This is a genomic window from Hyphomonas sp. (assembly GCF_036964145.1).
In the GTDB taxonomy this organism is placed as follows: Bacteria; Pseudomonadota; Alphaproteobacteria; order Caulobacterales; family Hyphomonadaceae; genus Hyphomonas.
In genome coordinates, this window is the sequence record NZ_JBALUC010000001.1 from 822,739 (window position 1) to 1,036,440 (window position 213,702).

Genomic DNA, 213,702 nt, shown 5'->3' on the forward strand with positions numbered 1-213,702 from the left:
TCAGGCCGCGCCTGCGGGCCCAGTCGAGCAAATAGTCCGTCAGGATACGGTTCAGTCCCTTGCCGCGATGGGCCGGGTGCACGAACATGAATCCCAGAAAGGCGTGATGCTCGGAGGCGACATAGGGTTTCGAGAGGCGCTTCTCGGCATAGCCGGTCGCAATGAGCTCGCCCTCCAGCTCGATGACGGCAACTTCCGCATCTTCGGAGCGGAGACGCTCGCCCAGATCATAATAGCTGATCGGATTCGGCTTCAGCGTGTGATCGTAGGGGCGCTCGGCCGCAATGATGCCCTGCTCGCAGGCTTTCAGGGCTGGCAGATCCTTTAGCGTGGCAGACCGGGGGCGCAGGGAGGCGGGAGAAAGATAGGTGGACATGGCCAGACTTCTGCCGGACTTGGCCCGCTGCTTCAAGGATGCGGCGTGGGAATACCGTGGCGAAGGGTCAGCGCGGTCAGAATTGCATCCTTGTTGTCGATGAAATGCACGCCTTCATGCTGCTTGACGCCTTGGCATCCCTCGCCTGCATCCGACAGGATCAGCACGGGGAGGGACTGGTTGTCAGGCCCGAGACGACTGACCAGGTCCGCGCGGGGGCGAGGCCAGGCGATGCGGTGAATATCGATCTGTTCGGCAAGGCATGGCAAGGCGGCAATCAGGCCTTCCATCAGCATGCAATGCCAGCAATAGAAAATCTCGCCCGGATAGGCCGGGTCTTCAAAGGGGGGCTGAAGGAGGAAGAGGTCATCCTTCGCCATTCTGCCTTATCCCTTTGATCCGGCCAGTTCGCGATAGGCAACCAATTGGCCGGTGCGCGTCTCGTCCGGGCTGACCAGCTTGACCAGTTCGGCGGCAATCTCCTCCGGGGTCGGAAGGGTCATCGGATCCTCGCCGGGCATGGCCTCGGCGCGCATGCCGGTGCGCGTGCCACCCGGATTGAACAGGTTCGCCCGCAGTTTCATGTTCTCATTCTCATCGGCCCAGCCAATGACAAGCGCTTCCATCCCGGCCTTGGCGGCCTGGTAGGGGCCCCAGAAGGCACGCGGAGCGCGGGCCACGCTGGAGGTAACGAAGACGGCGCGCGGCGCGTCCGACTGGTGCATCCAGGGCGACAGGGCCCGGATCAGGTGGAAGTTCGACGTGAGGTTCACTGCAATGGTTTCTTCGAAGCTGCGCGGACCGCACGTCTCGACCGGGCCGAGCGTGCCGAGAATACCGGCATTGGCGACAAGGCCATCCAGCCGCCCGAAGCGTTCGCCGATCACCTTGCCGAGGGTTTCGATGCCCTTGGTATCTTTCAGGTCCATCGGCACAAGCACGGCTTCCGACCCGGCAGCGCGGATTTCATCGTCCAGCTTTTGCAATGCGGCCTTGGAGCGGGCCACCGCGACGACGATGTTCCCCTGACGGGCAAGTTCCAGCGCGGCGGCGCGGCCAATGCCACGCGAGGCGCCGGTGACAAGGATGAGGCGGGGGGTGTCAGTCATAGAGAGTATCATCCTGTCTTGTCATCCCGGCCGAAGCGTAGCGGAGAGCCGGGACCCAGTCTGAAATTGCTTCTTCGCAGCTGGATCCCGGATAAACGCGCTGCATTTTCCGGGATGACATGGCTTTTTGCCTTGAACCTTCAGACCTAGGCATCGTCCAGCAGGGAGAGCTGGCGCTCCTTGTCGGATTCGGCATGTTCATTGTCGACCAGCGGTGTCGGATAGTCGCCGGTGAAGCAATGGTCGGAGAATTGCGGCTGCATCGGGTTGCGCTGCGGCTCGCCGATGGCCGTGTAGAGACCGGGCACGGACAGGAAGCCGAGCGAGTCGACGTTCAGTTCCTCGACCATTTCCTGATGCGTATGGATGGCTGCGAACAATTCGGACTTGGCGGCCATGTCGATGCCGTAGAAATCCGGGTTCAGGATGGGCGGGCTGGCCGAGCGAAAATGGATTTCCTTGGCGCCGGCATCGCGCACCATCTGGACGATCTTCTTCGACGTGTTGCCGCGCACGATGGAATCGTCGACGAGAATGACACGCTTGCCTTCGAGCACAGCGCGGTTCGGGCTGTGCTTCTTGGAAACGGCGCTCTGGCGGCCGGTCTGGGTCGGCTGGATGAAGGTCCGGCCGACATAATGGTTCCGGATGATACCCATCTGGAAGGGAATGCCGGATTGTTCGGAAAATCCGAGCGCGGCCGGGACGCCGGAATCGGGCACGGGCACGATCACATCGGCCTCGGCCGGGGTCTCGATCCCCAGCTGGCGGCCCATGCGGCGGCGCACTTCATAGATGGAGCGGCCCTGAACGATGCTGTCCGGGCGCGCGAAATAGACATATTCGAACACGCACGGGCTGGTCGGGCGTTGCGGGGCGAAGCGGTAGGATTCAACGCCCTTGTCGCTGATGACGACGATTTCGCCATTGTCGACTTCGCGCACGAATTCCGCGCCGATAATATCCAGCGCGCAGGTCTCTGACGCCAGCACATAGGCATCGCCCAGCTTGCCAAGGATCAGCGGGCGCAGGCCGACCGGGTCGCGTGCGCCGACCAGTTTCTTGCCGGTCAGGCCGACCAGGGCATAGCCGCCCTCGATCTTCTGCAGCGCATCCACGAGACGCGCGAGGAAATTCTTGCCGGTGCTGCGCGCCACGAGGTGCAGGATGACTTCGGTGTCCATTGTGGACTGGAAGATCGCGCCATCCTTGACGAGGTCATGGCGCAGCTTGCGGGAATTGGTGAGGTTGCCATTGTGCGCGACCGCGAACCCGCCGCCGGCGAGGTCTGCGAAGATCGGTTGCACGTTCCGCAACATGGTGCGGCCCTGCGTCGAGTACCGATTGTGACCGATGGCGGCGTGGCCGGGCAGGCGCGTCCGGAGGTCACCCCCGAAATGCTCACCTACCATGCCCAAATGACGTTCCGAGGGGAATCGTTTGCCGTCAAAGGTGATCATCCCGCAGGCTTCCTGCCCGCGATGCTGGAGGGCATGCAAACCAAGCGCTGTCAGCAGGCTGGCTTCATGATTTCCAAAGATACCGAAGACGCCGCATTCCTCGCGGGGCTTGTCGTCATCATGATCGAAAAGGACCATTTGAGACGCATCTCCTGAGTAACAGTATTGCGACACGGGCCTATTGCCCTGTTTTACCCTCTGAGGGAAGGGCGGCTTGCACATCTTTTCCGACTTTCGACGCATTGTCGTTCACATAATCCGCCATTTCCGCAAGCGGCGGATAGGTCATCGAGTTCCGGATGAAGTCGGGGATGCGGCTTTCATCAAGGGCAAGATTGAGAAGCACGGCAAAGAAAACAAGGGCGATGGCGCCGCGTGCGATGCCAAAGAACAGGCCGGCAAAATGGTCGAACATGCCGATCCCGTCCGCGCCCTGGATGTTCTTGGACAGGCGCTGGCCGAACCAGGCGACCAGGACATATACGATAATGAACGCGACCACGACGAGCGCGAGGTCGCCGAGCAATGGGTCGACCCCTTCCGGCACCAGCGTGCGCACGCTGCCGGCGAAGAAACGACGGGCGTAAAACGCGGCGGCCAGGGCGGCGATGAAGGAGCCGAGCGTCGCGATTTCGCGAAGAAAGCCTCTCGCAAACGCCATGATCGCCGAGATCACGATGACCGCAACGGCGATGGCGTCAAAAGCTGTAATGGACTCAAGCATTTTGGGCGTCCGGAGCGAGAATGTGGGCGAGGTCGATAAGCCGTTTAATTGGAGTGATCGTCAAGCCATCCACTGAAGTCGGACTGCCTTCTGGCACATAGGCGTGGGTGAAACCAAGGCGCGCCGCTTCCTTCAGGCGCTGTTCCATCCGGGCCACCGGACGCACTGCGCCGGACAGCGCCACTTCGCCGAAGAACACGGTCCGGTCGGGCACCGGCGTGTCGGCAAGAGAGGTCAGCAGCGCCGCGGCCGCGCCAAGGTCGCCGGCGGGCTCGCCAATGCGATAGCCGCCTGCCACCGAGAGGTAGACATCCATGCCCGACAGGCTGATCCCGCAGCGCGCTTCCAGCACGGCGAGCAGCATGGCAAGGCGCCCGCCATCCCAGCCGACGACGCTGCGCCGGGGCGTGCCATAGGCGCTCTTGGCAACCAGCGCCTGAACTTCGGCGAGGACGGGACGTGAGCCTTCCATCGCCGCATAGACCGCCGCGCCGCCTTCGCCATCCCCATCGGTGGACAGGAACAGGGCGGACGGTTCCTTCGCCGGGGCGAGGCCGTATTGGTGCATTTCGAAAATGCCGATCTCGTCGGTCGGCCCGAACCGGTTCTTCACCGCGCGCAGGATGCGGAACTGGTGGCCGCGTTCGCCCTCGAAATAGAAGACGGCATCGACCATGTGCTCGACCACGCGCGGGCCGGCAATATTGCCTTCCTTGGTGACGTGGCCGACGAGCACGAGCGCCGCGCCGGATTTCTTCGCCCAGCGGGTCAGTTCCTGCGAACAGGCGCGGACCTGGCTGACCGAGCCGGGCGCGGCCTCAAGACTGTCGGACCACATGGTCTGGATGGAATCGATGACCACGAAATCCGGCTTGGCCGCTTTCAGCGCCGACAGGATCTTGCGGAGGTCTGTTTCGGTTGCGAGGTCGACCGGGCTTTCGGCGACCTTCAGCCGCTTGGCGCGCTCCTGGATCTGGGCGGCCGCTTCCTCGCCGGAGACATAGACCGTCTTCACACCATTGCGGGCGAGCCGCGCGGCGACCTGGAGCAGGAGCGTCGATTTGCCGATGCCGGGATCGCCGCCGATCAAGGTGGCGGAGGAGGGCACGATGCCGCCGCCGAAGACGCGGTCGAGTTCCTCCACACCCATGACGATTCGGGCAGGCGTTTCGGTCTCGGCGTTCAGGGCGACGAATTCCGTCTTGCCGGACCGCTTGGTGCCCGCCTTGGGCGCAGCGAGGCCGCCGGGCGTGCCGCCGACGGTTTCCTCAACCAGCGTATTCCACTCGCCACAGCCCGCGCATTTTCCGCTCCATTTGGAGTGAACTTCGCCACAGGATTGGCACACAAAGGCAGTCGTCGCGGTCTTGGCCATGCTTAAGAGATATGGGGGTTTGCATGGCGGGGAAAGAGGGGGATCACGGAAACGGCACCGCCCGACTGTGGCCGAAAAAGTTACGTATTCTAAACAGTTTCTACCCATGAGTGTATTGCTCCCGGCTTGGGCGCAGAGCCAGCAGGGAGATTCATCATGCTGCTTTGGATTATCATCGCCGTAATCGCGGCAATTGTTGTCCTGATTATTGTTCTCGGTCGGTTGTCGACGCAGGAAGAGATCAAGGAGATGACGGCTGGTGAAGGCACTTCCCTGATCCGCTTTGCGGCCGCCACGACCCTCTCCACCTTGCTGGAATTCATTGCCCGAGTGGACGACGATCCAGCCGATTCAGGCAGGATTGATCGGGAGCGCATCTTTCCCACGGCGCTATTGGCGGGAAGAAAAGTGTTCGGTGAGACTTTCACGGAAGAAATTCTCAAGGACGAATTGAAAGCCGTGGTCAAGAACGGCCCGGATCATCTCGCCAAGATGCAGGAGCACATGCGCTATGAGAACGCGAAGAAATTGCTCAGTGTAGAGAGCAAAGACAAGGTGATCCTGTCGTCGCTCACCGCCTTGCAGTTGAATTTCCAGGAGCCGGTGGCGGAATTGCTGCCGCTGCGCCAGTTTGCCCATGAATTCTATGGAGACCCAGTTGAAGTGGATCGCCGCATGACGGGAGCCGTGGGTGCGGTCAGCCTGACGGAGACGTCAATCGCGTTGTCGAATGCGATTCTGCACGATCTGAATGCGGCCTCAGGCCCCGCAGGATCGTCTCATTCACCGGGTCAGGAGCAGACGCACGACTAGATCGCCGGCTGGATCGGGCCTTCGGCTCGTCCGTGGACGAACTGGTCGACATATTCGTTGCCGCTATTGTCGATGATGTGGGCGGGGCCGTGCCAGATGATCTTGCCTTCATAGAGCATGGCGATGTTGTCGGCGATCTTGCGGGCCGAGGCCATGTCATGCGTGATCGAGACAGCTGCGGCGCCGAGATTGTGCACCTGTTCGAGGATCAGATCGTTGATCGCATCGGCGGTGATCGGGTCGAGGCCGGTCGTCGGCTCGTCGAAGAAGATCAGGTCCGGCTTGGAAATGATCGAGCGGGCGAGCGAGACGCGCTTCTGCATGCCGCCGGAGATTTCTGCCGGATAGAGGTCGGCCACATCCGGGCCGAGGCGGACCTTTTTCAGCGTCTCGAGGGCCTGTTCCTTGGCATCCTTGCGCCGCATCTTGTCCACCTGCAGCAGGCGGAAGCCAACATTCTCCCAGACGGTGAGAGAGTCGAACAAGGCGCCGGACTGGAACAGCATGCCGATGCGGGCGCGCATCTTCTCGCGCGTCCTGCCGGTCGCCTTGGTAACGTCCTGACCGTCAAACCAGATCGTCCCGGCCGTCGGCGTCATCAGGCCGAGCGCATTCTTCAGCATGACGGACTTGCCGGAGCCGGAGCCACCAAGAATGACGAGGCTTTCGCCCTTCTGCACCTCAAGATCGACGCCCTTGAGCACATCCTTTGGGCCGAAGGATTTCTTGACGTTGTCGAGTTTCAGGATGGGCGTGCTCACAGGCCAATCTCCACGAACAGGGTGGACATGAGGTAATTGGCCGCCAGCACCAGCACGGCGGCGCCGACCATGGAGAGCGTGGCCGCGCGGCCAACGCCGGTCGCGCCGGCTTCGGACCGGTCGCCCTGATAACAGCCCATAATGGCAATCACCGCCCCGAACACGACGGCCTTGATGAGGCCGACAATGATGTCCTCATTGGTCACGAAGTCGATCGTGTTGCGCAAATAGGTGGTGGAGTCGAAATCGAGCGCATAGACGCTGACCAGCCAGCCGCCCATGATGCCGATCACGTCGGCGACCAGGACCAGCAGCGGCAGGGCGATGATCGCAGCCAGGAAGCGCGGCGCGTAGAGATAGCGATAAGGCGACGCCGACAGCGTCTCCAGCGCATCAATCTGCTCGGTCACGCGCATCGCGCCGATCTCGGCCGAGATGCCCGCCGAGACGCGGCCCGCCAGCATCAGGCCGGTGATCGTGGCGCCAAGCTCCCGCGTGATGCCGAGCACGACGATGCTGGGCACGAATTGCTCTGCGCCATAGCGGCTGCCGCCTTCATAGATGTTGAGGGCCAGCGCCGCGCCGATGAAGACGGCTGACATGCCGACCACAGGCAGGGAATAGAAGCCGATATTGACCATCTGCCGCCAGACCTGGCCGAGATACCAGCGGGGCGTCACAGCCGCGAATTTCACCTTGGCCGCAAACAGCGACAGCCTGCCGATCTCCGCGAAGAGGCCGATCACGGCAGCGCCGATCCATTGCAGGGGATTGGGAAGCCCGCGCTTACGGGTAGACACGTTCGACACGATTGCTCAGTCCTGTAAGTAATTCATACCCTAGCGTACCTGCGCGGGCCGCCTGTTCTTCGAGTTTGGCATGCGGGCCGAGGAATTCAACGCGCGCGCCTGATTTTGCTTCAGCCTGTGCCTTTGAAACATCAATCGTGATGAGGTCCATCGAGATGCGTCCGAGCACCGGGCAGGGCGTGCCATCGAGATAGCCGATCAGCGTATTGCCGCCGGATCGCGGGATGCCGTCGGCATAGCCGAGCGCGACAGTGGCGAGAGTCGTGTTCTGCTCCAGCGTATGGGTCGCAGCATAGCCGACACTCTCACCGGCCCTGGCGGAGAAGACGCTGAGAATGCGCGCTTCCAGGGTGACCGTCGGTTCCAGCCGGACAGTCTCCGGCGGGGTTGAGCCGCCATAGAGCGCGATGCCGGGCCGGGTCAGGTCAAATGCATAGGCCTTGCCGAGATAGCATCCGGACGAGGCGGCGAGGCTGGCGGGCGTGTCGGGGAAGGCCGACGCAATCTCTGTGAACCGGTCAAGCTGGACCCGGTTGAGGGCATGGTCCGGCAGGTCACCGCACGCCAGATGGCTCATGATCAGGACAGGTTGCAGCTTGTGCAGCTCGTTGCGCCGGTGTGTCAGCACGCTGGAGGAGAGGCCCAGACGGTTCATGCCGGTATCAAAATGTAGCGCGCAGGCCCCGCGCGGCGCCCGGGCCCACAGCTCCACCTGTTCCTCGCTGGACAGGACCGGTGTCAGATCCGCTTCGCGATAGGTGCGCAGATGGCTGCCGGTCGGCCCGTTCAGGACGAAAATGCGCGGTCCGAAGCCGAGCGCCTGGCGCAATGCGGTCCCTTCTTCGAAATGGGCAACAAAGAACGTGCTGCACCCCGCCCTGGCCAGGGTGCGGGACACTTTTGCCGCGCCCAGCCCATACCCATCCGCCTTGACCACGGCGGCCGTGGTGGCGGTCGGATTCAGCCGGTCGATGGCCTGCCAATTGGCGGCAATGCTGGACAGGTGAATATGGGCGCGCGGGCGGGAACTCATGAGGGTTTCGATAGAAGCGTTTGGCCCCCGTGTCATCTACACAAAGCCGTCAGTTGCGCTCCTGATGCTCCAGCCAGGCCGAGCCTTTCATGTTCCAGACGGGCGTGAAGAACACCATCCAGATGATCAGGGTGATCATGCCACCGGCCGGGACGATAGCGATTTTCTGGGGGCCGAACAGGTCGACCAGTGCGCCCATGATGGCGGCGCCGAACGGCGCGCCGGCCATGAAGCCAAGCTGATAGATCGAGAGGACGCGGGCGAGCTTTTCCTTCGGCGCGGCATCCTGCACGATGGAGCGGCTCATCGCGATGGAGATGCCGGCGGCCAGGCCCCAGATGAAGACGATGCCGAGGAAGACGTAATGTGGCACCTGCCACATCATGGCGAGGATGCTGATCGAGGCGAGGAATTGCGCGATCAGCAACAGGCGGCCCTGACGCTTGATGCGTTTGAAGATCGACAGGACGACGGATGAAACGAACGCCCCCATCCAGAAGGTGACGAACATGTCCCGGATGCCGTCGGAGCCGAAGCCGTAAACGTCCCGGTTCACGATGGGCAGCACGACCAGGAAAGCGCCAATCACGAAAATGCCGACGCCGAACATCAGCGCGGTCATGGCCCAGAGCTTGCCGTCGGACCGGACCGCATGGAAGCCCTCGGCAATGTCGCTGAGGGCGGATTTGATGCCCTTGCCGCCGGTCACGATCTGCCGACCCCGCCCGAGCCAGAGGGCAAACCCCGCCCCGAGGGCCAGGATGATGCCCTGAATGGCCAGGAGTTGTTCAGCCGGTATCGGGCCGATGCCGAAACCGCCCAGCCAGTCCGGCATCTGGGTGCGTTTGTCGGCATAGCCACCCACGATCAGGCCGCCGATCTGGGCCAGGAACTGCGCCATCGTGGCGAGCGTCACGCCGAGTTGCAGGGTCACGCCGGAGCCGACCCGCATGCGCCGCTCGACCACTTCATTCACGATGGAATCGCGCGCCGGCATCATGAAGGCACCCACCGTGCCGATGGTCAGGCCATATATGATCATGGCGGGATAGGAGAGTTCCCCGCGCGCCACGGCCACGGCGAGAAATAGGGCTGGGGTTGCCGCCAGAAGGTGCAGGATGATGAGCAGGCGCTTGCCGTCTGCGCGCTCGGCCACCACACCGCCAATCAGCAGGAAGATGACCGACGGGGCCGACAGCGCCATGTTTGCAAGGCCCAGCGCCAGACCGTCCATGTGAAGGTGTTCGCGGCCCGTAATCAGGTAGGGGAACAGGACCATTTGCAGGCCGAAGGCCATGAACCAGCTGAGCTGGACCATCAGATAGGCCGGCAGTTCGATCTTTACGCCGCGGCGCAGCTGGCGGGCACGCCAATGGTTCGCGGTCGCCAGCAAGGATGCGCCAGCACCGATCGCTTCGCTGACCCCGCTGACGGGGGACGAGATATCCTCGGCCGCATCTTCGGCCATCTCGTCGATGAAGTCGTCCATCTTGTCTGACATGCCCACTCCGGAACAGCTGGCGGGACTGTATGAAGACGGCCCCGTTATGGAAAGCCCCCGGCCTTGCGCCACATGAAGACTGATGTCCATCACCGATGCGCAAGAAACGGGTGGGATGCCATATGCACACGTGCTGATCCTTACTGGCACAAAGGAGAGCAGGACATGACTTCACAAACCGAGCGCGGCGCAGCATTTGCGACACTTCATAAGCGGGAGAGTATGTTCCTCTTGCCCAATCCCTGGGATGCGGGTTCAGCGAAGATACTTGCTGCGCTCGGCTATGAGGCCTTGGCGACATCCAGCGCAGGGTTTGCCGGCAGCGAGGGGCTCGGCGACTACCAGATCACCCGCGACATGAAGATGATGCATATCCGCAAATTGGCCGAAGCGACCGATCTGCCGCTCAGTGCGGATCTGGAGAATGGTTTTGGCCATAGCCCGCAAGACTGCGCTGAAACTATCCGGCTGGGGGCAGAGGCGGGGCTCGTTGGCGGCTCGATCGAGGATTTCACCGGCAATCCGGAGGCGCCCCAATACGATATTCTGGAAGCAGCCGACCGGGTACGGGCAGCAGTCGAAGCGGCGCGAGCCCTGCCTTTTCAGTTCACCCTCACCGCACGGGCAGAGAATTTCTTCACGGGCGTGCCGGATCTGGCCGATACGATTGCCCGGCTTCAGGCCTATCAGGAGGCCGGGGCGGATGTGCTATATGCGCCGGGATTGCGCTCCCTGGATGATATTCGGAGCGTGATCACCAGTGTCGACCGCCCCGTGAACGTTTTGGCGCTTCCAGACAGCTTGCCCCTTTCCCTGCAGGAATTGGCCGAAGCTGGCGTGAAACGACTGAGTCTTGGCCCGCTCCTGTTCAATACGGCGTATGGCGCCCTCACCCATGCTGCGCGGGAGTTGCTGAGTGAGGGCAGTTTCGGATTTACCAGACACGCGGTGTCAGCGAATGATCTGGCAGCGCTGATGGCAAAGGCCTGACCAGCCCGGTGTCACGGTATCTTCGCGCAGAGCTCAGTTGCCACGGCGACAGGGTATGGTTAGCTTCCGCCAAACGGCCCACCGGTAAAAGGTATGTAGAATGCGTCTGTTCCGGCATCTTGTGAGTTGGGCCCTGGCCCTGTTTCTGGTCGCGATGTTCGTCCAGGCGACCATTCACCCGCTGCCCAATCCGCCGGAAGGCTTGGTGAAGTTCTTTGACCCGCCGGGCGAGAACATCGTGTTTCAGACCATCGCGACGAAATCGGGCATCAGCCTCTATGAACCGGCTGGCCGCGTGGCGGTGGGCCTGATCGAGTTGATGGCAGCCCTGTTCCTGCTCCTGCCCATGACGCGCCGGTTCGGCGCCTTTCTGTCGGCGGGCGTGCTCGGCGGCGCTGTCGCCATGCATCTGTCACCTTGGCTCGGCCGGGAGATTCCGGTCTCGCTCGACCCACAGAGCACCGCCACCGATGGGGGCATGCTTTTCATGCTGGCCATTGTCATGCTGGTGTCCAGCCTTCTGTTGATGGTCGTACATCCAGGCCGCTCAGAGCGGAACTGACCTGCGCCGTCATCTCCACAGACCGTTAACCGTTTGCTGCAAGAGTTTTCGCCAATGCGAAAACGGCCAAACGTATGGAAGACCCTTTGGAGCCCTTGCTGACGCAGCAGACCGGTCGCGCGCGCAACGCGCTGTTCCGGCGATTGCTTGACCTTGTTGCCATGCCAGCCTCGCGTCTGGCGCATCAGGACCGTCACATGGTGGGCGATATCCTGCTGGAAGTGCTGTTCCACGCTGAGGAATATGACCGCGAAATGTGTGCCCGCCGCCTGTCGAACCATCGGGAGGCACCCAAGCGCGTCCTGCGCTATCTCGGCCAGTGCTCCTATCGCGTCGCGCAGCATGTGCTGGAGGCCAATGAGGGCTATGACGCCTGCGATCTGCGAGAAATCTGCATGTCCGGCACGCAGGATCACCGGATGATCATTGCCCAGCGCAAGCTGGTGCCGGATTCGGTCTGTGAATACCTCGCCGAATTTGCCGAGATCCCCGTGGTGAAGGCGATGCTGACGAACAATGGCGCGATCATGCCGGAACAGGCCATCGACAAGCTGGTGGCCCGCTCGCGCGGCGATGAGAGCCTGTGCCCGCTGCTGGTCGAGCGTCTGGAAACCAAGCCGTCCCAGGCGATGGCCATGTTCTGGTGGAGCGACAGCGCGACCCGCAAGAAAATCCTGCAACGCCATGCGGCCGACCGGCTGGAAGTGATCGATACGTGCCGCGATGTGTTTGAACTGGCGGCAGAAGAGAACTGGTCCGATCCGGTTACCCGCAAAGCGCTGCAACTGATCGAGCGGCGCCAGCGCAACCGCGCGGCCATCGACAAGAGCCCGTATGACAGTCTCGAGGACGCCATCAATGCTGCCGCGCTCGACGGGATGGATTCCGAACTGGCGCAGGAAATTGGCTACCTTGCCGGCCTGAAACCGGTCACGGCGGCGAAAATCCTGACCGATGCGGGCGGCGAGGGGATTGCGGTCCTGTGCAAGGGCACTGGCGTGAAACGGGATTTCCTGCCCGTTTTATGGGCAGGCCTGAAACGCAACCTGGAAACCGAAACGGGCGAGATCGACCCCGACTTCGCACGTGTTGCCGAGATCTATGAAATCATGACCGTGGCCAAGGCCCAGACCACGCTAAGGTACTGGAACTGGTCGCTCTCATCGGCCTTTTCGCCAAGTGCCCTGTCCTCCGCGATGGATGACGTGCCTGCCAATGAGGAAGCCAGCTTCTCCTCGCCACAGCGCACAGCCCGACTCGTTTTTGGCAGGTAAGGGCAGTAAACCACCCGAAAAGCACTTTCCAAGACGCGCGCGGCCCTTTAGGTCAGGGCGTTCATTGTATTGGGTCATCGATGAAAGGGGCGCGAGTGGCGTACTTTCTGGGGTTGCTGGTTGCACTGGTCGGCTTCTGGCTGGGCATGTCTGGCCATTACACGCCTTTGCTGCTGACACTGGGCGCCGTCTCGGTGGCTGTCTGTCTGATCCTGGCCTACCGGCTAGACATCATAGACCGTGAAGGTGCGCCTTATGTGCGCATCGTCGGCTTTGCCCTCTACTTCCCATGGTTGATGAAGGAAATCGCCAAGGCGAACTGGACCGTGGTGAAGGCCTGCCTGAAGGCCGAAATGGATATATCTCCGGCCTTGGTGAAGGTTAAGACCGCCTGTGAAACCGATCTTGCCAAGGTAACCTTCGCCAATTCCATCACGCTGACTCCCGGCACCGTTACGGTCGAGATCGAAGGCGACAAGATGCTGGTCCATGCGCTCTACGAGCAGGAAGCCCAGCCGGAAGCCTTTGCCGAGATGGATCGCCGGTCGCGCGAAGCCGCCGACGGGAAAAGGAGACCCGCATGACCGCCGCCGCCCTGATTGCTGTCCTGTTCGGGATGCTGCTCCTGCTGATCCGCGCCATTGCCGGGCCGACGCTGTATGACCGCGTGCTCGCCGTGAACTCGTTCGGAACCAAGACCGTGCTGGCGCTTGGCCTGCTCGGCTTCGTGATGGGGCGTCCGCAATTCCTCGATATCGCCATCCTCTACGCGCTGATCAATTTCGTCTCGACCATCGCGATCCTGAAATTCTTCCGCTATCGGTCGTTCCAGGTTCCGCTGGTGCGCCGCGGGCAGGGAGGTGGCAATGTCTGATTTCCTTGCATCCCTTCCGGCCTGGTGGGAGGTCATCCGGTTCCCGCTTGGCGCGGCCCTGTGTCTGGCCGGCGGGCTGCTTTGCCTGATCGGCACCGTGGGCGTGCTGCGCTTCCCGGATTTCTACACCCGCCTTCACGCCGCCAGCATCACCGACACGTCAGGCGCGACCCTGCTGCTGCTCGGCATGGCCATGATGGCGCCCGACTGGATGGTCGTCAGCAAGCTGGTCGCCATCTTCGTCTTCATCTATCTGACCAGCCCCGCCTCGTCGCACGCGGCGGCAAATGCGGCGCATACGGCTGGCCTGCAGCCGCTGATCGGACCGGTCAGCACGCATGACAAGGAAGGGCAGGGATCCTGATGGCGATGAGTGAACCCGATATCGGCATGGCGCTGGTCAACATCGTCCTGCTCGGCCTCTTGTTCGTAGTGGGCATCGCGATTGCCCGCCTGCGCAGCCTGTTTGCCATCGTGATGCTGTCCGGCATCTATTCGCTTGTGTCTGCTGTCTGGTATGTCGCCGTGGACGCGGTCGATGTGGGCTTCACCGAAGCGGCCGTGGGCGCAGGCATGTCCACCGCAGTTCTGCTCGGCGCCATGCTGCTGACCTCGCGGACGGCCAAGCCGCAGAAATCCCTTCGCCAGCTCGGGCCTCTGCTGGTCTGCATCGCGACGGGCATCATGTTGATTTACGCGACCGTCGACCTGCCGGCTGTGGGCGATCCGAATTCGCCGGCCAATACAGGGGTCGGGCTGACCTATCTGCGGGTCGCCTGGTTTGACACCGGCATCGAGAACGTCGTGACCCCGGTCCTCGGCAGCTATCGTGGCTTCGATACGCTGGGCGAAACGACCGTTGTGTTCGTGGCCGGTATCGCCGTGGCGCTGTTGCTCGGCTTCGGAGAGCGCTCGCTCGCCGAAACCATTCGCAACGAGGACAAGAGCCTGCCCAAGGCCAACAAGAAACCAGAAGCAGAAGATGAGGAGACGGACGCATGAAGAGCGATCATCACGTCATCCTGCGTGTCATCACGAAGGTCCTGATTCCGGTCATCGTCTTGTATGGCCTGTACGTTCAGTTCCATGGCGATTTCGGGCCCGGCGGCGGCTTCCAGGCCGGCGTGATCCTTGCCGTGGCTGTTATCCTGTATGCCCTCGTATTCGGTGTGCCTTCCGCGATGCGCGCCGTGCCGCCGGCCTTTACCCGGTCATTGGCTGCTGTCGGTGTGCTGCTCTATGCGGGCGTGGGCTTCTGGGCCCTGCTGCAAGGCGGACAATATCTTGAATATCAGGCGCTGTTCCAGGAAGAACCGGGCGGCCATCACGGCCAGCATGTCGGCATTATCCTGATCGAACTGGGCGTTCTGTTCGGTGTGTCGGGCGCCATGCTGACCATCTTTTACGCTTTCGCTGGCCGCGTGGCCGAAATCCGCGACGAGGACTGGTAGGCCGATGCTGCTATTCATTCTTGAGCGCGCAAATTACTGGGCGGTCATCGGTCTGATGATGATCGGCCTGTACATCACGTTTGCGTCCGGAAACCTGATCAAGCGGCTGGTGGGCCTGTCCCTGTTCCAGACCTCTATCTGCCTGTTCTATGTGACACTCGGCATCGTGGCCGGGGGCACCGCGCCGATCCTGATGGACCCGGACACGTCTGGCGGGCATGGCGGTGGTCCTGGTGAAGAGGCTCCGCATGCGGCCATCGACGCCGTACTGACAGCATCTGCTGGCGGTGACCGTGTGGCTGACCTCGTCCACACCTATTCCAACCCACTGCCGCATGTCCTGATGCTGACCGCCATTGTGGTGGGCGTGGCGACCCTGTCGGTCGGCCTCGCCCTGATCGTTCGCATCCGCGAGGCCTATGGCACGATCGAAGCCGACGAGGTGCGCGAAATCGACATGCAGACCGCTATCGCTCAGGAAGCCGAGCAGGAAGCAGCTGAGAAAGAGGCGCTGGCATGATCGACCTGCTTCTGGACACGGCGCCCCGCTGGGCGCTCCTTCACGCACCCGCCTTGCTCATCATGGTGCCGCTCTTTCTGGCGCCGCTGCTGGCCATCCTGCCAAGTGGCCGGCTGTCCTGGCTGATCAGCATCTTCGCGACCCTCTTTGCCCTGTTCTGCGCCCTGATCCTGGTGGGTCAGGTTCAGGCGTCGCCGGTCGGCGTGGTCGGATATGATGTCGGTAACTGGCCCATGCCCATCGGCATCGTCCTGCGCGTTGACGCGCTGAACTCAATGATCCTGTTGCTGGTCGCCTCGATCGGGGTGCTGGCGACGATCTTCTCCTGGCCTACGGTCAAGGCGGAGATCCCCGAGCGCAAGCACCCGCTGTTCTATTCCGCTTTCCTCGTCTGCTTTGCCGGCCTGTGCGGCGTGGCAATCACGGGCGACGCGTTCAACCTGTTCGTCTTCCTCGAGATTTCCTCGATCTCCACCTATGTGCTGGTTGCGCTGGGCGCAGGGCGGGACCGCCGGGCCCTGCCGGCCGCGTTCAACTACCTCATCATGGGTACGCTGGGCGCCAGCTTCTACATCATTGGCGTCGGCTTCCTCTATTCGGCGACGGGTACGTTGAACATCGCCCAGATTGCCGAAATGCTGCCTTCACTGGCGGGCAATCGCAGTGTCGAAGCGGGCTTTGCGTTCATCATTGTCGGGCTTGGCCTGAAGGCGGCTGTCTGGCCGCTGCACCAATGGCTGCCGAACGCCTACGCCTATTCGCCAAGCTTCGTGACGATGTTCCTGTCTGCCACGGCGACCAAGGTTGCGCTCTATGCGCTGATCCGGTTCCTGTTCACCGTCTTCCGTCCGGAATTCGCGTTCGAGCAGGCGACCTTCACCTATCTGCTGATGCCGCTGGGCCTCGCCGCGATGATCACCTGCAGCTTCCAGGCAGTCTTCCAGACCGATGTTCGGCGAACGCTGGCCTACTCCTCCGTCGCCCAGGTGGGCTACATGATCCTCGGCGTATCCGTCGGTACAGTCGCTGGCCTCAGCGCCGGCCTGTTCCATCTGCTCAACCACGCCATGATCAAGGGCGCGCTCTTCATGGCGGTGGCCGGTGTGGTCCTGACCTTCCAGGGCACCACCATTCGCGATTTTGCGGGCCTCGGTCGCACTGCGCCATGGACGATGACCGGCTTTGCCATTGCGGCCCTGTCGCTGATTGGTGTGCCGCTGACCGCAGGCTTCCAGTCCAAGCTGCAGCTCGGCTACGCCCTGTTCGATCAGGGCATGTGGTGGGCTGTCGTGCTCGTCGTCTTCTCCAGCTTCCTTGCGGTGATCTATATGGGCCGCATTCTGGAGGCGATCTTCTTCCGGCCGCCGATTAATCCGCGCAAGTCGCGCAAGGAAGCGCCGATCCTGTTGCTGGTGCCGCTTTGGGTGCTGGCGCTGGCAAATATCTATTTCGGTATCACGACCGAACTGCCGCTCGGCCTGGCGCGTGACGCCGCCGCCGCCGCGTTCGGACTGGAGGCCTTCTGATGAGCTCTGAGCTGTTGATCTGGGCTGCCCTGTGCCTGCCTTTGCTGATTGCGGCGGGGATTGCCGTGACCGGAGCGTTCTCGAATGTCCGGGAAGGCGTCACTTTGGTCGGCTCGACCGTCCTGTTCGGTGTGGTCATTGCGCTCGCCACGAAAGTGGCCGGCGGGGAAGTTCCACAGCTCTATGTGGGGCAGGCCGCGCCGGGGCTCGATTTCGCGTTCAAGCTGGAGCCGCTGGGCGCACTGTTCGCGCTGGTCGCGAGCGGCCTGTGGATCGTGAACTCGTTCTATTCCATCGGCTACATGCGCGGGAACCGCGAGCGCAACCAGACGCGCTTTTATATCTGTTTCGCCATTGCCATTTTCGGCGCCATGGGCGTCGCCATGTCGGCAAACCTGTTCACCCTGTTCGTGTTCTACGAAGTACTGACCCTGTCGACCTATCCACTGGTCGCGCACAAGGGCGATGCCGCGGCCAAGCGGGGCGGACGGATCTATCTGCTGACCTTGCTGGGCACCTCGATCGGCCTGTTCCTGATGGCCATCATGTGGACCTGGGTGCTGGCGGGCCAGAATCTCGATTTCGTCCAGGGGGGACTGCTCGCCGGACGCAATCTCGATCCGGCCGTGGCCAGCGCCTTGCTGATCCTGTTTGCCTTCGGCATCGGCAAGGCGGCGCTGATGCCGTTCCATTTCTGGCTACCTAACGCGATGGTTGCGCCAACTCCGGTATCGGCCCTGTTGCACGCAGTTGCCGTTGTGAAGGCAGGTGTCTTCACCGTTATGAAGGTCTCGATCTACATTTTCGGCGAAGACCTGCTGAATGCCACGCCAGGGCGGGAGTTCGTGCTCGGGGTGGCATGTTTCACCATCATCGTCGCGTCTCTGGTTGCGATGACCAAGGACAATCTCAAGGCGCGGCTGGCCTATTCGACGATTGCGCAGTTGTCCTACATCACGCTCGGCGCGATGCTGGCGACGCAGGCCGGCTTCATGGGCGGCGCGCTGCAGATCGCGGCTCATGCTGTCGGCAAGATGACGCTGTTCATGTGCGCAGGCGCGATCTATGTCGCCACCGGCCTGACCAATATTTCCGACATGAGAGGCCTTGGCCGCAAGATGCCGCTGGTCTTCATCGCCTTCTTCATCGCCACCCTGTCGATCATCGGCATTCCGCCCATGGCAGGCGCCTGGGCGAAGTATGAACTGATGCAGGGCGCGATCGACCGGGGCACGGGCTTTGTGCCATATGTCCTGATCATCTCCTCGCTGCTGAACATCGCCTATCTCCTGCCGATCCCGATCCTGGCCCTGATGCCGACACCGGGCACGCCGGAGCCAAGACCGTTCAAGCGGCCGGGAGGCGCGCCCTTCTTTACCGTGGCGGCGCCCGTTGTGACGGCGGCGCTGTGTGTGATCCTGTTCTTCCTTGTCGGGCCTCTGGCAGATTTCCTGTCGCCAGCCTTTGAGAACCCGGCATCCCCTGCCTTCGCTGGAGGTCAGCCATGAGCGACGACACGCCAAACGATACCCGCGATACAAGCGGCCGCTTCGTGAAACGCGCCGCAGAACAGGCGCACCGGCTGCACACGCCGTCCAATGATGGCGTCCACCCGATGGCGAAGATCCTGTTCGGCTGGACCGAGTCCAAGCTGGCAGGCACGGCGATTTTCTGGGGCATCGGCCTGCTCTCGGCTTTTCTCATCGTCGTCGACCTTGCTGTCGACCGCCATGAATATATCCATATGGCAGGCGCCACCGGCTTCTATGCGATCTGGGGCTTCGCTTCGTTCGCCTTCGTCGTGCTGATGGGCTGGCCGCTGGGCCGGCTTCTGCGCCGGAGCGAAACCTATTATGGCGATCCGGGCGGACCGCCTGCGGACATTGATCCGGATGTGCCGGCCGCGCCTGACACATCCCCGACCTATCCCGACGAAGGAGACGAGCTCTGATGACTGGTTTGCTCTCCATGCTGAATCCCGGCTGGCTCCTGATCGCGGTGGGCCTTGTGGCCCTGTTCCTGCCGGTCCGGCGCGTGCGCCAGGGCCTGACCATTGCGGCGCCGATCATCGCCATCCTGCTGGTCTCGATGGCCGACCGGAACCTCAACCTCCTGACCGGCGAAGCGCTCGGGCTGGAGATGGTGTTCTATCGGGTCGACAATCTCAGCTACATTTTCGGCCTCGCCTTCCTGCTGGCGGCGCTCCTGAACGCGATCTATGCATGGCACACGGATGACCGCCTGCAGGACGGCATGTCCATTGCCTATGCGGGCGCAGCCGTTGCGGCGACCTTCTCCGGCGACATGATGACCCTGTTCGTGTTCTGGGAGCTGACGGCGATTACCTCCGTCTTCCTGATCCTGAGAGCAGGGACACGCGCGGCCTATTTTGCCTCCATGCGCTATCTTGGCGTCCAGATCCTGTCCGGCGTGCTGCTGCTGGCGGGCATCGGCTATGTCTACCAGTCACGCGGCGACCTCTCGATCTCGGCTTTCACCAGCCTGAACGAGCCCGGCGCGCTGCTCGTCTTCATCGCCCTCGGCATCAAGGCGGCCTTCCCCTTCCTGCACAATTGGCTGCAGGATTCCTATCCGAAGGCCACTGTGGTCGGCGCGGTCGTCCTGTCGGCCTTCACGACCAAGCTGGCTGTCTATGCCTTTGCCCGCATGTTCCCCGGCCATGACGCGCTGATCTGGATTGGCGCCGTGATGACCGTCTTCCCGGTCTTCTTCGCCGTCATCGAAAACGATCTGCGCAAGGTGCTGGCCTACTCGCTGAACAATCAGGTCGGCTTCATGATCTGCGCCATCGGCCTCGGCACGGCGGGGGTTGGCAATGCGCTCGCGCTGAACGGCGCCTCGGCGCATGCCTTCTGCCACATCATCTACAAGGGTCTGCTGTTCATGAGCATGGGCGCGGTGCTGTATCGCACCGGCACCACCAAGGCATCAGAACTGGGCGGCCTCTACAAATCCATGCCGTGGACGACGGTGTTCTGCATCATCGGCGCGATGTCGATTTCGGCCTTCCCGCTCTTCTCGGGCTTTGCCGCCAAGTCGCTGACCATGACGGCCGTCGGCAAGGAAGGGTACACGATCGTGTGGCTGATGCTGCTGTTTGCCTCGGCCGGTGTGCTGGAGCATTCGGGCATCAAGATCCCGTACTTTGCCTTCTTCGGCCATGACAGCGGCAAGCGTGTGAAGGAAGCGCCCTTCAACATGCTGCTTGCCATGGGCCTTGCTTCCTTCATCTGTATCGCGGTCGGCGTACCGGCGATTGTTCCGGGCTTCGGCTATGAGTGGCTCTACAATCTGCTGCCATACCGGGAAGAGGCGATGGCCTATCATCCGTTCACGCTGGATCATGTGTTGACCCAGATGCAGCTGCTGGTTCTGGCGATCTTCGCCTTCGTGATGCTGAAACGCCTCGGCTGGTATCCGCCGGAGAAGCCCGGCGTGGTGCTCGACAGCGACTGGCTCTATCGCAAGGCCGGTTACGGCATGGCGACCTGGACCGGGACGGTCTGGCAGAAAGTGGGACCGGCCATGTCGGCCGTCTTCTTCAAGCTGACGGGCCGGGCCTATGAGCGGATCGAGGACACATTCAGCCCAAGAGGCGAACTGGCGCGGGGCGGCCTGGCCAGTGGCATGGCGATCTGGACGGCGATCCTGCTGGGCTTTGTCCTGCTCTTGTCCTTCGTCACAACCGGATAGGGTGGCAGCGCATTCAAAAACATACCGCCGGTATGCGAAAAGCTCGGTGGATCGTGTAATAAATACTGCGATTTATGCGTGAATCAGTCTCAATCTTAGGGTAACCCCGATTGGTTATTCGCAAGGATGGGGATGCGAGATGACTGACACCACGACTCCGGCTGGCAGCCGGATCGAATTTCTGGAAATGACGACGCAGATTGTTGCGGCCTATGTCAGCAACAATGCGTTGCAGGCAGAAGACGTGCCGCAACTTATCCGGCTGGTGCATTCCTCGCTCGAAAGCGTCCAGGTGAAAGAGGTGAGCCAGGAGCCGCTGAAGCCGGCGGTCTCTGTGCGCAAATCCATCGGGGAAGATTACCTGATCTGTCTCGAAGACGGGCTGAAGTTCAAATCCCTGAAACGCCATCTGCGCACGAAATACGACATGACCCCCGAGGAATACCGCGAGAAATGGGGGCTGCCCGCCGATTATCCCATGGTGGCGCCGGGTTATTCCAAGCAACGCTCCATGCTCGCCAAGCAAATGGGCCTCGGCAAATCAGAGCGCGAGTAATATTCACTCTCGAATACTTTTGTTTCGAAATCGAAATGAAAGCATTTGGTAGGAATGGTTAAGAAAAACTCACCAAGACTCTTGATCCGCGACTCCACTCGCGCGATAGGTGATTCTATCGAATCACCTGGGGGTGACTGAAATGAGCAAACAGAATGTCTTCAAAGGCATGACCGATTCGCAGCAAAAGCTGATCGAGTACTGGTGCAGCCTGCGCGATTCGCACGGGCTCGTGCGGCGCGAATCAATCGATCCCGGCCAGTTTCGCGCCATGCTGGCCAGTATCTCAATTGTCGAGTTCGACCGATTCGGGACGGGACGCTTCCGAATCGCCGGTTCCCGCCTGCGCCAGATCTTCGGTATGGAGGCCCGTGGCCGCCAAATCGAGGATGTGCTGGGCAAGCATGGCGAAGCCTATTGCCTGGGTCTCGCCGCCGCGCTGGAGCGAGGCGCGCCCGTCGGCGGGGTGATCGAGCAGGAAGATGGCCGCATGCATGCCTGGGTCCGGCTGCCACTGGCCGGACGCGATGGCCAGCTGAGGCAAGTGCTCTGCCATGACGAACTGGTGCGTGCGCGCCCAAAGAAGGGCCGCCCGGATCCGGCAGGAGACGACATGTCCGGCGGACATGACCGCGCCGCCGCCTAGGCTGTCCCGGCTCCTCCTCTGACCTGAATGCAGAAACGGCGCAGCTCCCCAGCTGCGCCGTTTCTGCATTTGCGCATCCTATCCCCCGAAACCCCACCAGTAGCGCACCCGCAATCCCCAGACACTGCGGGCATTCAACTTGTCGGAATAGGAAAGTTATCCTACACCTGCGGAAGTCGGGTAGTCTTGTGCCTGTCATCACAGGAGAAAGACATGCAGGATTTCGATCCCCGGAAAGACGAGGACAGGGCCTATCTCGCCGCCGCGCTGACGGCGTATGCGCTGGGCCTGAAGACCGAGGCGATCCTCAGCCGCCAGCGCCGCTCGCCCGCCGAGGCGCGCGGCCGCCAGATTGCCATGTACCTGCTGCGCACGGCGCTGGGCATGAGTCTCAGCCGCGTGGCGCGGGCCTTTAATCGTGATCGCACCACGGTCGCCTATGGCTGCAACCTGATAGAGGATTGCCGGGATGATCCGGATTTCGATGTCTGGATCGAGCAATTGGCGGTCGGCCTGTCGAGCGTCGTCGTGCTCGATGGCGCGGCGGTGGAGATATAGGTCATGGGAAAGTGCCGGATTCTGACCGAACATCGCCTGATGAGTGTGCTGGTGCATGGCGGCATGATCGCGCCCCTGCGCCAGACCTTCCTGGCCTATCGCGGGCCGGACACACGGCGCCAGCGGTCGGGTTGGGTCTCGCCGCATATTGTGGCGCGGCTCAAGGCAGAGAAACGCCTTCAGGCGCAGGTCATGTTTCCGGATCGGCTGGAGGCTGCCCCGGCGCCGGGACGGGAACTGGACTCTCGCGCCATGCGCCGCCCGGCCGACCTGCTGAATTTGCGCACCGATGGGCGCCGGAGCCTGATGGCAGACCTCTTCGCAGCGCCCGCATCCCCGGACGTGATCCGCCAGAGCGCGGCGGCCGGGCGCTACCGGGATGAATTCATCCGGGCGAGCCAACCAGCGGCAGACCGTGCCCGCCCGGTCTTTGGCGCCGGGCCGCGACAGACCCCATCGGCGCGGCTGGCCGCGCTGGAGTCAGAGATCGGTACGCAATCAATACGGCAGCTGGAAGACCTGCTGATCGACCGGGCGACAGTCACGGCGCTCATTGTGCGGTGGGGCATGGAGGCGGAGGGCGTGCGGGCAGCCGCGCGGGAGGCGCTGGCGCGTCTCGCTGTGGCTTATGAGCTTTCGCCAGCCGTGGACAGCCCGGCCTGAGCATCCGTGCGGATGCGTTCAAGCATGGAAGCGAGCCCGTTCGAGCGTTGGGCGGTGAGGGCGCCGCTGACGCCGATCTCGTCGAGCAGGGCCTTGGCGTCGAACCCGTTGATTTCTTCCAGCTGCGCGCCGGAATAGAGGCGGATGAGCAAGGCAATCAGTCCCGACACGATCATGGCGTCGGATTCAGCGCGCACTTTCATACGGCCGTCTTCAATGTCGGTGACCATCCAGACCTGCGAGGCGCAGCCACGCACGCGCGTCTCTTCCGTCCGTTCTTCCGGTGCGAGCGGCGGGTTCGCCTTGCCGAGATCGATGATGTGCGCATAGCGCGCTTCCCAATCATCCAGCCAGGAAAACTCTTCGCGGATTTCGTCTGCAGTTTCAGCAATCGTCATGACCGCCAGATGGGGCATCTCACGTCAAAAAGAAACCCCCGGAACCGATTGTGGTGCCGGGGGTCAAGAGAGAGACTTGTCTGCTGGGGCTTATTGGTAGACGCCGCCAATGCATTGTCCGACATCCGCGAGCGCGTGCTCGCCGATGCAGAACGGAACTTCATATTGCTGGTTCGCTGCAGCAACGCATTGCTGCAGGTTGAGGTTTGCCATGTTCAGGCAGCCACGGGTTTCGCGCTCGGCCATGGCCGAATTGACCTGGCTGGAAGACGCAGCCGTCTGGCCGAGAATGCGATAGGCGGCGAGCGTGGCGATCTGGTCGGCCACAGGTTCCTTGCCGAATTTCACACGTTTCTTCTTGGACAGGCCGAGGCCGCTGGTCACGGCAGCCGGGAAGCGGACCGCATCAGCGGCGCCGGAGACATTGTCCCACAGAGACGGAGCGCCGGTGCGGCCTGCGCCCGCCAGTACGCTATCGATATCCGCTGCCGAGAAGGCAGAGATCAGCTGTCCGCGGGCCGGTGTACCGACCGTCTGGATGCTGTTCAGCCGCGTGGCCTTTGCGCCGGAATTTCCGATCTTGGCTTTCGCCCAGCCGGAGCCCTGCAGGCTGTAGGCTTGTTCCTTCACATAGGCCGCCGTGGCACTGAGGCGCTGGCTGTCGGCCTCGGTCGCTGCCAGGGACAGGCTGACCGCATTGTCACCGCCGCTGAGCTGGCGTGCATAGCGCACGTCATTCTTCAGGCCGGTCAGCAGCGCGTCGCTGCCGTAGAAACTTTCGATATCACGCACGGCGGCCCGGTATTCGGGATCCTGCGATGCGATCAGGGCGGAATAGGAGATCCAGCCTTTCGACAGCTGGTCCGGATTGTGCCCGCCCAGAGAGTTCAGGGCGTGGTCGATGTCCTTGGCAGAAGAGAAAGGCTTGCCTTTCACATCCGTGACATCGGACTGGTAAGTCCCGTAGACAGCGGCCGATTCCGAAATCGGATCCCCCGACTGCGCAGATGCCCCCATGGCCAGGCCAAGGGCAACCATTGCAGTACCGATCATTCTGATGGATTTCATGTGCTAATTCTCCCTCACGCGTCACGCGACAGTGTTGCATGAACTTCCCCCCATGGGGAACCTCGCCTTGCCTGCTGCACACATTACAAATACAGCAAAGTATGCGTGACCCAGGCAGAATGCCTAATGAATCTCACCGGGGTGTTAACGAGTTGCCCGAACTGACACGAAAGAGATTACAGTTTGTCCACCTGGTTTGGCTTGTCCTTACGGTGGCGCTGGGTCTTTCAGCGTTAATAGGCGGGGTGGCCGATAACGCGCTCCTGGCCGGCCTTGGCCTTGCCGCACTTCCAGGTGTGGTGGGGGCAGCACTGTTGCATCCGCGCGCGCGGGCGGATGATCTGATCGGACCCTTTCTCGTGATCGGCTGGACCTTGCTGGCCATGCTCGGCATTGCCGCGACAGGGGCGGCCCTGTCGCCGCTCACCGTATTGTTTGCCATTGCTCCGTTAACGGCCATCAACCTGCGCAAGCCCGGCATGGCGGCCGAGGCGGCGATCTTCGGCGCCTTCGCGTTCGTGGCCGCAGCCATCATGGTGCGGCTTGGCCTGCTGCCACCCGCCAATCCGGTCAGCGCGTACCAGGTGCCGGCCATGCTGCTGGCCTTTGCCGCCCTCGTCATGATCGGCCTGCTGGCATGGACCTATCTGAAAGCGCGCGAGGAAGAAGCGGCGCTGCCAGCGGAAGTGCCGCAGCCCATGATGACCGTCCGGCAGGATGTCGGCCTGCCGCAGGAATCCGGCCTGTTATTGCTGGACGTCTCCGAGTTTGGTCGCATCCGGACCCTGAGCGGGGATCTGCTCGGCCTCGAGACCGTCAAGGCCGGGGGCCTGCTGGCAAACCTGCTGCAGGACGAGAAAGAAGTAAGCCTGCTGAAGCCGGCGAACGGCCGCACACATGGCGAAGTCACGCTGAAGAATGGCCGCGAGGCGGCGTTCGTCGCAGAGGCGCATGACAGCGGCGCCGTGCTCGTGCTGCGCGATCTGACAGAGGCACGCGCCCTGACCCTGGAAACGCGCGCGCGCCTGGAAGAGGCCGAAGCGCGCCTGAAAGGGCGCACCGCCTTCTTTGCCTCACTGGGCCATGATCTGAAGACGCCCCTGAATGCCATTCTCGGCTATGCCGACATGATGCGCGCCGGCATTCGCGGGCCGATGCCTGAGCCTTATGCGGACTATCCGGAAATCATCCATGAGAGCGGGCAGGATTTGCTCCTGCTGGTCGATGACATTCTCGATCTCGCCAAGGCCGAGGCCGACCGCCAGCGGCTGGAACCGGAACCGGTCGACCTGACCGCGTCTGCGCAATCCATCCTGCGCCAGCTCGACAACCAGGCCGAACGCGCTGGGGTCAAACTGAAACTGAAAGCAAGTGGTGAAGTCTGGGCGGAAGCCGATGCACGCGCCGTGCGCCAGATTTGGCAGAACCTTGTCTCCAACGCGATCAAGTATTCGTCGTCTGGCGGGACGGTGAGCCTGGATGCGCGCGACGAGGGCAATGCCACCGTGCTGAGCGTGACCGACAAGGGCGCAGGCATGACGCCTGAAGATGTCCGCCGCGTGCTGGAGCCGTTCTCGCAGGGCAGCAATTCCAAGGGGCGTCAGGGCACCGGGCTGGGCCTTGCCGTGGTGCATTCTTTTGCCCAGTTGCACGGCGGCCAAGTCGTGATCGACTCTGCGCCCGGCAAAGGCACGAAGGTGGAAGTCAGCCTGCCGCGCGCCAACCCCGCCGACATCCAGCCCCTGGAAGACGCGGCGCAATAGGCAGCCCGCTTTCCGGAAACCGGCGAACGCGTCTATGACATCTCCAACGCACATCAAACGGGCACACGGCCCGCAACAGGATTCCTGCCCATGATGATGGAAAGACTGCCCACAAAGCTCTGGGTCGATGCCCTGGTCCGGCGGGCTCAGGTCGCAGGTGCTGCAGCGTTCGTGCTGCAATCCGGCGATGAGGAGCGCGGCGATGTACTGATCAAGGTCGCGCGGCTCGACGGCACGGCGGCGGCCTACATTCCGACCATGAATATGGAAGGCGAACGCATCTTCATCGACCTGATCGTACAGGGGATCGGACCCGAAGAAACGGCCGTGGACGCCTATGTCCGCAAGGCCCGTGATCGCGACCGGGACCTCTGGGCAATCGAGATCGAGGACCGCGAGGGTCGCCACTTCCTGACCGAGCCCGTGGAACACCCCGAATAGGAGCAAATGCGTCGCCGTAAATTCACACAACTCTTTAACCGGCAGTAGGTGTTTATTAACCGTGTGAGGGCAGCTTCGGCCTGAATTCAAGCTGGGGTGCGCCAATCATGCTGTTTCTGATGAATGATCAGATCACCGAGATCGAGATACCGGAAATGCACCTTGCCAAACGGTGGCAGTCACTTGGCTGTGGCGACCCCTATGGCATGCGGGCCCGTGAAGCGCTGAACTTCGCCAGCCGGGTCGTCGGCGAGCATCTGAAGGAACGTATCCCGCTGGAGAATTCGCTCCTGCAGGATCTGGGCTCCCTGATCATCGCCAAGACCGGCGCCAATGCCGTCCTGTTCCCGGTTTTCGGGAGTGTGGTGGGCGAACCGCGCCTAACCATCCTGCCGGAAACGATCCTCGCTTCGCTGCGTGATCGTCATCAGCGTGAGGGCAAGGCCCCCGATGTACGCGAGATCTGGCCGAGCGCAGCCTGACACGTATCCTGATACTGGCGCTTCAATCGGCGGGTCAAATGGGCTAGGGCCTCTGCCGAGTACGAAAGAGCCCAGATTCCATGTCCCATGAACAGGAAGCCGCCCGCCGGCGCACCTTTGCCATCATCTCCCATCCGGACGCCGGTAAGACGACGCTGACGGAGAATTTGCTGTTGGCCGGGGGTGCCATCCGCGCAGCTGGCGAAGTGGCCGCGCGCGGCCAGGCTCGACGCACAACCTCCGACTGGATGAAGATCGAGCGGGATCGCGGCATCTCGGTGTCCGCCTCGGTCATGACGTTTGAATTCGACGGGCTCGTCTTCAACCTGCTCGACACGCCGGGCCACGAAGACTTTTCCGAGGACACGTATCGCACGCTGACCGCCGCCGACTGCGCCGTCATGGTGCTCGACGCCGCCAAGGGTATCGAGCCGCAGACGCTGAAACTGTTCGAGGTCTGCCGCCTGCGCGACATTCCAATTGTGACCTTCATCAACAAGATGGACCGCGAAGCGCAGGACCCGATCGCCCTGCTGGACGAGATTCAGGACAAGCTGCAGCTGGATACCGCGCCGCTCTATTGGCCCGCCGCCAGTGGCCAGCGTTTCTCCGGCATGTTGGATTTGCAGAAGCAGGAATTCTGCGTCTTCGAGCGCAAGCCCGGCGAAGCGCCCCGCATTGGCGCCGCCGAGCGCATTCCGGGCGATGAGGCCACGCTGAAAGCGGCCCTGGACGAGAGCGTGTTCGAAGAACTCAGCGAAGGCGCCGAAATGGCGACGACGCTGCTGCCGGAGTTCGATATCGAGTCCTTCCTTGGTGGCCACATGACGCCGGTCGTGTTCGGCTCGGCCCTGCGCCATTTCGGGGTTCTGGAATTGCTTCGCACACTGCACTCCTATGCGCCACCGCCGCGTGACCAGAAGGCGGAAAAGAAGGGCGAGCCGGTCATGATCCATGCCGAGGACAAGCCGGTCTCCGGCTTTGTCTTCAAGATCCAGGCGAACATGGACCCGAACCATCGCGACCGGGTTGCCTTCCTGCGGCTCTGCTCTGGCGAGTTCAAGCGCGGCATGCGCCTGAAGACGACGGCCGGCAAGCAGCTCAACATTCACAATCCGATGATGTTCCTGGCGCAAGACCGCGAGATTGCCGAGACCGCCTATGCGGGCGACGTGATCGGTGTGCCGAATCATGGCCAGCTGAGGGTCGGCGACAGCCTCTCCGAAAGCGGAGACATCCAGTTTGGGGGCATCCCGAACTTTGCGCCGGAACTCCTGCGGCGCGCCCGCGTGAAAGACCCGATGAAGGCCAAGCACCTCCGCAAGGCGCTCGAAAGCCTTGCCGAAGAAGGGGTGACCCAGCTGTTCAAGCCGGCCATTGGCTCGGACATGATTGTCGGAGCGGTCGGCCAGCTGCAGTTTGAAGTGATGACCGAACGGGTCGCGGCCGAGTACAATCTCGAAGTTGTCTTCGAGCCTGCGCCGTACAATGTCGCCCGCTGGATGAGTTGTGATGACGACAAGGTGCTCGAAGCCTTCCTTGACCGGAACAAGTCCGCCAGCGGAACGGATCTGGATGGCGCGCCGGTCTATCTGGCGAAGAATGCGTGGGACGTGGGCTATGCCCAGGAAAAGAACCCCGACATCCGCTTCACGGCCACCAAGGAACGCTTGGTCTAGGTCTGCCGGTGCACGCCAAAAGATATTCTGAAATCTCGTTTCGGTAGTGTATCAAATGTCACGATTCTGGTGTATCTTTCCGTCATTACGGAAGGAGATCAGTATGCCGTATATCAAGACGCGAGATGACACTGAGATCTTCTACAGGGATTGGGGCCCGGCCGAGGCGCCACTCATCATGTTCCATCATGGCTGGCCTTTGACGGCGGATGATTGGGACAATCAGATGCTGTTTTTCCTGTCCGAGGGCTATCGGGTGATCGCAGCGGACCGCCGCGGTCATGGCCGGTCGCAGGAAACCTGGACCGGCAACGACATGGATACCTATGCCGCTGACACGGATGACCTCGTCAAGGAGTTGAACCTGACAAATGTGGTTCATGTCGGACATTCCACAGGCGGTGGGGTGGTGGCGCGTTATGTGGCCCAGCATGGCGGAGGCCGGGCTGCCAAGGCCGTGCTGATTGGCGCGGTCCCGCCCTTGATGCTGAAGACGGCGGACAATCCGGATGGCATCCCCATGGACGTCTTCGATGATTTCCGGAGGCAATTGTCAGACAATCGCGCCCGCTTTTTCCTCGATGTCCCGAGCGGTCCGTTTTTCGGATTCAACCGGGACGATGTCGAGACGGTGGAGGCAATGGTCCATAATTGGTGGCGTCAGGGCATGATGGGCAGCGCAAAGGCGCATTATGATTGTATCGCCGCCTTCTCCGAGACGGATTTCACTGAAGACCTGAAGGCTCTCAAGGTGCCCACACTGATCATGCATGGGGATGATGACCAGATTGTTCCGCTCGACCTGACCGCCCGCAAGGCCGCAGACCTTGTCGAGGGTTCGGTGCTGAAGATCTATGAGGGCTTGCCGCACGGAATGTGCACCACGCATCCGGAGCTCATCAATCCGGACCTGCTGGATTTCATTCGCGCCTAGAGGAAGGGCCCAGGGTCAGGACGGGTCTGGCACCGTCAGTGGTTCCGGCTTGTCGCTTGGCGGGAAGGCAACGTCCGATCCGCCTGCCAGTTCTTCCTGCACTATGAGAACAGGCTGGTGAAGGTCTTGGTGGCGGGACGAAAGACCTGAAGTGGCCATTGGATTGTATTCCACCTTGCCGGCGCCCCGTTTGAGCTCACAGCGCGAGGTGCTGTCGTCAAGCGCTTCGACATAGCTCCACGCAAAGCAGGCTGACCGCGTATTGCAGAGCTGTTGGCAGTCGTCGGCGGTGGCGGTATTCGAGAACTCATACGTCCCGCCAAAGCGATAGATGCCCGACTGGTAGCTGGGACCATCAAGGGCGGTATCTTCGTTTGCGACGGGCGCAGCCTCCAGGCTGTCGGCCATGACAGGCAGGCTGAGACAGGCGGCGAACAGTAGGGCGGGAACAAGGCGCATATCGAAAGACTCCCTCAATCGTGGGCGAATCCTAGGCAGCCTGTCTTAAGGAAAGGTTGTTCAGGAGCCCGTCAGGGCTTCGCGCTTTTCCTCGATTTCCAGCCATTCCATCTCGATCATGTCCAGTTCGTCGCGCGCAGCGCCAATTCGGGCCGATGCCTTCGCAAATGCGTCCGGGTCGCGCGTATAAAGCTCCGGGTCGCTCATCTTGCCTTCGAGGGTCTTGATCTCCGCCTGCAGTTTCGGGATCAAAGTGTTGATCTCCTTCTGGCGATGCTCGTCCTTGTAGGAGAGTTTCTTCTGCGGTTTTGGGCGCGCGGTCTCCGCTTTGGCCTTTTCGGATTTTTGGGCGCTTTCTTCCTGCTGGCGGAAATGCTTCAGCTGGTCCTGCGCATCGGTCCAGCCGCCTGCGGTGACGACCCATTTGCCATCGCCCACCGGGCAGAGGCAACTCGTCACGGTGGCATCCAGGAAGGCCCGGTCGTGGCTGACCAGGATCAGCGTGCCGTCATAGGAGAGCAGCATGTCCTCCAGCAATTCCAGCGTCTGCATGTCGAGATCATTGGTCGGTTCGTCCATCACCATAAGATTGGATGATTTGGCGAGGCCGATGGCGAGCGCGAGCCGGTTGCGTTCACCGCCAGAGAGGGCGCCGACGGGCTGGCGCAGCTGCTCCGGCTTGAACAGGAAGTCCTTGGCGTAAGCGGCGACATGGCGCTGGTTGCCCTGAACCATGATGGAGTCGCCGCCCGCCGGGGCGAGGGCTTCCCAAACGGTGTCTTTCGGGTTCAGCGTGTCGCGCGTCTGGTCCTGATAGATCACTTCCAGTGTTTTCGACTGGCGCACGCTGCCTTCATCCGGCTCGATCTCCCCCAGCAGGAGGCGCACCAGAGTCGTCTTGCCCGCGCCGTTCGGGCCGATGACCCCGATCCGGTCCCCGCGCAAGATGCGCAGCGACAGGTCATCCGCGATCACGAGGGGGCCGTTCGGCGTGTCGAAGGTCTTGGACAAATTCTTGGCCTCGATCACCTTCTTGCTCATCGAATCGCCGGTCGAGACCGACAGGTCGGCGGTATTCTTGCGATCCTGCAGGGCGCCGCGCATTTCGGCATGTTGTACGCGCATGTTTTTCAGCTTGGCGAGACGTCCTTGGTTGCGCTTGCGCCGTCCCGTCACGCCGCGTGCCAGCCAGTGTTGTTCATCCTTCAGCTGGGTCGTCATCCGGCGCAGCTGACGTTCTTCTTCCTGTTCGACCTGTTCGGCCCATTCATCGAATTTGGCATAGCCTTCCGGACTTTTCAGCACCTTGCCCTGACGCAGCCAGAGTGTGTTGGTCGAGACGTTCTCCAGGAAGCGCCGGTCGTGGCTGACCAGCAGGACAACACCATTGAAGCCCTTGAGGCGCCGTTCCAGCGTCTCGATCATGGGCACGTCAAGATGGTTGGTCGGCTCATCCAGCAACAGCACGTCCGGCTCGCGTGCAAAGGCCTTGGCCAATGCCGCCCGGCGCTGTTGCCCGCCCGACAGGGTGGCGGGGTCAGCCGCGCCGTCGACGCCGAACTCCATCAGCTCTGCTTCGGCCATGTAACTGGCTTCCAGGCCCTCTGAAACATAGTCCAGAACCGTGTCGAACCCCGCAAGGCTCGGCTCCTGGGAAACGATGGCATAGGTGATGCCAGGCTGGCGCCAGACATCGCCACTATCGGCCTCGACGCTTTCAGAGATGATTTTCATCAGCGTGGACTTGCCGGCGCCGTTGCGCCCGACCAGTGCGACGCGTTCGCCCTTGGACAGGGAGAAGCTGACGCCTGTGAACAGGGGTTTCCCACCAAAGGTGAGGCGCAAATCATTGAGGGTAATCAGGGGTGGTTGAGCCATGTCCGCGATGTAGCGTGTGCCACAGGGCGGCGCTAGGGGGCGCATGCGCAGCCGTCTTTGTCAAAAATAGCAAACCACCTCGCAATTTCCACGCTGACTCAAACGCTCGTTTCCATGATGGCGTGAGACCTTTGTCTTGCTGGGACTACCAGGGACGCTCGTCTGCGGACGTGCGTCTTTCTATTTTTGGAAAAGGAAGAAAAAATGTTGCACGAAATTCTGTTCATTCTAGTGGGCGGCTTGGCCGCCTTCACTTTGTACGACATCACGAAAGTCGTCATCACACTCGCAGGCCGGAAAAAGGTTGACCTCGCCGCCACTCCTGTACGGGGCGGGACGGCACGACCGGGTGCATCGTGTGCAATCGTTTATCTTGTGGGCGTCCTCTCTCCCCTTCTAGGTATGGGGATTGCCGTCAGTCCGATCATCTAGACCTGACAGCCGGTGCCCTGGCGGCCAGCTTCACGCCGAAGCTGGCCGCATTTTTAGAAGAGAGAGGAAATCTCCTGTTCGGAGAGGAGACGCCAATTTCCTTGCCCGAGCTTCCCCAAGTCTAATGCCCCAAAGCGGGCGCGGTGCAGGGCTTCCACATGATTGCCGGCAGCGGCGAACATGCGGCGGACCTGATGATAGCGGCCTTCTGTGATGGTCAAGCGTGCAGACCGCTCGCCGGTGATTTCAAGGCGCGCAGGCAGGAGCGGTTTTTCTTCGCCGCGCAGCATCAGGTCGCCGCTCGCGAACAGTTCAGTCTCATGACCCTCCAGAGGACGGGCGAGGGTCGCCTCATAGGTTTTCTCGGTCGAGGATATTGGCGAGATCAGTCTGTGGAGCAGATTGCCATCATCCGTGAACAGCAAGAGCCCGGTCGTATCGGCATCCAGCCGTCCCACTGTCGAGAGTGGCGGGCTGCGCTGCAGGAAACGAGGCGGCAGAAGTTCGTAGACGAGGCGCCCCTGGTCGGCGCGGGAGCAGGTAAAGCCCGCAGGCTTGTTCATCATCAGCACCATGCCGGGCGCCGGGTCGAGCGGGTCGCCGTCAAATCGGAGATCGTCGCCTGCGCCGGTTATGCGGCCTGCACGGATCGCGGCCTCCATTTCCTTGCGGCTGCCATAGCCAAGGCTCGCCAAATACTTTGCAAGCTGACGATCAGGTTTCATCGCTTCCGCTTTGGCTTCTCCGCACGGAGAATCTTGTAGCCGCCGGAGTCTTCCAGCATTTCAAAGGTTTTGAAGCATTCGCCCAGAACCTCTTCATATGGCAAATGGCGGTTGGCGACGAGCCAGAGCTGGCCGCTGCCTCTCAGCGCCTTGGCGGCGGCGCGGATAAAATCCTGTCCCAGCGAGGCGGCATCCGCCCTTCCGACATGAAAGGGTGGGTTCATGACGATGAAATCATACAGCGTGCTGCCGCCTTCCTTCGTCGCGTCGGCCCATTTCATGTCCCAGTTTTCAAAGCCAGACAGCGTCTGGGCGATACAGGGCAGGGCGCGATGCTCGGCTTCCAGCAGGGTCATGTGTTCGACATGTCGGCAATGCTGGAGGATCTCGCGCGTCAGGAACCCCTGGCCAGCGCCAAAGTCCGCGCCGCGCCCGCGAATATTTTCGGGAACGCTGTCCGCAAGCAATTCGGAGCCCGCATCGATCCGGTTCCAGGAGAACAGGCCGGGCCGGCTCCACACGCCAGCGTCCATTTCCTGCGGCGCATCGCGCGCGATCCATTCTTCCATCAGCTCGGCATTGATCCGTGAGCTGTCCTTGATGGTCCAAAAGGCGCGGCACTTGTTCTTCGACAGGGCCTCGGTCTCACCCGCGATTTCGCGCAGCAGCTTTTCGATTGTCTTGGAGCCGAGCGTGTTGGGCAGGCAGGCAAGGATCACGCCGCCCTCCGGCGCGTCGCGCAGGGCACGGGCGAACAGGGCGCGCGTCTCATCCTTCTGGCGGGGTGGCAGGAGCAGTGTCAGCTGCGTGGCCGGGAAGGTCTCGGTCTCGGGCGGCAGGACGTCGAACCCGGCGGCTTTCAGCGCCTCATGGTCCGGCTTGAAACTGTTCTGGCAGATGAGGCGCTCCTTCGGCAGGGGCGCCAGGTGCGGCGAGAGTTCTGCGCGCAGGAACAGGATCCGGCCCTCTTCGGGCAAGGTCACAGCCCCTTCGTCAAGGGCCAGCATCAGGGTTTCGTAGACAGCGGCATCAAACATGCGCGGTCTTTAATGGGTTTGCATGGCGCGGGAAAGGCCCGGCCATCATACCGGCTCTATTGGCGGATGACCCGGACGCCATTCCTGTTCCCACTGCGCGAGCTGGATGCCGTCGAAAAGGCCTGCGCCATGCCGCGATAGAAGGTGACCCGCTCTTCGGCCGCTTCGGTCATTTCGATGCCCGCTTCTGCACCGAGCAGCGGCTCAGGGGGCATGCCCGCATGGACGATCTCCATGATGTCCGACCAGAGATCGGCCGGCAGGCCGCCCCCGGAGACACGTGCCATCGGGCTGTCATCATCATTGCCGACCCAGACGCCGCCGACATAGGCGTTGGTGAAGCCGATGAACCAGGCGTCGCGCCAGTCCTGGCTGGTGCCGGTCTTGCCGGCGACCACCCAATTGCCAAACCGCGCGCGGCGGCCTGTGCCGAACTTGGCATTGACGACGCGGGCCAGCATACCGTTCATCTGCTCGGCAAGCTCATGATCATAGACCCGGTCGCGATTATAGTCGGGGCGCGTATAGAGCACATCGCCGCGCGAATTCTCGATCTTCTCGATCAGCCACGGGTCCATGCGCAGGCCGCCCGACTGGAAGGTGCCGAAGGCGCGGGTGATTTCCCACAGCGACACTTCCTGGCTGCCGAGGGCAATGGAGGGAAAGGGTTGCAGCGGCGTGGTGATGCCGAAGCGGCGCGCAATGCCGATGACGCTTTCCTCGCTGGCTTCCTGCGTCAGCTCCGCGGCAATCGTATTGGTTGAGCGCGCCAGGGCTTCGCTCAAGGTCATGGGCCCGAGGAACCCGCCGCCATAATTTTCCGGCCGCCATTTGCCGATGGCAAGCGGGGCGTCTTCGAACACGTCATAGGGTGAGAACCCGTTCTCCAGTGCGGCGGCATAGACGAAGGGCTTGAAGCTGGAGCCGGGCTGGCGCTTGGCCTGGGTCACACGGTTGAATTCGGATTCGGTGAAGTCGCGGCCGCCCACAAGGGCGACAACCCGGCCGTCACGGTCGATCACGATGGCAGAGGCTTGCGACGCCTTTGCGGACTTGCCGTCCTTTTCCATTCGCTCGTTCAGCTTGGTGCGGATCTTCTCCTGCAACTCGACATCGAGTGACAGGGTGACGACCATGTCGCCTGGCGGCCGGGGCAGCATCAGAGTCACCCGGTCTGCGACCGTATCGAGGACGTAGCCCAGCTGGGGGTTATACGCCGGCGCGTCGATGATGGTGATGTCGGTCTCGATAGCGTCGGTGACCTCCTCCGCCGTGATGAAGCCAAGATCGGCCATCTGCTCCAGCACGTAGAGCTGGCGCGCTTTCGCGCCTTCGAGATTGTCACGCAGATTGAGCTTCGACGGCGCCTTGGGCAGGGCAGCGAGGAGAGCGGCTTCCGGCACGGACAAGCCTTCCGGCGGTTTGCCAAAATAATAGCGCGAGGCCGCGTCGATGCCGTACAGGCCCGCGCCGAAATAGACCCGGTTCAGATAGAGCGTCAGGATCTCATCCTTGCTCAGTTTCTTTTCCAGTTCCCGCGCCAGCTTCATTTCCTGTGCCTTGCGGGACATGGTCTGGCGGCTATCGAGCACGAGGTTCTTGATCAGCTGCTGGGTGATGGTCGAGGCGCCGGACACGGTCTCTCCCGCCCGCATGTTGGACCAGGCCGCGCGGGCGATGGCCGCATCATCGGCGCCATCATGCTCGTAGAAGCGCTTGTCCTCGGCGGCAATGAAGGCTTGCGGCACGTGGGCGGGCAGGCGGCTGATATCGGTCGCCCGGCCATAGCGGGGACCGCGGACGTCCAGCGTGTTGCCGTCACGGTCAACGAACTCGATGGCTGGCTCGCGCTTGGCCTCCCACAATTCCGCCACAGGGGGCAGGCTGGGCATGCCGAAATAGAGCGAGCGCCATTTCCAGACAGCCCATCCGGCGCCCGCCAGCACGACAATCAGAATGACCAGCATGAGATACCGCCCGGCGCGCGTGCCGAGAAACCCAAAGCGTGAGTTCGGCACCTTGATGGCCCGGGTGCCGCCCGCCTTGCCAGCCTTTGCAGGCGGTTTGCGTGGTGATTTCGCCATAACTTCCAGATACCTGAATTTGGTTTGTCAGCAAGCTAAATGCCCAATGAATTGGGCAAGGTGAAGGCATTGCCTGCAGCCCGTGCCCTGCCGCGAGGTCACGTCTTACAATAGGGGCATTTCCCTAGTGTTATGAGGAAAAGCAGCTGGTTCAATGAAGCCTGCGAAGATCAGGGTTTCAAAAAAGGCCCGGCGCACGGGAGGAAAACATGACATCATCAACCACTGCCAAGGCTGCGGAACATTTCGACGTGCTGATTGTCGGCGCGGGTATTTCGGGCATTGGCGCCGCATGGCACATGCAGCACCAGGCGCCGGGAAAGAGCTTCCTTGTCCTTGAAGTTCAGGAAGATTTCGGCGGAACCTGGCGGACGCACACCTATCCGGGCATCCGCTCCGACAGTGACCTCTACACGTTTGGCTATCGCTTCAAGCCTTGGACGGGCGCGCCGATCGCGACCGCGCAGGAAATTCTCACCTATATGGGCGAAGTGATCGAGGACAATGACCTCGCCCCCCATATCCGGTACCGTCACCGCATCATCGGGGCGGACTGGTCGTCGGCCGACAAGGTCTGGACGCTGACAGCGAAGCGCGAGGATACCGGCGAGACCGTGTATTTCACCGCCAATTTCCTCTGGATGTGCCAAGGCTATTACAATCACGAGAAAGGCTACACGCCCGAATGGGAAGGGATGGAGGATTATCGGGGTCAGATCATCCACCCCCAGACCTGGCCGGAAGATGTCGACCTCAAAGGCAAGAAGGTTATCTGTATCGGGTCAGGCGCCACGGCGGCGACGGTGGTGCCCGCGATTGCCGAAGAATGTGAGCATGTCACGCTGCTTCAGCGCTCTCCGACCTATTTCATTCCGGGGCGGAACGAGAACGAACTCGCCAATGCACTGCGCGAACTGAAGATTGACGAGGAGTGGATCCACGAGATCGTGCGCCGCCGTGTCCTGTTCGATCAGGCGCAATTCACCCATCTTGCCGAAACCGCGCCGGACGCCGTCAAGGAGGATTTGCTGAAAGGCGTGCGCGAATTCCTCGGGCCTGACTATCCCATTGATCCGCACTTCACGCCCCGTTACCGTCCCTGGCAGCAACGCATTGCCTTCGTGCCGGACGGCGATCTGTTCAAGGGCATCGCCAGCGGCAAGGCCAGCGTTGTGACCGATCATATCGACCGGTTCACTGAAAAGGGCATCCTGCTGAAATCCGGCGAAGAACTTGAGGCGGATATCATCATCACGGCGACAGGGTTCAACCTGTCCGTCCTCGGAGATATTCCATTCTCCAAGGATGGGGAGCCGATTGATTTCAGCCAGACTGTCACCTATCGCGGCATGATGTTTACCGGCGTGCCGAACATGGCATGGGTCTTCGGCTATTTCCGCGCCAGCTGGACGCTGCGGGTCGATCTGATGGGCGACTTCATCAGCCGCCTCCTAAAGCATATGGACGAGACCGGCGCGAAGGAAGTCCGCGTCGAATTGCGCGAGGAAGACAAGGGCATGGACATCCTGCCCTGGATGGACACGGACAATTTCAATCCCGGCTACATGATGCGCTCGCTTCACATGATGCCCAAGCGTGGCTCCAACTATATCTGGCAGCATTCCCAGGACTATTGGCAGGAGCGGGAAGAAATTCCGAGCATCGACCTGACCGGGGCCGAATTCGTCTATGACCGGGCGACAGCTGGGGCCAGGTCAAAGGATGACGCGCTCGTCTGAGTTCTGTCTGGCCAAGCTCTGCCGGACGGTCTAGCCTTGCCTCTCACAATAATGGGAGGGACGTATCATGCGCCGAACACTGATTGCCGCCACCCTGACTTGCGCCGCCGTATTGGTGGCGGAAGCACAGGAGGCCAAGCCCACAATGGGGCTGGAAACGGCGGGCACAATTGTCAAAGCCTGCATCGAACACGCCGAGGCGAATGCGCAAGCGGTCGCCGTTGCGGTCTATGACCAGCATGGCAATCTTCGCGCCTTCGCCCGCATGGATGACGCCTCCGCCGGCGTGTCCGACATCGCCATGTGGAAGGGCAAGTCCGCCGGCAAGTATGGCTTCGCCACAGCAATGACCGCTGACTGGGGCGTTGGCCCAGGAGACGTTGCGACGTGGCGCGGCGGCCTGCCGATCCATCTGGAGAGTGGCGAGCTGATCGGCGGCGTCGGCGTTTCCGGTGCGCCATCGGCTTTCGATGAAGCGTGCGGCAATGCCGGTATCGAGGCAGCAGACCTGCCCCTCGCCGAGATCATCGAAGCCGCTTCCGACTAGGGACAGCCAATCGCATGGGCGAGAATGTTCCGGTGGACCTCGCTCGTGCCGGAATAGATTGTGGCTGCGCGCGTGGAGAGATATTTCGCCTGCGCGAAGTCATTGTTAGGCGAGAGGCCCAGCCCGGCCTCGGTGATCGCCTGGTGCAGCTCAGTCGCCAGCACTTTCAGCACCGATGACGCGGCTGCCGGATTGATCGGCATCTCGCCACTCGACGCGCGCGCTTCCAGCGCTTCGAAATTATCCACTTGCATGGAGAGCTGCGACAATTGCCGCGGCAGGGCGCGGCCCTTCAGCCCGCGCTGGGCCGCCCTCAGGGCGCGGCGCAGCAGGCCAGTCGTCGTATTGTTCGACCGGGCAATGGCCATCAGCGCCTTGGCGGCCCGCCAGCCGTCTCCGATTTCGCCAATCCGGTTGGCGGCCGGTGTGCGGACTTCGTCGAAGAAGACTTCGTTGGTTTCATGCTCGCCGCTGATGAAGTCGATGGGGCGTATACGGATGCCGGGGCGGTGCATTTCGACCAGCAGGAAGACGAGGCCCTCGCGGCCGGTGCTGCCCGGCTCACAGCGCGCCAGCAGGAACATGTGCGTCGCGTAGTGCGCAAAGCTCGTCCAGACCTTGCTGCCGTTCAGGATGAACTCGCCGCCCTCCCGCGTCGCCCGCAGGGAGAGCGCGGTGAGGTCCGATCCGGCCTGCGGCTCGGAAAATCCCTGGCACCATTCATGTTCGCCGTTCAGGATCGCGGGCAAATAGTGCGCCTTCTGTTCGTCTGATCCTTCGGCGATGATGAGGGGGCCAATGGTGCGCACGCCGGAATTCATCACGATGGGCGCATCGCGCGCCGCACAGGCATTCTCGAAATAGAGCCGCTGCTCGGCGCTCCAGCCAGCCCCGCCATGCTCGACCGGCCAGGAGGGCGCGAACCAACCGCGCGCATTCATCCGATTGCGCCAGGCCTCGCACGCCCAGCGCGCAGATTTCAGGCCGGTCGTCTCCCGGCCCGCCGCGCGCAACTCGTCTGTCAGCTCGGCATCAAGGAAGGCGTCCACATCTGCGCGGAAGGCGGCATCTGCCTGTCCCCCAGCCAGTTCTGGAATCGGAAAATTCCCATCCATGTCGCTCTCCTGTGTTTCGAGCGGATGGGCAGTTACGCGCGCAATCCGGCGCGCCGCAATCAGGGGAAATACGGGGTGCGGCCAATCTGCCGCGCTTAGCTGGCGACCAGGTCGCGCGGTCCCTGTGGTACGATCCGGTACGGATTGATGTGTTTATGAGAATAATAATAGTGCTGCTTGATATGGTCGAAATTCACGGTCGGCTTCACCTCCGGCATCTCGTAGATGCGCTGCAGGTAGGCGTTCAGCGCGTCATACTGCCGGATCATTTTCAGATTGCATTTGAAGTGGACGAAATAGACCGGATCGAACCGGATCAGCGTCGTGAACAGGCGGATGTCGGCTTCGGTCAGCTGGTTGCCGACGAGGAAATCGCGGCCGTCCGACAGGCGCGCTTCCAGCCAGTCCAACGTGTCGAAGAGGGGCGTGATATTCTCGTCATAGGCCTCCTGTGACTCGGCAAAGCCGCATTTGTAGACGCCATTGTTCACCGGCTCATACACGCGTGCATTCACCTCATCGATCTCGCCGCGCAGGGCTTCGGGGTAGAAATCGGATGTGTTGCCAGTGATCTCGTTGAACGCCGAATTGAAGATGCGGATCACTTCCGCGCTCTCATTGTTCACGATCATTTCTTCCTGCGTGTCCCACAGGACCGGCACGGTGACTTTGCCGGAATAGTCCGGTTTGGCGCGCGTATAGATCTCATGCAGATAGCTTTTGCCGTAGAGCGGGTCTCCGGTGGCGCCGGGGAAATCATCCTTCAGCTCCCAGCCATGGTCCAGCATGTGGGGGTGCACCACGCTGACCGGGATCAGGTCTTCAAGGCCCTTGAGGTGCCGAAAGATCAGCGCGCGGTGCGCCCACGGGCAGGCATAGGAGACATAGAGATGGAACCGGCCGGCCTCGGCCTTCACAGCCTCCTGACCGTCCGGGCCGGAGCCGCCGTCCGCCGTAATCCAGTTCCGGAAGGCCGAATCCTCGCGTTTGAACTTGCCGTCATCCTCCGCGAATTCGTCTTTTTGCGTCCAGTTTCCGTCCACCAGCAGGCCAGCCATGTTCGTCTTCCTCGTCGGGTTGTGCTGCAAGCCCAACGGGCCGGGCGCAGCCGGGTTGCATCGTCGTATCAAGTGAATGAAAATGGGCCTGCGTCCGGCAATTGACAGTCAGGGGCGGGATTTCTACAGGCGCCGTCGGAACGTCGCTTCCTGTGTCGTGTTCGCTCAATCTCCCCCCGCCCGCTCTGAAACGCTCGCGCTCACGAGGCCGGAATGTTCAAATCTATCTCCGCCATCGCTGCCCTCCTGTTTGCTGCCGCCATTCTGTATGCCGGGAATGGCCTGCAAAGCACGCTCCTGTCCGTGCGCGGAGACCTTGAGGGCTTCCCTACGGCCGTGATCGGCCTGCTGGCGTCCGCCTATTATGCGGGCTTCATCCTTGGCTGCCGGTTCGTGCCGGGCATGATCAAGGGCGTCGGCCATATCCGCGCCTTTGTGGCGCTCGCCTCGATTGCCTCCTCCAGCGCGCTGGCGCACATCCTGTTCGTGGATGCCGCGCCCTGGGCGGTGCTGCGCTTCATCACGGGCTTCAGCTTTGCGGGCCTGACCATGGTGCTGGAAAGCTGGATCAATGAGCGCGCCACGAACGAGAACCGCGGCAAAGTGCTGTCGGTCTATCGCATCGTTGACCTTGGTGCCGTGACCATCGGCAATGGCCTGCTGGCGATTGCCCCGCCTGAAGGCTTCCAGCTCTTTGTGCTGGTCTCCATCCTCATTTCCATCGCACTCGTTCCCGTCGCGCTCACACGGTCGGATTCGCCTGCGCCGCTGGAAACCGCCAAGCTCGATATCGTGCAGCTCTATCGCGTCTCACCTGTCGGCGCAGTCGGCGCAGCCGCCACAGGCCTCGCCAATGCCGCTTTCTGGGGCATGGCGCCGGTCTATGTGCAGGAAATCGGCTATGGCTCGGCCATGATCGCGGCCTTCATGAGCGCGGCCATCATTGGCGCGGGCCTGTTCCAGTTTCCGATGGGGTCCTTGTCGGACAAGGTGGACCGCCGCTATGTCATCGTCGGCAGTTCGCTGCTGGGCGCGGGGGCGTCCGTGCTGCTGGCCAGCTTTGCCGCGCTGTCAGACAATACGTTGCTGGGCTTCAGCTTTCTGTTCGGTGCCTTCATCATTCCCGTCTTCGGCATTTGTTGCGCCCATGCAAACGACCATGCGGCTGCCGGCAAGGCGGTCGCCACCAGCGGCGGCCTGCTGCTGCTGTATGGGGTCGGTTCTGTGGTCGGGGCGCTGGCGGGCGCACTCGTCATGGACGCATTCGAGCCGGCCACGCTGTTCTGGTATATCGCGATCATCTATGTCGCGCTGGCCGTGTTCAGCCTGCTGCGCATCGGTTTCAAGCGGTCCGGGATCGTCGGCAAGAAATCCCGCTACATCCCGATGGCCAAAAGCCCGCTGACCCGCGTCTACCGCAAGCGCGCGAAGACCCAGCCGAAAGCCTAGGCCAGCCCCGGCCGCCAGGCGTCGCGGATGTGAACGGGCAGGCGCCGCCGCGCAACGGCGATAATGTCATAGCGCCAGCCATGATTTGCATAATGGGGGCGGCGGGCCATCCAGTGGTCTGCGGCGCGGGCGATGCGTTGCCAGGAGTGCGGCGTCACGGCGCCGAGGGCCGTATCTGCCTGCCTGCGCGCCTTCACCTCGACAAAGGCGATCACACCCGCTTTTTCCGCAATCAGATCAATTTCGCCGACTGGCGTGCGCACGCGCTGCGCGAGGATGCGATAGCCTTTGAGGCGGAGGAAGAGAGCGGCGAGACGCTCGCCTGTGCGGCCACGCTTCTCGGCGGCCGTGCGCTTGGCACTGGGCGCGCGCCCCTCAGCCATCGGCCTTCAATTGCAGCGCCCGCTGGTAGACCTCACGCTTCGGCAGACCCAGAGCTTCGGCCACGGCATTCGCGGCGGCCTTGGTCGGCTGGCCATCCAGCGCGTCGCGCAGGGCCGCGTCGAGGCGTTCCGGTGTCACTTCATGTTCCCCCGGCGGACCGACGAGCAATACGATCTCGCCGCGCGGCGGGCCCGCTTCAGCATAATGCGCGGCCAGTTCGGCCAGATTGCCCCGGCGGGTTTCCTCGAACATCTTGGTCAATTCTCGCGTCACCGCGGCGTCACGGTCCCCCAGCACAGAGGCAAGGTCTGCCAGCGCATCGGCGAGGCGCGGCCCGCTCTCATAGAAGATCAATGTGCCCGGCACCGCCTTCAACGCTTCGGCGGCAGATTTCCGTGCGCCGGATTTTGGCGGCAGGAAACCGGCAAACAGGAATTTGTCACTTGGCAGGCCGCTGGCGACCAATCCCGCCAGCATGGCCGAGGCGCCCGGAATGGGGATGACCTTCACGCCGGCTTCCAGGGCTTCATGCGCAAGCTTCCAGCCGGGATCGGACACAAGCGGCGTGCCGGCATCCGAGATCAGCGCGATCTTTGCGCCGCCCTGCAGCGCGCGGATCAGGCCCGGTCTCCGTTCCGCCCCATTGTGGTCATGATAGGGGCTGAGCCGCACCTTAAGGCCATACGCAGACATCAGCTTTCCGGCGACACGTGTGTCCTCTGCCAGCACTTCATCGGCAGCGGCCAGCACGTCCAGCGCGCGCAGGGTGATGTCACGCAGATTACCGATCGGGGTGGAAACCACATACAGGCCCGGATCCAGAGAAACAGCCGGTTGCCCCTTGGGATGGCCGGGCCTAGAGTCGCCAAAGGCGGGAATCGCCCCGGAGTCAGAAGGATCAGGAGATGACATTGCTTCAACCATTGCTCAGGAAGCTTCCCACGCCAAGTCTTCTGTTGGCATCGCTGCTTCTGGCCACCGCCTGTGCCACAGCGCCCGCCCGCCAGCCAGTGCCCATCGGCACCGGACAGCCCCGCGAGGAGCCCGTCACGGGTGTGCCGCGCGATCTGGGCGATACGCCGGGCGAAGACATCCAGATCGGCGATATGGAAGACCTTGGGGATGCCTCGCGCGCTCGTGGCGACCGGGGGCTGACCCCGCCCTTCATGCAGGGCCGCGAGATCAAGCGCGCCGCTGTGCTCCTGCCATTCTCGCATCCGAACGCCAATGTCCGCGCCGAGGCCGAGAGCATGCTGGCGGGGATCGAGCTGGCCCTCTTTGAATATGCCGACAAGGATTTCCTCCTTATCCCCAAGGACACGGCCGGAAAGACCTCCGTGGCGGAGGCCCGCACCGATGAGGCCTTTGAAGACAAGGTGGACGTGATTCTCGGCCCGCTCTTCGGCGAAAACGTGAAGACCGTGCGCGAAATGGCCCGCGAGGAAGACATTCCCGTCATCGCCTTCTCGAATGACCGCTCAGCGGCCGGCGGCGGCGCCTATCTCGCCTCGATTTCACCGGACGAGGAAGTTCGCCGCGTCATGGAATATGTGGCGGCGCGCGGCGTCGACACGTTCGTCTTCCTCGGGCCACGCTCTGCATATGGCCGCCAGGTCGAGGCCGCGATGCGGTTCGAGGCCTCGCGTCTTGGCGCTGTCGTGGCGGCGTCTGCCTTTTATGGCGAGGGCAGCGGCGCCGGCGCCGAAGCGCGCCAGATTGCCAGTGTCCTCAAAACCGAACTGGCCGGACGTCCGGGCCGTGTGGCCGTGATGATCCCGGAACGCGGCGTGAAGCTGCTCTCGGTTGCGCCGCTGCTGCCCTATAATGGCGTCGACATGCGGCAGGTGAAGCTGATCGGCACCTCCTATTGGGACGATTCCAGCATCTGGCGGGAGCCGACCCTGCGCGGCGGCCTCTACGCCTCCACAGATCCAGGCAACAAGAGCGCGTTCAGCGACACCTATCGCCGTATCTATGGCCGCGCGCCCACCGATCTGGCTGCGCTCGCCTATGACGCCGCGGCGCTGACCGTGCGGCTCGCTGCCGATGACAGCCTCACCTATGGCGGCGTCACCGATCCGGACGGTTTCTTCGGGGTCAATGGCCTGTTCCGCTTCCGCATTGACGGCACATCCGAGCGCGGGCTGGCCGTCATGCAGATCCAGCCGGGCGGCCCGGAACTCGTCGAGGGGGGCGTCCAGTCTTTCCCGACCGGGCAAACCGGCCCCAGCTGAATCGGGTCCTGACGCGGCGCAATCTGTGACATTCCCTTGCACCCCGCACACGTGTCCCCCACATGTGCGGCTGATCTGAGACAATCCTGGAAGACGATAGCCATTCCATGAGCAAGCGCGACTATTACGAGATTTTGGGCGTATCCAAGGACGCGGACGAGAAACAGCTCAAGTCCGCCTACCGCAAGCTGGCGATGAAGTATCATCCGGACCAGAATGCCGGGAATCCTGAAGCCGAAGAGAAATTCAAGGAAGTGGGCGAAGCCTATGCTGTCCTGAGCGATGCTCAGAAGCGTGGGGCCTATGACCGGTTTGGCCATGCGGCCTTCGAAAATGGCGGCGGGGGCGGGGGCAATCCGTTCGGTCAGGGCGGCAATCCGGAAGACATCTTCTCCGACCTGTTCAGCCAGGTCTTCGGCGCGGGCGGCTTTGGCGGCGGACGGCGCCGGGGCGGCCCACAGCGCGGCGCAGACCTGCGCTACGATCTCGAAATCACGCTGGCCGAGGCCTGGGAAGGCAAGGAAGAAACCATTCATGTGCCCCAGGCCGTGCCCTGCACAGGCTGTGACGGCTCCGGCGCTGCCCCCGGCACCAAGCCGGAAACCTGCGAGACCTGTGACGGTCATGGCCGCGTGCGCGCCCAGCAAGGCTTCTTCACGATGGAGCGCACCTGTGTGCGCTGCGCCGGCAAGGGCAAGATCATCAAGAAACCCTGCAAGGAATGCGGCGGCGTCGGTCAGGTCCGCGAAGAGCGCAAGCTGCAGGTGAAGATCCCGGCGGGCGTCGAAAGCGGTATGCGCATCCGCCTGTCCGGCGAAGGCGAGCCCGGCGATCAGGGCGGTCCGAGCGGCGACCTCTACATCTTCGTTGATGTCGTCGAGCATGACATTTTTGAACGCGACGGCCCGAACCTCTATTGCCGCGCGCCCGTGCCGATGGCGACCGCCGCGCTTGGCGGCGAAATCGAGATCCCGACCATTGATGGCGGCCGCGCCCGTGTCGTCGTGCCGGAAGGCGCCCAGACAGGCCGCAAGTTGCGTCTGCGCGGCAAGGGCATGCCGTCCGTGCGCCAGTCAGGCCATACCGGAGACCTGTTCGTGGAAATGTTCGTGGAAACCCCGCGCAACATGACCGCCCGCCAGAAAGAGCTGTTGCGCGAGTTCTGCGACTGCACCGGCGCGGATTGCCACCCGGAAAGCGAAGGCTTCCTGGGCCGCATCAAACGCTTCTGGAGCGGCGACGCCGACGAGCACCGCCCGAACTAGCGGCAGCCTTCGGCCCAATCCAGAACCGTGTCGATCAGGGCCTCTCGTGACCATGAGAAGGAGTGATCGCCGGAAAGCACTACGCCTGTGGTCTCGACACCCGGCTCTGATTTGTAGGTTTCGATCAGCGGCCTGACGATGGCGTCCAGCGGGATGGCTTCATCCTTGTCCGCTCCAACAATCAGCACCGAACGGTTCGCGAAGCTGGGGGCGTAGGTAAGGGCGTCGAACGCCTCGCGATTGTCGATCAGTTCGCTCACCAGCGTTGCGCCGTCTGTGCCCGCAAGCATCTGCAGGGAATCGCCATAGGCGATGAAGCCCGCTTTCCTGTCGGGATCTGCCGCAAGAACATTCGCCACAACGCCGAAATTCGCAGGAGCCAGCCCTGCGGTGCAGGCAATGGTTTCATCCTTCGCGCCAGCGGCGAGGGCTGCGAAGCCGCCCATGGAATGCCCGATCAGGATCAGCTTGTCCGGATCGGTCCGATAGGTCTCCGCATTGGCGCGAACGAAGTCCGTCGCGGCAGCCACGTCTTCGATCACATGCGTGAACGAGAATGTTCCCTCGCTGCCCCACGCGCCGCGATAGTGGAAGAACAGGACGTTGAACCCGTCCGCCCGCAGGGCCTGGGCGAGATCGAGATTCTTCTCGTTGCCGGGAAATCCATGCAGCAACAGAACGGTGGGATGGGGGCCGGGGCCATCAGCCACATACATCAATCCGTTCAGGCGCTTTCCGTTGCTCTGGAAGTTCAGCTCGTCAAGCGCTGGCGGATACTCGGTATCATATGTCGGAGGGGTTTCGGTGGCTTCGTTCAGGCTGGTGCAGCCAGACATGAGCGCGAGCGCTGCGGCGATCAGAATCAAATTCTTCATGGTGTTCTCCCCTCCGGCTACTCTACCTGAAATCTGTCTCAGCCCAAACACGCTGGCGCGGGAACCCTCGCCACAGATGGATCGTTGATCCGGGCATTCATCGCCCGAGAGACACGCCATGCCCTTCAGTTCAGACCCGGAGACGCTCTGCCGCGAAGGCGTGACGGCAGAGGCCATTGGCCTTGTCCGGTCAGACCCGTCGAAGCCCGGCTGGACGCGGCGGCGGTGCGGCACAGGCTTCACCTACAAGGATGACAAGGGCCAGACCCTGAAGGGCAAGCGCGCCGAGCGGTGCCGCGCGCTCGTTCTGCCGCCCGCCTGGGAGGACATCTGGATCTGCCCCAATCCGCGTGGCCACATCCAGGCCACCGGACGCGACGAGGCGGGCCGCCTTCAGTACCGCTACCACCCGACCTGGTCGGCCGCGCGCAATTCGGCCAAGTTCGATGATCTCATCGCCTTCGGCCATGCCTTGCCGGAACTGCGCCGCCGTGTGCGCCATGATCTCATCTATTCGGATTGCCCGCGCGAATTCCGCCTTGCCGCCATTGTCCGCCTGCTCGACCGGGGCGCGCTTCGCATCGGTCGTTCGGGCCGCAAGACCTATGGCGCGGTCAGCCTGCGCAAGTCGCATGTCCAGATCAAAGGCCGCAAGATCATTTGTGCCTATAAGGGCAAGGGCGGTACGCCCCGCCGCGTCGCCGTGCGCGACAAGCTTCTGGCGAAGACGCTCGACTCGCTCATGGCAGAGAAGGGCGCGTTCCTGTTCCGCTCCCGCAAGGTGCGGCCGGCCGCGCAGGACGTGAATGAGTATATCCAGGAAACGCTGGGTCTCTCTTTCACGGCCAAGGATTTCCGGACATGGAAAGGCAGCGTCGCCGCCGTCGATGCGCTGGCCCATGCCGAGAGCGTGACCGTGAAGGCGATTACCTATGCGGCGGCGGATGCGCTGGGCAATACGCCGGCTATCGCGAAAACCTCCTACATCCATCCCGCTATCCTGGACCTCGCGCGCGACAAGCGCCGTCCGCACCAGGTCTGCGAGGCGGCGGAAGACCTTGAGGGCGAGGCCCTCCTGCTCGCCGTGCTGGAAGCGGTACAACCGCGAGCCTGACAAAGGCTGCGCGCTGCAATTGCCCTGCCGGGGCAAGCCTCTATGGTGGCCTCCAGATCGGCCGGAGCAGGGGGCAGACTTGGACATTTCACATCTCGACTGGGAGAGGCGGCGCTGGGTGCGCGAAGCCGTGCAGCGCATCAATGCCGACTTTAACCGGTCTGCCGACACACATCTGATCAAGGTGGACCTGCCCGGATTTCCGGACCAGACGCTTTATCTGAAGGACGAGTCCACGCATCCGACCGGCAGTCTGAAGCACCGGCTTGCGCGCTCGCTCTATCTGTTCGCGCTTTGCAATGGCTGGATCGGACCGGACACAGTGATCGTGGAAAGCTCGTCCGGCTCCACTGCCGTGTCGGAGGCGTACTTTGCCCGCCTTCTGGGCCTGCGCTTCATCGCAGTTGTGCAGGAGGGCGTCTCGCGCAGCAAGATCGACCAGATCGCGTTCTATGGCGGCGAAACCCGCGCCGTCGCGCCAGCCGACATCTATGCCGAGGCGGAGCGGATCACGGCGGAACTGGGCGGCCATTACATGGACCAGTTTACCTATGCCGAGCGGGTTACCGATTGGCGCGGCAACAACAACATTGCCGAAAGCCTGTTCTCGCAATTGGCCATGGAGGCCCATGCCCTGCCGGACTGGGTGGTGATGAGCGCCGGCACCGGCGGCACATCGGCCACGATCGGCCGTTTCATCCGCTATCGCTGTGATATCGCCGCAAAGACCTCGCTCTGTGTCGCGGACCCGGAAAACTCGGTCTTCTACGATCATTACGAGACCGGCGACCCGGATATCCGTATCGAGACGAAATCGAGGATCGAGGGAATCGGGCGTCCCCGCGTCGAGGCCTCGTTCCAGCCGAATGTGATCGACCGGATGATGCGCGTGCCGGATGCAGCCTCCATCGCAACGATCCACTGGCTGCAGGGCCTGCTCGGACGTCGCTGCGGCGGCTCCACGGGCACAAATGTCTGGGCCGCGCTGAATCTGATGAAGGAAATGCGCGCCGCAGGACGGGCCGGAAGCGTCGCGACCCTGATCTGCGATGGCGGTGAGCGCTATCTCGATACCTATTACGATCCAGCCTGGATCGCGTCGCAGGGGCTGGACCTCGCCCCCCATCTGGCGCAATTGGAGAGGGCGATGTCTGGGGAGGCCGCCTGATGAGTGTCACCATCTATCACAATCCCGACTGTGGCACGTCCCGCAATGTGCTCAAAATCATCCGGGCCAGCGGGGAAGAGCCCGAAGTGGTGCCCTATCTTCAGCGCGGCTGGACACGGGAATTACTGGCGGGTCTGCTCGGCGCTGCCGGCCTCAGCCCGCGCGATGTCCTGCGCACTTCGAAAAGCCCCGCAGACGAGCTGGGCCTGACCGATCCCGCCGTCGATGATGCGCTTCTGTTCGAAGCCATGCTGAAACATCCGGTCCTCGTGAACCGGCCGATTGTGGTTACGAAAAAAGGGACGGCGCTGTGCCGTCCCTCGGAAAAAGTGTTCGCATTGCTGGACAATCCGCCCGCCAGCTTCACCAAGGAAGATGGGGAAACGATCCGCCCAGAGGGCGCCTGACCCTAGGCGGGCTCTGTTTCGGCGGGGGCTTTTTCCAGCCAGACACGGGCATCTGCCTCGTCGGCCAGATCATAGACCTTCAATTCGGTATCGGGCAGGGCCACCGATTGCATCTTCGCCGATTGGCGTATCCAGGGCTGGTCTGTGAGGACGGCCACCTTGCCGAAGCGCTTTTGCAGGGCAAAGAATTCGGCCTTGCGGGACCAGTCGCTGGCGACCGTATGGAGCGTGCCCAGATCCATATGCTGCAATCGGACCAACAGGCTGCCCGGATCCTCCGCGTCAGTCTGCTCCATCAGTTGCTCGACAGCCTCCGGCATGGAGTCGGGATTCAGTTCGCCCTGTGCGTCGATCGTGGTCAGGTCTTTGGTTTCAGCTTGGATGGTATAAGGCATGAGTCTCCTGTTGGGGTTGCTTCTGTGTAAGCAACGCCTCAGCCAGCCCGGTGTTCCCGAATGACTGCAGACAGTCCCAAGGGTAAAAAAAAGCCCGGGCCAGGCAAGCCTGGTCCGGGAGAGGATTGAACAGATTGTAAGTAAGCTTCTGGGAGGAAGTTTAAATCCGTTCAATGATGATGGCCGGGGCCATGCCGCCTGCTGCGCACATGGTGACCAGGCCGTAGCGGCCGCCCGAACGCTCAAGCTCGTCAAGTGCGGTGCCGATCAGGATGGAGCCGGTGGCGCCAATCGGATGGCCGAGCGCCATGGCACCGCCATTGATGTTCACCTTCTCGCGGTCGAGGTTGAGATCGCGAATGAATTTCTCCGCCACGACCGAGAACGCCTCGTTGATTTCGTAGACATCGATGTCGTCCGTGGTCAGGCCGGCTTTTTCCAGCACCTTCTTTGCGGCCGGGACGGGGGCGTTCAGCATCAGGGTCGGATCGTCACCCATGTTTGCCGTGGCCACGATACGGGCGCGCGGCTTCAGGCCGTTCTTGTCGGCATATTCTTTTGAGGTGACGAGGATGGCGGCTGCGCCGTCCACAACGCCGGAAGAGTTCCCGGCATGGTGGACATGGGTCATCTTGCCTTCCAGCTGCGGGTATTTCTTCGTGACCATGGCGCCATAGGTGTTGCCCTGGTCATCGACCGGCACTTCCATGAACATGTTGAACACGGTCTTCAGGCCGGACAGGCTTTCCATCGTCGTGCTGGGGCGCGGGAACTCGTCCTTGTCGAGCGCCAGCGTGCCGTCGCGATTGTAGACGGGGATGATGGACTTGTCGAAACGGCCTTCATCCATGGCCCGCTTGGCGCGCTGCTGGCTGGTGACGGCCAGCTGGTCGACGGCTTCGCGGTCAATGCCTTCCAGCGTCGCGATGGCATCGGCGCACACGCCTTGCTGGGATTGCGGGTGCAGTTCGCGCAAATGCAGGTTGCCGGCGTCCATCATGGGCGGCACTTTCGGATCCGCCGTGGCGGCCGTGTAGCTCATCATTTCGCAGCCGCCGGCGATGACGCAGTCTTCCATGCCGGACATGATTTGCGCAGCAGCAAGCGATACGGTCGTGATGCCGGACCCGCAGAAGCGGTCGAGCGTCACGCCGGACGCCTTTACGTCAAAGCCGGCATCAAGGGCGGCCATGCGGCCCATGTCAGCGCCTTGCGCGCCGCGCTGGCTGGAGGTGCCCCAGATCACATCGTCGACGGTTGCGGTGTCGAGATTGTTGCGGTCGCGGATCGCGCCGAGCACGGTCGCGCCGAGATGCTGCGGGTGCAGGTGGGCCAGCGAGCCCTTGCCAACTTTGCCGATGCCTCGTGGCGTGCGCACAGCGTCAATGATATAGGCCTCAGCCATTTGGTATCTCCCTTGGGTTTACGCTTTTCCCAAGTTTACGCGCACGTAAGCGTAAGACTAGTCGTGACGTCGGGGTATGGGGGCGAACTGTTTTTCGGGCGAGGGTTTTTCTTGGGGGTCGCCGGCAAACTGCAAAGGCCATTGCTGAACGGGCGCCCATTTTGTCCGCAGGCCCGCTTGTGGCATAATATGGGAAAAGGATGCATCCATGGGAGGATTGCCAGCATTACGGGCCACCCGGTCCGGTTTCATCCAGCACGCTGCCCTGACCAGCTTGTTGCTCGGCCTCTTTTTGCTCCTTTCCCTGCCCGCCATAGCGAACACAAACACCCGGCAAATCATTCCGTTCGAGATGGATTCCGAGGATCGGCTGATCGCGGAACTCTCCTTTGCCGAGGGGATCACCGCCACAGCTGTGATCGACACGGCCGCAACCCTGCCCATGATCGGCGGGGCGACGGCCCGTTCGGCCGGGATCGGGATTGTTCCAGGCGAAGAGAAATTCGTGGAAGTGCTCGGCCTTGGCGGGCCGGAAATCTTTCCCCTGATCGACCTGCCCAGCCTTGGCGCCGGGTCGATTGCGCTGGAACAGGTGCCGGTCGCCCTCGACCGCAAGATTGCCGTGAGCGGCGTCAGGAATGTCCTGCCGATCAGTGCCCTGACAGGGGATGTTGTCGATTTCGATTTCGACAAGGGTCACGTCACCGCCTATGACCGGCGTCCGGAGGGGCGGACACGGGAAATCCTCTGCAAGCGTCCCCTGGAAGTGCATAACGGTCTCTATTTCGTGAGAGTCACCATTAATGGCCGACGCGGGCTGGCTCTGATCGATACGGGATCGACCATCACCTACATGAACTCTGCGTTTGCAGCGCATGCCGGCACGAGAACCAATGAGGAAGAGACCCAGCGCCTGCTCGGCATCACGGGGGGCGATTATGACATGTATGTCGCCCGCATCTCCCGCTTCGAACTGGATGGTGTGGATATGGCCAGCTTCAACATGGTCGTGTCCGATCCTGCCCTGTTCGACTATCTCGGCATGGCGAATGAGCCGGTCATGATCCTCGGCATGGACTTCCTGTCACAATTCCGGGTGCAGATAGATCGCAAGCACAATCTGCTCTATTTGCGCATCCGCCACAGTGTTGCGAAGAAATGCCTCGTCTGCATGGAAGTGCAGACCTATCGGCGGCGCTGATCCTGCGCGTCAGAATGCAGGGTCAGGCATCGCGTCCGCCCGGCAAGCATGACGCGATGCCCGGTAGGGGATGGGCCTAGTCCGACGTCCGGTTCGAATAGGAGTCGGCTTCTTCGGTCGAGTAAGGCAGGTAACGGATCTGATAGCACTCCGACTTGCGATCAGCGCTCACGGTGTTCGTGCACCGATTGACCATCTGCTGGCGCGCTGAACTGAGGCGATTGCACTGGGAATACCCGAACTTGGCGATGCAACCACTGGACACAGCCCCGCCCAATTCCATGGCATCCTGGAAAGAGTCAGCGCCATACTCGGCATTCGGCACCTTGTAAGCCTTATCAATATACCATTTGTAGTGATCAAGAATGGCGGTTGGCGCGTCAGCGGCCATCCAGGGATTGGAGAATTCCGGTTCGCGGATCGGGTTGGGTTTTACGGCCTTGGCCTTGTTCTTCAGATTGGCAGACTTGCTTTCGATCTCTGCAATCAGATCGCCATTCTCATCGAACAGTTTGAGGACCGTCGCCTTCATCTGGACGGTGCGGTAGTAATCATTCTTCAGCTTGATCCATCCCGCGGAGACGGGCGCGACCGGCACCATCCACATCTCGGCGCTGATCTTGCCGTCCATGCGGTTCAGCATGGTTTCGGCTTCAGCCATCGGGGCATCGAGAAACTTTATCTCGTCCGTGTTCACGATGCGGACAGCATAGTCCATGCCTTCAGACCCGGCCTTGCCGGCATCATAGTAGAAATACATGGAGCCGCTATAAACGCCATTCAGCGGAAAGCGTTCTTCATTGAAGTCATAATCATCAAGGCGCACGCTGAAGCGAGCATAATAGGCGGGCTGTTTCAGCACATTATCCGCCAGCTCCTTGAACGCCGGAAAGGCTTCAGTTGCAAAGCGGCGACGCTCGAATTCATTGTCGAACCGAAGGTTCAGGGGCTTTGCCATCATGTTGATCACAGGTGCAGGCTCGCCGGAGACCTGGTGGTAGAGAAGAGCCGTATGGACGGGGGTGAGGCGCGCTTCCGGCGCGGCGTCCTTTGTTTCCGCTGCTGCGGGGCTGCTGATCAGGGCGAGGCTTAGCATTGCGCCGGTCACACTCAGCCGGGCAAGTCGTTTCGAAATGTACATCAATTGTGTCCTGTCATTCCTCGGTTTCATCAAATAAAGAGCAAGAAAAACGAGAAGAGGGACGGGCTTGGGACTGCCGCCACAATTGGAAGTCAGTTTCGTGCATGTGTCCCCCCCTGTATCACTATGCGGATCATTGCATGGGGCCGAACAGGTTCATCCGGCCAAGGCCCGGAAATCATGAAAGATTCCGAAGCTCAACCGTATGATAGGCAAAATGAACGCCAAATGAAGCCCTAAATTTTGGGGTCTTTATCCAAACGCGCCATAGGCGTGCGCCACCGCCAGGCTGATGCCGTGCAGGATGCGGTCTATATCATCCAGCGGGCCGATGATGTCCTTGTGAATGCGGTCATAGCCATAGCTCGCCTGACCCTTCGTATCGTTCCCGGTCTCGGTCAGCGCTCTCAGCGGGGTATCCTGATCGCGCGAATGCGGGAAGATCTCCCGCAACAGTTCAACCGCCTCGCTGATGCGCAATTCGGCAATCATCTGCACGAGGTCGCGGCTGCTGGCGTCATGGCGTTCGGACAGGCGGGGCAGGCCGCCGACAATCGAGAATGCCTTCATGATCAGGGCCTGACGCACGGCATGCAGGACATGCAAATCCAGCCGGCCTTCATGGCGTTCCTCGAGGGATGGCGAATTCTGGAGCTGCGCCAGAAGGCGGTCAAACTTTCCGAGGTCTACGGATATATAGTTCGCAATCTGGTTCATCGAGACGGACGTCTCATTGTTGCGCAGGGCATAATAGACCGCGCGATAGGCATTCGCCTTGTCAGGCTCGGCGAGTTTTGAATGCGCCACCCAGACGCCGGGATCATAGACGCGGGCATAGGCGCGCAGTGCGGGCAGGCTGGTCAGCAGGCGCGCGCGGGTGGCGAGCAGGATCAGGCCCTTCATGCGCGGGCTGTCGTCGATCAGGTCGACCAGACGTTCCATCTCACGCTGTAGCGACGAGCCGATGCCGGCGGCGACGTTCACCGGCATGCTGAGCTGTTGCAGCGTCGCATTGTGGGAGATCGCGCGCAGGGAGCGCGGGCCGACCGGCCCGGCAGCGCGGCGTTTCGGGCGTGAACCTGCCTTGACGGTGAGGCCGCTGGAGAAGGCGCCGAGCAGGCGGCCATAGTCTGCGTTCACGAACAGGCGTTCCTGCCAGGCGCGGAGCGACCGGTAGAAATCCCAGACAAGGTCCGTGCGCGTATAGAAGGGGTCTTTCGTCCGGTCGGCCGGATCAGACAGCGTATGGCTGCACCAGGCCGCCATCGTCGTTTCGGCCAGCGCCGGATTGGCAAAGTGCAGGAATCCGTCGCCGCCTTGGAAGCTGACCTCATGGCGCAGCTGCAGGCCGCGCGCGCGGGCCCCGCCGCGGGTCCACGGCGTCAGAAAATGGTCAAAGCGCTGCTCGAAAGTTCCCGGCCATGCGCCGCGTCCCATGCTTTCGCCATGCGTGTTGAAGATCAGCAGATCGACATCCGCGTCCTTTGCGGCCAGCGCGCGGGCGATCAGATTGTGAATGCGCTCGATGGCCATGTCGGCAGCGACCTGCCCGATGAACCGTCCGGCATCGGAGAATCCGAGCTGGATGGAGAGATAACCACGCTGTTTCACATAGGCGAGGAATTCCGGCTCCTCCAGCAGGCGCTCGATAAAGCGGCCGCCGGTCTCCAGCGCTTCCGGCGTCTCGAACAGGGGCGAGATGTCCAGCTTGTCGTCCACCCCATATTGGCGGGCGAGGTAGAGTGCGCCCATCACGGTGGCGGGGTTCTCGCTCTCGGCGATCAGGAAGCGGATGACCGACCCGGAATCGATATGTTTCAGGATCTGCGCGCACATCATGAACTGGCGCCGCGCCGTCGACTGTTCCAGGAACAGGTCCGCGAAATTCACCTGGACGGGTTTTGACTTGCGCGCCTTTTGCGCCAGTTCGGCGAGCGCGACACGGCCCAGCTCCCGGTCTTCGGTCTGGAGGCCCAGGTCGCGATTGATTACCGTGCGCACCTGCGCCGCATTTACGCGGAGATGGATGCGCGCCGTGCCCAGTTGCAGCGCCTCGACCTGCGCACGGATCGCCATCAGCTCCGCGGCGAGACTGTCTTCTGCGGTCGGGATCACCCCGTCCAGCACGTCGATGATTTCTGACGCGTCCAGCACGGTCCGCTTGGTATGCTCGGTCAGCGCATTGGCCGCCGGCACGAGATTGTTCGGATCAGTCAGGTTGGCAGCGAACAGGGCGGCGTGCCGCGCCGTGTCGTCGGACGCCGTTTTCAGGCGCTGGGTCAGTTTGGCAAGCGGGCCGATCTTCTGGCTGCCGCTGATCGATTCCAGCTGCTGCGCATAGCGGCCGAGCTGGACGGCTTTCTCGGTCAGGCGGAAGGTCAGGGATTGCGACCAGTGAATGTCGGCCCGACCGTCAAGATCATAGCCGACCCAGCAGGCCAGCGTCGGCACGAAGATCTTCAGCGACCGCCAGTCATCGGGGAATGCCTTGCGGGCAACGGAAATCAACACGTTTGCATAGGCCAATTGCGCATTGGCCGCATGGGCAATCGCGCCCTGCACCTCGTCATGCTCACCCTTCAGGCTGATCGCCTGGTTCCACGGCCGGGAATCGGCGCGGATCTGGCGCATAAGCATGTTGCGGCTGGTCTTGGTCGCGCTGACCACATGATCGGCGAGCGCTGTGCGCAGATCCTTCGATAATGCAAAGGTCGGATGGCCCGTGAACACGATGCCGCCGGTTGCCTGCTCGACGCGGGCCTTGAAGGACTCGAACCCCTGAGCCGCGAGCGTCTCCAGGTCTTCGGTCAGGCTGGCCCAGGCCGTCTTGGCCCTGCCACCGGCATGCTGGGCGCGGAACCGATCGGCGCGCTCCTCGATAAGGTCGAGATGAACTTCATCGGCCAGCTTGGACAGGTCCGACAGTTTCGCGTTTCCGACTTCCAGATCGCGGAACAGGGTCTGGGCCAGCGCGAACACCGAATTGGTCAGCGGGTCGATCTGAATGCGGGCGGCCTGCTCACGCAGGAAGGATTGGGCGGTCTCGAGGGTCGTGGGGGATGATATCGTTGTCATGCCGCCAGAAAGACGGAAATTGACGTAAAGTCAAAGCCATGCCGCCGGTGAGTGGAAATAAATCCGCTCCGCGCGGCGCGAGGCGCCTATCTGCGTCCGAAAAACCGGACCACCCCGATCAGGCCGGCAATCGCCGAGCCGAGTCCGCCCAGCAGGACGAACAGCGGATTGGCCTGGTCGGCAAAGGCGATGGCGCGATTGATGCCCGATACCTCCACCGTCACCGTGTCCCGGAAGGTGCGCAGCGGCACCACCGCATCCTCATCGATGGCATAGATTTCAAACACGAGGTCATGGCTGCCCGCCGACAGCGGCAGCACCGACCAGCGCCAGACATTTTCCGTCAGGGGCGACAGGGCCTGCACGTCCGGGGACATGGGCACGATCTCGAAATTCGCGCCGCTGAGACGCGCTTCAACACGGTCCGACACCAGCGCTTCGCCTTCGATCACATTGCCGCGGCCGGGCAGGGCATCGGCGGCCGTATCATCGCCCGTGGAGTCGATGGCGAGGGTCACATCGAAGGCACGCTTGTACTCGGCGGAACTCGGCGTCTCATGCGCCACCGGCACGCTTTTCAGCGTTTCGACAAAGGATTCATTGGCTTGCGGCGTGACGTTCGCCGACCGGGCCATCACGGGGGGTGGCGCATCAAAGCCCGGGGCGGCCTCAGCCGATTCCGGGAACACATCGCCCGGAATGTCGGCCCGCATGCTGCGCGTTGGGCCGGACATTGGAGCTTCGGCGGGCGCCTCCATCATCATGTCTTCGCTCGGCAGGGACTCAAGCTCGGTGAACTCCTCTTCTGCTGCGGGCGGCATGGCGGCCTCTTCAAAGGCCTCCTCAGTTGCCATTTCCTGAGGGGATGCCGATTCGACCACCTCGTCGCGCGGCGCATAGGTGTCGAGCATGACAGACCCGGCATAGCCTGCAGCCACAAGGCCGCAGAGAAGAAGGACAATGGACAGCAGTCTCAGCATGGCGGTACGCACTCCGTCAGTTTTTCCCCACAGCGTGGTTAATCCCTAGCAGAGCTTTATGACAGGGGGAAACGTTTCCGGCTGCTTTCGTAAAAGGCCACAGCGGCTGCGTTGGAGACGTTCAAACTCTCCATTTCCGGGGCAATCGGAATCCGCGCGAGTTCGGCGCAGGCCTTGGCCACGGCGGGGCGAATGCCGGGCCCCTCGGCGCCCAATACAATGGCGAGTTTCTGCGTCCCGTCCACGGCGTCCGCAATCAGGCGTTTACCTTCTCCCGCCAGCCCCACCGTGTGGTAGCCGGCCTCGCCGAGCTGCTCCAGCGCGCGGGCAATATTGACAACGCGGGCTTCACGCACGGTCTCGATCGCACCAACAGCCGCCTTCGCAGCCACCCCGGTGACGTTTGGCGCGTTGCGCGTCTGCAGCACCAGCCCGCCAAAGCCGAAGGCCGCCGCAGAGCGATAGACGGCGCCCAGATTATGCGGATCTGAGACCTGGTCCAGCACGGCGATATGGCTGATCCCGGCATCGATCAGGTCTTCCAGCGCGACCGGCTCAAGCGGGTCCACTTTCACGGCGATGCCCTGGTGCACCGCGCCTTCGGGCAGGCGGGTGTCAATGTCCCTGGCCGTCACAAGAACCGGTGCAATCGGCCCGGTTGCGGGCAGGCGCTGGGCCGCGTTTTCGGTCGCCAGCAATTCGTGGCAGGTGCGCGCGGGATTGGCCAGCGCAGCGATTACGGCATGCGTGCCCCAGATCCAGAGCGGGCCGCCCTCGGCGCCGCCTGCGTCACGCGCCTTGCCGCTGCGGCGCGGCGGTCTGGCAGGGCCCCGGCGGGGATTATCTGCGCCGGCGTGTGCTTTTCGCGGTTTAGAATGGTTGCGCGCCATTTCGGGTTTCCTTATAAGGCCGCTTCCGGTGTGGATCGGCGGTGCTTCGGCGCCTATGTGAAGCGCTGCTGCGACGGCGTCAAACGGCGTGTGGTCGCGGGTCCCGTGGAGGGGTGGCCGAGTGGTTAAAGGCAGCAGACTGTAAATCTGCCCGCATAGCGTACACAGGTTCGAATCCTGTCCCCTCCACCACCCGCACCAGATGGTGTAAGGTGCTTTCGGAAGCCCTGATCGGGCGGGTATAGCATAATGGTAATGCACCAGCCTTCCAAGCTGTGTATGTCGGTTCGATTCCGTCTACCCGCTCCAACCGAACTCCCCAGCAAATCCAACAGATTCCTGCCCGCTTGAATGCTTGTCTCCGGCGTTTCTGTCCGGGCTGACACGCTCCACCCTGAGACCATAATACTGGCTGGCGTACCGCCTCCACATGGGCTCGGAGGAGCCGGCAGAAAGGCCAGCGCGTCTCTCTCCGGAGAGGGGCCGTAGAACGCACAGTTCGGCGCTCAAATTGGGCAGTTTTACCGTTGACGGGCCGGGGATCAGCCTATACATCGCTGCCTTCCTACCCCGTGCCCAGATGGCGGAATTGGTAGACGCGCTACGTTCAGGTCGTAGTTCTCGCAAGGGAGTGGAGGTTCGAGTCCTCTTCTGGGCACCAGTGGCTTCTCCGAGACAGTCCAAAAACCTCCAAAAATCCTTGAAAAATATAGATATTTTCACGTAATGGGCGATTTTATTGTCCAATGTAGTGCGGGGGTGTGCGTTCGCATCCGGCTTTGTTGGGGGTAGATTAGGGGGTATGGTGGTATTTTCAGCCCCAATCCTGCCTGATCGATACCCCCAAAATTGCCATGCCCCTGACAGATATACAGCTTCGCCAACTCAAACCGAGAGCCAAACAATACAAGGTATCGGATAGCTGCGGCCTGTATGTGCTTGTGACTCCGAGTGGATCCAAGCTTTGGCGGCTCAAATATCGGTTCGATGGCAAGGAGAAGGCGCTGGCTTTCGGGGCCTATCCAGATACCAGTCTGGCGCGCGCCAGAGAGCGGCGAAGTGATGCCAAGTCTTTGCTGGCTGAAGGGATCGATCCAGCCGAGAGAGCCAAGACGGCACGTGAAGAAGACGCCGCGCTGAACGAACACACCTTCGCAAAGATCGCCGCCGAAGTGATTGAAAAGCTGCGAAAGGAAGGAAAGGCCGAAACCACCCTGAAGAAAAAGCAATGGCTCTTGGACAAGGCGATTGCTGATTTTGGCGACCTTCCAATCACACAGCTAACGCCCGCTACCGTACTTGCGACGCTTCGAAAGGTTGAGGCGCTGGGCAATTACGAGAGCGCGAAAAGGCTACGCTCAACCATCGGCCAGGTTTGCCGATACGCGGTTTCCACCGCTCGCGCAGACAATGACCCGACTTACGCGTTACGTGGCGCGCTGATCGCGCCGAAGGTCACGCATATGGCGGCGGCGACAACCCGAGACGAGTTCGCAGAAGTGGTGCAGGCGGTTTGGGAATATGAGGGCGGGGCACCGTCTACCCGCGCGGCGCTGAAGCTGATGGCCTTGCTATATACCCGGCCCGGTGAATTGCGTCTGGCGCTTTGGGAAGAGTTCGATCTTGAAGCGGCGACCTGGGCCATCCCGGCCAGCCGCACCAAGATGCGCCGCGAACACGTCAAACACCTCGCGCCAATGGCCATTCAGATATTGCAGGAACTTCGGCGCGAAACCGGAAGCAACTATCGCGTCTTTCCGTCTTCCATCGCCCGCGACAAGCCAATCAGTGAAAACACCCTCAATCAGGCTTTGCGGCGCATGGGATTTGAGAAGGATCAACATACGTCTCACGGCTTCCGCGCCAGCGCGTCCACTCTGCTGAATGAAAGCGGACTATGGGACAAGGATGCCATCGAGGCCGAGCTTGCTCACGTTGGAGCCGATCAGGTGAGGCGGGCCTATCATCGTGCGCTCTATTGGGAAGAGCGCGTGAAGATGGCGAATTGGTGGGCGGACGAGATCGCCGGAATTGTGACGGGCGTCTACTAACAGGTTTTCTTCGTACCCTCTCGCATTACAAAAACTCGTATCGTACGGTTCGGCTGGAATGGCGGCGGGAGCGTTACGAGACACATATGCAGCACTACTATTTTAGCCGTCATGCCAAGATCAATTGGCTGACGCTGGATCGGTTTTCGAACTATTCGTCCGAAGATCTTTTAACTGGTGCTTTCTCGATTCATTGGGAAAGTGAAGGTGATCACATTCTGGAGTTTCGCCACCAGCTTGAACAACTTACGGACGCTTCGCTTGAGGAGCGTTTCTGGGAGCGCATTGATTTCCGGGTCGAAGATCGCAAAAGGATTCGCGAGGAAATTGACGCTGGATTGTTTTTCAACGCGCCTATTGCGTTCGCAGACTACCGACGTTGGGCTCGTCATCTGACTTGGACAGTCGAGCAGTGCGTAGCGCTGTCCTTGGGACGCTCGCCTAATGTGCTGTCATGGGAGGCTTTGAAAAGCGCAGGTGATGAGGCTTGGCGTTCCGACCTTGGCAAGGAGTTTCTGGCCCGCATGGAGATAGCTTGGAACTGGATTTCGATTGGTCAGCTAACTCCGGAAGCTACACCAGGCGAGTATCTTACGTGGCTCAAAAGTGTCCGGCTGGATTGCCCGCCAAAATTGATTGAGACCATTCAGACTTTTGGCAACGAAATCATTGATTGGAAAGAGCGAAGCGAGGCTCTGAAAGGCGACGTTGAGCAGCTGCGGGAAGAAGTTGGCTCGTTATTCCAGGAGAACCAACAATGGGCAATTGCCTACGATAACCTTCAATCAACATCTGCCCGAGGTATCGAGGAATTACAGGCTCGGCTTGCGCAAGCTGAGCTTGCTCTGAAGGTGTCCGGTTTGGATGAAGCCCCTATCAACGAGAGCGACACCCCCGATCCGCGCGCACTGAAAAGCTTGCACAAGATTATCTACGCGATGGCCGTGAAGAAATACCATTTCGACGCGACACAAGAAGAATGGCCAGCCGTCACAAAGATTCTGAATGATCTTGAACTTGAGGGGTTGCCCATGTCGAGAAAAGCCTTGCGTGGCCACCTCAAGCGCTCTTCTGAAACTGCCAAGATCGAGACGGGGAAATAGGCCTGTTTCCCAAGCTATAGGCTGGCATTAGCGTCTGTTCCCCCAGCATATACTGGACCTGTGCAAGCTTCGTCGTATCGAAACAGACGGAGAGAATCGATGCGAGATTTCACGGAACTACCTAAAACGGGCTTCCTGCGCTTGAAGGATATATTGGCCCCCGCTGGGCCAATTCCGGTTAGCAAATCGACTTGGTGGGCAGGCGTCAAAGACGGGAGGTTTCCGAAACCGCTAAAGCTGGGCGCGCGTGTCACGGTCTGGCGTGTGGAAGACATACGCGAGCTGATCGAAAATGGCGCGTAGGCTGAGTTGGCGCGCAATCCGTATTCATCGCAGTTATTCAGTGGACGAGGCGGCGCGCGCGCTGGGAGTGGCGAAGGTGACCGTGCGGCGCTGGATCGCGTCGGGCGACTTGCCGGTGATCGACAATTGTAAGCCCATGTTGATCCTGGGCGACGAGCTATCGGCTTACCTTCGCAAGCAGCGCTCCCGGAAGCAAAAACTCCGTCTCGATCAGTGCTACTGCATGAAATGTCGCGCGCCGAAGCGGGCAGCGTTTTCAGAAGCAGAATTGATCGGGGCAAATGGTAAAACGGCGATGGTTCGTATGCTGTGTGAGACGTGCGCGACCGTCATGCACAAGCGCGTCAGCTGGCAACAGGTTTCGCGTCTATCTGCCCTTATCAGCCTGTCAGGCACGCATCGCTTCAAACACCTAGGTGAGACCAATCAGCCCTGCGTGAATGATCACTGCAAGACGGAGGTTTGAAAGATGAAAAAGGCACAGGCGAAGAACGCCCGTATAAAGCGCAAATACCTGCAATGGCTGGAGACTGCCAAGGGCATGACGCCCGCCACGGCCGATCAAGTCGCCGCCGCTATTTCGGCATTCGAGAAATCGACGAATGGCAAGGACTTTGCCGCATTTCACATTGAACAGCCACAGAAGTTTCAGAGAGACCTGAAGGCGGCGATCAATGCGCGCACTGGCAAGCCGCTGGCCAAATCCACAATCCGTTCGCGCCTGATGGCGGTGAAGTCATTCTTCAAATGGCTGGCAGATCAGCAAGGCTACAAGAGCCGCATCAGTCATTCGGATTGCGAGTATTTCAACGTGACCGCCAATGACCGAAGGATCGCGACCGCCGAGCGCAAGCAGAATGTGCCGAGCGTGGAGCAGATCCATCATGTCATTGCCGCCGCGCCTTATGAAACCGCGATCCAGAAACGCGACCGCGCTGTGATCGCCTTCACCTTTTTGACCGGCATGCGTGACGCAGCGATTGCGTCCCTACCACTGGGCAAGGTGAGCCCGGAGCGCCGCGAGGTTTTTCAGGATGCGCGCGAAGTGAAGACCAAGAACGCCAAGACGATGACCACCTATTTCTTCCCGGTTGGCGGCGACGCGGAAGAGATAGTTGTTGAATGGGTGCATTTCCTTCGTGCTGAGCTATTGTTTGCGGATACGGACCCACTCTTTCCGAAAACCCAGACCGGGCTGAATGAAGAGGGGGTATTCGCGCCCATCGGCTTGACCCGAGACTATTGGAGCGACGCGGCCGGAATCCGTCGCATCTTCCGCGAGCGCTTCGAGGCTGTGGGCTTGCCCTACGCAAACCCGCACAGCGTCCGCAAAACGCTGATGCAACTTGCCTTTCGGAAACAACTGGACCCGGAAGCCTTGAAAGCCTGGAGCCAGAATCTGGGCCACGAAGACCTCGCCACCAGCCTGAATAGCTATGGCAAGGTCACAGACTGGCGAACATCAGAGATCATGGATCGATTGGCGGAGGAAGGCGAACCAGGCACGCCAGACGTGCCGCCTGAAGTACTGGATTGGCTAAAGCGGCAAACGCGTCGATAGCCTTTATCGGGATAGCCTGACGCGCCAGGTTTCGCTATCTCTAGGCGAATCACAGGGACTACCGCATGACCGAAGAACAGAAGAAGAAACTTGAACAACAGCTTTGGAACATCGCCAATGAGCTGAGGGGCAAGATGGCAGCGGATGAGTTCCGCGATTACATTCTGGGCTTCATCTTCTTCAAATACCTGTCCGAAAAGATGAGGCTCTATGCCGACAACCTGCTGACACAGGATGAGATTGGCTATCTTGAGATCGACGAAGCGACCGATGAAGGGCGCGCCATCTTGGACGAGATCCGCGCCGATACTGTGCGCCAACTGGGCTACTTCCTGAAGCCGTCCGAACTCTTCAGCGTCATCGCGGCGCGCGGTGCGAATGGCGACTTCATTCTCGGCGACCTTGTGGCCGTGCTCAACAATATCGAGCAATCGACGCGAGGCACGGAAAGCGAGGAAGACTTTATCAGCCTGTTTGAAGACATGGATTTGGGCAATTCGAAGCTGGGTCGCACCGAATCCGACAAGAACAAGCTGATCGCCAAGGTTTTGGTACACTTAGAAAAGATCGACTTTGAGCTGGCCAACTCCGAAAGTGACGTGCTGGGCGATGCCTATGAGTATCTGATCGGCCAGTTCGCCAGCGGTGCGGGCAAGAAGGCAGGCGAGTTCTACACGCCGAAAGAAGTTTCCACCGTGCTGGCGCGGATTGTCACGACGGGCAAGGAGCGCCTAGAATCGGTTTATGATCCGACGTGTGGGTCTGGCTCCCTGCTGCTGCGTGTGGCGCGGGAAGTGAAGGATGTGGCGAATTTCTACGGCCAGGAAATGAACCGCACCACGTTCAACCTCGCTCGCATGAACATGTTGCTGCATGATGTGCACTACAGCCGCTTTGACCTGCAACAGGAAGACACGCTGGAGCGCCCGCAGCACACTGGCATGACCTTCGAAGCGATTGTTGCCAATCCGCCGTTCAGCGCGAAATGGAGCGCCAGCACCCTATTCGAGACCGACGACCGCTTTGCACAATACGGCCGACTGGCACCAAGCTCCAAAGCAGACTTTGCTTTTGTGCAACACATGCTGGCGCATCTGGACGAAAACGGCACCATGGCGGTGATCCTGCCACACGGCGTGCTGTTTCGCGGCGGGGCAGAGGGCGCGATCCGGCGCTATCTGATTGAAGATCAGAACTGGCTGGACGCGGTGATCGGTCTGCCTGCCAACATTTTCTACGGTACCAGCATTCCGACCTGTATTCTTGTATTCAAGAAGTGCCGAAAAGAGCCGAACGACGTGCTTTTCATTGACGCTAGCGCACACTTCGACAAGGTGAAGACGCAGAACATGTTGCGTGGTGAAGACATTGACCGGATCGTTACCGCCTATCGCGAGCGCAGCGAAACCGACAAATTCAGCCACCGCGCCAGCCTCGCCGAAATTGCCGAGAATGATTTCAATCTGAACATCCCCCGCTATGTCGATACATTCGAGGAGGAAGAGCCCATTGACCTGAAAGAGGTGACGGCAGAGTTGCGGGCGACCGAAGCGAAGATGGGGGAGTTGGATGCCACGATTGCGGCATTTTGCGACGAGCTTGGAATCGAGGCACCGGTATGAGCGCGACCAAGCAATATTACCGCGTAATGTTAGGCCCCGGAAGTTGCTATGCTGAAGATGGTGTCGCGGGAAGGTGGATTGGAGCGGATTGGAGCTTTGACTTTGACCTTTCCGACAAACTCCTTCTTGAGCGGGAAGAATTTAAACGCGCGATGCGTCCGATTTTTCTAGAAAACAATCCTGACAAAACAAAAGTCGCGGCCGGTCTCGCAGCAGGTATGTTGTACACCATATGTCGTGACATGAAGGCAGGCGATTTAATCCTGACACCCGATAGCCAAGGATCCTATTTCGTCGGCACGATAGCGGGTAGCTATTACTTTGCCGACGGCGAGGACATTCCGCATCGCCGACGCGTTGACTGGTATCCTGGGAAAATCGATCGATCATCGATGAGTCAGGAGCTTCGCAATTCAACCGGCTCAGTTGGAACTGTCAGCAACGTGACTAAATACGCTGCCGAAATCGACGCTCATATCAAGGGCGATCCGGCACCAGTATTGGTCGCGACAGACGAACTGGTCGAAGATCCAAGCGTATTCGCGCTGGAGCAGCACCTAGAGCACTTTTTGATCCAGAACTGGCCGCAAACTGAGCTTGGACAACGATACAATATTTTCGAAGAAGATGGTGAAATTGTCGGTCAACAATACCCCTCCGATACCGGGCCCATCGACATTCTAGCGATCAGCAAGGACCGCAAAGAATTGCTAGTAGTGGAGTTAAAACGGGGGCGCGCATCAGATGCCGTTGTCGGTCAGATACAGCGTTATATGGGCTATGTGAAAGACGAGTTGATCAGCGAGGGGCAGTCAGTACGCGGGGCCATCATCGCGCTAGAAGACGATCTGCGCCTGAAGCGTGCGCTGAGCGTGACGCAGGGCATCGATTTCTACCGCTACCAGGTGAGCTTTCGACTTCTGAAAGGTGCTGCTTGATGGAAGGCGATGGAGTCAAGGTACGCGTGCCAGCGCTGCGGTTTTCCGGGTTTGAGGGGGAGTGGCAGCTAACGAACTTATCGGCGCTGGTAGATCAGGAAAGAAAGATAACCTACGGCATCGTACAGCCCGGTGAGTTCGTTGATGAGGGAATCCCCCTTGTTCGAGGCGGAGATTATTCTGGCTCGTGGGCAAAGTTGGAAGACATCAAGCGTGTGACCATCGAGATCGACGCCCCATATAAGCGATCGAAACTAAAACCAGGCGATTTACTCCTTACGATTGTCGGTGCGAACACCGGCAATGTTGCAGTTGTTCCGGATTGGCTTGACGGAGCAAATATTACTCAAACTACGGCTCGAATTGCAGTCGCTTCTAAGGTTGCCAACCCAAACATCGTAAAACAAATTCTAGAATCGGAAATCGGGAAGCGCGAGGTCTATCGCTATATCAAAGGCGCTGCGCAACCCGGATTGAACCTGAGTGATGTTGAGAGGTTTCAATTCGATCTTCCTGTAAACGCGAATGAACAAAAGAAAATCGCGGATTTTCTGGGGGCGCTGGATGCGAAGCTGGCGGCACTGCGAGAGAAAGAGGCGGAGCTGACGCGGTTCAAGCGTGGCCTGATGCAGGCCCTGTTCTCCCAGACTCTCCGCTTCACCCGCGATGACGGCTCCAATTTTCCCGACTGGGAGGAGACGCGGTTGGGGCGTATTGCGGAGATCGTTGGAGGCGGCACTCCCGACACGTGCGACAAGTTAAGTTGGAACGGGAACATTCCATGGTTCACTCCCACTGAAATCAAAGCAAAATACCTGGGCGAGAGTAGACGGAAGATAACGAAAGCCGGCCTAGAAACTTCGGCAGCAAAAATGCTGCCTGTCGGGGCACTGCTACTATCTACTCGCGCGACTGTGGGCGATGTGGGCATTGCAACGCAGCCAGCCTGCACCAATCAGGGCTTTCAAAGCTTGGTTGTTCGCGATCCAAACTATAATGAGTTCTGGTACTATTGGCTCAAATTCAACACCAAAGAGTTGCTAAGGAGAGCTAGTGGATCGACATTCTTGGAGATTAGCAAAACAGAAGTTGCAAAAATCCCAGTCTTATCTCCCCATTACGAAGAACAAGAAAAAATTGCTGAGGCCCTGTCTGCAATCGATGCGAAGATCGCCACTGTGAGCGACCAGATCACTCAACTCACCGCCTTCAAGAAAGGCCTGCTGCAGCAGATGTTCGTATAGTGAGAGCCCTCGTCGATCTCATCGAGCGTCACGCAAAGTCCGATAGTGAATTTCACTATTACATTACAATAATTGAGAAAGCTGAGGAGAACGAACAGTCTCATCCAGACATCACAATTGAATGTTGCACGGCACTATTTCAGGGCATCTCGAAATCAATTGTCCACAGATTAGATCCAGAGTGCGACATACCAACCCTCGATCGCGAAACTCTCCCGAAACAAGTTCGATATGCGTTTAACTGCCTTAAACAAAATGACGATGTTGTAGAAGACGAGTACGCACGTGCGGCCGAAAATCTGGCTCGCATTGCCGGCTCACTCAGAAACGTTCGAGGCGATATTTCGCACGGTCGAGCCGTTCCCAAAGAATTGGAAAGTGATCGAAGTTTGTCGCGACTAGTACTAACTACGAGCGAGGCAGTCTTGAGATATATGCTAGCAAGTTATTTCTCGATTCGACCTGAACCCGAACAACTAGTCGAGTATCAGGAGAACCCGGCGTTCAACGACGAACTGGACGAGTTGAACCCATTAGAAGGCAAGCCCCTGTATAGTCGAGCGTTGTATGAGCAATACTATGAGGACTACCTTGTGCAGCTTGATGACTTCATGGATCGGATGGACAGTGAGTTAAGCGATTGAAGATCGGTATGGATACAAAAATCGCTTGCGGCGACATATGATTGAAAGGGGGTAGTATGGCCAAGCCTTGGGAAGAGTATCAGCAAATTGTTATAGAGACCTACAGAGAGGCAAAGAGCGGGAAATCTTCCCGCATCCACGCGCGCCCTATTGAGGGGCAACCTTATCCAACAACCCTGGATGTGGAATGTTCGCGATCTATGCGAAAAGAACATCCGATTGGAACCCGATTTAAAGTCTACGTAAAACTGACTGACCGCGAGGGCGGGGGCGAATACCTCTATACGTCTTGGCGTTGGAAATATGAGGATGTTGAGTGACTGGCTACCAATCCGAATCGCAGTTGGAAGAGGCCCTGATCGATCGGTTGTGTGGGCTGGGCTATGAGCGAGTCACGATCCGCAATACAGCCGACCTGCAAGCGAATCTAAAACGTCAGCTGGAAAAGCATAATGCGGACGTGCTGGGTGCAACGGCGCTGAGCGATGGCGAGTTCGAAAAGGTTCTCAACCACCTCGCCAAGGGCAGCGTGTTCGAGAAAGCCAAGACGCTGCGCGACCGGATGCAGCTGACCCGCGATGACGGCAGCACGGCTTATCTCCGGTTCATGAACACCGAACACTGGTGCCAGAACGAATACCAGGTGACGCATCAGGTGACCGTACAGGGCGCATACAAGACACGCTATGATGTAACCCTGCTGATCAATGGCTTGCCTCTGGTACAGATCGAACTGAAACGGCGTGGGTTGGAAATAGCCGAAGCGTTCAATCAGGTGAACCGCTATCATCGGCACTCTTATGGCGCGGACAATGCCCTCTTCCAGTATGTACAGATCTTCGTCATCTCGAACGGCGTGAACACAAAATACTACGCGAACAATCGCCACCAGAGTTTCAAGCAAACATTCTATTGGAGCGACGCAGCGAACAATCTGGTGACAGGGCTGGAACCCTTCGCAGACGCCTTTCTTGAGAAGTGCCACATCTCCAAGATGATCGCAAAATACATCGTGCTGCACGAGAGCGACAAGCTGTTGATGGTGCTGCGCCCGTACCAGTTCTATGCCGTCGAAGCGATTGTTGACCGCGTGAAGGCAGGCCGCAAGCACGGCTATATCTGGCACACGACAGGCTCAGGCAAGACACTGACCAGCTTCAAGGCGGCGCAAGTTCTGATGAACCTGCCCAAAGTAGATAAGGTGGTGTTCGTCGTTGACCGCACCGATTTGGACGATCAGACGACTCGAGAGTTCAACGCCTTCTCAGAGGGAAGCGTTGACGGCACAGACAATACCGCCGCGCTGGTGAGGCAATTGTCGGGTGACACGCCCCTGATCGTGACCACGATTCAGAAGCTGAACACGGCCATCACCCGCGAGCATCATGCAGGCAAGCTGGATGATTTGCGCCGGAAGCGGATTGTCTTCATTTTCGACGAATGCCACCGCAGCCAGTTCGGCAAGACACACAAGGCGATCACGGAGTTCTTTGAAGCGGCGCAAATGTTCGGCTTCACGGGCACGCCGATCTTCGCGGAAAATGCCAGCAAGAACGAACACGGCAAACGCACCACGAAAGACCTGTTCACCGAATGCCTGCACAAATACGTCATCACGAATGCCATTGCCGATCAGAACGTCCTGCGTTTTGCGGTAGAGTATTGGGGAAAATTGCGCCGCAAGGATGGCTCGCTAATTGATGAAGACGTAGCGGGGATAAACACGCGAGAGTTCTTCGAACATCCCGACCGGGTTGAACAGGTGGTTGACTGGATCATCACCAACCACGACCGCAAGACACACAAGAAGCATTTCAGCTCAATCATGTGCGTTGGCAGCGTGGACGGTCTACTGACCTACTACGACGCTTTCAAGCGGCGAAAAGAAGCCGGCGATCACGATTTGCGGGTTGCTACCGTCTTCACCTTCCAGGCCAACGAGCCAGACAAAGACGCCGACGGACAAATTGAAGAAGTGGATTTCGTCGCCGATTCAGGTACGGGCAATGAGCACACCCGCGACCGCCTTGCAGCATGTGTCGCCGACTACAATGAGATGTTCGGCGAGAACCAAAGCGTTAAAGACGGGAAGGCCTTTTACACCTACTTCCGCAACCTGTCGAAGCGCATGAAGGGCCGCGACAAGGCGGACAATGCCAAGGACCGAATCGACATTCTTCTGGTTGTGAACATGTTCCTGACGGGATTTGATGTGAAACGCCTCAACACGATTTATGTAGACAAGAACCTAAAGTATCACGGCCTGATACAGGCCTTCTCGCGAACTAACCGAACACTTGGTCAACTCAAGTCGCAAGGCAATGTGGTCTGCTTTCGCAATTTGAAGGAAGCCACCGATACAGCGATCCGCATGTTCTCTGACAAAAACCCTGTCGAGACGATCCTGCTGGAGCCGTATGAGCACTACCGGGATCAATTCAACGCAGCATTAGAAGCACTGCTAGCAATTGCTCCAAGCGTCGACAGTGTGGACGGCCTGATCAGTGAAGAAGATCAGTTGAGGTTCGTGAAAGCGTTTCGCGCCGTGATGCGCCTGCGAAACGTGCTGACGGGTTTTAGCGAGTACAACGCCACTGATCTGCAATTACATCCACAGGCGTTTGAAGACTACAAAAGCAAGTATCTGGACATCCACGACCGGGTGAAGAAAGGAGAAGATGGCGAAACGGTCTCCATTGTTGACGAAATCGACTTCGAACTGGAGTTGATCCAGCGTGATGAGATCAACGTTGCCTATATTTTGAACCTGTTGAATCAGGCGAACAAGGACGCCGCGAAGGGCGATACAAGTGAGAGCGAAAGGAAGCGCGACGCCGTACTGAACTTGCTTGGAAATGAACCGCAGTTGCGGAGCAAACGGGAGCTGATCGAAAAGTTCATTCGCGACTACATGCCGAGCGTCGCAAATGGGGATTCCATCGAGCAGGCTTTCGCAACTTACTGGGCGAGGGAGAAGGAAAAGGCGATTGGCGGTCTTTGTGAAGAAGAGGGCCTGGAGCGTGGCGCGATTGATCTGATTATCAAAGACTACAGGTTCACGGGCCGCGAACCGTTGCCTGACAATGTTGTTGCTGCCATGATCGAGAAGCCTCGCATTCTCGAACGTCGCCGAAAAGTGCGGCGCGTCTCAGAAAAAGCCGTCGCGTTTGTGCATCAGTTCGAAGAAGGAATTGGCGGGGTTTAAGGGCTAGGGAATTTCGACTGGGGGTATATTTGGGGGTATCGAGTCCAAAAAATACTTTATTATCCTATAAAAACAAAGCGCAATCGGAAAGATTTGATGCCTCTTCTGGCACCATATAAACGACCGCTCTTCGGGGCGGTTTTTTATTGGCTGGGATATTTTGATGGTAGGTGGCCGGTCTGTGCGGTGCGGTTTGCGGCCGGCGCGCCGGCTGAACTGGTAAACAGAAGATTTCCGGGCGCGCTCGAATTGTTCAGCAGGGCGGGGCTGGGGTCTTAACCATGTTCGGCCATGCTGCGGGCATGCGTTTATCTACCATTACCCACACCGCCTATGTGACGACTGTCGTGCTCTCCATGATCACGGGGGCGACCATGTTGATGGCGTCCGCCGCGCTGGATGAGGAACGGGCCGCTGTTGCCAATCGCTACGCCTTCGACAAGGCCTCCTTCGAACTCGATGTCGAGATATTCCACATGTCCGACAAGGCGCGGGAATATGTCATCACCGGAAATGAAGAATATCTGGAGGATTACGGCGTTGTGGCCGCCGCCCTGCAGGGCACCGAAGACCGCTTGCAGCACATGAAGGATGTCGGCGCCACCAAGGTCGAGCTTACGGCCCTGACGGAGGCCATTGACCAGGCCAATCGCCTGACCAATGAGCAGCGCCAAGCGATCGTAGCGTTCCAGAACGGCGACGCGGAGACAGCGCGCAACATTCTCTACAGCGATCATTACGAGGCGGAACTCGACCTCATCAACAGTGACGTGCTGCGCTTCCAGGCTTTGCTGGACCAGCGAACCGCCACCGAGATCAATCAGGCCGTGCGGGCCTCGCGGACCTGGAAAGCCATTTCCGAAATGGTGCTGGGGCTGACGGCGCTGATGTTCCTGGGCGTGCTCTATTTCGTGCTGAAGCGCCGCATCCTGCGGCCGGTCAGCCGGCTGAGCGATGTCGTCACACGGCTTGCCGATCAGGATTATGATGTCGACCTGTCGAATTTCCATAACCGGGACGAGATTGGCGACATGGCGAAGGCCGTCCGGATATTCCGGGAGAACGGGCTGGAACGGCGCCGCCTTGAGGAAAAGCTGGAGCGCGACCTGAAGCTCAAGACGGTCTTGTCCCGCATGACCCACCGCATGCAGGCCTGCGAGAGCAAGGACGAAGTGGCCGATGTGGTCCGCCTCTTCCTGCCGGCCATCCTGCCGGGATGCCCCGGTCGGCTCTATCTGTTCGAGAAGACCGACAGCATCATGCGGCAGGCCAGCGAATGGCTGGCGCCTGCCGATTCCGCCGCACGCTTCGGGCCGATGGATTGCTGGGCTCTGCGCCGGGGCACCTTGCACCAGCATGGCGCAGATCAGCCCGACATGCCCTGTGAGCATCTGCGGTCTGGAGAGGGCGGGCCAGAGAGTGGGCGAGAGGGCGGACCTGCGATCTCTTCCGTCTGCGTTCCTCTGACGGCGCAAAGGGAAGTCATTGGACTGCTTTACTGTGAGATGCCCGATGGGCCGGCTTATCAGGCCCATGAGCACTATATTGTCATGCTGGCCGAGAACATCTCACTGTCCCTCGCCAATATGGGCCTGCGGGAAGAATTGCAGGAACAGGCAATGGCGGATTCCCTGACGGGTCTCGCCAACCGGCGCCAGCTTGAGCAGCGGCTGGGCGCATTGCTGCGCGATTCGCAGCATACGGAGCGCCTCGTCAGCTGTATCATGATGGATGTCGACCATTTCAAATTGCTCAATGACACATATGGCCACGACAAGGGCGACGACGTGCTCCGGGAGATCGCCAGGATCCTGCAGTCACACACGCGCGAGGACGGGCTGGCCTTCCGCTATGGCGGCGAGGAGTTCGTCATCCTGCTGCCCGGTGTGGAAACCGAGGATGCGCTGTTGCGTGCGGAGGCCATTCGCAGCGATATCGCCGCGCATCGTTTCCATCATGATGGCATCGTGATTGACGGGGTCACGGCGTCGTTCGGCGTCTCGACATCGCCGGACATCTGCCCGGATACGCGGCTGGTCACGACGGCGGACGCGGCCCTTTACGAATCCAAGGCCAATGGCCGTAACCGCGTTACGCGGGGACGCATGGCCTCATCCGCCGACAAGGTGGCCTGACGCGTCTCAAGGCTGATCTAGTCGGCGGCGATGATCAGCGTGAGCCGGTCGGAATACTTGCCGGCGAGGGCGAGCGCCGTCTCGGTGCGGATCATGAAATCCAGCCTGTGCTGTGAACTGGTGTGCCCCTGCAGGATGGTCGTCTCTGTTCCGGCTGCGGGCTGGACGAGCTGGCCATCAATGCGCAGATCATAGGCGATACCGTAAGGGGTGAATTCGTGCCGTAATTCCCCGGCATTCTCAGACAGCAGATCGATAGAGTAGGGCGTGTTGGCAGCGACGGAAAAATCCAGTGACTTTTCCTGTCCTTTCATCAGGGTCCCGAAATCCATATCCATGGATTTGATCCCGCCCTGTGCATCGCTGCCAAAGGATGCCACCACGCTGGGCGCAACCTGGGTCACCACATCCATCGTTTGCTGAGTGACCAGTTCCTGTCCGCCATCCCGGCTTTCGAACAGCGACACGGCCAGGCGTCCGGTATACTGGCCGGCCCGAACGCGCTGTCCGGGCGGAAGGGTGACCTGGAATTTGATCTGTCTCTGAGGCTGACCCCTGGGCATGGATCCATGCACCTCGACGACATTGTCGCCCGATGATATCTCGCGCCCGGCCTGGTCAATCCGCACATCAAGCGTATTGCTACCGGAGTGCAGGGTCGCCTTGCCCGGGCCCGCATCCGGTTCGATGCGGACGATATAGGCGCACGCCTCTCCGCTATGCTCCACCGTGAGGGCACCGAGTTCGGTATGAACCCGGTTGCTGTCGCCGTCATAGCCCCGGCTTAGCGCGCCGCGATACTGGATGAGAGGCGCCGGCGCCAGCCGGAGCCGGCAGGGGTCTGTCGCGGACGCGGTGCCCGGCTCGGTCATGCTGGTCGGCGACAGGGGCAATGCGTCCTGGGCCGTGGCGACATTTGCGAGCATGAGGGCCAGTCCGGCCAGCCAGAGTCTAGCATACAGCATTTCAAGCTCCCTCCTTGTTCATTACACGCACCGTCACATCATAGGGCGCGGGGGTCGTGTTGGTCCGGATCTTCACCGGGTCGGGCAGTCGCATGACGCCGATTTCGCCTTCGGGCACCTGGAAGGTGGCCGTCGCGCCTTCCGGAGAATCGAATTCCATTGTGACTGTTTCCCCGTGCTGCAAGCCATCGACATAGAACCGGCCGCCGCGATTGGTGAACATCTGGTGGCGTTCCCCGTCGCTGGTGATCGCATAGCCGGCGGCAAACGGGATCGGCTCGCCGTCCTGGTCCACCAGCACGGAGATCACCGCGACATTGCGGTCATCTCCCAGTCTCACAATATATCCCGACCGGTAGCTGGGCAGGAAGGTCAGCGCCTGTCCCCCAAGCGATGTGCCAGGTGGCGCGTCCGGCGCGTCCACTTCGATGGTGCGGACGTAATAAGCGTTGAGATCGGGCACGACGGCAGGTCCGAGACCGGAGGAATAGGCTGCATAGGTCGGCTTGGTGTCGAGAATGGAGGCCTTGGGGTCGGCCGCGATGTCAAACCCTTTCACGGCCTCATTCTTCGCAAAGATCACGAAGCTGTCATAGACCGGCCGGGACAGCGCGAGCGCGCCATCGGCATAGACAAGGGCAGAGCCAATCGAGAACTCGGTCGTGGTCTCTGATCCGAAGGCATCGCCTTCCTGCACCGCAGAGAACCGCTGCTCGGCGCGGCCTTCAAAACGGTTTGCAATATAGGATCCGCCAAGGCGCACATCATCAATACCGGATTGCCGCGTATAGGTCGTGTCCCATCCGAAGCTGCCGACATTCCGGTCCATGCGGGACGAGTAGGACGCGCGGGAGGAGGGCGTGCGGGTATCGTGAGAGACCTGAGCGTATCCATCCCCCAGTCGGATGCTGAAGGAGATGCCACCGGACCATTCTTCCGCCTTTCCGGGGACCTGATTGTAGCGGAGCACAGTGCCCAGCGTTCCGTAGGCTGTACGCCAAGTGTAATTGGCGGAGACAGACTTTTCAAACTCGGACTCCGAATGGCGCTTGCGCAACCCGCTTGAAATCTGCATCCGCTGTGTCTGGGAAAAGTTGCGTGAAAGTCTGGCGGCAAAATCGTATTCGATATTGCCGGATCCGCCTCCGAGCGCTTGGTACTGCTCTTCCTGATAGCGCGCCTGCAAATCAAACCGCATCTGTCTGGCCGAGTCTGTATCACTCCATCGATAGAGCGCCGTTATGGCGCCGCCGCTGCCCTCATCATGATCGCTGTAACCGCCGAGAAATCCGAATGTGCCATACTTGTTGGTATAGAAGAGATCGGCCCCGAGATTGACGAGCGAGGTATCGGCCTGAAGATTGACCCCAGCCGTCAAGGCGTCCGTCCATCCTTTCCGGTAGAAGGCGCTGATGGCGGGATTGTCCATGTCATAGTCACGCACGCCCTCGTCGAGTTCCGCCGTCGGGCCGATACTGACGGCGAAATCACTGACCCCTTTTTTCAGTAGACTGAAATCATAGAAGGCCGAGAACACAACGCGGTCGACATCGCCGCTGTCATATTCGATTTCCAGGACGATATCATTGCCGGCTGCGCTCTGGAGCGGCAGATCGGTCAGATTGTATCGGCCGGGGCTGAGCCTGAATTCGCGAATGTATTGTCCGTTGATATAGACGAGCACCCGCGCAGAGCGCTCCAGTTCGAATTGCTGCGAGGGATTGGTCCGGTATTCCTCATAGGGCTGAAGGGCAAAACTGCGGAAGCCTGCCAGCCCGAGCAGCCGGGGGTTTCCCTGCAGGCCGCTTGTGGGGACCGTGAGATCGCCAGCTTCCAGTCGAATACGCCGGTCGACCAAATCCTTGGTGAGGCGCGTATCATTCAGGGCCAGCGCATTGTCGCTTGTATCGCTGTAGCGAACGCCCGTTTCCAGGACGAGATCCCGCAGGTTGATCGCGGCAGTCAGGTTCAGCTGGGTGGCGGCAAATCCCGGATCAATATATTTGCTGGTATGAACATATTGGGTGCCGGCCGCAAAGTTGACGATGGCGCTGGTCTTGGCCTGATCCACCGTATTCAATTGTAGCGCCGGATTGAAACGGGGCTGGATATGAAGGGGGACAATCGATCTCATGTCGATCGGCACATCGATGTTTAGCAGGAGATTGGTATGATCGAACGTGGCGACCAATCCCATCGCGTTCAATGCGTTCGTGGTAACCGTCTCTTGCTGGGCACCGATCTCAAGCAGTTCCACCTGCTTTTCTTCGATCAGGAAAGGCAGCAGGAGATCGACAATCGCCCGGCGATTGACCGTCGTCTCGCCGGGGGTGAGGCTGGGCGTCATCGTCACGTCGCCCTGGTTCAACCCGGAAATTATGACCGGGTAGGGCAGGCTGACTTGTTGTTGCTGTTTTGCGCCAAACAAAGCCCCGAAAATCTCGTCGACGGTCGCCTTCTTGTCGAGATTGGGAGCCGTCGTTCCGTCGTCGCTCCCCGACTCATCCGCATGCGCAAGAAAGCCGGGCAGATGCGATATCAGGAATGCGCCAATGCCCAGGATCAGCGTGGGAACGTGCCGTCGCGACAAACTCTTTGCAACGCGGTGTGGCCTTGTCATTCGGTCTGAATTTTCAGAAGGCTGACGCACCATGCCCGCCCGTCAATTTTTGTAATAATCCGCGGTCATCGTCACGGAAACAGGGCCGACGGGAATACCGTCAGGCCAAGGCAAATCGACAACTGCCTGGGTTCCCGCAATGATGTTGCGGTTGTCAAGTTTGGACACCGCGTCACCCGACAGGTCGATGGAGCGATCACCCGCCCGGACGGTCAAGACAGTGTTTTGCAGGATGGCGCGGCGCTTGCCCGTATTCCGGACGGTGAGCCTTAATTGCGGCTCATCCGCATCAGTCCGGGCCAGTTCGCTGGCAACAAGTTCAGCGTTCGGAGATCCCTCTCTCGGCAACACATAGAGCGCCGCTTCATATCGGAAGCCCACGCTGACATCCATGATGCGCTTGTCGCCGGCATCCTCGTGCGCATACGGAATTGGCAATTGCTCCACGACCAGGCGGTAGGCGAGTTCAATCTCGGGGTCCGGGTCGCCAATCCATTGCGCGCGTATGGACTGACTCTGTCCGGGCGCAAGTACCAGTTGGGGAGGGGTGACAATGAAATTGTCAAATTCCGGCTGACGGATTTCGTTTCCCTGATCATCTGCAGAACGCTGAAAGACCTCGATCTGAATGGCAATCGGTTCTGCGTGCGTATTCTTTATAACGAATGTCCTGGAGGCGCCGGCCCCACTTGGCGTGAACTGCGCGACGATGGGGGCGAATTCATAGGCCCACGCCGCAGGCGATACCGAAGCCAACATGCCGGCTAACAAGATGAACAATGCTCGAAACAGCATCTGCGTCCTCCGCTGGATAAACCTGTGTCTCAAAAAGGTGTCAGGTGGCGCGGACGTTGGAACGGCGCCACCTGACGATCTCATCACGATGGCCCTAGTAGTCAGCTGCCAGGGTGATGGTCAGCACGTCGGAATATGTACCGGCGACGGCATACTCGGTCGGGGAGTCGAACGAGAGGTCGAGGTTTCCGGTGCGTGTGCCACCATTGAACAGAATGTTCAGCCAGTCATTGTTGGTAACAATCGTAACCGGCGTGCCCTGCATGTCGGCCGAATTGGTGACCGTCGGATTGAAGATGCCGAGACCAAACGAACTGGCTTCGACGTCATAGTCGATGTTCACCCCACCACTGCTCTCATTGTGGTACATGCCGCCATTCGCGGATTCCAGTGAGACGGTGTAGGGAGAGTTGCAGGAGTACAGGATGGTCAAAGATCCCTGATTGCCTCCATCCAGCATGTCGACGTCGTAGCTTGCAGATCCTTCAGGAACCAGTTCGCAATTGCTTTCGACTTCGCCGCCCAAGGTGATTTCCAGGCTTTCGGAGTCCAGAGCGGATGCCGAACCCGCTGTAAGTGCGACCGCTGCCGCAATAGCTGTAAGTGTACGCTTCATTGTGGTACCCTCGATTTTCCCGGCATGGGTGCAAGCCATAGCCGGGGTGTTCTGCCCCGCCACCATTGGCTGGACAGTGCATCCCACGCGAGTGGGTAGGAGTGGCGGGAATCCGCCAATTCAGGTCACGGGGCATAGCTGTCCCGTGACCACACCTCGAACCCTGTTAGATTCGTAAGTGATCTCTGATGTCATGATGTTTTCGAACTGAGTGCGCCCGAATTTTTATCGCTTCTTTGCTGTCCCCAAGATTCTCGTCTCCGATCCCTTGCCATATTCTATGTCTAAAAATTCGTTTCATGCTTCCAGTATTGCGTAAGTACTGAAAGATGCGTCCCCGAATTTCCCCCCGACATTTCGATACAATCGGAGGTTAACTGATTATTAACGCCCCTTTCAGGTATTCTCAACACCCAAATTATTACAAACGGGGTCTCAAGAGGCGGCGGAAACCCCTCGAGGGCGAGTGTGCCCCATGATCAGGGGCGCTCAAAGAGTCTGTGTACTGAGATATTCTTCGTCGACGCGGGGCCGGGTTCACCTCTCGTCCAGAATGTGAACACCTCCTCCCGCCTCCTGATGCAATCAATAGTTGGATATGCAGGGGGCGCCGGAATATATTTCTGAGCGTGCGGTGCACAATACAGCCAAGAACTGGTGCCGTCCCGGGGAAGCAGGCAAGCCGGCTTCCAAAGAATTCAGGACAGATTACTCCTGAAAGGCGAGCGAATCGTCTTTGCGGTGCACAACAAGATTTTTGTGGTTTCGCACCGCGAAATGCTCATTCCGAAAGCATTCGCGCGGAATATACGAGGCTGAGTATTTGCTAAGTTCAAAATATGGATGATTTGGGATCAAATGAGACGGTTCTGAGCTGGTCCGGATCGGCATGTTACGATCAGCTTGTCGCGTCAGGCTCCGGCAAATGACCCGGTAAATCGGCCAATGCGTTCAGTGCGGTGATCAGCGTGGTCCATTGCTCGGCTCCCAGCTGGGCCTTCAGGGCTTTCTGGGCCGCGTCCCATCTCGTCACGATATCCGCCAGCAGTGACCGGCCCGTGTCGGTCATGCGCACATGACGTGAGCGGCTGCCCTCGGGGGTGAAGGTCTCGACCCGGCCGGCACGTTCCAGCGCCGCGATATTGCGGATCATGGTGGTGCGCTCGGTGCGCATCCGGGCCGCAAAGTCCGCGACAGAAATGTCTTTCAGATAATAGAGCTGCATCAGCAGGGAGGCCTGGCCGGGCGCAATACCGGCGCCATCCAGATAGGCCCCATAGTGACGTGACAGCGCGCGATTGGCGGCGCGGGTCACCTCGGCCATGCAAACATGCGGGCTGTGGCGGAGATCCTCCAGAAGGGGGATCCTGTTTGATGTGTCCGTCGTCATGGCGCTTCCATACACTGATTTCCGGCGTTCGGTAAAATTAGGGGATTTACCTCGCCACGCATAGATGTGCATATACACACAAATACGTGTAAGGGCCAGAGGGCACAGAGGAGGCGCGGCATGGCGCAACAGGACAAGAGTGTCGCGATTGTCGGCGCGGGGGATTATATCGGCACGGCGATCGCGAAGAAATTCGCCGCCGAGGGCTATATTGTGGTGGCTGGCCGTCGCAATGGCGACAAGCTGGCGCCACTGGTTGAAGAAATCGAGGCGGCGGGCGGCCGGATTTCCGCGCGGTCGCTGGATGCGCGCGAGCCGGACGATGTGACGGCCTTCCTGGCTGAAGCGAACGCGCTGGCGCCGCTGGCCCTGACCGTCTTCAATGTCGGCGCCAATGTGAATTTCCCCATTCTGGAAACCACCGACCGCGTCTTCCGCAAAGTCTGGGAGATGGCCTGCTTTGCCGGCTTCGTGACGGGCCGCGAATCCGCGCGGCTTATGCTGGAACGCGGACAGGGCAAGATCTTCTTCACCGGCGCCACGGCCGGGCGGCGGGGCGGCAAGGGCTACGCAGCCTTTGCCTCGGCCAAGTTCGGCCTGCGCGCTGTTGCGGAATCCATGGCGCGGGAATTATGGCCGCAGCATATCCATATCGCGCATCTGATCATTGATGCCGGCGTCGACACCGAATGGGTGCGCGAGTTGATCCGGCAACGCGGCGGCCCGGACGACCCGCAGGGCCTGATGCCGCCCGAGGCCATCGCCGATGCCTATTGGCAATTGTTCCAGCAGCCGGAGACGGCCTGGACGTTTGAACAGGAAATCCGTCCCTATGGGGAGACATGGTGATGAAGGATGTGAGCGTGGAATTCCATTTCGATTTCGGCAGCCCGAATGCCTATCTCAGCCACAAGGTAATTCCGGAGGTCGAGGCGCGCACCGGAGTGACCTTCACCTATGTGCCGGTTCTGCTGGGCGGTGTGTTCAAGGCGACAGGCAATCAGTCCCCGGTGATGGCGTTTGCCGGCGTCCGAAACAAACCGGAATATGAGCGGCTTGAAATGATGCGGTTCATCGAGCGGCATGGCCTGACGCAGGCCTTCGCGATGAACCCGCACTTCCCGGTCAACACGCTGGCGATCATGCGCGGCGCGGTGGCGGCGCAGCATCTGGACGTGTTCAAGCCCTATGTGGACGCGGTCTATGATGCGATGTGGCAGGGCGCGCAAAAGATGGATGATCCTGAAACGATCGGACGGGTTCTGGCCGCAGCGGACCTGCCCGCCGACGCCCTGATGGCCAAGGCGCAGGAGGCCGGGATCAAGCAGGAGCTGGTGGACACCACCACGACCTCCGTCGAGCGCGGCAATTTCGGCTCGCCCACCTTCTTCGTGAAGGATCAGATGTGGTTCGGCAAGGACAGGCTGCGCGACGTGGAAGAGGCCATCCTCGCTGCCTGGGCTGCCTGACACGCCCTGTACGTAGCAAACAAAAAAGCCCGTTCTCCGATGCGCCGGAGAGCGGGCTTTGTGATTCTGGAGGGAAGGCGCAGGCCTAGTCGAGGCCGAGGGCAGCTTCGATCAGGGACCAGTCGACCAGCTTGAAGTTCTGGTCGACGCCGGAGGCTGGGTTGCCATCATCCTGCACGACGAGAATGCCTTTCGGAAAGCCCGGCAGCGGCGCGGAGTTTACATCGAGACCGTCCGTGTGCGTCACCGCGTCAATGCTGCCATCGGCATTGGCGGTGACAGTGAACACGCCGCGCGGGGTATGGGGCGCTTTGAGATCATAGACGACGAACCGGTCGGCGGCCTGGGACGAGACAACGAGATAACCTTCGCCATTCGCACCCGCCCAGATGTCCATGCCTTCGACATCGGCGACGAGGCCATTCTGCGCGGCGATCGTGTCGACGCTGATTGGGGCAACGGTCCAATCGGTCAGGTCGAGCTTCCACACGCCATGCTCTTCCTCGCCAAGGAAAACCTGGCCATTGGCTTCGTCAAAGACGCAGCCTTCGAGCTGCAGTTGGCCGAACTGGCCAACCTGGATCTCGGCGACCAGTTCCGGGCCTTCGCTGAGCATGTCGGTCTGAACGGACCACACTTGGGCCATGCCATCCTTGTAAGTCGGCATGGCGTAATAGGTGGTGCCGACCCGCCCGGCGCAGATGCCATAGGGCTCATCCTTGAGGGTGGGCGTGTCGCCGATATGGCTGACCGTGGCGGTGGCGGAATCGATGGTGAACCAGCTGATGGCATTGGTTTCGTCATTCGACGCCACGGCCACATCGCCGCGCAGATCGACATTGTTGACGCGGCCGACATCAAGGAACTGAAGCTCTTCGCCGGCAAGATTGTAGACGTGGAGGCCTTCATCCTTGTTGGTGCCGAGGACGAGGCTGGCAGCAGGATTTGCGAGATTGACCCAGACGGCCGGATCGTCCGCCTTGTCGCCTGTGCCGGTCATGGGCGCGGTTTCGACGGCGGCCGGGATCGGGGCAGTGTCGATGGCGTAAATCTGCTGGACGGGCTCTGTGGCGCAGGCAGACAGGAGCAAGGCGGCGATAGGAAGATAGCGTTTCATGAACACTCCTCAGGGGCTGTAGCCAATTCGGTTCGGGCCGGTATTCCGTGCGTGCGCGGCAAGATCAAGGCTTCAGCGCGCATTTTCATATTTCTGCCACGTAGCGAAGAGTCCGGACATGAAAAAAGCAGGCACGATGGCCTGCTTTTTCCGAAATGTTCCTGTGAGGAGCGCGGCTCAGCCGCCGCTGCCGGGTGCGGCCGTGGAGAGCGAACGCTGCTGAGCGTCTCTGGCCATTCTTTCACCTTCGGCTTCATGGCGAGCCCATTGTTCTGCGGTCATGCAGATCTTGCCCGGATAGACCTTGCCGGGGATCGGCACGCGCTCGCAAACCAGGTTCGGATCATCGGATGCATCGGTGATCGCATAGCCTTCTTTCTTCTGGAGGGCGCAGCCAGACACCGCGATCAGGGCGGCCAGGGCCAGTATTGGTGCTTTCATGAAAATTTCTCCCGCTAATTGCATCTTTCTAACAGGAAAAAGCCCGAGTGCATCCCCGAATGCAAGGAAAATGTGCCCAAACGATTGCGGGTGCACATGGATTTGCCTGGGCGCTGCCGGTTTACGCAAAAGCCGGGCGAGGATTGCTCCCCGCCCGGCTCCGGACTGTAAATCTGGTTGCCCAGCCTAGTAGGTCAGGCGGGCCCCGAAGACGTAACGGGCACCATATTCGTCATACTGCGACAGGCGGCTTTCGGCGCCGTGATAGTAGTATTCCGGCTCGTCGGTGAGGTTCTTGCCTTCGACATAGATCTGGAGGTTGTCGTTGACGTCATACTTGGCCGACGCTTCGACGCTGAGGTGGTCGCTGGTGTAGCGGTCCAGATCGGCGCCGAACAATTCGTCGAGATAGTCATCGCGGAAATTGGCCGAGACGCGCAGATCCCACGGGCCCTTGTCATAGCCGATGGAGGCGTTCCAGATGAGATCGTTCTGCTTGAGCAGCGGCACGTCGCGAGTCAGGGTCACATCCTCTTCGTCCGGCACGGACGCTTCGGATTCAACGATGGTGACGTTGGCAGAGGCGAGGAAGCCCTCCCAGAAACCGCCCAGGAAATCGAGCTGCTGGACATAGTTGAGTTCGAGGCCGGTCACCGTGGCGGTCTCGCCATTGATGTAGGTGGCGACTTCTTCGATGTCCGCACCGGCATCGCCAAGGAAGCCGAGATCGATCGAGCCTGGCAGCTGGTCGATGTCATAGGTGGCGCCGAAGATCGGGTTACGGATGTCCTTGTAGAACACACCGGCCGACAGGACCGACAGCTTGGTCGGGTAGTATTCGATCGACAGGTCGAAATTGTTGGCCTCGTACGGGTCGAGGTTGGGGTTACCCATTTCGACTTCGTCGCGGTCATCATTCATCGCCGCCGTCGGACGCATCTCGCCGAAGGCCGGACGCACCAGCGAGGCATAATAGGCAGCCCGAGCAACAACATTGTCGGAGATGGCATATTTCAGGTTCAGGCTTGGCAGGACGTGGACATATTCATCGTCGAACTGGCGTGTGCCGACCTGGTCCGGATCGCCGCCTTCATAGAAGACGTTGCCTGTGGCCGAAACGTCCGTGGCTTCGATACGCGCGCCGGCCACGACGGTGAGGTCGTTGATCTGGAAGGTGCCCATGCCGTAACCGGCGATGATCATTTCGTCGATCGTGTAGTCGCCAGCCAGACTGTCAAAGTTGGTGCCGTCTTCATCCAGCTCGTCGGCGGTGAACGTGCCGCGCAAGGCGCGGGTCAGACCGGCATTTGGCCATTCGTACATCGGGTTGTTCATGCGCCAGCCGGAGATCTGGCTGTTGGCATTGATGTAATCGGTCAGGGCGACATCGTCGCGTTCCCAGATGAAGAGGTTCTGGTCACGGACTTTTTCGCGGTCGCGAACCTTCACACCCATTTTCCAGGTCACAGGCGTATTGCCGAGCACGGTGTCATTGGTCAGGTCGAGCTTGTAGGCCCATTCGGTGTCTTCGTTGACCGTGAATTCCTGCTCGTAGGCGTCCATTTCATAATTGGCCGGATCATACAGGAAATCGATGCCCGTGCCGGACAGTTTCGGCTTTTGCGGGTCGGAATTATCCCAGACGATGATGCCATCGCCTTCCATGTCATCGGAGCGGAAGGCCACGTCATGATTGTTGGAATCGTCTTCTTCGGCGTAGGCGTAGGAGACTTCGTAATCGACCGTCCAGTTGCCGGCATAGGTCTTGCCGCCGAGCGCGTAGGTCTGGATCTTGCGGGTCTCTTCGCGCTGGCGCACTTCGACGTCCGCTTCGGCGAAGTTGAAGTTGTAGAGGTTGCCATCAATGCTGACGCCTTCTTCGGCGAGGTCGCGGAACTCGAACTTGTTGCGGACTTCGTCGTCCGTGTATTCGTTGAGCAGCGTACGCAGGTAGAGTTCGGTGTTCTCGGTCATGCGGTAGTCGACATTGAAGACGAGGCCAACACGCTCGCGTGTCAGGTCGTACCAGCGCATTTCGTAATCATCGTCCGGAATGAAGGCGTTCAGGTCGTCATCGAAGCCCCAGCCGCCGGTTTCGTTGTTGTGGGCCTGAATGCCGAGGCTCTGATAGTTCACGGAGGCGGCAATGCCGATCTTGTCGCCAAACACGTTGGAATAGGTCAGCGTGGCTTTCGGGGAGACGTCTTCGGTGATCTCATTGTAGGAGCCTTCGACCTTGGCGCGGATGAACTGGCCGTCGCGGTCGAATGCGGAAATGGTCTTGAGGTTGATGACGCCGCCAATCGTGTCGGCATCGACATCCGGGGTCAGGGATTTCTGGACTTCGATACCGTCGAGCAGGTCGGACGGAACCCCATCCAGCAGGACGCCGCGACGGTCTTCCGGGGACGGTGTACGCACGCCATTGATGGTGGCGGAGATCAGGTCGGCATTGATGCCGCGGATCGAGACATAGCGGCCTTCGCCCTGGTCATTCTCGATCGACAGGCCAGCCACGCGGGCGAGCGAGTCGGCCACGGTCGTGTCGGGGAAGTTGCCGAGGCCGTCGGAGTCGATGACGCTGATGATGGCATCGGAGGCGCGCTGCTGGTTGATCGCGCCGGCCTGGGCCGCGGCCGAGCCGACGACCAGGATGTTGTCGAGATAGCGCACATCGCCGCCGAGCTGGATGCTGAAATCGGTGTCGCCAGAGACCGACACCGTGTCGGTGACCATGTCCGCGCCGACATAGGAGACGCTGACCGTGTAGTCGCCGGCCGGGATGCTGGCGAAGCGATACTTGCCGAACCGGTCGGACGAGGCGGTGCGGCCCAGTTCCTCGATCGTGACAAGCGCGCCCTGCAGCGCCGCTTCGCCGGAGGCATCGGTCACGGTCCCTGTCAGGATGTCGGCGGCAGCCGCCTGCGCCAGCACGGCGGTGGCAGCTCCGATCAGGAGGAGCTTGCGGGAGGTAAAGGTCATGGGAGGTCGTCCTTGCTCTGGGAATCCGTATTAAGAAGTCTACGCTTCGAAAACTGCGGCCCCGTCCCACGCCAGAGTTACGGCTGGATGACAGATGCGTAATGTTTTTATGACGTCCCCGGAATTCTGAGGAAAATGGGGCAAGTGCCTGCCATGCGGGGAAAAATTCGTGCTTTTCCTGCAACACTTATCGGCGTCGCTCTCAGGTTGAGCGGGCGAATCATCCCGAAATCTAGAGGGTTTTCGGAGCCTGAATCCGACGGGGTCCGCCCCCATGCGACACTGCCCCTCTCATCGCAGGAGGCCCGCATGACCCGACAGCCCCATCGTCAACGCCTGATCCGGCAGGTCCGGCTCCAGCGCCTGCTGGGGCGGAGCCTGGCGGAGATCGCGGCGCAGTCCGGCCGAAGCCGCAGTACGGTCTGGCGTGTGATCCGGGACAATGGGCTGGACGCTCCGGAGATGCCGCTGGAGCGTCAGCGCCTGTCGCTGAGCGAGGCGCACGACAAGGCTGTGGACCGGATGATGGCGGCGGATGTGACGCCGGAGGAGCTGCGCGCGCTGAGTGGGCTGGTCATGCGGCTGGCGGCGGAAATCCGGCGGATGGAAATGGCGGTGGCGACTTGGGAAAGGGATGAGGATGTGCGGATTACCGGACGTGCCAGCGAAGACGAAACGGGTGAAGACGCCGAAGACGAACTCTCTCCCGCTGCTGAACAATGCCGGCTCGATGCCCTTGCAGCCGGATTTCAGACAAAGGGTACATCAGGCGGCGCAGAGCAACGACTGGAGCACGCTGGCGGAATGGGAGCGCAGCCTGGTCAGCCAGAATCCGTGGATTCTGCACGCCCGCGATATACAGGTTCCGCCGCCGGACGGATGGCGGAGCTTCGTGTTCATGGGCGGACGCGGCGCTGGGAAGACGCGGGCGGGGGCCGAATGGCTCCGCTGGTCGATACTGCACGGTCGCTGCCGCCGGGCGGCGCTGGTGGGGCCGGCGCTGCACGATGTGCGCGAAGTGATGATCGACGGGCCGAGCGGGCTGAAATGGATCGAGCCGCTGAAATGCCGCCGCCCGTCCTACTCACCGAGCCGACGTATCCTGAGTTTTGACAATGGCGCCGAGGCGCACGTCTTCTCCGCCGAAGACCCGGACAGTTTGCGGGGGCCGCAATTCGATGTGGCATGGTGTGACGAGATCGCCGCCTGGATGCGCGGGCAGGCCGTGTGGGACACGTTGCAGATGGGGCTGAGGCTGGGCGCGGACCCGCGCGTGATGGCGACGACCACGCCGCGGCCGACCGTCTTCTTCAAGGGATTGCTGGCCGGGCCCGGCACGCTCGTGCGGCAGGCCAGCATGGCGGAGAATGCGGAGAATTTGTCGGACGGGTTCGTGGCCGCGATGCAGGCCGCCTATGGAGGCAGCGCGCTCGCCCGGCAGGAAATTCATGGCGAATTGCTGGAGGATGCCGAGGGCGCGCTGTTCCGTCGGCAGATGATTGACGCGGCGCGGGTCAGTGAGCCGCCCATGCTGGAAGACGTGATCGTGGCGGTGGACCCGCCGGCGACAAGCGGGCCTGCGGCGGATGCTTGCGGGATCATTGCGGCGGGGGTGCGCGCAGGGGTCGCCTATGTGCTGGCCGATGCGTCGGCGCCGGGGCTCAAGCCGCTCGACTGGGCAAGGCGGGCGGTGGCGGTCTGCCGCGAGGTCGGCGCGCGGGAGATCATCGCGGAGTCGAACCAGGGCGGGGAGATGGTGCGGCAGGTGCTGGAAAGCGCCGGGGCGGATGTGCCGGTGCGGCTGGTCCATGCGCAGCTGGGCAAGCGGGCGCGGGCGGCGCCGGTGGCAACGCTGTATGAGCAAGGGCGCGTCGCGCATGTCGGCCTGTTGCCGACGCTGGAAGACCAGATGTGCCAGTTCGGCGCCGAGGGCTTTCGCGGCTCGCCTGATCGGGTGGATGCGCTGGTCTGGGCCATCTGGGCACTTTTGCGGCAGGGCAGCGGGCCTTGGGTGCGTGTGCTCTGATCTGCCTTGATCTCGCCAGACCCGTGATCGAAGGTGCGGAGCGGAAGCGAGGGACATTCTATGAGCCAGATGACACGCCGGGCCTTTACCGCGACAGGCCTTACCGCAGCTATGGCCGGATGCGCGACCGGGCCGCAGGCGCGGGGCGTCGTGATGAAGCCGGTGCCGCCGGTGCTGGTCTCAGCGGAGCGCATCGTGCGGGTGGATGTGGGGCTCCGGCCCTACCGGGCGTCCGGCTTCCGGGTCGAGCGGGAGATGCTGGGCGAGACGGCCGTGATCCACAATTACGGGCATGGCGGCGGCGGGATCACCCTGTCCTGGGGCTCGGCGCAGCTGGCCGTGGACGAAGGCTTCGATCCGGACGTGCAGGACTATGCGGTGCTGGGCGCGGGGGCGCTGGGCCTGTCGACTGCGATGCTGTTGCTGGAGCGCGGCGCGAATGTGACGCTCTATGCCAAGGCGCTCAGCCCGAACACGACCTCCAATATTGCGGGCGGGCAGTGGTGGCCGGCCTCGGTCTATGATGCGGCGACCGTTTCACCCGGCTATATGGCCCGGCATGTCGCGGCGGCGCGCCATTCCTTTCGGCGCTTCCAGCTGCTGACCGGGCCGGACTATGGCGTCAGCTGGGAAGTGAATTACGTCCTGTCGGACCGGCCCGTGATGAACCATCCGGCGCGGACGGGCCATCCGATGGAAGAGTTTGCGGTCAATGTCGTCGATTATGCGCCGGGGGAATTGCCCTTCACGACGGCCCATGCGCGCAGCTTCGACACGATGATGGTGGATACGCCGCATTACCTCCGCAAGCTGGAAGAGGACATACGGGAACGGGGTGGGCGGATCATTGTGCGCGCATTTCAGGACGCGGCGCAGGTGGCGGCGCTGGACGAGGCGGTGGTGTTCAATTGCACCGGGCTCGGCGCGGGGCAGCTGTTCGGGGATACCGAAATCCATCCGGTGCGCGGCCAGCTGGTCATCCTGGAGCCGCAGGCCGAGATCGACTACAATATCATCACGGGCGGATCGGCCTACATGTTCGGCCGGCGCGACGGGATCGTGCTGGGCGGGACGTTCCAGCACCATAATTGGTCGCTCGCGCCGGACGATGCCGACACCGCCGCCATCCTCGCCGCCAACCGGCGTCTGTTCGCGGGTGGGCTGGGGGCCTGAGGCCCGCATAGTGAGCGGAAAATCCGCCTGAAGGCGGTGGCCGGAAACCTGTTCCGTCCACCGCCGGTTTCAGGTGATGGCGATCGCGGTATAGGCCGCCGGGCCGAACGCGATGATCGCGATCATGATGATCAGCGCGGTCGTCTCGATGAATTTGTAGATTGAATACATGTGACTCTCCTTGGGTTGATTGGTATTTGTCCAAAACGGCCTTGGCCGATGGAACAAGACTGACAGAACCGGCGTCTCCATGCTTGGAGAGGGTGTGGAGATATTCTGTAGATTTCAGGGATATGTCCGGACAGGAGGGAAGCCCCTGATATGACACATGTTTTTGGAGAGTATGCGCTTGATCCCGACACGATCGAATTGCGCCGCGGCGCAAATATTGTCGCGATCGAGCCGCAAGTGTTTGCGCTGATCCAGTATCTGATCGAACATCGGGAGCGCGTGATCTCTCGCGATGAACTGATCGAGGCCGTGTGGGGCGGGCGGTTCGTATCGGACTCCGCGATCTCCAGCCGGGTGAAATCTGCCCGCAAGGCGCTGGGCGATGATGGCCGCACGCAGGCCGTCATCAAGACCGTGCATGGCAAGGGTGTGCGGTTCGTGGCGCCGGTCGAAGCGGCTGAACCGGGCGCGGCAGGCCCGGCCTTGCGCGTGCAGGGGGTCCAGCAGGATATCCGCTTCTGCCGGAGCGCAGACGGCACGCAGATCGCCTATGCGACCGCCGGCGAAGGCCGGCCCTTGGTGAAGACCGCGAACTGGCTGAACCATCTGGAGTTTGACTGGAAGAGCCCGGTCTGGACACATATTTTCGGGGATTTGATGCAGGGCCAGCAATTGGTGCGCTATGATGCGCGGGGCAATGGCCTGTCCGATTGGGATGTCAGCGATTTTTCGGTCGACCGGCAGGTGGAAGACCTAGAAGCCGTGATCGACGCGACGGGGCTGACCCGGTTTCCCTTGCTCGGCCTGTCGCAGGGCTGCGCCGTGAGCGTTGCCTATGCGGCCCGCCATCCCGAAAAGGTGACGAAACTGGTCCTTGTCGGCGGGTATGCCCGGGGCTGGCGCCATGGCGGGCACAAGATGGTGGCAGAGACCGACGCGCTGATAACCCTGATCCGCACGGGTTGGGGACGCAACAATCCGGTATTCCGGCAGATATTCACCGGCCTGTTCATGCCAACCGCGCCCGCCGAGAACCAGGCCGCGTTCAATGAATTGCAGCGCATCACCGCCTCGCCGCAAAGTGCCGCGGCCCTGCTGGACGCGTTGGGGGATGTCGATGTGCGCGACGATCTCGGGGCGGTGCAGGCGCCGACGCTGGTGATCCATGCGCGGCGCGACATGCGGGTGCCAATGGGCGGCGGCAGGGAACTGGCCAGCGGCATCAAGGGGGCGCGCTTCATGACGCTGGAGACCGACAATCATGTCATCCCCAGCACAGACCCCGCCTGGGCGGTCTGTTATGCGGCGATCCGGAATTTCCTGATGGAATAGAGGGGCTCAGCCGCCCGTGCGGAAGGCCTTGCGTCCGAAATAGGCGTTCTTGGGGGCGGGGGGCGTGTCGTCCGTGCCCGTGTCCTCGGCGGCCTTGGCCGGTTCGGTGGGCGCAGGATTGGTGCCGTTCATCAGGCCGCGGATCCAGGCGCAGGCAGCCCCGGCGGTGGAGACTTCGAGATCCGGCACCGACCGGTCCATGCGGCGCGCGAGCTGGCGGGCCTGGTGGGCGGTGAGGGATTTCAGCGTGGTTTCGAACAGGTCGCCGCCAACCGTTTCGCGCAGGGCCTTCATGTCGTCCGTCGTCTGACCGGCCGAGATCATCAGCTTCTTGACCAGCAGCATGGTCGCGGCGGCGAAATCCTTCTCGCCAAGCCTGGCAAACCGGCCGCGCTGGCCCAGCAGGGATTCCAGCGCCTTGGCGCTTGGGGGCATGGCGGTCTCACTCATTGAATCTTCTCCCGCACTTCCTTGAGAAGGCTCTCGACAATGCCGAGCGCGTCGCCGGGCCATTTGGCCTGCAGCGTCGGCTCCGGGCCGAGCTCAATCGGGTTGGTGGCAAAGCCCTGCTTCATCGGGACGACCGTGTTGAACATGTCGAATTCGGTTTCCTTGGCACTGGCCGCTTCGCGCATGGCGTTCAGCACGACTTGCTGGTGCGGGGTGCCATCATAGCGGGTGGCGAGGACACAGGGCAAATTCTCGATGTCCCGGCCGCGCAGATTGCGCATGATGTCGCCGGTGAACAGGTCGAGGCCGAGCGTGGACATGAAGTCCGGAATTGTCGGTACAATGATGAGGTGGCTGGCGGCCAGAACGGTTTCGGTCATCACCGAGATGCCCGGAGGGCAGTCGCAGATGATGACGTCATAATCGGCCTTCAGCTTCTCGAAATCGTCGCGCATGCGGCGGCCGACCTGGCCCTGCAGCGCTTCCATCGAATAGCCCTTGGCGGTCAGCTCATAGATCAGCTCGCGCTCGGTCTTGCGCAGGCGCGGCGAGGACGGGATCAGGTCCAGTTCCAGCGGCTTGCCATTATAGGTGACGTCGGAGGCATCGGTGACGATGAAGTCTGACAGGCGCTTGTGCTCGCCGGCGAAGAAATTCTCCAGCAGCCAGTCGGAAATCGTGACGTAGTCATTGATCGCCTGGAACAAATGCTCGTCGCCCTCATGGCCATAGACGAGCAGGGAGGCGTTGGCCTGCGTGTCGAGATCCACGACCAGTGTGCGGAAGCCATTGGCGGCAAAAGCCTCAGCCAGACTGACACAAGTGGTGGTTTTGCCAACGCCGCCTTTGGAGTTGGCGACGGAAATGACACGTGCCGACATTCTGTTAGCTCCTTCGCCCCTGATCGAATGGCGAAAAAGCAGATTTGGGCGGGTCTGGCTATGGCTGCGGGGGAATAAAATACAGGGAAAATTTTGTTCCAATCCTCAGCTTTCTCTCTTTAGCGGACTGATTTCCTGCGAGTTTTTTCGGCTGAATCCGATGGGGCCGGTGAGGATTTAATTTCTGCTCATCAACGCAAATGGAGCAGCGCCCCTCATGAACCCGATCTGGCCCTTCAGCCGCCGCCCCCTCGAGGCGAAATCGGCGCCGCCCCTGGTCGCGCTCTCTGACGTCGGGGCGGCCCGCTGGGGCAGCCGGGACGGCGCGGCGCTGACCCGAGACGGCTACCTCGCCAATGCCATCGCCTATCGCGCGGTGCGCATGGTGGCGGAGGCGGCGGCCTCGGTGCCGCTGGTCACGGCCCATGAGGGGGCAGCGCGCCTGATCCGCCGGCCACAGCCCGATGGCGTGGCGGCGGAAGTGTTCGAGGCGATCTATTCGCAGCTGCAGCTGACCGGGAATGCGTTCCTGGAAGGCGTGCGGCTGGAGGCGGAAGAGGGGGCCGGTGTCTCGGCGCTCTACGCGCTCAGCCCCTCGGCGATGCGGCCGGTGTCGGATGCGCGGGGCTGGGTCGAGGCCTGGGCGGTGCGCGAGCGCCACGGCGAGCGGCTGATCCGGCGCGATGCCGAGACGGGCTGGAGCCCGGTGCTGCACCTGAAACTGTTCAACCCGGTCAGCGACACGCTGGGGCTTCCCCCGCTGGGCGCCGCAAGGCGGGCGCTGGATTTGCACAATGCGAGCGCCGACTGGGCCAAGGCCCTGATCGACAATTCGGCCAAGCCCTCTGGCGCGCTGGTCTATGGCGGGCATGGGCGGATGCCGCCGGACCAGTTTGACGCGCTGAAGGCCGAGCTGGAAGGCATGTATTCCGGCGCGGCGAATGCGGGGCGGCCGCTATTGCTGGAAGGCGGGCTCGACTGGCGGCCCATGTCGCTGTCGCCGGCAGAGATGGATTTCCTTCAGGCGCGGCATGGCGCGGCGCGGGAGATCGCGCTGGCGCTGGGCGTGCCGCCCATGCTGATCGGCATTCCGGGCGATAATACGTATTCGAACTACAAGGAGGCAAACCTTGCCTTCTGGCGCATGACCGTCTTGCCGCTGGTTCAGAAGATGGCGGCGGCACTGTCGGCTTGGCTGGATGTGCCGTTCGGGGCGGAAGTGGAGGTGCGCGCGGACATTGATCGCGTCCCCGCCCTGTCGGCCGAACGCGATGCGCTCTGGGCGCGGCTTGAGGGCGCGAGCTTTGCGACGGACGAAGAGAAGCGAAAGCTAGCGGGGCTGCAGCCATGAAGCTCGACCGGAAAGTGACGATCGGATTCCTCGTGGCCGTGCTGGTGCAGACCGGCGGGGCGCTGGTCTGGGCCGGTGCGGCGGCAGAGCGGATTTCCACGCTGGAAGACACGGTGCGCGAGCGCCGCAGCGTGGTCGAGCGGCTGGCCCGCCTCGAAGAGGGCGTGGAACGGATGGAAAGCCAGCTGGACCGGATCGAGCGAAGACTGGAGGGCGGGGATGAATAGGGGTGTGTTTCCTGGGGGGAGTCCGGTGGACCCCCACCTGTCCTCCCCCTTTCAGGGGGGAGGAACGCCAACGGCATGTCCGGTCTGTTCTCCCCCCTGAAGGGGGGGAGTTAGAGGGGGGGCTTCGAACGCGCAGGCCCCTCCTCATCGAAGGCTATGCCTCGCTGTTCGGCGTGCCGGATGCGAGCGGAGATGTGGTGCGGGCGGGCGCCTTCGCGCGCAGCCTGCAACGGGGCACGCAATTGCCGATGCTGTTGCAGCACAGGCCCGGCGCGATGGCCGGACGCTGGGTGCGGATGATCGAAGATGGGCGCGGGCTCTATGTGCGCGGCCTCGTCGAGGGCGTCGCGGCGCGCTCCCTTGTGGCGCAGGGGCTCAGCGGCCTCTCCATCGGATTTCGCCCGCGCCTCTGGAATGCACGGCGCCCGGATGGGCGGGAACTGGTCGAGGTGGACCTTGTCGAGGTTTCCCTCGTGACCAGCCCGATGCAGGCACGGGCGCGGTTTTCCCTGCTGGGGGCGGAGGCGAAAGCGGCGTGATCTGGAAGCCCGCGCTCGTGCTTCGACCCCGGCCTTCGCTGGGGCAGGCTTCGCTCAGCATGAGCGCTTTGAAAGTACGGAACTCATCCTGAGCGAAGTCGAAGGATGATGGATTTGAGAGGAATGGAGAAAGCATGACCAAGGAAACCAAGATGGCGGGCGGCGGCGATGCCGAACTGATGGCAGCCTTTGCCGCCTATACCGAGGCGAATGATGCCCGGCTGGCCGAGATCGAAGCCAAGGGCGCAAGCGATCCGCTGACGGATGAGCGGCTGTCGCGCATTGACCGGCGGCTCGAAGCGCTGAGCCTGAAGATGGCCCGGCCGGAGGCAGGCGAAGGGAAGACCGCCGACGAGGATGCGCGCAGCGCGGCCTGGGGGCGCTATTTGCGCAGCGGCGATGATAGCGGGCTGTCGCGGCTCGACGTGAAGGCGCTGAACACCGGCACCGATGAGCAGGGCGGCTATATCGCGCCGCCGGAACTGGACCGGCTGATCGAGTCGCGCCTGCTGGCCGCGAGCCCGATGCGCCAGATTGCGACTGTGCGGCAGACATCTGCGGGCACCTACAAGAAGCCGGTCGGGCTTGGCGCGGCGGCGAGCTGGGTCGGCGAACAGGTGGCGCGGACGGAGACGGCGCAGTCGGGGCTCTCCCTGCTCGAATTCCCGGCGGGTGAGCTGTACGCCATGCCGGCGGCGACGCAAACCCTGCTGGAAGATTCCTATGCCGATATTGATGCCTGGCTGGCCGATGAGGTGGAGGCCGCCTTTGCGGCGCAGGAATCGGCGGCCTTCATCAGCGGCGATGGCGACGGCAAGCCGAAGGGCTTTCTCGACTATGACATTGTCGCCGAGGCGAGCCATGTCTGGGGCAAGGTGGGCTCGGTGGCCGGGGACTTTACCGCCGCCGATGCGGCCGACCAGCTGATCGACCTGATCTATACGCCGAAGGCCCAGTTCCGTGCCAATGGGCGTTTCGTGATGAACCGGCGCACCGTGGCGGCTGTCCGCAAGCTGAAGGATGTGGACGGACGGTATATCTGGCAACCCGGCACGGGCGGCGAACCCGCCACGATCATGGGCTATCCGGTGACCGAGGCCGAGGACATGCCCGACATCGGCACGGGCAATGCGGTCATCGCCTTCGGAGATTTCCGCCGCTTCTACCTGATCGCCGACCGGCAGGGCGCGCGCGTGCTGCGCGATCCATACTCCGCCAAGCCCTTCGTCCTGTTCTACACGACCAAGCGCGTCGGCGGCGGCATCCAGAATTTCGACGCTGCGAAGGTGATGGTTTTTTAAGGCGCCGCTTTCCTGCGTCATCCCCGGCCGCGAAGCGGTCTGGGGTGACGCTCCCCTGAAAATTCAACCTCATTCCAACCAAAGGAAATCCAACATGTTCGAATCCATTCTCACCACCCTCATCCGCCAGGCCGCTCTGCTGACCGGCCCGCAGCAGGAGGAATTCACCACCAAGATCGCCGAAGCGCTCTCGACCCTGATCAATTCCACCGAGACCGAAATCGACAATGAACTCGTCCGCAGCGTCGCCCTGCCCATCGGCGGCACGCTGATCGAGAAGCTGGAAGGGATGGTTTAGGCGGATTTGTCATCCCGGAATTGGCGCAGCCAATATCCGGGACCCAAGACGCGTTGGCGCATAGGTCCCGGATAAATCCTCCGGATTTTCCGGGATGACACACTGATTGAAAGAAGAACGACATGAATCTGACGGTGATCTCACCGCCGGACGGGGAGGCTTTGTCTCTCGGCGCGGCGAAGGAGTATTTGCGCATCGGCCATGCGGGCGAGGATGGGCTGGTGGCGGATTTGATCGCGTCGGCGCGGGCGCGGCTGGAGGCGGAGACCGGGCTGGCCCTGATCGCGCGCTCGGTGAAGCGGCGGTATGACCGCTGGCCATCGGGCGTGACGCGGACCGGCCTGCGGCTCGTGCCGGGGCCGGCCTCGGCGCTGGTCTCGGTTGAGACAGCGGATGCGGACGGCGGGACGCAGCTTTACACGGCGCGGTTCCAGCTGGGCGGCGGGCGGCTCAGGCTGAAGCCGTTCGTGGCCTTGCCACCCATTCCGCCGGGCGGTCATGCGGACGTGACTTTCGTGACCGGCTATGGCGCGGCGGCAGATGTGCCGGAGGATCTGGTGCAGGCGCTGAAGCGGCTGGTGCTGGCAGCCTATCGGCGTGAGGCGGGCGAGGCCCTGCCGGACGAGGTCCGGGACATCCTCGCCGCGCGGCGGGAGCGGCGGATATGAGCGCCGAGGCCGCCATCCAGGACGCACTGATGGCGTTTCTGCGGGCAAATGCGGGCGTGCAGGCAATCTTCGGGGCACCGGCGCGCGTGTTCGATGCGGAGAGCGATGCGCCGGTCTTCCCCCATGCGCAATTGGAGCGCCATGAAGTGACCCCAGCGGGGGCGGCCTTGGTGGACGGGCATGAGCACAGGCTGACGCTGGCTGTGTTCACGCGGGAGGAAGGGCTGAAAGCCGCGAAGGCGGCGGTGGCAGCCTTGCGCGCGGCGGTCGAGGGCGCGGACTGGAGCGGGGCTGGCGTGCATGTGGTGATGGCGCATGTCGTCTATGGCGATGTGATGCGCACCGCCGACAAGCGCGCCTTTCGCGGGATCATCCTGATTCGGATCATATCGGAGGAGGCGGGCTGATGGCGGGCCAGAGGGGCAGGGACATCCTGCTGAAGATTTCAGACGGCGCGGGCGGGTTCACCACGCTGGCTGGGGTGCGGGCCAGCCGTATCCAGCTGTCGGCGGGCACGGTGGACGGCACCAGCGCCGACAGCGCCGAGGCCTGGCGCGAACTGGTCGAGGGGGCGGGCATCAAATCCGCCCGCGTGAGCGGGCGCGGCGTGTTCAAGGATGCGGCTTCGGATGCGCGGATGCGGGCCGTGTTCTTTGGCGGAGAGGCGCCGGACTGGCAGCTCGTCCTGCCGAATTTCGGCACGCTGGAAGGCGCGTTCCAGATCAGCGAACTCAGCTGGAGCGGCGCGCATGATGGCGAGGCGGAATTCTCCGTGACGCTGGAGAGCGCGGGCCTGCTCGCCTTTGAGGTGCTGCCATGAATGCGGCGCGGGGCGAGACCGGACTGGTGATTGGCGGGCAGGCGCGGCGGCTCTGCCTGACGCTCGGCGCGCTGGCCGAGATCGAGGCGGCGTTTGGCTGCGCGCGGATGAGCGAGCTGGAAGCGCGGATGCGGGCGCTGTCTGCGGCGGATCTGCTGGTGGTGCTGGCGGCCCTGTTGCGGGGCGGCGGCGAGGGCGAACTGGCAGAGCGTCTGGGAGATATGGACGTGGCGCCGGGGGCCGCGGCGCGGGCCGTGGCCGAAGCGTTCCGGCTGGGGCTGGCGGGGTGATGCTTCCGTGGGCGGAGATGATGCGGTCGGCATTGGCGGCCGGGATCGGGCCGAAGGCATTCTGGCGATTGTCGCTGAAAGAATGGCGATGGCTCGCGGCGCGCGGGGCGGGGCTGAAGGCGGGGCGGCTGGAGGAATTGATGGCGGCATTCCCGGATGAGGAGGAGACTCAATGAATGACTTCAACAAAGACCTGAACACCGCCGGGGATGCGCTGCGCAGCCTGGCCGAGGGGCCAGGCGTGCAGGCGGCTGAGGCGCTGGAGGCCGCCTTCGGGCGGGCCGGGCAGAGCATCGAGACGGCGCTGGGACAGGCTGCCCGGTCGGGCGAACTGGATTTCGAGCGCATGGCCGAGAGCATCCTGAAAGATCTGGCGCGCGTCGCCGCCGAAAGCGTTGCGGCAATGGCAGGCGCGCAGAGCGGTGCGCAGCAGGCGGTGACGCTGAACATGAATTATGCGCCGGGGGCGGAGCCATCCGGACGCGAGAGCGAGGCGGCGATGGGCGCGATGCTGGCGCGGCTCGTGGCGGGTGGAGGGCGGTTCCTGTGAGCCTGGCGAATTTTCATGAGGTGAGCTTTCCGGTGCCGCTGGCACTGGCAGCGACGGGCGGGCCGGAGCGGCGCACGGACGTGGTGACGCTGGCGAGCGGGGCCGAGGCGCGCAATGCGGTCTGGGCCGGCTCGCGGCGGCGCTGGGATGTTGGCAGCGCGGCGCTGAAGCTGGACGCGCTGCAGGCGCTGGTCGCCTTCTTCGAGGCGCGCGGCGGGCGGCTGCACGGGTTCCGGTTCCAGGATGCGCTGGATGACCGCTCGTGCGCTCTTGGCGAGATGCCGGCGGCAACGGACCAGATGATCGGGATGGGCGACGGCGCGGAGACGCGGTTCCAACTGGTGAAGACGTATGGGGATTATGCGCGGCGTATATGGAAGCCGGTGGCGGGCAGCGTTCTGGTGGCGGTGAACGGCGTCGCAATTCCCTTCAACGTGGATGAAGCCACCGGCGAGGTGACGCTGGACAGCGCGCCGGAGCCGGATGCTGTGGTGAGTGCGGGGTTCCGGTTCGATTGCCCGGTGCGGTTCGATACGGACCGGCTCGACATCACGCTGGAAGGTTTTGGCGCGGGCAAGGCGTTGCGTGTGCCGCTCATCGAACTGGTGGGATAGGCGCCATGCGGATCATCGAGCAGGACTTTGCGGAGCGACTGGCGAGCGGCGCGGCGACGACGTGCCTCTGCTGGCGGCTGGAGCGGTCGGACGGGTTTGGGCTGGCGGTAACCGAGCATGACCGGACGCTGGAGGTGGACGGCACGCTCTACCGTCCGGGCGCGGCGCTGGAGGGGGCGAGCTTTGCCCAGACGGCGGATCTGCGTCCCGGCCATGCAGCGGCGGGCGGGGCGCTGGCGCATGCGGCGATTACGGAAACGGATCTGGCGGCGGGCCTGTGGGATGGCGCGCGGATCGAGGTGATCCGCGCCGACTGGCAGCGCCCGGATCTGTTTGTAACGGTCTGGAGCGGGCGGCTGAGCGAAGTGACGCGCGGCGAGACAGGGTTCGAGGCGCAGCTGGTCAGCCGGAAGGCGGAGTTCGAGCGGCCTCTGGGCCGGGTCTATGCGCGCCAGTGCGACGCCGTGCTGGGTGATGCGCGCTGCGGCGTGGATGTGGGCGGGTTTCCGGGGCTGAGCTGCGATCACCGATTTGAGACGTGTTCGGAGGTTTTCGGCAATGCGGAGAGTTTTCGCGGCTTCCCGAATTTGCCGGGGGCGGATTTCGTGCTGCTCGGCCCGGCGGCGAGCGGCAATGATGGAGGCCGGCGATGAGGCGGGATGAGATCGTGGCGGCGGTGCGCGGCTGGCTGGGCACGCCCTATCGCCATCAGGCGAGCCGCAAGGGCGCGGGCTGTGACTGTCTCGGCCTCGTGCGCGGGGTCTGGCGGGAAATGGTCGGGCCGGAGCCCGCGCGCCTGCCGCCCTATACGCCGGACTGGGCCGAAGTGACGGGCGAGGAGACGCTGCTGGCGGCAGCGCGGGCGCATCTGGAAGAGGTTCAGCTGGGCGGGGCGCAGGCAGGCGATGTGCTGGTCTTCCGTATGGCAACGGGCGTGCCAGCGAAACATTGCGGCGTGCTGAGCGGCGAAGCTGCGCTGGTGCATGCCTATTGGGCGCGCGCAGTGGTGGAGACGCGGCTGGTGCCGTGGTGGCGGAGGCGGGCGGTGGCGGCGTTCGCCTTTCCCGGTGTGGAGGATTAGGCATGGCGCAGATCGTGTTTTCGAGTGTGGGTCAGGTGATCGGACAGCAAGCACTGCCGCAGGGACTGACCCTGCTTGGGCGACAGCTGTCCGGCGCGGCGATTGGCAAGTCGCTCGGCAGTCTGGCCGGGCAGGCGATGGGCGCGTATTTCGCCCCCGCGCAGGAAGGGCCACGCGTCAAATCCCTGCCGGTGATGGAAGCGCGCGAGGGGGCGGGACTGCCGTCTGTCTATGGTCGGATGCGGGTCGGCGGTCAGGTGATCTGGGCCGCGCGCTTCAAGGAGACAAAGACTGCGCGGCGGGCGAGCAGCAAGGGCGGGCCGAAGGTCACCGAGTATGATTATTCGGTCAGCTTGGCCGTGGCGCTGGGGGAAGGACCGATCCTCGGCGTGAGGCGGGCCTGGGCGAATGGTGAGGCGTTTGACCTTTCCGGCGTCGTGCACCGGGTCTATCCCGGCAACGAGACGCAAGAGCCAGACCCGCTGATCGAGATGATCGAGGGTGTGGCGCCAGCCTATCGGGGCACGGCCTATATCGTGTTCGAGGATTTGCCGCTGGAGGCGTTTGGCAACCGGCTGCCGCAGCTCTCCTTTGAAGTGGAGCGCGTACCGCCGGGCCGGTCGGAGCCGGGGCTGGGCGATGTGGTGACGGGCGTGAATATAATCCCGGCATCGGGCGAATTCGTTTATGCTACCGAGATCGTACGCGAGCAGGCTTTTCCGGGGCATGAGCGGGCACTGAATGCGTGGTCCGGTGAGGCGCGGGCGGATTTCCTTGTGTCGCTCGATCAGCTGGAGAGTGATCTGCCGAACGTGTCGCGCGCGGCGCTGACGGTCGGATGGTTCGGAACGAGCATCGAGGCGGGGGCGTGCGAAATCCATCCCGGCGTGGAAACGCGAGAGCGGGTGACGGTGCCCTATGCGTGGGAGGTGGCTGGCATTGCGCGGGGCGATGCCCATGTCATTTCGCGCGATGAGGACGGCCATCCGAATTATGGGGGCACGCCTGCGGATCGGTGCGTCATCGGGGCGATACAGGAGATGAAAGCGCGGGGCCTGTCTGTCACGCTGTCGCCCTTCTTGTTCATGGATACGCGCGGCTTTCCGTGGCGGGGGCGGATCGGCGTATCGGCAGATGGCACCGCGGCGGCGCGCAGCGAGATCGAAGCGTTCGTGAACGGAGCGAACGGGTTCCGGAATTTCATCCTGCATCATGCGCAGCTGGCCGCAGACGCAGGCGGCGTCGAAGCCTTCCTGATCGGCAGTGAAATGGTCGGGCTCAGCCGTGTGCAGGACGCGGCGGGCGCGTTCCCTTTTGTCGAGGCGCTGGTGGCGCTGGCGGCGGAAGTGAAGGCGATCCTGCCGGGCGCGGAGGTTTCCTATGGCGCGGACTGGACCGAATATGGCGCCTATGCGCCGGGGGACGGATCGGGCGACGTGCTGTTCCCGCTGGACGCGCTGTGGGCGAGTGCATCTGTCGATTTCGTCGGCGTCGACTGGTATCCGCCGCTGGGGGACTGGTGCGACGGCAACGATCATCTCGATGCGCTGGCCGGATATGCCGCGGCGGACGATCCGGCCTATCTGGCATCACAGATCGCGGGCGGGGAGGCGTTTGACTGGTATTATGCGGACCAGGCGGCGCGCGACGCGCAGGACCGTACACCGATCAATGACACGGCGCATGGCGAGCATTATGTGTTCCGTCAGAAGGATATTGCCGGCTGGGCGGGCGCGTACCATCACGAACGTCCGGGCGGGGTGCGCAAGGTGTCACCGACTGGCTGGGTGCCGGGGGCGAAGCCGGTTCGCCTGACCGAGATCGGCTTTGCGGCGGTCGACAAGGGCGGCAATGCGCCGAATGTGTTCGTTGATCCCAAGAGCAGCGAGAGCGCGCTGCCGCCCTATTCGAGCGGGGCGCGGGACGAAGTGTTCCAGCGCCGGGCGCTGGCGGCGGTGTTGCCGCATTGGGAGACGAGCCCGCTGGTCGAGGCGGCTTATGTGTGGGCGTGGGACGGGCGGCCCTTTCCGGCCTGGCCGCTGAAGGAAGAGGTCTGGAGCGATGGCGGCAACTGGGCGCGCGGGCACTGGCTGAATGGCCGGTCGGGCCTTGCGCCTCTGGCCGATGTGGTGGCGGATCTCTGCGCGCGGGGCGGCGTGGACGCGGTGGATGTGTCCGGGCTGGACGGGATTGTCGAAGGCTATGGGCTCGACGGGGTGCATTCGGTGCGGGCGGCGCTGGAGCCGCTCAGGGCAGCGTATGGCTTCGAGTGCGTGGAGCGCGGCGGGGCGCTGGTGTTCCGCATGGCGGGCGAAGGGGGCGTTCTGGATGTGGCGCCCGGCGCGCTGGTGGAAGGCGGACTGAAGAAGACCCGCGCCCTGCTCGACAAGGCGCCGGCGCGGCTCAGGCTGACGCATGTTGATCTGGAGGCGGACTACCAGCCGGGCATGGCGGAGGCGCGAATTGACGGCGGCGACCCGAGGTTGGTGCAGGATGTGGCCTTGCCGCTGGCGCTTGGGGCGAGCCGGGCGGAAGCTGTTGCAGCCGCGCTGCTGGAATCGGCGGCAAGCGGGGAGAGCGCGACCTGTGCTGTGTCGCTCTCGGCTTTGGCACTGGAGCCGGGGGATGGGTTGCGCGTGGAGGGCGGGCAGGTCTGGCGTGTCATGGATGTTGTCGACCGGGGCGGCGTGCGGGCGCTGACCTGCCGGGAGGAGATCGCCGCGATGCCGCGCGTGCGGGCTGGCGAGGCGGGCAGCGCGCCGCCGCCCGCGCCTGTGTTCGGCGGCGTGGACCTTGTCGTGATGGACGCGCCGAGCCTGCCGGAGTTTGGCGAAGGCGTTGGGCCGCTGGTGGCGGCATGGGCCGATCCGTGGCCGGGCGAGGTGGTCGTGTCAGCAGGCCCGGCTGAAGATGCGCTCAGCGAGGCGGTGCGGCTCGACCGGCCGGCGGTGATCGGGCGGCTGGTTGAAGCATGTAAGGCCGGGCCGATCGGGCTGTGGGACCGGGCAAATGCGCTGAGCGTGTATTGTCCGGGTGGGGAGTTTGCGAGCCTGCCGGAAGGGCTGGTCCTGTCCGGCGGCAATGCGGCGCTGCTGGAGACGGCGACGGGCTGGGAATGTGTGCAGTTTGAACGGGCCGACCTGATCGCGCCCGACACATGGCGTCTGACCGGGCTGTTGCGGGGACAGCGAGGGAGCGTGCCCGGTAATGCGGCGATAGGGGCGCGGCTGGTGATACTGGATGCGGCGGTGGCGCGGGCGAGCCTCCACGGGGAGGCCTATGGGACGGAACTGGTCTGGCAGGCCGCGACGGATGATACCCCACAAACGGCCATGTTCGAGGACCGCGCAGACCTGCCCTGGCCTGTGGCGCATCTGCGCGTGCGGGATGGCCAGCTCAGCTGGACCCGGCGCGGGGCGGATGTGCCGCAAAGCTGGGCCATGCCGGAGGCGGAGAATGCGGGCCGGTTTGCGGTTGCGTTCGACATGGGCAGCGGGTTTGGCGCGCAGAGCGTGGTGGAGGTGCCGTTTGCAAACTGGGTGGAGGGCGCAATGGCGGCGCGGGTGGCGGAGATCGGACAGGATGGGCGGACAGGCTTGTGGGCCGTCATTTGAGGATTAGCAGGCTGCCAAACAGGAATGCATTGCGGCGCGGCTCGATCCGGTAAGGTAATATCCGGGTTTCATTACGGGTCGGGACATCCTAACTGTGATCGGATATCAGATTCGTGACTGGAAGGATTTTCCGCCCTTGGCCCTCGACCCCTATAAAGTGCTCGGCGTTGACCGCTCGGCCAGCGAGGCCGAAATCAAGAAGGCGCATCGCCGGAAAGCGAAGGATTTGCATCCCGACCAGAATCCGGACGATCCCAAAAAGCTGGAGGCTTTCAAGCAAGTTTCGCAGGCATGGGACATTCTTGGCGACAAGGAAAAGAGAGCCAAATTCGACCGCGGCGAGATTGATGGCGATGGCAATCCGACGGGTTTTCCGGGCGGCGGATATCCGGGCGGTGGCGGGGGCCAGCGCTGGGAATCGCGCGGCGCGGGCAATCCGTTTGGCGGCGCGCAAGGCGACCCCTTTGAAGATATCCTGTCCGGCATGTTCGGCGGCGGCCGGTCCCGGCGCAGCGGACCGGTCAAGGGCCGGGACGTGCGCTATCGCGTGACCATCGATTTTGCCGACGCCGTGACCGGCGCGCGTCGTCGCATGACCATGGCCGACGGCACCGCGCTGGATGTGAACATTCCGGCGGGGATCGAGAGCGGCCAGACCTTGCGCCTGAAAAGCCAGGGCCAGGCTTCGCCGAATGGCGGCCCTCCGGGCGATGCCCTGCTCGAAGTCGAAGTGACGGCGAGCAAGGTATGGGAGCGGGATGGCAAGGATTTGCGCATGACCGTGCCGATTGACCTGAAAATCGCGGTGCTGGGCGGCAGTGTCGAGGTGAAGACGCCCTCCGGCCCGGTGACGCTGAAAGTGCCGGCGGGATCGAATACGGGCTCTCAGCTGCGTCTGCGTGGCAAGGGCGTTCAGACCTCCACGCCGGGCAATCTGTATGCGCGGCTGGAAATCGTGCTCGACGATCCGAAAGACGAGGGATTGAAGGCCTGGGCGGAAGGCCGCTAGGCGCTTTCTGATTCAAAGAGCAGACTGTCGGCCATGACGCGGGCCACCATATCCTCGAACGGCGCAGGCGCCGCGATCAGAAAGCCTTGCAATTCCTCACATGACAGCAGGGCCAGGGCTTCCGCCTGGTCTTCGGTCTCGACCCCTTCGGCCACGACCGCGATGTTCAGCGAATGGGCAAGATGGATGATCGCCTCGACGATGGCGCGGGATTTCACATTGGCATTCATGGACATGACGAAGGACCGGTCGATCTTGATCCGGTCGAACGGGAATTCCTGAATATAGCTCATCGAGGAATAGCCGGTCCCGAAATCATCGAGCGAGATCTTGATGCCGAGCGCCTTCAGATCGAGCAGGATGCTGGTCGCCAGCTGGGTGTTGTTGATGATCGCCGTTTCGGTGATCTCCAGTTCGAAGCGGGCCGGGTCCAGTCGGGACTGTTGCAGCGCCATCTTGACGTGGTGGACAATGTCGGGGTCCAGCAGCTGGCGCGCCGACAGATTGACCGCAACCGATTCCCCGCCGGACCACCGGCTGGCGGCGTCGCAGGCGGCATAGATGGTCCAGCGGCCAATATCGCAGATCAGCATGCTCTGTTCCGCCAGCGGGATGAACTCGTCGGGACTGACGAGGCCGATGTTCGGACGATCCCAGCGGATCAGGGCTTCGCGGCCGACAACGGTCCGGGTAGACGCGCTGACCTTTGGCTGGAAGTGCAGGACGAATTCGTCATTCTCGATGGCCTTGTGCAAGGCGCGTTCGATATTGCGGGTCTCGATCTGTTGCTTGTGCAGGTCCGCATCGTAGAAACGGATACAGCCCCGGCCGTCGGATTTGGCAGAATAGAGCGCCCGGTCGGCAAAGGTCAGGATGCGCGCAGGGCTGGACGCGCCGGGCGGGACGTTCACGACCCCGATGCTGCCGCCGCATTTCACCATGCGGCGCCCCATGGACAGTGGCTCTGAAAGGGCGGCCAGGATCCGATTGGCCACCTCGGCCACCTCTTCAGCCGTGATGCGGCCGCGGACCAGGACCGCGAATTCATCCCCGCCGAGGCGGGCGACAAGGTCAGTGTTCGTCAGCTGGTTGGAAATGCGTCGGCCCATGGCCTTCAGCAGCGTGTCGCCCGCGCCGTGGCCATACTGGTCGTTGATTTCCTTGAACTCATCCAGGTCGATGATCATGACGGCGACATCATTGGGACGCCGCATCTCGCGTGCGATACAGGATTCCAGCTCCATGTTGAAGGAGATGCGGTTCGGAAGGCCGGTCATCGAGTCGCGATAGGCCAGCGTGCGAACCCGGGCTTCGGCGCGGACGCGCTGGGTGATGTCGTGGACCGCGAAGACAATGAAGACCTCGTCCTTTTCCTCGACGCAGCGACTGGAGATCATGGCGATGATTTCCCGGCCGTCCTCGAACCGGATACGGCGTTCGCCATAGTCGCGGTCGTCCTTCAGCGTGTCCACGTCATCCTCGATCTGCAGCAGGGTCTGGACGGCGCGTCCGCGAAGATCGGGCAGACGGCTGCGGTCCGACAAATGGCCGAGATCGCGTAAATTATCGAGATCGCTGGTCCGGTCACTGAACATGATCTGTGCGGAAACATTGGTTTGCAGCACGGTACCATCGGGGGAGACCATGAACAGGCCTTCGCTGCTGGAATCGGCCAGTACGGACAGTTTGCGCTGTTCTGTGTTGCGAAGCCGCTGAAAGCGGGAATCCAGGCCTGCGGCCATGGCGGACAGGAAGATAATCACCAGCATGGCGATACCGATGATGAGGCTGAGACCGCCAGTGTGGAGCGGTATCAGCGGGGCCTCCAGGCCTCTGATCGGGACCATTGTGGTGCCGGAGGCGCTGATGAAATGAATGGAGAGGACCGCGATCACACTGGTGGCTGTGGCGATGGCCGTACTCCAGCGGATCTTTGGATTTCCCCCCATCAGATAGGTGCCGGTATAGGCGAGAAAGCCGAGCACGAGCGCGGCTGTGACCGACACGCTGTCATATTCGATCACGGCGGAAGCCTTCAGCGCGGTCATGCCGAAGAAGTGCATTCCCGCCACGGACAGGGTGGCGATGCCTGCACAGGCCAGCCTCAAGGGCGCATCGGAATTGAGCCGCAACAGCAGGGCGGTGACAATGAAGCCGGACACGGAAATCGCGGCAGAGATGACGGTTCGTCCGCCTGAGAACAGGACCTCGAATCCGGGCTTGTAGCCGAGCAGGGCGATGAAGTGCGTGGCCCAGACGCCGAGACCGACAACCATGCCGGCGGCGATCGCCCACAATATCTTGTTACGTTCGAGCCGGGCGGCCTGGCTGCGGTAGTAGATGACCAGCGAGCAGCAATTGCTGAATGCGAGAACAAACAGGGCCGCCAGAACATGCTGCCAGTCATGCTCCGTCGTTATGCAATTCAACACGTCATACATGTGAGCGAGGTTCCATTTTTCAGGAAGTCATGCTTCTGATTGCGTTACCAAAAAACGAACCCAACTGCGCAGAAACGGCACAACTCTGGGGGAAAGCAGTTCCTTTTTCAGGGAAAGGTAATCACCCGGAAACCGTCATTGTGTAGAATATACTACAGTCCAAGCTGGTCGGGCCGAGCCGCGATGCGATGGGGCAGATGTTGGTGAGAAATCTATGGCAGGGGCAATGATGACGGCAACGCAAACGCGCACATGGCGCCTTCAAAACATGAGACTCGCGCTTTGCGGCATGGCCTTTCTGGCGGGATGTGTGCATCCGGCCCGGCCGGTTTCGCCGATCGAATCCGATACGCTGGCCTATTCCTCGGCCATTTCCGATGCCCGCCAGGAGCAATTGCTGCTGAACATTGTCCGCTTGCGTTACAACGACCCTGTGACCTTCGTGGACGCCGAGCGGATCACGACGACCGAGAACACGATGGTGAATGGCGCGCTCGCTTCCGCCTTTGCGCTCAGCGGGCAGGATCTCGACCAGGTGCTGAACGGCAATTTCGGCACCAATATGAGCAGCCAGCCTTCCATCGCCTATTCGGCGCTGCGCGGGTCGGACTATGCCCAGCAGATCCTCCAGCCGCTGCCGCCGGCAACCATCTTCCTGATGAGCCAGTCGGGCTGGAGCGTGGAAAGGCTGATGCTGTGCTGTGTGTCCCGGATCGGGGATCTGGAGAATGCTCGCGCCGCCGCCGGGCCGACGCCGCCCATGATGCCGGACAATGCACACTTTCGGGAGCTGGCCGCCCTGATGCGGTCGCTGCAGGAGCGCGGGCAATTGCTGGTGCAGGTGATTGATCCCGACGAGACCGAGGAAAACGGGGACGGCAAGCCGCGAGTCATCCTGAAATGGCAGCGCACGACCGAACTCGGCCAGCAATTGGCTGACTTCTTCCGCCGCTACTGGGTGTCCGATGTCAGCGTGATTTCGGGCGACCGCTACATCACCGAGATTTCAACGCGGGGCAATTCGCTGGGCGACTATGCGGCCCGCGGCCGTTCCCTGCTTGGCGTGATGTCGGCGCTCTCCCAGTCCGTCCACGTTCCGGACGCCCACAAGGACATCGCCCGCGCGTCACAAAGGGCGGTGGAGGCATCCGCCGATCCCTGCCGCGCGCCGGGCGGATGGCAGGATGTGAATGGCGGCCTGTTCGCCGTGCAGTCGGCCGAGGAGCGCCCCGAAACCGCGTCGATTGCGGTCGAGTACCGGGACTATTGGTTCTATGTCGATGATCGCTGCCATGATGCGAAAGAGACGCTGAACCTGCTGGATCATCTCTATGCGCTGCAGGCGGGCATTTCCTCGGATGCGACCACATTGCTGTTGCTGGGCGGTTAGTATTCGACCGGACCCCGGCGATCAGGAAAGGTTTGGAGCACCATCTGGACTGCTTTCCGATCCGATTTCCGAACGGGTGGCGGATGAGACGCGAGGGAAACGCCCCACAGGAAGCTGACCTGGCCAGAATTCCGCTTGAAACCGGCGCGAAGGGGCCACATCATGATTCCGTGGGGAAGAGGCGCAGACATGCTCGACAAATTGAAGGCCATCATGGAGGCGCGGTCCCTGCTCGATCTGCGTCAGGCGACGATTTCGGCTTTTGGCGAGATGGGCATGCCGCGTGTGTTTTGCCTGTCGCCTGTCGGGCATGACCGCTCAGTCGGCCGGTCAGTGACCAATGCGGGTTTCCCCATGGGCTGGGAAACCGCCTATCGCGAGACCCGCCACATGGATGACCCGCTGCCGGATATTTCCGTGCGGATCGGCACGGCGTTTCACTGGCACCGCCTGCCAGGGGATGTCGTGCTCAATCAGGAAGAGACCCAATACCTTGAAGACATGGCCGGCTGGGGCATGGCCAAGGGCATCTGTGTCGCGACCTATGGATCGGCGGCGCGGGTCGGATTTTTCGGGGCCAGTTCGGAATCCGGGGAAGAGGATCTGGGCGAGGTTGACCTCTCCGTGTTCCAGATCGCCGCAGAGATCTCCTATGTGCGCTACTGCCAGTTGATCTCGGCGGAGTTGCAATACGAAATGAACCTCTCCAGCCGCGAGCTCGATGTGCTGCACTGGATGGCACAAGGCCGCAGCAATGCCGGTATCGCGGAAATGCTGGACCTCAGCCAGGAGACCGTGGGCACCTATGTGAAACGAATCTTTGCCAAGCTGGACGTGTTTGACCGCACGTCCGCTGTAATGAAGGGGGTCATGCGTGGCCTCGTGATCGCCTCGGACCCGAACGTCGAAGCGGCCGCACAGATACGCCGCGCACGGCGGAACCGGGCATGACTGGCCTGCCCGCAGAGCGACCATGACCGCCTGAATACACCTGAGGGGAAGTGTTCACTTGGTATTCAGAGCCTGATGCCTATACAGCGATGTGATGAAACGGATTTCTGCCCTTCTTCTGGCCCTGGGCCTTGTGGTGACGCCACCAGCGCTCGCCCAGGACTGGCGTAACCAGTGGTCGCCAGGCCAGGCGCGCGATTCGGTGCGCGAGGGCAAGACGGTGCCGCTCAGCCAGATTTTCCAGACTCTGAAGCGGCAATATGGCGGCTACCAACTCGGCGCGGACCTGTACGACAATGGCGGAAAGCCGCAATACAAGATCGACTGGATCACCGGCGATGGCCGCAAGATGCGCTTCACGGTGGATGCCCGGACCGGCGCGGTCCTTGACCGGCAGGGTGCTTGACCCGACATTGTTTTTTTAGATCGGAGGGACGCATCCATGCGTATCCTGGTAGTTGAAGATGATTCAGACCTGCGCCGCCAGCTGGCCGACGTGCTCTCCCAATCGGGCTATGCGGTCGACCTGGCTGCCGATGGCGAGGATGGCCATTTCCTGGGTGATACCGAACCCTATGATGCGGTGATCCTGGATCTCGGCTTGCCCAAGATGGATGGGGTCAGCGTCCTGAAGAAATGGCGCGCGGACGGCAAATCCTTTCCGGTCCTGATCCTGACCGCCCGCGATTCGTGGAGCGAGAAGGTGGCGGGCTTTGATGCCGGCGCCGATGATTACCTCACCAAGCCCTTCATCACCGAAGAATTGCTGGCCCGCCTGCGCGCGCTGCTGCGCCGCGCCGCTGGCCACTCCGCCGCGACGCTGGAAGCCGGCAAGCTGGTGGTCGACACCCGCGCCGCGCGCGCCAGCGTGAACGGCGAGCCGGTGAAACTGACCGCACATGAATATCGTGTCCTGTCCTATCTGATGCATCATATGGGCCGCGTCGTGCCGCGCACGGAACTGGTCGAGCATATCTATGATCAGGATTTCGACCGCGACTCGAACACGATCGAAGTCTTCATCGGCCGCCTGCGCCGCAAGATCGGCCAGGACCGTATCCAGACCGAGCGGGGCCTTGGCTACCGCCTTGTCGTGCCGGATGCCGAAACCCGCGTCGTCGGATAAGGCCTGCACCGCGCCGGAGCCCGGACCATGAGCGACAGCGCCCCCTCACGTCCAAGCCTGCTTGATCGGTGGACACGTCTGTCCCTGGCGCGGCGCATCATGCTGGCTGCCGCTGTCTGGGGGCTGGTCGTGCTGGTCGGCGGCGCGCTGGCGTTGTCGGCGGTCTATCGCGCCCAGACCCTCAACCTGCTGGAAGAAGATCTGGAGCAGATGCTTGTCGGGCTGACGCGTGAGATGACGCGGGAAGAGGCCTTTCTCGAAGATGGCCGCGTATCGGGGGAGCAGCGCGAATTCTTCATGGGAGATGTGCGCTACCGCACGCAATATTCCGGTCGTTACTGGGCGATTGTCGGTGTCAGTTCCGACGGCGAGATCAGTGGAGACATTCGCTCCCGCAGCCTGTGGGACGAGCCGGTTCCCCTGGACGAGAAGCAATTGGAGCGCACGCTGGAGCAGCGAGGCGAAACCCAGTTCGGGGATTTCCACTTTGTCGGCCCGGCTGGCCAGCGGGTGCGCGTGGCCTCCCGCGCCATCCTGATCGCCAATCGCGACACGCCCCTGGTGCTCGTGGCGGCTGCGGACCGGGCGGCAAATGATGCGGCGGCGACGCGCTTTCGCCACCTGCTGCTGGGAACCATGATTGCCCTGTTCGGCGGCGTGTTTGCGGCGATGGTGGCCGGCATCTCGTTTTCGCTCCGTCCCCTGCGGCGGATTGGGGATGACATTGCCGAAGTCCGCGAAGGCACGCGCCAGAAATTGTCGGAAGACTATCCGGCCGAAGTGCGCCCGCTGGCGGACGAACTCAACAAGCTGCTCGATCATAACCGGCAAGTCGTCGAACGGGCGCGGACGCATGTCGGTAACCTTGCCCATGCCCTGAAAACACCGCTCGCCGTGCTCCGCAATGAGGCGACCGGCGACACATTGCTGGACGATGTGGTGCGCCGCCAGTCGGAAAGCATGCAGACCAATGTCGAGCATTACCTGAAGCGGGCGCAGATGGTGGCCCGGGCCCAGACGCTGGGGGCCCGCACCGAATTGCGCCCGGTCCTCGACGGGATCGCCCGCATGCTGAACCGGCTGTATGATGCAAGGGGCGTCAACGTGTCCGTTGACGGCGGGGCCGGGGCCGTGTTCCGGGGGGAGAAACAGGATCTCGAGGAAATGGTCGGCAATCTGATGGAGAACGCCTGCAAATGGGCTGGCAACGAAGTGCTGGTGCACATCCATGATGATGCCGAGGGCCTGACCATCGAGGTCGAGGATGACGGCAAGGGCCTGACGCCGGAAGAGCGCGCAGGCGCCCTGAAGCGCGGCGTGCGGCTGGATGAGACCATTCCCGGCACCGGGCTTGGCCTCTCCATCGTCAAGGAACTGGCAGAATTGCACCGGGGCAGCCTGGATCTGGGGGATTCCAGCATGGGCGGCCTGCAGGCGCGGCTGAGGTTCCCCAAATCATGACATTGCGGAACGGCATTATTCTCGCGCTCTGTCTCGCTGTGGCGGTGGGCGGCTATCTGCTGGTCGGCAAGCCGGGCATGGACGACCAGCCCATGGCAGACCGGCAGGCGGGCCTGATGGAAAAGGTTCGCACCAATCCGCAATCGCTGACCCCGGCCGAAACCCTGTCACGCCTTGAAGCAACGGTGAAGGAACGCCCGGACGACCCGCAGCCGCATTATTTCATCGGGGAAATCCTGCACTCACAGGGGCGCACAGCCGATGCCGCGCGGGCCTATCAGTCGGCCCTGCGCCGGGACAATGAATTCATTCCAGCCTTGCTGGCGCTGGCGGATTCCCTGGTCGAGCTGAACAATGGCGCGGTCTCGCCCGAGGCGACGCGGCTGTTCGCCAAGGCCTATGAACTCGACGAGACAGAAGTGCGGGCAGGCATGTGGGCCGCGATGGGCGCAGCGCAGGCTGGCGACCAGGAAAAAGCCGAACAGGCCATGCGCTATATCTATTCCCGCCTGCCGGAGGATGACCCGCGACGCGCACGGTTTGCCCCGATGATCGAGGCGCTCAGCCAGCCGGAAGCCGCCGTGCCCGAGGCGGAATAGCCCGGCTGCATCTGCCGCACTCCCTTTTCGGTGCAAGTCCCCCTATAAGTCTGGCCATGCGCGCACGGACACGACGGCTCTACACATTCGGCATTGCGGCGCTGCTGCTCCTCGCGGCGGCGGTGCTGGCATTCTTTGCGCTGCGCGAGAATGCCAATCTGTTCTACACGCCGGAAATCCTCGCCGAAAAAGGCCAGCCGGAAGACGGCAAGGTCGTGAAGGTCGGCGGCTGGGTCGAGCCGGGATCACTGGCTTATTCCGAAGACGGCGCGACCATGATCTTTACCGTCATCGACAACAGCCCGCACACGATCCGCGTCAGCTATACCGGCATCGCGCCGGACCTGTTCCGCGAAGGACAGGGCGTTGTGGCGACCGGCCAGTTCGGGCCGGAGGGCGCGTTCACCGCGCGGCAGATTCTCGCCAAGCATGACGAGAATTACCAGCCGCGGGAACTGAAGCCGCTGGACGTCGCCGGATGATCGAACTCGGCCATTTCGCGGCCTTTCTTGCGCTGGCGGCAGCGCTGGCGCAGGGCCTGTTCGGACTGACCGGCCAGCGGCGGCTTGCGGGCCTTGCGGCCTATGCCGGTTTCGCCGTGATGACGCTGTCTTTCCTGACGCTGGTCGTCGCATTTGCCCGGTCGGATTTTTCGGTCGCGCTGGTGGCGAACAATTCCCACACGCTGAAGCCGATGCTCTACAAGGTCGCGGGCGCGTGGGGAAACCATGAAGGCTCGATGGCGCTCTGGTGTCTCGTGACCCTGGGCTTTGGCGCCGCAGGGGCGCTGTGGATGCGCACGGGGCGCGACCTGTTCGAGGCGCGCGCGCTGGGCATTCAGGGCCTGCTGGCGGTGGGCGCGCTGGCTTACCTCCTGTTTGCGTCTTCTCCCTTTCTGCGGCTGGACCCGGCCCCGTTCCAGGGCGCGGGGCTGAACCCGCTCTTGCAGGACCCGGCGCTGAGCTTTCATCCGCCCATGCTCTATCTCGGCTATGTCGGCTATTCCTTCGTTTTCGCGCTGGCAGCCGCCGGCATGATGGAGGCGCGGGTCGACTCTGTCTGGGCCAAAGAGGCGCGGCGCTGGTCGCTTGCGGCCTTTATCCCGCTCTCGCTCGGCATCGCGCTCGGCTCCTACTGGGCCTATTACGAGCTTGGCTGGGGCGGCTGGTGGTTCTGGGACCCGGTGGAAAACGCCTCGCTGATGCCGTGGCTGATCGGGGCGGCCTTGTTGCACTCGGTCGTGGTGACGGAAAAGCGCGAAGGCTTCGGGGCCTGGTCAGCGCTGCTGGCCGTGCTGGCCTTCCTGTTCTCGATCATGGGCGCCTTTCTCGTGCGCTCCGGCATCCTGACATCAGTGCACGCTTTCGCGGTGGACCCGGAACGGGGCACGCTCCTGTTGCTCGGCCTGCTCACCTATGGCGGGTTTGCGCTCGGCCTGTTTGCGCTCCGCGCGCCGAAACTGGCCGGCGGCAAACCCTGGGTACTGCTCAGCCGGGAAGGCGCGCTGATGGCGAACAATATCGTGCTGATCGTCGCGGCGCTGACCGTATTGCTTGGCACGCTGTTCCCGCTGATGGCGGAAGCGGCCGGACGGACGATCTCTGTCGGCGAGCCCTATTTCAATCTGACCTTCACGCCGATGCTGGCGCTCCTGCTGGTCATCCTGCCCGTGGTCCAGGCCTGGGCCTGGGGCAAGGCGGACCTGAAGGCCTGGTCGAAATGGGCCATCGGCGGCGCAGCGCTGGCGCTGGTGTTCCTCGCCCTCGGCGTGGGTCTCTGGGACATTTCCATCGGCGCGGCGCTCGGCCTGGCGCTGGGCATCTGGCTTGTCTTTGGCGCGCTCTGGGAAGTAAAGCGCCGGGCGATCACTCCGGGACGTATCTTCCGCCTGCCGCCGCGTGTCTGGGGCATGACACTGGCACATATGGGCCTCGGCCTGTTCGTGATCGGCGCAGTGGTCGAAACAACCGGCCGCTATGAAACCACGGTGGCGCTGGCGGAAGGCGGATCGGGCACGGTGGCGGGCTGGACCCTGACGCTGGACCAGGTGCGCGCGATCGAAGGCCCGAACTGGTATGCTGACCGGGCGCAGCTGACGGCCACACGCGGGGGCGCAAAAGCGGTGCTGGCCCCGACAAAACGCTATTATCCGGCGGCGCAGATGCCGACAACCGAAACCGCCATCCACAAGACCGGCACGGGCGATCTCTATGCTGCGCTTGGCGAGCAGCGCATGGTCGATGGCGAGCCGCGCTGGGTGTTCCGCGTCTACTATAATCCGCTGATCGACATGGTATATTTCGGGGTGATCCTGATGGCGCTCGGCGGCGCCTTCAGCCTGTGGCCAAGGCGAAAAGCATGAAACAGCTCGTAGTAATCCTGCTCAGTCTGGTTCTTGCCGGGTTCGCGGCGGCCGAAGATGTCGCGCTGGAGGACCCGCAACAGGAGGCCCGCGCGCAATCCCTGATGCGCGAGTTGCGTTGTGTTGCCTGTGAGAATGAGCCGATTTCCCAGTCCGCCGCGCCGATTGCCGAAGACATGCGCGCGCGGGTGCGCGTGATGATCGAGGACGGCGCGAGCGATGAAGAGGTGCGAGGCTGGTTCGAGGACCGGTATGGCGAATTCGTCCTGTTTCGTCCGAAAACGGACGGTGTGGCCGGGTGGCTGCTCTGGGGCGGGCCATTCCTGTTGCTGCTGGTGGGCGCGCTCATCGGCATCCGGATTGCCCGCGCGCGCAAGGCCCCCGCCGAGCCGGTGGCGCCTGAAGAGGTCTAGGGCAGGCTTAGTAGAGGCCGGTCGGCAGGAAAAATCGTCCGCCCAGCCAGACAACCCACCCTCCGAAGGCAATGAACGGCCCGAACGGGATCGGGGTGTCGGCACCTGTCTTGCGCTGGCGCAGAAGGGTCAGGCCCAGCACGCCGAGCAGGGCCGACATGGACGCAACGAGCATGATTGGCGCAAGCCCCGCCCAGCCGGTCCAGATGCCGAGCGCGCCGAGCAGTTTCGCATCCCCGCGCCCCAGCCCGTCGCGGCCGCGCAAATGGCGATAGCCGATCTCGACGGCCACCAGCACGCCATATCCGACCAGGCCGCCAATCATGTGCGCGCGCCAGGCCTCCGGCCGGACCAGCCAGACCATCAGGATGCCGAGCAGGGCGGTGGACGCCGTGAGCGGGTCGGGCAGGGTCAGCGTGCGGGCATCAATAACGCTGAGCGCGAGCAGCAGGCCGCCGAGGCAGAGCGTCAGGATGAGCGTGCCCGGCGGCGCGAACAGCAGGCCGCTCGCGGCGACGAGACAGGCGCCGAGCCCGGTCAGCCAGAATGTCAGCTTATTATGCAATGGCTATTCCTTCTGCCCCACCGAAGGGCACTTCGTTGAAGACCACCGGCGCAGCGAGAAATCAATGCCTGCCTTTTCAGGGTCCTGCCTGAAACTGCCGGGCAACGAGACTGTCGGGGAAGAGATGCCGACGCCGCTCCATAGCACTCGTCAGCTGGGTGGGGACGCGCTTGACGATTGCAATGGTCCGGAGATGACGTCCTGGCAGGGACACATTGCCTCCGGAGGCGAATGCCGCAGTTCCTGAAAACAGGGCCTGTGCGACGCCGGCAAGGGGTATGGGACCGCTGCATGTTGAAAGGCAGGCCAAGCCATCCCGTCGCCGGCATGTTTACGCCGGTTGGAATGGTGACCTGACCCTCGCTTTAGCCCCAGAGCCTTGTTCCACTTTCAGAATGATCGCAAAAGGCGAGGCTTACAAGAGGCTTTTGACCCAAGTTGCGTAAACTTGTTTGAAAATCAGGTATCTGTAGCGTTACCTTCAGATTTACCCTGTCCGGCCGGCATGTCTCGCCGCAGGCGCGTCAATCCGCGAAAAAACGGGCGCGTTTGCCTTACCCGACGGCGAAAAACGCCTTACTGTCTTTTAATGACCACAATGCTTGTGGCAGGCTTATGCTGGCCCACATGCCCAATACAGGTAATTTTTTCAGTGACTTGGAGACAGGAATGAAGACAATCGGCATATCGAGACAGGCCGTGGTAGCCGCGCTGGTGGGCGTGGCGATGGTGGGCTCTTTCTCCCTCGCCCCACAGGTCTTCAGCCCCGAGGCGGGTGCCCAGCCGATCCAGATCGAAGCCCCGCAGGGCGCGCCGCTCAGTTTTGCCGATTTGATCGAGCAAGTTGAGCCGGCGGTCGTCAGTGTCAACGTGACCACGGAACGGGAAGTTGGTCGCTTGGCCGACATGCAGCAATTCTTCGAGCAATTCCGCGGCATGCCGGGCCTTGATGAGTTCATGGAAGAACGCCGTCAGGAAGAGGAAGAAGAGCCCGAAACGCGCGAAGGCCGCTCGCTGGGCTCCGGCTTCTTCATCTCCAGAGACGGGTATATCGTCACCAACAATCACGTCGTTGAAGGCGCCACCGCCATTCAGGTGGTCCTGAAAGACGGCAGAGAGCTGGACGCCGAACTGGTCGGTACGGATGTGCAGACCGATCTCGCCGTCCTGCGGGTCAAGGAAACGGGCCAGTACCCCTTCGTCAGCTTTGGCGACTCCCACACCATGCGCAAGGGTGACTGGGTTGTGGCGCTGGGCAACCCGTTCGGCCTCGGCGGCACCGCCACCGCCGGTATCCTGTCGGCCGATGGCCGCGAGATCGGCCCGGACAGCCCGTATACAGATTTCCTCCAGATCGACGCCTCAATCAACCGGGGCAATTCCGGCGGTCCGACCTTTGACCTGAATGGCAATGTGGTCGGTGTGAACACGGCGATCTTTTCGCCGACGGGCGGTTCTGTCGGGATCGGCTTTGCGATCCCAGCGGAGCTCGCCAATGAAGTCACCAAATCCCTGATCAAGGACGGCAAGGTCTCCCGCGGGTGGCTGGGCGTCGCGATCCAGGACCTGACAGAAGACATGGCGGAAGCCCAGGGCATCAAGGACGCCAAGGGCGCGATCATCGCCGACGTCACCAATGGCAGCCCGGCTGAAAAGGGCGGCCTCGAGCGCGGCGACATCATCCTGTCGGTGAATGGTGACAAGGTTACCGATGCCACCTCGACAACACGTCTGGTCGGCAAGCTGATCGCAAATACGCAGAACAAGTTCGAGATCATTCGCGGCGGCAAGAAGCAGACCTTGAATGTCACCGTTGGCGAGCGCCCGAGCAATCCGAATGCGATTGTCGAGCCGGCCGTGTCCTCCTCGTCTTCCGACGCGCCGGATAATGGCCAGGAAGTGACGGAAGTGGGCGCGACCTTCGAGAAGATGGATGACGCGTTGCGCACCCGTCTCGGCCTGCGCGCAGGCGAGAATGGCCTGCTCGTGACAAACGTCGCCAAGAATGGCGTCATGGAAGAGGCCGGCATTCAGGAAGGCATGGTCATCCTGGAAGTGAACAATAAGCCTGCCACGTCCGTTGAGTCTTTCCGCAAGGCGATTGCTGACGCGAAAAAAGCCAAGCGCACGAAAATTCTGGTCGCGGTCCGTATTGGCCAGATCACGAATTATCGCACCATTGATCTGTCGGACGCCGAATAGGAGATTCCGATGCTGGATACCGTTCAGGAAGACACCATGCATGTGCTCGTAATTGAAGATGATATCGAAATGGCCAGCTTCATCGAGAAGGTGCTGGTGGAAGCGGGCCATCGTGTGGACATGGCCACCGACGGCGACAAGGGACTCGCCATGGCACGAGCGTCGGAATTCGACGCCCTCGTGGTGGACCGGATGCTGCCTGAAAAGGATGGCCTGACCCTGGTCAAGGAATACCGGGAAGCCGGCGGCAAGACGCCGACCCTGTTCCTCTCGGCCCTGGGCGATGTCCAGAACCGGGTGCAGGGGCTGAAGGTTGGCGCGGATGATTATCTCGCCAAGCCGTTTGCCCCGGCCGAACTCGCTGCGCGGGTCGAGGCCCTCGGCCGGCGCCTGCCGGTGGAGCAGCAGGTTACGGTGCTGAAGGCCGGTGATCTGGAAATGAATCTGCTGACCCGCAAGGTGACGCGGGCCGGCCAGAAGATCGACCTGCAGCCGCGCGAATTCCGCCTGCTGGAATACCTGATGCGCCATGCCGGACAGGTCGTGACGCGCACCATGTTGCTGGAGAAGGTGTGGGATTATAATTTCGACCCCCAGACCAATGTGATCGATGTCCACATCTCCCGCCTGCGCGCCAAGATCGACAAGGAATTCGAGGAGCCCCTGCTGCATACAGTGCGGGGGGCAGGCTATCGCCTGCAGGGCTAGACGGCCGGGCAGTCGGCTGGCACCTAGCACGGCATGAGACTCGCCCTGCCGACCTTCCTGAAGACGACAACGTTCAAACTGGCGCTGATCTACAGCGCCATGTTTGCGGCGTTTTCGGCTGCATTGCTGGTCTACCTCTATTATTCGACGGTCTATTACATCCGCGCCGAAAGCGAGCGCCGGCTGGATCTCGAATTCGAGCAGCTGGGCAATGCCTATTTCACAGGCGGGATGGAGCGTCTGAGCCAGTCCGTTCTTGAGCGGATGACGCGCACCGGCTCGACTTATTTCTATTATCTCGAAGACTCCTCGGGCCGGAAGATTGCCGGCCATTTCGGACGGATGCCCACCACGCCGCCCACGGCCGACGTTCAGACAGTCTATTTCGAATTCCGCCAGCAAGAGCCGGACGGCACGGAAATCCTGCGTCCGGCGGCGGGCCGCATCGTGCGTCTGCGCGACAATGGCGGCGCACTTCTGGTCGCGTTCGATACCGAACAGCAGACCGCGATTGTGGGCCGTATCCAGCGCGCGATCTTCATTGCAGCGCCGATCGGCCTCGTCCTGTCGCTGCTCGGCGGCATCCTGATTTCGCGGGGCGCAGCCCGGCGCGCCGATGAGCTGGCCCGCACCGCCGAAGCCGTGATGGGCGGGGAACTGGGACGGCGCGCGCCCGTGCGCGGATCGGGCGATGAATTCGACCGGCTCGCCTCGCGGCTCAATGCCATGCTCGACCAGATCGAGAAGCTGGTAGATTCCACGCGCCATACCGGAAATGCGATTGCGCACGATTTGCGCTCGCCCCTGTCACGCCTGCGCAACCGGCTGGAGATTGCCCTCTCCGAGCCGATGTCGCGTGAAAGCGCGGAGGCGACGCTGGAAGAGACCGTCGAGGAAGTCGACCGGGTGCTGGGCACGTTCAACGCGATCCTGCGCCTCGCCCGGCTGGAGGCCGGCGCCGAAGGCGAGCGCGTGCGCATGGACGTCTCGGAACTCGGTGAGGAATTGGCCGAACTGTTCGATCCGGCCTGCGAGGAAGCGGGCCTGTCCTTCAAGAGCCAGATTTCCCGAAACCTCACCATTCTGGCCGACCGCGACCTTGTGGGGCAGGCGCTCTCCAATTTGCTCGACAATGCGGTGAAATACACGCCCGAAGGCGGCGCGATCACCTTCTCGATCACGCGTGGACCGAACGGGACGGTTGACATGACCGTGGTGGATTCCGGGCCCGGTGTGCCGGAGGATGCCCGGGAGCGGGTGGTGCAACGCTTCCAGCGCATGGATTCGGCGCGCACGCATCCGGGCTCCGGCCTTGGCCTTGCCCTGGTGGATTCGGTGGCGGACATGCATGGCGGCGAGCTTCTCCTGAGCGATGCGGGCGGCCCGCCTGACACGCCCGGCCTGAAGGCCACGCTGCGTCTGCCGAGGGTGTAATGCGCGTATGCTGACGATTGCGCCGATTGCCGAGACGCCCGAAGCCGCGCTGGTGCGGGCCTTACCAGCGGCGCCCTATCTGAGGCGTCTGCACGAGACTGGCGTGCGCGGTCATTGGCGCGACGCGCTGCAGGCGGTACGGGAAATTCCCGCCGACCTGCCAGACGCCGACGCCATGGCGGTGATGCGCAAAGCCAAGGCCCAGCTGCATTTGTCGCTCGCCGCCGAAGACCTGTCCGGCGTGCTGCCGGTGATGGGGGTGACGCGGGCACTCAGCGAGTTTGCCGAGGAGAGCCTCGAAGCGGCGCTGCGTGTGTCGCTGGCCAGGCGCGAGCTGGAGGGGGCAGGCATCTTTGCGGTCGCGCTCGGCAAGATGGGCGCCTATGAACTGAACTATTCCAGCGATATTGATATCTGTGTCTTCTATGAGCCGGGTGTGTTCATGGACGGGGATTTCTCCGCCGGAGAGACCGCCCAGCGCATCGCACGAGACCTTGTCCGGATGATGCAGGAGGCGACCGGCGACGGCTATGTCTTCCGCACCGATCTTCGCCTCAGGCCCGACCCGTCCTCAACGCCACTGGCCGTCTCAACCAAGATGGCGGACCTCTATTATGAAAGCGTCGGGCAGAACTGGGAGCGCATGGTCTGGATCAAGGCACGCCCCACCGCTGGAGATCATGCGTCTGCAGATCGCTTTCTGAAAATCCTGCAGCCTTTCGTCTGGCGCCGGAACCTCGACTATTGGGCTCTTGGGGACATTCAGGCCATCAAGCGCATGATCAACAGCAAGGTGGGCAGCGCCGATCTCGAAACCGTGTCACCGGATGTGAAGCTCGGGCCGGGCGGTATTCGCGAAATCGAATTCTTCGCCCAGACCCAGCAACTGATCCTTGGCGGACGCCAGCCAGAATTGCGGGACAATTCCACGCTCGGCGCGCTGGCGGCATTGACCGGGGCAGGCGTGGTAGAGCGCTCCACGGCGGAAGAACTGGAAACGGCCTATCTTGCGCTCAGGAACCTTGAACACCGCGTCCAGATGCGCCGCGATGAGCAGACCCATACCGTGCCCGCGAACGAGGAAGACCGCCGGGATGTCGCCATGCTGTGCGGCTATGAGGACCTTGCCGCCTTCGACCGCGACCTGCAGGCCACGCGCCGCTGTGTGCAGGGCCATTATGACGACCTGTTCGCGCATGAGGATCGCGCCCTGGAGGAGAGCCCGCTGGGCAATCTTGTCTTTACGGGCGTGGATGATGATCCGGGCACGATCGAAACGCTCGCTTCGCTCGGCTTCAGCGATCCCAGTGCGGCAATCGAGACAATCCGGACCTGGCACCGCGGGCGCGTGCCTGCGACGCGGACGGCCCGGGGGCGGGAATTGCTGACAGCGCTGCTGCCGGGCATGCTAGCCGCGATGGGCAAGACCGGCGAGCCGGACGAAGCCTTCCGCTGGTTCTCCCGCTTCTTTGAAGGCATGTCTTCGGGCGTGCAGACCCTGTCCATGCTGCTGGCCGAGCAGACCTTGCTGGATGATCTTGTCTCGACGCTGGCATTGGCGCCGCGCCTTGCGCAGATTCTGTCGCGCCGCCCCGACCTGCTGGAAGCCCTTGTCAGCCGGCAGGAACCGCCGCGCCCGGTCATTGACGAGACGCTCAGCTTCGATGGCGCGCTGGACGCGTGGCGACGCTATCACCGGGAACAGAATTTCCTGATCGGTCATCGCCTGTTGCACGGCCTGATCCAGGCGCGCGATGCAGGCGAGCACTGGTCTGATCTTGCGGACGAGACGATCCGTGAAATGGCCGCCGCCGCCGAACGGGAAACCGAAGACCGCTATGGTCCGCGGCCCGGTACATGGGCGATCTTTGCAATGGGAAAGCTGGGCGGGCGGGAACTGACCGCCGGGTCCGATCTCGACATCATCGTGATCTATGACGCTGACCCGATGGTAGCGCAGACCTGGTACACACGGTTCACGCAGCGGCTCATCACGGCGCTGACGGCGCCAACGGCTGAAGGCGACCTCTATGAAGTCGACATGCGCCTGCGGCCATCTGGTGGCGCGGGCCCTGTGGCGGTCAGCGTGCCGGCCTTCGAGCGCTACCAGCATCAAGACGCCTGGACATGGGAGCATATGGCGCTGACGCGCCTGCGGCCCGTCACGGGAGACGAGGCGCTCTGTTATCGGATCATGGAGATTGCGTGCGAAGCCATTGTCGCCCGGGCCGGGAAGGATGGCGAGACGATCTCGCAAGCTGTCCGCGACATGCGCCAGAGACTTTATCGCGAGAAGCCGGGAACCGGCCTGTGGGATATGAAGACCGCCGAGGGCGGGCTGGTCGATGCGGAATTCATCATCCAGCGTGACATGCTGCTGGTCGGCAAGCCTGACGCCATCCGGTCCAATACGCGCGAGGCCATCGCGCATTCTTCCCTTTCAGATGACGAGCGGACATTTCTGGAAGAGGGCGTCACCTTCCTCCAGTCGCTGCAACAGGTGCAAAGGCTGGCACTGGGCAGCGAAATGCCGGATGGAAACCTTCCCGAAGGCCTGAAGGACAGGCTTTGCCGGTCTGTGAATGTGGACGGGTTCGAAGTGCTTGAAACAGAAATTTCCGCTGTGAAATCAAGGGTGCACGCCCTAGCCGTAAAAAAACTTCAGCTCTAGGCGACGGATAATCCGAGCCGACCCGTTCAATATACGATGGGTGAGTAAAACAAATGGAGTTTTCTCAATGAAACGTACTACTCTCGCAACTGCCTCGATTGCCGCCATTGCGGCCCTGGCCCTGCCAATGATCGCCATTGCCCAGCCGGGTGACGGTCATCGCGGTAAGGGGCATCACGGCCCGCGCGGCGACATGACCGCCATGATTGCAGAAATCGACACCAATGGAGATGGCAACCTTTCCAAGGAAGAAGTCGATGCACACCGCGCTGCGAAATTTGCCGAAGTCGACGCCAATGGCGACGGCGCGGTGACGCAAGCAGAAATGGAAGCACATCATGAAGCCGAGCGCGCCAAGCGCATGGCCGAAATGAAGGCCCAGATGTTCGCCAAGCTGGACACCGACGGCAATGGCACGATCAGCGCCGAAGAGTTCAACAGCCGGGAGCATCCGGGCTTAGACAAGGCCGACGCCGATGGTGATGGCACGGTGACGAAGGAAGAAATGGACGCCATGCGCGACAAGATGAAAGATCGTCGTGGCGGCTGGCACAAGCGGGGCGATGGCCCCCGGTCTGAGTAAGACCGGCCTTGCTGATTGGGCCGGATGCGTGTGATGTATCAGAGTGACTCACAACGATATGACGATACTCCTCCGGCCCGTTTTCGGTTAAGCAATCTGTCTTGGCTTTCAGTTCAGACCTCGACCGGATCACACGAGCGGCAGCGGGCGATCCCGCTGCCATCTCCAGCCTTGTCGACCGCTACAGCAGCGGTGTCCTCGCGCTCGCCACACGGATGCTGGGCGATGCCTCGGAGGCCGAGGACGTGACGCAGGAAACCTTCCTCCGCGCCTGGAAGGCGCTGCCGGGATGGGAACCGCGCGCGAAATTCTCGACCTGGCTGCACCGGGTCGCGCTGAATCTCTGTTACGACCGGCTGCGCAAGCGCCGGGAAGTGACAATGGAAATTTTGCCGGAGCGTACCGATCCGGCCATGAACCCGGCAGAATTGCTGGATCAGTCCCAGCGGGTCCGTGCGGTGGAAGACGCCATCTCTCACCTGCCGGAACGCCAGGCCGCAGCTTTGACGCTGTGCGCGCTGCAGGGACATACTCAAGCCGAAGCGGCCGACATCATGGATGTCAGCGTGGAGGCACTGGAAAGTTTGCTGGCCCGTGCACGTCGCACGCTTCGCGCCAGCCTGTTGGAGAGGGCCGCATCATGAGCGGACAGATGATTTCAGACGCGCGGGTCCTGGCCCTGATCGAGGCCTATGGGGCCGATCCTGCCATGTTCCCGGATGCCGAGCGCTCTGGCGCGCGTGCGCGGATGACGGATCATCCGGAGCGCTTTGCGGCGGCCCTTGAAACTGCGCGCCAGATGGATGCGCTGCTGGGCGGCATGCCCGAAATTGCTACGCCGGGCCATTTGCGGAGCGCCCTGATCGCTTCGGCGCCGCAGCCTGCGCCCGTGCGCAAGTTCAGCTGGAAGCTGCCGGTCTGGATTCCTGCCGGGGCGCTTGCCTCGCTCACCGTCGGCCTGTTTGCCGGCATGAGCGTGGCGCAACCAGCCGCCACGCAGGATGAGCAGGCCGAAGCGGCGGTCTATGCGTCGCTTGGGTTTGATACGTATACGCTGGACCTGGAAGAAGAGGCGCTGCAATGAGTGACACCCCCGCGCGATCCCCGCGTCGCATCTCCTTCTGGATGACCATGTCGCTGCTGTTCAATTTGCTCCTGCTGGGGCTGGTTGTTGGCATGCTGGTGCGCCAGATTCCGGATCGCGGTCGCCAGGCCGAGCGTCCCCGGTTTGCGCAGGACATTGCGCCCGAAACGCGCCGCGCCATGTTCGGCCTGATGCGGGAGTCCTATCGGGAATCCCGCACCGAACGAGATGCTCGCAACCAGGCGCGCATTGAATTGGCGGATGCGCTGAAGGCCGAGCCATTCGATCCTGAACGTGTCCGCACGGCGTTTGCAAGCCTGCGCGCAGCAGATGAATCCGTACATGCGACTACCCACGCGGCCATGATCGCCCGTCTGGAAGCCCTTCCGCCTGAGCAGCGCGCAGCAATGGCGGACCTGCTGGCCCGTGGGCCCGAACGGGGCGAGCGCAATCGCCGCAATTCGCCTCCGCCGAAAGACTAGGGGTTTTCTTCTCCGCCCCCGCGTACCAGACTGGTCTCAAATCAGGAGGGCAGGATGAAGGAATATGCGGCGTTTGACGCGATGGGGTTGGCGGAACTGGTCCGCACGGGCGAGGTTTCCTCAAAGGAATTGCTGGACGAGGCGGTCTCTCGCGCGAATACGGCGCAGGGCGAGCTGAACTGTTTCTCCGCCCTCTATCCTGATCTGGCCGAAGCCCAACTGGCGGACCTTCCGAAAGAAGGCCCGTTTGCGGGCGTTCCCTTCATCACCAAGGATCTGGGCGTCATGATAAAAGGCGCGCCGCTGACCAATGGATCGGTCAGCTGGAAGGGCCATGTCGCGGTGCAGGATTCCACCCTCACGGAACGCTATCGCAAGGCCGGGCTCGTCATGTTCGGCCAGACCACCAGCCCGGAATTCGGCCTGACCACGACGACGGAATCCACCCTCTATGGCCAGACCCGCAACCCCTGGGATGTGACGCGCACCTCCGGCGGCTCGTCCGGAGGCGCGTCGGCTGCTGTGGCGGCGGGAGTGGTCCCGCTTGCGCAGGCGAGTGATGGCGGCGGCTCGATCCGTATCCCTGCGGCCTGTACGGGCCTGTTCGGCATGAAGCCGTCGCGTGGACGCACCCCGATGGGACCTTTCCAGACCGAGGGCTGGAATGGCATGTCCACCGTTCACGCCGTCAGCCGCACCGTGCGCGACAATGCCGCCTTGCTGGATGCCACACATGGCCGCGAGACCGGCAGCCGCTATGTGGCGCCCGCGCCGGAAGGCTCCTTCCTGGAGGCCGTGTCGCGAGACCCGGTGCCGTTGAAGATCGCGCTCTGGCGCACAGCGCCGAATGGCACTGAGCTGAGCCCGGAAGCGGTCGAGGGCATGGAGAAGACGGGCCGCCTGCTGGAAGGCCTCGGCCACACGGTAGTGGAGGCTGCGCCGGCACTCGATGGCGAAGCCTTGGGCAAGGCCGCCCTGTTCACGATTTCCGCCAATATTGCCGCCATGATTGATGCGCGCTCTGCCATGCTCGGCCGTCCGGTGCGTCAGGACGAACTGGAGCCGATCACCTATTCGATGGCCAATCTGGGCCGGACCGTGCCGATGGTGGAACTCGCCAAGGCGAACAATCTCTTCAATGCGGCGGCGATCACCTTCGAACACTTCCTGGATGAGCAGGGAATCGATTTGATCCTGACGCCGACCATCGCCCGCCCGCCGGAGAAGCTTGGCGTCCTGGCCCTGACCGCTGACCCCGACGCGATGGGCGCCGCGGTGGCGAGCTTTGCGCCGCTCTGCCCCTTGTTCAACCAGATGGGCGCGCCCGCCATGTCCGTGCCGTTGCACTGGACAGGCCCGACCGAAACCGCGCCACAGGGCCTGCCCATCGGCATGATGTTCGGCGGAAGGTGCGGCAGCGAAGGCCTGCTCTTTTCCCTGGCCGGGCAGCTGGAGCGCGCCGATCCGTGGATCGACCGGGTGCCCCCGGTATGGGTGGGGTAGCGGTCGTATGAGCGAGCTCACGACGCATCCGGGCGGATGCCATTGCGGTGCGGTTCGGTTCGAGGTGGACCTGCCGCCGACCTTCGAGGTCGAGGACTGCAATTGCTCCATCTGCGCGATGAGTGGCAATATTCATGTCATCGTCCCGGCCAGCCGGTTCCGCCTTCTTCAGGGGGCGGAGACCCTCACCGAATACACATTCAATACGGGCGGCGCCAAGCATCGCTTCTGCAGGATTTGTGGCGTCAAGAGTTTCTATGTGCCCCGCTCAAACCAGGATGGCTATGCTGTGACCTGGCGTTGCCTGGATGACTGGCAGACGCTGGACGTGACCATCAACAAATTCGATGGCCAGAATTGGGAGGCCAATGCCGGAGCACTGGCCCACAAGTCGAAGGCCTAGTCGCGCTCGATCACGACCGCTGTGCCGGCGACCGAGACCATCATCATGGAACCGCCCTGGCCGACGACTTCATAGTCGATGTCGACTCCGACGACCGCATTGCCACCGCGCCGGGCGGCTTCTTCACACATTTCGCGGGTTGCGACCTCGCGCGCCTCGCGGATCGTCTTCTCATAGGCTTCGGACCGTCCGCCGACGACGTCGCGGATGCCGGCGAACAAATCCTTGAAGATGTGCGCGCCGATAATGGCCTCGCCGGTGACGAGTCCCTTGTAGTCCGTGATCTCATGGCCCTGCAGGGTCGGGGTGGTCGTTACAATCATCTCTTGCTCCCTAATTATTGATTATCAATAATAATTGGGGTGAGCCAACCGCGCTTTCAAGAGGTCTTTTCGAAGACGAGCTTGGTCCATTCGATGCCCCTGGCCATGTTCTCGGCCTGGATCGAGCCGGTGCGTTCGTGGAACAGATTGGTCAGGCCGAGCGGGCCGGCGAGGCCTATCGTCTCCTCACCGGAAATGTCGAACATGCGCCGGCCTTCCGGGATGGGCCCGTGGCGCTGGCTCATGAACAGCCGCCCGCCGGGCTTCAGCAGGCTGGCGATGTGCGCCATGCCGGTGGCGCGCTCGGTTTCGGTCATATGCATCCATACCGCCTGCATCAGGATCATATCGAATGTCTCGCCGCGCGCGCGGGTGGCGGTGAGGTCCGGCAGGGCATCCTCCAGCCATGTGATCTCAGGCTCGGGATGGAGCTTGGCCGCGCCGGTGCGCAATTCCTCGACAGGCTCGACCGCGAGCACGGAATGACCTAGCCGGGCGAACCAGCCGGCGTCGCGACCGGTGCCAGCACCAATGTCGAGAATGCGCGCAGGGGGCGCCGGCATGAACTCCGCCCACGGCGCATGCACCGCAGCCGGATCGCGTTTCTCATAGCGCAAGAACAGGTCGGCGGCTTCCTCGGCATAGCCTGCGGTGGAAGCCGGGCCGGTCATTCCGCGGCCGTTTTCGCGCCGTCGTCACCATCCAGCACTTCCAGCATCTTGATCGCACTGTCGGCGATCACTGTGCCCGGCGGGAAGATGGCGGTGGCGCCGGCGGCGTAGAGCGCGTCAAAGTCTTGTGGCGGGATCACACCGCCGACAATGATCTGGGTGTGCGCCGCGCCTTCATTGCCAAGCGCGCGTTTCAGTTCCGGCACCAGCGTGAGGTGTCCCGCCGCGAGCGAGGAGGCGGCAACAATGTCGACCCCGGCCTTGCGGGCGTCGGCGGCGGCTTCTTCCGGCGTCTGGAAGAGCGGGCCGATCTCGACATCCCAGCCGAGATCCATCAGCGCCGAGGCGACGACCTTCTGGCCGCGGTCGTGTCCGTCCTGTCCCATCTTGGCGATGTAGATTTTCGGACGGCGACCATTCTTCTTCTCGAAGTCGGAGGCGAGCGTCGCGGCGGCCTCAGCCTTGTCGTCGCCCTTCACGCCGCCGCCATAGACGCCCTTGATGGAGCGGATCACGGCCTGGTGGCGGCCCTGGCTGCGCTCAACGGCTTCGGAGATTTCGCCCACCGTGGCTTTCGCGCGGGCGGCGTCCACGGCAAGCGCGAGGAGGTTGCCCTCGGTGCCGGCAGCGGCCTTGGCGATGGCGTCCAGCTTGGCGGTCACTTCGGTCTCGTCGCGTTCGGATTTCAGACGGGCCAGCTTGTCCAGCTGCATGCGGCGCACGGCGGCATTGTCCACCTTCAGCACCGGCACGTCTTCATCTTCATCCAGTAGGAACTTGTTCACGCCGACCACGGTTTGTGTGCCGCTGTCGATGCGCGCCTGCGTGTTGGCGGCGGCTTCTTCGATACGCAGCTTGGGCAGGCCTTCCTCGATGGCCTTGCGCATGCCGCCCATCTTCTCGACTTCGGCGATATGAGCGAGCGCCTTTTCGGCAAGGTCATGCGTCAGGCGTTCGACATAATAGGAGCCACCCCACATATCGATCGTCTGGCAGGCGCCACCTTCCTGCTGCAGGAAGAGCTGGGTATTGCGGCTGATCCGGGCCGAGAAGTCGGTCGGCAGGGCAAGCGCCTCGTCGAAGCTGTTCGTGTGCAGCGACTGAGTCTGGCCGCCGGTGGCCGCGATGGCCTCAAGGCAGGTGCGGATGACATTGTTGTAGACGTCCTGCGCGGTCAGCGACCAGCCGGAGGTCTGCGAGTGCGTCCGCAGGCTGAGGGATTTCGGGTTCTTCGGATTGAACTCTTCCTTCACGAGCTTTGCCCAGAGCAGGCGCGCAGCCCGCATCTTGGCGACTTCCATGAACGTGTTCATGCCGATGGCCCAGAAGAAGGACAAGCGCGGCGCGAAGGCGTCCACATCCAGCCCGGCGGCGACCCCGGCGCGGATATATTCGATACCGTCGGCGAGCGTGTAAGCCAGTTCAAGATCTGCCGAGGCGCCCGCTTCCTGCATGTGATAGCCGGAAATCGAGATCGAATTGTATTTCGGCATGTTCTGCGAGGTGTAGGCGAAAATGTCCGAAATGATCCGCATCGAAGGCTTGGGCGGATAGATATAGGTGTTCCGCACCATGAACTCTTTGAGGATGTCGTTCTGGATCGTTCCGGCCAGCTTGTCCGGCGTGACGCCCTGTTCCTCGGCGGCGGCAATGTAGAGCGCCAGGATCGGCAGCACCGCGCCATTCATCGTCATGGACACCGACATCTTGTCCAGCGGAATACCGGAGAAGAGGGTGCGCATGTCGAGGATGGAGTCGATGGCGACGCCCGCCATGCCGACATCGCCGGAGACGCGGACATGATCGGAATCATAGCCCCGGTGCGTGGCGAGGTCGAAGGCGACCGACAGGCCCTTTTGCCCGGCGGCAAGGTTGCGGCGATAGAAGGCGTTGGAGTCTTCCGCTGTCGAGAAGCCCGCATACTGACGAACTGTCCAGGGCTGGTTCGTGTACATGGTCGGGTAGGGCCCGCGACCAAACGGGGCAAGGCCCGGATAATCGTCAAGGAAGTCGAGGCCCTTGGTGTCGTCCGCCGTATAGGCGGATTTGACGGCGACGCCTTCGGGCGTTTCCCAGGTCTCGCCCAGCTCAGGCGATTTGGCCTTGGCGTCCGGTGTGCCGAGATCGAGTTTCGTGAAGTCGGGGAAATTGGTCATTGGGCCACTCCCAGGGTTGTGTGGGCAAGTTTCAGCGTGTGCAGCACATCGCAGCCCATGAAGATGTTGGAATCGATGCCGTCGCCCTCGAACTTGCCGGCCAGCCAGACATGGTCTGCGCCAGCGGCTTTGAGGGCCTTGGCGGTCTCGGCAGCTTCGTCCTCATAGCGCGCATCCGCGCCACAGATGCAGGCGATCCGCGTGCCGGAAGCCCTGAAGGCGGCAACCGCTTCGGAGACCGATTGCGGCGGGACAGGTGGCTGGGTGGCCTCAAGGCCGCCCGCGGCAAACAGGTTGCGGGCGAAATCCGCGCGGGCATTGTGCTCGGCAATCGGGCCGAGCGTCGCGAGGAAAGCGGACGGCCGCTTGGCCGCCGCATCTGCTGCGTCGCGCAGGGCTTCGAAATCTTCAGCCAGCCGGATGCGCGGCAGCGCTTCTGCGGTGGCGTCACTCTCCTCGCCGGGCAGGTCCACTTTCACGAAATGGGCGAAGCCTTCCGTGGAGACGCCATCCTTCGGGGTGACCGCAGGCATGTCGGCCACGGGCGCGGTGATCTCGTCGAGCAGCGGGAACTCGCTGACCCCCGTGATCGGCACCTTGCGCCTGGCAATGTCCTTGGCGCGCGCCTCGCGCACATCCGCGATACGTTTCTGGAACGCGCCGGAGATCAGCGCCTCGGCATAGCCGCCTTCGGCTTCGATGATCTGGAACTCTTTCCACGCCGCTTCGGCGAGGTCGTCGGCGAAGGTCTCGGTGAACCAGGCGCCGCCAGTCGGGTCGGCCACGCGGCCGAGTTGGCTTTCTTCCATCGCGATGATCTGGGTGTTGCGCGCGATGCGCCGGCCCAGCTCTTCCGGAATGCCGAGTGCCTCGTTGAAGGGGCGGATGGTCATGATGTCTGCGCCGCCGACGGCTCCTGCAAAGGCGGCCGCCGTATTGCGCAGCATGTTGGTCCACGCGTCATAGCGGGACAGAATGCGAGCGGATGAAACGGCCTGCAACCGCATTGGGACGGCCTGATGATCCATGGCATCCAGAATGCGCGTCCAGAGACGCCGGGCCGCGCGCAGCTTCGCCACGCCGAGCCCGTAATTGCCATCCAGCGCGAGGGCAAAACTCATGCGTGGAATGAGGGCGGAAATGTCTGTCCGGTTGTCCAGTCGGCGCAGCGTGTCCACGGCGCTGGCGATCAGCGCGGCCAGTTCCTGTGCATCGGAACCGCCAGTCTCATGCACCATGCGCGCATCAATGCGGACCAGCCCCGCTTCGGGATAGGCTTCGCCAAGGCTGGTCGCCGCCGCAGACAGGCGCGCAAAGGCGGCATTCAGGCCGCCCTTCAGATTGCCGGTGCGCGCAAGGCAGCCGAGCGGGTCCATGTTGAAATCGAATTTCAGGCTTGTGGGCGTATCTTGCTCCTGTCCCCACAGGCCAAGCAGCGTCGCGGCTGTCACACCCGAGCCCGCGCCATGATCTAGCGCGATGGTGGCGATGTCGGCGCGCAGGCCTTGCAGCGCGGTGCGCAGATCGTCCAGCGTCGAGATCTGGATGCCGTGCTGGCCCGTGCAGTCGAGTTTGAGTTCGACGGACATCACGCCGCGCTCAAGATCGCGCAGCAGCTCTTCATTCGTCACCTCAGGCGAGGGATGCGCAAAGGCCTGGCGGATGTCCCACGGTTTGAACCGATCCGGCGCGGCTGTGGCCCCGCGCAGATAGGGCGCCTTGCCCGGCGTGCCGAGCGGGTCGGTTGCAGCCGCAAAGTCGCTTTCCCGATAGAGCGGGTGAATCGCCAGCCCGTCCACGGTCTTGCGTGTGATCGAATCTATGCCGCGGCCCTTCAGGACCTTGTCGACGCTTGCGAGCCATTCGGCTTCGGTCGCGTCGGGAAACCCGCTGCTCAGCGGAAGGAGATCATCTGCCATGCGGGGGATTTAGTCTGATACGGGTGGCCTTGTGAACTGCTGACTGAAGGTCAGGGACGTTTGGTCGCTTGACTCTCTCCGAATATGGCATGAGAATGAGAATAATTCGCAATTCAAGGAGTGAGTCATGTCCGCCAAGCTCTTGAAGTTTCAGGCCGCCGCCCAGTCCGAACTGGCTGAGGGAATGCGGCACGAAGCGCTGAGGGACTGGATGGAAACGCACACGCGTATTCTGGGCTTCTGGATGGACCGCCTCATCGAGGACGGCGATTCGGAAGACATCGTATCCATGCTTCATCGCCAGCAAAGCTGGCTGGCAATGATGCAGGACCGGCTGGTTGGGGGATGAGGGATCCTCGGCCAGCCGGAAATTCTTTCCGCGCTAACAAAAAGCCAGTGCAGAGGAATCTGCACCGGCTTTTCATTGAGGAGATGGGACGCGGTTACTCGCCCGGCATCGGATCGATGGGGTCGATCGTGCCGTCGTCATTCAGCGTGAGTTCGGTGATCTTCACATTGCGAAGGTGGCTTTTCCCGGACAGCTGAACGTCATGATAGGCGAGATAGTATTTGCCATCATGCTCGAAGATCGAGTGGTGGTTGGTCCAGCCTTCGACCGGCAGGTTGAGGACGCCCTGATAAGTGAACGGGCCGTACGGATTGTCGCCTGTGGCGTAGACAATCAGATGCGTGTCGCCCGTTGAATAGGACAGGTAGTAGGTGTCGTCGATCTTGTTGACCCAGGCGGCTTCGAAGAAGCGGCGGTCATGATCCTTGGCTTTGATGGGCTCGCCATTCTCGTCGAGGATCATCACATCCTTCGGTGTCTCGGCGAAGGAAACCATGTCGTCGCCCATTTTGGCGATCTTCGGCATCAGCGCGATATCGTCCGGCTGGCCGGCTTCATCGTCGCCCGTTAGCGGGTCATCATTGACGAGGTCCGTGTTGAGGTTCGGGTCAGCATCATATTCGCCGGTCGCCCAACGCTGGAGCTGGCCGCCCCAGATGCCGCCGAAATACATATAGTATTCGCCGTCAGTGTCTTCATAGACGGTCGGGTCCATGGAGAAGGAGCCTTCAATCGGATCGGGCTCTGCCGTGAACGGGCCGGTCGGGCTGTCGGAGACGGCCGCGCCGATATGGAAGACGCCGTCAGCATCCTTGGCCGGGAAATAGAGATAGTATTTGCCATCCTTGTGGGCGGCGTCCGGGGCCCACATCTGCTGGGCGGCCCAGGCTACATCATCGACGTCCAGCGCGACGTCATGAATGGTCACCTCACCGCCGACTTCGTCCATGGACAGGACAATATAGTCGCGCATGGCATACTGGCTGCCGAGATCGTCTTCGGGAATGCCGGCATCATAATCATGGCTCGGATAGACATAGATGCGGCCATCCTCCCAGACATGGACGCTCGGGTCCGCGGTGAAGATCTCGCTGACCAGCGGCTCGTTCAAATACTTCGACCCCGTTGGCTCAGCCTCAGCAGTTTCGACCGGCGGCGCGGCGACTTCTGTCTCGGCGCTCGTCGTTGGCGCATCGCCAGAGCAGGCGGCCAGAGCAGCGGCAAGTATGATAGCGCTACCATTCATCAGGCTGGTTTTTCGCATTCCGTTTTCTCCCTCGGACGTTTTATTTTGTAACTATAGTGGATGCGCGTCAGTCTGGCCTGAACCACAGTTCAGGGCAAGAGGTGTCCGCAACGTCACGCCTTGCCCAACATGGATCAATCGCTAGTTTCCGTTTACGTAAACTGCATCCTTTTCCGTTTGAGGTAATTTCTCATGGCACTGCCCCCCATTCTTCAAAATCTGCGTCTCCCGGTCATCGGATCGCCGCTCTTCATCATCTCCAATCCGGATCTCGTGATCGCCCAGTGCAAGGCCGGCGTCGTCGGCAGCTTCCCGGCGCTGAACGCGCGGCCTGGCCCGGTGCTGGATGAGTGGCTGGACAGGATCACGACCGAACTGGCCGAATGGGATGAGAAGAACCCGGACCGCAAGGCCGCGCCTTTTGCCGTCAACCAGATCGTCCACAAGACCAACAACCGCCTCGATCACGATGTGGACATGTGCGTGAAGCACAAGGTGCCGATCGTGATCACCTCGCTCGGCGCGCGCCAGGAAGTGAATGATGCGATCCATTCCTATGGTGGCATCGTGCTGCACGACATCATCAATGTCGTCTTCGCGCACAAGGCACTGGAAAAAGGCGCGGATGGCCTGATCGCGGTGTGCACCGGCGCGGGCGGCCATGCCGGCACGCTGTCGCCTTTCGCGCTGATCCAGGAGATTCGCCAGTTCTTCGACGGCCCGCTGGCCCTGTCCGGCTCCATCGCCAATGGTGGCGCGATTGCGGCGGCGCAGGCGCTCGGCGCCGACCTCGCCTATATCGGCTCGGCCTTCATCTCCTGTGACGAGGCCAATGCGGTCGATGGCTACAAGGACATGATCGTCGACTCCAAGGCGGGCGACATTGTCTATTCAAACCTGTTCACCGGCGTTCACGGCAATTATCTCGCACCGTCGATTGCGAAGGCCGGACTCGACCCGAACAGCTTGCCCGAAAGCGACCCGAGCGCGATGAATTTCGGCTCCGGCGGTAATCAGGAAGCCAAGGCCTGGAAAGACATCTGGGGCTGTGGCCAGGGCATTGGCGCTATCGAGAAGCGCATGTTGACGGCGGAATTCGTGGACAAGCTGGCCCGTGAATATGACGAGGCCCGTGCAGCGCTCGCCAAGCGCCAAGCCTTTGGTGTGGCCCCGGTCGCGGCGGAATAGGCTGGGCTTCTCCCCGACTGAAAGTTTGATAATGCCCCTGAAGTCCCCGTGATTTCAGGGGTATTTTCTTTTGAGCGCCGATCCGAATCCGACAGGGCCGGAGGCGTGTCAGCCTTGGGGCATGCTGATACGATCTGTTTCCCTGTTCGACACGCGTGGCTGGCGCTGGCCGCATTTCTCGCCGCGAGAACTCGCCTGTAAGTGTGGCGGCAAATTCTGCGATGGCGCTTACTGGCACGATCCGGACTTTCTGGATGCGCTGGAATCCCTGAGGGCGGCGGTAGGGCGGCCGCTGATCGTCAATTCCGGGCATCGCTGTGACCGTTGGAATGCCGAAATTGGCGGCGCTGAGCATTCCATGCACAGGCAGATCGCGGTCGATCTCGCCCTGAACGGCCATGACCGGTTCGCCTTGCTGGCAGCGGCGGAACTGCTGGGCTTTACCGGCATCGGGCTCGGCCGGACTTTCCTTCATCTCGACCGGCGGGCCAGCCCGGCCCGGTGGTATTATAAAAGGAGCCGCGCGCTATGGCAGACATAGTCGGATTGGCGGCGAGCGCAGCCGGGGGCGGCGTCTTCGGCCTGCTCGGCACGGTGATCGGCCGGGCGGCGGGCTATTTCGAGCAGCGTCAGTCACAGGCGCATGAGCGCGCGCGCTGGCAGCATGAGGCAGAACTGATCGGCTTGCAGAGACAGGCCCAGCGCGAAGAGAGCGACGCGGCGGAGCGGCTCGCCGAGACGAGCGGCAGCTGGGCAGGGCTCGCCGCCTCCCTGCAGGCCGAGGCGGCGATTGGGGCCAGCTACGCATGGGTGAATGCGGTGCGGGCGCTGACCCGGCCCGTGCTCACCCTGTTGCTCTGGCTCATCACCTGGTTGGTCTTTGTGGCGTCGCCGGAGGCCGAACAGGTCAAGATCGTGGAAACGGCCACCTTCGCTGCGACGGCGGCAACGCTCTGGTGGTTCGGGGATCGCGGGGCGCAGCGCACGGCGCGTTGACGTTCCGCCTCGCGCCGGTCCATCCTGCCCGAAACATTGAAGGGCAGGCGACATGGGCGACTATATTCTCGTCATTGATGAGGGCACCACATCCACGCGGGCGATCGTGTTCGACCGCGAGCTGAACCAGGTGGCGCTGGCGCAGAAAGAAGTGCCGCTGGCCTATCCGAATGATGGCTGGGTCGAGCAGGATGGTGAGGAGATCTGGGACAAGACGGTCGAGGTTTGCCGCGCCGCCATTGAGCAGGCGGGCGGTGTGGACCGGATCGCCGGCATCGGCATCACCAATCAGCGCGAGACGACGCTGGTCTGGGACAGGGCGACCGGCAAGCCGATTGCCCCGGCCATCATCTGGCAGGACCGGCGCACGGCCGAAACCTGTGAGCGCCTGAGGAAGGCGGGGCATGAGGCGTCGGTTCAGGACGAAACCGGCCTGCTGATCGATCCCTATTTCTCCGGCACCAAGATTGGCTGGGTCCTGGAGAATGTGGAGGGCGCAAAGGCGCGGGCCGAGGCTGGCGAACTGGCCTTCGGCACCATCGAGAGCTTCCTGATCTGGAAGCTGACGGGCGGGGCCTCACACGTCACCGATGTGACCAATGCCTCGCGGACCTTGCTCTATCGGTTGGGCCTTGGAGAGGATGGCGGCTGGAGCGAGAAAATGTGCGCGCTGCTGGGCGTGCCGAAAAGCATGCTGCCGGAGATTCGGCAGAATGCGGACGATTTCGGCACGAGCGAGGCAAGCCTTTTCGGCAAGGCGCTGCCGATCCTGTCCGCGGCGGGCGACCAGCAATCGGCGCTTGTGGGCCAGGCCTGCCTGGAGCCCGGCACGGCCAAGATCACTTATGGCACCGGGGCGTTCCTCGTCGCCAATTGCGGCAGTGACCGTCCGGACTCGGCCAATCGCTTGCTCGGCACGGTCGGGTATGAGGCAGCGGGCAGGGGCGCGATGGCGCTGGAAGGCTCCATCTTCAATGCCGGCACGATCGTGCAATGGCTGCGCGATGACCTGCGGCTGATCGAGGATGCGGCGGAAAGCGCGGAAGTCGCTGCCGGCCTCAAGGGCAATGGCGGGGTCTATATCGTGCCGGCCTTCACCGGGCTCGGCGCGCCGCATTGGGCGGCTGATGCGCGCGGTACGATCACGGGCATCACCCGCGCGACCAAGGCAGAACATCTCGTGCGCGCAGGTCTGGAATCGGTAGCTTACCAGACACGTGACCTGCTCGATGCATTCGAGGCAGACGGCGTTGCCATCAAGGAATTGCGCGTCGATGGGGGCATGGTGGCAAATGACTGGCTGATGCAATTCATCGCCGATATTTGCGAGCGCCCGATCCTGCGGCCAGACTATCGCGAAATGACGGCGCTCGGCGCTGCCGCGCTGGCGGCCATGCAGCTCGGCTGGCTGGACGCCGATGACTGGGCTCGCCGCACCGTGCCGGGCACACGCTTCGAGCCCAAGATGGAAAAGACCGCCTCCGCCCGGCTCCGCCAGGGCTGGGCCACCGCCCTGCGCAAGACGCTGGCCTAGCCCTCACCAATCTGCCGGGCAAACAAAAAGGGCGGACCCGAAGGTCCGCCCTTTCTTTATTATGTATCTGTTTCCTAGAAGGATTTGGAAACCCGCAGGAATGCGGAGCGACCACGGTAGTCATACTGAGTGCCAACCAGAGGCACGATACCCCGGCGGGTCGCAGCACCGTTGGACACAGCTGGTGGAGCTTCGTCGAACAGGTTGTTGACGCCAACCGTCACGCCCCACTCGTCAGCAACGTACTGAACGGAAGCACCGTGGTACCATTGTGCTTCGGTGTACTGCTTGAAGTAGAACAGGCCTTCGCCCCGCGAGGAGAACGAGCCAACCGAGCCACCCAAACGCTCGTCATTCGACGTGCGGCTGGTGAATTCGCTGAACCAGTTGTAGCGCCAGTCGCCTCTCACGAACTGCAGGCGAGCATTTGCCGTGAAGTCCGGGTCACCGATCGTGCCGTTGAAGTCATCCGGTTCGAAATCTTCACCGGAGAACAGCAGGAACTGGTCTTCGAACGTCCAGGTACCTTGCATGTCAAAGATGAAGTCGCCGAAGCTGGCCTCATGCTCGTAGCGGGCAGTAAGGTCCAGGCCGCGGGTGCTCTGGCTGTTGATGTTCACGAAGTTGTCGCTGACGCTGAGGATCTGCTGATAGCGCGGGCTAGCAGGATCTTCGTCACGCTCGAACAGGGTGCAGAGAGGCTCGTTCGGGAAGTTCGGGGATGCATAGCAACCCGAAACAATCGAATTTGCGCTCAGGCGTGCCACCTGGTCATTGATCTCGATTTCGAAGTAATCGAGCGCAATGTTGAGGTCAGCGAAGGTCGGCGTAACGACGAAGCCTACGGTTAGAGCATCAGACGTTTCCGGGGCCAGGTTTCCAGCACCACCACCTGCGGTGACGAGGGCAGACGAGCCGAACGGAATGTAGCCGTCAAGGCCAGCAGCTGCACAGTTCGCCGCGACGTTCGAGTTGGTAGGTGCACCGTCCGAGTAATTACACGGATCAATATTGGTCTGACCCGCGAACGAGGTGGAGTCACCGAGGTAGAGCTCATACAGAGCCGGAGCGCGGTATGAGGTGCCATAGGTGGACCGGAGGCGGAAGGTCGGTGTGATCTGCCAGTTCAGGCCAGCCTTGTAGACCGAGTCCGAGCCGGACGAGTCATAGTCGAAGTAGCGACCAGACAGGTTGACAGACAGTTCTTCAAAGAACGGCTCACCAGCAATTACTGGAATGTCGACTTCGGAGAAGAGCTCCATCACGGTGTCATCGCCAGCCGTCGTAACGGCCGAAGACAGACCCCACTGCAGGTTGTTCGAAGAGTAGAAACCAGGCTGGTCGTTAATTTCGAACGTGCGGTATTCAGCACCGATAGCGATGCCGAGCGGACCTGCAGGCAGTTGGAACAGTTCGCCACGCACAAGACCGGTAATCGTGGTCTGTTCGTAGGTCGTGTTGCCCGTGTCCTGAGCGAACAGGAAGCCCGCTTCCGCGTCCGTGAGATCACCATAGAGGAAGTCTTTGGTGAAGTAATTGATGTTGGCCGGGCAGGGCTGGTAATCCAGCTCCGGAATGACATCGGCACCATCACGAAGCGCATTGGCATAAGCTGCCGAGCTTGCGTCGGTTGGGTAGTAGCAGGTGAAACCATCAGCAGAGGTCGGATCCGCCACGTTGATAGCGGTCGGACGCAGGCCTTGGTTGTCATCTGCAACATGGTTCACAGGAACCGTGTCCGTCACATAAGTACCGTCGGACTTCGAGTAGACACCAGCCACTTCCCAGTCCCAGGTCGACAGGAATTCGTTGCTGGTCCCGAAGTTACCGCGCAGCCCAGCCGTCGCCGAGATGTAGTCGATGTCAACAGAGGTGTTGAAAGGGATCAGAGCGATCGGACGCGCATAACCTACACCGGTCGGATTCGTCGGATTGGAGGGTGCCTGGAACGGGAAGAGCTGGCGCCAGTTTTCCTGTTCAGTCGTACGGTTATTGAAGAGGAAATCGCCGAAGAATTCGGTTGGACCGAAATCATAGTCCGCCGTCAGGTAGACGCTCACGCGCTCCGTTTCGGGAATGATCGAAGTGGAATCCTGACGGGCGTCATAATACGGCGTTTCAGCAACACCTGCTGGACCGTCCGCACGTGGACGGAAGTCGCCGAGTGCGCTGTCATAGATCCAGCGACGTCCACCATTGGCATCGTCGAACACTTGTGAAATCGAGTTGAAACACTTGTAGCCGCGACGAGCCTGTCCATCCGGACGGGTATCGAGGAGGTCAGCGCGCTGGGAGCCATCTTCCGTGAAGATGTAATCCTGAGGACATGCGAGGAAGTCGCGGTCGCCCTGCTGAAGCGGCTCGAACTTTTCGTAGGAAGCAGACAGTACTGCGCTACCCTTGTCGAAGTTCAGGCCATAAGCGCCATCAATGCCGAAGCTTTCACCGCCGGTATCGAATGGACGATCATAGGTCACGTTGATTTCTGGCGCATCGACCGAGCGACGCGTAATCACGTTGACCACACCAGCCACGGCGTCTGATCCGTAGATCGACGATGCACCATCCTTGAGGATTTCGATGCGGCTGATGGCTGCGTCAGGAATGACGTTCAGGTCGACTGCGCCAACCTGGCCCTGTGTACCGGCACCACCAAGACGGCGACCATTGAACAGCACGAGAGAGCGTTGTGCACCAAGACCACGCAAGGAGATCGTGTTGACCCCTGTACCACCTTCGACGACAAAACCACCGAAGTTGCCGTTGATCTGCGTTGACCCGGACGCCACCGAAGAGCTTTGCAAGATGTCAGCCGTGTCGACCAGACCCTGTAGCGTAGCTGTGTTTGCGGTAATGACCTGAATTGGAGAAGACGAGGAATATTCGTCACGACGGAGCAAGGAGCCCGTTACAACGATCTTTTCCTGACGCGCTTCTTCTGCTTCAGCTTCTTCCGAGATCGTTTCAATCACATCATCGGAATTCGTTTCGGCTTCCTGCGCGAACGCGGAGCCTGAAATTGCCAGCGCACTGGCAGCGACACCGAGCAAGAACTTGCTGCGGCTGGAGTGTTTAGTGGACATTTGCACCTTCCCCTAAAAGGATTTCGACCAATTTATACTTCATTCACTCACCAAATGGATGTAAGCGTACTTTTTTGAGCATGGCATCCTGTAAGCGGCAATGCATTATGAACACAATTTCATATTGGGTGGGCTGATGCGGTCAGGAGCGTGACAAATATGCTACGTTTTTGCGCAGTTTGTGTGAATTTGATGCTTGGTGAAGCAACCGATCCTGTGCGTGAATGAGCTGTGTCAGGGCTATCGCCATAAAAAATGGAATGCAGCAAAGAGTCAGTTTTTCGGAGGTAATTCATGAAGGTCATACGCGTTGTTATGATGACGGGGCTGCTGGGATCAGCCGGGCTTGGCGCTGTCGCTGAGCCAGAAGCGAAGCCCATCCCGGTCAAGGAATTTGGAAAGAAGGCTGCTATCAGTAGCCTCTCGCTTTCCAATGAAGGGGACTTTCTGGTTGGGTTGATCACTTTGCCCAATACCAAGCAGGAAGAGACGGCTCTTGCTGTATGGGAGCTGGGCGAGAGTATCGACATTTCCAAACCCCTTATTCCCACACGGGCAACTCCGGCAAATGATCGCATGGAATTCGTTGCGGCGTCCGCAATCGGAGGCGACAAGATTCGTGTTCTGGGAAAGCAGGCATGGACGGGCCAGACCTATTGCATCGAAGGCGGTGGCGCCGGCGCGGTAAAGACCTGGATTTACAAGACGTATTTCGGTGACAAGAACATCAAGCCGCAAGAGCTTGACGATGATTTTGCCAATCTCGCAGATGACAAGAACGAGTGTGCACGCCTCAGCGGTGAGATAACCGTGGCGGAAAGCCTGCCTCTGGATCCCGAGCACGTCATCGCATCAGCGTATGATGTGGATGCCCAAGCCCCTAAATACTACAAGGTAAACCTTGCCACAGAGAGTAAGGAATTTTTGTATCAGGACAGCGGCAACCTTCAGAATGGCTATATTGATCCGCGTACGGGCAACGTCCTTACCAAGTTCGAGCTCGAACCTATTGGGGGAAATGACTATGAGGTTCGCACTTACATCCTCAATGCCCAAACAGGAACGTATGATCTTGAAGCTCCGCTGACCTATACGGCGGCAGCTCGTTATCAGGTTGATACTGTTGGCCATGATGAGCAGTCGGGAAAGTACTATGTCATTACGGACAGGTTTTCGGACAAGGCTTCCGTGTATTTATATGACCCAGTGGCTGACAAATTCTCGGAGGGCCCGCTTTTTGCCCATCCTGAATTCAGCGCATCTGGAGTAATTCTTGGTCGCAATCAGGATAATTTCAATATTCCGCTTGGTTTCACCTATGATGGCCTTGTTCAGGAGACCTACTGGGTCGATCCGGAAATGCGGAGCGTCCAGGACGGTCTGGAATCGATCTTTCCTGGTCTGATGGTGGACGTTATGGACTGGAATGAAGACCGGTCCCGCATATTGTTCTCCACTGAGGAATCCAACAGTCCGCCTACGTACTACCTTCTTGTGGACAAGTCCAAGCTGGCGGTTATCGGGTCGTCTCGACCCTGGTTCTCCGATTATCAGATGTCTCAGTCGAAGCTCGTCTACTACGATGCACGGGATGGCTTGGAAATTCCGGCTATCCTGACGCCTGCAGTGGGTTGGGAAAAGGGCGACGCGCCACGGCCGACCATCATTCATCCGCATGGCGGTCCGTGGGCGCGGGATTTTGGAGGCTGGGATTCATCCGGCTGGGTCCAGTTCCTGACATCGCGAGGTTATCATGTGCTTCAGCCCCAATATCGTGGCTCGCAAGGGTTCGGTCGCGAACTCTGGCTGGCAGGTGATAATGAGTGGGGCCAGAAGATGCAGGATGACAAGGATGATGGCGCAGCCTGGCTGGTCTCCGAAGGCTATGCCGATCCTGACCGGATCGCCATATTCGGCTATTCCTATGGGGGATTTGCTGCGTTTGCTGCAACGGTCAGGGAGAATGGCCCCTATCAATGTGCGATTGCCGGGGCCGGCGTCTCCAATCTGGCATTGTTCAGGACCAAGGTCAGCGAGAACCGGATTTCCCGAGCGGTACAAGGCCACACCATGACGGGTATGGACCCGCTGGCAAATTCCGATCACGCTGTCTTGCCAATTCTCGTTTATCATGGTGACCGCGATGTTCGTGTGCCGATCAAGGATGGACGGGATTTCTACAATGCCGTGAAGAACAAGGTCCCCGCCAAATTCCTTTCCATGAAGGATATGGGGCACCAAGGCGTGCTTTGGAGCCCGGAGAATCACCGTGAATCTCTTGAGGCAATTGATGATTTCCTCAGGAATGATTGCGGGCCAGGCGGGCTTTAAGCTTACGCCTTGTGGTTTTTGGGATAGGGCGGCCTGATATGTTCGGGCCGCCCTTCCTCATTTTCCACCCATCAAACTGGAGAGTTTGAACGCTGGAAAACCCGAACGCGCCGCATCGGCGCCCGTCACAAATTTGACTGAGCGGGGGGATTCCTGGTGCCGCGAGGGAGAATTGAACTCCCGGCCTCATCATTACCAATGATGCGCTCTACCACTGAGCTACCGCGGCATTGCAGGAATGGAAAGCGGGCTTTAGCTTATGCAGACAGACATGAAAAGACCGTTTTGCCGCGAAAAGCACCTCTCATGACAGACAAGAAGTCCGGTAACGAAAAAGCGGCCCGTATGGCTGAGGCTCTACGCGCCAATCTGAAGCGCCGGAAAGCCGCGAGCCGCAAGGTGCGGGACGCCGACAACGGGCAGAAGCCGGAGCGGAAATGACCTTCCAACTGATCGCGCAAACCTGTCTGCGGGCACCGCATGCCATCCTTGCCTGTGCGCTGGAGCGGGACGTCTTTGAGGCTTCGCGCGGCCTCGCGGCGGGCGAACTCATCCGCTATTGCACCCCGGTCCAGATGAAGAAGCCGCGACACCCGAAGAAAGACATGGAATTTCATGGGCGCAAGCCGCTATCCATTGCCACAGATCCCGCCAGCCTGACGTGGATTCCGCGGGCCGGCCTGCGCGGCCTGAAGCAACTGCCTGTAAGATTTGGATAAGATCTGTGCAGCCGGGCCACATTCCGGCCCTTTCAAAGCCGCGAAGCGCTGTATAAGGGCAATCCATGGATAAATTGCACATCAAGGGCGGCGCTCACCTGAACGGCCGCATTCCGGTCTCAGGCGCGAAGAACTCCGCCCTGAAGCTCATGGTCGCATGCCTGCTGACTGACCAGCCGATCAAGCTCACCAATATGCCGAATCTGGCGGACACGCGCTTCCTTGCGCAGCTGCTGGAAACGCTGGGCGTCGAAGTCTACTGGCCGAAGGGCGGATCGACCTGCCGTCTCAATGCGGCGGAGCTGAAAAGCACGATTGCGCCGTATGACCAGGTGAGGAAGATGCGAGCGAGCTTCAACGTGCTCGGGCCTCTCATCGCCCGGTCCGGCCATGCGACCGTGTCTCTGCCGGGCGGATGCGCGATCGGCGCGCGGCCGGTCGATCTGCACCTGCAGGCGCTCGAAGCCATGGGCGCAGACCTCCGCGTGGAGCAGGGCTATGTGAAGGCCGCCGCCATTCACGGCCTGAAAGGCGCCCACATCAATTTCGCCATGCCGAGTGTTGGCGCGACCGAACATGCCATGCTGACGGCGACACTGGCCAAGGGCGAAACCGTTCTGGAGAATGCTGCGCGCGAGCCCGAGATCGAAGACCTTGCCGTCTGCCTGAACTCAATGGGCGCGAAGATCGCCGGCGCCGGTACGTCCAAGATCCGGATCGAAGGCGTCGAGCAATTGGGCGGGACGAGCCATTCCGTGATGCCCGACCGGATCGAAGCCGGCACCTATGCCATGGCCGCGGCGGCTGCTGGCGGGGATGTGACGCTGGAGGGCGCACCTGTGGCGGCGCTCGGCGCGCTGATCGGCAGGCTGAAAGAGGCGGGTGTCACCGTGGAGTCCGACGAGGCCGCCGGCACGATGCGCATTGTGCGCAATGGTTCACGCCTGAAATCGGTCAGCGTCTCGACCCAGCCGCATCCCGGCTTCCCGACAGATCTGCAGGCCCAGTTCATGGCCCTGATGAGCCTCGCCGACGGCACCAGCATCATCCGCGAGACAATCTTCGAGAACCGCTTCATGCACGCGCCGGAATTGTCGCGTCTCGGCGCCGACATCACGGTGCGGGGCCAGGAGGCTGTCGTGAAGGGCGTGCCACACCTGACCGGCGCGCCTGTTATGGCGACCGACCTGCGCGCATCCGTCTCGCTCGTGATTGCGGGGCTTGCCGCAGAGGGGGAGACTGTGGTGAACCGTATCTATCATCTGGATCGCGGATTTGAGCGGTTGGAAGAGAAGCTTAACGCCTGTGGGGCCAGCATAGAACGCCGGTCCGAGGACGAAGACTAGGAATTGCTCAAGGGGCACTGATGGCTGATACAAACCCACTCCGCCTCCTCGCTGAAACGGCAGAGGATTTGGAAGTCATTTCGGCCGCCATTCAGGACAGTGTGGTGAAAGCGGGCAATCTCAAATATGAGGCCCGCCGCAACCGCTTCGCACTGGAAATTAACCGGTTCCGCTGGGAAGCTGGCGCGAAACGCGGGGATGGCGAGCGTGTGCGCGCCCTGTTGGCGTTTGACGGCGTGCTGAACGTGAAGACCCGCGCGGTTACCAAGACGGATCCGGAAATGATCCTGTCGCTGTTGCAGGTAAGCTTCACGCCCGCCGATGAACCGCCGGGGGGCAAGATCACGCTCCTGTTCGCCGGCGACGGGGAAATCGTCCTCGACGTCGAAGTTCTGGATGCAACTCTACTGGACAGCGACTATGTGTGGCCGACGCGCCGCCTTCCGAGCCACGAGCGGCGCCGGAGATAGACATGGTCCGCAGGTTTTTCGCCTCCAATGACGCATTTCATGGCGAGTTCGCGCAGTTCCTGGAGCAGGAGCGCGGGACGGGGGATGATGTTGTCGCTATCGTGACCGGCATCCTGAAGGATGTGCAGGCGCGGGGCGGTGAGGCCGTGGCGGAATATACCGCCAGGTTTGATGGCCTGCAGCTGGACCCGTCGACGCTTACATCTGACAATGTGAATCTTCACAGCCTTGCGGCGCAGTGCCCGGCCGACCTCCGCGAAGCAATCGACTTCGCGCATGACCGGATCGCCGCCTATCACGCGGCGCAACGCCCCGAAGATCACAGCTTCACCGATTCGGCCGGCATCGAGCTCGGCTGGCGGTGGACCGCGCTGGAAAGCGTTGGCGTCTATGTGCCGGGCGGCCGCGCGAGTTATCCCTCATCGGTCCTGATGAATGTCGTGCCGGCCAAGATCGCCGGCGTCGAGCGCATCGTCATGGTTGCCCCCGCGCCGCAGGGCGAGCTGTCACCCGCCGTGGCCTATGCCGCGCTGAAGGCAGGCGTTGAGGAATTCTACCCCATCGGCGGCGCGCAGGCCGTGGCCGCACTGGCCTATGGCACGGCAAACCTTGCCCCGGTCGACAAGATTGTCGGGCCCGGAAATGCCTTCGTTGCGGAAGCAAAGCGGCAGGTGTTCGGCCGTGTCGGCATCGACACGATTGCTGGCCCGTCAGAGATTCTGGTCATCGCAGATCACACCGCAAACCCGGACTGGATCGCCGCCGACCTTCTTTCCCAAGCCGAGCATGATCCGAGCAGCCAGTCGATCCTCATCGTTGTGGATCAGGCTGTGGGGGATTCTGTGGAAAAGGCTGTGGAAAGCCAGTTGAAAACCCTGCCCACGGGCGAGCGGGCGCGCGAAAGCTGGACCCATAATGGTGCCATCGTTGTCGCGCCGGACCTGCCTGCTGCAGCATCCATTGCGAACCGCATTGCTGCGGAACATCTGGAGCTCTGCGTGGAGGATCCGGACGCCCTGTTGCCGCTGATCCGCCATGCCGGCGCGGTCTTCCTCGGCCATTATACGCCGGAAGCGCTGGGTGATTATGTCACCGGATCGAACCATGTCCTGCCGACCAGCCGCGCCGCGCGCTTCTCGTCGGGCCTTGGCCTCTACGATTTCCTGAAGCGGATGAGCGTCCAGCGGGTCGGCCCGCAGGGTTTTGCCGCCATCGCGCCTGCTGCCTTGCGTCTGGCCGAGGCCGAGCGCCTGCCGGCACATGCGCGCTCCATCTCGATCCGGACCAACAAGGACACTGACGGGTGAGCAATGACCGGCTCATCGGCGTCGATATCGACGATGAGACCCTGGGCGCGTCCGGCCCGGACGCTGAGCATGAGCGCCGCGTGGCGATTTTCGACCTGCTCGAAAGCAATGTCTTCAAGGTCCTCGAAAAGGATGAGGGACCCTACCAGCTGAACCTCTCCAAGGCCGAGCGCCGACTGGTCTTCGCCATCCGCAATGAAAAGGGCGAGGACGTCCATACTTTCATCTTGTCGCTCGGGCCGTTCCGGGGCGTGATCCGCGACTATTTCATGATCTGCGACAGCTATTATGACGCGATCCGCACCCAGTCCCCGCACCAGATCGAAGCGATCGACATGGCACGGCGCGGCATCCACAATGAAGGCTCCGAACTTCTCGCCGAACGTCTGGAAGGCAAGATCGAGGTCGATTTCTCGACCGCCCGGCGCCTGTTCACGCTGATCTGCGCCCTGCATGCCGGACAGACCCGCGCGGCGGGATAAGGCCCCTCATTATCCCTTACTCGCTTTTCAAGGCGGCCGGTTCAGTGTCGAGCCCGGTCAGCACGGCGCTGTCTCGTTCATAGATGTCGTCCAGATACCGGACGCCGCCACATCCGTTCGGCACCGCCGTGAAGTAGACAATGTGGACCGGGACCGGTTCGGCGAGGTCTGCTCGGGTTTCCTTGCCGGTGGCGACGGCCTGATCGATGGCGGCGCGGTCCCAGCCCTCTGTGTCCGATAGAAGCCATTCCGCCAGGCCAATCGGATCCTTGGTTCTCACGCAGCCGGACGACAGGGCGCGCTGTTTCAGCGAGAAAAGATCGCGATTGGGCGTGTCGTGCAAATACACATTGTGTGCGTTCGGGAACATGATCTTGACTTGGCCGAGCGCGTTCTGGGGGCCGGGTGCCTGCCGGATACGGTAGGGGAAATTGCTGGCTGTATAGCTTTTCCAGTCTACGGACGAAGGCGGCACGACGCGGCCGGCGGAATCCCGTATCTCGAAGCCCTGGCGTTTCACCGCGCCGGGGTCTTTCTGGAACAGGGGCAGCTTGTCAGCCCTGGCGATGCTGGAGGGCGTCTCCCACCACGGATTAAAGACGATGTACTCGATCTGGTCAGAAAATATGGGCGTCTTGCGCTTTGGATTTCCGACAATAATGGCGCGGATCGCCTGGGGCACGCCATCCTCATAGGTCGTGACGTCGAAGCCGGCGATGTTTGCCCGGACATGCCGCCTGCCCAGATCGGCAGGCAGCCAGCGCCATCGCTCCATATTGGCGCGGATCTGGTCGATACGTGTCTGGTCGTCCCGGTTGAGTGCGCGCAAGGTAGCCGCGCCGACGATCCCGTCCTCTTCAAGCCCTTCCTGTGCCTGCAGGGCCTTTACGGCCGAGACCGTGGTGTCGTCCATCTGGCCGGACAACGTGTCGGCTTCAAGGAGTCCCATTTCAATCAGGCGCACCTGCACTTGCCTGGCCCGCGCCGTCTCCATGCCGGGCTTGAGCGGGTCGCCTCCGGAGACGCGCGCAATGGGGAGCGCGGAGTGGTCGCGGAGGCGCGCCAGTTCCGCCTTCAGCAAGGCGTAGTCTGATTGGATCGGCGCGAATTGTTCGAGGCTGCCGCTTATGGTGCCGGTGGCCAGCGCATAGGCGAGCACAGTCACAAAATCCGCGTCCCGTGTGTCGGCGGTCCAATCGGGTTTCAGGGAGACGGGATCAAGCTTTCCGGACAGCATTTGCGCGGCGGCCGACATCCACGCATCGGTCGCCATCAGGTCTCGTTCGGCTTGGGGGAGGTCGCCGGCTTTCAGCGAGGCCAAATGATAATGCGCAGGCTCGAGACCGTGCGCCGACAATGCCTCGATCTCTGTAATGAGCGCAGCGGAGTTCGCGTCATTCCAGACCTCTCCCGCCGGTGTTTCTGACAGGAAGTCCGACGTCCCGACGGGCGCCAGAGACATCCGGTCAGCCGCCTCATCTGCCCGTGCCGACGCCGCGAGGATGACACATGCGAGGCAGGTGACGATTATCTGTCTAATGACAAAACTCCTGCTACGTCTGATCGGTGTCATATCGGGCCGGGGCGCGGCGATACGGGCGGGCTTGTCGCAAGGTATAGATCAATCCCGCCCCCCGGTCAGCGTCAGCCCTGCGCAAGAAACAGGGCATAACCACCCCGCCTTCACCATCTTGTGATGGGAAGGTAATGAAATCAGGCCATAAGATGAGGGAAGTTCAGGAAATTTCGGTCAGGCCTGCCCCAGCGTCCGGTCTTTGTGACGTAGCGACACTGTGTATGATCGGACAAAACAATCTGGAGGAAACATGCACTACACCGAACTCCTGAAAGCACGGGAAGAACTGACAGGCCCCGGCGGCGAATTCGAGATCGTCGAGGCCGAAGTTCTGGGCAACCGGCTCCGCGTCTACAAGAACGCCCCGCCCAGCGTGCGGGAAGTCTGGCTGTCGACCCTCCCATTCGCTGATCGCGACTATCTGGTCTACCAGGATGAGCGCTGGACCTATGCCGACGCACACCGCGAAGTCGCCGCAGCGGCGGCTTGGCTGTTCGACCAGGGCGTCAAGCCGGGCGACCGGGTGGCCATTGCCATGCGCAACTATCCCGAATGGATGCTGCTCTATTGGGCCTGTGTGTCGACCGGCATTGCCGTCGTCGGCATGAATGCCTGGTGGACGGCCGAGGAAATGGAATACGCCCTCAAGGATTCCGATCCCAAAGTCCTGTTCGCAGACTCAGAGCGGCTTGATCGTGTCCTGTCCATAGAAGGCGCGGCCGACCGTATGAAGATCGTGGCCGTGCGCGCGCCGGACGCGCAGGCTCCGGTGATCCAGTGGGCCGACGTCCTGGCGCATGGCGGCGAATTGCCGGCGGTGAGCGTCGATCCGGACGCCGATGCCTGTATCTTCTATACGTCGGGCACCACCGGCTTTCCGAAGGGCGCGCAGCTGACCCATCGGGGCTGTGTCTCGAACCTGCTCAACATGGCGTTCTCGGGCGCGTCCACAGCCCTGGCAACCCAGCGAGCAACCGGCGAAGTGCCCCCGGAAGAGGCGCCCATTCCGGTCGCCCTGATCACAACGCCGCTGTTTCACGTCACCGCGAACAATTGCGGCGCCTATCTCATCACGGCGGCAGGCGGCAAGATCATCCTCATGTATCGCTGGGATGCCGGCGAGGCGCTGAGGCTGGTCGAGACCGAGAAAGTGACCGCGATGAGCGGCGTGCCGATCATGGCCCGCGAGCTGATCAATCATCCGGACTTCGAGAAAACCGATACGTCCAGCCTTGCCACACTTGGCGGCGGCGGCGCGCAATTGCCGCCGGATCTTGTCCACAAGATCGATTCCACGGTCGCAACGGCCCGGCCGAACACCGGCTATGGCATGACCGAGACCTGCGGGATCATTACCTCGGTGTCGGCAGATTTCTTCATCGACAAACCGGACAGTGCCGGCCCGGCCATGCCCAACTTCGAGGCAAAATGCGTCAACGAACTTGGCGAGACCGTCCCGCAGGGCGAAGTGGGCGAGCTGTGGGTGCGCGGCTCCTCCGTCATCAAGGGCTATATCAACCGGCCTGACGCGACTGCGGAATCGATCACAGATGGCTGGCTGCATACGGGCGACATTGCGCGCATCGACGAGCATGGCTTCATCTTCATTGTGGACCGCAAGAAGGACATGGTGCTGCGCGGCGGCGAGAACGTCTATTGCGCCGAAGTCGAGGCGGCGATCTATCGTCATCCGTCCGTGGCCGAGTGCAGCGTGTTCGGCGTACCGGACGACCGGCTGGGTGAGGAAGTCGGCGTCGCTGTCGTGCTGAAGCCGGGCGAAGACCTGGCCGCTGTCACCCTGCGCGAGCATTGCGCGGGCATCATGGCGAAGCACAAGGTGCCGCGTTATGTCTGGTTCCTCACCGCCTTGCCGCGCAATGCCAGCGGCAAATTCGTCAAGCGCGACCTGAAGGAACAGCTGACCAAGGAACTGGATTCCGCCAAGACCTGATCGCGCGCCGGCGCGCGAGCATTTCATACAGACATTGCGACGGGGCTTTCACGACGTGGAGGCCCCGTCTGCCATTCAAACGCAAAGTCCACGGTTTTCCGGCATGAAAGCCACTGGCCTTACCACGCTGGCTACCACGCTGCGGGGGGCAAAAGGCGGTCATCAACTCTGACCGAAAGGAACCCCCCAATGACTAACTCTATTTTCAAGACCCTCGCTATCGCACTCGCCGCATCCGGCATCGCTTTCACGGCCTCTGCCGGCTCGATGGAAGAAACCTTCGACGTGACGTTTCAGATCGATCCGTCCGCCAGCGTCGAAGAAAACTATGAAGAATTCGAACGTGTTGCACGCGCGGCGTGCAAGCCTTCGAGCATGCTGTCCGTGTTCCGCACCCACCCCCGGAGCATTCGGGCGTGCGAAGCCGACCTGATCAACAAGGTCATCGCCGAAGCCGCAATCAGCGCCCTGACAGCTCACCACCAGGACCGGGCGCAACAGGTTGAGGTATCGCGCGAACCATCTGAAGGCTAGTCCCCAACAAGCCTTCAGATTGCGAGCCCCGTGCTTCGGCGCGGGGCTCGACTTTATTGAACCATAATCCGGAACATCCCGGTTGCGAGTTGTGCGAATGCGGTCAATGCCGTAAATTGCCCGTGGCGCGTATCCTTGATGCGTGACCCCTTTTTACTCGCCACGATTGTCTTGCCATGCTTTCGATCCAGACCTTCGGGCCGTTGCGGGTGTTTTTCGGTCGCGAGGAGCTGCCGCTCCCGTCATCGCGCAAAACGCGTGCATTGCTGGGCTATCTGGCCTTGTCGGCAGCGCCGCAGCGGCGCGACAGGCTGTGCGAGGTGTTCTGGGATCTGCCGGATGATCCGCGCGGGGCCTTGCGGTGGTCCCTCAGCAAATTGCGCCCGACCCTCAATGCTGGCAGCCAGATCCGTCTGCTGACGGATCGGGAGCGTGTCCAGCTGGATGAGCGGTCCGTGGCGGTTGATTTCCAGGCGGTGAAGCGCTCCGCCGGCGGAGAAGATACGAATACGGAAGAACTTGCCTGCGCATGGGACGCGGCGAGGGGATTGCTACTTGAAGATTGCGAATTGCCCAACCAGCCCGATTTTTCGGTGTGGCTGACCCAGCAGCGCGACGAGGCCACCCGGTTCCGGGTCCGTCTGGCACGCCGGCTTGTCGAACTCCCGGACCTCGCGCCGGAAGACACAGAGCGATGGGCGGACAGATGGCTGCTGGACGCGCCCTTCGATCCGCTGGCGGCGCAATTTGCTGTGGCCAGCCGGCGCCGCACCGGGCGCAAGCAGGAAGCCGACGCCCGGCGAGAGGAACTCGCACACGCTTTTGAGGCGGCAGATTTGGCCGTTCCGGACTTTTCGGTTGATCCGTTCGGGGCAGGCGGATCCCGCAAGGCGCCCGTGGAAAAACCGGCCGAGGCGGATGCGCTGAGGCAGATCGTCCGGTTCGTTCAGGCCGATGACAACACCTCACTGGCATGGGCGAGCGTCGGGTCTGCTGACGCGCCGCCACTGGTCAAGGCCGCCAACTGGCTGTCGCATCTGGAACTGGACTGGGAGGCTCCGATCTGGAGCCCGCTCTACCGCGACCTTGGCAATACGTTCAACTTCATCCGGTATGACGAGCGCGGCTGCGGCCTGTCGGATTGGGACGTGCCGGAAATCAGCTTTGGGACATTTGTGTCTGATCTTGAACTGGTCGTGGACGCCGCAGGGCTGGACCGGTTTCCCTTGCTCGGCATCAGCCAGGGCGCGGCCGTGTCGATTGAATATGCGGCGAGGCATCCGGACCGGGTTTCCCATCTGATCCTGTTTGGCGGCTATACGGCAGGCTGGCGCCACACGGCGACGCCGGCGCAGGCTCGCGAACGCGAGGCCGTGATGGTGCTGACCGAGACCGGATGGGGCCAGACAAACCCCTCCTTCCGGCACATGTTCTCCCAGACCTTCATGCCGGATGCGACTCTGGAAGAACTCGCCTGGTTTGACGAATTCCAGCGCAATACCACCTCCGCCGACAATGCGGTCCGGTTCCTCAATGCATTCGCGAATATCGACGTGCGCCATCGTCTCAAGGACATCCAGTGTCCGACGCTGGTCATTCATTGCCGGGGAGATTTGCGCATCCCGATGCCCTCGGGGCGGGCGATTGCGGCGGAAATAGCGGGCGCGGAATTCGTCGGCCTCGACAGCAACAACCATTTGCTGCTCGGCCGGGAGCCGGCCTCATCGGAATTCGTCTCCGAAATCCGGCGCTTCCTGCTGGGATAGGGGCGGATTAAACGCTTCGCCGCGCGCCAAAATGGCGACCCCGGCAGGATTCGAACCTGCGACCGTCCGATTAGAAGTCGGGTGCTCTATCCAGCTGAGCTACGGGGCCGGGTCGTTACCGGCGGGCACCCTAGTGCGTCCAGGGCTGCTTGCGATTTGCGTCGAAATTAGCGCTATAGGACTTTACAAGCCGTTTCCGCTCTTCGGAGGGCGTGACCGTGAAGGTCAGGCCTTCGCTCTTGGCGTACTCGATCGCCTGTTCCTGCGTGTCAAAGGTGAGGCGGACCTGGCCGGATGTGTCGTCGATGCTGGTCCAGCCCATGACAGGGTCGGCATAGCGCTTTGCGTCGTTCTTAACAAATTCGAGAACCCAGGCTTTGGTCTGGCCGCGGCCGGACGTCATGGCGCTCTTGGCAGGCTTGAAGATACGCGCTTGCATTGCTGACCTCACCGCTGAGAAAGTGAATGGTCGGAGCGAGAGGATTCGAACCTCCGACCCTCTGGTCCCAAACCAGAAAGTTGGTGGAACGAGTCTTTCGCAAGACCCCTATAAAAACAATGCGTTAAGTGGGTTTGGACCCCACCTGCCGCAACACCTCCAAACGCTAAGCCACCAATAAGCCACCGTCTGAGTTACAATGCAGCCGGAATAGCGAGGCTTGGCCCCGTGCGCAACCATTATGGTGTTTTAGACTATTGAATTGCCCCCTCCAAGAATTCCACCGCATGAGGCGAAATTTTCGACAGAGCAAGTCAATTAGCCTGCTTCCAGGAGTGATTGAACGATTTCCCGTGATTCATTCCCAAGACGTGCAGCGCCCTGGCTGAGCCTTTCTTGCCAGGCCGGTCCTCGCGCGGCGGCCTCGTTGAGGGCGGCGATCAGATCGTCTTGTCTGCGTTTGGCAACAAGCGCTTCGACGAGAAGGCCAGCCTGCATGATATCTTTGTCGGACTTCACGGCACTTTCGCCAGTGTCCTTCCGCATGGTTGAAACGATCAGTTTGTGGACAGCATACCGCTCTGGGGATGGAACGTTTACGAGTGCCCCGAAGCGCGTGAGGATCGCTGCTTCGACCGTGTCTCTCAGCAGGAAGTCCAGAAAACGCAAGGGCAACGCATCGGATCTGAGGCTGGGCAGGTTAACTGGGGCGTCCCGATCAGGGCCGCGATTGGTCGTCAGGACGTCTACCCGGTATCCACCAGGGCGAGCGTACGTCGCTGCTATGTTGGGGCCCGCAAGGGAGGGGACCGGCGCGAACGCCGCATCGACTGTTTTCAGGACATCAATCAGTGAAACGTCGAGTGAATCATTGAGCGCAACTGACACGCCGTAGTCTTGGGCAAGGTCGACGTCACCGGTTCGTATGGCGACGTTCGGCAGCTTGACACCGAGAAGGCCGGCATAGGTCTGGAACGCGATTGTGCCGACAATCACGCCCCTCAAACGGAACACGCCTGCATCCGCGAGAGCCTCGATAACGGCTCCCGTCAGCCCATCTGGCTCGGGCAGGCCGGCGCCGGAAAGCGAGCGACGGATCGCCTTGCGCGTATCGGCATGGGCCTTCGCACTCATCGCGCTGTCAATAGCGGTACGTCGCTCTGGTGTGTCAACGCCCAGATACCGTTCCGGTGGACGTCCCTGTGGGGTTGTCGGCTCCTGAACGTACCAGTAATCCTTGCCGGAGATGGTTCTTTTTCGGAAGGTTGAGCCTTCCGGAAAGTCGGACGCTGTGGCCAGCCGCAGCTGGTCTAGCAGCTCGGCGTAACTGGTCTGGATGACGAGAGGAAGTTCCTGGACAGTCATTTACCGGCAAAATACAAAAATGCCGGTAAAAGTCAATACTTACTGCTTTATGGCAACTGGAAGACCTTTAACCTCGGTAAGCATACCGGGCCGCGATCTTGACCATACGTTTGCTAAAATTTGTCGCTGGTAGTCGACGCCTGAACGGTATTGGTCACCACAGCCTCGGCGAATTGCCGACGGATATAATCTCCGGGGTATCTTGGACGACCGGCGCGTATGGAAAATGGGGGCCATTGACCGCGCAGCCGGCGCTTTTCGAGACCAGACACGGTCCACCCGGTAAGGTCGGCGCACTGTTTGGGTGTTAGCCAGCTTGTTTCACGTGTGAAATCGGCTTCACTAATTTTGCTTTCTGCCATTGGGTACACTCCACAATCTGACGATGATCCGTCGCCGTCGCGATCAAGATTTTTTTGCCTTCCGGAATCCGGTGTCACTCGCCAGAAAGGTTTCCAGCATCAGCGGCACTAGTGCCGCGGCCGGAACCTCCACTCCGTGGATCTCCGAATGGATCCGCGCATACGCGTCCAAGTCCGTTGCCAGCGGTGGATCGACAAGCACCGTCAGCTTCTGCGGCGTCCGGTCCGGTAGCGGCCCGATCTTCAAACTGATTTTACTCATGGTTATATGCCTCCTTTATAGGGCTTCAAGACAATGTCCTTGTTGACGAGCACGCCGAGCCGCCAGCCGCGTCGGATGGTGATCGAGGGCTGGACGTCGAGATTGCGGCGCACGATTTCCTGGCCCGCTTCATTTGCCCCTGTCTGCGCAGAGCGGCGCAAAGCCCGGGCAATGTCGCCCTCGTCATCGCTGGCGAGTTCAGACCCGACGCCGAGCAGGGTCGACAGGGCGACGCCCTGCAACAGTTTCCAGGAATGATAGTCGACCTTGTCTTCTAGCCCAGCGTAGCCGCGCGCATCGACGCCGGCGAGATTGTCGATCCGGATGGATGTGCCGTCCGGCATGACGATCCGGCTCCAGACGAGCAGCGCCCGGGACTGGCCGAATGCTATGACACTGTCATAGCGCCCGATCAGGCGAGCGCCCTGCGGCACGAGCACGGTCTCGCCGGTCACTGTGTCATAAACCGGGCTTGTCACCTGCGCGATGACCTGCCCCGGAAGGTCGGAGTTCACCCCTGTCAGCAGGGTTGCCGGAATAATCGTTCCAGCCATCAACTGGTAGGGAGAAACCGGTGTCTCCAGCCGATGCGGATTGTAGATCGAGGGATCGGTTTCTGCGCCCAGAAAATCAAGCTTGCGAACCTGACGGTTTGGATCCTCATTTAAGGATGACCCAAACGCGCTGCCATCGGATGGCGCAAATGCCGACAGGTCCGGAAAGCTCAACGAGGGCGCAGCCGCTGCCGAAACCGGACTGCCAATCGGTTTCGCCCCCACGCTCGACCCAACCTGGAAAAACACACCGCTCCCACGTGCCGCATCAGAGAGAGCTACTTCACGTGCTCGCAGCTCTGCCTCGACCGCCGCCAGATGCTCACGCATTGGATCCACCTCGGGCGCATCTTCCGTCGGCAGTCCCATCCGTCCTTCACGCTGCGCCTTCAGGATCGGCGTTCCGAGGTCGCCTGGAAGTGGTGGCCCGAGGATGTCGTCTTCCGGCGCAATCTCGCCATAAGATTTCGGAAGCGCAGCGAGCCCATCCGCTGTCGGATTATGCTCGGTATTGTAAAGCTCCCGGGCCGGATCGTTAGCGCCGTCCTTCGGGCTTTGCAGCGCAAAGGCGAGCGAACCAAGAACAATCGCACTACCTGTTCCAAGCAGGACCATGAGCGCGCGTTTGGAAAACCGTTTGACAGGCCTAGGTGCGCCGCGGATTTCGAGCGGCTTGGGTGGAGGGGAAGCAGTCTCTGTCATGGCTTCGCTTGCCCGAGATCATTGCGGGCGATCTTCACGACATCCTGGCGCTTTTCCCCAAGACGCAGCTCGGCGCGGGCGAACAGGCGGTCGACGACATAATAGTCGCCGGACATGCGATAATTCACGAGCTGGGACTTGCCGTCACGGCCAATGACGAACAGGGCTGGGGCCTCGCCCTGGTCGAGCCGGGCTGGGAACTGGATATAGACCTTGCGGCCATCGTCGAACACGCGATCCGGCCGCCAGTGCGGCTCATCGCCGTCGATGTCGTAACGGAACTTCAACCGATCAAGCTGCAATCCTGCTGGCGAAGACGATGTTGTGCCACGCGCCGCGCCGGACCTCGCCACACGCGTCACCAATTCCTGATCGGCATAGCGCCAGGACACGGCCGCCATATAGGTCTCTTCGAACGCGCGCAGTTCGAGGTGATAGGCCCGCAGGCTCGTCGTGATGATGAGGTTTGTCTTGAGACCCGCCTGCGTCGGCTTGATCAGGATATGCGCCTGCGCATCGGTGCCAGTGCCGGAAACGGTGTCCCCGAGCACCCAACGTACCGTGTCGCCGGCCGAAACGGAGACCAGTTCTTCGCCGGGCTGCAGGACTATGTCGGTGACCTGTTCCGGTGCGCAATAGACCTGGTAGAGCGCGCCCACGGTATAAGGATAGACTTGGATCGCGTTCATGTAATTGTCGAGCGAGGGTTCGACCGCCGCCTTGCCGTTTGCTGTTTCTATGGCCTGGTAGGGTTTCAGGGAGGGCGCATCTGTCTCCGTCGGCATGGGTTTCAACTGGCCGGGCATCGCGCCTGTGACACTTGTCGGCGTATAGGTGCGGTAAACGACCGGCGTCGAAGAAAGGTCCACGTCGGCGATATCGGCCTCTTCCATGTCGGGGGCGAGATAGAGGTCTTCGACATAGTCCGGTTCATCCAGTGTGATGTCGGGGCCGACAGCAGCCGGAAAGCTCTCGCAGGCCGCAAGGGCGGTCGAGGCAAGGAGGATCAGGGCAAGGCGTTTCATTGGATATGCTCCTATTGATGGTCTTTCGACCAGTTGAGGCCGTGAACGTAGAGGCCGAGGGGATTGGCCCGGAGGGCCTCTTCGGTGCGGGGTGGGTCGATTACGATCGAGAACACGCCGGTATGGTTCGACTGGCCGGTCTCAGTGCCGTTGCGATATGCGGTCTCGCGCCAGCGCACGGTGAAGCTGTCATCGGAGGCCCGCACGACGCTCGCCACGTCGACAGACACAAAGCGCCGTCCGAGATCCGCAAATGGATCATTGTCACGGGCATAATCATTGAGCGTGGCTGCCGCCCGGTCGGTCGCATAGGCATAGGCCTTCAGCCAGTTCTGCCGGACCACCACCGGATCGATGGAGACACCGCGCGTGTTCTTCACGAATTCTGCAAGATGGAACGCGATCTGCGCATCGGTCGGCTCATAGCGCCCGTCGGCGGGGCCGACGGCGCGCACGGCGCCTTCGCCGGTCAGCTCGACCACGTATGGCGTGACGAAGGATTGGGTCGAGCGCCAGACAAGACCGCCTGCGAGCACGAACGAGAGGGCAAGGCTGCCGAGTGCGGCCAGCCGCCAGTTCGCCGCCTGGACACGCGCTGATCCGATCCGGTCGTCCCAGGCCTGCGCCGCGCGCTGGTAGGGCGTCACGGGCGCCGTGGTTTCGCCATAGCGGGTGGAATTTCGCTTCCAGAGCATAGATTAGTCCTCGTCATTCCTGAGTTGTATGGATGTGCCGCCACCGGGCCGGTCGCCATCGCGGACCGCAGAGGCGGCCATCATGCCGGCATCGCGGGTCGACTGGTCGCGGCGTATGCGCCGGGCCCAATCCGGGGAAGAATTCGGCCCATTGGTTGGACCTGCATTGGGCGCGCCGGTGCCTCCGGTTGCTGCAAAGGCAGCGCGTGCGCCTGCCTGGTGACGTTCGCTCGGGTTACCAAACGCGCGCAGGGCAAATCCCTTGGCGCCCGATGCAGCCGCGCGAACGCCTGCGCCGGCGACACCGCTCATGCCCGCCATTGCGGCGCCAGCGCCGGTCTTGCCGGATGCAGCAGCGTTCATCTGGTAGGCTGTGCGGGCGCCACCTGCCATGGAGGCCGCTGCACCCACGGCGCTGCGTGTACCACCTGCTGCCGCGCCGATACCGGCCTTGGCAAGGCTGCCGCCTGCGACGGTTCCGGCAGCGACACCAGCTGCGGTGCCGATGGCGGCGCCAGCGCCCAGCTGCGGGGCGCCGGAGACAAGTCCTGTTGCGATGCCGGGTCCGAACAGGCCGAGGGCGAGAAGCGAGAGGGATCCGAGGATGACGGAGGCAGCCTGTTCAAGGGTCACCTCGTCTCGCTGGAAGGTCGATGTGATGGAGGAGAAGATGGTTGAGCCAATGCCCACGATGATGGCCAGCACCATGAGCTTGATGCCCGACGCGATGACATTGCCGAGGACCTTCTCGGCGAGGAACGAGGTCTTGTTCCAGAGCGCGAACGGGATCAGCACAAACCCGGCAAGCGTCGTCAGCTTGAACTCGATGATGGTGACGAAGAGCTGGATGGCGAGGAAGAAGAAAGCGAGGAGGGTGATGATCCAGGCGAGGAAGAGGACGGCGATGATGACAATGTTCTGGAAGAAAGCGATCGGGCCGGTAAGCTTTTCGATCTCGTCAAGCAGGGGCAGGGCGGCATCGAAGCCTGCCGCTGCGACAAAGCCCGGCCGCATGATATCGTCCGCCGTGATCGTGCCGCCGGTTGCGTTCAGGCCCAGTTGCGCAAAGCTCGTGAACACAATGTCCGACAGGAGCGCAAAATTGCCTAGGATGAGCGCGAAGGCGCCGACATAGAGCACTTTCTTCAGGAATCGCCCGACAATGTCCGTATCCGGGCCCATGGCCCAGAACAGCCCCGCCAGTGTGATGTCGATGGCGATAAGCGCGGAGGTCAGGAACGCGACATCCGGCTGCAACAGGCCGAACCCGCTGTCGATATAGGCCGAGAAGGTCGCAGCAAACTGGTCGATGACGCCAAGGTCTTCCATGGCGCTAATCCCGCCGATAGGCGACGCCGTCGCCGCGGAAGCGTTTGTGACGGATACGGGCCTGTTCCTCGATGGCGGCCCGGCGGGATTCTTCAAGCGCCACCATCCGGTACTGCGCCGCCATCAATTGCTGCATCTGCATTTGTTGCTCGACGGAAAGGGCGACGAGCTGGTTGCCGGCCTGGGCCACGGACAGGTTCCCTGTTGCCGCCTGGCTTTCGCTCACAAGGTCGGTGAGCGTCTCCCTGGACTCTGCAATCGAGGTCACGATCCCCGACTGGACCTGGATCGAGGCCCGGAACGCATCCCGGCTGATCCGCCACTGATCGGCGGCTTCGACGACGATTTCCTCATTGGTGAGGCCTTCATAGGAATCCGGGAAGGCCTCTTCATACTGTCTCTCGCTCTCCTCGACTTCGTAAGTGACCTCGCCCGCTTCGCGCATCAGCGTGTCGATGCGTTCGAGCAGGCGTTTCATATGCTCGATCGAGGCATAGTCGAGGCGTTTGAGGTCTTCGGCCTGGTTCACCAGCATCTGCGCCTCATGCTGGAGCTGCTGGATCTGGTTGTTGATCTGCTCGAGCGTATGGGTGGCGGTCAGGATGTTCTGGGCAAGGTTTGTGGGATCGATCACGACATCTCCAACGCCCAGCAAGGCGTCTGCCGGCTGCGTTATCCAAAGGAGTGAAGATAGCGAGGCTGCAAGCAGGGCGGTTATTCTGCGGCGCATGGTATGTCTCCCTCTGTTCCAATGAGGTCCGCCGCCCAATGGAGCCCGCGCGCGGCAAGCCAGGCCGCAGCAAAACCTTCCGGCCCCGCTGCGGCATAAATCTCGGACATCAGTTCCTGGTCGGCCTTCGAACCGGCGGCGCAGAAAGCAAGCGCAACCGGACCGAGGTCGAGATCGAACAACCGGTTGCCGTCCGGACACTGGACGTAATAATCCCGCTTCGGGGTCGCCCGCGCGATCAGTTCGACCTGACGCGCATTGAGCCCGAAAGCTTCATACGTCGCCCGCTGCGAAGGCTCTTCGGCCCGCGCATTGGCAAGGAAGATGCGGGTCGGGGCGCTTTCGATGAGCGAGGGCGCAATCGCGCTTGCCGAAATATCCGACAGGCTCTGCGTCGCGAACACGACCGAGACATTTTTCTTGCGCAGGGTTTTCAGCCAGTCACGCAGCCGCCCCGCAAACATTGGATGATCGAGGAACAGCCAGGCCTCATCGAGAATGAGCAGGATTGGCTTCCCGTCGAACCGGGCTTCCAGTTTCGCAAACAGGTGCGCGAGCACCGGCGCGGCGAGCCGCTTGTCCTGCATTAGCGCGTCCATTTCGAAGCAGAGCATGTCGCCGGATGCCAGACTGTCCTCATCGGCATCGAGCAGCGCGCCATACGGGCCGGCCAGCGTATAGGGTTCCAGCGCGTGCCGGAGTTCCGGCGACTGCACCAGCGCCGCAAGACCCGTCAGTGTACGCTGGACAACAGGCGCCGCGCCAAGGCTCTGAAGGGCCGTCCAGACGGCCTGCTTCACCTCTGGCGTTACCATGACATTCTCCTGAGCGATCAGCCCCAGCGCCCAGGCCTGCGCTTCGGCGATCCCGGCTTCGCTATCAATGTCCCGCAAGGGCTGGAACGCAAGGTCGCCGTCGAGGCAGAGGTCGTACCATATCCCGCCAAGGGCCAGCGTTGCGCAGCGCGCTGAACCGCCCTTATCGAAGATGAACACCTGCGCGTCGGTATAGCGCCGGAATTGCAAGGCGAGGAGCGACAGGAGGACTGACTTGCCGGCCCCGGTCGGCCCGACCACCATCATATGCCCGACATCGCCCTGATGCGTGACAAGCCGGAACGGCGTCGCACTGGCCGACCGCGCCATCAGGAGCGGTGGTCCGTCCAGGTGCGCATTGCGCTCCGGCCCTGCCCAGAGCGCCGAAAGCGGCGCCATATGGGCAAGATTGATCGTATTGAGCAATGGCTGGCGGACATTGGCATAGGCCTCGCCCGGCAGCGTCCCGAGCCAGGCTTCCACCGCGTTGACGCTTTCGGAGACGGAGGTGAACCCACGCCCGCGGATCACGCGCTCGACAGCGCGGATCTGGTCTTCGGCGATCGATGCATCTTCATGCCGGACCACGATCGCCGTCGTGCAATACCCGAAGGCGACATGCCCGGCACCAAGCGCCTGCAAGGCCTCGTCCGCGTCGGCGGCATGATTGTCTGCGTCCGTATTGAGCAGCGTTGCCGGCTCATTGGTAAGTATTTCGCGCAGGTAAGAGGTCAGCGACCGGCGCTTCGCAAACCAGTTGCGCATATAGGCATTGAGCGTCTTCTCCGCCTCGGGCTTATCGAGGGGCAGGAACCGCGTCACCCAGCGATAGGCAAAGCCGAGCTGGTCGAGTTCGGAGAGGAGTCCCGGCTCGCCGGTTGCCGGGAACCCGTTGATCGTGAGGACTTTCAGCGTCTCCTCGCCAAGGCGTGGGCTGAGCCCGCCGGTCAGTGGTGTATCGACCAGGAGCGCATCGAGGCACATCGGTAGGGACGGTGCCCGCACAGTCTGCCGCGTGACCGAGATGCAGGCATGCAGGTAGGTCAACGTTTCCTCATCATCGAGAAAGCGCGCTTCCGGCATCAGGTCTGCCATCATGTCGCGCGCCCGGGAGGTTTCGGTTTCGAAATGGGCGAGATGCTCGCTCCAGAACGCCGCCGGGGCGTCTGCGGGATCGTCGATGAAGAGTTGCTCGATCCGAGCTGTCCGGTCGGCCGGCGGCATCCATGTGAGGGTCAGGTAGCAATCGGTCTCGAAGTGGCGCCCGTGCTCTTCGAACGCCGCCCGGCGTTCTTCATCGACCAGCCAGGGGGCGCTGTCCCGCCAGGTGCTTTCCGGATAGGTGACGGATGGTCGGCGGTCCGCTTCTATATGCAGCGCCCAACCTGACCCGAACCGGCTGAGGAGATTGTTCATGCGCGCCGTGACCGCGACCAGTTCTTCCGGCGTCGAACTTTCAAGGTCTGGGCCGCGATAGGCAATTGTCCGCTGCAGGCTGCCATCCTTGTTGAGGATGATGCCGGGCGCGATCAGGCAAGCCCATTTGAGATGGTCCGCGAGCGAGGCCGGGCGCTGTCGGTATTCACGAAGGTTCAGCATGCGTAATAGCCTCTTGTCCGAATGTGCCGGATCAGTACGTCGGAAAATTGTGGATCGCGCCGGGCGGCGAAGACGCAGATGCCCTGCGCCACGATCCAGAAAGCGAGCCCCACGCCCCAGAGCTGCAGGCCGATGCCAAGCGCGGCGGCCAGCGTGCCATTGACGATCGTCGCAAGCCTTGGCGCACCTGCGAGCAGGATCGGCACTGTGAGCGAGCGATGGACCGGCACGCTATAGCCGGGGGGCAGGGGGCGGTTGTCAGCCATCAGAGCGTCGCCCCACCGCCGAAGGAGAAGAACGAGAGGAAGAACGACGTCGCGGCAAAAGCGATCGAGAGACCGAACACGATCTGCAACAATTTCCGCATGCCGCCGCCGCTCTCGCCGAAGGCAAGGCCGAGGCCGGTCAGGATGATAACGATCGTTGCGAGGATCTTGGCGACCGGCCCTTCGATGGAGTCGAGGATCGACTGCAGCGGGGCTTCCCAGGGCATGCCGGAGCCCGCCGCGTGGGCGGGGAAGGCGAGCGCCGCGACAATTGCCGTCAGGCTCAGGGTTTTGATCATGTCTCGTTTCATTATGGATTACGTCCTTTCTGGAGCGGTGGAGAGAAGCGGTTCGGAAAAGGGCAGGCTCGGCAGGACGAGCTGCAGGTCCGGCTGGACGGGGATCAGATCATAGCCCTGACGCCCGAGCCCGTTCATGCGCGCGACCGCCTCGACGCGGTGGATCCCGGCGCGCCGGGAAATGTAGACAACGCAATCAATGGTCTCGGCGATGAGATCGTGCGGCACCTGGGCTGAGGCCTCGCCAATTAGCTGTTCGAGCCGGGAGAGGCCGCCAAGGGCAGAGTTTGCGTGCAGGGTGGCGATCCCGCCCGGATGGCCCGTGTTCCAGGCTTTCAGCATGTCGAGCGCTTCGGCGCCGCGCACCTCGCCGATAATGATCCGGTCAGGGCGGAGCCGCAGGGTTGAACGGACAAGGTCTGCAAGCGTCACCGATCCGGGTTGTGTTCTCAGCTGAACCGCATCCCGCGCGGTCGACACAAGTTCGCGCGTGTCTTCGAGGATGACCAGCCGGTCGCCGGTTAGCGCGATCTCGGCGAGCAGGGCGTTGGCAAGTGTCGTCTTGCCGGAGCCCGTGCCACCGACCACGAGAATATTCTCACGTTCCAGCACGGCTTGGCGTAGGGCGTCTGCATGATGGGGCGCCATGACGCCGGAGGCGACATACTCATCCAAAGCGATCACCCGTCCCGCAGGCTTGCGGATCGAGAAGCAAGGTCCGGGCGCCACGGGTGGCAAGAGACCTTCAAACCGTTCCCCGCCCATCGGCAGTTCGGCCGAGACAATCGGCGAGGCCGCATCGACGCGGCGGCCCATATGGCTCGCGACTAGCCGGATGACACGTTCAGTGTCAGCAGCCGAGACAAGTCCAAACTCGGTGCGGCCGCTGCCGTGCCGCTCGACCCAGAGCTTTCCATCAGGATTGATCATGATCTCGACGACGGACGGATCCTCCAGTGCCGCCACGATCTCGGTTCCCAGCGCTGTCACCAGCATGGCGCGGGTGCGTGTCAGACTCTCAACCTCACGCATCGGCCCGCTCCCCATTCAAATGCTCAGGGTGGGTTTCAAGGCTCGCCCCTTCTGCCGTCACGTCCTCGACGGCGTTCTGGAGAATGCGCTGACCGGAGCGCAGCGCCTCGGCGACCTGCCGGACGAAGAGGTCAAACCGCATGTCGCCCTTGGCGCGGGCTGCCTCAACCTGGTTGGCAGGCACCGGCGGTGTCACCGTCAGGAAATAGTGAACGAAGGTCGCAAGCGTTTCGGCCAGGACAAGATTGTCCCGCTCGATCCGCCCGAACTGGCGGGTCAGCCGGTCCAGCCGGCGATTGATGGCGGCTTCGCGCTTATTGTCGGACTCGCCTGCCCGGTAGGCCGTCACTGCTCCATCGATGATCGTGCTTTCTGACAGGCCAGGGCGTTTGGCCATAGCCTTCAGCCAGTGAAAATTCTCTGGCGAGATATAGGGCTGGATCCGGGGCTTCATTGGCCATTCCCCGTGAGATCAATGCCGGTCGCCTGTTCGAGGCTGTCAGCCTGCACGAGTGCGTCGAAGAGGCTTGCCTGCAGGGGATTGCGCGCCTGCGCCCGGGACCGGCCAGGTTTCGAAGGTGACGCGAGCCGTGCACGGTCCTCGGCAGCATCGCGTGCCTTCTGAGGCCCAAGGCCGTCGACATTAGGTTCGAACTCTGCGGCCTGCATGAGGCCTTCATGGATTGACCGGACTTCGGAGCCCCAGTCATTGGCCCGCGCGTCTGGAATGCAGGCTGCAAAGTCAGGGGCGTCTTTGAGGCGTTCAGTGAAGTTCTGGTCTTCATAGTAGCGGAGTTTCAGCGCACGAACCGGAGGAGAGCCTGCGACAAGGACAAGTTCCTGGTCTGCGGGGAGCTGCATGACTTCGCCGGGGGTCAGAAGCTGGCGGGCGGTCTCCTGGCGCGAGACCATCTTGTGCGAGAGCCAGGGGGCCAGCCGGTGACCGGCATAGTTCTTCATGGCGCGCTGTTCAGTCTTGGTGCCGAGTGCATCAGAGATACGCTTGGCGGTGCGTTCGTCATTCGTCGCGAACGCCACTCTCACATGGCAATTGTCGAGGATCGCGTTCGACGGGCCATAGGCCTTCTCGATCTGATTGAGCGACTGCGCGATCAGGAAGGCTTTCAGGCCATAGCCTGCCATATAGGCGAGCGCGCTCTCGAAGAAGTCGAGCCGTCCGAGGGCAGGGAACTCGTCCAGCATGAACAGGACCCGCCGACGGGACTTTGCTTCAACCAGAGACACTCGAGGAGCAAGGAGCCCGCAAGCGCTCAGAACGTTTGCTACAACCGATCTGCCACGCGAGAATACCGAAGGACGTATCTCCAGATGTTCAGTGAGCCGCCGGCCGACCTGGTTCAGGATAAGGCGCATGAGGGGCTTCGTACGAGACAGGTCCGAGGGCGGGACGACCAGGTAGAGCGAAAGCGGCCGGTCGCCGGACACAAGGTCCTCGATCCGGAAATCGCTCCGCGACGTCACTTCCGCGATGACCGGGTCGCGGTAGAGCGACAGGAAGCGCAGCGCGGTGGACAACACGCCGGAAAGCTCGTTCTCCGACTGGTTCATCAGCTCACGCGCCGTCTCGGCAACAACGGGATGAACCTTGGGCGCTTCGCTTGTGCCAAGGTGATTTGTCCGGAGCATGATCGACAGCGTCGTGCGGAACGTCCGGTCGGGATCAGCAAGGAAACTCGATACACGCGCCAGTGTCTTCTCCCGCTCGGCGTAAAGGACATGCAGGATGACGCCGACGAGTAGCGAGTTGGCCTTGTCGACCCAGTGGCCGAGATCGCCAAGCTTGCCCTGCGGGTCCACGAGAATGTCGGCAATGTTCTGGACGTCTCGAACTTCGCAATGGCCCTTGCGCACTTCCATCAGAGGATTGAAATGGGCTGACGCAATGTCCGTTGGATCGAAACGCAAACAATGCGAGAACTCCGAGCGCCAGCCGGATGTCAGCTGCCAGTTCTCGCCCTTGATGTCGTGCACCAGAACCGAATGCGGCCAGGAGAGCAGGGTGGGCACGACAAGGCCAACACCCTTGCCTGAGCGGGTCGGCGCAAAGGCCATGACATGATCAGGCCCATCGTGGCGGAGGTAAGAGCCCTCAGCCTGGCCGAGAAACACACCAGCAGGCTTCAACAATCCGGACTTGCGCAGATCCTTGCCTTCCGCCCAGCGTGCAGACCCGAAGGTCGAGACCCGCTTATCCCACCGTGCCCGAAGGATCGAGCCTGTCACCGCAATCACAATGGCCGCAACGCCGCCTGATCCGGCAATCAGCCCGCCCCGGTCAAACACATCCGGTGCATAGGCGTCGAAGGAATACCACCAGCCGAAGAAGGCCCAGGGTACGTACACCGGCATGTCAAGGATGACGAAGAGCGGCTCGCCCAGCCGCGGCGACCAGCCAAGCGACCAGGCCGTCCACTCCGTCGCGCACCAGAGTGCCAGAAGGACAATGAGCAAGACGAGGAGGATCTGCCAGAAGAGGTTCGTGCCATGTTTCATGACATGGAACCTGACAAATCAGCCCCTCAGTCTCCAGAGAGGGAATTGGGGGAAATCAGGGGGGTATTCTGAAGGTTCGGGAATGGCCGGGTGGCTAGAGTGAACTTCCGGGAAGAATCCGTAGTGGCAGAAAAAATCCCGTGAGTAGCCGCAAGCGATTTGCTTCCTCATATTAAAAAATACAGCGCTCAAAATTCCCGATTTGTGTTTCGAGCAGATTCCTTCGCCGACAGCGACTATCGGCGAACCAAGCCGAGCAGCCATTTCCAGACCCGGCGCCACCAAACCCGCTGGCGCTCAAGTTCCATGTAATACTCTTTTCTTCTGGCTTGTTCTGCTTTCCTACCTTTGAGCACTTGCTCTTCCGACCACTGGCCAGACCAGAGGATATGCCCATTCCGAATAACATAGTGCGAACGGCACGGAAGCTGCCAATTGCCAATCGATGGTGAAAGCGTGGGCTTGCCATCCATCTCGGAAAACCTCCATTCGGCGGGGCCCAGAGGGACGACTACCTTGTTCCCGCATCCGCAGGCGCATAAATGAGCGGCGATACCATAGTCGAGGGAAACATATAGAAATTCAGGCTCAAGTTCTTTCGGTATGGAACGCACATGCTGGAGAATGAGTTCAGTCATTGAAACTTTCCGAGAATATCTTCAGCTGACCCACATCCAATAGCAGATTGTAGGGGGCATACTCATCGACATAGAACCCCTTCAACTGTTTGAAGCGGATGACCGCCAGGCATGCGTTCAACGCGTTGAGTTCACTGATTTGGATCTGGCTGCGATACTCATCGTCGGGATGATCGGCCATTTCGGCGAGCTCCTTATCGCGAATACTTTCAGCCTGATCAACTTCGTAGGTTGTCGCACGCAACATGCCATTGATCGGACCCCGCTTGCGATCGAGACCCATGCCGACATCGATAAACGGAATCTGGAGCTCGATCAGAAGATCGAAAATCTCCTTGCGAGCGGACCCCTTGTCGACACAAACGAATGCGAATGAGACGCCATCAAGTTCCGCACGTGTAGAGCTGTCGATGTAAATCTCTTTCAGGGACAGGCCATGTCGAAATCCGGAATACCGGTCTAAGTACACTACGGATTTTGGCTTTCCCAATTCTTCGCCGTCGAGCTTTCCGGGAGATCGGAAGGCATTGTGGACATAGTATTTGTCTGCGTCGAACCCCCGGATTTCCATTACGGGAGATTTCACAAGAAAGTCCAAGATATATGAGCCTGTTCCCCCTAGACCAATCACGGCAACGACTTCGTTGTTCAGTAAACAGGACAGATCACCAATCTCGGCACGGCTCGTGAGCGTGTCACGGAATTTGAACATAGAATCTTCCACCACATCGGGGTCGACGTTGAAGGTGAATGGGTCGGCGCCGTGCCCAGCCATGGCAGGGCCGGAGATCAGGGTGAGATAGTGCTCGATCTTCTCAAAATGACTGTTGAACCCGTTTTGAGGCTTGTTCGAGAATTGCCGCTGCACGATGGTATCTGATTTGTCGAGCAGTAGGGTCGCGCTGCAGTTGCCCAGATTGGGTATGAGCTTACCATCCAGACCATAAGGAAGAGAACCTGCGAAATACACTTGGTGATTGTCCTGATGCACGCGGATGTTGTCGACGAAAACAAGCTTCGCCACAAAAGCGCCCCAGCAGAGTTCCGCGTCCGCATTCAGATATGGGATGTCGCGGACTACGAGATGGTTGCTATCGAACCGGAGTGCGTAACCCTTGTCTAGCAGCTGCTTGATGTCGCTGTTATGATTGGCCAGTTCGATTAACACGGAAGATCATCCCATCCTTGACTTTTACTGATCCGTTTGGCGCGAGGATTCCTTCCGGCTTGTTGCCGTGGCCCCGGGTGTACGTCACCGAGTAGGTGATTTCCGGATGGTGGGCGTAGTCGGGGTATGAAAATGCGACAACTTCTGCATACGAAATTTCGTCATTCTTGATGAACTGATACTCAGTCCCATCGACGACAATTTCCACTTCTTTCGCTGGCTTGTCTTTCATTGTTTGGTCCTCTTATTTCTTGCGGTTGGGCCGCTGAGTTAGTGCGGATGCTGCTGCAGTCTTTGCAGCTTTGCTCGACTTGGGATTTCTAAGCACTTTCGACGCAGCTGAAGCTGCCCGTTTGCTCGTGACTTCTGAATTCTTGGGCATATCTCGGAACTCCTCAAAAAACTTGACGGGGGATACAAAATCGTCCTAATAAACGCTACGAATTCGTAGGTAGTTTGGATCAAAAAAAGCCGCCCTCCGGCGACGATACTACCTACGTATTCGTACACAATGACACACGGAGGACGTAGCGTCAAGCATGACTGACGAAAATTCGAATTTTGGGGAGCGATTATTATTTGCCCGAGAAAGCCGAGGTCTCAGCCAAACAGATTTGGCGAGGCTGACAGGTCTTCAACCTGCTGCGATTGGACATTTCGAACGAGACCGCAGGAAACCCTCGTTCGCGAACGTTCGCGCGCTAGCGAAAGCTCTCTCTGTTTCATCAGACTACCTATTGGGCCGATCGGATACGATGCAGGGAGCAACCACGGCGTTCCGTGGTGAGGAGCACCTAACCCGACATGATCGAGAGTTCATCCAGATGATGATTGACCAGATGGGGGAAAAAAAGCGAGTGGACAGAGAATGAGGAAATTTCGCCTGCTCTGGGCCCGTCAATGTGGCGAGAAAAAATCTCGGGAACTGGGTTACGATTCCTTTCCGATTGACCCCTTCAAGATAGCAGAATCTGAGGGGATCCAGGTTGAGAAGAAGCCTGCTGGTCCACCTGGCGTGAGTGGCGGCATCATATTCCACGACGAACAGGTCGCGATCTTCTATTCATCGACTATCAAAAGTCACGGATTTCAAAGATTCACAGTTGCTCACGAATTGGGCCATTATTTTTTGGAAGGGCATCCGGAGGAAATTCTTAAGACTGGGATAATCCATGCATCTAGGGCAGGCTTCACTGAAGGCAACAACTCGATAGAATTGGAAGCCGATCATTTCGCGGCCGGACTCTTGATGCCTTCAAAATTAGTCCGTGAGCTGCTTGTAGGAAAAAGCGTCGGCTTAGAAGGGATTGAGACCCTGGCGACGCAATCTAAATGCTCGCTAACAGCAAGTGCAATTCGGGCTGCTGAATGCTCTCCGTATCCGGTGGCAATTATCGTGAGTCGTGGGGATGAGGTAAGTTACGCCTTTTTGTCTGATAATTTCAAACAGCTCGGAACGATCCGCATGCTACGCAAGGGTGACCCACTGCCGGACACCGCGACGCGTGACTTCAACGCTGATGCCGATAACATAAAGCACGCGCGTAGATTATGCGCTCCTACAAACATGCAACATTGGTTTGATGGGCCGGCTCACATCGCCTTGGATGAAGAAGTCATTGGCTTGGGTGACTATGGCTTTGCACTCACAGTTCTTTCAAACGAGGAATTGCCTAACGAGCCTTATGAAGAGGAAGACGAGGATTCGGCTCTGCTTGAAAGTTATACGCCAAGGTTTGCCTACGGTCGCTGAGCGACGTTCTGGAGTGTAATTTTCCTATCCGATTGCGCTCAAATTCGGCGCCTATTTAGGGGGCATTAGAAGTATACTAGGCGATGCTGATGCGCCCTCGGACGCGGAGAGCAGGCACTACGTTTGCAGCATGCTTCAGACAGTCCTTTTAGCCGGTTTGTTCTTCAGGTATCCTCACGCTTGCCCTTCAGAGGAGGCATGAAAAAGAGGCTCCGCTGCGGCTTCATGATCAAAGAATCCGTCCGGCGAATACCACTTGCAGAGCGCCTCTCACCGCCATTCACAGTTTCAACTTTTATATCTGGATTATCGATCATGGCTTGATTGATATCCATGGAGTGCGCCGGTGTTTCATTCGCTACGCTGCGCAAAAACTCATCGAGCAGCACTGCGTCTCCAAACTCAGAAATTGCCTTGGGAATATCATCCATCAACTGATCCCTTGCGCGCTGCCTGTCATCGTCTTGGAACAGATATTCGATTCCCTCATTGGATGGATCATAAGTCAGCATATTCAAGCCCGCGCGGCCCATGTGTCCCTGCACTCCAGAATTTTCATGTAGCAGGTCATTATAGACTTGGCGGGCTTTGTGTTCGTTCGCAAAGTGCAGAAGCCAATAGAGCCAGCCATCGGGGTTGTTGATTGCAAACGGGCTCACATAAGGTGCACAGTTGCGGTAGGAGTCGAATATTAATTGCTCGATTGCGGCGCGCCATTCCGGCTTCCTGCCTAGATTATCTAAATCATCAACATCGGAAAGACTCACTCCGTGACTTCTTAAGATCGTGTCACGAGCCGGCGCCCGCCGTAGCGGCAATCGGCTCATCATTGCACGAATGGCAAAAGTCAGGAGAATTTCGGCTGATTGATAGCTTCGCAGAATATCAACGATGGTTTCGCGTTTGACATGCTTACTCCCACATTGATCGAGATTGAAGAACACATTCCTGGTGACCCGTTCGCCCGCAAGCCTAGCTTTGATTATCGGATAGGCGTCTTCGAATTCACTGTTCATGAAGTGAACTTGAAGCCTTACATGCTCTGAGTCTTGGCATCGTGCGATGTGAGGTGCCAGATTATTCCTTAGTGCCGCGATGGCGGCAGCGTCTTCATCGTTGAAAATGCAAAAGCACTCAAATGTAATTTGAGCCATGCCGTCAATGGCTCTTTGTAAGTTGATCTCTTCCGAGACGTTACAAAATGTGTCGAGAAAAATGATCGGTGATCCAACTTCCCCTCCCGCATAAACGCCACCGCCGCAGAAAGCATCTACAACTGCTAATCTGAACCGTGATTGCTGAGGCACTGAGCATCGAATTCTCAGATATTCAGACAGGTATTCTCGAAGTATTTGGTGCTTCTTTTTTGAGTGATCACCGAGGATCGCACCCGCTTCCCACTGATAAGACTTGGAAGGCATTTCTGATTTGGCTCGCTCTTTATGATGTCAGGGCGGGCATCTCATCCCAAGTCTGCCCCTTATATTTTCGACCGTTCGCCTTTTTTGACCGTTTCTTATTGTCCGCCCCCCATGTGCCCCACTGCTTGAAGAAAAACGCTGTCTCATATTGCTGGCAAAGCGAGTAAATTTCATCAACCCATGCTTCTTGGATTGGGCGCGCCCTGGTACCGCTTTCTCCGCCAACAATTGCCCAATGAATGTTCTCAAGACTAGGAGTTCCGATTGACCCGATAAGCGGTTCAAATGAGATAAAGCGAACAGCAGCAGGTATCTGCTGAAGTTCGCTTATGCGGTCACAAACAACTTCATTTTCAACACTCGTTCCTAACCAGACATTTGGCAGCACGGTTCTGATGTTATCGCGCATTATCTGCGCCATTCTATCTGGCCGTTTAGTTAAAATTTGATAGTTGTGTCGAGGCGTGTCTGCCATGACGGCCCAAACCTTCAGAATAAACTGATCAGTAACACCATCATGGAAAAGGTCTGACATCGAATTCACAAAGACATTGCGAGGCTTGCGCCATCGGCGAGGCGCATCCAGTGCCACTTCATCCATTCGAATTTTGTTATTCCAAATAGTACGTTTGCCACTTTTGCGTGTTAGATTTGCATACTTATCGACCCCCATAAGTTCGAGGCGGCGTGCCATGTTCATAGCATAACAATTGGTACATCCAGCAGACATAATCGAGCAGCCCGCTACCGGATTCCAAGTTGTATCTGTCCACTCAATCGATGTCTCGGTCATGATCGCTTGTATTGTCGTACAGAGTTAATGTCTAATGAAGTTCTCAGAAAAGTTCCCGCTTTGTTCGCATGTGTTCATCTTGATAGCAAGCCTCGAGAGTTTCCACCCCAGGAAAATCGCTCAACCGTAGATAGCGTGACGCAAAATTGCAGTTACGAAATACCTAACGTATTGAAAGTATGAAGTGAAATCGGAGCAATCTTATGGGAAAAGTGATTTATCTTACCGGCGTCCCTGCTTCCGGAAACACGACTTTATGCGAACGGCTGACACAGAGCGCTGAAGATATAATCCATTTCAGGTTTGGGCGCGAATTGACCGCCTTCTTGGAGGAGGAACATTCAGTGACGCAAGAAGAGTTACGATCCGGTACTGACCATGTCTCGACACCGCATATAGTTCGACAGGTCGATGAACGCGCAATCGCGGTCGCCGAAGAACATCGCGACACAAAAAGCATCGTCATTGATACACATGCTCTGACGAGCGAAGCCTTTGGTTTCAGACTCACACCTATGTCGATTGAACAGATTTCCCGTCTCGCACCAGACATTGTCGTGTGCGTGACGGCCTCCCCAGCTGTTGTAGGCAAACGCATTCTCGCTGCCTCGCTGGGTAGGCCGAACCTAAATGAGGACCAACTTCGCCAGCAAGCGAATCTTCAACAGAGTCTAGTTGTTGCGTACTCAGTAATATGCGGCGTGCCAGCATACTTTATTGAAAACAATGACGAGGATCAGCTAGTCGCCAACGTAGAGCAGCTGAAATTCCTGCTCACGTGACATCAAGCACCCCGCTCCAACATCAATCGGAACAAGTCTCTGCGATCAAGCTCTTTGCCTTTGAAGATGACTTTGGAAAATGTGTTGTCCTCGATCCGCTCACCATCTCGCTCAACATGGACATGAATACCGACTTCTTGTGGCCTCGCAGCCGTCCAGACAATCGCCGGAGTTGAGGCCCAGACGCGGAAGCGGCATGTATCTGCATACTGATCTAGATCAAGTTCCCGATCGGGTATTATTGCCTCGGTATTGTTCATCAATTCGTCGTGCAGTGTTTTCAATGGTGTGGATACAATAGGTTCAGAGCTCCATGTGCTGTCTCTTCCGCATGCCGCGCAGAAATGCTTTCGATGAGGCGTTTCAGCGAAGCTGCCCATATCGAGATGTGGAAATCCACATGTGCTACAATTTATGCAATCCATAACTTTGCCGTCCTCAAGCCCTTTGACGAACTCATAAGCAGCAGGCGGTGTGATGTTTACCTGAGATATCTCAGCCGAGCTAAAGAGATGCATCTTTGAATCGTATCTGAACGAAATGGCTGGAAAGTCCATGTCTATGCTTTTCATCCCGCCCTTTTGGGGACGGCAATGAACATGAATTCGTGGCTTTCTAGTGGGGATGGGCTCAGAAGCTAAGGCTGCTGGGAGTGAGCACCAGATGCCGACTTCCTGAAATTCACTTGCATCCAGTGTAAAGGGATCGACGACGTAATTCATCCCTTGCACGTGGTTAGCGCAGTGCATTTCTCCGGTCTTTTCCAATGATGCGTGGTCAGCTTTGATGCCCCAGTGTTTTTGGTGTGTCCGACACCAAAGGCGCATTTGCCCATTACGAAATTTGCCGGCCGCTACAAACTCGCACGGTAGAATTGCATCTGTACCTTGCTTGTCTTTGAAGATGCCCAAAAGCTCTGGTGATGACACGGCTATATTACCCATTGTGCGGTCATCGGCCCAACAGACTGCAATCTTTTCCGCCATTGCGTCATTGTGGACGACTTGAACGTCCCCATCATCGCATATCTTTTTTACAAAGATCTTTTTGGCAGGTGGCCCCGGTTTCCATTGGGCCTGCCACAGCTCAATAGTTCCGGTGGTCTCATTTTTCTTGCGTTCAACGAACATAGCTTGGTGCTTCTTTATTTTTCTTGCTGACTGTCGCTCAATGTAATGTGCAGAGTGTGACTTCTCAACATATCCGCGCGCATTGAGATGGCTCTCGGTGAAATCTTGTAACTCCCTTTGAAATCGGAGGTAACGGGACGAACTATTTCTCAAAGCTCATCTCTGAAATCAGCCATCTCGTCAGCATCGCTGTTTGCTACTCGCATATTCTTCCTCCTGGGTGCAATTCACAGTCAGAACGTCACTTGTGGACCGATTTCATCTGCTCATTGAACGATTAAGCCTAAGTGCTAATGGCTGCTTTCATGATCAATCTTCCATTCCAATCCCACGCCCGAGCGTCCACGATATCCGACCCCCTCGCACAACACCCGACACAGCCATCCCGCGCCGCTGTTCCAGCACCTGTCGCCACGGCACAATCGTAAAATCCCGCTGCCGCTCGATGACCGCGAATTTCCCGCTCACCCGGAACACCGGCTCGCGATAAGTACCACCTACATGACCCCGATCTGGTGCCGGCGAATAAGGCTTCCCGATCTCTCCGCTTAGCGTCCGGCCGGCTTGCGCGAGATCTCGCCTCAACAGCTCGGTCTTCTGTGCTGCTGAAAGCCCTGCGTCTGTCTCCACCTTCATTCCAATCCCCGCCAGAAATGCGCGCCGTTTCACCTGCGCCTCAGCCACCTCTCTCCCAAATCCGAGCGGCACGCCGGAGGGGGGAGGCGCCTCGTCCAGCCACGTCACGCCGAGCGCCGTTTCCTGCTCTCTCAGGCCCAGCTCCGAGCGCACCAGTAATTGCGCGGACCTGAACCGCGCTTGTACCCGCTCATACGCTCTCGCGCGATCCAGATAGTCCGGTGGAATTTTCCAGTCGGCATCGGCCGTCCGCTCGACATGACCGGCGCGCCGCAATGCTTCCAACCTTCGCACATGGGTCGCGATAAATTCCGGACTGGACCGCGGATCATCGGTCTGGTGCAGCCCCGCAAAATAGACTCCATCATTTGCCCGCGCGATCCGGTCTATCGTGAGGTCCGATGGTTTCGGTTCAAAGTTCGGCGGGGCCACCGTCACAATCGCCCCGCGCTTTACTTCCTCGACCTCGCCCGCGACACCCAGCTCCACAAACACAGCTCGCCCATCCATGCCGTCGATGATCGCATAGGCGCGATCATGCGCTTCACCCGTCAGACCCGTCTGCAAGACAGCACCCGTCACGCTCCGACCGTCCGGATCAGACTTGTCAAAAATCACATCGGTATCGAAACGTCGGTCGCTGCGCCCGGCGAGCGCGCGATTCATCGTCTTGATGATGTCGTGTCGCTCGGAAAGCCCCCGCAGAACCTCTCGGAAATTCTCCCGCATCTGCCAGCGTCCGGCACCGAGTTTCTGGGCGAGCCCGATCCGCTCCAATGTTCTTAGCCGCGCGGCATGCAGAGTGCGATACTGTGAGGGACTATCCTTCAATCGAAACTCATGTTCGGGACCGACTTGCCGGGCGATAAAATGGTCGATCTTTGTGACGCGTTCGGTAGCGATATCTGATTGAAGTTTGCGCTCCTGCTCAAGCCGGGTTTCCGGGCCAAGCTCAAGGGTTACCAGGTCCTCGGCGCGTTCCCGGATTTCATGCGAAATATACGCCCGCGGCATCACAAGATCAGCCCCATCCTCGCGCCGCCCCCGGATGACCAAGTGCGCATGCGGCCGACCCGTATCGTAGTGCACTGCGCCAACCCATTCGAGCCGCGTACCAAGATCGGTTTCCATCTGCGAAACCAGGTCGCGAACGAAGGGTTTGAGATCGGCCATTTCGGCGCCTTCCTCGGGCGAGACGATGAACCGGAAATGATGCCGGTCTTCGGTAATGGATTTGACGAAATCCGACGCGTTGGCATCTTCGCTCAGGGCATCAAACAGCTTCCCGCGATCTTTCTCCTCAAGGGCTGCGTCGCGGCGGATGTAACCGATATGCGCGGCGAGGGCCGCCACGCTCGACACCGACATCCGTACGATCCGCGCCTTCACGATCACGCGCCTCCGCCCACCGCGCGGCCCGATACGCGGTCGGGCGGGCAGGGCAGTCCTGCGGACGCCGCCGGCTGAAGACAGCGCCTTCGTCATCCGCGTCAGATAGGTCTTGGCACGTCCCCCTGAACCAGCCGAGCGAATCCTGCCAAGTCTCGGCGTGAACGGATTGTCCGGCAGCGTGCTCATTTGGGCCGATCCGGGGGAAAACGGGCCTCATTATGGGCATGGAACCATGCCAATCTGTTGTCGCCATTGCGAATTGCATCTGACCGCAGAGCTGTGTCCTGGGACATGGAGCCATAAAAATCGATGTGCAGACAAGGCGGTAGCCCCTCTTTGGCTCCACGAGCTTTTATCTTGCATTCCGATCTTCTCCCAAATTTCCCAATAGACGCCTCTGTATGTTGTTTCTGAGCATCGCCCATCCATACGGCCCGGCCAATGATGTCGCCCTCCCTGACCGCACCGATATATCGCCCGTCAAAGGAATCCGGTGTGCGATCAGAAAGGAGCAGAACCTCTCCTGCTTGAAGCTGCCTGCAGGCCGTCCAGGGAGACGGCAGGGCGCGTCCCATGCTATCTTCCGATAGCAGGCGGACAGTTGGCGTGCCATTGATGAATAAGACACCGTCGACCGCACAAACCGTGTCACCGTCGAGCGCCCGGACGGTCTTGATCACAGGGATGCCTGACGCAAGATAACGCCTCTTGATCGCGAGTTTCGAAGCCGCATCCGGCAGGTTCGAAACAACCAGATCACCCCGCGAAATCACCTCCATAGGCTCAACACGGTACCATCCAAGCGGAGCACTTTCGCTCGGATTGTAGAGTAAAATGGACGGCAATATTCCGGTCGCCGGAAGGCCAATCAATGCCACTCCAATCACAGAAATACCGCTCCAGAATGCTGTGCGAAAGCTCATAATTCGTCCCGCCCAGAGCTCGAAAAAGACGTTCTCTTACCCATCGAGAATGCGACGATATCCGTCTTCAGTGTCCAGAATTCACCCACCATTTCCTGATCCCCGCGCGCGATTCCACACGGTCGAATAGTCATTCAGGTCATCCACATGGTAGACTACAGTTCCGCCATGCTTTCGGTATTGCGGTCCATTGTTCGACCAGCGCCAGTTCTCCATCGTACGTACCGTGATGCGCAGATAAGCCGCCGCTTCTTTTGTCGTCAGGAAAGGACTTGGACGTCCTTTTGCCTCGTTCATTCCCCGTACCCCGTCTTGCCGGGCACAGATCAACGTGGCGGCTTCAACAGTTTCGAGAAAACAAAATAAACTTCTAATTGGGAGTCACGAAGATATGCGGCTGTGAGGCGATACCCCACTTAACCATGCGCACAGCGCATGGCTTCCAGAGGATATACACGCCCTTCTATCGAGCGATGTGGACATGCCAGAAGCCGCCCCGGAATGATCTCCGGAGCGGCCAGTCTGGCGATGTGTTTGGATCCTAGTCCTTCGGGTTCCAGAGGATCACATGCCGGCCTTTCTTGCCCTTGACCGGTGCGAGGTTCGCGTAGATCCGGCGCGGGCCGATCTGCGGGTCTGCGAGGGTCAGCGAAACGTATTCGCGGCCGGAAGACTTTGCCTTGCGCATCCAGCCGCCGCCGATTTCGGTCGAGGTCTCGCCGGCGAAGATACGGTAGTCCGGCTGGGCCTCTTCGGCTTTTTCCGCGTTCTTTTCGATGCGGATAGTGGCGCTGAGGATCATCATTGCGAGGGCGCCTTCGAAGCCGGATTTGGTTTCGCTGACATATCCGAGTGCGTTTGCCATGGGGGTCTCCTTTTCGTTTCCGTGGCTGTCTTCGAGGGACAGCTTGTCCCCGTCGACGCCGGACCGCCCGGATGGCGCGGAGCGGGTCTGAACCTGCAAGGGCGCAGCGGAGCGGAGCACCGGACAGGCCAAGCGAATTTGTCTCGCGAGGAGCCGCAGAGCGGCGGGGAAATTCGTGGGATTGTCCGGTTTCAGGGCCGTTTCGCGTCGTCCAGGTCACACGGCAATAGACGGGAACATTGTGTCTTTCGGGGGTAAGCGGAGAGGCGGAACAGGCCGCTTTGGCAATTGCATCTGGAGACCATGCGACACCCACAGACGGGCGAATTTTCGGGGCGCATCGGCCCTGATCTGAACCCTGCGTGTGCCGGTTCATCCGCTGGAGGCATGCAGAAAAGCCGCCCGACATACTGCCGGACGGCTCCCGCTTCCACGGACTGGGAGACCGGAATCTGTCAGGCGGCGTCCCGCTCTGCGACAGGCTGATTTTCGGGAGAGGTTTCGTCCTCGACCGACGTGAACAGGCTGGCAATCCTTGTCCACGCATCCGCTGGCGGCGACCCCGCACCCTCAACAAGGCGCGTCGGCGGCACCTGCATCCAACCGGGACGCCAGTCGGGATTGGCCTCGCACTCTTCGCCTGCGATCCGGTTCCAGATCAGGTCCTTTTGCGCCTTACCCGTATCGGTGAGGGCCGCTTTTGCTACAGATGGAGACGCAATGTCTGCCACCATGGCATTGATGGCGCGTTTGTCGCGGACGAGATCAAAGAAGACAGGTTCCGGTTTCCAGTAGGCGGTCATGTCGGTTTCGGTGGCGACGGCAACGGCTTCCACAATCGGACCACCCGCTTCCATCGTGTCAGCCATCACAAAGGCAAGTACGTTGAGGGTTTCTGTATCATCCATTCCGAGCAGGGCTGCAAAGACTTGGCTTAGGTGATGGGCGTCCCCATTCGCGCGTAGGGATGACACGCCGTGGGCTTCAAACAGACTGCGCACATGGTCTCCGGCTGTGGTCATCTCAGCAGTGGCACGGGAGCAATCCACGCTGGCCTGAATGGCCTCCTTCCGGGCAAGGAAGTCGTGTCGTCTCACATTCCAAAGCGCCGATCCGACCAAGGCATGCGCCGCCATTAGCCGGAGGGCGATTGCAGAGTGACCCAGCAATGTCGCGCGGGCTGTGCCATGACGGTGCAGACCAATGTATTGCGCGAGCGGCCCGGACATTTCAGGCTTGGTATCCGCTGCTTCCGTATCGCCGCCCGGCCTCGAGCGCTTATCCTGTTTCCGGGCCTCGGCCTGCGTGATGTACCCCTCATGGAATGTCACACTGCCATCATGCCGGACCTCGATGATCACGCTGCCCCCCTTGGTGCGGGGCCGCTTCACATGCTCCCAGCTGGCAAAATACTTGCCCCGTTCGAGCACCTGCACGTCGCACCATCCGGCGTCAACGTAACTCTCAACCTTGGCTGCCAGCGCTGCAGACTGGGCTTTCCAGAACATGTCGGCATCTGCGAAAACGCCTGACTCTCCGAACAGGTCAGCAGCCACTTTGCCTTCATAGGTCGCCAGATCAAACAGCGCCTTGTCGGTGGTTATCGTAGCACCGCCTGTGATCCATGCCTTGCAGGCCCGGCCCATCGGCGCGCGCTCGGTCTCGCTCCTGAACAGCGCGAGCCACTCGGCCTGCTGATCCTTCGTGGCGAGCGTGAGCGCCCGGATCGTTTCCGGGTCGATCTCGTCCCTGGCATAGAGCGACCGGATCGGGGCGGAAAGATTGGCGAGGGCGAGGATGCGGCGGACCTTCAGGTCCGTGACCCCGAAGTGCCCGGCAATCTCATCCACCGTCCGGCCTGTCTGCGCCAGCTTTCCGAACGCAGTGTACTGCTCCATTTCCGTGGCGGGCAGGCGGGCGACATTCTCGATGAGTGAGGCTTCCACGGCGGCGGCGTCGTCATCCGCTTCCATGATCGCGCACGGAACGGCGATCGATTTGCCGGTCTCTGCGGCAAGGACCTGCAAGGCATGGAAGCGCCGCCGTCCGGCAACAACGCCATAGCCGCCCCCTTCGGGGCGAACCAGAAGCGTCTGGCGGATACCCTTCTCCCGGATCGACGGCAGGATGTCTGAAACGTCAGGCGCCTTGCGGCTGTGCCGCATGTTGAGCTTGCTGATATGCAATTGCTCGATGGGGATCGTTTTCAGTGCGGGCTGTGCCATGGGATGGTCCTCCTGTTCTGGCGGGTAAAGCGAAAGGCCAAGCGCCCAAGCCGGGCCTTTCCAGTTGATCGGGGTGAAGGGGAAACCTTCTGCGTCGCGCACCGCGTGCCTGTCGGTTTCGCCCCAGTCATAGTCATTCAGGGCAATCAGCGGCGCGCGGCCATCGACCCAGATTTCAACAACGCGGGACGCCTCAACGACGAGTGTCAGGCGCGGACGTGGTCCGAGAATATGCTCCAGTGCGCTCATCCCCGTGACGCCTGTGCAGGCGCAGACGCCATCAGCCGCGTCAGGGCTGCGCGGCCTGCTGCCAAGGCGTTCGGGAGCAATTCGCCCGCGACCTCACTCAGATAGGCATTGTCCGACCCCGGATAGTTGGCCTCTATGCCCCAGAGGCTGGCTTGTGTTGAGTCCAGTTCCACGCCTTCGCATTCAATCGTGAGCACGATCCCGCAATAGAACCATTCACCCTTGCGCCACGCGTCCATGACGGCTTCGGCCTCGGCTTGTGCCTTCGCCAGCCGCTCGCGGAAATTGTTTCCGGGTCCGATGAATCCCGGATCATTGATATAGAGCGATGGCCAGAATCCGTCCTGGCGCTTATCCGGCGCGTCGGGACAGTCATCCCGGACGATCCGCGCGGTGACGCGAAGTCCGTCTATCTCGCAGGCAATGCTGTCGCCTTCGCAGATATAGCGGTCAAATCTCTCCCGGAACGCCATGGCTATCGGCTCCAGAAAATGTGGACTTCATCAAAGCCCGTCTGGAACACTCTGATCTCGCCATTCATGGCCATGTCACGGGCAAGCCCGGTCCAGTCGATATAGTAATCGAGCGAGGCCGGAATCTCCGTCCCGCTGTCGCGCGTCACTTCCTCGGCAAAGTCTGCGGCGCTGCGATATTCGCCCGCATAATCCTCGAACGCTGCGCGCGCCTGCTCAAGGTCGTCGCCGAATTCGCGGTAGAGTTTGGCGCCAAGCGGTCCATGCTCGCTGATGAATTCTGCAAGGTCGCAGACAGTCTCGAAGCTCGCATATTCAGAAATCGTGCAGCCTTCGAACCCTTCATAATCATGGATCGACCATTCATCCCCGTCTGGCTCCGGCGACGCCGCCAGCATGGCGCGGACCTTGTCCCTGACCTCATCCGGCGAGGTCGCCTCGATCCAGGCCCCATGCAGATGCCCATTATTGTAGGCGGCAAGACAGGCGACATAGATGCGTTGTGTCTCCCGCAAATCCGGTCCGGTATCTGTTCCAAGGGGGGCAGGTGTCTCAGGTGAAAGGGTCATGTCAGCCTCGCAAAAATGAATCCTCGCCCGCGCACCTTTCCCGGCAGGCGGGAGGGGGCGGACGAGAGGTGCGGGCGCCCGGGCGTATGAGGGCCGGGGGCAAGGCGGAAAGGTAAGAGATTGCGTTAGTGCCAGACGGCACCTGGTCACCGGCGCCTTGCGCGCGGGCCGCGCTCGGGCAGACGCGCCGTCCGCCCCCTCACGGCTGCAGGGAAAGCTTGTCCACGCCTGCAAGCGCCAAACAGGCAGGCTGGTGCCGTGGACACGAATCCCTCCAGACACGTGCATCATGGCCTTGCACATACGAGACTTCCGGGAAGCAGATCGCGCAGCATTGATTGCGCTTTGGGAGACGTGTGCGCTGACCCGGCCGTGGAACGATCCCAATACCGATATCGACCGGATCCAGGTCTCGCGCGATGCCACGATCCTTATCGGCACGGTGGATGACGCGGTCGTCGCCAGCGTCATGGTCGGTCATGACGGACATCGCGGCTGGGTCTACTACCTGGCTGTCCACCCCGACCGCTATGCCCGAGGCCACGGGCGCGAAATGATGGCCGAGGCTGAGCTTTGGCTGACGGCCCGCGGCGCGCCCAAAGTGCAGCTGATGGTGCGCGGCGGGAACGAGGCCGCGACTGCCTTCTACCGGGCCCTCGGATATGAAGGCCAGGATGTCACTGTGCTCGGCAAATGGCTCAAGCCATCGCCCGAGGCCGAATGAGGCTTCGCGATGCCACGCGTCCATGACCCCTCTGGCCGCAAGGCCAGTGGGAAGCATGCAACGCGGCCCCCGCCGGCGAGCCCCCGCGGCGCGTGGCCTCCCGGACGGGAGGACGCGTGACCGGAGACGAGCCGGGCCGGTCAGACGACTGGGAAGCGGTTGAGGGCTCTCGCCGCCCGCACAGCCCCGCGTCAGCGGGCGGGGGAGGGGCGATGCCTTCAGGTCATCCGCCGACGCCTTGTACAGACGGTCGATGACCCGTTTCATCACGCGCATGGACGCGGGTGTTCATTCGGGGCGGCTGCGGCTGGGTGGTAGACGTTAGAGGTTTTCTTCAAGCAGTTCGCGATATCCGCCGTCACGCAGCCGCTGGCCTTTGGCGAGGAGGCGGGCCATTTCCGACTTCATGGCGCTGGATGGTCCGGCCCAGTCCTTCATGACGCGGGTCTCGCCATAGAAGATCATCGCCGTTTCGCGATAGGTCATGCCAGCCTCAAGGGCATCAAGCGCGATCAAGGCGTTGCGGTAGCCAAGTCCCTTGCGTGACCATATCGGCGACGTCGCTTCGGCATCATAGACGCGGTGGGCCCGTTTGAGCGTCTCGATATATTCGTCAGGACAATCGAAACCAGAAACGGAAAACTCCATCTTCACGGGCTCGCCGCACAGCAGCGACTTGCCGCTACAGCGGATCTGGATAGAGCAGTTTGCGCCTTTGACGAGAAAATGCTCCCGACCGGCAGCATCGGTCAGATGCACTATTCTGCACAGGCGTGTGCCCTTCTCGAAGATTTGGTCAGTCTCGCCGGGCGCCCGGTCGCGTACATGTACTGCTATTTTGCGAGGGAATGTCTGATCGGACCAGAAAACGTCTGTTGAAAGCGCTGTCTGGTCGGGATCTGGAAAGTACAGGAGCCCCCAAGCTTCGGCCGCGAGGTCCTGCTCGATCAGTTTCAAAAGCTTGATGTCGTGACAAGCCGTACCGGTTTCCAGCTGAGGTAGTACGGTGTACGCGTCGTCCCTGAGGGCAGGATTTCGCCTCGCGAATTCCCAGGCCCAGTTCCCGCGAGAGAGATTGGCGGTGTAATTATACCTAACGAGCATATCGCTCAGGTCTTCTATCGTGCGAACAAGCATGGATCAGCCTCCCGTGTCAGGGGAATGCAGAAGACATGCCAATTGCAATTCAAAGGAGAAGTATATCCGAATTTTGTGCCCGTAAGGGTTCGGTTTCTTCTTCGCAACAGTTCGCCTTGCGAGAATTATTCCCTGCAAAAGGCGCAGTATTTGGCGGTGGGCCTTGTCATGTGTGGACATCGGGTAATCGCGGCTCGGCTCTGAGAGGCCTGTATAGTGCTGCGGTCCCGGGCAGAGAAGTCCGGTGATTTTAGCCATCGGAGGTCATCATGAGCTATTTTGTGGGTCTGGACGTGTCGCAGAAGACGACCGTTATCTGCGTCGTAGACGCCAGTGGAGCGAGGATCTGGCGCGGCCAGTGCGGCACGGTGCCGGACGAGATTGCACAGACTGTGCGCCGTCACGCCGGGGAGGATGCCCGGATCGGCATCGAGACCGGTGCCATGACACCCTGGCTGGTTCATGAGTTGCGCGGCCAAGGGCTCGACATAGTCTGCCTCGATGCGCGGCATGCGCGCGCCGCTCTGAGGATGCAGATCAACAAGACAGATCAGAACGATGCAGAAGGACTGGTGCACATCATGCGCACGGGCTGGTACCGGGCCGTGCATGTGAAGTCATTCGACGCCCATCGGGCTCGCGCCCTGCTTGGTGCGCGGATGCAGCTCGTCGGGATGACGACCAGGATGTCGAACCACATCCGCGGTGTGCTCAAGACATTCGGCCTATTGCCCGGCGCGATGCGCGGCCTGCGGTTTGACCGCCGGGTCGAACAAGTGCTGGCCGACCGACCGGATGTGGCGATGATTGTGCGTCCTATGTTCGTCGCCTGGCGGCAACTGCGAGAGCAGATCGCCGTTTTCGACGAGGCCGTGCGCGCAAGGGTCAAAGCAGATCCGGTCTGCCGGTTGTTGATGGGCGTACCCGGGATTGGCGTGCTGTCCGTGCTCGCCTTTGTCAGCACGATTGAGGCGCCGGAACGTTTCGCCCGGTCCAGGTCGGTTGGCGCACATCTTGGGTTGACGCCGAGGCAGTATCAGTCCGGCGAGATCGATCGAAGTGGCCGCATCTCGAGATGTGGCGACACGCTCGCCCGTACACTTCTCTATGAAGCGGCAAATGTCATTCTGAGCCGGGTCAGGCGCTCCTGCGGATTGAGAGACTGGGCTCAGGCCCTGGCCAGACGATCCGGTCCCGGTAAGGCGCGTGTCGCGCTTGCACGCAAATTCGCAGTGATCCTTCACAGTATATGGCGTTCCGGCGAGCCCTTCCGCTGGAGCGAGCCAGCACCTGCAACCTAAACTTTCTTTGAACGGATTCATTCAGGTCGTGACCTGAATGGTACGTTTGCCCGGAGGGGCGAAGGTGAAGGCTGACTGCGTATGAGGGTCCTGGGTCGCAGGATTTATATCTCGCGAACCCGTTGTGGACATTGCAGCGCCTGAGCTTCGAACCAGATGTTGCGGCGGCACGGCCGACCGCGGAGAGAACCATGACCCGACGAGCAAGCTATCCGGAACAATCAGCTTGACACAGGAGGTGCGATTAGAGAACGGCCCCGGTTCTGCAAGCACAAAGTTCGATAAATTGATGATCTGAGGGGTGCGGTCATGTGTCCGGCCTGTTTGCGCGGCATGCATGGCCGCTGGCCCTGATGAAGTCCGCAAGCCAGGTCCCTCTCAAAGGAGCGGACTGAGGTGCCCTGACAATGCCACGGGTTGTCCTGGCTGCGGTCCCTTGTTCAGCTCATCATCACGTACTTTGCCCTTACAGTCTGACGGCGACGGCTGGAGACCGCCGCGGATGGTGTTTCCTATGCCATCGCAGGCGAGGTGTAGGTTACCTCCCGGGCGAGCACCGCCCATGCGATCCGCGCACTCCTGTTGGCCATGGCAACGGTGGCGACCCGTGTCGGCTTACGGGTGAGGAGCGATCGGACCCATGCCCCGGTTGCAGACGGGTTGGTCTCCGCCCGGCGGATGACGGAAGTGGCGCCCACCACGAGCAAGCGCCGCAGATAGCCATCGCCCATCTTCGAAATACGTCCGAGACGTTCCTTGCCGCCAGAAGAGTTCTGCCTTGGTGTCAGCCCGTGGAAGGCAACGAACTGGCGGCCGGATCTGAACACGGAGGGATCGGGTATACCGGCCGCCAATGCGGTTGCAGTGATGATGCCGACACCGGGGATCGTTTCCAGTCTCTGGCTGGCGGCGTCCTGCCGGTGCCAGGCAAGCAACCGACGTTCCATCGCGTGGATATCACGGGCGAGTTCGTCAAGTTGTGTGCCGAGGCTCAACACAACAGATCGGGCGATCCCGGGAAGCGCGGGGTGCTCTGACTCCCGTAGCTGGTCGATCATTTCCAGCGCTTTGCGCGCTCCCTGGGGAGCAATGATGCCGAACCCGGCAAGATGGCCCCGGACAGCATTGAGCAGCATGGTGCGCTGGCGCATCAGAAGATCCCGCGTTCTGTGAAGCATCAACACCGCCTGCCGGTCCGCGCTTTTGACCGGAACGAAGCGCATGGTGGGCCGGGTCACCGCTTCGCAGATCGCCTCGGCATCTGCTATGTCGTTCTTCTGGCGTTTGACATAGGGCTTCACATAGGCTGGCGGCATCAGCTTCACCTCATGTCCGAGCGCAGTTATCTCCCGAGCCCAGTAGTGTGCAGAGGCGCATGCTTCCATGCCGACAAGACATGACTCAAGGCCGCGAAGGAAATCAAGAACAGCATTCCGGCGTAGCTTCTTCCTTATGATGATCCTGCCAGCCTGATCGACGCCGTGTAGCTGGAAAACAGACTTGGCCAGATCAATCCCGAGTGTGGTAATAGGCATGGTGGACGGTTCCTCTTCTTGTTGGCTCCATGACAGCGTCAGCATGGCACATCACGATGCCGGTGGGAGGGGCCGTCCACCCCATCAAAGGAAACGAATTTTCTACTCTGAAAACATTGTGGGTTTCCGATCAGTTTCGTTCGCGCTGTAGTTGTCAATGGCTTGTTCGCCCCAAGTTCAAATGACAGCGCGAAGAAATACGATCTGACATAGTTACTTTGACAATACCCTGGCGGCCATATCGCTTCAGATAATTGTCTCAGCCCGAGCATCATCGTACTTTGAACAAGATCAAATTTTGATTTTCGTCATCGATGTCGAGTTGTCATCTTTGGTGACGTCGGACAGTATCAGGCGAGACCTGCAGAAGAAGGGATATTCATGAAAAGCGGAGGCTCAATCCCAAACAGTCTGTCGCCTGTCGTGCTGGCTTTTTTCTAACGTGCTGTGCAACAGTTTCAGAGCACGGCGCATTCAAAGTTGATGCCTTTATCGTCGAAGCGACGGTGTCCGATATCCAATCCGCTATCGTGCAGGGGAAGACAACTTGTGTCGAGGTCGTATCTGCGTATCAGGATCGGATACAGGTATTCGACAAAGCGAGCGGATTGAACGCTATTACTGTGCTCAATCCGGACGCATTGGATGAGGCGGCAATTCTTGATGAACGGATTTCACGGGGCGAACTGATAGGCCCGGTGTTTAGCGGACCACTGCTCGTGAAGGACAACATCGACACTGTCGGACTCGAGACGACGGGAGGGTCATCGATGCTGAAAGGTCACCCGTCCTCGCGTGACGCATTCATTATTGAACAACTTAGTGCCCGGGGGGCTATCATTATTGCTAAGACAAACATGGCGGAATGGGCCTTCAGTCCGAGACAGACCCTGAGTTGCTCATTTGGCCGTACAGCCAATGCGTATGCACTGGACCGTGTGCCGGCTGGTTCCAGCGGGGGAACGGCTTCGGGTATCGCGGCGAGTTTCGCGGTTCTCGGCATTGGAACTGATACTGGAAATTCGATTCGTGGGCCAGCGTCGCATCTGTCGTTATTCGGGTTACGCCCAACACTTGGGCTCGTCAGTCGAATGGGAATTGTCCCACTTGTCTTCGATCGCGATATAGCCGGACCTCTCACGCGTACGGTCGCCGACGGCGCGAGATTGCTTACCGCCATGGCTGCTGTCGATTCCGCGGATTCCTATTCGCTCGATCCTGGACGCCCCACCGGAGTTGATTATCTAGAAGCAGTAGACCCGGAAGGGTTGACGGGGCGCAGAATCGGTGTCCTGCGCGCCCTCGTCAAACCGGAGGATACTGATCCGGAGATTCTCTCCCTGTTCAACGCCGCTCTGCGGGATATGGAAAAGGCCGGAGCAGTGATCGTCGATCCGGTCGCCATCGACAACTTCACAGCACATCAAGAGGCCGACAATTTCTGCCCTCGCTTTGGGTATGACTTGCAGGTCTACCTTTCCGCCAGGTTCGGCGGGATGTTCCGTTCAACTTGGCCGACATTCTGGCATTGGGAGCATATGGCAAGGATCCGCGGGTTCGGGATTCACTTGAATACTTCGCGGATTTCCCTGCAAATGAGCCACCACGTGACTGGAGTCCACCCTGTCCCGACCTTGATCAGCATCCAGGCCGCCAGGCTTTCCGCAAGGATGTCGTTGCCGCGCTTGATGCTGCACAGCTCGACGCAATTGTCTATCCAACCTGGCTTCAGCCGCCCGCTCCCATTGCTTGGGCCAACGAAGCCTATGGCGGCGACAACAGTCAGAAGGTTTCTCCTGCGACTGGACTGTCTTCCGCAACCGTTCCGATGGGCTGGCAAACAGACGGGCTCCCCATGGGCATTCAATTCCTGGCTCGTCCTTGGGCTGAAGATGTTTTGCTTGCCTTGAGCGCAGGCTATGAAGCTAAGACATTGCATCGTCAGCCGCCGAAGGGGTATCCGGCCCTTACGCGCGATGCTGTCAGGACAAGCGATTGATCTATGCGTCCTTCAAACAACATACGCTTTTTCCAATTGAAGAATGTCGCCTGACTGATCCCCGCCTTGCGGCAGATCTCCGCCGCAGGAATCCCGGCTTCACCCTGCTTGATGATGAACGCCTTTTGCGCGTCCGTGAACTTCGATGCTCGCATCGTGTCGTCTCCACCCAGCCAGGTTCCAGAATACCGGAAACTCTAACCCAAAACGATCCAGTTTGTTGGGAGCAGAGCAGGATTGTCATTACTATTCATCGTCCTAACAAGTCTTTTGTGGCTATGTGTTTTCTCAGAAGTTCAGGCTTTGGCCGTTGCCCTGAAGGGCTCATTGCGGGAAAGCATGGCTCAAAAGATCCGGGCTGCTTTGTTGGCAGTTACAACAGTTGCAAATCTTGCGGGTTTTTTCTGGAGTATGCTGACTACCCACGGACCCGCCATTTCAGGATGGGCCTTGTCGGCTGCCGAGTTCGAAGTGGCAGGACAATGAAGCCGCAGGGCGTCTACATTCCTTGGGGTACATCAATTATTCTCTCGACGCTATCGCGAGAGACTTTATTGTAATTGGTGAACGCGTAGCAGGTGGGAGGACGCGGCCGCACATAGTCGGCGCTTCGCTTGCAGGCTTGCAGCCATCATTACTGCGGGCATGCTTGCTGCATGGACAAGAACATACTCACCATCCCCGGGGACGCGAAATACGACCCCAATCACAAAATCATGTGCTAAGGCCCAGCATGCGACCCGGGAGGACTTCACTCGTGGTCAGTAACCGGACAAAGCGGCGTATCGATCCTTAAGCCAAGTCGTCGAGCCGAAGCTCGCCTCGAGCACGCGTGCGCGCTTCAGGTAAAAGCCGACGTCATATTCGTCGGTCATGCCGATGCCGCCATGGAGCTGTATGCCCTGGTTGCTGATCGCGTGCAGTACGCGATTTGCCTCGGCCTTGGTGATGGTCGCTGCACGCGCGACTCCAAAACCGCTGTCGACTGCCTGTAAGCCCGCCTCGACCGCGGAGCGCATCTGCGCGAGGTCGGCGAACAGATCCGCCATGCGATGTTGCAGCGCCTGGAAAGTGGCGAGCACCTGATTAAACTGCACGCGCTGCTTCAGATAGTCGAGGGTCGTGTCGAACACAGCTTGCGCCATGCCGAGCATTTCGGCAGCGGAAAGCACGCGCGCCCGGTCGAGCACGTCGCCAAGCAGACTGTCGCCTCCGCCCTCGAGCTTCTCGGCGGCAGCGCCAGCGAATTGGATATCGGCGTGGCTGCGCTGATCGGTGAGCTTGCGCGTGGTCAGTGAAACGCCATCGCCCTTTTCGACCAGGTATAGGCCGTCTTTGGCTGCGACCACGAAGAGGCTGGCACCATGCGCCTCGTGCACGAATGCCTTCTTGCCGGTCAACTTGCCGCCCGAAAAGCTGGTCTCGATTGCGGAGGGATCGCAATGAGTTCCTTCCTCGACAGCCAGCGTTGCCACGGTTTCGCCGCTGGCAAGCCTGGGAAGCCATTTGGCCTTCTGCTCGTCGCTTCCGCCGAGCAGAATTGCGCTCGCCGCGATGGTTGTGGCCACCAGCGGACTTGCGGTGAGCGTTTTGCCGAGTTCCTCGACCACGAGGCCGGCCGACAAGAAACCGAAATCTGATCCACCATGGGCCTCGGGAATGATGATCCCGGCCCAGCCCATTTCGGCCATCGCGGCATAGGCGTCAGCGTTGTAGGCCTGCGGTTGGCCTGCTGCGCGGACTTTGCGGAACTCCGCCACCGGGCTTTCCTTAGTCGCCCAGTCGCGCGCCATGTTGCGCAGCATTTCCTGTTCTTCGCTGAGAACTGCCATTGTCCTTGCTCCCGTCGCTTACTGGTGGTCGAGCATGCCAAGCACCCGCTTGGCAATGATGTTGTTCTGGACTTCGGTCGAACCGCCATAGATCGTCGCTGCCTTGCCGAAGAGCCAGCCGCGCACATCCTCAAGTTCGTCATCGCCAAACTCGTCGCCTTCCCAGCCGAGGCCCTGAAGGCCGCGGATTTCGATCAGCAACTCGCTGCGGTCCTGGGCCAGCTTGGTGCCGAGCTTTTTCAGAACCGAACTGATCTCTGAAACGCCGCCTTGCGCTTTGCTTTCCTCGACCGCACGATGCGCGGTGAGCAGGAAGCTGTTCCAGCGGATCTCAAGATCGGCGATCTTGTCGCGCAGGACCTTGTTGACGAGCGCGCCATCACCGCCGGTTTCGCAGTATTTCTTGGCGATATCGCCAAGGCTCTGGCCCATCATGCCGGCGAGGCGCCCTCCGCCCGAAATGTTCGTGCGCTCGTGCTGAAGCAGGCGCTTGCCGATAGTCCAGCCCTGGCCTTCCTTGCCCACGAGATTTTCCTTCGGCACCTTCACATCGGTGAAGAAGGTCTCGCAGAACGGGCTGGTTCCGCTGATCATTGTGATCGGGCGGACTTCAACGCCTGGTGCGTCCATGTCGATCAGCATGAAGCTGATACCTTTGTGTTTGTCTGACCGGTCGGTGCGGACGATGGCAAAGCACTTGTCAGCCCACTGGCCACCGCTGGTCCAGGTCTTCTGGCCGTTAATGAGGTAGTGATCACCCTTGTCGACCGCGAAGGTCTGCAGGTTTGCGAGGTCTGATCCGGCATTCGGCTCCGAGTAGCCCTGGCACCAGCGAATTTCGCCACGGCAGATTGGCGGGATATGCTCCAGCTTCTGCCTTTCGTCGCCGTATTCGAGCAGGGTCGGGCCGAACATCATCACACCCATTCCGCCGATCGGATTGTAGGAGCCGACCTTGGTGAACTCATGCTCGATGATCCTGGCCTGGCCTTTGGTCAGTCCGCCCCCGCCATATTCCTTGGGCCAGGCTGGTGTACCCCAACCACGCCCGCCCACGGCTTCTCGCCATTTCTTCTGGACAGGGTTCTCGTCGGTCGGACCGTCGAGCCCGGCCATCATATTGCCCGTGCCCCTTAGTTCGTCAGGGAAATTGGTGGCGAGGAATTGCCGCACTTCGGTGCGAAATGCGTCTTCGCTCGTCTGGACATTGGATTCTAGTTGTGTTGGCACGGAAACCTCCGTTCAAAAATCAAATTCGTGGCACCCCTCGCGGCCGACAAGGGCGCGCTCTGGCTGGTCAGTACTGCTGCGCAGGAACGTGCAAAACCAAACCTTCCATCGCAGCTTCCATGGGTATCTGGCAGGCGAGGCGACTGTATTCGCTGGCCCCTTCTGCAAATTGCAGGAGTTCGGCCTCCGCTTCGCCTTCCTTCAGGCGACCAACCTTGTCGATCCAGGTTGGGTCGACATGGACATGACAGGTCGCACAGGCGCAGGCCCCGCCACAATCGCCGTCGATGCCCGGCACGCCGTTGAAAAGCGCCGCTTCGCGCGCTGTTTCGCCCTCAGCAATTTCGACTTCCCGCCGCGTTCCATCGCTGGATACGAACGTCACTTTGACCATCATAAACTCCGTATTTCTGCCTTAGTAAATCAGCGGGCGTGCAGCCGCACCGGCAGCTTGGTGATCCCACGCACAAGGGTTGAATACAGGCGCTCGGGTTCGCCGGTCACTTCGACCTTGGCGAATCGCTTGTGAATCTCTTCCCAGATGATCCGCAACTGCAGTTCTGCCAGCCTGTTGCCCATGCAGCGATGGATGCCATAGCCGAATGACAGGTGATGGCGCGGATTCTTGCGGTCAATGATGAACCGGTCGGCCTGGTCGATAACCGTTTCGTCGCGGTTGCCCGACAGGTACCACATCACGACCTTGTCGCCCTTCTTGATCTGTTTGCCGCCGATCTCCCAATCCTGAAGCGCAGTGCGGCGCATGTGAGTCAGCGGCGTTTGCCAGCGGATGATTTCCGGCACCATGCTGGCAATCAACGATGGGTCGTCATTCAGTTTGCGATATTCGGTGGGGTTCTGATTGAGGGCGAGCACACCGCCGCTGATTGAATTGCGCGTGGTGTCATTGCCACCCACGATCAGCAGCAGGAGGTTGCCCAGAAATTCGAGGAAAGGCATATCCTTTGTCGCGGGGGAATGCGCCATTATGGAAATCAGGTCGTTCCTCGGCGGTTCATTGACGCGCTGATCCCACAGGCCCTTGAAATACATCGCGCACTCGATGAGCTCTTCGCGCCTCGCTTCGTACGATGCGACGATGCCGGTTTCAGGAGCAGCGGTGGTGACATCGGACCAGCGGGTGAGCTTGCGGCGTTCTTCCCACGGAAAATCGAACAGGGTGGCAAGGGTCATCGTGGTCAATTCGATCGAGACCTTGTCAACCCAATCAAATTCCTCGCCGATCGGTAGATCATCGAGAATCTGACACGCTCGTTCGCGGATTGTCGGTTCGAGCAACAGCAAGTTGGACGGCGCCACAGCGGGGGTGACGGCCTTGCGTTGCTGGTCGTGCTTTGGAGGATCCATGGCGATGAACATTTCAAGTTCGAGCGCGCCTTCCACACTATGCATGTCCTGGATGGCGATACCGCCGAGCTTTGCCTCCGATGAAAAGACTTTGTGGTTGGTATCGACGGCCATGATGTCGTCGAACTTGGTGATCGACCAGAAGGGTCCGACATGGCTTTCACGGCAGTAATGGACTGGCTCCTCCTTGCGCAGCCGGTCGAAGAACAGGCCGATCGTGTCCTGCTGAAAAAGGCTCGGCCGAGAGACATCGATTTCGTCGATCGGGATGGCCGCGATTTTTTCGGCAGTATCCAGCTCCATCGTGTCGATGCTCATGTCTTGTCCTCCATGTCTAGCAAGCAGACTCACCTCGTTTGCGGATAGGTAGGGAATTTGCAGGCCGAAGTCAATAAAGCTTATAAGGATTATTGCAAAATCCGGTCAAACAGTATATTTCATAAGAAAGCTCTGGACATCTAGACATATCGTCTGATGAACCCTTATAAGACTTTATCAGAGGAGCGATTCCCGGAGATGCAACCGAAGGTCGATGATTCCAGGAAAGCCAAGCGTGCGCTCACGCTTGCGCAAGACATTGTACGCGATATCGAAGCCGGGGCGCATGTTGCGGGCGACAGGTTGGCGCGCGAGGACGAAATGCTTGCGCGATACGATGTCGCTCGAGCGACTTTGCGCGAAGCGCTCCGCTTCCTTGAGCTTCAGGGCGTAATCCATCTTCAACTGGGCCGTAGTGGCGGCCCGGTGGTCGCGCGCCCCCAGGCCGGCGATTTTGCGAATAGTCTTTCTCTCATCCTGCAATTCATGGAAGCAGACCTCAGGGGCTTGCTCGAATTGCGCGAAGCCATAGCGCCGGATGTTGCAGCCTATGCCGCTCAGCGCGCGACGACGGGTGATCTGAGCGCACTTGCCGATTGCCTCAAAGAGCTGGAGCGAAACGAAGCCAGCAGCCAGTTCGAGGAACTGAATCGCCGTTTTCACGATATGCTGGGCTGGGCCAGCGGCAATCCGCTTTTCGGCCTTCTGACTTCCGCGTTGCACATGCTTACCCGCGAATTTTCGCTCTCGCTGGGGTATTCGGCGCAAGAGCGTGCGGTCCAGTTGCGCTTCTTGCGCCGCGTCCTTGAAGCTGTGCGCAAGGGCGATGCCGAAGGAGCTCGGCAGGCGATGGCTCGTCTCGTGGCGGGCTCCGCCTCCTATCTCGCAGAAAGAAGCCCTGAGCTTGTGTCCCAGAAGGTCAAGTGGGGGTCGACGTAAAAAACAGGTGCCCGTGGATGGCGCAATTTGGAGAAGGTAACACGATGGCACTCAAGAGCCACATTTGCGAAATTCTCGGGATCGAGTACCCGATCCTTCTGGCCGGGATGGGCGGGGCCAGTGTCCCCGCGCTCGCGGCTGCAGTATCGAATGCGGGGGGGCTTGGCGTTCTTGGCGCTGCGGCCTGCTCGCCGGACCAGTTGCGTAGCTGGATCCGCCAGACCCGCGAGCTGACCGACAAGCCGTTTGGGGTCGATACCCTTCTGCCTGCCTCCGTCAGGCGCGGTTCGGCCCCGCAAAGCGGCGCCGTGCCCGAAAACCCGATGGCATTGCTCGGCGAATACCAGCAGTTCACCCGCGATTTCATGGAACGCGAGGATCTGCCCGAAGTAGATGCCGCAATGGCCATGCGCGCGGCTGGCGCGCCGGAAATGGGCAAGGGCGGGCCGCAGTTGTTCTCGCGGGAGTTTTTCGAGGCGCAGATGGAAGTTGTAATCGAGGAAAAGGTGCCAGTCTATGCCGCCGGCCTCGGCAATCCCGGGCCGTGGATGGACCGCCTTCATTCGAATGGCACCAAGGTCATGGCGGTGATCGGCAAGGTCAAACATGCCCAACAGGTGGTCGATTCCGGTATCGACATGATTGTTGCGCAAGGTCACGATGGCGGCGGACACAACTCCCCGATCGGAACCTTCTCGCTGATTCCGCAAGTGGTCGATGCGGTGGGGGACCGGGTTCCAGTGATCGGAGCGGGTGGAATCTCCGATGGCCGCGGAGTCGCCGCAGCGATGATGCTGGGCGCTCTGGGCGCGTGGGTCGGCACGGCGTTTCTGGCAACCGATGAAGCAGGTATCGAACGGTTCCAGAAGGAAGCAATAACCGACGGCGGCGATGCAGATACCATCGTCAGCCGCTCGTTGACCGGCAAGCCCGCGCGCATGATCCGCAACAAATGGGCCGATGCCTGGGTTGCGGCGGGCAAGGAGCCGCTTCCCATGCCTTACCAGTCGATGATTTCAGGGCCGGTCATGGCTTCGGGCATCAAGGCTCAGCGCAAGGATATCATGCCCGGCTTCGCGGGGCAGGGAATCGGTCTGATCCATTCGATCCGTCCAGCGGCAGAGGTCATGCGCGATCTTGTCGACGGGGCCGAAAGGGCGCTGGCTGATGCCAGATTCTATTCCTGAATTCCGGCAAGACGGGGACGCGGTATGAACGCTTCACAGACCTTATCCTTTGCCGACAAGGCCGCCATAACCGGTGTGGGCGAAACCGTATTCGTGAAGGGCACCGAACGGACTGCAGTGGACATGATGCTGGAAGCCTCGCGCCGCGCCATCGCGGATGCCGGCCTGAAACCTTCCGATATCGACGGCATGGTGCCGCCGCCGATTTATACGACCTCGGAGGAAATGGCCGCCAATCTCGGCATTGATGTGCTGCGTTATGCGGCCACCGTTCACATGGGTGGCGCCAGCCCGACGACGGCGCTGCAGAACGCTGCGATGGCGATTGCCAGCGGGCTTTGCGATCACGTGCTGGTCACGCTCGGTTGGAACGGCTACTCCGCCCTCAGGTCCAAGCCGGGTGCCCCGCCCACTCGGGCGATGAACATGAACACGCTGACCAATACCATCCAGGGCTATTACATCCCCTATGGTGTGTTCCTGCCGGTGCAGATGTATGCTTGGCTGGCGACCCGCCACTCGAAACTTTACGGCGTGGGTGCGGATGCGATGGCGGCCGTCGCGCTGGCCTGCCGTCGTCACGCGCAGTTGAATCCGCGCGCCTTTACCTATGGGCGCGCACTCGACGCGGAAACCTATCATTCAGCGCGCTGGATATCCGAGCCGTTCCGCCTTTACGATTGCTGCCTTGAAACCGATGGGGCCTGCGCGGTTGTCATATCGCGAATGGATCGGGCCAGGGATATGCCCCATGTGCCCGTCAGCATCGCCGGTGCCGCGGAGGGCCACCCCTATCCCGCCGACGACATCCCGTCGCGGCCCGATCCCTTCAAGATCGGCCTTAGCTATGCCGCCTCGCGCGCTTTCGATATGGCTGGCGTCAAGCGCGAAGACATGGATTTCCTGCAGATCTACGATTGCTTTACCTATGTCGTCTTACTGCAACTGGAAGCGATGGGGTATTGCGAACCAGGCGGACAGGCCGAATTCGTCGCCAACGGCCAGATTGAGCTGGGTGGCCGCTTTCCGATCAACACCCATGGCGGCTTGCTCAGTGAGGCGCATGTCTGGGGCCTCAACCACGTGGTCGAGGCAGTGCGTCAGCTTCGTCACGACTGCGGCGAGCGCCAGGTGCCGGGAGCCCAGACCGGCCTCGTGACCGGTTGGGGCGACCTCGGCGACGGCAGCATCGCCATTCTCAGGAGGTTTGCATGAGCAGAGAAAGCGATCTGCCCCCCCAAATGCGGCCGTCCGCGCAGATGGTGCCACCCAAGCCGCGACCGCGCCCGCAAGACCCGGTTGAGCAGGAATTCTGGAATCGGTGTCAGGACGGCCATCTCTATTTCCAGTGTTGCGGCGATTGCGGCACCTTCCGCCACCTGCCGCGCTATATGTGCGCAAAGTGTGGCTCACCGGAATTTTCGTGGGAGCGCAGCAGCGGGAAGGGTACGCTTTTTTCCTGGACCGTCACCCACCAGGCCCTGCACCCGGCGTTTGCCGCCGACATCCCCTTCGTGGCTGCGGTGGTTGAACTGGAAGAGGGCGTACGCATGGCCACTCGCCTGATCGAATGTGACCGCGACAGCCTCAAGCTCGACCTTCCCCTGGAATTGAAATTCGAACCGATCGGGGACGACTTCCGCCTGCCAGTTTTCCGTCCCCGCAAAGAATAGAAGCGACATGGATCTCGATTACGGACCCGAATACGACGCGTTCCGCAAACAGGTGCGCGATTTCATCGAAGCGCATGGCCATCTTGCGCCACCGTCTGCGGCTCGGGCGGCCCGCCCCTCATCCAAAGCTGTCCAATGGCAAAAACTGCTGATCGAGCAAGGGTACGCAGCCCGCACGATCCCGGCGGAGTACGGCGGTTACGGAGCCGAGCCGGACATCCTCAAATCGCGCATTATCTCCGAAGAGTTTTCACGGGCCGGGGTGCCGGGCGGGCTCGCGAACCAAGGTATCTCGATGCTCGTCCCGACTTTGCTCGAACTCGGCACCGAGGAGCAGAAGCATCGCTGGATCGAACCCACGTTGAAAGGCGAGGTCGTCTGGTGCCAAGGCTATTCCGAACCCGGTGCCGGGTCGGACCTCGCCAATCTCAAGACCAGCGCCCACATCGAGAACGGCGAATTTGTTGTCAATGGCCAGAAGATTTGGACCAGCACCGCCAAGCAGGCCGACATGAGCTTCTGCTTGGTCAGGACCGAACCTGACGCGCCCAAGCATGGCGGCATTTCCTACCTGATCTTTTCGATGGACGCGCCGGGCATCGAGGTTCGCCCCTTGAAGACGATGACCGGTCATGCCGAATTCAACGAAGTGTTCTTTACCGATGTCCGGGTCCCCATACACCAGATCGTCGGCCAGCGGGGCCAGGGCTGGTTCGTGGCGAACGCAACTCTTGGCCATGAGCGCGGAATGCTGGGCGATCCCGACGCGCTTGAAAACCGGCTACAGGCACTGATCGCGCTGATGCAGGAAGAGCGTTTGGGCCAGGGTCGCGCGATCGACAATCCGGTAGTGCGCGATCGGCTGGTGGCACTTCAGGCCGAAGTGGCGGCGATGAAATACAATGGGATGCGGATCCTTTCGAACAGCCTCAGGGGTGAGCCGGGCGGCATGGCGAAACTGATCGTCAAGTTGCAAAGCTGCGAACTCGCTCACCAGATATCCGCGCTGGCAATCGACGCCATGGGCGAACTGGGCATTCTCTATCACCACAGCCCGCGTGAGCGGGAAGGGGGGGCGTGGCAATGGAACTATATGTTCCAGCTCGGTCTCATCATCGGCGGCGGCACCGCCCAGATCCAGAAGAACATCATCGCTGAACGTGGCCTCGAAATGCCGCGCGAACCGAAGCTGGCGAAGGTTTCGGATACGGCGAAAGCAACCGCAGACATGCCGCGTCACAAACAGGGATCAGCCTAATGGATTTCGGACTTTCTCAGGACCAGCAGATGCTGCGCGATGCGGTTGCGCGGTGTCTTGCGGATACCTGCCCGCTCGATCATGTCCGCGAATGTGCCGAGCGTGACAATCCGCTTAGCGACAAAGTGCTCCGCGCCGTCCAGAACCTGGGAATTCCCGGGATGCTGGTACCGGAAGAGCATGGCGGCCTCGGCATGCCCCTTCTCGACGCTGCCATAGTTGCGGAACAGCTCGCCTATGCGGTCGCGCCAGTACCTTTTCTCGCCAGTCATGTTCTGGCGCCTATCACGCTGAGCGAGGCAGGCAGCGAGGAGCAAAAGGCCCACTGGCTGCCAAAGATCGCGAGCGGCGAGGCGCGCATCGGTGTCGCGATTTCCGAGACAATCGAGGTGCGCGACGGCGCGGGGGTTTCCTCTGCTGCCGGGAAGCTCAACGGCACCGCCCTGTTCGCACTCGATTTCGAAGGAGCCGATGCCTTCATCGTCGCTGATTCCGGTGGCAGGCTGCACCTTGTCGGTGCCAAGGCGTCGGGCCTGAAGGCTATCGCGCTGACGACCATCGATCGGACGCGCAGCGTCGGGGAATTGCGGTTTGACGGGGCCGAAGCGGAACCACTGGCTGATGATGGGGGAGCTACAGTGGCCCGGCTGCGCGCTGCGGGGCGTGTGATCCTCGCCGCCGACAGTCTTGGCGCAGGTCAGGCCATGATCGAAAAGGCTGTCGATTATGCTGGCCAGCGCGAACAGTTTGGTCGCCTTATCGGCAGTTTCCAGGCCGTAAAGCACATGTGCGCCGAGATGGCCGCGCGGCATGAACCGTGCCGTTCGCTCGTCTGGTACGCCGCCCACGCCTTTGACGCAGTTCCGAAAGAGGCATCGCTCGTCGCCTGCCACGCGAAATCAAACACCGGCGAAGTCCATCGCTTTGTCGCCCGCACTTCCACCGAAGTGCATGGGGGGATGGGATTCACGGACCTGATCGGTCTGCATTACTGGTTCAAACGCATTGGATTCGACCGGCAGGTGCTTGGAGGACCCGAAACGGTGCGGGCCGAGGCGGCAGCACTGCAAGGCTGGATCAAGGCCGCGTAACACACTCATTGCGGGGGCCTGCGAGACTGGCTGCCCCGTCCGGAAGGGAGAAGGAACATGATCGACTGGAACCTCGGTGACATTCTCGACGCAGTCGAGCCCGCCATGCCTCAGGACGCTCCGGCGCTGATACACGGCGACCGGATCGTCACTTGGCCCGAAATGTCCGCGCGCTCGAATAATATCGCGCGCGCGTTGCGTCAACGCGGAGCGTGCGATGGTGCCAAGGTGGCCTTCTACATGCGCAACCGCCCCGAATATGGCGAGCTGATGGCGGCTTGTTTTAAGGGGCGCTTGACCCATGTGAACATCAATTACCGCTACCGCGCCGAAGAAGTTTTCTACATTTTCCAAGATTCTGACAGCGAAGTGATTGTTTACAGTTCGGAGTTTCGCGAATGTATCGTCGAACTCAAGGATAGGCTCGGGAAGGTTCACACTTTCGTCGAAATTGGCGACCCTTCCGAAATCGCGTCTTTTGCGAGTCCCTATGAGACGCTGGCGGGAAAAGGGGACGGATCGGCGCTCGGCATCGAACGCTCACCCGACGATTTGCTCTTCATCTATACCGGCGGCACGACCGGGATGCCGAAAGGCGTGATGTGGCGGCACGACGACATGCGCAGGGCCCAGCTGGACGCGCAGAAGTTACTGGGCCCGGTTCCGCAGACGCTGGAAGAAAATGTTGCGCTGATCGAGAAAGAGGGGCCCGGCAGGCGCACTCTCTCCTCCTGCCCGCTCATGCACGGGACGGGCTTCATCACCGCGATAGGTGCGCTCATGTCGGGCGGCGCGATCGTCACGCTGACGGCCCCTTCCTTCGAAGCTTCAGAATTGTGGGAAACGGTCGAAAAGCACCAGGTGGAAAGCATCGCAATTGTGGGCGACGCCTTTGCTAAGCCAATGCTTCGCGCGCTCGAAGAAAGCGCGGGGCGCTGGGATACCAGGAGCCTCGTCTCCATCATGTCGTCCGGCGTGATGTGGAGCAAGGAGATTAAGGCCGGTCTATGCAAGCACATTCCCCAGGTCGTGCTGATGGATAGTTTCGGCGCCTCCGAAGGGCTCGGCTTCGGCCTCTCCGTCACGACTGCACAGGGCGGTACGAACACCGCGAAATTCGGGATTGGCGAATTCTGCGATGTCTTCGACGAAAACGATCAGAAAGTCGAACCAGGAAGCGGCGTGCCTGGCTTTATCGCCCGCAAGGGGGCCATCCCCATGGGATACTACAAAGATCCCGAAAAATCCGCCAAGACATTCCGCACAATCGATGGCGTGCGTTATTCGATTCCGGGGGACTGGTGCCGGGTAGAGGCCGATGGAAGCCTTACCCTGCTAGGCCGCGGCAGCGTATGCATCAACACTGCTGGCGAGAAGGTATACCCAGAAGAAGTCGAGGAAGTGCTCAAGACCCATCCCGCCATCGGTGAAGCGCTGGTCGTAGGTGTAACGGACGAAAAATGGGGCCAGGCCGTCACCGCCGTCGTCCACCTCAACCACGACGTCCCGTTCGACGAGCAAGCCGTCAAGGACCATGTGCGCGATCAGCTGGCAGGATACAAAACGCCCAAGGCCATACATCCGACGGAAAAACCCCTGCGTGCATCCAACGGCAAGGCCGACTATGCAACGGCGAAAGCAATCGCCGAACGTTTGACGGTTGCATCGTGAGCAATCGGGTTTCTCCCGATTACGACGCTGTAATCGTCGGTGCCGGCTTCAGCGGGATCTACCTGCTCCACAAGTTGCGTGACGCTGGGTTCAACGTGTTGCTGGTGGATGCTGCGGCCCAGCCCGGCGGCATCTGGTACTGGAATTGCTATCCAGGCGCACGAGTGGATTCACAGGTTCCGCTTTACGAGTTCTCGATACCTGAAGTGTGGAAATCATGGGCCTGGAGCGAGCGATTTCCCGGTTGGGAAGAGCTCAGAGCGTATTTCCGGCATGTTTGCGATACGCTCGACCTGTGGCCCATGATGCGCTTGGGGTCAGGGGTCAGAGGCGCGCACTACGAGAAGGAGACGAAGCAATGGCGTCTGCAACTCGACAGCGACAAAACTGTTTCGACACGGTTCCTGTTGCCCGCTCTTGGTTTCGCATCAAAGCCGTATGTCCCCAATTTTCCCGGCCTTGAGGATTTCGAAGGCCAATGGTTTCACACGGCGCGCTGGCCGCAGCAGGGTGTCGATCTCAGCGGACGTAAGGTTGCCTTGATCGGCACCGGTGCAAGCGGTGTGCAAGTCGCGCAAGAAGCGGCCAAGTCCGCATCGAAGCTGACCCTCTATCAAAGAACACCAATCCTGGCGCTGCCTATGCAGCAGAAGAAGCTTTCGGAAGAAGACCAGGAACGGGACAAGAAGGGCTATGCTGCTATCTTCGAAACGCGCAAGCAGACGAGCGGAGGGTTCGAATGCCAATCGCTAGACGTATCGGCGCTCGAAGTTGACGAGAAAGCGCGCACCGCGCACTTTGAAGATCTGTGGCAACAGGGTGGCCTCAGGTTCTGGTATCACAATTTCGCCGACCTGCTTATCAATCTCGAAGCTAACCGCCACGCCTATGATTTCTGGCGCGACAAGGTTCGCGCAAGGATTGTCAACCCCAACCTTGTTGAGCTGCTCGCGCCTTCCGAACCGCCGCATCCATTCGGCACGAAGAGACCTTCGCTCGAGCAGGGATACTACGAGATTTTCGCGCAGGAGAATGTCGCGCTGGTCGATCTCAAGGCAACTCCGATCATCCGGGTCAAGCCGCACGCGATCGAGACCGATGACGGCGAGATGGAATGCGACCTCATCGTTTTCGCCACCGGCTTCGATGCCGGGCGCGGCGGGCTGATCGATATGAACATCACGGGGACGAACAGCCTATCACTTTCCCATGCGTGGGAAGACAGAGTACGCGCCTATCTGGGCATGGCAGTAGCGGGTTTTCCCAATATGCTGTTCGCATACGGGCCACTCAGCCCGTCGGGTTTCTCAAACGGCCCGACCAGCGCAGAGATACAGGGTGACTGGATCTGCGACTTTCTGGTCTGGATGCGGGAAAATGGTGTCGATCTTTTCGAAGCCGATCCGGCAGCTGAAACGGGCTGGACCGAAATGGTTGCTCAAACTGGCGCAATGACACTCTTTCCCGAAGCCAATTCTTGGTACATGGGCGCAAATATCCCGGGCAGGAAGCGTCAACTGATCAATTTTCCGAGCGTGTCTGGATATGTCGCACTCTGCGAAAACGTAGCGAACGAGGGATATCGCGGCTTCATGATCGACCAACCCACCAACAACGAACAGATGAGGAAATGAATATTTTGACCAAAGTTAGAGATTATCCCGAAGATATTAATCCTGTCTGGGCAGGCGATGGTTCGCATCTGCCGGAATGGTTTGTGTCGGCCCTGATGGTGCCGCGCGAAGAAGGCTATGTAGAGATCGACAGCGCTAAAGCGCACTACTTTCGTTGGGGCGACCGGGCTAAGCCGAAAGTGCTTATGACACATGGCTTTCTCTCCCACGCCCGTTGCTTTGCCTTCATCGCTCCGTTTCTCGCGGAAGATTACGACGTGGTGGCGTTCGATCTCGCCGGCATGGGCGACACGGAGATGCGCGGGCAAGCCGATCCCGCGGCAAGGGGGCGAGAGTTTGATGAGATTGCCGAGGCACTCGATCTGTTTGCAGATGGCCACAAACCCACCATCATCGCGCACAGTTTCGGTGCTGGCGCAGCGCTCACTGCCGTGGCGCAGTCGCCCGATCGGTTTTCCGGTGTTGTGATTTGCGATCTGATGGTCATGCGAGCCGAGCACTTGGAGCAATACTGGAACCATCGCCGCTCCAGCCCGGGATCAGGTGATCCTGACAAGCCTAAGCGGTGCTATATGAGCTATGAAGAGGCGCGTGAAAGATACATCCTATCCCCGCCCCAACCGGTCGGCGAGCCGTTCCTCCTAGATTACATGGCGTATCATTCTATGCGGCGCGACGGAGACGATTGGACATGGAAATTCTCACCCGAGGTATTCCGACGCAGCAATAAGGCGGAGGACTGGCTCACTATCGGCCAGCGACTTGTGAATGCGCCGGGTCGCAAGGTCATCGTTCATGGCGGAAAGAGTCAGCTCTTTACCAGGGACTCGGCTAACTACATCCGCGAGCTGGGGGGCGGTGACATTCCGATAGTCGCCGTACCTGAGGCGCGCCACCATTTAATGCTCGACCAACCATTGGCTTTCGTGACCGCACTCCTGAGCATCCTGCACCTCTGGGAGAATAAGGAGACCGGCCCCTCATGCCGCTGAACAAAGCTTCGAAGCGCCATGTATCAGGTTGGCTCAACTCATGACGAACAGATTCTTCTGGATGGATAACTCACCTGTTCTCCAAGTCTCGAAGACCCAGAGTTCAAGCGTTCATGAAGTAGTCCCCCACGTACTTGACGCTGAAAAGCCACAACCGCGTCAGTGAATACATCACCACGGTCTTCCACGATGAATTTGCGTGCCCCGGCGACATCGGCAAGATGCGCATTCGACGCAGACGCCCTTAGGAAGGCGGTTCAGATGATTACGTCGCAGGATCCTGTAAACACCTGCTACAGACACCTTGATCTCATGGTAGCGGGCCAGGTACCAAACGATCCGCTCCGGACCGAGATGATAGGTTTTGCGCAAATACAGAACCTTGTCCTCGACCTCCTTGGGCGTTTTATTGGGATGATTGTGCGGCCCTGATCGCTTCGGAACAAGCCCAGCTTCGCCCGACTGTTCAAACGCCTTCTTCCATCGATAAAAACTCGCCCGACCGATCCCAAAGTATCGGCAGGTCTTGCTAACATCTCCGATCTGCTTGGCGTAATCCAGAACTTTCAATTTTCGCCGGACCTCTCGATCTTCGTCAGTAATATAAGGCACTTTTCTTCACTCCTATCGAGTTGCAAAAAGTGTCTCACTGAATCGTTCATGTCTACAAGAGCTCCATGGCGCGCGATGCTATCGAAGAACTCTGGGACCTGTTTTGCGACCTGGATCGTAGGATTGCTTCTTTTGACAAGAAGATCGCTAAGGTTTTCAAGGAGAGCCCAACCTGCCAACGGATCGTCAGGATCAAGGGCGTTGGACCGAAGACGGCAACGGCGATTGTTGCCGCTATCGGCGATGGTAAGGAGTTCCGGAATGGCAGGCATTTGGCCGCCTGGCTTGGGCTCGTGCCGCGCCAGCATTCCAGCGGAGACAAACGAACTATGCTGAGCATTTCCAAGCGTGGCAGCCAGCACCTGAGAACTCTACTCGTACATGGCGCCAGGGCAGTGGTCCGGACTGCCCCCAACAAGACAGACCCGCTCATCAAATGGGTCAACGAACTTCGGGAGCGACGCGGCTACAACCGGGCAACGGTTGCCGTTGCTAACAAGAATGCGGGGATTATCTGGGCCGTGCTTCGAACCGGTGAACCTTACCGCGCCTGCGCCTGAAGACTTCAATGCCGATTGCAAGATGACGAGGAAATGGACTGCCGGGATCGAACCGGTGCGCAACGAGCCTGACTTTTATCGCGGCCTTTGAGGCCTACCAGCTGTAGAGGCGTGCGCATGCGGATACCCCATTTGGGCGCTCTGACCGAGAGGCCAGCTGACGCCGGATAGATGTTTGCAACGGATCTATGCAGCCAATTCAACGTTTCACTTGCAACAGGAGAGCCGTCCATAGAGGTAAAAGGTTTGCTGAGAGATCCCGGCCTTCCGGCAAGCCTCCTCAACCTTCGTGCCTTCCTCCGTCAGGCGCAGAATGAACGCGATCTGCGCATCCGTAAATTTTGACTTCCTCATCTGTCATCCTCGCTCCGCAGCACATCATGCTAAACGAGAATTTTCCCAAATCGAATGGTTCAGTTTTACGGAAGCAGGTCAGGCTCTTTTTTACCGCTTTTGACGTCGTGCTTGCTGCAGAATGATCGATGCACGTGACGCCTCGCGCTTGTCCAACTGCCTGGTGACCTGTTGTTTGGAGAATATCGGACACGTCATTCACCAAGTCATTTCTCATAGCCGCTATCAGACAAGCTTTTGCGTAATTGTCGGGCGTCGCAGCAGTGTCCAAATTGAATACGCTAGACCCGGCTGTTTTGGGTGGCGAAATACTATTCGGTCCGGCCATCTTGTATTAACTCTTATTCCTTCATTCGTTGCTCGACGAAGTCGGCGACATTCATATTCAATGTGGTCTGCCCCCACGAAAGTGGTCCATTATTTGAGTTAGTTCCGGCTTCAGATGAAGTGCTTGGCTCTGGTGGTCCGGCCTTGGTGTTAAAATCCAGCAGCGATTTTGACCTTGCCACCATGGCATAGGCCGGCGTTGCGGGCAAACTCGGCGGGAGATTGCCCATTGTGAGCCATGTGAGGTCGGCTCTCATTGTAGTCGCGTCGCCACGCCTCGATCAGCCGCTTTGCCTCGGCCAGGGAGGCGAACCAGTTGATGTTCAGGCACTCGTCCCGGAGCGATCCATTGAAGGACTCGATGTGTGCATTGTCCGTTGGGGTGCCGGGGCGTGAGAAGTCCATTTTGACCTTGTGATGATACGCCCAAAGATCAACAATATGACCGGTGAACTCGGCGCCATTGTCGGTAAAAAGCGCCTTCGGGGCGCCGCGTAAATAGACCAGCCGGTTCAGGATCCTGGCCACATCGTCGCCCCTCAGGCGTGATCCGACTTCTATCGCCAGGCACTCGCGGGAGTAAACATCAATCACTGTCAGTAAGCGGATCTTTGCGCCGGAGGACAGCTGGTCATGGGCGAAGTCCAGGCTCCATGCCTGGTTCAGTCCTGAGGGCTGACAGCGCGCTTGCCGATGAACCGCCATCTTCCGCCTGCGGGGCCGTTTTGCCCGCAAACACAGGCCTTCTTCACGGTAAAGCCGATAGACGATGTGCTTGCCAACCTGCCAGCCCTCACGCTTCAGCATGATATGGACGCGCCGATAGCCGAACCGGATCCGGGTCGCCACAATCTCATGCATGCGCTGGCGCAGCTCGGTCAGCGGATCCGTCCGGAGCGGCTTGCGTTGCGTTGAGCGATGTTGGCGCGTCAGACTGCAGGCCTTTCGCTGGCTGTAGCCGTGCGTCTGCGTCACGTAATCAACAACCTGTTTCATGAGCGATGGCCGCGGAACTTTTTTGAAAGCACGTCCTGAAGGACCGCCTTGTCCAAGCTGAGCTCGGCGACCGTGATCGTATACGATCACCTTCAGCCGCGTGTTCTCGTCGAGAACCTGCTTCAGCTCGCGGACCTGTTCGGACTCAAGGCCACCATACTTCTTCTTCCATCGATAATACGTCTGCTCGGTGATGCCCATCTGGCGGACCAAGTCGGCCACAGGCATCCCCATCTCAGCCTGCTTGAGAGCCGATACGATCTGTTCTGTGGAATAGCGCTTCTTCTTCATATCGAACTTCCTCCTTCAGGAAATCCGCTGGAAAACTAACACACTTGCCGGACCACTTTTACCCGGTCACGTCACATCAAACGGCGCCCGCACGATCGTATCTGTGAGCATTTGGTTTGCGGTTTCCACTTCCGTCTGCCTGAGACGCAAATTGGCTTTCGCCACTAATAGTCCGGTTTTGGCGTCATCAAAGACCACCTCGGCAACCACACCTTCGGGAGCGAGCGGCGCGTACCGGTTCACGAGCGTTTGGGCGCGGTCAACTTCAGCCGCAGCAACATCTTGCATAGCTTCAGCCTCGAGAAGCCTCCGTTCAAAATCAACTTGACGCGTGCGAAAAAGCGGATCGCCCTTACTGACGCGGTCTCCGACACGCACGAAGATTCGGTCGACGACCCCTTCTGCCAACGCGCCAATATCGCTGGTCTGTTTGGCAGCAATCGTCCCAGAAGCTATCAGAGGTTCGACCAACATGGTCGTTTCTGCGGATACAATTTCAACCAAAACGAGCGCCGTCTCGGCTTCAGACATCAAATCGTCTGCCGGCGCGGCAACCTGGACTTCAGGCTCCGTCTCTCGGCAACCCAGGAGCAGAACAGGCATAAAGCAGAGCGCAATCACCGGACGGATCATCATGAACGCCTTGGCATCTGATAAGCACCGCGTCCGCTCGAAAGCAGGGCTCCGTCTGCGTTCATAACCGAGGCTTCGGCGACTGAGAGCGTCGAGCCCAGACGGACAATCTTTCCCGTCGCAATAAGTGTTCCAGGTGTTGCAGGCTTGTGAAAATCAACCCTCAAGTCTGCGGTCGCGATTGGCATATTTCCTGCGGCCAGCAAGGCATAAAAGCCCGTCAGATCGATGAGCGCAGCGAGAACACCGCCGTGCGCAGATTGTGTGCGTGGATTGGAGACAACTTCGTCCCGCCAAGGCATTTCCAGCATGATCGTTCCGGTGTCCAGACTTACGGCGTTGAGTCCAAGCCAACGGTGAAACGGAGCCGCATCAAGCGCAGTCTGCACCTGGTCGAGAGTAAGCGATGAGGTATTCATGTAGGGGTTTCCTCTCGTATCTGACGCAGGAAGGACGCAACAGCTTCGGTAAACACATCATTCCGGTCTCCCGCCACCATGTGTCGCGCTCCGGCAACGTCGGTGAAGTGAGCTTGCGGAGCCAGTGATCGAAATGCCGTGACCGAGTCTTCCGAAACCAACTCGCTCATGCGGCCACGAATGAGATGAAGCGGTACGCGAATGTCTCGTACCGCTTGCTCCAAATCACCTGTGCGGGCAATAGCAGAGCGCCGCATTACGCCGGTGATGAAGGCGGGGTCCCAGTGCCATCTCCAGCGACCGTCATTATCTTGCCGCAAATTCTTGCGCAGCCCTTCCATATCTTTCGGCCGGGGACGATTCGGTAAATAGGTGGCAATCACATCGGCGGCCTGCTCTAGCGAGTCAAAGCCTTCTTCAATGTGAGCGCCCATAAACTCGACAACCTTGGCCACACCGGCGGCGTCCATATTCGGCGCAATGTCGACGAGTGTAACAGACGCAAATGCATTTCTTGACAGCACGCCCGCAGCAACGATGGCTGCAAGTCCTCCAAGCGAAGCACCGACGATGTGCGGCCGCCCGCCCCCACCTGCCACGCGTTCACCAACTTCAATAAGGTCTCTCGCTATGGCTTCGAGCGAATAATCTCCGTCAGCGGCCCAATCGCTTTCACCATGTCCGCGAAGATCCAACGCAATTGAGCGATACCCTTCAAATGCGAGCGCTTTGGCTGCGCCCCTCCAGGCGTGGCGGGTTTGCCCTCCACCATGCGCAAAAATTATCGGGGGTGCGGCAGGATCACCGAACGAACTCTGCGCCAGTTTCAGTCTATTTGCGTGAAGATACCCATCACTGTTGCTCAATATGTGTCTCCACTTTAGATATTTGTAAGTTTCCTATTATTAAGTTGCCTTACTATTTTTGTAAACGGAGAATTCGATGGCGGTTTCCACACGATCGCACGGGACAGATATCAAAGAGGATCCAAGGATTGATTTCAGTTTCCTTCTTGGCGAGGTCACCCGCCTTTTGCGCGGAGCGTTCGATCATGAAATGGAAACCATTGGTCTGACACGATCGCAATGGCATGTACTTGTTTATGTTCTGAAAATGGATGGTCCGACGCAGACTGCACTTGCAGAAGCGCTCGATATTGCGCGTCCATCAGTTGGAGCACTCATAGATCAGCTCGAGAACTCGGGCTATGTCTCGCGTGAGCGTGATGCCCATGACCGGCGCGTCTGGCGGATCGTGCCAACCCAGTTGGCCAGCCAGCGCGCGGAAGCCTTTGCGCAGTCTGCCGAACGCGTTGCGACGCAAGTCTTTGCTTCCATAGAAGACCGAGATCTATCGGCGGCCATGGCTTTGCTCTCAACCCTCCGCGAGAACCTGATCTCTCCAACTCCCGATCGACTGGAAAAAGACGGGAATTGCTAGCGCGGATCGTGAGCCAAGTATCAAGTCTGGGTATCCGCGCTTTTCAAGTAACCCCAAAACGGGCTGCGAAAACTTCTTTTTCCACTCAGATTGTGCTGAAAAGTCAAAAATCGCAGTTCACACCGTATACGGATCGTTATAAGTCACTGTATGGCTCAACAAAATTCTTCGAGAAATGTTCAAAATTAGTAATTTTCGATCTTGGGGACTTTTTCAACACAATCACTCACAAAGAGAATGTTGGTTCGCCTTTAGGCGTCACCCCACAAGTTGACCTGGCGCATTGTCTCAATCTGCGATTACGGATATTATTCACAGAATTATCCCAGCACCAATAAGCCCGGAACTGTCTGCATTCATAGTGGTATTCACCAAGAATGCAGACAAGGCCCTGAACACCAGCGAACAACTCCGGCATTCGGCGGCAGAACGACGACCTGAATCGTCTTAAGCAAAGTCAGCGAAGCACCTAACGGTATTTCGCTGACTTTCAAATGTTAAACGACCCTACCTGGCCGCCTCAAGGTCAGTTACGCTTATATCAACGTCAGAAACGAAGACGGGCGGTTGCCCCGAAGGTCAGAGGTGGCGACAGGAACGCTCCAACAGCGGTTCCAGGCGCTGTTTGCGTGGCAGCATCGCCCTGGAGGGGCGTATCGAAAGCCAGCTCGTAATAGTCCTCGTCAAACAGGTTCTGCGCCCAAACCTCGAGCTCGAACGGTGAGTTGTCGCTGTAAAACCCCATTCTCGCATTGACCACGACCAAGTCGTCAGCTTCCTTGAGCGGATCGAGGTTCGAGCCTGTATTGTACCGTGAAGTGTACCGGCTCGAGACATTGAATCTCGTATCCCAGTCACTGACAAAAGTGGTCTCATATGTAGCTGCCAACGTACCTGACCAGCGGGGGGCAAATGAAATCGTGCTTCCTGGCAAACGCGGGGGCGCAAAAAAGTCCACTGCTTCAAAATCGTCGTACTGCGTTTCAGCATAAACGAGCCCCCCCTGAAGTGTCAGTCCTTCAAGCTTTTCAGGCAGATATCGGAAATCAAACTCTGCGCCCTTTGAAATCACAGCGGGAACAGATGTCACGATAAAGCTCGTTCCGGTGAATGTGTTTAGCTGAAAGTCATTATATTCCTGATAGAAAACGGCGCCGTTGAAGAACAAACTATTTGCTGCGTTATTGCTTTTGAAGCCGACCTCATAGGCATCCACGGTTTCAGGATCAAAGCCGGTGTCAAGGTTAGGCTGGAACGGCGCTGGATCTGCGGGTCCGAACTGACTGCGATCCAAATTGAAGCCCCCCGCCTTGTAACCACGGGAGTAAGATGCGTACGACATCAGATTTTCACTGAAGCGATATGAGCCCTTTACTGTACCGGACAGATCCTCGTCTGAACGATCTTGAGAGGAGCTAACACCGACGAAGTTGTCGTTCACCCAAGGCAGACAAAGGGTTGGGGTTAATCCATTTGCGGCCCCGAATACAGCGAGGGCGGTGGAGCAACTGCCCTCATTTCCATCGAAATCAGAGTCCAGCGTTTTCTCATCGACCGTATAACGAAGGCCAACGGTCAGATCGAACTGGTCAGTGAAGCTAAACGTATTATTGGTGAAAATGGCATATGTATCAGCTTCCTGCTTATAAACATCCTCGGTCGCTTTGGCTTCACCTGTGTAGATGGAGCCGGGCAGCGCAGTGAGATCAAACGCTCCACCGCTCGCACCGAGCAGCAATTGCTGAAAGTAGAAAAAGTAATCATTGCCGTAAGTGATGAAATCTGTGCGATCAAGAGTCTCATTGGCATAGAAGACCCCCACCTGCCAGTCGATACTGTCGGTCGCACCTGCGAGCCGTAACTCCTGGCTGAATGTAGCAAAAGCATCCATGGTGGATTCGTCATCGCGATACCATAGATCGGCCGCGCTGAAATCCATGTCTTGACCCGAGCCATTTTCCCAGTCGCGATAGGACGTGATGGACGTTAACTCACCGAATCCGGTCTGCCACTCGATATTGGCTGACACGCCCCAATCTTCGGTCGTCTGCGTGGCGTCTCGGTTCGCAAAGGCGACACGATCGAACGGATCGACAGGGAAAGCAGCGGCACTGTCACCGCCAGCCAACAGGGTAATCAGCGGGCCTCTGGCTGGGTCCACCGCGATATAGTCACCCATGCAACAATCTTCCTCCCGGTCAGTATAGTCCGCCGAAAGAAGGATTTCGAGGTCGCTTGATGGTTCAATAAGAAGCTGGCCTCGGAACGAGTAGAAGTCATACTGACTTGTTTCGTTTTCGGTACGTGGTCCATTGCCTGTCTTTACGTCGAGAAGTCCGCCGCGTTCCTCATAGACCCCAAAAAGGCGACCGCTCACAGTTTCAGAAAGTGGCCCGGTAACTTCTGCAGAGGTGCGAAGGAAGCCTTCGTTGCCGATCCCGAGCTCGAAGATAGACTCAAGCTCGTCAGACGGTTTCTTGGTAATGATATTTATAACGCCCGCAGAAGTCGACTTGCCAAACAAGGTTCCCTGCGGTCCCTTCAGTACCTCGATTCGTTCGATTTCGCCGAGATCGCCAAAGGAAACGCCATTCCTGGCGCGCGGAACCCCATCGATAACGACGCCGACGGAACTTTCGAGGCCAGGATTGTCTCCTACCGTGCCAATGCCGCGAATACGCGCCGTCGTATTTGCTTGCTTTGACGACGAAGTCACAAGCAGGCCGGGCGTAACGACTGTCAGATCCTTGATATCCTTAACGCCCGCATCACTGAGAAGTTCACCGGACAAAGCCGTCACAACGATCGGCACATCTTGCAGACTTTGCTCGCGCTTTTGCGCCGTAACTGTAATTGCGCCCAGACGACGTGTGGTCTCTGCGTTTTCGGTTGTCGATGTAGTACCCTGCTCGTCCACTTCAACTTGTGCATGAGCACCTGCGGCGAGCAGCAATGCCGCCAAAGATACCGAAGCAGTTGTCTTAGACAGCGTGTTAAAATAATGCACCTAGTTTCCTCCTGATGTCTGTGCAGGATTGTATGGAACGATACATTATTCTTTGTAAACATTGCTTTCTACTCACTGCCGGAGATCGTCGAAGGGTGATGCAAATTTACAATAGATCTAAACGCCAGACCGGGCGCGCTTCAGTCGGCTCAATCCAGGAGCAATCTCATTGACACATGTTTATAAAGGCTCAGACTTGAGACTCAGTTGGTTCCGCACTCGAATGGAAAGTCTGTCGTTACTGTGCTCTGAGATCCAAGTTCGACCACTACCGGCTAGAATTTTCCGGCCTGTTCACATTGGTGGACTGTTGACGCCAGCGTGATTGATCAGAACTGTCGGGAATATGTTCGCGATTGCACTGCTTGCCGTATTGTAGCTTTACACCAAGACTCCAGCTTTTCGGGGGGGGGCGTCTGGCAGACCTATGAACCAGTTCGCGGACAGGCGCTCGGCTCGCAGGCGTCCATTGAACGCGTTGTCGATCGGCTTCCCGAGCTTCGAGAGACACCAAGCTCATTCCGCGCTTGAGACTAGTTTTTCAAGATATCGACGGAAATTTCTAAGATCTTTCTCGTTGAAATCCGCAAATATCTCAGCGGCCGCATGTCTTCCAGCCCGATCAATTACGGACTGCCGGGAGATTGCCAATCTAGAGGGTACAACCCGCCACACGCGACGATCCTCGCTGTCCGCGATCCGGTTCACATATCCGCGTCGCTCCAACTGGTCTATCAGAGACCCGACAGAAGCTCGCCCCAGCTCCAGTATCTCGGCCAACTCAGTTTGCGTAGGGTTAGAAAGCCGAAAAACATACAGAATCGCTCTCCATTGAGCCCGCGTGAGTTCCAAAGATGCCATATCCGCATCGAATCGTTGCCGAAGCCCGCGTGCAACACGGTTTATCAGAAACGCCAGCTCAACTCGCTCATCGTGCAAGAAATCATTGTCAACAAAACTCTGATTTTTCTCTTGGGGCATTCCAACTAGATCTCGTCATAGAGTAAAAAGTTCACTCTTACTTTGTTCAGTCCGATACTCAACCGATATATTCAGAGCCTGATCCAAAAAGAGTTGTGTGATTTCAGCGGCTTGTGATTCTCTGTGGTTGCGAAGCTACGGAGAGCCACA

204 protein-coding genes, 5 tRNA genes and 3 pseudogenes (1 of these 212 only partly in view) are annotated in these 213,702 nt (G+C 60.7%); 121 read left to right on the top strand and 91 right to left on the bottom strand.

All coding sequences use genetic code 11. The features are described 5' to 3' along the window. The 6 genes from V7660_RS04055 to radA form a co-directional block, all read right to left on the bottom strand. On the bottom strand, positions 1-376 hold the 5' portion of the coding sequence (locus tag V7660_RS04055; RefSeq protein WP_335601846.1) for a GNAT family N-acetyltransferase. Its footprint begins 110 nt before the window's first position; only the first 376 of its 486 coding nucleotides appear in the window; it begins with the start codon at positions 374-376; the stop codon falls past the left edge of the window. A 32-nt stretch (positions 377-408) separates the two neighbouring features. Further along, positions 409-756 carry a DUF3088 domain-containing protein gene (locus tag V7660_RS04060; protein WP_335601847.1) on the bottom strand — a complete coding sequence of 116 codons (348 nt, stop codon included), beginning with the start codon at positions 754-756 and terminating at the stop codon, positions 409-411. A gap of 6 nt (positions 757-762) precedes the next feature. Further along, entirely contained in the window at positions 763-1,485 is a 723-nt protein-coding gene (locus tag V7660_RS04065) for an SDR family NAD(P)-dependent oxidoreductase (protein WP_335601848.1), read from the bottom strand. 146 nt (positions 1,486-1,631) lie between these two features. After that, complete coding sequence (purF, locus tag V7660_RS04070; protein WP_335601849.1) at positions 1,632-3,083, bottom strand: amidophosphoribosyltransferase; 1,452 nt, start codon at positions 3,081-3,083, stop codon at positions 1,632-1,634. 40 nt (positions 3,084-3,123) lie between these two features. Continuing rightward, the gene (locus V7660_RS04075; protein ID WP_335601850.1) at positions 3,124-3,669 is read right to left on the bottom strand and encodes a CvpA family protein; all 546 of its coding nucleotides are present in this window, start codon (positions 3,667-3,669) and stop codon (positions 3,124-3,126) included. Beyond that, positions 3,662-5,044 (bottom strand): DNA repair protein RadA, encoded by a 1,383-nt coding sequence (radA, locus tag V7660_RS04080; protein WP_335601851.1) that lies wholly within the window; start codon positions 5,042-5,044, stop codon positions 3,662-3,664. The genes V7660_RS04075 and radA overlap by 8 nt, the downstream gene beginning before the upstream one ends. A gap of 156 nt (positions 5,045-5,200) precedes the next feature. Between radA and V7660_RS04085 the strand changes: the two genes are divergently transcribed. Continuing rightward, positions 5,201-5,857: a hypothetical protein gene (locus tag V7660_RS04085; RefSeq protein WP_335601852.1), complete on the top strand. Its 657-nt coding sequence runs from the start codon at positions 5,201-5,203 to the stop codon at positions 5,855-5,857. On the opposite strand, the gene V7660_RS04090 is transcribed toward V7660_RS04085, so the two are convergent. Genes V7660_RS04090 through V7660_RS04105 form a run of 4 tightly spaced genes read right to left on the bottom strand, consistent with a single transcriptional unit; the run spans position 5,854 to position 9,961 of the window. Next, entirely contained in the window at positions 5,854-6,618 is a 765-nt protein-coding gene (locus tag V7660_RS04090; protein WP_335601853.1) for an ABC transporter ATP-binding protein, read from the bottom strand. The two genes, V7660_RS04085 and V7660_RS04090, sit on opposite strands and share 4 nt — an antisense overlap. Then, complete coding sequence (locus V7660_RS04095) at positions 6,615-7,427, bottom strand: MlaE family ABC transporter permease (protein ID WP_335601854.1); 813 nt, start codon at positions 7,425-7,427, stop codon at positions 6,615-6,617. The genes V7660_RS04090 and V7660_RS04095 overlap by 4 nt, the downstream gene beginning before the upstream one ends. Then, the gene (alr, locus tag V7660_RS04100; protein ID WP_335601855.1) at positions 7,405-8,460 is read right to left on the bottom strand and encodes an alanine racemase; all 1,056 of its coding nucleotides are present in this window, start codon (positions 8,458-8,460) and stop codon (positions 7,405-7,407) included. Before alr ends, V7660_RS04095 begins: the two co-directional genes overlap by 23 nt. Positions 8,461-8,509: 49 nt before the next feature. Further along, positions 8,510-9,961 carry an MFS transporter gene (locus V7660_RS04105; protein ID WP_335601856.1) on the bottom strand — a complete coding sequence of 484 codons (1,452 nt, stop codon included), beginning with the start codon at positions 9,959-9,961 and terminating at the stop codon, positions 8,510-8,512. A gap of 165 nt (positions 9,962-10,126) precedes the next feature. Here V7660_RS04105 and V7660_RS04110 point away from each other — a divergent pair, with 165 nt between their 5' ends. From V7660_RS04110 to V7660_RS04190, 17 genes are all read left to right on the top strand, one after another. Beyond that, positions 10,127-10,951 carry an isocitrate lyase/PEP mutase family protein gene (locus V7660_RS04110; RefSeq protein WP_335601857.1) on the top strand — a complete coding sequence of 275 codons (825 nt, stop codon included), beginning with the start codon at positions 10,127-10,129 and terminating at the stop codon, positions 10,949-10,951. Positions 10,952-11,051: 100 nt separating this feature from the next. Continuing rightward, on the top strand, positions 11,052-11,513 hold the full coding sequence (locus V7660_RS04115) for a hypothetical protein (RefSeq protein ID WP_335601858.1): 462 nt from the start codon (positions 11,052-11,054) through the stop codon (positions 11,511-11,513). A 74-nt stretch (positions 11,514-11,587) separates the two neighbouring features. Further along, entirely contained in the window at positions 11,588-12,787 is a 1,200-nt protein-coding gene (locus V7660_RS04120) for a DUF2336 domain-containing protein (protein ID WP_335601859.1), read from the top strand. Positions 12,788-12,882: 95 nt separating this feature from the next. Then, positions 12,883-13,371: a Na+/H+ antiporter subunit E gene (locus V7660_RS04125; RefSeq protein WP_290502248.1), complete on the top strand. Its 489-nt coding sequence runs from the start codon at positions 12,883-12,885 to the stop codon at positions 13,369-13,371. After that, positions 13,368-13,661, top strand: a complete 294-nt coding sequence (locus V7660_RS04130; protein ID WP_290502250.1) for a monovalent cation/H+ antiporter complex subunit F — start codon at positions 13,368-13,370, stop codon at positions 13,659-13,661. Before V7660_RS04125 ends, V7660_RS04130 begins: the two co-directional genes overlap by 4 nt. Beyond that, complete coding sequence (mnhG, locus tag V7660_RS04135; protein WP_335601860.1) at positions 13,654-14,025, top strand: monovalent cation/H(+) antiporter subunit G; 372 nt, start codon at positions 13,654-13,656, stop codon at positions 14,023-14,025. Before V7660_RS04130 ends, mnhG begins: the two co-directional genes overlap by 8 nt. A 5-nt stretch (positions 14,026-14,030) precedes the next feature. Continuing rightward, positions 14,031-14,663: a DUF4040 domain-containing protein gene (locus tag V7660_RS04140; RefSeq protein ID WP_335601861.1), complete on the top strand. Its 633-nt coding sequence runs from the start codon at positions 14,031-14,033 to the stop codon at positions 14,661-14,663. Next, positions 14,660-15,112: a Na(+)/H(+) antiporter subunit B gene (locus tag V7660_RS04145; protein WP_335601862.1), complete on the top strand. Its 453-nt coding sequence runs from the start codon at positions 14,660-14,662 to the stop codon at positions 15,110-15,112. The genes V7660_RS04140 and V7660_RS04145 overlap by 4 nt, the downstream gene beginning before the upstream one ends. A 4-nt stretch (positions 15,113-15,116) precedes the next feature. Continuing rightward, entirely contained in the window at positions 15,117-15,632 is a 516-nt protein-coding gene (locus V7660_RS04150) for a cation:proton antiporter subunit C (RefSeq protein ID WP_335601863.1), read from the top strand. After that, the gene (locus V7660_RS04155; protein WP_335601864.1) at positions 15,629-17,158 is read left to right on the top strand and encodes a monovalent cation/H+ antiporter subunit D family protein; all 1,530 of its coding nucleotides are present in this window, start codon (positions 15,629-15,631) and stop codon (positions 17,156-17,158) included. Before V7660_RS04150 ends, V7660_RS04155 begins: the two co-directional genes overlap by 4 nt. Then, entirely contained in the window at positions 17,158-18,666 is a 1,509-nt protein-coding gene (locus V7660_RS04160) for a proton-conducting transporter transmembrane domain-containing protein (protein WP_335601865.1), read from the top strand. Before V7660_RS04155 ends, V7660_RS04160 begins: the two co-directional genes overlap by 1 nt. Continuing rightward, a complete protein-coding gene (locus tag V7660_RS04165; RefSeq protein ID WP_335601866.1) occupies positions 18,663-19,109 on the top strand; it encodes a hypothetical protein in 447 nt (148 codons plus the stop codon). Before V7660_RS04160 ends, V7660_RS04165 begins: the two co-directional genes overlap by 4 nt. Continuing rightward, a complete protein-coding gene (locus V7660_RS04170) occupies positions 19,109-20,872 on the top strand; it encodes a Na(+)/H(+) antiporter subunit D (RefSeq protein ID WP_335601867.1) in 1,764 nt (587 codons plus the stop codon). Before V7660_RS04165 ends, V7660_RS04170 begins: the two co-directional genes overlap by 1 nt. A gap of 139 nt (positions 20,873-21,011) precedes the next feature. Further along, positions 21,012-21,428 (top strand): MucR family transcriptional regulator, encoded by a 417-nt coding sequence (locus V7660_RS04175; RefSeq protein ID WP_335601868.1) that lies wholly within the window; start codon positions 21,012-21,014, stop codon positions 21,426-21,428. A 142-nt stretch (positions 21,429-21,570) separates the two neighbouring features. Beyond that, positions 21,571-22,074 (top strand): PAS domain-containing protein, encoded by a 504-nt coding sequence (locus V7660_RS04180; RefSeq protein WP_335601869.1) that lies wholly within the window; start codon positions 21,571-21,573, stop codon positions 22,072-22,074. Positions 22,075-22,287: 213 nt separating this feature from the next. Next, on the top strand, positions 22,288-22,632 hold the full coding sequence (locus tag V7660_RS04185; protein WP_335601870.1) for a helix-turn-helix domain-containing protein: 345 nt from the start codon (positions 22,288-22,290) through the stop codon (positions 22,630-22,632). 3 nt (positions 22,633-22,635) lie between these two features. Then, positions 22,636-23,295 (top strand): hypothetical protein, encoded by a 660-nt coding sequence (locus V7660_RS04190; RefSeq protein WP_335601871.1) that lies wholly within the window; start codon positions 22,636-22,638, stop codon positions 23,293-23,295. Here the strand turns inward: V7660_RS04190 and V7660_RS04195 are convergent. Continuing rightward, positions 23,259-23,711, bottom strand: a complete 453-nt coding sequence (locus tag V7660_RS04195; RefSeq protein ID WP_335601872.1) for a SufE family protein — start codon at positions 23,709-23,711, stop codon at positions 23,259-23,261. The two genes, V7660_RS04190 and V7660_RS04195, sit on opposite strands and share 37 nt — an antisense overlap. Before the next feature lie 72 nt (positions 23,712-23,783). After that, positions 23,784-24,761 carry a hypothetical protein gene (locus V7660_RS04200; RefSeq protein WP_335601873.1) on the bottom strand — a complete coding sequence of 326 codons (978 nt, stop codon included), beginning with the start codon at positions 24,759-24,761 and terminating at the stop codon, positions 23,784-23,786. Between the two features lie 245 nt (positions 24,762-25,006). Here V7660_RS04200 and V7660_RS04205 point away from each other — a divergent pair, with 245 nt between their 5' ends. The 5 genes from V7660_RS04205 (at position 25,007) to V7660_RS04225 (ending at position 30,060) form a co-directional block, all read left to right on the top strand. Then, complete coding sequence (locus tag V7660_RS04205) at positions 25,007-26,524, top strand: sensor histidine kinase (RefSeq protein ID WP_335601874.1); 1,518 nt, start codon at positions 25,007-25,009, stop codon at positions 26,522-26,524. Between the two features lie 90 nt (positions 26,525-26,614). Next, positions 26,615-26,965 (top strand): DUF1491 family protein, encoded by a 351-nt coding sequence (locus V7660_RS04210; protein WP_335601875.1) that lies wholly within the window; start codon positions 26,615-26,617, stop codon positions 26,963-26,965. Positions 26,966-27,072: 107 nt separating this feature from the next. Then, entirely contained in the window at positions 27,073-27,447 is a 375-nt protein-coding gene (locus V7660_RS04215) for a hypothetical protein (RefSeq protein WP_335601876.1), read from the top strand. Between the two features lie 80 nt (positions 27,448-27,527). After that, on the top strand, positions 27,528-29,126 hold the full coding sequence (locus V7660_RS04220) for a peptide chain release factor 3 (protein WP_335601877.1): 1,599 nt from the start codon (positions 27,528-27,530) through the stop codon (positions 29,124-29,126). 103 nt (positions 29,127-29,229) lie between these two features. After that, on the top strand, positions 29,230-30,060 hold the full coding sequence (locus V7660_RS04225) for an alpha/beta fold hydrolase (protein WP_335601878.1): 831 nt from the start codon (positions 29,230-29,232) through the stop codon (positions 30,058-30,060). 15 nt (positions 30,061-30,075) lie between these two features. Here V7660_RS04225 and V7660_RS04230 read toward each other — a convergent pair whose 3' ends face one another. Both V7660_RS04230 and V7660_RS04235 read right to left on the bottom strand, forming a co-directional pair. Continuing rightward, positions 30,076-30,519 (bottom strand): PAN domain-containing protein, encoded by a 444-nt coding sequence (locus tag V7660_RS04230; protein WP_335601879.1) that lies wholly within the window; start codon positions 30,517-30,519, stop codon positions 30,076-30,078. Positions 30,520-30,579: 60 nt separating this feature from the next. Further along, positions 30,580-32,406: an ABC-F family ATP-binding cassette domain-containing protein gene (locus V7660_RS04235; RefSeq protein WP_442910024.1), complete on the bottom strand. Its 1,827-nt coding sequence runs from the start codon at positions 32,404-32,406 to the stop codon at positions 30,580-30,582. 127 nt (positions 32,407-32,533) lie between these two features. Here V7660_RS04235 and V7660_RS17215 point away from each other — a divergent pair, with 127 nt between their 5' ends. Continuing rightward, positions 32,534-32,629 carry an LPXTG cell wall anchor domain-containing protein gene (locus V7660_RS17215; protein ID WP_442910012.1) on the top strand — a complete coding sequence of 32 codons (96 nt, stop codon included), beginning with the start codon at positions 32,534-32,536 and terminating at the stop codon, positions 32,627-32,629. Beyond that, positions 32,602-32,829 carry a hypothetical protein gene (locus V7660_RS04240; RefSeq protein WP_335601881.1) on the top strand — a complete coding sequence of 76 codons (228 nt, stop codon included), beginning with the start codon at positions 32,602-32,604 and terminating at the stop codon, positions 32,827-32,829. Before V7660_RS17215 ends, V7660_RS04240 begins: the two co-directional genes overlap by 28 nt. Before the next feature lie 53 nt (positions 32,830-32,882). Here V7660_RS04240 and V7660_RS04245 read toward each other — a convergent pair whose 3' ends face one another. The 3 genes from V7660_RS04245 to V7660_RS04255 are packed head-to-tail and all read right to left on the bottom strand — an operon-like array spanning position 32,883 to position 36,675. Then, positions 32,883-33,554, bottom strand: a complete 672-nt coding sequence (locus tag V7660_RS04245) for a pseudouridine synthase (RefSeq protein ID WP_335601882.1) — start codon at positions 33,552-33,554, stop codon at positions 32,883-32,885. Continuing rightward, positions 33,551-34,591 carry a class I SAM-dependent methyltransferase gene (locus V7660_RS04250; protein ID WP_335601883.1) on the bottom strand — a complete coding sequence of 347 codons (1,041 nt, stop codon included), beginning with the start codon at positions 34,589-34,591 and terminating at the stop codon, positions 33,551-33,553. Before V7660_RS04250 ends, V7660_RS04245 begins: the two co-directional genes overlap by 4 nt. Positions 34,592-34,647: 56 nt before the next feature. Next, entirely contained in the window at positions 34,648-36,675 is a 2,028-nt protein-coding gene (locus V7660_RS04255) for a transglycosylase domain-containing protein (RefSeq protein WP_335601884.1), read from the bottom strand. 209 nt (positions 36,676-36,884) lie between these two features. Here V7660_RS04255 and V7660_RS04260 point away from each other — a divergent pair, with 209 nt between their 5' ends. Both V7660_RS04260 and V7660_RS04265 read left to right on the top strand, forming a co-directional pair. Then, positions 36,885-38,414 (top strand): flavin-containing monooxygenase, encoded by a 1,530-nt coding sequence (locus V7660_RS04260; protein ID WP_335601885.1) that lies wholly within the window; start codon positions 36,885-36,887, stop codon positions 38,412-38,414. Between the two features lie 67 nt (positions 38,415-38,481). Further along, positions 38,482-38,961, top strand: a complete 480-nt coding sequence (locus V7660_RS04265) for a GlcG/HbpS family heme-binding protein (protein WP_335601886.1) — start codon at positions 38,482-38,484, stop codon at positions 38,959-38,961. Here V7660_RS04265 and V7660_RS04270 read toward each other — a convergent pair. Continuing rightward, the gene (locus V7660_RS04270; RefSeq protein WP_335601887.1) at positions 38,958-40,076 is read right to left on the bottom strand and encodes an acyl-CoA dehydrogenase family protein; all 1,119 of its coding nucleotides are present in this window, start codon (positions 40,074-40,076) and stop codon (positions 38,958-38,960) included. The two genes, V7660_RS04265 and V7660_RS04270, sit on opposite strands and share 4 nt — an antisense overlap. 95 nt (positions 40,077-40,171) lie before the next feature. Beyond that, a complete protein-coding gene (locus V7660_RS04275; protein ID WP_335601888.1) occupies positions 40,172-41,134 on the bottom strand; it encodes a glutathione S-transferase family protein in 963 nt (320 codons plus the stop codon). A 213-nt stretch (positions 41,135-41,347) separates the two neighbouring features. On the opposite strand from V7660_RS04275, the gene V7660_RS04280 reads away from it, so the two are divergent. After that, positions 41,348-42,583, top strand: a complete 1,236-nt coding sequence (locus tag V7660_RS04280; protein WP_335601889.1) for an MFS transporter — start codon at positions 41,348-41,350, stop codon at positions 42,581-42,583. Here the strand turns inward: V7660_RS04280 and V7660_RS04285 are convergent. Both V7660_RS04285 and rsmI read right to left on the bottom strand, forming a co-directional pair. Beyond that, positions 42,580-42,966 carry a YraN family protein gene (locus V7660_RS04285; RefSeq protein ID WP_335601890.1) on the bottom strand — a complete coding sequence of 129 codons (387 nt, stop codon included), beginning with the start codon at positions 42,964-42,966 and terminating at the stop codon, positions 42,580-42,582. The two genes, V7660_RS04280 and V7660_RS04285, sit on opposite strands and share 4 nt — an antisense overlap. After that, entirely contained in the window at positions 42,959-43,879 is a 921-nt protein-coding gene (rsmI, locus tag V7660_RS04290; RefSeq protein WP_335601891.1) for a 16S rRNA (cytidine(1402)-2'-O)-methyltransferase, read from the bottom strand. The genes V7660_RS04285 and rsmI overlap by 8 nt, the downstream gene beginning before the upstream one ends. On the opposite strand from rsmI, the gene V7660_RS04295 reads away from it, so the two are divergent. Next, positions 43,873-45,201 (top strand): penicillin-binding protein activator, encoded by a 1,329-nt coding sequence (locus tag V7660_RS04295; RefSeq protein ID WP_335601892.1) that lies wholly within the window; start codon positions 43,873-43,875, stop codon positions 45,199-45,201. The two genes, rsmI and V7660_RS04295, sit on opposite strands and share 7 nt — an antisense overlap. 107 nt (positions 45,202-45,308) lie before the next feature. Continuing rightward, positions 45,309-46,466 (top strand): molecular chaperone DnaJ, encoded by a 1,158-nt coding sequence (gene dnaJ, locus V7660_RS04300; protein ID WP_335601893.1) that lies wholly within the window; start codon positions 45,309-45,311, stop codon positions 46,464-46,466. Here the strand turns inward: dnaJ and V7660_RS04305 are convergent. After that, on the bottom strand, positions 46,463-47,341 hold the full coding sequence (locus tag V7660_RS04305) for an alpha/beta hydrolase family protein (protein WP_335601894.1): 879 nt from the start codon (positions 47,339-47,341) through the stop codon (positions 46,463-46,465). The genes dnaJ and V7660_RS04305 overlap by 4 nt on opposite strands. Before the next feature lie 118 nt (positions 47,342-47,459). On the opposite strand from V7660_RS04305, the gene V7660_RS04310 reads away from it, so the two are divergent. From V7660_RS04310 to arsC, 3 genes are all read left to right on the top strand, one after another. Continuing rightward, on the top strand, positions 47,460-48,455 hold the full coding sequence (locus tag V7660_RS04310) for a DNA topoisomerase IB (protein ID WP_335601895.1): 996 nt from the start codon (positions 47,460-47,462) through the stop codon (positions 48,453-48,455). A gap of 79 nt (positions 48,456-48,534) precedes the next feature. Further along, positions 48,535-49,623, top strand: a complete 1,089-nt coding sequence (locus V7660_RS04315; protein WP_335601896.1) for a PLP-dependent cysteine synthase family protein — start codon at positions 48,535-48,537, stop codon at positions 49,621-49,623. Continuing rightward, positions 49,623-50,030 (top strand): arsenate reductase (glutaredoxin), encoded by a 408-nt coding sequence (arsC, locus tag V7660_RS04320; RefSeq protein ID WP_442910013.1) that lies wholly within the window; start codon positions 49,623-49,625, stop codon positions 50,028-50,030. The genes V7660_RS04315 and arsC overlap by 1 nt, the downstream gene beginning before the upstream one ends. Before the next feature lie 2 nt (positions 50,031-50,032). On the opposite strand, the gene V7660_RS04325 is transcribed toward arsC, so the two are convergent. Together V7660_RS04325 and V7660_RS04330 are read right to left on the bottom strand one after the other, a co-directional pair. Then, positions 50,033-50,425, bottom strand: a complete 393-nt coding sequence (locus tag V7660_RS04325) for an STAS/SEC14 domain-containing protein (RefSeq protein WP_335601897.1) — start codon at positions 50,423-50,425, stop codon at positions 50,033-50,035. A gap of 160 nt (positions 50,426-50,585) precedes the next feature. After that, positions 50,586-51,830, bottom strand: a complete 1,245-nt coding sequence (locus tag V7660_RS04330) for an acetyl-CoA C-acetyltransferase (protein WP_335601898.1) — start codon at positions 51,828-51,830, stop codon at positions 50,586-50,588. Positions 51,831-52,038: 208 nt separating this feature from the next. Here V7660_RS04330 and V7660_RS04335 point away from each other — a divergent pair, with 208 nt between their 5' ends. After that, positions 52,039-53,031 carry a pepsin/retropepsin-like aspartic protease family protein gene (locus V7660_RS04335; protein WP_335601899.1) on the top strand — a complete coding sequence of 331 codons (993 nt, stop codon included), beginning with the start codon at positions 52,039-52,041 and terminating at the stop codon, positions 53,029-53,031. A 76-nt stretch (positions 53,032-53,107) separates the two neighbouring features. On the opposite strand, the gene V7660_RS04340 is transcribed toward V7660_RS04335, so the two are convergent. From V7660_RS04340 to V7660_RS04355, 4 genes are all read right to left on the bottom strand, one after another. Then, positions 53,108-54,172, bottom strand: coding sequence for a hypothetical protein (locus tag V7660_RS04340; RefSeq protein ID WP_335601900.1), 1,065 nt, complete (start codon positions 54,170-54,172; stop codon positions 53,108-53,110). Positions 54,173-54,424: 252 nt separating this feature from the next. Then, positions 54,425-57,247: a phosphoenolpyruvate carboxylase gene (locus tag V7660_RS04345; RefSeq protein ID WP_335601901.1), complete on the bottom strand. Its 2,823-nt coding sequence runs from the start codon at positions 57,245-57,247 to the stop codon at positions 54,425-54,427. An 86-nt stretch (positions 57,248-57,333) separates the two neighbouring features. Continuing rightward, positions 57,334-58,227: a hypothetical protein gene (locus V7660_RS04350; protein ID WP_335601902.1), complete on the bottom strand. Its 894-nt coding sequence runs from the start codon at positions 58,225-58,227 to the stop codon at positions 57,334-57,336. A gap of 56 nt (positions 58,228-58,283) precedes the next feature. Further along, on the bottom strand, positions 58,284-59,117 hold the full coding sequence (locus tag V7660_RS04355; protein ID WP_335601903.1) for a TrmH family RNA methyltransferase: 834 nt from the start codon (positions 59,115-59,117) through the stop codon (positions 58,284-58,286). Positions 59,118-59,224: 107 nt separating this feature from the next. Here V7660_RS04355 and V7660_RS04360 point away from each other — a divergent pair. The 14 genes from V7660_RS04360 (at position 59,225) to V7660_RS04425 (ending at position 73,923) form a co-directional block, all read left to right on the top strand. Further along, a tRNA-Tyr gene (locus tag V7660_RS04360) sits at positions 59,225-59,309 on the top strand. Between the two features lie 43 nt (positions 59,310-59,352). Then, positions 59,353-59,426 (top strand) — tRNA-Gly (locus tag V7660_RS04365). A gap of 265 nt (positions 59,427-59,691) precedes the next feature. After that, positions 59,692-59,778 (top strand) — tRNA-Leu (locus tag V7660_RS04370). A gap of 193 nt (positions 59,779-59,971) precedes the next feature. Then, positions 59,972-61,168 carry a tyrosine-type recombinase/integrase gene (locus V7660_RS04375; RefSeq protein ID WP_335601904.1) on the top strand — a complete coding sequence of 399 codons (1,197 nt, stop codon included), beginning with the start codon at positions 59,972-59,974 and terminating at the stop codon, positions 61,166-61,168. An 86-nt stretch (positions 61,169-61,254) separates the two neighbouring features. Further along, entirely contained in the window at positions 61,255-62,271 is a 1,017-nt protein-coding gene (locus V7660_RS04380) for a hypothetical protein (RefSeq protein WP_335601905.1), read from the top strand. A 99-nt stretch (positions 62,272-62,370) separates the two neighbouring features. Continuing rightward, entirely contained in the window at positions 62,371-62,574 is a 204-nt protein-coding gene (locus V7660_RS04385) for a helix-turn-helix transcriptional regulator (RefSeq protein ID WP_335601906.1), read from the top strand. A gap of 40 nt (positions 62,575-62,614) precedes the next feature. Continuing rightward, positions 62,615-63,040, top strand: coding sequence for a helix-turn-helix domain-containing protein (locus tag V7660_RS04390; RefSeq protein WP_335601907.1), 426 nt, complete (start codon positions 62,615-62,617; stop codon positions 63,038-63,040). Between the two features lie 3 nt (positions 63,041-63,043). Further along, entirely contained in the window at positions 63,044-64,135 is a 1,092-nt protein-coding gene (locus V7660_RS04395) for a tyrosine-type recombinase/integrase (protein ID WP_335601908.1), read from the top strand. Positions 64,136-64,200: 65 nt separating this feature from the next. Beyond that, positions 64,201-65,757, top strand: a complete 1,557-nt coding sequence (locus V7660_RS04400) for a type I restriction-modification system subunit M (protein WP_335601909.1) — start codon at positions 64,201-64,203, stop codon at positions 65,755-65,757. Continuing rightward, positions 65,754-66,695, top strand: coding sequence for an endonuclease NucS domain-containing protein (locus V7660_RS04405; RefSeq protein WP_335601910.1), 942 nt, complete (start codon positions 65,754-65,756; stop codon positions 66,693-66,695). The genes V7660_RS04400 and V7660_RS04405 overlap by 4 nt, the downstream gene beginning before the upstream one ends. Continuing rightward, positions 66,695-67,939 carry a restriction endonuclease subunit S gene (locus V7660_RS04410; protein ID WP_335601911.1) on the top strand — a complete coding sequence of 415 codons (1,245 nt, stop codon included), beginning with the start codon at positions 66,695-66,697 and terminating at the stop codon, positions 67,937-67,939. The genes V7660_RS04405 and V7660_RS04410 overlap by 1 nt, the downstream gene beginning before the upstream one ends. Continuing rightward, the gene (locus V7660_RS04415) at positions 67,939-68,583 is read left to right on the top strand and encodes a hypothetical protein (protein WP_335601912.1); all 645 of its coding nucleotides are present in this window, start codon (positions 67,939-67,941) and stop codon (positions 68,581-68,583) included. The genes V7660_RS04410 and V7660_RS04415 overlap by 1 nt, the downstream gene beginning before the upstream one ends. Before the next feature lie 316 nt (positions 68,584-68,899). Further along, a complete protein-coding gene (locus V7660_RS04420; RefSeq protein WP_335601913.1) occupies positions 68,900-71,788 on the top strand; it encodes a type I restriction endonuclease subunit R in 2,889 nt (962 codons plus the stop codon). Positions 71,789-72,090: 302 nt separating this feature from the next. Further along, entirely contained in the window at positions 72,091-73,923 is a 1,833-nt protein-coding gene (locus tag V7660_RS04425) for a sensor domain-containing diguanylate cyclase (RefSeq protein WP_335601914.1), read from the top strand. A 17-nt stretch (positions 73,924-73,940) separates the two neighbouring features. On the opposite strand, the gene V7660_RS04430 is transcribed toward V7660_RS04425, so the two are convergent. The 5 genes from V7660_RS04430 to V7660_RS04450 all read right to left on the bottom strand — a co-directional run bounded on the left by V7660_RS04430 (position 73,941) and on the right by V7660_RS04450 (position 80,309). After that, positions 73,941-74,888 carry a hypothetical protein gene (locus tag V7660_RS04430; protein WP_335601915.1) on the bottom strand — a complete coding sequence of 316 codons (948 nt, stop codon included), beginning with the start codon at positions 74,886-74,888 and terminating at the stop codon, positions 73,941-73,943. A 1-nt stretch (position 74,889) separates the two neighbouring features. After that, complete coding sequence (locus V7660_RS04435) at positions 74,890-77,478, bottom strand: hypothetical protein (protein ID WP_335601916.1); 2,589 nt, start codon at positions 77,476-77,478, stop codon at positions 74,890-74,892. 72 nt (positions 77,479-77,550) lie between these two features. Next, the gene (locus V7660_RS04440) at positions 77,551-78,303 is read right to left on the bottom strand and encodes a fimbrial biogenesis chaperone (protein WP_335601917.1); all 753 of its coding nucleotides are present in this window, start codon (positions 78,301-78,303) and stop codon (positions 77,551-77,553) included. A 94-nt stretch (positions 78,304-78,397) separates the two neighbouring features. Next, a complete protein-coding gene (locus tag V7660_RS04445; protein WP_335601918.1) occupies positions 78,398-78,919 on the bottom strand; it encodes a hypothetical protein in 522 nt (173 codons plus the stop codon). 898 nt (positions 78,920-79,817) lie between these two features. Further along, positions 79,818-80,309, bottom strand: a complete 492-nt coding sequence (locus tag V7660_RS04450) for a MarR family winged helix-turn-helix transcriptional regulator (protein WP_335601919.1) — start codon at positions 80,307-80,309, stop codon at positions 79,818-79,820. A 120-nt stretch (positions 80,310-80,429) separates the two neighbouring features. Here V7660_RS04450 and V7660_RS04455 point away from each other — a divergent pair, with 120 nt between their 5' ends. After that, a complete protein-coding gene (locus V7660_RS04455; protein ID WP_335601920.1) occupies positions 80,430-81,158 on the top strand; it encodes an SDR family NAD(P)-dependent oxidoreductase in 729 nt (242 codons plus the stop codon). Continuing rightward, positions 81,158-81,778 (top strand): 2-hydroxychromene-2-carboxylate isomerase, encoded by a 621-nt coding sequence (locus V7660_RS04460; RefSeq protein ID WP_335601921.1) that lies wholly within the window; start codon positions 81,158-81,160, stop codon positions 81,776-81,778. Before V7660_RS04455 ends, V7660_RS04460 begins: the two co-directional genes overlap by 1 nt. Positions 81,779-81,863: 85 nt before the next feature. On the opposite strand, the gene V7660_RS04465 is transcribed toward V7660_RS04460, so the two are convergent. The 3 genes from V7660_RS04465 to V7660_RS04475 form a co-directional block, all read right to left on the bottom strand. After that, positions 81,864-82,895 (bottom strand): phytase, encoded by a 1,032-nt coding sequence (locus V7660_RS04465; RefSeq protein WP_335601922.1) that lies wholly within the window; start codon positions 82,893-82,895, stop codon positions 81,864-81,866. A 177-nt stretch (positions 82,896-83,072) separates the two neighbouring features. Continuing rightward, entirely contained in the window at positions 83,073-83,336 is a 264-nt protein-coding gene (locus V7660_RS04470; RefSeq protein WP_335601923.1) for a hypothetical protein, read from the bottom strand. Between the two features lie 186 nt (positions 83,337-83,522). Beyond that, on the bottom strand, positions 83,523-86,318 hold the full coding sequence (locus tag V7660_RS04475; protein ID WP_335601924.1) for a TonB-dependent receptor: 2,796 nt from the start codon (positions 86,316-86,318) through the stop codon (positions 83,523-83,525). An 898-nt stretch (positions 86,319-87,216) separates the two neighbouring features. On the opposite strand from V7660_RS04475, the gene V7660_RS04480 reads away from it, so the two are divergent. The 3 genes from V7660_RS04480 (at position 87,217) to V7660_RS04490 (ending at position 91,020) form a co-directional block, all read left to right on the top strand. Next, positions 87,217-88,344, top strand: coding sequence for a DNA-packaging protein (locus V7660_RS04480; protein ID WP_335601925.1), 1,128 nt, complete (start codon positions 87,217-87,219; stop codon positions 88,342-88,344). A 60-nt stretch (positions 88,345-88,404) separates the two neighbouring features. Further along, on the top strand, positions 88,405-89,517 hold the full coding sequence (locus tag V7660_RS04485; RefSeq protein ID WP_335601926.1) for an FAD-dependent oxidoreductase: 1,113 nt from the start codon (positions 88,405-88,407) through the stop codon (positions 89,515-89,517). A gap of 321 nt (positions 89,518-89,838) precedes the next feature. Then, a complete protein-coding gene (locus V7660_RS04490) occupies positions 89,839-91,020 on the top strand; it encodes an alpha/beta fold hydrolase (RefSeq protein ID WP_335601927.1) in 1,182 nt (393 codons plus the stop codon). Positions 91,021-91,026: 6 nt separating this feature from the next. Here the strand turns inward: V7660_RS04490 and V7660_RS04495 are convergent, their stop codons facing one another. Next, entirely contained in the window at positions 91,027-91,470 is a 444-nt protein-coding gene (locus V7660_RS04495) for a hypothetical protein (RefSeq protein ID WP_335601928.1), read from the bottom strand. Then, the gene (locus V7660_RS04500; RefSeq protein ID WP_335601929.1) at positions 91,467-92,351 is read right to left on the bottom strand and encodes a ParA family protein; all 885 of its coding nucleotides are present in this window, start codon (positions 92,349-92,351) and stop codon (positions 91,467-91,469) included. The genes V7660_RS04495 and V7660_RS04500 overlap by 4 nt, the downstream gene beginning before the upstream one ends. Before the next feature lie 217 nt (positions 92,352-92,568). Between V7660_RS04500 and V7660_RS04505 the strand changes: the two genes are divergently transcribed. The 16 genes from V7660_RS04505 to V7660_RS04580 all read left to right on the top strand — a co-directional run bounded on the left by V7660_RS04505 (position 92,569) and on the right by V7660_RS04580 (position 104,713). Beyond that, the gene (locus V7660_RS04505) at positions 92,569-93,702 is read left to right on the top strand and encodes a phage portal protein (RefSeq protein WP_335601930.1); all 1,134 of its coding nucleotides are present in this window, start codon (positions 92,569-92,571) and stop codon (positions 93,700-93,702) included. Then, positions 93,699-93,929: a hypothetical protein gene (locus V7660_RS04510; protein WP_335601931.1), complete on the top strand. Its 231-nt coding sequence runs from the start codon at positions 93,699-93,701 to the stop codon at positions 93,927-93,929. Before V7660_RS04505 ends, V7660_RS04510 begins: the two co-directional genes overlap by 4 nt. Before the next feature lie 146 nt (positions 93,930-94,075). Further along, entirely contained in the window at positions 94,076-94,468 is a 393-nt protein-coding gene (locus V7660_RS04515) for an HK97 family phage prohead protease (protein WP_335602045.1), read from the top strand. 134 nt (positions 94,469-94,602) lie between these two features. Next, a complete protein-coding gene (locus V7660_RS04520; RefSeq protein ID WP_335601932.1) occupies positions 94,603-95,769 on the top strand; it encodes a phage major capsid protein in 1,167 nt (388 codons plus the stop codon). Positions 95,770-95,863: 94 nt separating this feature from the next. Next, on the top strand, positions 95,864-96,067 hold the full coding sequence (locus V7660_RS04525) for a hypothetical protein (protein ID WP_335601933.1): 204 nt from the start codon (positions 95,864-95,866) through the stop codon (positions 96,065-96,067). Positions 96,068-96,201: 134 nt separating this feature from the next. Next, complete coding sequence (locus tag V7660_RS04530) at positions 96,202-96,735, top strand: head-tail connector protein (RefSeq protein WP_335601934.1); 534 nt, start codon at positions 96,202-96,204, stop codon at positions 96,733-96,735. Beyond that, on the top strand, positions 96,732-97,142 hold the full coding sequence (locus tag V7660_RS04535; protein ID WP_335601935.1) for a DUF3168 domain-containing protein: 411 nt from the start codon (positions 96,732-96,734) through the stop codon (positions 97,140-97,142). The genes V7660_RS04530 and V7660_RS04535 overlap by 4 nt, the downstream gene beginning before the upstream one ends. Next, positions 97,142-97,555, top strand: coding sequence for a phage major tail protein, TP901-1 family (locus tag V7660_RS04540; RefSeq protein WP_335601936.1), 414 nt, complete (start codon positions 97,142-97,144; stop codon positions 97,553-97,555). The genes V7660_RS04535 and V7660_RS04540 overlap by 1 nt, the downstream gene beginning before the upstream one ends. Further along, on the top strand, positions 97,552-97,845 hold the full coding sequence (locus V7660_RS04545) for a GTA-gp10 family protein (protein ID WP_335601937.1): 294 nt from the start codon (positions 97,552-97,554) through the stop codon (positions 97,843-97,845). Before V7660_RS04540 ends, V7660_RS04545 begins: the two co-directional genes overlap by 4 nt. Positions 97,846-97,865: 20 nt before the next feature. Further along, positions 97,866-98,021 (top strand): phage tail assembly chaperone, encoded by a 156-nt coding sequence (locus V7660_RS04550; RefSeq protein WP_442910025.1) that lies wholly within the window; start codon positions 97,866-97,868, stop codon positions 98,019-98,021. Further along, positions 98,018-98,395 carry a phage tail tape measure C-terminal domain-containing protein gene (locus V7660_RS04555; protein WP_335601939.1) on the top strand — a complete coding sequence of 126 codons (378 nt, stop codon included), beginning with the start codon at positions 98,018-98,020 and terminating at the stop codon, positions 98,393-98,395. Before V7660_RS04550 ends, V7660_RS04555 begins: the two co-directional genes overlap by 4 nt. Further along, positions 98,392-99,009 (top strand): DUF2460 domain-containing protein, encoded by a 618-nt coding sequence (locus V7660_RS04560; protein WP_335601940.1) that lies wholly within the window; start codon positions 98,392-98,394, stop codon positions 99,007-99,009. The genes V7660_RS04555 and V7660_RS04560 overlap by 4 nt, the downstream gene beginning before the upstream one ends. A 5-nt stretch (positions 99,010-99,014) precedes the next feature. Further along, entirely contained in the window at positions 99,015-99,662 is a 648-nt protein-coding gene (locus V7660_RS04565; RefSeq protein ID WP_335601941.1) for a DUF2163 domain-containing protein, read from the top strand. Beyond that, entirely contained in the window at positions 99,659-100,090 is a 432-nt protein-coding gene (locus tag V7660_RS04570; protein ID WP_335601942.1) for an NlpC/P60 family protein, read from the top strand. The genes V7660_RS04565 and V7660_RS04570 overlap by 4 nt, the downstream gene beginning before the upstream one ends. Positions 100,091-100,092: 2 nt before the next feature. Further along, positions 100,093-103,704, top strand: coding sequence for a baseplate multidomain protein megatron (locus V7660_RS04575; RefSeq protein ID WP_335601943.1), 3,612 nt, complete (start codon positions 100,093-100,095; stop codon positions 103,702-103,704). A 94-nt stretch (positions 103,705-103,798) separates the two neighbouring features. Further along, the gene (locus V7660_RS04580) at positions 103,799-104,713 is read left to right on the top strand and encodes a J domain-containing protein (protein WP_335601944.1); all 915 of its coding nucleotides are present in this window, start codon (positions 103,799-103,801) and stop codon (positions 104,711-104,713) included. Here the strand turns inward: V7660_RS04580 and V7660_RS04585 are convergent. Beyond that, positions 104,710-107,154: an EAL domain-containing protein gene (locus V7660_RS04585; RefSeq protein ID WP_335601945.1), complete on the bottom strand. Its 2,445-nt coding sequence runs from the start codon at positions 107,152-107,154 to the stop codon at positions 104,710-104,712. The genes V7660_RS04580 and V7660_RS04585 overlap by 4 nt on opposite strands. 268 nt (positions 107,155-107,422) lie before the next feature. On the opposite strand from V7660_RS04585, the gene V7660_RS04590 reads away from it, so the two are divergent. The 9 genes from V7660_RS04590 (at position 107,423) to V7660_RS04630 (ending at position 115,456) form a co-directional block, all read left to right on the top strand. Then, positions 107,423-108,544: a hypothetical protein gene (locus tag V7660_RS04590; protein ID WP_335601946.1), complete on the top strand. Its 1,122-nt coding sequence runs from the start codon at positions 107,423-107,425 to the stop codon at positions 108,542-108,544. Between the two features lie 189 nt (positions 108,545-108,733). Beyond that, positions 108,734-109,495, top strand: coding sequence for a helix-turn-helix transcriptional regulator (locus tag V7660_RS04595; protein WP_335601947.1), 762 nt, complete (start codon positions 108,734-108,736; stop codon positions 109,493-109,495). A gap of 94 nt (positions 109,496-109,589) precedes the next feature. Beyond that, complete coding sequence (locus V7660_RS04600) at positions 109,590-109,901, top strand: PepSY domain-containing protein (protein ID WP_335601948.1); 312 nt, start codon at positions 109,590-109,592, stop codon at positions 109,899-109,901. Between the two features lie 36 nt (positions 109,902-109,937). Then, positions 109,938-110,621, top strand: a complete 684-nt coding sequence (locus V7660_RS04605; protein WP_206991011.1) for a response regulator transcription factor — start codon at positions 109,938-109,940, stop codon at positions 110,619-110,621. A gap of 27 nt (positions 110,622-110,648) precedes the next feature. Continuing rightward, on the top strand, positions 110,649-112,082 hold the full coding sequence (locus V7660_RS04610) for an ATP-binding protein (protein ID WP_335601949.1): 1,434 nt from the start codon (positions 110,649-110,651) through the stop codon (positions 112,080-112,082). Next, a complete protein-coding gene (locus V7660_RS04615; RefSeq protein WP_335601950.1) occupies positions 112,079-112,681 on the top strand; it encodes a tetratricopeptide repeat protein in 603 nt (200 codons plus the stop codon). The genes V7660_RS04610 and V7660_RS04615 overlap by 4 nt, the downstream gene beginning before the upstream one ends. A gap of 56 nt (positions 112,682-112,737) precedes the next feature. Then, complete coding sequence (locus tag V7660_RS04620) at positions 112,738-113,163, top strand: cytochrome c maturation protein CcmE (RefSeq protein WP_034811208.1); 426 nt, start codon at positions 112,738-112,740, stop codon at positions 113,161-113,163. Next, a complete protein-coding gene (locus tag V7660_RS04625; protein ID WP_335601951.1) occupies positions 113,160-115,043 on the top strand; it encodes a heme lyase CcmF/NrfE family subunit in 1,884 nt (627 codons plus the stop codon). Before V7660_RS04620 ends, V7660_RS04625 begins: the two co-directional genes overlap by 4 nt. Then, positions 115,040-115,456: a cytochrome c-type biogenesis protein gene (locus tag V7660_RS04630; RefSeq protein WP_335601952.1), complete on the top strand. Its 417-nt coding sequence runs from the start codon at positions 115,040-115,042 to the stop codon at positions 115,454-115,456. Before V7660_RS04625 ends, V7660_RS04630 begins: the two co-directional genes overlap by 4 nt. Positions 115,457-115,463: 7 nt before the next feature. On the opposite strand, the gene V7660_RS04635 is transcribed toward V7660_RS04630, so the two are convergent. After that, on the bottom strand, positions 115,464-116,021 hold the full coding sequence (locus V7660_RS04635; protein WP_335601953.1) for a prepilin peptidase: 558 nt from the start codon (positions 116,019-116,021) through the stop codon (positions 115,464-115,466). A gap of 669 nt (positions 116,022-116,690) precedes the next feature. On the opposite strand from V7660_RS04635, the gene V7660_RS04640 reads away from it, so the two are divergent. The 10 genes from V7660_RS04640 (at position 116,691) to V7660_RS04685 (ending at position 127,091) form a co-directional block, all read left to right on the top strand. Next, the gene (locus V7660_RS04640) at positions 116,691-118,223 is read left to right on the top strand and encodes a Do family serine endopeptidase (RefSeq protein ID WP_335601954.1); all 1,533 of its coding nucleotides are present in this window, start codon (positions 116,691-116,693) and stop codon (positions 118,221-118,223) included. Positions 118,224-118,259: 36 nt separating this feature from the next. After that, positions 118,260-118,931 carry a response regulator transcription factor gene (locus V7660_RS04645; RefSeq protein WP_348212460.1) on the top strand — a complete coding sequence of 224 codons (672 nt, stop codon included), beginning with the start codon at positions 118,260-118,262 and terminating at the stop codon, positions 118,929-118,931. Between the two features lie 33 nt (positions 118,932-118,964). Continuing rightward, positions 118,965-120,365, top strand: a complete 1,401-nt coding sequence (locus V7660_RS04650) for a sensor histidine kinase (protein ID WP_335601956.1) — start codon at positions 118,965-118,967, stop codon at positions 120,363-120,365. 7 nt (positions 120,366-120,372) lie between these two features. Further along, positions 120,373-123,036, top strand: coding sequence for a bifunctional [glutamine synthetase] adenylyltransferase/[glutamine synthetase]-adenylyl-L-tyrosine phosphorylase (locus tag V7660_RS04655; protein ID WP_335601957.1), 2,664 nt, complete (start codon positions 120,373-120,375; stop codon positions 123,034-123,036). A 67-nt stretch (positions 123,037-123,103) separates the two neighbouring features. Then, entirely contained in the window at positions 123,104-123,619 is a 516-nt protein-coding gene (locus V7660_RS04660; protein ID WP_335601958.1) for an EF-hand domain-containing protein, read from the top strand. A 101-nt stretch (positions 123,620-123,720) separates the two neighbouring features. Next, complete coding sequence (locus V7660_RS04665; protein ID WP_335601959.1) at positions 123,721-124,263, top strand: RNA polymerase sigma factor; 543 nt, start codon at positions 123,721-123,723, stop codon at positions 124,261-124,263. After that, the gene (locus V7660_RS04670; RefSeq protein ID WP_335601960.1) at positions 124,260-124,703 is read left to right on the top strand and encodes a hypothetical protein; all 444 of its coding nucleotides are present in this window, start codon (positions 124,260-124,262) and stop codon (positions 124,701-124,703) included. The genes V7660_RS04665 and V7660_RS04670 overlap by 4 nt, the downstream gene beginning before the upstream one ends. Beyond that, positions 124,700-125,185 (top strand): periplasmic heavy metal sensor, encoded by a 486-nt coding sequence (locus tag V7660_RS04675; protein WP_335601961.1) that lies wholly within the window; start codon positions 124,700-124,702, stop codon positions 125,183-125,185. Before V7660_RS04670 ends, V7660_RS04675 begins: the two co-directional genes overlap by 4 nt. 54 nt (positions 125,186-125,239) lie before the next feature. Then, entirely contained in the window at positions 125,240-126,688 is a 1,449-nt protein-coding gene (locus V7660_RS04680; protein WP_335601962.1) for an amidase, read from the top strand. Positions 126,689-126,695: 7 nt separating this feature from the next. Continuing rightward, on the top strand, positions 126,696-127,091 hold the full coding sequence (locus V7660_RS04685; protein ID WP_335601963.1) for a GFA family protein: 396 nt from the start codon (positions 126,696-126,698) through the stop codon (positions 127,089-127,091). Here the strand turns inward: V7660_RS04685 and V7660_RS04690 are convergent. Genes V7660_RS04690 through V7660_RS04705 form a run of 4 tightly spaced genes read right to left on the bottom strand, consistent with a single transcriptional unit; the run spans position 127,088 to position 132,160 of the window. Next, positions 127,088-127,414 (bottom strand): heavy metal-binding domain-containing protein, encoded by a 327-nt coding sequence (locus tag V7660_RS04690; RefSeq protein ID WP_335601964.1) that lies wholly within the window; start codon positions 127,412-127,414, stop codon positions 127,088-127,090. The two genes, V7660_RS04685 and V7660_RS04690, sit on opposite strands and share 4 nt — an antisense overlap. Before the next feature lie 56 nt (positions 127,415-127,470). Further along, positions 127,471-128,085: a class I SAM-dependent methyltransferase gene (locus tag V7660_RS04695; protein ID WP_335601965.1), complete on the bottom strand. Its 615-nt coding sequence runs from the start codon at positions 128,083-128,085 to the stop codon at positions 127,471-127,473. Then, positions 128,082-130,241: a methylmalonyl-CoA mutase gene (gene scpA / locus V7660_RS04700; RefSeq protein ID WP_335601966.1), complete on the bottom strand. Its 2,160-nt coding sequence runs from the start codon at positions 130,239-130,241 to the stop codon at positions 128,082-128,084. Before scpA ends, V7660_RS04695 begins: the two co-directional genes overlap by 4 nt. Beyond that, on the bottom strand, positions 130,238-132,160 hold the full coding sequence (locus V7660_RS04705) for a methylmalonyl-CoA mutase family protein (protein ID WP_335601967.1): 1,923 nt from the start codon (positions 132,158-132,160) through the stop codon (positions 130,238-130,240). The genes scpA and V7660_RS04705 overlap by 4 nt, the downstream gene beginning before the upstream one ends. Before the next feature lie 127 nt (positions 132,161-132,287). On the opposite strand from V7660_RS04705, the gene V7660_RS04710 reads away from it, so the two are divergent. Continuing rightward, the gene (locus V7660_RS04710; RefSeq protein WP_335601968.1) at positions 132,288-132,509 is read left to right on the top strand and encodes a hypothetical protein; all 222 of its coding nucleotides are present in this window, start codon (positions 132,288-132,290) and stop codon (positions 132,507-132,509) included. Between the two features lie 94 nt (positions 132,510-132,603). Here the strand turns inward: V7660_RS04710 and V7660_RS04715 are convergent, their stop codons facing one another. Then, positions 132,604-133,773 carry a glycoside hydrolase family 43 protein gene (locus V7660_RS04715; protein ID WP_335601969.1) on the bottom strand — a complete coding sequence of 390 codons (1,170 nt, stop codon included), beginning with the start codon at positions 133,771-133,773 and terminating at the stop codon, positions 132,604-132,606. Between the two features lie 174 nt (positions 133,774-133,947). Between V7660_RS04715 and V7660_RS04720 the strand changes: the two genes are divergently transcribed. From V7660_RS04720 to glpK, 4 genes are all read left to right on the top strand, one after another. Continuing rightward, positions 133,948-134,943, top strand: coding sequence for an NAD(P)H-dependent flavin oxidoreductase (locus V7660_RS04720; RefSeq protein WP_335601970.1), 996 nt, complete (start codon positions 133,948-133,950; stop codon positions 134,941-134,943). Positions 134,944-135,064: 121 nt separating this feature from the next. Next, entirely contained in the window at positions 135,065-135,484 is a 420-nt protein-coding gene (locus V7660_RS04725; RefSeq protein WP_335601971.1) for a D-Ala-D-Ala carboxypeptidase family metallohydrolase, read from the top strand. Continuing rightward, positions 135,472-135,939, top strand: coding sequence for a hypothetical protein (locus tag V7660_RS04730; RefSeq protein ID WP_335601972.1), 468 nt, complete (start codon positions 135,472-135,474; stop codon positions 135,937-135,939). The genes V7660_RS04725 and V7660_RS04730 overlap by 13 nt, the downstream gene beginning before the upstream one ends. A gap of 52 nt (positions 135,940-135,991) precedes the next feature. Next, positions 135,992-137,473, top strand: a complete 1,482-nt coding sequence (gene glpK, locus V7660_RS04735; RefSeq protein ID WP_335601973.1) for a glycerol kinase GlpK — start codon at positions 135,992-135,994, stop codon at positions 137,471-137,473. Between the two features lie 74 nt (positions 137,474-137,547). On the opposite strand, the gene V7660_RS04740 is transcribed toward glpK, so the two are convergent. After that, positions 137,548-140,556: a TonB-dependent receptor domain-containing protein gene (locus V7660_RS04740; RefSeq protein ID WP_335601974.1), complete on the bottom strand. Its 3,009-nt coding sequence runs from the start codon at positions 140,554-140,556 to the stop codon at positions 137,548-137,550. A 294-nt stretch (positions 140,557-140,850) separates the two neighbouring features. Here V7660_RS04740 and V7660_RS04745 point away from each other — a divergent pair, with 294 nt between their 5' ends. Beyond that, complete coding sequence (locus V7660_RS04745; RefSeq protein WP_335601975.1) at positions 140,851-142,887, top strand: alpha/beta hydrolase family protein; 2,037 nt, start codon at positions 140,851-140,853, stop codon at positions 142,885-142,887. Positions 142,888-143,041: 154 nt separating this feature from the next. Here V7660_RS04745 and V7660_RS04750 read toward each other — a convergent pair. After that, positions 143,042-143,116 (bottom strand) — tRNA-Thr (locus tag V7660_RS04750). A gap of 77 nt (positions 143,117-143,193) precedes the next feature. Between V7660_RS04750 and V7660_RS04755 the strand changes: the two genes are divergently transcribed. From V7660_RS04755 to V7660_RS04780, 6 genes are all read left to right on the top strand, one after another. Further along, positions 143,194-143,328 (top strand): hypothetical protein, encoded by a 135-nt coding sequence (locus V7660_RS04755; RefSeq protein WP_335601976.1) that lies wholly within the window; start codon positions 143,194-143,196, stop codon positions 143,326-143,328. Next, complete coding sequence (locus V7660_RS04760; RefSeq protein ID WP_335601977.1) at positions 143,325-143,606, top strand: hypothetical protein; 282 nt, start codon at positions 143,325-143,327, stop codon at positions 143,604-143,606. Before V7660_RS04755 ends, V7660_RS04760 begins: the two co-directional genes overlap by 4 nt. Before the next feature lie 65 nt (positions 143,607-143,671). Beyond that, positions 143,672-144,952: a UDP-N-acetylglucosamine 1-carboxyvinyltransferase gene (gene murA / locus V7660_RS04765; RefSeq protein ID WP_335601978.1), complete on the top strand. Its 1,281-nt coding sequence runs from the start codon at positions 143,672-143,674 to the stop codon at positions 144,950-144,952. 20 nt (positions 144,953-144,972) lie between these two features. Beyond that, on the top strand, positions 144,973-145,422 hold the full coding sequence (locus V7660_RS04770; protein WP_335601979.1) for a DUF2948 family protein: 450 nt from the start codon (positions 144,973-144,975) through the stop codon (positions 145,420-145,422). A gap of 2 nt (positions 145,423-145,424) precedes the next feature. Beyond that, on the top strand, positions 145,425-146,729 hold the full coding sequence (gene hisD / locus V7660_RS04775) for a histidinol dehydrogenase (RefSeq protein WP_335601980.1): 1,305 nt from the start codon (positions 145,425-145,427) through the stop codon (positions 146,727-146,729). Next, a complete protein-coding gene (locus tag V7660_RS04780) occupies positions 146,726-147,211 on the top strand; it encodes a UPF0262 family protein (RefSeq protein WP_335601981.1) in 486 nt (161 codons plus the stop codon). The genes hisD and V7660_RS04780 overlap by 4 nt, the downstream gene beginning before the upstream one ends. A 16-nt stretch (positions 147,212-147,227) precedes the next feature. On the opposite strand, the gene V7660_RS04785 is transcribed toward V7660_RS04780, so the two are convergent. After that, positions 147,228-148,673 (bottom strand): L,D-transpeptidase family protein, encoded by a 1,446-nt coding sequence (locus V7660_RS04785; protein ID WP_335601982.1) that lies wholly within the window; start codon positions 148,671-148,673, stop codon positions 147,228-147,230. 364 nt (positions 148,674-149,037) lie between these two features. On the opposite strand from V7660_RS04785, the gene V7660_RS04790 reads away from it, so the two are divergent. The 3 genes from V7660_RS04790 (at position 149,038) to V7660_RS04800 (ending at position 153,038) form a co-directional block, all read left to right on the top strand. Then, the gene (locus tag V7660_RS04790; RefSeq protein WP_335601983.1) at positions 149,038-150,738 is read left to right on the top strand and encodes a class I adenylate-forming enzyme family protein; all 1,701 of its coding nucleotides are present in this window, start codon (positions 149,038-149,040) and stop codon (positions 150,736-150,738) included. 189 nt (positions 150,739-150,927) lie between these two features. Continuing rightward, entirely contained in the window at positions 150,928-151,272 is a 345-nt protein-coding gene (locus tag V7660_RS04795; RefSeq protein ID WP_335601984.1) for a hypothetical protein, read from the top strand. Between the two features lie 176 nt (positions 151,273-151,448). After that, entirely contained in the window at positions 151,449-153,038 is a 1,590-nt protein-coding gene (locus V7660_RS04800; RefSeq protein WP_335601985.1) for an alpha/beta fold hydrolase, read from the top strand. Between the two features lie 32 nt (positions 153,039-153,070). Here the strand turns inward: V7660_RS04800 and V7660_RS04805 are convergent. The 18 genes from V7660_RS04805 to V7660_RS04890 all read right to left on the bottom strand — a co-directional run bounded on the left by V7660_RS04805 (position 153,071) and on the right by V7660_RS04890 (position 169,064). Then, a tRNA-Arg gene (locus V7660_RS04805) sits at positions 153,071-153,147 on the bottom strand. Between the two features lie 21 nt (positions 153,148-153,168). Then, on the bottom strand, positions 153,169-153,477 hold the full coding sequence (locus V7660_RS04810; protein ID WP_335601986.1) for an ETC complex I subunit: 309 nt from the start codon (positions 153,475-153,477) through the stop codon (positions 153,169-153,171). A gap of 318 nt (positions 153,478-153,795) precedes the next feature. After that, entirely contained in the window at positions 153,796-154,842 is a 1,047-nt protein-coding gene (locus V7660_RS04815; RefSeq protein ID WP_335601987.1) for a nucleotidyltransferase family protein, read from the bottom strand. A gap of 405 nt (positions 154,843-155,247) precedes the next feature. After that, positions 155,248-155,466, bottom strand: coding sequence for a DUF2274 domain-containing protein (locus V7660_RS04820; RefSeq protein ID WP_335601988.1), 219 nt, complete (start codon positions 155,464-155,466; stop codon positions 155,248-155,250). 2 nt (positions 155,467-155,468) lie between these two features. Beyond that, on the bottom strand, positions 155,469-156,722 hold the full coding sequence (locus V7660_RS04825; protein ID WP_335601989.1) for a TrbI/VirB10 family protein: 1,254 nt from the start codon (positions 156,720-156,722) through the stop codon (positions 155,469-155,471). Continuing rightward, the gene (trbG, locus tag V7660_RS04830; protein ID WP_335601990.1) at positions 156,719-157,747 is read right to left on the bottom strand and encodes a P-type conjugative transfer protein TrbG; all 1,029 of its coding nucleotides are present in this window, start codon (positions 157,745-157,747) and stop codon (positions 156,719-156,721) included. Before trbG ends, V7660_RS04825 begins: the two co-directional genes overlap by 4 nt. Positions 157,748-157,758: 11 nt before the next feature. After that, positions 157,759-158,442 (bottom strand): conjugal transfer protein TrbF, encoded by a 684-nt coding sequence (gene trbF / locus V7660_RS04835; RefSeq protein ID WP_335601991.1) that lies wholly within the window; start codon positions 158,440-158,442, stop codon positions 157,759-157,761. Between the two features lie 3 nt (positions 158,443-158,445). Then, positions 158,446-159,771, bottom strand: coding sequence for a P-type conjugative transfer protein TrbL (trbL, locus tag V7660_RS04840; RefSeq protein WP_335601992.1), 1,326 nt, complete (start codon positions 159,769-159,771; stop codon positions 158,446-158,448). Positions 159,772-159,775: 4 nt separating this feature from the next. Then, entirely contained in the window at positions 159,776-160,501 is a 726-nt protein-coding gene (gene trbJ, locus V7660_RS04845; protein WP_335601993.1) for a P-type conjugative transfer protein TrbJ, read from the bottom strand. After that, complete coding sequence (gene trbE / locus V7660_RS04850; RefSeq protein WP_335601994.1) at positions 160,486-162,915, bottom strand: conjugal transfer protein TrbE; 2,430 nt, start codon at positions 162,913-162,915, stop codon at positions 160,486-160,488. Before trbE ends, trbJ begins: the two co-directional genes overlap by 16 nt. Beyond that, positions 162,909-163,181, bottom strand: a complete 273-nt coding sequence (locus V7660_RS04855) for a VirB3 family type IV secretion system protein (RefSeq protein ID WP_335601995.1) — start codon at positions 163,179-163,181, stop codon at positions 162,909-162,911. The genes trbE and V7660_RS04855 overlap by 7 nt, the downstream gene beginning before the upstream one ends. Then, a complete protein-coding gene (locus V7660_RS04860; RefSeq protein WP_335601996.1) occupies positions 163,181-163,480 on the bottom strand; it encodes a TrbC/VirB2 family protein in 300 nt (99 codons plus the stop codon). The genes V7660_RS04855 and V7660_RS04860 overlap by 1 nt, the downstream gene beginning before the upstream one ends. Before the next feature lie 18 nt (positions 163,481-163,498). Next, on the bottom strand, positions 163,499-164,512 hold the full coding sequence (gene trbB / locus V7660_RS04865; RefSeq protein WP_335601997.1) for a P-type conjugative transfer ATPase TrbB: 1,014 nt from the start codon (positions 164,510-164,512) through the stop codon (positions 163,499-163,501). After that, positions 164,505-164,966 (bottom strand): CopG family transcriptional regulator, encoded by a 462-nt coding sequence (locus V7660_RS04870; RefSeq protein ID WP_335601998.1) that lies wholly within the window; start codon positions 164,964-164,966, stop codon positions 164,505-164,507. The genes trbB and V7660_RS04870 overlap by 8 nt, the downstream gene beginning before the upstream one ends. Then, on the bottom strand, positions 164,963-167,026 hold the full coding sequence (gene traG, locus V7660_RS04875) for an IncP-type conjugal transfer protein TraG (RefSeq protein WP_335601999.1): 2,064 nt from the start codon (positions 167,024-167,026) through the stop codon (positions 164,963-164,965). Before traG ends, V7660_RS04870 begins: the two co-directional genes overlap by 4 nt. 236 nt (positions 167,027-167,262) lie before the next feature. After that, positions 167,263-167,664, bottom strand: a complete 402-nt coding sequence (locus tag V7660_RS04880) for a DUF6527 family protein (protein WP_335602000.1) — start codon at positions 167,662-167,664, stop codon at positions 167,263-167,265. Further along, on the bottom strand, positions 167,657-168,832 hold the full coding sequence (locus tag V7660_RS04885) for a ThiF family adenylyltransferase (protein ID WP_335602001.1): 1,176 nt from the start codon (positions 168,830-168,832) through the stop codon (positions 167,657-167,659). Before V7660_RS04885 ends, V7660_RS04880 begins: the two co-directional genes overlap by 8 nt. After that, complete coding sequence (locus tag V7660_RS04890) at positions 168,807-169,064, bottom strand: multiubiquitin domain-containing protein (protein WP_335602002.1); 258 nt, start codon at positions 169,062-169,064, stop codon at positions 168,807-168,809. The genes V7660_RS04885 and V7660_RS04890 overlap by 26 nt, the downstream gene beginning before the upstream one ends. A 307-nt stretch (positions 169,065-169,371) precedes the next feature. On the opposite strand from V7660_RS04890, the gene V7660_RS17220 reads away from it, so the two are divergent. Together V7660_RS17220 and V7660_RS04895 are read left to right on the top strand one after the other, a co-directional pair. Further along, a complete protein-coding gene (locus V7660_RS17220) occupies positions 169,372-169,704 on the top strand; it encodes a helix-turn-helix domain-containing protein (protein WP_348211685.1) in 333 nt (110 codons plus the stop codon). Continuing rightward, a complete protein-coding gene (locus tag V7660_RS04895; RefSeq protein WP_335602003.1) occupies positions 169,701-170,585 on the top strand; it encodes an ImmA/IrrE family metallo-endopeptidase in 885 nt (294 codons plus the stop codon). Before V7660_RS17220 ends, V7660_RS04895 begins: the two co-directional genes overlap by 4 nt. A gap of 164 nt (positions 170,586-170,749) precedes the next feature. Here the strand turns inward: V7660_RS04895 and V7660_RS04900 are convergent, their stop codons facing one another. Both V7660_RS04900 and V7660_RS04905 read right to left on the bottom strand, forming a co-directional pair. Continuing rightward, positions 170,750-172,006 carry a three-Cys-motif partner protein TcmP gene (locus V7660_RS04900; protein WP_335602004.1) on the bottom strand — a complete coding sequence of 419 codons (1,257 nt, stop codon included), beginning with the start codon at positions 172,004-172,006 and terminating at the stop codon, positions 170,750-170,752. 19 nt (positions 172,007-172,025) lie between these two features. Then, positions 172,026-172,799: a phage Gp37/Gp68 family protein gene (locus V7660_RS04905; RefSeq protein WP_335602005.1), complete on the bottom strand. Its 774-nt coding sequence runs from the start codon at positions 172,797-172,799 to the stop codon at positions 172,026-172,028. Positions 172,800-173,002: 203 nt separating this feature from the next. Here V7660_RS04905 and V7660_RS04910 point away from each other — a divergent pair, with 203 nt between their 5' ends. After that, the gene (locus V7660_RS04910) at positions 173,003-173,581 is read left to right on the top strand and encodes an ATP-binding protein (protein WP_335602006.1); all 579 of its coding nucleotides are present in this window, start codon (positions 173,003-173,005) and stop codon (positions 173,579-173,581) included. A gap of 2 nt (positions 173,582-173,583) precedes the next feature. On the opposite strand, the gene V7660_RS04915 is transcribed toward V7660_RS04910, so the two are convergent. The 8 genes from V7660_RS04915 to V7660_RS04950 form a co-directional block, all read right to left on the bottom strand. Further along, a complete protein-coding gene (locus V7660_RS04915; protein ID WP_335602007.1) occupies positions 173,584-174,711 on the bottom strand; it encodes a hypothetical protein in 1,128 nt (375 codons plus the stop codon). A 309-nt stretch (positions 174,712-175,020) separates the two neighbouring features. Beyond that, a complete protein-coding gene (locus V7660_RS04920; protein WP_335602008.1) occupies positions 175,021-176,925 on the bottom strand; it encodes a DUF3363 domain-containing protein in 1,905 nt (634 codons plus the stop codon). After that, on the bottom strand, positions 176,922-177,662 hold the full coding sequence (locus V7660_RS04925) for a S26 family signal peptidase (protein WP_335602009.1): 741 nt from the start codon (positions 177,660-177,662) through the stop codon (positions 176,922-176,924). The genes V7660_RS04920 and V7660_RS04925 overlap by 4 nt, the downstream gene beginning before the upstream one ends. Positions 177,663-177,743: 81 nt before the next feature. Beyond that, on the bottom strand, positions 177,744-177,959 hold the full coding sequence (locus V7660_RS04930; RefSeq protein ID WP_335602010.1) for a helix-turn-helix domain-containing protein: 216 nt from the start codon (positions 177,957-177,959) through the stop codon (positions 177,744-177,746). Positions 177,960-178,203: 244 nt separating this feature from the next. Beyond that, positions 178,204-178,527 carry a DUF736 domain-containing protein gene (locus V7660_RS04935; protein ID WP_335602011.1) on the bottom strand — a complete coding sequence of 108 codons (324 nt, stop codon included), beginning with the start codon at positions 178,525-178,527 and terminating at the stop codon, positions 178,204-178,206. 455 nt (positions 178,528-178,982) lie between these two features. Further along, positions 178,983-181,001: a ParB/RepB/Spo0J family partition protein gene (locus tag V7660_RS04940; protein WP_335602012.1), complete on the bottom strand. Its 2,019-nt coding sequence runs from the start codon at positions 180,999-181,001 to the stop codon at positions 178,983-178,985. Then, the gene (locus tag V7660_RS04945; protein WP_335602013.1) at positions 180,998-181,474 is read right to left on the bottom strand and encodes a hypothetical protein; all 477 of its coding nucleotides are present in this window, start codon (positions 181,472-181,474) and stop codon (positions 180,998-181,000) included. Before V7660_RS04945 ends, V7660_RS04940 begins: the two co-directional genes overlap by 4 nt. Before the next feature lie 2 nt (positions 181,475-181,476). Then, positions 181,477-182,043, bottom strand: a complete 567-nt coding sequence (locus tag V7660_RS04950) for an antirestriction protein ArdA (RefSeq protein ID WP_335602014.1) — start codon at positions 182,041-182,043, stop codon at positions 181,477-181,479. Positions 182,044-182,332: 289 nt separating this feature from the next. Between V7660_RS04950 and V7660_RS04955 the strand changes: the two genes are divergently transcribed. Continuing rightward, the gene (locus V7660_RS04955) at positions 182,333-182,767 is read left to right on the top strand and encodes a GNAT family acetyltransferase (protein ID WP_335602015.1); all 435 of its coding nucleotides are present in this window, start codon (positions 182,333-182,335) and stop codon (positions 182,765-182,767) included. A gap of 321 nt (positions 182,768-183,088) precedes the next feature. Here the strand turns inward: V7660_RS04955 and V7660_RS04960 are convergent, their stop codons facing one another. Next, positions 183,089-183,904 carry a DNA -binding domain-containing protein gene (locus tag V7660_RS04960; protein ID WP_335602016.1) on the bottom strand — a complete coding sequence of 272 codons (816 nt, stop codon included), beginning with the start codon at positions 183,902-183,904 and terminating at the stop codon, positions 183,089-183,091. A 269-nt stretch (positions 183,905-184,173) separates the two neighbouring features. Between V7660_RS04960 and V7660_RS04965 the strand changes: the two genes are divergently transcribed. After that, positions 184,174-185,205 carry an IS110 family transposase gene (locus V7660_RS04965; RefSeq protein WP_335602017.1) on the top strand — a complete coding sequence of 344 codons (1,032 nt, stop codon included), beginning with the start codon at positions 184,174-184,176 and terminating at the stop codon, positions 185,203-185,205. Positions 185,206-185,717: 512 nt separating this feature from the next. Here V7660_RS04965 and V7660_RS04970 read toward each other — a convergent pair. Continuing rightward, positions 185,718-186,740 (bottom strand): IS110 family transposase, encoded by a 1,023-nt coding sequence (locus V7660_RS04970; protein WP_335602018.1) that lies wholly within the window; start codon positions 186,738-186,740, stop codon positions 185,718-185,720. 530 nt (positions 186,741-187,270) lie between these two features. Between V7660_RS04970 and V7660_RS17225 the strand changes: the two are divergent. Both V7660_RS17225 and V7660_RS17230 read left to right on the top strand, forming a co-directional pair. Next, positions 187,271-188,095, top strand: a pseudogene (locus V7660_RS17225) (amidase); the annotation flags it as partial. A gap of 173 nt (positions 188,096-188,268) precedes the next feature. Beyond that, positions 188,269-188,739 carry an amidase family protein gene (locus V7660_RS17230; protein WP_442910026.1) on the top strand — a complete coding sequence of 157 codons (471 nt, stop codon included), beginning with the start codon at positions 188,269-188,271 and terminating at the stop codon, positions 188,737-188,739. Here the strand turns inward: V7660_RS17230 and V7660_RS04980 are convergent. The 5 genes from V7660_RS04980 to V7660_RS05000 all read right to left on the bottom strand — a co-directional run bounded on the left by V7660_RS04980 (position 188,682) and on the right by V7660_RS05000 (position 193,487). After that, on the bottom strand, positions 188,682-188,894 hold the full coding sequence (locus V7660_RS04980) for a transposase (RefSeq protein ID WP_335602020.1): 213 nt from the start codon (positions 188,892-188,894) through the stop codon (positions 188,682-188,684). The two genes, V7660_RS17230 and V7660_RS04980, sit on opposite strands and share 58 nt — an antisense overlap. 606 nt (positions 188,895-189,500) lie before the next feature. Continuing rightward, on the bottom strand, positions 189,501-190,571 hold the full coding sequence (locus V7660_RS04985) for an acyl-CoA dehydrogenase family protein (protein WP_335602021.1): 1,071 nt from the start codon (positions 190,569-190,571) through the stop codon (positions 189,501-189,503). A gap of 18 nt (positions 190,572-190,589) precedes the next feature. Next, entirely contained in the window at positions 190,590-191,801 is a 1,212-nt protein-coding gene (locus V7660_RS04990; RefSeq protein ID WP_335602022.1) for an acyl-CoA dehydrogenase family protein, read from the bottom strand. 67 nt (positions 191,802-191,868) lie between these two features. Beyond that, positions 191,869-192,195 carry a 2Fe-2S iron-sulfur cluster-binding protein gene (locus V7660_RS04995; RefSeq protein WP_034827898.1) on the bottom strand — a complete coding sequence of 109 codons (327 nt, stop codon included), beginning with the start codon at positions 192,193-192,195 and terminating at the stop codon, positions 191,869-191,871. A gap of 29 nt (positions 192,196-192,224) precedes the next feature. Further along, entirely contained in the window at positions 192,225-193,487 is a 1,263-nt protein-coding gene (locus V7660_RS05000; protein ID WP_335602023.1) for a cytochrome P450, read from the bottom strand. Between the two features lie 198 nt (positions 193,488-193,685). Here V7660_RS05000 and V7660_RS05005 point away from each other — a divergent pair, with 198 nt between their 5' ends. Genes V7660_RS05005 through V7660_RS05045 form a run of 9 tightly spaced genes read left to right on the top strand, consistent with a single transcriptional unit; the run spans position 193,686 to position 203,932 of the window. Then, positions 193,686-194,426: a FadR/GntR family transcriptional regulator gene (locus V7660_RS05005; protein WP_335602024.1), complete on the top strand. Its 741-nt coding sequence runs from the start codon at positions 193,686-193,688 to the stop codon at positions 194,424-194,426. A gap of 44 nt (positions 194,427-194,470) precedes the next feature. Next, positions 194,471-195,613, top strand: a complete 1,143-nt coding sequence (locus V7660_RS05010) for an NAD(P)H-dependent flavin oxidoreductase (RefSeq protein WP_335602025.1) — start codon at positions 194,471-194,473, stop codon at positions 195,611-195,613. Positions 195,614-195,637: 24 nt separating this feature from the next. Further along, positions 195,638-196,828, top strand: a complete 1,191-nt coding sequence (locus V7660_RS05015) for a thiolase C-terminal domain-containing protein (protein WP_335602026.1) — start codon at positions 195,638-195,640, stop codon at positions 196,826-196,828. Then, a complete protein-coding gene (locus tag V7660_RS05020) occupies positions 196,825-197,286 on the top strand; it encodes a Zn-ribbon domain-containing OB-fold protein (protein ID WP_335602027.1) in 462 nt (153 codons plus the stop codon). Before V7660_RS05015 ends, V7660_RS05020 begins: the two co-directional genes overlap by 4 nt. Before the next feature lie 7 nt (positions 197,287-197,293). After that, positions 197,294-198,544, top strand: coding sequence for an acyl-CoA dehydrogenase family protein (locus V7660_RS05025; protein WP_335602028.1), 1,251 nt, complete (start codon positions 197,294-197,296; stop codon positions 198,542-198,544). After that, on the top strand, positions 198,544-199,635 hold the full coding sequence (locus V7660_RS05030; protein WP_335602029.1) for an acyl-CoA dehydrogenase family protein: 1,092 nt from the start codon (positions 198,544-198,546) through the stop codon (positions 199,633-199,635). Before V7660_RS05025 ends, V7660_RS05030 begins: the two co-directional genes overlap by 1 nt. Positions 199,636-199,692: 57 nt before the next feature. Beyond that, entirely contained in the window at positions 199,693-201,306 is a 1,614-nt protein-coding gene (locus V7660_RS05035) for an acyl-CoA synthetase (RefSeq protein ID WP_335602030.1), read from the top strand. Further along, positions 201,303-202,940, top strand: coding sequence for a flavin-containing monooxygenase (locus V7660_RS05040; protein ID WP_335602031.1), 1,638 nt, complete (start codon positions 201,303-201,305; stop codon positions 202,938-202,940). The genes V7660_RS05035 and V7660_RS05040 overlap by 4 nt, the downstream gene beginning before the upstream one ends. Then, positions 202,937-203,932, top strand: a complete 996-nt coding sequence (locus V7660_RS05045; RefSeq protein ID WP_335602032.1) for an alpha/beta fold hydrolase — start codon at positions 202,937-202,939, stop codon at positions 203,930-203,932. The genes V7660_RS05040 and V7660_RS05045 overlap by 4 nt, the downstream gene beginning before the upstream one ends. A 240-nt stretch (positions 203,933-204,172) precedes the next feature. On the opposite strand, the pseudogene V7660_RS05055 reads toward V7660_RS05045, so the two are convergent. Beyond that, positions 204,173-204,535 (bottom strand): annotated as a pseudogene (locus V7660_RS05055) (helix-turn-helix domain-containing protein); the annotation flags it as partial. 68 nt (positions 204,536-204,603) lie between these two features. Here V7660_RS05055 and V7660_RS05060 point away from each other — a divergent pair. Continuing rightward, positions 204,604-205,104 (top strand): annotated as a pseudogene (locus V7660_RS05060) (IS110 family transposase); the annotation flags it as partial. Positions 205,105-205,311: 207 nt separating this feature from the next. Here V7660_RS05060 and V7660_RS05065 read toward each other — a convergent pair. The 5 genes from V7660_RS05065 to V7660_RS05085 form a co-directional block, all read right to left on the bottom strand. After that, on the bottom strand, positions 205,312-205,458 hold the full coding sequence (locus V7660_RS05065; protein WP_413839070.1) for a transposase: 147 nt from the start codon (positions 205,456-205,458) through the stop codon (positions 205,312-205,314). Between the two features lie 477 nt (positions 205,459-205,935). Further along, on the bottom strand, positions 205,936-207,072 hold the full coding sequence (locus V7660_RS05070) for an IS3 family transposase (protein ID WP_335602034.1): 1,137 nt from the start codon (positions 207,070-207,072) through the stop codon (positions 205,936-205,938). Positions 207,073-207,138: 66 nt separating this feature from the next. Next, positions 207,139-207,705: an efflux RND transporter periplasmic adaptor subunit gene (locus V7660_RS05075; protein ID WP_335602035.1), complete on the bottom strand. Its 567-nt coding sequence runs from the start codon at positions 207,703-207,705 to the stop codon at positions 207,139-207,141. Further along, on the bottom strand, positions 207,705-208,124 hold the full coding sequence (locus V7660_RS05080; RefSeq protein WP_335602036.1) for a PaaI family thioesterase: 420 nt from the start codon (positions 208,122-208,124) through the stop codon (positions 207,705-207,707). Before V7660_RS05080 ends, V7660_RS05075 begins: the two co-directional genes overlap by 1 nt. Continuing rightward, positions 208,121-208,990, bottom strand: a complete 870-nt coding sequence (locus V7660_RS05085) for an alpha/beta fold hydrolase (protein ID WP_335602037.1) — start codon at positions 208,988-208,990, stop codon at positions 208,121-208,123. The genes V7660_RS05080 and V7660_RS05085 overlap by 4 nt, the downstream gene beginning before the upstream one ends. 76 nt (positions 208,991-209,066) lie before the next feature. Here V7660_RS05085 and V7660_RS05090 point away from each other — a divergent pair, with 76 nt between their 5' ends. Further along, complete coding sequence (locus V7660_RS05090) at positions 209,067-209,564, top strand: MarR family winged helix-turn-helix transcriptional regulator (RefSeq protein WP_335602038.1); 498 nt, start codon at positions 209,067-209,069, stop codon at positions 209,562-209,564. A 547-nt stretch (positions 209,565-210,111) separates the two neighbouring features. Here the strand turns inward: V7660_RS05090 and V7660_RS05095 are convergent. Together V7660_RS05095 and V7660_RS17235 are read right to left on the bottom strand one after the other, a co-directional pair. Beyond that, positions 210,112-212,571: a TonB-dependent receptor gene (locus V7660_RS05095; protein WP_335602039.1), complete on the bottom strand. Its 2,460-nt coding sequence runs from the start codon at positions 212,569-212,571 to the stop codon at positions 210,112-210,114. A 516-nt stretch (positions 212,572-213,087) separates the two neighbouring features. Next, positions 213,088-213,552, bottom strand: a complete 465-nt coding sequence (locus V7660_RS17235) for a MarR family winged helix-turn-helix transcriptional regulator (RefSeq protein WP_348211727.1) — start codon at positions 213,550-213,552, stop codon at positions 213,088-213,090. Positions 213,553-213,702 lie beyond the last annotated feature (150 nt).

Bases quoted from the DNA above. Each gene is read 5' to 3' on its own strand.
- V7660_RS04860 (WP_335601996.1), bottom strand. From the start codon at position 163,480: ATGATCAAAACCCTGAGCCTGACGGCAATTGTCGCGGCGCTCGCCTTC.
- V7660_RS04525 (WP_335601933.1), top strand. From the start codon at position 95,864: ATGTTCGAATCCATTCTCACCACCCTCATCCGCCAGGCCGCTCTGCTG.
- V7660_RS04940 (WP_335602012.1), bottom strand. From the start codon at position 181,001: ATGAGCGCACTGGAGCATATTCTCGGACCACGTCCGCGCCTGACACTC.
- V7660_RS04895 (WP_335602003.1), top strand. From the start codon at position 169,701: ATGAGGAAATTTCGCCTGCTCTGGGCCCGTCAATGTGGCGAGAAAAAA.
- V7660_RS04180 (WP_335601869.1), top strand. From the start codon at position 21,571: ATGAGCAAACAGAATGTCTTCAAAGGCATGACCGATTCGCAGCAAAAG.
- V7660_RS04110 (WP_335601857.1), top strand. From the start codon at position 10,127: ATGACTTCACAAACCGAGCGCGGCGCAGCATTTGCGACACTTCATAAG.
- V7660_RS04075 (WP_335601850.1), bottom strand. From the start codon at position 3,669: ATGCTTGAGTCCATTACAGCTTTTGACGCCATCGCCGTTGCGGTCATC.
- V7660_RS04140 (WP_335601861.1), top strand. From the start codon at position 14,031: ATGAGTGAACCCGATATCGGCATGGCGCTGGTCAACATCGTCCTGCTC.
- V7660_RS04650 (WP_335601956.1), top strand. From the start codon at position 118,965: ATGAGACTCGCCCTGCCGACCTTCCTGAAGACGACAACGTTCAAACTG.
- V7660_RS04430 (WP_335601915.1), bottom strand. From the start codon at position 74,888: ATGCTGTATGCTAGACTCTGGCTGGCCGGACTGGCCCTCATGCTCGCA.
- V7660_RS04350 (WP_335601902.1), bottom strand. From the start codon at position 58,227: ATGCTGAGACTGCTGTCCATTGTCCTTCTTCTCTGCGGCCTTGTGGCT.
- V7660_RS04565 (WP_335601941.1), top strand. From the start codon at position 99,015: ATGCGGATCATCGAGCAGGACTTTGCGGAGCGACTGGCGAGCGGCGCG.
- trbE (WP_335601994.1), bottom strand. From the start codon at position 162,915: ATGCTGAACCTTCGTGAATACCGACAGCGCCCGGCCTCGCTCGCGGAC.
- V7660_RS04660 (WP_335601958.1), top strand. From the start codon at position 123,104: ATGAAACGTACTACTCTCGCAACTGCCTCGATTGCCGCCATTGCGGCC.
- V7660_RS04825 (WP_335601989.1), bottom strand. From the start codon at position 156,722: ATGACAGAGACTGCTTCCCCTCCACCCAAGCCGCTCGAAATCCGCGGC.
- V7660_RS04920 (WP_335602008.1), bottom strand. From the start codon at position 176,925: ATGAGCACGCTGCCGGACAATCCGTTCACGCCGAGACTTGGCAGGATT.
- V7660_RS04715 (WP_335601969.1), bottom strand. From the start codon at position 133,773: ATGCGAAAAACCAGCCTGATGAATGGTAGCGCTATCATACTTGCCGCT.
- V7660_RS04640 (WP_335601954.1), top strand. From the start codon at position 116,691: ATGAAGACAATCGGCATATCGAGACAGGCCGTGGTAGCCGCGCTGGTG.
- V7660_RS04160 (WP_335601865.1), top strand. From the start codon at position 17,158: ATGAGCTCTGAGCTGTTGATCTGGGCTGCCCTGTGCCTGCCTTTGCTG.
- V7660_RS04190 (WP_335601871.1), top strand. From the start codon at position 22,636: ATGGGAAAGTGCCGGATTCTGACCGAACATCGCCTGATGAGTGTGCTG.
- V7660_RS04690 (WP_335601964.1), bottom strand. From the start codon at position 127,414: ATGATTGTAACGACCACCCCGACCCTGCAGGGCCATGAGATCACGGAC.
- scpA (WP_335601966.1), bottom strand. From the start codon at position 130,241: ATGACCAATTTCCCCGACTTCACGAAACTCGATCTCGGCACACCGGAC.
- V7660_RS04130 (WP_290502250.1), top strand. From the start codon at position 13,368: ATGACCGCCGCCGCCCTGATTGCTGTCCTGTTCGGGATGCTGCTCCTG.
- V7660_RS04950 (WP_335602014.1), bottom strand. From the start codon at position 182,043: ATGACCCTTTCACCTGAGACACCTGCCCCCCTTGGAACAGATACCGGA.
- V7660_RS04945 (WP_335602013.1), bottom strand. From the start codon at position 181,474: ATGGCGTTCCGGGAGAGATTTGACCGCTATATCTGCGAAGGCGACAGC.
- V7660_RS04260 (WP_335601885.1), top strand. From the start codon at position 36,885: ATGACATCATCAACCACTGCCAAGGCTGCGGAACATTTCGACGTGCTG.
- V7660_RS04605 (WP_206991011.1), top strand. From the start codon at position 109,938: ATGCGTATCCTGGTAGTTGAAGATGATTCAGACCTGCGCCGCCAGCTG.
- V7660_RS04145 (WP_335601862.1), top strand. From the start codon at position 14,660: ATGAAGAGCGATCATCACGTCATCCTGCGTGTCATCACGAAGGTCCTG.
- V7660_RS04445 (WP_335601918.1), bottom strand. From the start codon at position 78,919: ATGAAGCGTACACTTACAGCTATTGCGGCAGCGGTCGCACTTACAGCG.
- V7660_RS04785 (WP_335601982.1), bottom strand. From the start codon at position 148,673: ATGTCTCTGGCGCCCGTCGGGACGTCGGACTTCCTGTCAGAAACACCG.
- V7660_RS04275 (WP_335601888.1), bottom strand. From the start codon at position 41,134: ATGGCTGGCCTGCTGGTGGACGGAAACTGGACGCAAAAAGACGAATTC.
- V7660_RS04460 (WP_335601921.1), top strand. From the start codon at position 81,158: ATGAAGGATGTGAGCGTGGAATTCCATTTCGATTTCGGCAGCCCGAAT.
- V7660_RS04970 (WP_335602018.1), bottom strand. From the start codon at position 186,740: ATGCCTATTACCACACTCGGGATTGATCTGGCCAAGTCTGTTTTCCAG.
- V7660_RS04710 (WP_335601968.1), top strand. From the start codon at position 132,288: ATGTCCGCCAAGCTCTTGAAGTTTCAGGCCGCCGCCCAGTCCGAACTG.
- V7660_RS05065 (WP_413839070.1), bottom strand. From the start codon at position 205,458: ATGAGGAAGTCAAAATTTACGGATGCGCAGATCGCGTTCATTCTGCGC.
- V7660_RS04790 (WP_335601983.1), top strand. From the start codon at position 149,038: ATGCACTACACCGAACTCCTGAAAGCACGGGAAGAACTGACAGGCCCC.
- V7660_RS04955 (WP_335602015.1), top strand. From the start codon at position 182,333: ATGGCCTTGCACATACGAGACTTCCGGGAAGCAGATCGCGCAGCATTG.
- V7660_RS04485 (WP_335601926.1), top strand. From the start codon at position 88,405: ATGAGCCAGATGACACGCCGGGCCTTTACCGCGACAGGCCTTACCGCA.
- V7660_RS04550 (WP_442910025.1), top strand. From the start codon at position 97,866: ATGCGGTCGGCATTGGCGGCCGGGATCGGGCCGAAGGCATTCTGGCGA.
- V7660_RS04740 (WP_335601974.1), bottom strand. From the start codon at position 140,556: ATGTCCACTAAACACTCCAGCCGCAGCAAGTTCTTGCTCGGTGTCGCT.
- V7660_RS04760 (WP_335601977.1), top strand. From the start codon at position 143,325: ATGACCTTCCAACTGATCGCGCAAACCTGTCTGCGGGCACCGCATGCC.
- V7660_RS04535 (WP_335601935.1), top strand. From the start codon at position 96,732: ATGAGCGCCGAGGCCGCCATCCAGGACGCACTGATGGCGTTTCTGCGG.
- V7660_RS04425 (WP_335601914.1), top strand. From the start codon at position 72,091: ATGCGTTTATCTACCATTACCCACACCGCCTATGTGACGACTGTCGTG.
- V7660_RS04510 (WP_335601931.1), top strand. From the start codon at position 93,699: ATGAAGCTCGACCGGAAAGTGACGATCGGATTCCTCGTGGCCGTGCTG.
- V7660_RS04400 (WP_335601909.1), top strand. From the start codon at position 64,201: ATGACCGAAGAACAGAAGAAGAAACTTGAACAACAGCTTTGGAACATC.
- V7660_RS04325 (WP_335601897.1), bottom strand. From the start codon at position 50,425: ATGCCTTATACCATCCAAGCTGAAACCAAAGACCTGACCACGATCGAC.
- V7660_RS04225 (WP_335601878.1), top strand. From the start codon at position 29,230: ATGCCGTATATCAAGACGCGAGATGACACTGAGATCTTCTACAGGGAT.
- V7660_RS04620 (WP_034811208.1), top strand. From the start codon at position 112,738: ATGCGCGCACGGACACGACGGCTCTACACATTCGGCATTGCGGCGCTG.
- V7660_RS04200 (WP_335601873.1), bottom strand. From the start codon at position 24,761: ATGAAATCCATCAGAATGATCGGTACTGCAATGGTTGCCCTTGGCCTG.
- V7660_RS04375 (WP_335601904.1), top strand. From the start codon at position 59,972: ATGCCCCTGACAGATATACAGCTTCGCCAACTCAAACCGAGAGCCAAA.
- V7660_RS04240 (WP_335601881.1), top strand. From the start codon at position 32,602: ATGTTGCACGAAATTCTGTTCATTCTAGTGGGCGGCTTGGCCGCCTTC.
- V7660_RS04495 (WP_335601928.1), bottom strand. From the start codon at position 91,470: ATGAGTGAGACCGCCATGCCCCCAAGCGCCAAGGCGCTGGAATCCCTG.
- V7660_RS04065 (WP_335601848.1), bottom strand. From the start codon at position 1,485: ATGACTGACACCCCCCGCCTCATCCTTGTCACCGGCGCCTCGCGTGGC.
- V7660_RS04255 (WP_335601884.1), bottom strand. From the start codon at position 36,675: ATGGCGAAATCACCACGCAAACCGCCTGCAAAGGCTGGCAAGGCGGGC.
- V7660_RS04900 (WP_335602004.1), bottom strand. From the start codon at position 172,006: ATGCCTTCCAAGTCTTATCAGTGGGAAGCGGGTGCGATCCTCGGTGAT.
- V7660_RS04995 (WP_034827898.1), bottom strand. From the start codon at position 192,195: ATGGTCAAAGTGACGTTCGTATCCAGCGATGGAACGCGGCGGGAAGTC.
- V7660_RS04150 (WP_335601863.1), top strand. From the start codon at position 15,117: ATGCTGCTATTCATTCTTGAGCGCGCAAATTACTGGGCGGTCATCGGT.
- trbB (WP_335601997.1), bottom strand. From the start codon at position 164,512: ATGCGTGAGGTTGAGAGTCTGACACGCACCCGCGCCATGCTGGTGACA.
- V7660_RS04930 (WP_335602010.1), bottom strand. From the start codon at position 177,959: ATGAACGAGGCAAAAGGACGTCCAAGTCCTTTCCTGACGACAAAAGAA.
- V7660_RS04545 (WP_335601937.1), top strand. From the start codon at position 97,552: ATGAATGCGGCGCGGGGCGAGACCGGACTGGTGATTGGCGGGCAGGCG.
- V7660_RS04295 (WP_335601892.1), top strand. From the start codon at position 43,873: ATGACATTGCTTCAACCATTGCTCAGGAAGCTTCCCACGCCAAGTCTT.
- V7660_RS04705 (WP_335601967.1), bottom strand. From the start codon at position 132,160: ATGGCAGATGATCTCCTTCCGCTGAGCAGCGGGTTTCCCGACGCGACC.
- V7660_RS04175 (WP_335601868.1), top strand. From the start codon at position 21,012: ATGACTGACACCACGACTCCGGCTGGCAGCCGGATCGAATTTCTGGAA.
- V7660_RS05000 (WP_335602023.1), bottom strand. From the start codon at position 193,487: ATGAGCATCGACACGATGGAGCTGGATACTGCCGAAAAAATCGCGGCC.
- V7660_RS05070 (WP_335602034.1), bottom strand. From the start codon at position 207,072: ATGAAGAAGAAGCGCTATTCCACAGAACAGATCGTATCGGCTCTCAAG.
- V7660_RS04575 (WP_335601943.1), top strand. From the start codon at position 100,093: ATGGCGCAGATCGTGTTTTCGAGTGTGGGTCAGGTGATCGGACAGCAA.
- V7660_RS04285 (WP_335601890.1), bottom strand. From the start codon at position 42,966: ATGGCTGAGGGGCGCGCGCCCAGTGCCAAGCGCACGGCCGCCGAGAAG.
- V7660_RS04245 (WP_335601882.1), bottom strand. From the start codon at position 33,554: ATGAAACCTGATCGTCAGCTTGCAAAGTATTTGGCGAGCCTTGGCTAT.
- V7660_RS04595 (WP_335601947.1), top strand. From the start codon at position 108,734: ATGCTCGACAAATTGAAGGCCATCATGGAGGCGCGGTCCCTGCTCGAT.
- radA (WP_335601851.1), bottom strand. From the start codon at position 5,044: ATGGCCAAGACCGCGACGACTGCCTTTGTGTGCCAATCCTGTGGCGAA.
- V7660_RS04985 (WP_335602021.1), bottom strand. From the start codon at position 190,571: ATGGCAGTTCTCAGCGAAGAACAGGAAATGCTGCGCAACATGGCGCGC.
- V7660_RS05025 (WP_335602028.1), top strand. From the start codon at position 197,294: ATGGATCTCGATTACGGACCCGAATACGACGCGTTCCGCAAACAGGTG.
- V7660_RS04210 (WP_335601875.1), top strand. From the start codon at position 26,615: ATGATGATGGAAAGACTGCCCACAAAGCTCTGGGTCGATGCCCTGGTC.
- V7660_RS04505 (WP_335601930.1), top strand. From the start codon at position 92,569: ATGAACCCGATCTGGCCCTTCAGCCGCCGCCCCCTCGAGGCGAAATCG.
- V7660_RS04745 (WP_335601975.1), top strand. From the start codon at position 140,851: ATGAAGGTCATACGCGTTGTTATGATGACGGGGCTGCTGGGATCAGCC.
- V7660_RS04330 (WP_335601898.1), bottom strand. From the start codon at position 51,830: ATGGCTGAGGCCTATATCATTGACGCTGTGCGCACGCCACGAGGCATC.
- V7660_RS04600 (WP_335601948.1), top strand. From the start codon at position 109,590: ATGAAACGGATTTCTGCCCTTCTTCTGGCCCTGGGCCTTGTGGTGACG.
- V7660_RS04770 (WP_335601979.1), top strand. From the start codon at position 144,973: ATGGCTGATACAAACCCACTCCGCCTCCTCGCTGAAACGGCAGAGGAT.
- rsmI (WP_335601891.1), bottom strand. From the start codon at position 43,879: ATGTCATCTCCTGATCCTTCTGACTCCGGGGCGATTCCCGCCTTTGGC.
- traG (WP_335601999.1), bottom strand. From the start codon at position 167,026: ATGAAACATGGCACGAACCTCTTCTGGCAGATCCTCCTCGTCTTGCTC.
- V7660_RS04810 (WP_335601986.1), bottom strand. From the start codon at position 153,477: ATGCAAGCGCGTATCTTCAAGCCTGCCAAGAGCGCCATGACGTCCGGC.
- V7660_RS04655 (WP_335601957.1), top strand. From the start codon at position 120,373: ATGCTGACGATTGCGCCGATTGCCGAGACGCCCGAAGCCGCGCTGGTG.
- V7660_RS04520 (WP_335601932.1), top strand. From the start codon at position 94,603: ATGACCAAGGAAACCAAGATGGCGGGCGGCGGCGATGCCGAACTGATG.
- V7660_RS04060 (WP_335601847.1), bottom strand. From the start codon at position 756: ATGGCGAAGGATGACCTCTTCCTCCTTCAGCCCCCCTTTGAAGACCCG.
- V7660_RS04880 (WP_335602000.1), bottom strand. From the start codon at position 167,664: ATGACTGAACTCATTCTCCAGCATGTGCGTTCCATACCGAAAGAACTT.
- V7660_RS04340 (WP_335601900.1), bottom strand. From the start codon at position 54,172: ATGTACATTTCGAAACGACTTGCCCGGCTGAGTGTGACCGGCGCAATG.
- V7660_RS04085 (WP_335601852.1), top strand. From the start codon at position 5,201: ATGCTGCTTTGGATTATCATCGCCGTAATCGCGGCAATTGTTGTCCTG.
- trbF (WP_335601991.1), bottom strand. From the start codon at position 158,442: ATGCTCTGGAAGCGAAATTCCACCCGCTATGGCGAAACCACGGCGCCC.
- V7660_RS04730 (WP_335601972.1), top strand. From the start codon at position 135,472: ATGGCAGACATAGTCGGATTGGCGGCGAGCGCAGCCGGGGGCGGCGTC.
- alr (WP_335601855.1), bottom strand. From the start codon at position 8,460: ATGAGTTCCCGCCCGCGCGCCCATATTCACCTGTCCAGCATTGCCGCC.
- V7660_RS04155 (WP_335601864.1), top strand. From the start codon at position 15,629: ATGATCGACCTGCTTCTGGACACGGCGCCCCGCTGGGCGCTCCTTCAC.
- V7660_RS04450 (WP_335601919.1), bottom strand. From the start codon at position 80,309: ATGACGACGGACACATCAAACAGGATCCCCCTTCTGGAGGATCTCCGC.
- V7660_RS04725 (WP_335601971.1), top strand. From the start codon at position 135,065: ATGCTGATACGATCTGTTTCCCTGTTCGACACGCGTGGCTGGCGCTGG.
- glpK (WP_335601973.1), top strand. From the start codon at position 135,992: ATGGGCGACTATATTCTCGTCATTGATGAGGGCACCACATCCACGCGG.
- V7660_RS17235 (WP_348211727.1), bottom strand. From the start codon at position 213,552: ATGCCCCAAGAGAAAAATCAGAGTTTTGTTGACAATGATTTCTTGCAC.
- V7660_RS04615 (WP_335601950.1), top strand. From the start codon at position 112,079: ATGACATTGCGGAACGGCATTATTCTCGCGCTCTGTCTCGCTGTGGCG.
- V7660_RS04685 (WP_335601963.1), top strand. From the start codon at position 126,696: ATGAGCGAGCTCACGACGCATCCGGGCGGATGCCATTGCGGTGCGGTT.
- V7660_RS04455 (WP_335601920.1), top strand. From the start codon at position 80,430: ATGGCGCAACAGGACAAGAGTGTCGCGATTGTCGGCGCGGGGGATTAT.
- V7660_RS04470 (WP_335601923.1), bottom strand. From the start codon at position 83,336: ATGAAAGCACCAATACTGGCCCTGGCCGCCCTGATCGCGGTGTCTGGC.
- V7660_RS04195 (WP_335601872.1), bottom strand. From the start codon at position 23,711: ATGCCCCATCTGGCGGTCATGACGATTGCTGAAACTGCAGACGAAATC.
- V7660_RS04310 (WP_335601895.1), top strand. From the start codon at position 47,460: ATGCCCTTCAGTTCAGACCCGGAGACGCTCTGCCGCGAAGGCGTGACG.
- V7660_RS04405 (WP_335601910.1), top strand. From the start codon at position 65,754: ATGAGCGCGACCAAGCAATATTACCGCGTAATGTTAGGCCCCGGAAGT.
- V7660_RS04380 (WP_335601905.1), top strand. From the start codon at position 61,255: ATGCAGCACTACTATTTTAGCCGTCATGCCAAGATCAATTGGCTGACG.
- dnaJ (WP_335601893.1), top strand. From the start codon at position 45,309: ATGAGCAAGCGCGACTATTACGAGATTTTGGGCGTATCCAAGGACGCG.
- V7660_RS04675 (WP_335601961.1), top strand. From the start codon at position 124,700: ATGAGTGACACCCCCGCGCGATCCCCGCGTCGCATCTCCTTCTGGATG.
- V7660_RS04280 (WP_335601889.1), top strand. From the start codon at position 41,348: ATGTTCAAATCTATCTCCGCCATCGCTGCCCTCCTGTTTGCTGCCGCC.
- V7660_RS04590 (WP_335601946.1), top strand. From the start codon at position 107,423: ATGAGACTCGCGCTTTGCGGCATGGCCTTTCTGGCGGGATGTGTGCAT.
- purF (WP_335601849.1), bottom strand. From the start codon at position 3,083: ATGGTCCTTTTCGATCATGATGACGACAAGCCCCGCGAGGAATGCGGC.
- V7660_RS05035 (WP_335602030.1), top strand. From the start codon at position 199,693: ATGATCGACTGGAACCTCGGTGACATTCTCGACGCAGTCGAGCCCGCC.
- V7660_RS04480 (WP_335601925.1), top strand. From the start codon at position 87,217: ATGGGCGGACGCGGCGCTGGGAAGACGCGGGCGGGGGCCGAATGGCTC.
- V7660_RS04855 (WP_335601995.1), bottom strand. From the start codon at position 163,181: ATGGCTGACAACCGCCCCCTGCCCCCCGGCTATAGCGTGCCGGTCCAT.
- V7660_RS04905 (WP_335602005.1), bottom strand. From the start codon at position 172,799: ATGACCGAGACATCGATTGAGTGGACAGATACAACTTGGAATCCGGTA.
- V7660_RS04345 (WP_335601901.1), bottom strand. From the start codon at position 57,247: ATGACAACGATATCATCCCCCACGACCCTCGAGACCGCCCAATCCTTC.
- hisD (WP_335601980.1), top strand. From the start codon at position 145,425: ATGGTCCGCAGGTTTTTCGCCTCCAATGACGCATTTCATGGCGAGTTC.
- V7660_RS05005 (WP_335602024.1), top strand. From the start codon at position 193,686: ATGCAACCGAAGGTCGATGATTCCAGGAAAGCCAAGCGTGCGCTCACG.
- V7660_RS04105 (WP_335601856.1), bottom strand. From the start codon at position 9,961: ATGTCAGACAAGATGGACGACTTCATCGACGAGATGGCCGAAGATGCG.
- V7660_RS04910 (WP_335602006.1), top strand. From the start codon at position 173,003: ATGGGAAAAGTGATTTATCTTACCGGCGTCCCTGCTTCCGGAAACACG.
- V7660_RS05075 (WP_335602035.1), bottom strand. From the start codon at position 207,705: ATGATCCGTCCGGTGATTGCGCTCTGCTTTATGCCTGTTCTGCTCCTG.
- V7660_RS04670 (WP_335601960.1), top strand. From the start codon at position 124,260: ATGAGCGGACAGATGATTTCAGACGCGCGGGTCCTGGCCCTGATCGAG.
- V7660_RS04410 (WP_335601911.1), top strand. From the start codon at position 66,695: ATGGAAGGCGATGGAGTCAAGGTACGCGTGCCAGCGCTGCGGTTTTCC.
- V7660_RS04165 (WP_335601866.1), top strand. From the start codon at position 18,663: ATGAGCGACGACACGCCAAACGATACCCGCGATACAAGCGGCCGCTTC.
- V7660_RS04540 (WP_335601936.1), top strand. From the start codon at position 97,142: ATGGCGGGCCAGAGGGGCAGGGACATCCTGCTGAAGATTTCAGACGGC.
- V7660_RS04335 (WP_335601899.1), top strand. From the start codon at position 52,039: ATGGGAGGATTGCCAGCATTACGGGCCACCCGGTCCGGTTTCATCCAG.
- V7660_RS05090 (WP_335602038.1), top strand. From the start codon at position 209,067: ATGGCGGTTTCCACACGATCGCACGGGACAGATATCAAAGAGGATCCA.
- mnhG (WP_335601860.1), top strand. From the start codon at position 13,654: ATGTCTGATTTCCTTGCATCCCTTCCGGCCTGGTGGGAGGTCATCCGG.
- V7660_RS04115 (WP_335601858.1), top strand. From the start codon at position 11,052: ATGCGTCTGTTCCGGCATCTTGTGAGTTGGGCCCTGGCCCTGTTTCTG.
- V7660_RS17220 (WP_348211685.1), top strand. From the start codon at position 169,372: ATGACTGACGAAAATTCGAATTTTGGGGAGCGATTATTATTTGCCCGA.
- V7660_RS04185 (WP_335601870.1), top strand. From the start codon at position 22,288: ATGCAGGATTTCGATCCCCGGAAAGACGAGGACAGGGCCTATCTCGCC.
- V7660_RS05045 (WP_335602032.1), top strand. From the start codon at position 202,937: ATGAATATTTTGACCAAAGTTAGAGATTATCCCGAAGATATTAATCCT.
- V7660_RS04440 (WP_335601917.1), bottom strand. From the start codon at position 78,303: ATGCTGTTTCGAGCATTGTTCATCTTGTTAGCCGGCATGTTGGCTTCG.
- V7660_RS04795 (WP_335601984.1), top strand. From the start codon at position 150,928: ATGACTAACTCTATTTTCAAGACCCTCGCTATCGCACTCGCCGCATCC.
- V7660_RS04820 (WP_335601988.1), bottom strand. From the start codon at position 155,466: ATGAGTAAAATCAGTTTGAAGATCGGGCCGCTACCGGACCGGACGCCG.
- V7660_RS04720 (WP_335601970.1), top strand. From the start codon at position 133,948: ATGGCACTGCCCCCCATTCTTCAAAATCTGCGTCTCCCGGTCATCGGA.
- arsC (WP_442910013.1), top strand. From the start codon at position 49,623: ATGAGTGTCACCATCTATCACAATCCCGACTGTGGCACGTCCCGCAAT.
- V7660_RS04555 (WP_335601939.1), top strand. From the start codon at position 98,018: ATGAATGACTTCAACAAAGACCTGAACACCGCCGGGGATGCGCTGCGC.
- V7660_RS04465 (WP_335601922.1), bottom strand. From the start codon at position 82,895: ATGAAACGCTATCTTCCTATCGCCGCCTTGCTCCTGTCTGCCTGCGCC.
- V7660_RS05010 (WP_335602025.1), top strand. From the start codon at position 194,471: ATGGCACTCAAGAGCCACATTTGCGAAATTCTCGGGATCGAGTACCCG.
- V7660_RS04915 (WP_335602007.1), bottom strand. From the start codon at position 174,711: ATGTTCGTTGAACGCAAGAAAAATGAGACCACCGGAACTATTGAGCTG.
- V7660_RS04965 (WP_335602017.1), top strand. From the start codon at position 184,174: ATGAGCTATTTTGTGGGTCTGGACGTGTCGCAGAAGACGACCGTTATC.
- V7660_RS04215 (WP_335601876.1), top strand. From the start codon at position 27,073: ATGCTGTTTCTGATGAATGATCAGATCACCGAGATCGAGATACCGGAA.
- V7660_RS04625 (WP_335601951.1), top strand. From the start codon at position 113,160: ATGATCGAACTCGGCCATTTCGCGGCCTTTCTTGCGCTGGCGGCAGCG.
- V7660_RS04630 (WP_335601952.1), top strand. From the start codon at position 115,040: ATGAAACAGCTCGTAGTAATCCTGCTCAGTCTGGTTCTTGCCGGGTTC.
- V7660_RS05015 (WP_335602026.1), top strand. From the start codon at position 195,638: ATGAACGCTTCACAGACCTTATCCTTTGCCGACAAGGCCGCCATAACC.
- V7660_RS04980 (WP_335602020.1), bottom strand. From the start codon at position 188,894: ATGCGAGCATCGAAGTTCACGGACGCGCAAAAGGCGTTCATCATCAAG.
- V7660_RS04695 (WP_335601965.1), bottom strand. From the start codon at position 128,085: ATGACCGGCCCGGCTTCCACCGCAGGCTATGCCGAGGAAGCCGCCGAC.
- V7660_RS04925 (WP_335602009.1), bottom strand. From the start codon at position 177,662: ATGAGCTTTCGCACAGCATTCTGGAGCGGTATTTCTGTGATTGGAGTG.
- V7660_RS04960 (WP_335602016.1), bottom strand. From the start codon at position 183,904: ATGCTTGTTCGCACGATAGAAGACCTGAGCGATATGCTCGTTAGGTAT.
- V7660_RS04800 (WP_335601985.1), top strand. From the start codon at position 151,449: ATGCTTTCGATCCAGACCTTCGGGCCGTTGCGGGTGTTTTTCGGTCGC.
- V7660_RS05020 (WP_335602027.1), top strand. From the start codon at position 196,825: ATGAGCAGAGAAAGCGATCTGCCCCCCCAAATGCGGCCGTCCGCGCAG.
- V7660_RS04570 (WP_335601942.1), top strand. From the start codon at position 99,659: ATGAGGCGGGATGAGATCGTGGCGGCGGTGCGCGGCTGGCTGGGCACG.
- V7660_RS04870 (WP_335601998.1), bottom strand. From the start codon at position 164,966: ATGAAGCCCCGGATCCAGCCCTATATCTCGCCAGAGAATTTTCACTGG.
- V7660_RS05030 (WP_335602029.1), top strand. From the start codon at position 198,544: ATGGATTTCGGACTTTCTCAGGACCAGCAGATGCTGCGCGATGCGGTT.
- V7660_RS04385 (WP_335601906.1), top strand. From the start codon at position 62,371: ATGCGAGATTTCACGGAACTACCTAAAACGGGCTTCCTGCGCTTGAAG.
- V7660_RS04355 (WP_335601903.1), bottom strand. From the start codon at position 59,117: ATGGCGCGCAACCATTCTAAACCGCGAAAAGCACACGCCGGCGCAGAT.
- V7660_RS04395 (WP_335601908.1), top strand. From the start codon at position 63,044: ATGAAAAAGGCACAGGCGAAGAACGCCCGTATAAAGCGCAAATACCTG.
- trbL (WP_335601992.1), bottom strand. From the start codon at position 159,771: ATGGAAGACCTTGGCGTCATCGACCAGTTTGCTGCGACCTTCTCGGCC.
- V7660_RS04935 (WP_335602011.1), bottom strand. From the start codon at position 178,527: ATGGCAAACGCACTCGGATATGTCAGCGAAACCAAATCCGGCTTCGAA.
- V7660_RS04265 (WP_335601886.1), top strand. From the start codon at position 38,482: ATGCGCCGAACACTGATTGCCGCCACCCTGACTTGCGCCGCCGTATTG.
- V7660_RS04250 (WP_335601883.1), bottom strand. From the start codon at position 34,591: ATGTTTGATGCCGCTGTCTACGAAACCCTGATGCTGGCCCTTGACGAA.
- trbJ (WP_335601993.1), bottom strand. From the start codon at position 160,501: ATGCGCCGCAGAATAACCGCCCTGCTTGCAGCCTCGCTATCTTCACTC.
- V7660_RS04120 (WP_335601859.1), top strand. From the start codon at position 11,588: ATGGAAGACCCTTTGGAGCCCTTGCTGACGCAGCAGACCGGTCGCGCG.
- V7660_RS04680 (WP_335601962.1), top strand. From the start codon at position 125,240: ATGAAGGAATATGCGGCGTTTGACGCGATGGGGTTGGCGGAACTGGTC.
- trbG (WP_335601990.1), bottom strand. From the start codon at position 157,747: ATGAAACGCCTTGCCCTGATCCTCCTTGCCTCGACCGCCCTTGCGGCC.
- V7660_RS04815 (WP_335601987.1), bottom strand. From the start codon at position 154,842: ATGACTGTCCAGGAACTTCCTCTCGTCATCCAGACCAGTTACGCCGAG.
- murA (WP_335601978.1), top strand. From the start codon at position 143,672: ATGGATAAATTGCACATCAAGGGCGGCGCTCACCTGAACGGCCGCATT.
- V7660_RS04500 (WP_335601929.1), bottom strand. From the start codon at position 92,351: ATGTCGGCACGTGTCATTTCCGTCGCCAACTCCAAAGGCGGCGTTGGC.
- V7660_RS04230 (WP_335601879.1), bottom strand. From the start codon at position 30,519: ATGCGCCTTGTTCCCGCCCTACTGTTCGCCGCCTGTCTCAGCCTGCCT.
- V7660_RS04305 (WP_335601894.1), bottom strand. From the start codon at position 47,341: ATGAAGAATTTGATTCTGATCGCCGCAGCGCTCGCGCTCATGTCTGGC.
- V7660_RS04270 (WP_335601887.1), bottom strand. From the start codon at position 40,076: ATGGATGGGAATTTTCCGATTCCAGAACTGGCTGGGGGACAGGCAGAT.
- V7660_RS04755 (WP_335601976.1), top strand. From the start codon at position 143,194: ATGACAGACAAGAAGTCCGGTAACGAAAAAGCGGCCCGTATGGCTGAG.
- V7660_RS04585 (WP_335601945.1), bottom strand. From the start codon at position 107,154: ATGTATGACGTGTTGAATTGCATAACGACGGAGCATGACTGGCAGCAT.
- V7660_RS04170 (WP_335601867.1), top strand. From the start codon at position 19,109: ATGACTGGTTTGCTCTCCATGCTGAATCCCGGCTGGCTCCTGATCGCG.
- V7660_RS04890 (WP_335602002.1), bottom strand. From the start codon at position 169,064: ATGAAAGACAAGCCAGCGAAAGAAGTGGAAATTGTCGTCGATGGGACT.
- V7660_RS04610 (WP_335601949.1), top strand. From the start codon at position 110,649: ATGAGCGACAGCGCCCCCTCACGTCCAAGCCTGCTTGATCGGTGGACA.
- V7660_RS05080 (WP_335602036.1), bottom strand. From the start codon at position 208,124: ATGAATACCTCATCGCTTACTCTCGACCAGGTGCAGACTGCGCTTGAT.
- V7660_RS04220 (WP_335601877.1), top strand. From the start codon at position 27,528: ATGTCCCATGAACAGGAAGCCGCCCGCCGGCGCACCTTTGCCATCATC.
- V7660_RS04490 (WP_335601927.1), top strand. From the start codon at position 89,839: ATGACACATGTTTTTGGAGAGTATGCGCTTGATCCCGACACGATCGAA.
- V7660_RS04645 (WP_348212460.1), top strand. From the start codon at position 118,260: ATGCATGTGCTCGTAATTGAAGATGATATCGAAATGGCCAGCTTCATC.
- V7660_RS04475 (WP_335601924.1), bottom strand. From the start codon at position 86,318: ATGACCTTTACCTCCCGCAAGCTCCTCCTGATCGGAGCTGCCACCGCC.